Annotated in this window: 212 protein-coding genes, 4 tRNA genes and 1 other RNA gene (1 of these 217 cut by a window edge); 106 read left to right on the forward strand and 111 right to left on the reverse strand. The window is 62.6% G+C overall.

The features are described 5' to 3' along the window. Together GRI32_RS08300 and GRI32_RS08305 are read left to right on the forward strand one after the other, a co-directional pair. The coding region (locus GRI32_RS08300) for an OmpA family protein (RefSeq protein ID WP_160589090.1) at positions 1-466 on the forward strand (466 nt) is incomplete at its 5' end. A gap of 180 nt (positions 467-646) precedes the next feature. Beyond that, on the forward strand, positions 647-2074 hold the full coding sequence (locus tag GRI32_RS08305; RefSeq protein WP_160591154.1) for an aldehyde dehydrogenase family protein: 1428 nt from the start codon (positions 647-649) through the stop codon (positions 2072-2074). A gap of 117 nt (positions 2075-2191) precedes the next feature. Here the strand turns inward: GRI32_RS08305 and GRI32_RS08310 are convergent, their stop codons facing one another. Next, a complete protein-coding gene (locus GRI32_RS08310; RefSeq protein ID WP_202386005.1) occupies positions 2192-3607 on the reverse strand; it encodes a sigma-54-dependent transcriptional regulator in 1416 nt (471 codons plus the stop codon). Next, the gene (locus tag GRI32_RS08315) at positions 3604-4140 is read right to left on the reverse strand and encodes a heme NO-binding domain-containing protein (protein WP_160591156.1); all 537 of its coding nucleotides are present in this window, start codon (positions 4138-4140) and stop codon (positions 3604-3606) included. Before GRI32_RS08315 ends, GRI32_RS08310 begins: the two co-directional genes overlap by 4 nt. A 275-nt stretch (positions 4141-4415) precedes the next feature. On the opposite strand from GRI32_RS08315, the gene GRI32_RS08320 reads away from it, so the two are divergent. Genes GRI32_RS08320 through GRI32_RS08330 form a run of 3 tightly spaced genes read left to right on the forward strand, consistent with a single transcriptional unit; the run spans position 4416 to position 8238 of the window. Beyond that, positions 4416-5594, forward strand: coding sequence for a polysaccharide biosynthesis/export family protein (locus GRI32_RS08320; RefSeq protein ID WP_160591158.1), 1179 nt, complete (start codon positions 4416-4418; stop codon positions 5592-5594). A gap of 35 nt (positions 5595-5629) precedes the next feature. Continuing rightward, entirely contained in the window at positions 5630-7000 is a 1371-nt protein-coding gene (locus tag GRI32_RS08325; protein WP_237437472.1) for a GumC domain-containing protein, read from the forward strand. After that, positions 6955-8238 (forward strand): O-antigen ligase domain-containing protein, encoded by a 1284-nt coding sequence (locus GRI32_RS08330; RefSeq protein WP_160591162.1) that lies wholly within the window; start codon positions 6955-6957, stop codon positions 8236-8238. The genes GRI32_RS08325 and GRI32_RS08330 overlap by 46 nt, the downstream gene beginning before the upstream one ends. Positions 8239-8401: 163 nt before the next feature. Here GRI32_RS08330 and GRI32_RS08335 read toward each other — a convergent pair whose 3' ends face one another. The 4 genes from GRI32_RS08335 to GRI32_RS08350 are packed head-to-tail and all read right to left on the reverse strand — an operon-like array spanning position 8402 to position 12653. Continuing rightward, positions 8402-9457, reverse strand: coding sequence for a glycosyltransferase family 4 protein (locus tag GRI32_RS08335; RefSeq protein WP_160591164.1), 1056 nt, complete (start codon positions 9455-9457; stop codon positions 8402-8404). After that, a complete protein-coding gene (locus tag GRI32_RS08340) occupies positions 9454-10449 on the reverse strand; it encodes a glycosyltransferase (RefSeq protein ID WP_160591166.1) in 996 nt (331 codons plus the stop codon). The genes GRI32_RS08335 and GRI32_RS08340 overlap by 4 nt, the downstream gene beginning before the upstream one ends. 24 nt (positions 10450-10473) lie before the next feature. Beyond that, positions 10474-11418, reverse strand: a complete 945-nt coding sequence (locus GRI32_RS08345; RefSeq protein ID WP_160591168.1) for a glycosyltransferase family 2 protein — start codon at positions 11416-11418, stop codon at positions 10474-10476. Continuing rightward, entirely contained in the window at positions 11415-12653 is a 1239-nt protein-coding gene (locus tag GRI32_RS08350; RefSeq protein WP_237437473.1) for an oligosaccharide flippase family protein, read from the reverse strand. The genes GRI32_RS08345 and GRI32_RS08350 overlap by 4 nt, the downstream gene beginning before the upstream one ends. A 43-nt stretch (positions 12654-12696) precedes the next feature. Between GRI32_RS08350 and GRI32_RS08355 the strand changes: the two genes are divergently transcribed. Together GRI32_RS08355 and GRI32_RS08360 are read left to right on the forward strand one after the other, a co-directional pair. After that, positions 12697-12909: a hypothetical protein gene (locus GRI32_RS08355; protein WP_160591172.1), complete on the forward strand. Its 213-nt coding sequence runs from the start codon at positions 12697-12699 to the stop codon at positions 12907-12909. A gap of 81 nt (positions 12910-12990) precedes the next feature. Beyond that, positions 12991-14421 (forward strand): WecB/TagA/CpsF family glycosyltransferase, encoded by a 1431-nt coding sequence (locus GRI32_RS08360; protein ID WP_237437474.1) that lies wholly within the window; start codon positions 12991-12993, stop codon positions 14419-14421. A 15-nt stretch (positions 14422-14436) separates the two neighbouring features. Here GRI32_RS08360 and GRI32_RS08365 read toward each other — a convergent pair whose 3' ends face one another. Together GRI32_RS08365 and GRI32_RS08370 are read right to left on the reverse strand one after the other, a co-directional pair. Next, a complete protein-coding gene (locus tag GRI32_RS08365) occupies positions 14437-16557 on the reverse strand; it encodes an ATP-binding protein (protein ID WP_160591174.1) in 2121 nt (706 codons plus the stop codon). A 230-nt stretch (positions 16558-16787) separates the two neighbouring features. Next, entirely contained in the window at positions 16788-19400 is a 2613-nt protein-coding gene (locus GRI32_RS08370; protein WP_160591176.1) for a G8 domain-containing protein, read from the reverse strand. 240 nt (positions 19401-19640) lie between these two features. On the opposite strand from GRI32_RS08370, the gene GRI32_RS10870 reads away from it, so the two are divergent. Next, complete coding sequence (locus GRI32_RS10870; protein ID WP_272916790.1) at positions 19641-19763, forward strand: hypothetical protein; 123 nt, start codon at positions 19641-19643, stop codon at positions 19761-19763. On the opposite strand, the gene GRI32_RS08375 is transcribed toward GRI32_RS10870, so the two are convergent. Both GRI32_RS08375 and GRI32_RS08380 read right to left on the reverse strand, forming a co-directional pair. Beyond that, positions 19734-19809 (reverse strand) — tRNA-Thr (locus GRI32_RS08375). The two genes, GRI32_RS10870 and GRI32_RS08375, sit on opposite strands and share 30 nt — an antisense overlap. A gap of 53 nt (positions 19810-19862) precedes the next feature. Beyond that, positions 19863-19936 (reverse strand) — tRNA-Cys (locus GRI32_RS08380). Between the two features lie 189 nt (positions 19937-20125). Between GRI32_RS08380 and GRI32_RS08385 the strand changes: the two genes are divergently transcribed. Then, positions 20126-20812, forward strand: coding sequence for a lysozyme (locus tag GRI32_RS08385; protein WP_160591178.1), 687 nt, complete (start codon positions 20126-20128; stop codon positions 20810-20812). A 94-nt stretch (positions 20813-20906) separates the two neighbouring features. Next, entirely contained in the window at positions 20907-22385 is a 1479-nt protein-coding gene (locus GRI32_RS08390) for an FAD-dependent oxidoreductase (RefSeq protein ID WP_160591180.1), read from the forward strand. Between the two features lie 123 nt (positions 22386-22508). On the opposite strand, the gene GRI32_RS08395 is transcribed toward GRI32_RS08390, so the two are convergent. From GRI32_RS08395 to GRI32_RS08425, 7 genes are all read right to left on the reverse strand, one after another. Next, positions 22509-23387 (reverse strand): GGDEF domain-containing protein, encoded by an 879-nt coding sequence (locus GRI32_RS08395; RefSeq protein WP_160591182.1) that lies wholly within the window; start codon positions 23385-23387, stop codon positions 22509-22511. 329 nt (positions 23388-23716) lie between these two features. Then, positions 23717-23878, reverse strand: a complete 162-nt coding sequence (locus GRI32_RS08400; protein ID WP_160591184.1) for a hypothetical protein — start codon at positions 23876-23878, stop codon at positions 23717-23719. Between the two features lie 384 nt (positions 23879-24262). After that, positions 24263-25108 (reverse strand): alpha/beta fold hydrolase, encoded by an 846-nt coding sequence (locus GRI32_RS08405; RefSeq protein ID WP_160591186.1) that lies wholly within the window; start codon positions 25106-25108, stop codon positions 24263-24265. A gap of 6 nt (positions 25109-25114) precedes the next feature. Next, a complete protein-coding gene (locus GRI32_RS08410; RefSeq protein ID WP_160591188.1) occupies positions 25115-26773 on the reverse strand; it encodes a dihydroxy-acid dehydratase in 1659 nt (552 codons plus the stop codon). 25 nt (positions 26774-26798) lie between these two features. Continuing rightward, positions 26799-28205 carry an MFS transporter gene (locus GRI32_RS08415; protein ID WP_160591190.1) on the reverse strand — a complete coding sequence of 469 codons (1407 nt, stop codon included), beginning with the start codon at positions 28203-28205 and terminating at the stop codon, positions 26799-26801. Between the two features lie 104 nt (positions 28206-28309). Further along, positions 28310-28921, reverse strand: a complete 612-nt coding sequence (locus GRI32_RS08420; RefSeq protein WP_337190192.1) for a winged helix-turn-helix domain-containing protein — start codon at positions 28919-28921, stop codon at positions 28310-28312. Between the two features lie 253 nt (positions 28922-29174). Further along, positions 29175-30374: an LL-diaminopimelate aminotransferase gene (locus GRI32_RS08425; RefSeq protein ID WP_160591192.1), complete on the reverse strand. Its 1200-nt coding sequence runs from the start codon at positions 30372-30374 to the stop codon at positions 29175-29177. Between the two features lie 126 nt (positions 30375-30500). Here GRI32_RS08425 and GRI32_RS08430 point away from each other — a divergent pair, with 126 nt between their 5' ends. From GRI32_RS08430 to GRI32_RS08455, 6 genes are all read left to right on the forward strand, one after another. Next, positions 30501-32399 (forward strand): PHA/PHB synthase family protein, encoded by a 1899-nt coding sequence (locus tag GRI32_RS08430; protein WP_160591194.1) that lies wholly within the window; start codon positions 30501-30503, stop codon positions 32397-32399. Positions 32400-32539: 140 nt separating this feature from the next. Continuing rightward, positions 32540-33385, forward strand: a complete 846-nt coding sequence (locus GRI32_RS08435; RefSeq protein WP_160591196.1) for a phasin family protein — start codon at positions 32540-32542, stop codon at positions 33383-33385. Positions 33386-33617: 232 nt separating this feature from the next. Then, positions 33618-34031 carry an ATP-dependent Clp protease adapter ClpS gene (gene clpS, locus GRI32_RS08440; protein ID WP_419866768.1) on the forward strand — a complete coding sequence of 138 codons (414 nt, stop codon included), beginning with the start codon at positions 33618-33620 and terminating at the stop codon, positions 34029-34031. 122 nt (positions 34032-34153) lie between these two features. Next, positions 34154-35395: an LptF/LptG family permease gene (locus GRI32_RS08445; RefSeq protein WP_160591197.1), complete on the forward strand. Its 1242-nt coding sequence runs from the start codon at positions 34154-34156 to the stop codon at positions 35393-35395. Next, positions 35385-36485, forward strand: coding sequence for an LPS export ABC transporter permease LptG (gene lptG, locus GRI32_RS08450; protein ID WP_160591199.1), 1101 nt, complete (start codon positions 35385-35387; stop codon positions 36483-36485). The genes GRI32_RS08445 and lptG overlap by 11 nt, the downstream gene beginning before the upstream one ends. Before the next feature lie 111 nt (positions 36486-36596). Continuing rightward, the gene (locus GRI32_RS08455; RefSeq protein WP_160591201.1) at positions 36597-36881 is read left to right on the forward strand and encodes a hypothetical protein; all 285 of its coding nucleotides are present in this window, start codon (positions 36597-36599) and stop codon (positions 36879-36881) included. 97 nt (positions 36882-36978) lie between these two features. Here GRI32_RS08455 and GRI32_RS08460 read toward each other — a convergent pair whose 3' ends face one another. Then, complete coding sequence (locus GRI32_RS08460) at positions 36979-38070, reverse strand: fatty acid desaturase family protein (RefSeq protein ID WP_160591203.1); 1092 nt, start codon at positions 38068-38070, stop codon at positions 36979-36981. Between the two features lie 140 nt (positions 38071-38210). Here GRI32_RS08460 and GRI32_RS08465 point away from each other — a divergent pair, with 140 nt between their 5' ends. The 4 genes from GRI32_RS08465 to GRI32_RS08480 all read left to right on the forward strand — a co-directional run bounded on the left by GRI32_RS08465 (position 38211) and on the right by GRI32_RS08480 (position 41472). Then, positions 38211-39368, forward strand: coding sequence for an N-acetyltransferase (locus GRI32_RS08465; RefSeq protein WP_160591205.1), 1158 nt, complete (start codon positions 38211-38213; stop codon positions 39366-39368). Between the two features lie 129 nt (positions 39369-39497). Next, positions 39498-39929 (forward strand): response regulator, encoded by a 432-nt coding sequence (locus GRI32_RS08470; protein ID WP_160591207.1) that lies wholly within the window; start codon positions 39498-39500, stop codon positions 39927-39929. Between the two features lie 362 nt (positions 39930-40291). Then, positions 40292-41086, forward strand: a complete 795-nt coding sequence (locus tag GRI32_RS08475) for a response regulator (RefSeq protein WP_160591209.1) — start codon at positions 40292-40294, stop codon at positions 41084-41086. A 17-nt stretch (positions 41087-41103) separates the two neighbouring features. Then, positions 41104-41472 carry a winged helix-turn-helix domain-containing protein gene (locus tag GRI32_RS08480; RefSeq protein WP_160591211.1) on the forward strand — a complete coding sequence of 123 codons (369 nt, stop codon included), beginning with the start codon at positions 41104-41106 and terminating at the stop codon, positions 41470-41472. A gap of 14 nt (positions 41473-41486) precedes the next feature. Here the strand turns inward: GRI32_RS08480 and GRI32_RS08485 are convergent, their stop codons facing one another. From GRI32_RS08485 to GRI32_RS08545, 13 genes are all read right to left on the reverse strand, one after another. Further along, positions 41487-42851: an MATE family efflux transporter gene (locus tag GRI32_RS08485; RefSeq protein WP_160591213.1), complete on the reverse strand. Its 1365-nt coding sequence runs from the start codon at positions 42849-42851 to the stop codon at positions 41487-41489. Between the two features lie 22 nt (positions 42852-42873). After that, positions 42874-43875: an alcohol dehydrogenase catalytic domain-containing protein gene (locus tag GRI32_RS08490; protein ID WP_160591215.1), complete on the reverse strand. Its 1002-nt coding sequence runs from the start codon at positions 43873-43875 to the stop codon at positions 42874-42876. A gap of 12 nt (positions 43876-43887) precedes the next feature. Beyond that, on the reverse strand, positions 43888-44784 hold the full coding sequence (locus tag GRI32_RS08495; protein ID WP_160591217.1) for an MBL fold metallo-hydrolase: 897 nt from the start codon (positions 44782-44784) through the stop codon (positions 43888-43890). 5 nt (positions 44785-44789) lie between these two features. Beyond that, entirely contained in the window at positions 44790-45908 is a 1119-nt protein-coding gene (locus GRI32_RS08500) for an NAD(P)-dependent alcohol dehydrogenase (protein WP_160591219.1), read from the reverse strand. A gap of 24 nt (positions 45909-45932) precedes the next feature. Next, positions 45933-46784, reverse strand: a complete 852-nt coding sequence (locus GRI32_RS08505) for an SDR family oxidoreductase (protein ID WP_160591221.1) — start codon at positions 46782-46784, stop codon at positions 45933-45935. After that, positions 46781-47872, reverse strand: coding sequence for an aromatic ring-hydroxylating oxygenase subunit alpha (locus tag GRI32_RS08510; RefSeq protein ID WP_160591223.1), 1092 nt, complete (start codon positions 47870-47872; stop codon positions 46781-46783). The genes GRI32_RS08505 and GRI32_RS08510 overlap by 4 nt, the downstream gene beginning before the upstream one ends. A gap of 2 nt (positions 47873-47874) precedes the next feature. Next, positions 47875-48432 (reverse strand): 2,4'-dihydroxyacetophenone dioxygenase family protein, encoded by a 558-nt coding sequence (locus GRI32_RS08515; RefSeq protein ID WP_237437475.1) that lies wholly within the window; start codon positions 48430-48432, stop codon positions 47875-47877. Positions 48433-48444: 12 nt separating this feature from the next. Next, positions 48445-48987: a 2,4'-dihydroxyacetophenone dioxygenase family protein gene (locus tag GRI32_RS08520; protein ID WP_160591225.1), complete on the reverse strand. Its 543-nt coding sequence runs from the start codon at positions 48985-48987 to the stop codon at positions 48445-48447. Between the two features lie 11 nt (positions 48988-48998). Continuing rightward, the gene (locus GRI32_RS08525) at positions 48999-49532 is read right to left on the reverse strand and encodes a 2,4'-dihydroxyacetophenone dioxygenase family protein (protein WP_160591227.1); all 534 of its coding nucleotides are present in this window, start codon (positions 49530-49532) and stop codon (positions 48999-49001) included. A 144-nt stretch (positions 49533-49676) separates the two neighbouring features. Then, a complete protein-coding gene (locus GRI32_RS08530) occupies positions 49677-50606 on the reverse strand; it encodes a helix-turn-helix domain-containing protein (protein ID WP_160591229.1) in 930 nt (309 codons plus the stop codon). A gap of 44 nt (positions 50607-50650) precedes the next feature. Then, complete coding sequence (locus GRI32_RS08535; protein WP_160591231.1) at positions 50651-51943, reverse strand: MFS transporter; 1293 nt, start codon at positions 51941-51943, stop codon at positions 50651-50653. A gap of 68 nt (positions 51944-52011) precedes the next feature. After that, positions 52012-52557, reverse strand: coding sequence for a VOC family protein (locus tag GRI32_RS08540; protein WP_160591233.1), 546 nt, complete (start codon positions 52555-52557; stop codon positions 52012-52014). 116 nt (positions 52558-52673) lie between these two features. Continuing rightward, positions 52674-53219: a VOC family protein gene (locus tag GRI32_RS08545; protein ID WP_160591235.1), complete on the reverse strand. Its 546-nt coding sequence runs from the start codon at positions 53217-53219 to the stop codon at positions 52674-52676. Between the two features lie 76 nt (positions 53220-53295). Here GRI32_RS08545 and GRI32_RS08550 point away from each other — a divergent pair, with 76 nt between their 5' ends. The 3 genes from GRI32_RS08550 to GRI32_RS08560 are packed head-to-tail and all read left to right on the forward strand — an operon-like array spanning position 53296 to position 54854. Next, positions 53296-54069: a class II aldolase/adducin family protein gene (locus tag GRI32_RS08550; RefSeq protein WP_160591237.1), complete on the forward strand. Its 774-nt coding sequence runs from the start codon at positions 53296-53298 to the stop codon at positions 54067-54069. Positions 54070-54110: 41 nt separating this feature from the next. After that, positions 54111-54293, forward strand: coding sequence for a hypothetical protein (locus GRI32_RS08555; RefSeq protein ID WP_160591240.1), 183 nt, complete (start codon positions 54111-54113; stop codon positions 54291-54293). A 12-nt stretch (positions 54294-54305) separates the two neighbouring features. Next, entirely contained in the window at positions 54306-54854 is a 549-nt protein-coding gene (locus GRI32_RS08560; protein ID WP_160591241.1) for a (2Fe-2S)-binding protein, read from the forward strand. A gap of 150 nt (positions 54855-55004) precedes the next feature. Here GRI32_RS08560 and GRI32_RS08565 read toward each other — a convergent pair whose 3' ends face one another. Continuing rightward, positions 55005-57098 (reverse strand): TonB-dependent receptor, encoded by a 2094-nt coding sequence (locus GRI32_RS08565; RefSeq protein ID WP_160591243.1) that lies wholly within the window; start codon positions 57096-57098, stop codon positions 55005-55007. 143 nt (positions 57099-57241) lie between these two features. Here GRI32_RS08565 and arsC point away from each other — a divergent pair, with 143 nt between their 5' ends. Then, positions 57242-57586 carry an arsenate reductase (glutaredoxin) gene (arsC, locus tag GRI32_RS08570; protein WP_160591245.1) on the forward strand — a complete coding sequence of 115 codons (345 nt, stop codon included), beginning with the start codon at positions 57242-57244 and terminating at the stop codon, positions 57584-57586. 149 nt (positions 57587-57735) lie between these two features. Beyond that, positions 57736-58362: a class I SAM-dependent methyltransferase gene (locus GRI32_RS08575; RefSeq protein WP_160591247.1), complete on the forward strand. Its 627-nt coding sequence runs from the start codon at positions 57736-57738 to the stop codon at positions 58360-58362. Positions 58363-58428: 66 nt separating this feature from the next. Here GRI32_RS08575 and GRI32_RS08580 read toward each other — a convergent pair whose 3' ends face one another. Next, positions 58429-59250 (reverse strand): EscU/YscU/HrcU family type III secretion system export apparatus switch protein, encoded by an 822-nt coding sequence (locus GRI32_RS08580; RefSeq protein WP_160591249.1) that lies wholly within the window; start codon positions 59248-59250, stop codon positions 58429-58431. An 87-nt stretch (positions 59251-59337) separates the two neighbouring features. On the opposite strand from GRI32_RS08580, the gene lipB reads away from it, so the two are divergent. The 3 genes from lipB (at position 59338) to GRI32_RS08595 (ending at position 61765) form a co-directional block, all read left to right on the forward strand. After that, complete coding sequence (gene lipB / locus GRI32_RS08585; RefSeq protein ID WP_202386006.1) at positions 59338-60033, forward strand: lipoyl(octanoyl) transferase LipB; 696 nt, start codon at positions 59338-59340, stop codon at positions 60031-60033. 90 nt (positions 60034-60123) lie between these two features. Further along, positions 60124-60411 (forward strand): hypothetical protein, encoded by a 288-nt coding sequence (locus GRI32_RS08590; protein WP_160591251.1) that lies wholly within the window; start codon positions 60124-60126, stop codon positions 60409-60411. A 100-nt stretch (positions 60412-60511) separates the two neighbouring features. Further along, positions 60512-61765: an MFS transporter gene (locus tag GRI32_RS08595; protein WP_160591252.1), complete on the forward strand. Its 1254-nt coding sequence runs from the start codon at positions 60512-60514 to the stop codon at positions 61763-61765. An 82-nt stretch (positions 61766-61847) separates the two neighbouring features. On the opposite strand, the gene GRI32_RS08600 is transcribed toward GRI32_RS08595, so the two are convergent. The 4 genes from GRI32_RS08600 to GRI32_RS08615 all read right to left on the reverse strand — a co-directional run bounded on the left by GRI32_RS08600 (position 61848) and on the right by GRI32_RS08615 (position 66144). Continuing rightward, on the reverse strand, positions 61848-62732 hold the full coding sequence (locus GRI32_RS08600) for an HpcH/HpaI aldolase/citrate lyase family protein (RefSeq protein WP_160591254.1): 885 nt from the start codon (positions 62730-62732) through the stop codon (positions 61848-61850). Positions 62733-62791: 59 nt separating this feature from the next. Further along, positions 62792-64120 carry a DUF2254 domain-containing protein gene (locus GRI32_RS08605; RefSeq protein WP_160591256.1) on the reverse strand — a complete coding sequence of 443 codons (1329 nt, stop codon included), beginning with the start codon at positions 64118-64120 and terminating at the stop codon, positions 62792-62794. A gap of 57 nt (positions 64121-64177) precedes the next feature. Beyond that, positions 64178-65173 (reverse strand): quinolinate synthase NadA, encoded by a 996-nt coding sequence (nadA, locus tag GRI32_RS08610; RefSeq protein ID WP_160591258.1) that lies wholly within the window; start codon positions 65171-65173, stop codon positions 64178-64180. 65 nt (positions 65174-65238) lie between these two features. Then, entirely contained in the window at positions 65239-66144 is a 906-nt protein-coding gene (locus GRI32_RS08615; protein WP_160591754.1) for an MBL fold metallo-hydrolase, read from the reverse strand. 26 nt (positions 66145-66170) lie between these two features. Here GRI32_RS08615 and glpK point away from each other — a divergent pair, with 26 nt between their 5' ends. Then, entirely contained in the window at positions 66171-67655 is a 1485-nt protein-coding gene (gene glpK, locus GRI32_RS08620) for a glycerol kinase GlpK (protein ID WP_160591260.1), read from the forward strand. Here the strand turns inward: glpK and GRI32_RS08625 are convergent, their stop codons facing one another. Together GRI32_RS08625 and GRI32_RS08630 are read right to left on the reverse strand one after the other, a co-directional pair. Beyond that, positions 67656-68123: a DUF1465 family protein gene (locus tag GRI32_RS08625; protein WP_160591262.1), complete on the reverse strand. Its 468-nt coding sequence runs from the start codon at positions 68121-68123 to the stop codon at positions 67656-67658. 129 nt (positions 68124-68252) lie between these two features. Continuing rightward, on the reverse strand, positions 68253-68450 hold the full coding sequence (locus tag GRI32_RS08630) for a YdcH family protein (protein ID WP_160591264.1): 198 nt from the start codon (positions 68448-68450) through the stop codon (positions 68253-68255). A gap of 248 nt (positions 68451-68698) precedes the next feature. Between GRI32_RS08630 and GRI32_RS08635 the strand changes: the two genes are divergently transcribed. From GRI32_RS08635 to tilS, 5 genes are all read left to right on the forward strand, one after another. Next, entirely contained in the window at positions 68699-68854 is a 156-nt protein-coding gene (locus tag GRI32_RS08635) for a YdcH family protein (RefSeq protein ID WP_160591266.1), read from the forward strand. A gap of 146 nt (positions 68855-69000) precedes the next feature. Then, positions 69001-71220 (forward strand): phosphoenolpyruvate--protein phosphotransferase, encoded by a 2220-nt coding sequence (gene ptsP / locus GRI32_RS08640; protein WP_237437476.1) that lies wholly within the window; start codon positions 69001-69003, stop codon positions 71218-71220. 99 nt (positions 71221-71319) lie between these two features. Then, complete coding sequence (locus GRI32_RS08645; protein ID WP_160591270.1) at positions 71320-72159, forward strand: helix-turn-helix domain-containing protein; 840 nt, start codon at positions 71320-71322, stop codon at positions 72157-72159. A gap of 215 nt (positions 72160-72374) precedes the next feature. Continuing rightward, a complete protein-coding gene (locus GRI32_RS08650) occupies positions 72375-73271 on the forward strand; it encodes a tetratricopeptide repeat protein (RefSeq protein ID WP_237437477.1) in 897 nt (298 codons plus the stop codon). Further along, entirely contained in the window at positions 73234-74217 is a 984-nt protein-coding gene (tilS, locus tag GRI32_RS08655) for a tRNA lysidine(34) synthetase TilS (RefSeq protein WP_237437478.1), read from the forward strand. The genes GRI32_RS08650 and tilS overlap by 38 nt, the downstream gene beginning before the upstream one ends. Positions 74218-74250: 33 nt before the next feature. Here the strand turns inward: tilS and GRI32_RS08660 are convergent, their stop codons facing one another. From GRI32_RS08660 to rimO, 10 genes are all read right to left on the reverse strand, one after another. After that, a complete protein-coding gene (locus tag GRI32_RS08660; protein WP_160591283.1) occupies positions 74251-74970 on the reverse strand; it encodes a L,D-transpeptidase family protein in 720 nt (239 codons plus the stop codon). 101 nt (positions 74971-75071) lie between these two features. After that, positions 75072-77891, reverse strand: coding sequence for a phosphoenolpyruvate carboxylase (locus GRI32_RS08665; RefSeq protein WP_160591284.1), 2820 nt, complete (start codon positions 77889-77891; stop codon positions 75072-75074). Beyond that, the gene (gene eda, locus GRI32_RS08670) at positions 77888-78499 is read right to left on the reverse strand and encodes a bifunctional 4-hydroxy-2-oxoglutarate aldolase/2-dehydro-3-deoxy-phosphogluconate aldolase (RefSeq protein ID WP_160591285.1); all 612 of its coding nucleotides are present in this window, start codon (positions 78497-78499) and stop codon (positions 77888-77890) included. Before eda ends, GRI32_RS08665 begins: the two co-directional genes overlap by 4 nt. Then, the gene (gene glk / locus GRI32_RS08675; RefSeq protein WP_160591286.1) at positions 78496-79464 is read right to left on the reverse strand and encodes a glucokinase; all 969 of its coding nucleotides are present in this window, start codon (positions 79462-79464) and stop codon (positions 78496-78498) included. Before glk ends, eda begins: the two co-directional genes overlap by 4 nt. A gap of 23 nt (positions 79465-79487) precedes the next feature. Beyond that, positions 79488-81317, reverse strand: coding sequence for a phosphogluconate dehydratase (edd, locus tag GRI32_RS08680; RefSeq protein ID WP_160591287.1), 1830 nt, complete (start codon positions 81315-81317; stop codon positions 79488-79490). Beyond that, positions 81310-82740 carry a glucose-6-phosphate dehydrogenase gene (gene zwf / locus GRI32_RS08685; RefSeq protein ID WP_160591288.1) on the reverse strand — a complete coding sequence of 477 codons (1431 nt, stop codon included), beginning with the start codon at positions 82738-82740 and terminating at the stop codon, positions 81310-81312. Before zwf ends, edd begins: the two co-directional genes overlap by 8 nt. A 246-nt stretch (positions 82741-82986) precedes the next feature. Further along, on the reverse strand, positions 82987-83793 hold the full coding sequence (locus GRI32_RS08690; RefSeq protein ID WP_160591289.1) for a transglutaminase-like domain-containing protein: 807 nt from the start codon (positions 83791-83793) through the stop codon (positions 82987-82989). Positions 83794-83830: 37 nt separating this feature from the next. Beyond that, positions 83831-84247, reverse strand: coding sequence for a secondary thiamine-phosphate synthase enzyme YjbQ (locus tag GRI32_RS08695; RefSeq protein WP_160591291.1), 417 nt, complete (start codon positions 84245-84247; stop codon positions 83831-83833). 849 nt (positions 84248-85096) lie between these two features. Further along, the gene (locus GRI32_RS08700; protein WP_237437479.1) at positions 85097-86287 is read right to left on the reverse strand and encodes a PQQ-dependent sugar dehydrogenase; all 1191 of its coding nucleotides are present in this window, start codon (positions 86285-86287) and stop codon (positions 85097-85099) included. A gap of 580 nt (positions 86288-86867) precedes the next feature. After that, the gene (rimO, locus tag GRI32_RS08705; RefSeq protein WP_160591295.1) at positions 86868-88244 is read right to left on the reverse strand and encodes a 30S ribosomal protein S12 methylthiotransferase RimO; all 1377 of its coding nucleotides are present in this window, start codon (positions 88242-88244) and stop codon (positions 86868-86870) included. Positions 88245-88315: 71 nt separating this feature from the next. On the opposite strand from rimO, the gene GRI32_RS08710 reads away from it, so the two are divergent. Beyond that, the gene (locus tag GRI32_RS08710; protein ID WP_160591297.1) at positions 88316-88732 is read left to right on the forward strand and encodes a DUF1761 domain-containing protein; all 417 of its coding nucleotides are present in this window, start codon (positions 88316-88318) and stop codon (positions 88730-88732) included. Here the strand turns inward: GRI32_RS08710 and GRI32_RS08715 are convergent. The 4 genes from GRI32_RS08715 to GRI32_RS08730 form a co-directional block, all read right to left on the reverse strand. Further along, positions 88729-89802: a potassium channel family protein gene (locus tag GRI32_RS08715; RefSeq protein WP_160591299.1), complete on the reverse strand. Its 1074-nt coding sequence runs from the start codon at positions 89800-89802 to the stop codon at positions 88729-88731. The genes GRI32_RS08710 and GRI32_RS08715 overlap by 4 nt on opposite strands. Continuing rightward, positions 89802-90557: a 5'/3'-nucleotidase SurE gene (surE, locus tag GRI32_RS08720; protein ID WP_160591301.1), complete on the reverse strand. Its 756-nt coding sequence runs from the start codon at positions 90555-90557 to the stop codon at positions 89802-89804. The genes GRI32_RS08715 and surE overlap by 1 nt, the downstream gene beginning before the upstream one ends. Next, positions 90557-91855: a serine--tRNA ligase gene (serS, locus tag GRI32_RS08725; protein ID WP_160591303.1), complete on the reverse strand. Its 1299-nt coding sequence runs from the start codon at positions 91853-91855 to the stop codon at positions 90557-90559. Before serS ends, surE begins: the two co-directional genes overlap by 1 nt. 72 nt (positions 91856-91927) lie before the next feature. Beyond that, a complete protein-coding gene (locus tag GRI32_RS08730) occupies positions 91928-92116 on the reverse strand; it encodes a YgaP family membrane protein (RefSeq protein ID WP_160591305.1) in 189 nt (62 codons plus the stop codon). A 196-nt stretch (positions 92117-92312) separates the two neighbouring features. Here GRI32_RS08730 and GRI32_RS08735 point away from each other — a divergent pair, with 196 nt between their 5' ends. After that, entirely contained in the window at positions 92313-92579 is a 267-nt protein-coding gene (locus GRI32_RS08735; protein ID WP_160591307.1) for a hypothetical protein, read from the forward strand. Positions 92580-92658: 79 nt separating this feature from the next. On the opposite strand, the gene GRI32_RS08740 is transcribed toward GRI32_RS08735, so the two are convergent. From GRI32_RS08740 to GRI32_RS08750, 3 genes are all read right to left on the reverse strand, one after another. Next, a complete protein-coding gene (locus GRI32_RS08740; RefSeq protein WP_160591315.1) occupies positions 92659-93714 on the reverse strand; it encodes a phytase in 1056 nt (351 codons plus the stop codon). After that, complete coding sequence (locus GRI32_RS08745; protein ID WP_160591317.1) at positions 93714-96470, reverse strand: TonB-dependent receptor; 2757 nt, start codon at positions 96468-96470, stop codon at positions 93714-93716. Before GRI32_RS08745 ends, GRI32_RS08740 begins: the two co-directional genes overlap by 1 nt. 712 nt (positions 96471-97182) lie before the next feature. After that, positions 97183-98805: an ArnT family glycosyltransferase gene (locus GRI32_RS08750; protein ID WP_160591319.1), complete on the reverse strand. Its 1623-nt coding sequence runs from the start codon at positions 98803-98805 to the stop codon at positions 97183-97185. Positions 98806-99001: 196 nt separating this feature from the next. On the opposite strand from GRI32_RS08750, the gene GRI32_RS08755 reads away from it, so the two are divergent. From GRI32_RS08755 to GRI32_RS08765, 3 genes are all read left to right on the forward strand, one after another. Continuing rightward, positions 99002-99931 (forward strand): NAD-dependent epimerase/dehydratase family protein, encoded by a 930-nt coding sequence (locus GRI32_RS08755; protein ID WP_160591321.1) that lies wholly within the window; start codon positions 99002-99004, stop codon positions 99929-99931. A gap of 43 nt (positions 99932-99974) precedes the next feature. Further along, the gene (locus tag GRI32_RS08760) at positions 99975-101273 is read left to right on the forward strand and encodes an NAD(P)/FAD-dependent oxidoreductase (RefSeq protein WP_160591323.1); all 1299 of its coding nucleotides are present in this window, start codon (positions 99975-99977) and stop codon (positions 101271-101273) included. Between the two features lie 88 nt (positions 101274-101361). Beyond that, positions 101362-102816: a UbiA family prenyltransferase gene (locus GRI32_RS08765; protein WP_160591325.1), complete on the forward strand. Its 1455-nt coding sequence runs from the start codon at positions 101362-101364 to the stop codon at positions 102814-102816. A gap of 51 nt (positions 102817-102867) precedes the next feature. Here the strand turns inward: GRI32_RS08765 and GRI32_RS08770 are convergent. Together GRI32_RS08770 and sppA are read right to left on the reverse strand one after the other, a co-directional pair. Then, positions 102868-102942, reverse strand: a tRNA-Val gene (locus GRI32_RS08770). 134 nt (positions 102943-103076) lie between these two features. Beyond that, positions 103077-104993 carry a signal peptide peptidase SppA gene (sppA, locus tag GRI32_RS08775; protein WP_160591327.1) on the reverse strand — a complete coding sequence of 639 codons (1917 nt, stop codon included), beginning with the start codon at positions 104991-104993 and terminating at the stop codon, positions 103077-103079. A gap of 110 nt (positions 104994-105103) precedes the next feature. Here sppA and GRI32_RS08780 point away from each other — a divergent pair, with 110 nt between their 5' ends. The 3 genes from GRI32_RS08780 to GRI32_RS08790 are packed head-to-tail and all read left to right on the forward strand — an operon-like array spanning position 105104 to position 108115. Next, a complete protein-coding gene (locus GRI32_RS08780; protein ID WP_160591329.1) occupies positions 105104-106141 on the forward strand; it encodes an aspartate carbamoyltransferase catalytic subunit in 1038 nt (345 codons plus the stop codon). Then, positions 106138-107367 carry a dihydroorotase gene (locus tag GRI32_RS08785; RefSeq protein WP_160591758.1) on the forward strand — a complete coding sequence of 410 codons (1230 nt, stop codon included), beginning with the start codon at positions 106138-106140 and terminating at the stop codon, positions 107365-107367. Before GRI32_RS08780 ends, GRI32_RS08785 begins: the two co-directional genes overlap by 4 nt. Continuing rightward, positions 107357-108115, forward strand: a complete 759-nt coding sequence (locus GRI32_RS08790) for an SDR family NAD(P)-dependent oxidoreductase (RefSeq protein WP_160591331.1) — start codon at positions 107357-107359, stop codon at positions 108113-108115. The genes GRI32_RS08785 and GRI32_RS08790 overlap by 11 nt, the downstream gene beginning before the upstream one ends. A 70-nt stretch (positions 108116-108185) precedes the next feature. Here the strand turns inward: GRI32_RS08790 and GRI32_RS08795 are convergent, their stop codons facing one another. Then, positions 108186-109682 (reverse strand): CDC27 family protein, encoded by a 1497-nt coding sequence (locus GRI32_RS08795; RefSeq protein WP_160591333.1) that lies wholly within the window; start codon positions 109680-109682, stop codon positions 108186-108188. Positions 109683-109707: 25 nt separating this feature from the next. Beyond that, on the reverse strand, positions 109708-109842 hold the full coding sequence (locus GRI32_RS10875) for a hypothetical protein (protein WP_272916791.1): 135 nt from the start codon (positions 109840-109842) through the stop codon (positions 109708-109710). 6 nt (positions 109843-109848) lie between these two features. On the opposite strand from GRI32_RS10875, the gene GRI32_RS10790 reads away from it, so the two are divergent. After that, the gene (locus GRI32_RS10790) at positions 109849-110175 is read left to right on the forward strand and encodes a hypothetical protein (RefSeq protein WP_237437480.1); all 327 of its coding nucleotides are present in this window, start codon (positions 109849-109851) and stop codon (positions 110173-110175) included. 40 nt (positions 110176-110215) lie between these two features. On the opposite strand, the gene GRI32_RS08805 is transcribed toward GRI32_RS10790, so the two are convergent. Continuing rightward, positions 110216-110935, reverse strand: coding sequence for an AAA family ATPase (locus GRI32_RS08805; protein WP_160591337.1), 720 nt, complete (start codon positions 110933-110935; stop codon positions 110216-110218). A gap of 297 nt (positions 110936-111232) precedes the next feature. On the opposite strand from GRI32_RS08805, the gene GRI32_RS08810 reads away from it, so the two are divergent. The 4 genes from GRI32_RS08810 to bfr all read left to right on the forward strand — a co-directional run bounded on the left by GRI32_RS08810 (position 111233) and on the right by bfr (position 114628). After that, the gene (locus GRI32_RS08810) at positions 111233-112429 is read left to right on the forward strand and encodes an SPOR domain-containing protein (protein ID WP_337190193.1); all 1197 of its coding nucleotides are present in this window, start codon (positions 111233-111235) and stop codon (positions 112427-112429) included. Positions 112430-112457: 28 nt separating this feature from the next. Then, positions 112458-113741 (forward strand): DUF418 domain-containing protein, encoded by a 1284-nt coding sequence (locus GRI32_RS08815; protein WP_160591339.1) that lies wholly within the window; start codon positions 112458-112460, stop codon positions 113739-113741. A gap of 76 nt (positions 113742-113817) precedes the next feature. Beyond that, entirely contained in the window at positions 113818-114009 is a 192-nt protein-coding gene (locus tag GRI32_RS08820) for a (2Fe-2S)-binding protein (protein ID WP_160591341.1), read from the forward strand. A 127-nt stretch (positions 114010-114136) separates the two neighbouring features. Beyond that, entirely contained in the window at positions 114137-114628 is a 492-nt protein-coding gene (gene bfr, locus GRI32_RS08825) for a bacterioferritin (RefSeq protein ID WP_160591343.1), read from the forward strand. Between the two features lie 32 nt (positions 114629-114660). Here bfr and GRI32_RS08830 read toward each other — a convergent pair whose 3' ends face one another. The 3 genes from GRI32_RS08830 to GRI32_RS08840 all read right to left on the reverse strand — a co-directional run bounded on the left by GRI32_RS08830 (position 114661) and on the right by GRI32_RS08840 (position 116895). Then, positions 114661-114867 (reverse strand): hypothetical protein, encoded by a 207-nt coding sequence (locus GRI32_RS08830; protein ID WP_160591345.1) that lies wholly within the window; start codon positions 114865-114867, stop codon positions 114661-114663. 86 nt (positions 114868-114953) lie between these two features. After that, positions 114954-116408, reverse strand: a complete 1455-nt coding sequence (der, locus tag GRI32_RS08835) for a ribosome biogenesis GTPase Der (protein WP_237437481.1) — start codon at positions 116406-116408, stop codon at positions 114954-114956. A gap of 46 nt (positions 116409-116454) precedes the next feature. After that, on the reverse strand, positions 116455-116895 hold the full coding sequence (locus GRI32_RS08840; protein WP_160591762.1) for a VOC family protein: 441 nt from the start codon (positions 116893-116895) through the stop codon (positions 116455-116457). Positions 116896-117077: 182 nt separating this feature from the next. On the opposite strand from GRI32_RS08840, the gene GRI32_RS08845 reads away from it, so the two are divergent. After that, on the forward strand, positions 117078-117743 hold the full coding sequence (locus tag GRI32_RS08845) for an SIMPL domain-containing protein (protein ID WP_237437498.1): 666 nt from the start codon (positions 117078-117080) through the stop codon (positions 117741-117743). Between the two features lie 98 nt (positions 117744-117841). On the opposite strand, the gene GRI32_RS08850 is transcribed toward GRI32_RS08845, so the two are convergent. Continuing rightward, positions 117842-118576: a TorF family putative porin gene (locus GRI32_RS08850; protein ID WP_160591350.1), complete on the reverse strand. Its 735-nt coding sequence runs from the start codon at positions 118574-118576 to the stop codon at positions 117842-117844. Positions 118577-118832: 256 nt separating this feature from the next. Here GRI32_RS08850 and GRI32_RS08855 point away from each other — a divergent pair, with 256 nt between their 5' ends. After that, entirely contained in the window at positions 118833-119666 is an 834-nt protein-coding gene (locus GRI32_RS08855; protein WP_337190194.1) for a metallophosphoesterase family protein, read from the forward strand. Positions 119667-119705: 39 nt separating this feature from the next. Here GRI32_RS08855 and rnpB read toward each other — a convergent pair. From rnpB to GRI32_RS08880, 5 genes are all read right to left on the reverse strand, one after another. Beyond that, positions 119706-120133: RNase P RNA component class A (rnpB, locus tag GRI32_RS08860), an RNA gene on the reverse strand. A 6-nt stretch (positions 120134-120139) separates the two neighbouring features. Next, a complete protein-coding gene (locus GRI32_RS08865; RefSeq protein ID WP_160591352.1) occupies positions 120140-120847 on the reverse strand; it encodes an N-acetylmuramoyl-L-alanine amidase in 708 nt (235 codons plus the stop codon). Positions 120848-120857: 10 nt separating this feature from the next. Beyond that, on the reverse strand, positions 120858-121508 hold the full coding sequence (locus GRI32_RS08870) for a histidine phosphotransferase family protein (protein ID WP_160591354.1): 651 nt from the start codon (positions 121506-121508) through the stop codon (positions 120858-120860). A 185-nt stretch (positions 121509-121693) separates the two neighbouring features. Beyond that, complete coding sequence (locus GRI32_RS08875) at positions 121694-122149, reverse strand: M67 family metallopeptidase (RefSeq protein WP_160591356.1); 456 nt, start codon at positions 122147-122149, stop codon at positions 121694-121696. Next, entirely contained in the window at positions 122130-123758 is a 1629-nt protein-coding gene (locus GRI32_RS08880; protein ID WP_160591358.1) for a peptide ABC transporter substrate-binding protein, read from the reverse strand. The genes GRI32_RS08875 and GRI32_RS08880 overlap by 20 nt, the downstream gene beginning before the upstream one ends. Positions 123759-123897: 139 nt before the next feature. On the opposite strand from GRI32_RS08880, the gene GRI32_RS08885 reads away from it, so the two are divergent. The 4 genes from GRI32_RS08885 (at position 123898) to GRI32_RS08900 (ending at position 127589) form a co-directional block, all read left to right on the forward strand. Beyond that, positions 123898-124863: an RluA family pseudouridine synthase gene (locus GRI32_RS08885; protein ID WP_160591360.1), complete on the forward strand. Its 966-nt coding sequence runs from the start codon at positions 123898-123900 to the stop codon at positions 124861-124863. Between the two features lie 123 nt (positions 124864-124986). Next, positions 124987-125892, forward strand: coding sequence for an RNA polymerase sigma factor RpoH (gene rpoH / locus GRI32_RS08890; protein ID WP_337190195.1), 906 nt, complete (start codon positions 124987-124989; stop codon positions 125890-125892). A 43-nt stretch (positions 125893-125935) separates the two neighbouring features. Next, complete coding sequence (mtgA, locus tag GRI32_RS08895) at positions 125936-126607, forward strand: monofunctional biosynthetic peptidoglycan transglycosylase (protein ID WP_160591364.1); 672 nt, start codon at positions 125936-125938, stop codon at positions 126605-126607. 4 nt (positions 126608-126611) lie between these two features. Next, positions 126612-127589 carry a cation diffusion facilitator family transporter gene (locus GRI32_RS08900; protein WP_160591366.1) on the forward strand — a complete coding sequence of 326 codons (978 nt, stop codon included), beginning with the start codon at positions 126612-126614 and terminating at the stop codon, positions 127587-127589. A 189-nt stretch (positions 127590-127778) separates the two neighbouring features. Here the strand turns inward: GRI32_RS08900 and clpX are convergent, their stop codons facing one another. The 3 genes from clpX to GRI32_RS08915 form a co-directional block, all read right to left on the reverse strand. After that, complete coding sequence (gene clpX / locus GRI32_RS08905; RefSeq protein WP_160591368.1) at positions 127779-129044, reverse strand: ATP-dependent Clp protease ATP-binding subunit ClpX; 1266 nt, start codon at positions 129042-129044, stop codon at positions 127779-127781. Between the two features lie 229 nt (positions 129045-129273). Continuing rightward, entirely contained in the window at positions 129274-130398 is a 1125-nt protein-coding gene (locus tag GRI32_RS08910; RefSeq protein WP_160591370.1) for an acyltransferase family protein, read from the reverse strand. Between the two features lie 55 nt (positions 130399-130453). Then, the gene (locus GRI32_RS08915) at positions 130454-131137 is read right to left on the reverse strand and encodes an ATP-dependent Clp protease proteolytic subunit (protein ID WP_160591372.1); all 684 of its coding nucleotides are present in this window, start codon (positions 131135-131137) and stop codon (positions 130454-130456) included. A gap of 228 nt (positions 131138-131365) precedes the next feature. Here GRI32_RS08915 and GRI32_RS08920 point away from each other — a divergent pair, with 228 nt between their 5' ends. From GRI32_RS08920 to GRI32_RS08930, 3 genes are all read left to right on the forward strand, one after another. Next, positions 131366-133519 carry a TonB-dependent receptor plug domain-containing protein gene (locus GRI32_RS08920; protein ID WP_160591375.1) on the forward strand — a complete coding sequence of 718 codons (2154 nt, stop codon included), beginning with the start codon at positions 131366-131368 and terminating at the stop codon, positions 133517-133519. Between the two features lie 40 nt (positions 133520-133559). Next, positions 133560-135155, forward strand: coding sequence for an amidase (locus GRI32_RS08925; protein WP_160591377.1), 1596 nt, complete (start codon positions 133560-133562; stop codon positions 135153-135155). Positions 135156-135256: 101 nt separating this feature from the next. Continuing rightward, positions 135257-137389 (forward strand): TonB-dependent receptor plug domain-containing protein, encoded by a 2133-nt coding sequence (locus GRI32_RS08930; protein WP_160591379.1) that lies wholly within the window; start codon positions 135257-135259, stop codon positions 137387-137389. Positions 137390-137497: 108 nt separating this feature from the next. Here the strand turns inward: GRI32_RS08930 and tig are convergent, their stop codons facing one another. Together tig and GRI32_RS08940 are read right to left on the reverse strand one after the other, a co-directional pair. Further along, complete coding sequence (gene tig / locus GRI32_RS08935; RefSeq protein WP_160591392.1) at positions 137498-139066, reverse strand: trigger factor; 1569 nt, start codon at positions 139064-139066, stop codon at positions 137498-137500. A 50-nt stretch (positions 139067-139116) separates the two neighbouring features. Continuing rightward, positions 139117-139201 (reverse strand) — tRNA-Leu (locus GRI32_RS08940). Between the two features lie 165 nt (positions 139202-139366). On the opposite strand from GRI32_RS08940, the gene GRI32_RS08945 reads away from it, so the two are divergent. Continuing rightward, entirely contained in the window at positions 139367-139651 is a 285-nt protein-coding gene (locus GRI32_RS08945) for a DUF3297 family protein (protein WP_160591393.1), read from the forward strand. 64 nt (positions 139652-139715) lie between these two features. On the opposite strand, the gene nhaA is transcribed toward GRI32_RS08945, so the two are convergent. Further along, positions 139716-140930, reverse strand: coding sequence for a Na+/H+ antiporter NhaA (gene nhaA, locus GRI32_RS08950; protein ID WP_160591395.1), 1215 nt, complete (start codon positions 140928-140930; stop codon positions 139716-139718). Positions 140931-141049: 119 nt separating this feature from the next. Between nhaA and GRI32_RS08955 the strand changes: the two genes are divergently transcribed. From GRI32_RS08955 to GRI32_RS08975, 5 genes are all read left to right on the forward strand, one after another. Continuing rightward, complete coding sequence (locus GRI32_RS08955; protein ID WP_160591398.1) at positions 141050-142453, forward strand: glycosyl transferase family protein; 1404 nt, start codon at positions 141050-141052, stop codon at positions 142451-142453. Next, positions 142450-143703 (forward strand): hypothetical protein, encoded by a 1254-nt coding sequence (locus GRI32_RS08960; RefSeq protein WP_160591400.1) that lies wholly within the window; start codon positions 142450-142452, stop codon positions 143701-143703. Before GRI32_RS08955 ends, GRI32_RS08960 begins: the two co-directional genes overlap by 4 nt. Before the next feature lie 54 nt (positions 143704-143757). Next, positions 143758-144669: a sulfite exporter TauE/SafE family protein gene (locus GRI32_RS08965; RefSeq protein WP_160591402.1), complete on the forward strand. Its 912-nt coding sequence runs from the start codon at positions 143758-143760 to the stop codon at positions 144667-144669. Continuing rightward, a complete protein-coding gene (locus GRI32_RS08970) occupies positions 144666-145451 on the forward strand; it encodes a TIGR02186 family protein (RefSeq protein WP_160591404.1) in 786 nt (261 codons plus the stop codon). Before GRI32_RS08965 ends, GRI32_RS08970 begins: the two co-directional genes overlap by 4 nt. Positions 145452-145575: 124 nt before the next feature. Continuing rightward, positions 145576-147285 (forward strand): ATP-binding protein, encoded by a 1710-nt coding sequence (locus tag GRI32_RS08975; protein WP_237437483.1) that lies wholly within the window; start codon positions 145576-145578, stop codon positions 147283-147285. A gap of 189 nt (positions 147286-147474) precedes the next feature. Here the strand turns inward: GRI32_RS08975 and GRI32_RS08980 are convergent, their stop codons facing one another. From GRI32_RS08980 to GRI32_RS08990, 3 genes are read right to left on the reverse strand one after another with little or no spacing between them, the layout of a single operon-like run. Then, positions 147475-148941 (reverse strand): MATE family efflux transporter, encoded by a 1467-nt coding sequence (locus GRI32_RS08980; RefSeq protein ID WP_160591406.1) that lies wholly within the window; start codon positions 148939-148941, stop codon positions 147475-147477. After that, positions 148938-149672, reverse strand: a complete 735-nt coding sequence (locus GRI32_RS08985; protein ID WP_160591408.1) for a 7-carboxy-7-deazaguanine synthase QueE — start codon at positions 149670-149672, stop codon at positions 148938-148940. Before GRI32_RS08985 ends, GRI32_RS08980 begins: the two co-directional genes overlap by 4 nt. Next, positions 149672-152545: a valine--tRNA ligase gene (locus GRI32_RS08990; protein ID WP_160591420.1), complete on the reverse strand. Its 2874-nt coding sequence runs from the start codon at positions 152543-152545 to the stop codon at positions 149672-149674. Before GRI32_RS08990 ends, GRI32_RS08985 begins: the two co-directional genes overlap by 1 nt. Before the next feature lie 137 nt (positions 152546-152682). Here GRI32_RS08990 and GRI32_RS08995 point away from each other — a divergent pair, with 137 nt between their 5' ends. Genes GRI32_RS08995 through GRI32_RS09010 form a run of 4 tightly spaced genes read left to right on the forward strand, consistent with a single transcriptional unit; the run spans position 152683 to position 156196 of the window. Further along, a complete protein-coding gene (locus GRI32_RS08995; RefSeq protein ID WP_160591422.1) occupies positions 152683-153792 on the forward strand; it encodes an MlaE family ABC transporter permease in 1110 nt (369 codons plus the stop codon). Next, positions 153789-154631 carry an ABC transporter ATP-binding protein gene (locus GRI32_RS09000; protein WP_160591424.1) on the forward strand — a complete coding sequence of 281 codons (843 nt, stop codon included), beginning with the start codon at positions 153789-153791 and terminating at the stop codon, positions 154629-154631. The genes GRI32_RS08995 and GRI32_RS09000 overlap by 4 nt, the downstream gene beginning before the upstream one ends. A 9-nt stretch (positions 154632-154640) precedes the next feature. After that, complete coding sequence (locus GRI32_RS09005; protein WP_160591426.1) at positions 154641-155588, forward strand: MlaD family protein; 948 nt, start codon at positions 154641-154643, stop codon at positions 155586-155588. A 20-nt stretch (positions 155589-155608) separates the two neighbouring features. Beyond that, on the forward strand, positions 155609-156196 hold the full coding sequence (locus GRI32_RS09010) for an ABC-type transport auxiliary lipoprotein family protein (protein WP_160591428.1): 588 nt from the start codon (positions 155609-155611) through the stop codon (positions 156194-156196). A gap of 18 nt (positions 156197-156214) precedes the next feature. Here GRI32_RS09010 and GRI32_RS09015 read toward each other — a convergent pair whose 3' ends face one another. From GRI32_RS09015 to crcB, 5 genes are read right to left on the reverse strand one after another with little or no spacing between them, the layout of a single operon-like run. Further along, positions 156215-156913 (reverse strand): ATP12 family chaperone protein, encoded by a 699-nt coding sequence (locus GRI32_RS09015; RefSeq protein WP_160591430.1) that lies wholly within the window; start codon positions 156911-156913, stop codon positions 156215-156217. After that, positions 156913-157149, reverse strand: coding sequence for a hypothetical protein (locus tag GRI32_RS09020; protein WP_160591432.1), 237 nt, complete (start codon positions 157147-157149; stop codon positions 156913-156915). The genes GRI32_RS09015 and GRI32_RS09020 overlap by 1 nt, the downstream gene beginning before the upstream one ends. Further along, positions 157142-157798 (reverse strand): HAD-IA family hydrolase, encoded by a 657-nt coding sequence (locus GRI32_RS09025; RefSeq protein WP_202386008.1) that lies wholly within the window; start codon positions 157796-157798, stop codon positions 157142-157144. Before GRI32_RS09025 ends, GRI32_RS09020 begins: the two co-directional genes overlap by 8 nt. Next, positions 157795-159153, reverse strand: coding sequence for an RluA family pseudouridine synthase (locus GRI32_RS09030; RefSeq protein ID WP_160591434.1), 1359 nt, complete (start codon positions 159151-159153; stop codon positions 157795-157797). The genes GRI32_RS09025 and GRI32_RS09030 overlap by 4 nt, the downstream gene beginning before the upstream one ends. Further along, entirely contained in the window at positions 159150-159557 is a 408-nt protein-coding gene (crcB, locus tag GRI32_RS09035; protein WP_160591436.1) for a fluoride efflux transporter CrcB, read from the reverse strand. The genes GRI32_RS09030 and crcB overlap by 4 nt, the downstream gene beginning before the upstream one ends. Positions 159558-159762: 205 nt before the next feature. Between crcB and rpsU the strand changes: the two genes are divergently transcribed. From rpsU to GRI32_RS09075, 8 genes are all read left to right on the forward strand, one after another. Further along, complete coding sequence (gene rpsU / locus GRI32_RS09040) at positions 159763-159969, forward strand: 30S ribosomal protein S21 (RefSeq protein WP_160591438.1); 207 nt, start codon at positions 159763-159765, stop codon at positions 159967-159969. 106 nt (positions 159970-160075) lie between these two features. Then, positions 160076-160645, forward strand: coding sequence for an FKBP-type peptidyl-prolyl cis-trans isomerase (locus GRI32_RS09045; RefSeq protein WP_160591440.1), 570 nt, complete (start codon positions 160076-160078; stop codon positions 160643-160645). 3 nt (positions 160646-160648) lie between these two features. Then, the gene (locus tag GRI32_RS09050) at positions 160649-162418 is read left to right on the forward strand and encodes a DUF4153 domain-containing protein (protein ID WP_160591442.1); all 1770 of its coding nucleotides are present in this window, start codon (positions 160649-160651) and stop codon (positions 162416-162418) included. Positions 162419-162454: 36 nt separating this feature from the next. Next, complete coding sequence (gene gatC, locus GRI32_RS09055; protein WP_160591444.1) at positions 162455-162757, forward strand: Asp-tRNA(Asn)/Glu-tRNA(Gln) amidotransferase subunit GatC; 303 nt, start codon at positions 162455-162457, stop codon at positions 162755-162757. Continuing rightward, positions 162757-164241: an Asp-tRNA(Asn)/Glu-tRNA(Gln) amidotransferase subunit GatA gene (gene gatA, locus GRI32_RS09060; RefSeq protein WP_160591446.1), complete on the forward strand. Its 1485-nt coding sequence runs from the start codon at positions 162757-162759 to the stop codon at positions 164239-164241. Before gatC ends, gatA begins: the two co-directional genes overlap by 1 nt. A 136-nt stretch (positions 164242-164377) precedes the next feature. Then, positions 164378-165535 (forward strand): acyltransferase family protein, encoded by a 1158-nt coding sequence (locus GRI32_RS09065; RefSeq protein WP_160591448.1) that lies wholly within the window; start codon positions 164378-164380, stop codon positions 165533-165535. A gap of 91 nt (positions 165536-165626) precedes the next feature. Next, a complete protein-coding gene (gene gatB / locus GRI32_RS09070; protein WP_160591450.1) occupies positions 165627-167126 on the forward strand; it encodes an Asp-tRNA(Asn)/Glu-tRNA(Gln) amidotransferase subunit GatB in 1500 nt (499 codons plus the stop codon). A gap of 15 nt (positions 167127-167141) precedes the next feature. Then, entirely contained in the window at positions 167142-167624 is a 483-nt protein-coding gene (locus GRI32_RS09075; RefSeq protein WP_237437484.1) for a tRNA (cytidine(34)-2'-O)-methyltransferase, read from the forward strand. A gap of 41 nt (positions 167625-167665) precedes the next feature. Here GRI32_RS09075 and GRI32_RS09080 read toward each other — a convergent pair whose 3' ends face one another. Beyond that, positions 167666-170551 (reverse strand): M16 family metallopeptidase, encoded by a 2886-nt coding sequence (locus GRI32_RS09080; RefSeq protein WP_237437485.1) that lies wholly within the window; start codon positions 170549-170551, stop codon positions 167666-167668. A 226-nt stretch (positions 170552-170777) separates the two neighbouring features. On the opposite strand from GRI32_RS09080, the gene clpB reads away from it, so the two are divergent. After that, positions 170778-173357, forward strand: a complete 2580-nt coding sequence (clpB, locus tag GRI32_RS09085; protein WP_160591454.1) for an ATP-dependent chaperone ClpB — start codon at positions 170778-170780, stop codon at positions 173355-173357. A 59-nt stretch (positions 173358-173416) separates the two neighbouring features. On the opposite strand, the gene GRI32_RS09090 is transcribed toward clpB, so the two are convergent. Next, on the reverse strand, positions 173417-174208 hold the full coding sequence (locus tag GRI32_RS09090; protein WP_160591456.1) for a hypothetical protein: 792 nt from the start codon (positions 174206-174208) through the stop codon (positions 173417-173419). Positions 174209-174303: 95 nt separating this feature from the next. Continuing rightward, positions 174304-177459 (reverse strand): TonB-dependent receptor domain-containing protein, encoded by a 3156-nt coding sequence (locus GRI32_RS09095; RefSeq protein ID WP_160591458.1) that lies wholly within the window; start codon positions 177457-177459, stop codon positions 174304-174306. Between the two features lie 351 nt (positions 177460-177810). Between GRI32_RS09095 and GRI32_RS09100 the strand changes: the two genes are divergently transcribed. From GRI32_RS09100 to GRI32_RS09110, 3 genes are read left to right on the forward strand one after another with little or no spacing between them, the layout of a single operon-like run. Next, positions 177811-178596: an SDR family NAD(P)-dependent oxidoreductase gene (locus GRI32_RS09100; RefSeq protein WP_160591460.1), complete on the forward strand. Its 786-nt coding sequence runs from the start codon at positions 177811-177813 to the stop codon at positions 178594-178596. A gap of 26 nt (positions 178597-178622) precedes the next feature. Continuing rightward, entirely contained in the window at positions 178623-179513 is an 891-nt protein-coding gene (gene mtnP, locus GRI32_RS09105; RefSeq protein WP_237437486.1) for an S-methyl-5'-thioadenosine phosphorylase, read from the forward strand. 56 nt (positions 179514-179569) lie between these two features. Next, the gene (locus tag GRI32_RS09110; protein ID WP_160591462.1) at positions 179570-180049 is read left to right on the forward strand and encodes a MarR family winged helix-turn-helix transcriptional regulator; all 480 of its coding nucleotides are present in this window, start codon (positions 179570-179572) and stop codon (positions 180047-180049) included. A gap of 149 nt (positions 180050-180198) precedes the next feature. On the opposite strand, the gene GRI32_RS09115 is transcribed toward GRI32_RS09110, so the two are convergent. From GRI32_RS09115 to GRI32_RS09145, 7 genes are all read right to left on the reverse strand, one after another. Then, the gene (locus tag GRI32_RS09115) at positions 180199-181221 is read right to left on the reverse strand and encodes a type II secretion system F family protein (protein WP_160591464.1); all 1023 of its coding nucleotides are present in this window, start codon (positions 181219-181221) and stop codon (positions 180199-180201) included. Positions 181222-181241: 20 nt separating this feature from the next. Next, positions 181242-182213: a type II secretion system F family protein gene (locus tag GRI32_RS09120; RefSeq protein WP_160591466.1), complete on the reverse strand. Its 972-nt coding sequence runs from the start codon at positions 182211-182213 to the stop codon at positions 181242-181244. Positions 182214-182292: 79 nt separating this feature from the next. Beyond that, the gene (locus GRI32_RS09125) at positions 182293-183591 is read right to left on the reverse strand and encodes a pilus assembly protein CpaE (protein WP_160591468.1); all 1299 of its coding nucleotides are present in this window, start codon (positions 183589-183591) and stop codon (positions 182293-182295) included. 3 nt (positions 183592-183594) lie between these two features. After that, entirely contained in the window at positions 183595-184227 is a 633-nt protein-coding gene (locus tag GRI32_RS09130) for a CpaD family pilus assembly protein (RefSeq protein ID WP_160591470.1), read from the reverse strand. A 26-nt stretch (positions 184228-184253) separates the two neighbouring features. Beyond that, positions 184254-185831: a type II and III secretion system protein family protein gene (locus GRI32_RS09135; RefSeq protein WP_160591472.1), complete on the reverse strand. Its 1578-nt coding sequence runs from the start codon at positions 185829-185831 to the stop codon at positions 184254-184256. Positions 185832-185902: 71 nt separating this feature from the next. Beyond that, on the reverse strand, positions 185903-187006 hold the full coding sequence (gene cpaB / locus GRI32_RS09140) for a Flp pilus assembly protein CpaB (protein ID WP_160591474.1): 1104 nt from the start codon (positions 187004-187006) through the stop codon (positions 185903-185905). Between the two features lie 74 nt (positions 187007-187080). Then, the gene (locus GRI32_RS09145; protein WP_160591475.1) at positions 187081-187572 is read right to left on the reverse strand and encodes an A24 family peptidase; all 492 of its coding nucleotides are present in this window, start codon (positions 187570-187572) and stop codon (positions 187081-187083) included. 154 nt (positions 187573-187726) lie between these two features. Here GRI32_RS09145 and GRI32_RS09150 point away from each other — a divergent pair, with 154 nt between their 5' ends. The 3 genes from GRI32_RS09150 to GRI32_RS09160 are packed head-to-tail and all read left to right on the forward strand — an operon-like array spanning position 187727 to position 189961. Then, positions 187727-188635 carry an alpha/beta fold hydrolase gene (locus GRI32_RS09150; RefSeq protein ID WP_160591477.1) on the forward strand — a complete coding sequence of 303 codons (909 nt, stop codon included), beginning with the start codon at positions 187727-187729 and terminating at the stop codon, positions 188633-188635. Next, entirely contained in the window at positions 188632-189729 is a 1098-nt protein-coding gene (locus GRI32_RS09155) for an NAD(P)/FAD-dependent oxidoreductase (protein ID WP_160591479.1), read from the forward strand. The genes GRI32_RS09150 and GRI32_RS09155 overlap by 4 nt, the downstream gene beginning before the upstream one ends. A 55-nt stretch (positions 189730-189784) precedes the next feature. Further along, on the forward strand, positions 189785-189961 hold the full coding sequence (locus GRI32_RS09160) for a YegP family protein (protein ID WP_160591481.1): 177 nt from the start codon (positions 189785-189787) through the stop codon (positions 189959-189961). On the opposite strand, the gene rnhA is transcribed toward GRI32_RS09160, so the two are convergent. The 3 genes from rnhA to ispH are packed head-to-tail and all read right to left on the reverse strand — an operon-like array spanning position 189958 to position 192378. Next, a complete protein-coding gene (gene rnhA / locus GRI32_RS09165) occupies positions 189958-190407 on the reverse strand; it encodes a ribonuclease HI (RefSeq protein WP_160591483.1) in 450 nt (149 codons plus the stop codon). The genes GRI32_RS09160 and rnhA overlap by 4 nt on opposite strands. Then, positions 190404-191396: a homoserine kinase gene (locus tag GRI32_RS09170; RefSeq protein ID WP_160591485.1), complete on the reverse strand. Its 993-nt coding sequence runs from the start codon at positions 191394-191396 to the stop codon at positions 190404-190406. Before GRI32_RS09170 ends, rnhA begins: the two co-directional genes overlap by 4 nt. Before the next feature lie 7 nt (positions 191397-191403). After that, positions 191404-192378: a 4-hydroxy-3-methylbut-2-enyl diphosphate reductase gene (ispH, locus tag GRI32_RS09175; protein ID WP_160591487.1), complete on the reverse strand. Its 975-nt coding sequence runs from the start codon at positions 192376-192378 to the stop codon at positions 191404-191406. Positions 192379-192453: 75 nt separating this feature from the next. Between ispH and GRI32_RS09180 the strand changes: the two genes are divergently transcribed. From GRI32_RS09180 to tatC, 9 genes are all read left to right on the forward strand, one after another. Continuing rightward, positions 192454-193104, forward strand: a complete 651-nt coding sequence (locus GRI32_RS09180) for a hypothetical protein (RefSeq protein ID WP_160591489.1) — start codon at positions 192454-192456, stop codon at positions 193102-193104. 59 nt (positions 193105-193163) lie between these two features. Further along, positions 193164-194909: an arginine--tRNA ligase gene (gene argS, locus GRI32_RS09185; protein ID WP_160591491.1), complete on the forward strand. Its 1746-nt coding sequence runs from the start codon at positions 193164-193166 to the stop codon at positions 194907-194909. A gap of 1 nt (position 194910) precedes the next feature. After that, a complete protein-coding gene (locus GRI32_RS09190; protein WP_237437487.1) occupies positions 194911-195654 on the forward strand; it encodes an SPOR domain-containing protein in 744 nt (247 codons plus the stop codon). Positions 195655-195737: 83 nt separating this feature from the next. After that, a complete protein-coding gene (nagZ, locus tag GRI32_RS09195; RefSeq protein ID WP_160591493.1) occupies positions 195738-196757 on the forward strand; it encodes a beta-N-acetylhexosaminidase in 1020 nt (339 codons plus the stop codon). Continuing rightward, entirely contained in the window at positions 196754-197575 is an 822-nt protein-coding gene (locus tag GRI32_RS09200; RefSeq protein WP_160591495.1) for a segregation and condensation protein A, read from the forward strand. Before nagZ ends, GRI32_RS09200 begins: the two co-directional genes overlap by 4 nt. Further along, on the forward strand, positions 197572-198234 hold the full coding sequence (gene scpB / locus GRI32_RS09205) for an SMC-Scp complex subunit ScpB (protein ID WP_160591497.1): 663 nt from the start codon (positions 197572-197574) through the stop codon (positions 198232-198234). Before GRI32_RS09200 ends, scpB begins: the two co-directional genes overlap by 4 nt. A gap of 89 nt (positions 198235-198323) precedes the next feature. Further along, complete coding sequence (tatA, locus tag GRI32_RS09210) at positions 198324-198554, forward strand: twin-arginine translocase TatA/TatE family subunit (RefSeq protein ID WP_160591499.1); 231 nt, start codon at positions 198324-198326, stop codon at positions 198552-198554. A 25-nt stretch (positions 198555-198579) separates the two neighbouring features. Next, complete coding sequence (tatB, locus tag GRI32_RS09215; protein WP_160591501.1) at positions 198580-199020, forward strand: Sec-independent protein translocase protein TatB; 441 nt, start codon at positions 198580-198582, stop codon at positions 199018-199020. A gap of 3 nt (positions 199021-199023) precedes the next feature. Continuing rightward, the gene (tatC, locus tag GRI32_RS09220; protein WP_160591503.1) at positions 199024-199899 is read left to right on the forward strand and encodes a twin-arginine translocase subunit TatC; all 876 of its coding nucleotides are present in this window, start codon (positions 199024-199026) and stop codon (positions 199897-199899) included. A 94-nt stretch (positions 199900-199993) separates the two neighbouring features. Here the strand turns inward: tatC and GRI32_RS09225 are convergent, their stop codons facing one another. The 3 genes from GRI32_RS09225 to GRI32_RS09235 all read right to left on the reverse strand — a co-directional run bounded on the left by GRI32_RS09225 (position 199994) and on the right by GRI32_RS09235 (position 202922). Further along, entirely contained in the window at positions 199994-200215 is a 222-nt protein-coding gene (locus GRI32_RS09225; RefSeq protein ID WP_237437488.1) for a hypothetical protein, read from the reverse strand. Between the two features lie 131 nt (positions 200216-200346). Next, positions 200347-201996 carry an amidohydrolase gene (locus tag GRI32_RS09230; protein ID WP_160591507.1) on the reverse strand — a complete coding sequence of 550 codons (1650 nt, stop codon included), beginning with the start codon at positions 201994-201996 and terminating at the stop codon, positions 200347-200349. Next, positions 201993-202922: an NAD(P)-dependent oxidoreductase gene (locus GRI32_RS09235; RefSeq protein ID WP_160591509.1), complete on the reverse strand. Its 930-nt coding sequence runs from the start codon at positions 202920-202922 to the stop codon at positions 201993-201995. Before GRI32_RS09235 ends, GRI32_RS09230 begins: the two co-directional genes overlap by 4 nt. Positions 202923-203023: 101 nt before the next feature. Here GRI32_RS09235 and GRI32_RS09240 point away from each other — a divergent pair, with 101 nt between their 5' ends. From GRI32_RS09240 to GRI32_RS09255, 4 genes are all read left to right on the forward strand, one after another. Beyond that, on the forward strand, positions 203024-204295 hold the full coding sequence (locus tag GRI32_RS09240; protein WP_160591511.1) for a threonine ammonia-lyase: 1272 nt from the start codon (positions 203024-203026) through the stop codon (positions 204293-204295). A gap of 163 nt (positions 204296-204458) precedes the next feature. Next, positions 204459-205310, forward strand: coding sequence for an arginyltransferase (locus GRI32_RS09245; RefSeq protein ID WP_160591513.1), 852 nt, complete (start codon positions 204459-204461; stop codon positions 205308-205310). A 1303-nt stretch (positions 205311-206613) separates the two neighbouring features. After that, a complete protein-coding gene (locus tag GRI32_RS10930) occupies positions 206614-207468 on the forward strand; it encodes an autotransporter assembly complex protein TamA (protein ID WP_419866769.1) in 855 nt (284 codons plus the stop codon). Next, a complete protein-coding gene (locus GRI32_RS09255) occupies positions 207468-211661 on the forward strand; it encodes a translocation/assembly module TamB domain-containing protein (RefSeq protein WP_160591517.1) in 4194 nt (1397 codons plus the stop codon). The genes GRI32_RS10930 and GRI32_RS09255 overlap by 1 nt, the downstream gene beginning before the upstream one ends. An 18-nt stretch (positions 211662-211679) precedes the next feature. Here the strand turns inward: GRI32_RS09255 and GRI32_RS09260 are convergent, their stop codons facing one another. The 6 genes from GRI32_RS09260 to GRI32_RS09285 form a co-directional block, all read right to left on the reverse strand. After that, positions 211680-212297, reverse strand: coding sequence for a lysozyme (locus tag GRI32_RS09260; RefSeq protein ID WP_160591519.1), 618 nt, complete (start codon positions 212295-212297; stop codon positions 211680-211682). Between the two features lie 159 nt (positions 212298-212456). After that, positions 212457-213866 (reverse strand): type I glutamate--ammonia ligase, encoded by a 1410-nt coding sequence (gene glnA / locus GRI32_RS09265; protein ID WP_160591521.1) that lies wholly within the window; start codon positions 213864-213866, stop codon positions 212457-212459. Between the two features lie 116 nt (positions 213867-213982). Continuing rightward, positions 213983-214321 (reverse strand): P-II family nitrogen regulator, encoded by a 339-nt coding sequence (locus GRI32_RS09270; protein WP_160591523.1) that lies wholly within the window; start codon positions 214319-214321, stop codon positions 213983-213985. 254 nt (positions 214322-214575) lie between these two features. Further along, positions 214576-215502 (reverse strand): N-acetyl-gamma-glutamyl-phosphate reductase, encoded by a 927-nt coding sequence (gene argC / locus GRI32_RS09275; protein ID WP_160591525.1) that lies wholly within the window; start codon positions 215500-215502, stop codon positions 214576-214578. After that, positions 215502-215900: a hypothetical protein gene (locus tag GRI32_RS09280; protein ID WP_237437489.1), complete on the reverse strand. Its 399-nt coding sequence runs from the start codon at positions 215898-215900 to the stop codon at positions 215502-215504. The genes argC and GRI32_RS09280 overlap by 1 nt, the downstream gene beginning before the upstream one ends. Before the next feature lie 56 nt (positions 215901-215956). Next, the gene (locus GRI32_RS09285; protein ID WP_160591527.1) at positions 215957-217351 is read right to left on the reverse strand and encodes a leucyl aminopeptidase family protein; all 1395 of its coding nucleotides are present in this window, start codon (positions 217349-217351) and stop codon (positions 215957-215959) included. Between the two features lie 83 nt (positions 217352-217434). Here GRI32_RS09285 and GRI32_RS09290 point away from each other — a divergent pair, with 83 nt between their 5' ends. From GRI32_RS09290 to GRI32_RS09300, 3 genes are all read left to right on the forward strand, one after another. Continuing rightward, the gene (locus GRI32_RS09290) at positions 217435-218229 is read left to right on the forward strand and encodes a DUF4163 domain-containing protein (RefSeq protein ID WP_160591529.1); all 795 of its coding nucleotides are present in this window, start codon (positions 217435-217437) and stop codon (positions 218227-218229) included. A gap of 25 nt (positions 218230-218254) precedes the next feature. Beyond that, on the forward strand, positions 218255-219079 hold the full coding sequence (gene map, locus GRI32_RS09295; protein ID WP_160591531.1) for a type I methionyl aminopeptidase: 825 nt from the start codon (positions 218255-218257) through the stop codon (positions 219077-219079). Between the two features lie 122 nt (positions 219080-219201). Continuing rightward, entirely contained in the window at positions 219202-219573 is a 372-nt protein-coding gene (locus tag GRI32_RS09300; protein WP_160591533.1) for a hypothetical protein, read from the forward strand. A 17-nt stretch (positions 219574-219590) separates the two neighbouring features. Here GRI32_RS09300 and GRI32_RS09305 read toward each other — a convergent pair whose 3' ends face one another. Further along, the gene (locus GRI32_RS09305; protein ID WP_160591535.1) at positions 219591-220250 is read right to left on the reverse strand and encodes a heme exporter protein CcmB; all 660 of its coding nucleotides are present in this window, start codon (positions 220248-220250) and stop codon (positions 219591-219593) included. Next, a complete protein-coding gene (gene ccmA / locus GRI32_RS09310; protein WP_160591537.1) occupies positions 220247-220822 on the reverse strand; it encodes a heme ABC exporter ATP-binding protein CcmA in 576 nt (191 codons plus the stop codon). Before ccmA ends, GRI32_RS09305 begins: the two co-directional genes overlap by 4 nt. A 64-nt stretch (positions 220823-220886) precedes the next feature. On the opposite strand from ccmA, the gene GRI32_RS09315 reads away from it, so the two are divergent. After that, a complete protein-coding gene (locus GRI32_RS09315) occupies positions 220887-221174 on the forward strand; it encodes a 4a-hydroxytetrahydrobiopterin dehydratase (protein WP_160591539.1) in 288 nt (95 codons plus the stop codon). An 84-nt stretch (positions 221175-221258) separates the two neighbouring features. Here GRI32_RS09315 and GRI32_RS09320 read toward each other — a convergent pair whose 3' ends face one another. After that, positions 221259-222191, reverse strand: a complete 933-nt coding sequence (locus tag GRI32_RS09320) for a 1-phosphofructokinase family hexose kinase (protein ID WP_160591541.1) — start codon at positions 222189-222191, stop codon at positions 221259-221261. Between the two features lie 166 nt (positions 222192-222357). Between GRI32_RS09320 and GRI32_RS09325 the strand changes: the two genes are divergently transcribed. After that, complete coding sequence (locus tag GRI32_RS09325; protein ID WP_160591779.1) at positions 222358-223287, forward strand: fructose bisphosphate aldolase; 930 nt, start codon at positions 222358-222360, stop codon at positions 223285-223287. 49 nt (positions 223288-223336) lie between these two features. Here GRI32_RS09325 and GRI32_RS09330 read toward each other — a convergent pair whose 3' ends face one another. Both GRI32_RS09330 and GRI32_RS09335 read right to left on the reverse strand, forming a co-directional pair. Continuing rightward, positions 223337-225304, reverse strand: coding sequence for a S9 family peptidase (locus GRI32_RS09330; RefSeq protein WP_160591543.1), 1968 nt, complete (start codon positions 225302-225304; stop codon positions 223337-223339). Between the two features lie 81 nt (positions 225305-225385). Continuing rightward, positions 225386-226003 (reverse strand): DNA-3-methyladenine glycosylase family protein, encoded by a 618-nt coding sequence (locus GRI32_RS09335; RefSeq protein ID WP_160591545.1) that lies wholly within the window; start codon positions 226001-226003, stop codon positions 225386-225388. 73 nt (positions 226004-226076) lie between these two features. Here GRI32_RS09335 and GRI32_RS09340 point away from each other — a divergent pair, with 73 nt between their 5' ends. From GRI32_RS09340 to GRI32_RS09370, 7 genes are all read left to right on the forward strand, one after another. After that, entirely contained in the window at positions 226077-226394 is a 318-nt protein-coding gene (locus GRI32_RS09340; RefSeq protein WP_160591547.1) for a 2Fe-2S iron-sulfur cluster-binding protein, read from the forward strand. 74 nt (positions 226395-226468) lie between these two features. Further along, on the forward strand, positions 226469-227464 hold the full coding sequence (locus tag GRI32_RS09345; RefSeq protein WP_160591549.1) for a cysteine synthase A: 996 nt from the start codon (positions 226469-226471) through the stop codon (positions 227462-227464). 23 nt (positions 227465-227487) lie between these two features. Then, positions 227488-227862: a hypothetical protein gene (locus GRI32_RS09350; protein ID WP_160591551.1), complete on the forward strand. Its 375-nt coding sequence runs from the start codon at positions 227488-227490 to the stop codon at positions 227860-227862. Continuing rightward, on the forward strand, positions 227834-228682 hold the full coding sequence (locus GRI32_RS09355) for a Gldg family protein (RefSeq protein ID WP_160591553.1): 849 nt from the start codon (positions 227834-227836) through the stop codon (positions 228680-228682). Before GRI32_RS09350 ends, GRI32_RS09355 begins: the two co-directional genes overlap by 29 nt. 172 nt (positions 228683-228854) lie before the next feature. Further along, positions 228855-229394, forward strand: coding sequence for a division/cell wall cluster transcriptional repressor MraZ (locus tag GRI32_RS09360; RefSeq protein WP_237437490.1), 540 nt, complete (start codon positions 228855-228857; stop codon positions 229392-229394). After that, positions 229391-230377 (forward strand): 16S rRNA (cytosine(1402)-N(4))-methyltransferase RsmH, encoded by a 987-nt coding sequence (gene rsmH, locus GRI32_RS09365; protein ID WP_160591556.1) that lies wholly within the window; start codon positions 229391-229393, stop codon positions 230375-230377. Before GRI32_RS09360 ends, rsmH begins: the two co-directional genes overlap by 4 nt. Further along, positions 230374-230686 carry the 5' portion of a hypothetical protein gene (locus GRI32_RS09370; RefSeq protein WP_160591558.1) on the forward strand. Its footprint extends 248 nt past the window's final position, so 313 of the gene's 561 nt are visible here — the first part of the coding sequence; it begins with the start codon at positions 230374-230376; its stop codon lies beyond the right edge, outside the window. Before rsmH ends, GRI32_RS09370 begins: the two co-directional genes overlap by 4 nt.

Below are 230686 nucleotides of genomic sequence, written 5' to 3' on the forward strand. Positions count from 1 at the left end.
CTTCGGTGGTTCCGAGCCGGTGGCACCGCCGCCTCCGCCTCCTCCGCCGCCGCCGCCGCCGCCTCCTCCGCCCCCGCCGCCTCCGCCTCCGCCGCCTCCGCCGCCGGTCGTGCAGTGCAACCAGGGCCCGTACATCGTGTTCTTCGACTGGGATCAGTCGGATATCACGCCTGAGGCTGCTACCGTTCTCAACAGTGCTGTCACTGCCTATGGCAACTGCGGCACCGCTGCGATCATGCTGGCCGGTCACGCTGACCGCTCCGGCTCGGCAACCTACAACGTCGGCCTGTCCGAACGTCGTAACGCCAGCGTCCAGGCTTACCTGACGGGCCGCGGCATTCCGGCAGCGCGCATCTCCAGCGAAGCATTCGGCGAAAGCATGCCGCGTGTTGCTACCGCTGACGGTGTTCGCGAACTGCAGAACCGCCGCGTGGAAATCACTTACGGTCCGGGTTCGGGTCGCTAAGCGAAGACCGCAAGGTCACAAAAAAGGGGCCGGAGGGAAACCTCCGGCCCTTTTTTCATGTGCCGGTCCGGCCGAAACATCGACCGGTGGCCGCTGGCACTTGCGATTGGCGACCCATGCCATATTGACCGCAGGCCCGCGCTTCTGCACGTTCGCCGCAACAATCAAAAAGGGTTCAGGATGCAATTGATCAACGATACGCGCTTCTATCTGGACGGCGCATGGGTGGACCGTCCCGATGCTCCCAGGATTGCGGTTCTCAATCCTTATTCGGAGGAGGTGATCGGCCATATCGCCGCTGGCTCCGCCGCCGATGTCGATCTGGCGGTTGCCGCCGCGCGCCGCGCTTTTCCCGATTTCTCGCAGACCCCGGTTGCAGAAAGGCTGGCGCTGCTGAAGCGGATCAAGGCCTTGCTGGAGGAGCGGACGGAAGAATTCGCGCAGGCCATCACTGCGGAAATGGGCGCGGCGATCACCTTCTCACGCGGCGGACAGGTCGCGTTCGGCATCGCGCACGTCAATACGATGATCGATGTGCTGGAGAAGTTCGCTTTCCAGACGGAGCGCGACGGGATCACCATTGTGCGGGAACCGATCGGCGTGTGCGCGCTGATCACGCCGTGGAACTGGCCGCTGTACCAGATCACCGCCAAGGTTGCCCCGGCCATCGCGGCGGGCTGCACCGTGGTGCTCAAGCCCAGCGAGATGTCACCCTTCACCGCGCAGATGTTTGCCCAGGTGATGCATGATGCCGGAACGCCTCCGGGCGTGTTCAACCTGGTTGGCGGGACCGGCGAAGTGGTGGGCAATGCCATGTCATCGCACCCCGATGTCGACATGGTCACCTTCACCGGCTCCACCCGCGCGGGCGTGCTGGTGGCCCAGTCCGCAGCAAAGACCATCAAGCGCGTGGTGCAGGAACTGGGCGGCAAGTCGCCCAATGTGTTCCTGGAAGATGCCAATTTCGAAGAGGCGGTGCCCAAGGGCATTCTGGGGGCCATGCGCAACGTCGGCCAGTCCTGCGCTGCGCCTACCCGAATGGTGGTGCCCGCATCGCGCCTGGCCGAAGTGGAGGCGCTTGCGGCCAGCACTGCGAACGACATCATCGTCGGCAATCCGCTGGACGAGGCATGCGTTATCGGCCCGCTCGCCAATGCGCCGCAATTCGCCAAGGTGCAGGAACTGATCCAGGCCGGTATCGACGAGGGCGCAAAGCTGATCTGCGGCGGCACGGGACTTCCCGGCGGCCTCAACCACGGCTTTTTCGCCCGCCCCACGGTGTTTTCCGAAGTCACGCCGGACATGCGCATCGCGCAGGAGGAGATTTTCGGCCCGGTGGTGGTGATCATGCCCTATCTGGATGAGGCGGATGCGATCCGTATTGCCAATGATACGGTCTATGGCCTCAGCTCTCACGTCCAGTCTGCCGATCAGGAAAGCGCACGCCGGGTCGCCCGCCAGATCCGCGCAGGCCAGGTGCACATCAACTATCCGGCATGGTCCGGCTTTGCCCCGTTCGGGGGCTACAAACAGTCCGGCAATGGCCGCGAATACGGGGTCTTCGGGCTGGAGGAATACCTCGAGGTGAAGGCCATCCTTGGCTATTGATGCAGCGCGAAGGGGGCGGGCGCAGTGGCCCGGCCCAATGGCCGCTGAACATTATGCCCGCCGCGGCTGCGGGCCTTGTTCGTTCGCCTTGGCAGTCTGCAGAACCCGTGTTGCGGGTCAGGCGGACTGCCAACGGCTTTTCATCCGATAGATTGTTGATGCGCTGACGCCCAGTTCGCCCGCAGCCTTGGGGATGCTGCCGCCAGCCCTGTGGATTGCGGCCTCAACGGCCAGCCGCTCGATATCGGCGAGCGTGGTGGGACCGCTTTGGGCAAAGTCCGGGGAGGCGGTTGCAGCGGGGTCCGCCATGAATGCAGCCGGTGCAGGGTCAGCGGCTCTGGCTGGTGCGGGATGGGTGCGTTCGAGCGGCAGATCGTCCAGGCCGATAACCGGTCCGGCGCTCATCACCACTGCACGCCGGATAAGGTTTTGCAGTTCGCGGACATTGCCAGGCCACTGGCGCTGTTCCAGCGCAGCGCTCACTTGCGCGGAAAGCGGCTCGAAGTGCTTGGCTTCCTCCTCCCCGAAGCGTTCAAGGAAACTCTGCGCTATCAGGCTGACATCGCCGGGCCGGTCCCTGAGTGGCGGCAATTCAAGCGGGATCACCGCAAGGCGATAGAACAGGTCCTCGCGAAAGCGGCCTTCGGCAACTTCGCGCGATGGATCGCGATTGGTGGCACAGATAACCCGCACGTTGACCGGTTCGGGCCGGCTTGACCCAACCGGCTGCACCATGCCGGACTGCAGGAAGCGCAGCAGTTTCACCTGCAGCGAAAGATCCATCTCGCAGATTTCGTCGAGGAAAAGCGTACCGCCATCGGCTTCGCGCGCGGCCCCCTTCCGGTCTGCAATCGCTCCGGTGAAGGAGCCTTTCACATGGCCGAACAGTTCCGATTCAAGCAGGTTTTCCGGGATCGCTCCGCAATTGATCGCCACGAACCGCTTGCGCGCGCGCGGACCTGTCTGGTGGATCGCTTCGGCGGCCACTTCCTTGCCGGTGCCGCTTTCGCCGGTAATGAAAACCGTCGCCTTGGACGTCGCGACATTCTCGATGGCGCTATAGACTGCCTGCATGGGCGTGGATTTGCCGATGAAGCCTTGAAAGCTCTCACGGCCGACAATCCTGCTGATGACTTCGGCTTTTTCGTACAGCTTCTGGCGTTCCAGCGCATTGCGCGCGGTGGTCAGCAATCTTGGCGGGGCGATGGGCTTGACCAGGAAGTCATAGGCGCCCAGCCGCATGGCGCTGATTGCGCGGTTGATCGATCCATCGGCGGTGACCACCACCACTGCGCTTTCCTGCGCCAATTGGGGGCGCTGTTCGAGCCAGTCCAGCCCATCGTAATCGGGCAATTGCAGGTCGAGCAGGATAGCGTCGAACGGCTTTGGCATGCTGGCAATTGCACTGTCTGCTTCGGCGCCGTTCTCCACCACCACAACCGAATGGCCGGCCCCTTCTAGGATTCCGGCGTAGGTTTGTGCCAGCGAAGGGGAATCCTCTATCACCAGTATGTGCGTTGCCGGTCTGCTCATAGGGCTTTGACCAGCCGGAATTCGGCCCGATCGCCAAGTTTGCTGGATTCCCAGGTCAGTTCGCGTTCATCGCCGTAATGCTCGATGCTCTGCCTGATCAGGCCATAGGCGATATGCGCCAGCGGCCGGTGCGACTGATAGGATACCACCAGAACACCGTTTTCACGCCTGGTCGTCACGCTGGGCGGCTTGGCCCCGGGATAGAGGATGCGGACTTCCTCGTGAATGTGCGGACCGACATGATCGAGCAATTCGTCGACAGACGTATAAAGCTTCATGATATCCGGGAACAGGACGGTGAAGCGCTGGAAGAGATAGGAGCCATATTTCTGGCACAGTTCATCGACCGGCACGCCCGACTTTACGGATGCGATCGAGACCATTTTCAGCGCATTGGTCGCCGGATAGCTGCCGACTGAGGTGAAGGCTCCGCCATCGGGCAAGTCCGCTTCCACCAGCACCTCGTCGGCGAAAACCAGTCCGAATCCCTCTTCCATGAAGTTAACGAGTTCGGTGAAGATGATGCCCTTCATTTCTTGTCCCTTTTTGCGAAATGCAAATCTGCGTCCGGGCAACTAAGCATATTACGTGCCAAAATGCGAAGATCGGGCGGGTAGTACTGCAAATCCCCAATTGATCGCCCGCAGTCGTTGCATATTGCAGCAAATGCTTTGCAAAATGCAAACAGGCGCTTTGCAGAATGCGAATTTGCGGCGGTATCTGCGCCAAAATCGCTGCAATCCCGTCCAATCGCCAGTTGGCACGGTCCTTGAAACGTCTCCGGCAACTGTTTCCGGAGTCCCATCACATGCGTATCATCGTTCCAGCCATTGCCAGTGCCGCGCTTCTGGCCGGCTGTACCACCGGCCCGCAGCCAGCCAATATTGCTGGTGCACTGTGGATGCCGGAGCAGCAGGCATCGGTATTACAGAGCGGCTGTTCTCAGGCTGCTGGCATGCTGCCGGATCTCCCGCAGATGTCGCGGCCCGATGGCGCAGAGCCCCTGCTTGCTCCGGGTGATCGGCTGCAACTTCGGATCATCGGCGATGCAGACCGGATTTCCGGCACTTATGTGATCGGCGCCAATGGCGACATTGGCCTGAACGGCATCGGATCGATTGCTGCTGCGGGGCTCTCCCTGCCAGAGCTGGAACGCAATCTTGCCGATGAGCTGGTCGCGCGGGACATTGTCCAGCGTCTGCGCAATGCCGTTCGCCTCAGCCTGCTGGAAAGCGCCGGCGTTTCCGTTGCCGTAAGCGGCGCGGTCTTCATTCCCGGCAGTGTCAGGGCCGGTGAGCGGGCGCCTGACGATCGCGTGGGGCAGCGCGAGGGCGAGGCGTTTGGCGATGCCAATGTCGGCCGCACCTTGTCCACCGCGCTGCGCGCCGCGGGCGGCGTTCGGCCCGATGCGGATATCTCGCGCATTGGACTGGTCCGCAACGGCACGCTCTCGGTCCATGATCTGCGCAGCGGGCATGACGGCACCGCGTTTCAGGACGTCGCGCTGGCAAATGGCGACAGCATTATTGTGCCAACCAGCGGCTGTTTCGATGCGCGGCTCGTCCGCCCGTCGCTGGTGACGGCGCCGGGCATCCGCGTGCACATGTCCAACCTGACGCGCCCGGCCAACAACAATGCCGGCGCTGCGGTCGGCCAGCAGACCGCCAGCCTGCCATATGGGACGCGCTTTCTTCAGGGGCTGGTGGCAATGAACTGCGTGGGTGGTTCGCGGATGAATGCCGGGCGCCTCGCCGTGCTGATTTCGCGCAATCCGATGACCGGCCAGTCCGTGGTGGTGGAGCGTGCCGTGGAGGATCTGGTTCGCGCGGCAGACCGCGACCTGGACGATCCCTATCTGATGCCGGGTGATGCCCTGGCCTGTTATGACAGCCGCTGGATGAATTTGCGCGATGCCATCGGCATGGTCACCGATGTGGCGAGTGCGGTCACTCCTGCCCTGCTGCTCGAACAGGCGGTGACCAAGTGATGGCTTCCACGCCCCGGCCCCGGCGCCTTGTCCGATTGTGGTTTGTCATTCGTGACGGACTGCCCTCCATCCACCGCTATCGCCGCTATATCATGGCAATCGCGCCAGCCCTCCTGCTGGTCTGGGGCATAACTGCGGCCTATCTGGTTCTTGCGCCTGTTCGCTTCAGCAGTTCGATGACCCTGATCCTTCCGGGGTCCGGTGTTGGCGGATCGATGAATCTGGATTCGCTTGGTCAGGCAAGTTCGGTCACCGCATCGGCCTTTTCCAGCACCACACTCAGCCCGACCGAGAATTACAAGCGCCTGCTGATGGCTGACACGACCCGCCGCCGGGCCGCCGGCCTGTTGGGTGAAGATGGCGGGGCATTTCCCGAGCCATCCATCAAACTGCTGGATCAAACGAATCTGATCGAAGTGAAGGTGACAGGTGAGAGTCCCGAGCATGCCCGGGCGCGCGGCGAGGCTTTGCGCAATGCGTTCCTCGCCATCCTCGATGACCTGCGCGAGAACGAGGCGCAAACGCGTGAAAGCGCCGATCGTCAGCATATCTCCGAGCTTGAGGGCAAGGTTCAGGAGGCCCAGCTGGCCCTGCTGGACTTTCAGGGGCGCACTGGCCTGGTAAGTCTTGAGCAGTTCAATGGCCGCATCGGCGCGCTGGACGGTCTGCGCGGGCTTGAAAGAAACGCACGGGCCGATCGCGCTCGTCTTGCAGCAATTCGCGGGCGGCTTGGTCAGGTTCTGCAGATCACCCCGGACAATGTTCGCCGGGCCCTGCAACTCAAGGCCGATCCTGTCTTCCGCTCACTGCTGGATCGGTATGCCAGCATCAATACCGACGCGAGCGAAGCCAGCGCTACGCTGGGCAGCGCCCACGCCGTGCGTGAGGAACTGGAGGCCGAGCGCAATGCCTTGCGCGGACAGATTGTCGCACGCGGCAGCTCGGTTGCCGGATTGCGGGCCGATGCGTTGCTCGCTTTCGCCGATCTGTCCGTCAGCGAAGGGCGTGAACGGATGTTTGAATCGCTCATCTCCGCCGAGGGGATGAATGCCGGCGCCAATGCGATGCTGGCGGAGATACGCGGCCAGATCGACGAGCAGGCGGCGCAGTCCGGGCCGCTGGTCGCGCAGGCAAGCGAACTGGTTGAACTGCTGCGGGCACACCGGGTGGCCGAAGCGGTCTTTTCCTCCGCCCTGGCGCGGCTCGATACCAACAAGTCCGATCCCTTCGCCTCTTACCCGCTGGTCCAGACCTTCGAGGAACCGTCCCTGCCCACGTCCAGGGCAACCCCCTCGCTGCTGATCGCACTCGCCGCCGCTGTGGCTGCGTCCTTCTTCATTCTCATGGGATTTGCCCTCGCATGGCTACGCCAACCGATCCTGCGCAAGCTGCTGCCGAACGTCTGATAGCAGGCACTATCGGCGCGACCTGGGCGCTGTGGCTGGTTGGCGGTCTGTATATCGCCGGGCCGGTCCTCGGCTGGAGCCTGGCCGCGCTGGCCGCGTGGAAGCTCTATGCCGCGCCAGCCTTGCCGGCTGCACAAAGACCGGCTCCGCTGGGACCGATCATCTGGACATTCGTGCTGGCAATGGCGGCGATGGAGATCATCCTGCTTGTGGGCCACACAACCAATGACCTTGGCATTGGCCAGACAATCAAGTCTTCCGTCGGCTGGGCTAAGGGCTGGGCCCTGATCGGCCTGTTTCCGCTGGCAGGATCGGTTCTCAATCCACGGCCAGAGGTGATCTGCCGCGCGGTTTGCAGGCTGGGCAGGCAAACACTTTTAATCTTGCCGCTGTTCCTTGTGGCACCGTTTGTCGGACTTCCCGAGACACTGTGGGTCTCGCCGCTCAAGATCATTGGCGGTTCCGGACCGGAATATTTCGCGGCTACCCTCTACACGATTGAACCGGGCGCCGGGACCGCACGCTGGCAGTTTTTTGCTCCGTGGTCGCCGGCAGCCGGGATGATCGCGCTGGTCCATGCTGTTTGCGCTGCCGAGGAGAGGGATCTGCGCTGGAAGATCACCGGCCTTGCCGCCGCCTTGCTGATCGCCCTGCTTTCACAATCCCGCCTGGCTCTGGTGGCGTTGGTGGTCATCTGGCCACTGAGCTTCGGGATTTCCCGGCTGGGCAAGGCGTGGCTGTGGTGGGCAGCAGCGCCGGTTGTGCTGGGTCTTGGATTGCTGGCGCCGAGCCTGGTTGCACTGGCCGAACAGGCGGCCTCGGACTTTTCCAGTGCCCGTGCGGACAGCTCGCGCGTTCGCGAGATACTTGGCCGCATCGCTATCGAACGTTGGCAAACCGAAGCGCCGTGGTTCGGCCACGGGATAGTCGAACAAGGCCCGCATCTGGTTGAATTCATGCCGATCGGCAGCCACCACAGCTGGTATGGGCTGCTGTTCGTCAAAGGCACGATGGGCCTGCTGGCGCTGGCGATTCCGCTGATCATGGCGCTGGCTGCGATGGCGTGGCTGGCGGTTCGCGATCCTCTGGGCCGTATCGGACTATCCATGGTCCTGGTCATGTGTCTCTACAGCTTTGGAGAGAATCTGGAGATACTGGCTTATCTGTACTGGCCGGCGCTGGTGGTCATCGGCATTGCCGCACGCCGCGCCGTGGAGCTGCGCGCAAGCCAGAGGTGAACGGCGCTGCGGCCCCATTCCCGTTCCGCACATGCTTCAGGCGCCTCGCCTGTGGCCGCGGCTGGCTGCATCCTGACATGACAATGCCCCGGTCGCCCTTGGCAGGACGCCGGGGCATCTGCCTGGGGAGCGAAGGGGGAGCGCTCCAGCAGGCATTGTCCGGTCAGGCTGATATGGCGAGCGTGCCGGACAGGCTTTCTGACCGGGACTTCCTGCCCGCCAGTGCCTTGCCCGCCCGGTGAAACAGCGCCTGCCATGCCTTGATGCGGGAGAATTCGGCGCCGGCCATGGACATGCGGGCGGCGACCGACATTTCCTTCAGCTGGGCGGTGCTCAGCCCGGCAAGCGCGCTGGCCAGCATGGCCGGGTCGCTGCAATCAACTACAATGCCTGCGCGGCCCACCTGTTCGGGAAGGCCATCGGCCTGCGACACGATCACCGGACGCCCGGCCATGCGCGCCTCCGCAGCCACCTGGCCAAAGGCTTCGCAGCGAGAGGGAACGACCACGACATCGCAGCGGGCATAAAAGCTGGCCACATCTTCGATACGGCCAGCGAACGCGATATTGGCCATGTCGCCTGCTGCCTTGCGCAAGGCCTGCTCCTGATCGCCAAATCCGCCAATCACCAGTTCGAAACGTGATGCAGGCAAAGCCTTCATGGCCTCAATCAGCACGTCGAAGCCCTTCACATGGTCAAAGCGGCCGATGGCGCCCAGCCTGATCGGCTGGCCTTGAGAGAATTTCGGACCGGGCAGCTTGTCGAGGCCCTGGCTGCCGCTCCACGGATGGAGCACTTTCAGCTTCACGGGGTCGACCGCCTCGATTGCGCGGAGCCATCCGGCCTGACCGTTGGATACCGCAACAACCTCGTCATACATGCGGTAGGCCAGTTTCAGCATAAGCCGGAAACGGGCTTGTGACCTGACCGTCCGGGCCTCCCAGTTTCCGGTATAGGAATGCTCTATATGGATCAGCCGGGCATGCGGATTGCGCAGCCGCAGCGATGCCAGAAACGGCAGGCTGGACCAGCTGGGCGGGAAATGCGTGACGATGACATGGGCATTCAGGCGAGGTGCCATTCTGCCGCGCGGATTGACGGGCCGGACACGGCTATCGACCATGCGGGTCAGATCCGGATGATCGTAGATACGCAGACCCTTGACCACCCCGCCCATGGCGAAATCATCGTTCAGGTGAACGCAGCGCAGCCGGGTCATGCCGCAGCCGCCTTGCCCAGGCGGTTCCGCAGCAGACATGCCATCATCGTTCCGGGCAGCAGCGCGCTGGCCAGGGCGGCCCCCGCCGTTCCAAGCGACTTGACCGGTTCTTCCATGAAAATCGCCGGGTAACGGGCAATCGCCTGCGATGTCAGCGCGCGGGCAAAGGCATAATCGCCCAGCTGTATGGCGCGGCGCGCCAGATAGCGCAGCTGATATGCCGCGGCGGCGTTGCCATGGCGGGCGATCAGCGCTGGCGCATAGGTTCGGGCCTTGTCGATCGCCCGCTCCCAGGTTTCAAACTGGCGCACGATATTGGCCGAAAGTCCGCCACCGATAATGCGATAATCGGTCAGCAGCCCACCAATGCCCTCGAAGCGGCAATTATGCCCAGCGGACATTCGCAGCCACATTTCGATATCCTCGGATTGGCGGAAACTCTCGTCGAACCAGCAGGTGCGTGCGGGTTCATCGGGATGGGCAAAACCCACATCGTCCAGCGCACTGCGACGTATCACCGCGGCCGAGCCATTGCCCACCGGGTTGCGCTTGAGGATATGCGCTGCATCAACAGCTTCGAGCCTTGGCCGCATGGCAACCGCGAGCGGGCGGCCATCGGCGTCAATCAGGCGTGAACCGGCATAGCTGACGGCCACATCGGGATTGCTGCGCAGGTGAATCGCATGCAGCATGAGCTTTTCGGGCGCCCAGCGATCATCTGAATCGAGCAGTGCGATATAGGTGCCGGTTGCATGGGCAATCCCGGTGTTGCGCGCCCCTGCCAGGCCGCGGTTTTTCTGCCGGATGATGCGGATGCGCGGATCGTCGAAACTGCGCACGATATCCATGCTGCCATCCTGCCCGCCATCATCGACGACGATCAGTTCGAGGCAATCGTGGCTCTGGTCCAGAACCGAGCGGATCGCCTCTGCAACATAGAGCTCGACATTATAGACAGGCATGATGACGGAAATTTTTTCAGGGCTGGTCACGGCTATTTCTCCTTGGAGCAGGGGTCAGGCGAAGATGCGCTGGCGCAGCGTCATCGGGATTGCAGGAGCGGTGATGGCTGCAAGCAGAGTGGAGCCTCCGCGTTTCAGATCAGACAGGAAGGCGCGGGGAGACAGGGCTATTCCGCGCATCGCGTAGTAGCGCGCTTCAGCTGGTGGATTGCCGCTGCGCAGGGACCGGCGCGCCAGATACCGGCAATATATCGCCTCGGCAGAAGCTGAGTCCGCATCGCTTGCGTGCAGTTCCACCACCCTGCGCCAGCCGGCATACATGGCGCCAAGATTGACCGAGAGACCGCCGGGCGACAGGCGATAGCCAACAAGCAATTCGTCAATCCCGCGGGCACGCTCACCCAGTGCGACGGCGCGGGCAAGCCATTCCTGGTCTTCCGCATAATCCATGCCGACATCGAATGCGCCGATACGATCGAACGCTTCCCTTGTGGTGACGAGATTGGAGGCTGTGCAGACCGGATTCTCGGAGATGATCTGCTGCATGGTCAGGTCGCCGCGGGGCACGCTCGACATGGTGCGGCTGCGCGGCCGATCATGGGCAGTGGCTTCGAGAAAGGCGATCCTGGCGTAGCTGATGGCCAGCGTGCGATCGGCTTCATGTGCCGCACGGTGCCATGCCAGCTTGGCCGGATGCCACAGATCGTCGGCATCGCAGAAAGCCATCAACCTGCCGCTGGCCAGCTGGAGACCGTGATTGCGCGCGGCGGAAACGCCGGCATTCTGCTGTGCCACCAGCCTGATGCGCGGATCGCGGCCTGCCTGCCGCAACATCCGCAGCAGGCTGTCATCGGTTGAGCCGTCATCGATCAGAATCAGTTCGAAATCTTCGTCGTCCTGCTCACGGATAGAGGCGATGGTCGCCTCGATCGTATCCTGCGCGTTGTAGACAGGCACGATGACCGAGAAATGCGGACGAGTTTGTGCGTTGCGGTTCATATGACCACTCCCTTTGGTGTCTGGTTGTTGATGGCGGACAGGCCGAGTCCGCGAAAAAGGACGAATGCGGTGATCGGCAGCTGCACTGCCCAAAGCGCGAGGACATAGGCCCAGGCCGCTCCGTGAAGGCCGATGGTGCAGCCCAGAGCCAGCGCTCCCAGCGCGGCGATGCAGACCACGATGGAGATCATCGCATCGCGATCAGCCCCGCCGGTGGCGCGCAGCCATGCGGTGGACACCGATGCGGTTATCGCCGGTATCGCGGCCAGGCAGAGTATTGCGACCAGCGGGGCAATATCGGCCCATTGCTCGCCAAACAGGATCGGCACGTAGATATCGGCCAGCAGGACCTGGGCGATCACAACCGGTGTGAAAAGGCCCAGACCCAGCATAATCGAATGCTTCAGCCGGCGCATGCGATCCAGCGCCGATCTGGCGGCGCACAGATAGGGAAACAGCACGATCGACAAGGCGCTGACAAAACTGCTGGTGATGCCAAGTCCGGCGTTGAACGCGAAGAAATAGAATCCCAGAGCCTCCGTGCCGAGCATGGCGCCGACAATGATCTTGTCGAGCTGCTGGCGCGCCACATTGGTAAATTCAGTGACCAGAACCCCCGCACTCAAGCGGGTGAATTCGTGCAAGGGCGCCGCAGCCACTCCGACAATAGGAGACCAGCATTGGGCGCGCCGGACCAGAACAAGCCATACCGGAGCGGTCAGCAGCTTGGGCAGGACAAGCGCCCAGGCCGATGGCCAGACCAGCGCGAGTGCCAGGCACAGGAAATGGTCAGCTGTCGTTTGCGTGGCGGCGATCCGGGCGGTTGTTGCCAGCCGTCCGCTGCGCATCAACAGGAAGACCTGCACCAGGCCGGCCGGCATCAGCGCGTAAACGCCGGTAAGCATGGCCAGCATTGCTGCGATCTCTGCCTGCCCGAAGACACGCCACATGATTGCAGCGCAAGCCAGCTGAACCAGCGCGACGCCGCCGCACCACAGATAGAACAGCCGGTGTGCGGCGTTGCAGATCGATGCGAGCTCGGCATCGGTGGCGGCGATGATCCTTTGGCCAATGCCGCTGTTTGCGAGCACCCGAACAAATTCGAACAGGGCAAGCGCAAGGGCGGCAATGCCGATCTGGGCGGGCGCAATCTGACGGGCGATCACGATGATCGTGAACACCCGCAACACGCGCGTGCCAGCCTCTGCCAGGCCATAGGCAAGAAGGCCGTGCAAGACGGGTCTCAGCCCCTCTGGCAACAGTCTTTCAAGTCTGACGATGAGCGGCATTGGCGTGTTCCTGGCATGGTGTCGCCAAACACTGTTCAATATCCGTGCCAAACGCGGTTTCCCGCCATTGTTGCCCGATTTCGGCAGTCAGGATCGCGCCGATTTGCATAATGGCCAGCAGCACTTCGCAATTCGCAATTCAGAAATTGCATTTTGCGAAAATGGACTGTGCCAAGACGCCCGCCGGGCGGTTAGAAACTAACTAAAAGACGGAAATATAGCGGTTTTCTAAAACTGGCACGATCTCTGCGCCTGTCCTCCCAACTCAAGCGGAGGATATGCAATGTACCAGGATTTCAATTTCGACAGCGCTCTGATGCAGGATTACGAGCGTGGGCCGCGTTCATCGGGCCGTGTGGCTGCGGCGGCAAGTGCGGTCAGGCTGTTCAACCTCGACCTTGTCGACGCCGATCGAAACGAGACCGCGCAAAAGCTGGTGGATCTTGCCGCCAAGGGTCGCCGCGCGACGATCGGTTTCATCAATGCGCACTGCGTCAATGTGGCTGCCCGCGACAGCAGGTATCGCGCTGCCCTGAAGTCCTGCGATCACCTTCTGCCTGATGGATCGGGAATGCGCCTTGCCGCCAGACTTGCCGGGACGAGCTATCGCGACAATCTCAACGGCACGGATCTTTTCCCGCTCATCTGCGAGGAGGCCGCCCGCAAGGGAGTGTCGATCTACCTGCTCGGCGGCGGGGAAGGCATTGCCGAAGCGGCCGGACGGGCGATGCAGCGCCGCTATCCCGATCTCAACATTGCCGGAACGCAAAACGGCTATTTCGAACAGTATGAAACCGCGCGCGTCATCGCCGATATCAACGCCAGCGGAGCCGACATGGTCTTTGTCGGATTTGGCGTGCCGTTGCAGGAATGCTGGCTGGCCGATCACGGCGCCAGCATTGATGCCCCTGTGCAGCTCTCGGTCGGTGGATTGTTCGATTATTATTCGGGCCGAATTCCGCGGGCGCCCATGCCGATCCGCAAAGTCGGTTGCGAGTGGATCTGGCGTCTGGCGCAGGAACCGCGGCGCCTTGCCGGTCGCTATATCGCCGGGAATGGTATTTTCATCATGCATGCCCTGGCACATGCGTTTGCCATCCGCAGCGGGATCGATTGCGGTGCGGCTCTCAAGCGGGCCGGAGACCTGATCGCCGTTACGCTGGGTCTTGCGCTGCTCGCCCCGCTGTTCGCGGCCATTGCCCTGGCCATCAGGCTTGAGGATGGTGGCCCGGTGTTCTTCAGCCAGACCCGGATCGGCAAGCGCGGCAGGCCGTTCAAGGTGCTGAAATTCCGCAGTATGGTGGTCAATGCCGAGGCAATTCGCGCCCGCCTGCTGGCGCAGTCAGACAGGGATTCGATCTGTTTCAAGATGAAGAGAGATCCCCGGATCACGCGGGTCGGGTCCCTGCTGCGCCGCACGTCGCTGGATGAATTGCCACAGCTGTTCAATGTGTTGCTGGGGGATATGTCGCTGGTTGGTCCGCGTCCTGCCCTGCCGCATGAGGTGACAGCCTATTGGCAGCGCGCGCTGCGGCGGCTTGATACCCGCCCAGGTATCACCTGCATCTGGCAGGTATCGGGACGGGCAGAAATTCCCTTCAGCCAGCAGGTGGAGATGGATATCGATTATGTCGAAAGCCAGGGCATGATGCGCGACCTGGGGCTGCTGCTGCGCACGATCCCGGCGGTGGTTACCGCGCGCGGCGCCTACTGATCCATTGCCGGCGGTTCACTCGACGCTGAAACGGTGACGGATATCGGCAATCGTATCCGTCACCACCTGATCGAGCACCCCGGCATCGATTTGCGCACCTTCGGCCAGCAGCGAAGCCAGCCTCATCGCGCCGATATTGCCGCCAACGCCGCGCAGGCTGTGCGCCTCCCGCCGGGCCTTCCCGTGGTCGCCAGACCGGATCGCGGCAGACAGCTTCTTGCCCAGACTGGCCATATCGCGCAGCGACAGTGCCAGCACCGTGTTGCGCCGATCTTCGGGCAATGCATCGAACAATTGCCGCGTGGCCTCTTCATCAATCAACGGGATGGTGGCCGGGTCGGCGGCGGTGCCCGCGCTCTGGCGCAACACTTCCTCCATGCGCGCGGTCAGGGACGCCAGATCGACGGGTTTGGAGACCAGCGCGTTCATTCCCGCTTCCAGCAGCTCATCATGGTCCGATTGCATGACATGCGCGGTCACTCCAACCACGGGAACCTGACCTTTCGCGCCGGGCAATTGCCTGATCAGGCGTGTTGCTTCCTTGCCATCCAGCAGCGGCATGTTCACGTCCATCAGGATAATATCGAAATCACCATTCTGAACAGCGACAATCGCTTCCCGGCCATCTTCGGCAAACTCGAACGTGCACCCTGTGAGTTCCAGCATGGAGGCCAGTACTTGCCGATTGGTGGCGATGTCTTCTGCGATCAGCACATGTGCGGCCAGCTTGACGGGCGGACTGGCAACCGGCTGCCTGGGCACATGGCCGGTCCTGTCGAAAGAGAGGATGCGAACCAGCGGAATCTCGAACCAGAAACGACTTCCCTTGCCGACTTCGCTTACAACGCCGATCGTGCCTTCCATTGCCCTGACCAGCCGCTTGCAGATCGCCAGGCCCAGGCCTGCGCTATATCCGGACCCTGCGGTCATCGTCCGCAGCCGGGTGAAATCGGTGAACAGCCTTCGCTGCAGTTCCTCCCTGATTCCGGGGCCGTCATCCTCGACCTCGATCCGCAGGGTTGCGCCCTTGTTCTGTGCGATGACCTGGACCGTGCCGCCGGGTGTATATTTCAGTGCATTGGACACGAGATTGTCGATCAATTGCCGGAAACGGGTCGGATCGACGAGTACGGTTTTGGGTATGTCCGGATCGATGCGGCTGGTAAGCACGACATTCGGATTGGGATTGGCCACCTGCCAGAACTCCACGATATTGCCCAGGGCCATATGCAGGTCCACCGCTTCGGGTTGCAGCTCGATCTTGCCGGTTTCGGCGCGCACGAATTCGATAATGTCATTCAGCAGGATGTTGAGCTGGAGGCCGGAACTGCGCGCTAGGTTGAGCTTGTGGCGCTGCGCATCATCCAGATCGCTGTGAGACAAGGTTTCGAGCAGTCCCAGAATACCATTCATCGGTGTGCGGATGTCATGGCTCATCATGGCAAGGAACTGGGACTTCGACCGATTGGCTTCCTCGGCTTCGGCATGGGACAGGGCCAGCTCGTCTGAAAGCTTGCTCAGGGTCTTGACCCGCCGCCCGGCAATAAGGCTGAGTGCGCGTGCATGCCTTTCCGTGTGGCGCTGCAAGGTGATGTCCTGAACGGTACCAAAGACTGATTGAAAACGGCCCCGATCATCAGTTTCCCGGCGCAACGTCCACCTGATCCAGCGCACCTCCTGATCCACCGGCCTTATGATGCGGTGTTCGTAGATGTGATCAATGTCGGTTGGCATTTCAGTGTAGAATTTTATCTCGTCAGTAGCCACGCGCTTGCGGTCCAGCCGATGAATTCTGGTCTGCAGCAGTTCGGGATTCAGGTCGCAACCGGAAGGCAGGCCGAGGATCTGGCGCAATTCGGGAGAGTAGATGAACTTCCCCCCGCGAGGCCTGAATACGGTGGCAATCCGGGCGGTGCGCTGGGCTGCCAGCAATTCCCGGTTCCCCAGCTCCAGACGGCTTTGCAGCACTTCTTCCCGTTCGAGCAGTTCACGATTGATTCTGTCGAGTTCGCGCGCACGCCTTTCCAGCAGCGCTTCTGCGTCAAGCCGCGCTTTTTCGGAGCGTTGCAACCTGCGCTTGAGCAGGTTCACTTGCTCTTCGGGCGTCAGTTTGCCCAGTGCTTCTTCGATACTCACCACAGTCTACAGGCATTCGCTCATGGAAGTTGCTGTCGAGGTATGGTCTATCTTACCCAGGACAGATTGCGAAATTCTCACCGGTACAGTAGCGCATTGTTGATACCTCAGGCCGTCAGGGGATATTGCCCGGGCGCAGCGAGATGGTCCGGCCGGGCCCCCCGGGTAAGGCCGCTGGCCCAGTGCCAGCCGGATTGTCTGAAACCGCGGCAGCCGCCAATCCCGGCGCGTTATTCGCGCCGGGGTGCTCCTTCATTCTGCGCGGCTGAACTGACCTGAACCGACCTGCTGACGTCGAGGCTGGCGCCTGCATCGAAAGCGCCACCGGGACCGGGGCCGACCGTGCTCACGCCGGCACCAACCCTGCCGATGGAAACGCTCTGGCCGGCATTGTTGTCGACCACAAGCTTGACCCACAAGCTGTTGTCATCCCTGAACCAGGAGGTCTCACCGGCAGCGCGCAGCGCGGCCAGGCTGGCTTGCTCTGCACCCCCGGCAGTGGTGCTGAATCCGGGCAGTTCAAAGATTACCGAGGAGCCGTTGTCCATTTCCCGCAGGGACAGTGACAGGGCTTCCCTGCTGGTCTCCACCCTGACGTCGGCTCCGCTGCGGATCGTGGTCTGCCCGGTGTACTCCCACCGCCTGCCGTTACGGCTGAGCATGACCGGATCGGTGATGGGACCACCGCCAAATCCGAAATTGCCGCCCACGCCAAAGTGGCCGAAGTCACCGCGGCACACAGCAGCGCCCCAGTCCGGCCTGATGTCACAGGCTTCGTCATCGGACGCGATGCCGTTGTCGAGCACGATATAGGAATTGGGCACACCGCCGACAGAGCCATCCCGGTCATGGATCGCCGCGCCCCTCCAGGCATTGGCACGCCCCAGATCGGAGGCCCAGCTGCGCACATATGGCGGGAAACTGACCGGCTTGGAATTGACGAACTGTGCGCCCTCAATGGCGTTTTCGGTGCTCATCCCGAAGCTGGTATACATCAGGTAGGAGATCGCTCCCGCATCGCGCGTATCGTTGGGCATGAAGTTGACGAAAGTGGTGTTCACCACATCGTGCCGCATGTCGTAATACTCGTAACCGCGGATCGGGAAATCCGTGAGGTCGTTCGGCATGCTGCGACCATAGGCGATTTCCTGCGGCGTGCTGGGATTTCCGATATTGCCGGATTCACCCACGAACACCGAATCGACCACCTTTGACGTATAGGCGGCCTGACCAACTGCGGCAGCCGCGTGGGTAAAGCCGACAGCATTGTCGGCCACTCTCAGGTTGGTGAACAGATGCAGTTCACCGCGACCCCATACGCCGCCGTGCCGGTTCTTGTAGCTGGTGAAATTCTCGAAGTGCGACACCAGCTTCTCGCTATTCGTGTCGGCCGGATCGGCATGGGCGAAATGGTAGTTGCTGCCACCGACACTGAAGGTGTTGTCGGGATTGGGACCACGGTCGAACATGAACCCGTCGTAATTGGAGTGGGCGGTGTTGCCGCTGAACTCGCGCACCGCAGTGCGGCGCGGCCATGTGTTGGCACTGGTCTCCGTACCTTCAAACTGGCCCGTAGGATGAACCGGCAAGGCGAACCAGAAACCTATCTGGTCGGAACCTGCAGCCACGTTGTCACGATAGATATTGTCCGGATTGGTGATCCAGAACGTTGACGCCGTGTTGTCCGAGGCAATCAGGACATGGTCGGAGCTCTGACCAGCGGCACTCGATGCAAAAGTCGATGTATCGGCCGATCCTGCCGGTCCCAGGTTGGTCGGCTGACAGGGCAGGGTGGGGTGACACTTGGTCATGATCCCCAGATTGTGGACGAACTGGTTGCCCGTCTCCACCGCGTCTTCCAGGAAGAAGCAGTGACCCACGGTGTTGAAGGTGACGTTGTTTTCCACCCGCACATTATTGGTGCCATGCACCGTTACGCAGCGGCTGTAGGTATCGTGGATTGCGGAGTTCTGGATGTACTGCCCCTGGCCTTCGCCAACGAGGTGCCAGTGCATCGGGTAGCGGGCCAGATGCATGTTCTGCCCCATGCGGTTCAGCTCCACGCCGGAGACGCGCACGGTCGATGCGAGCATCGCCATGATGTGCCCGCCGAAGTAGTTGTTGTCCGCGTCTTCCGAAGCCTGGATCACGATATTGCGCGTCAGCAGGCCCACTTCGCCGCGCTCGTCCACGCCGAAGGTGATTTCACCGAAATGCATGTATTCCAGCGCGCGATCGAGCGTGATCACGTTCCCGTTGACGGCGGCGATGGTTCGCCTCTCTGCCTGACGCGGGTTGAAGTCGGTTGATGCCAGCACGATCTGATCGCCCTGTCGCCAGTCACTGGCATCCAGCACTTCGATTTCGGCGCTGCCGGCCTGCGCCGTTCTGGCAAGCTTGGTCCAGGTGTGCTCCCGGTTGCCATGCAGGTTCAGCGTGCCGCCCATGATCAGAATGCCGCGGTCCCCCATGGTGTTGATGTCTTCATCGGGGACATTGTCTGTCAGGGTAATGGTCGCATTATGCGTGAAGGGCCGCTCCTCGCTGCCGATCTGCAATTCGCCCCGGCGCAAATAGATCCACTCGGTCTCCAGCGCGATATCGTGATCGTCCGCAAAGCGCAGCTTGCCGTCGATGGTAAGGCTGCGCAGCGCAGGCGGGCTGACGTCCAGGACAACTTCCATGTCCCGGCCAATCATGACCTCTTCGCCTGCGCCCGGCACCTTGCCGTCCGGCCATGCGGCAGGATCGGACCACTGCACTGTCCGGACCACCGCAGGAGGCGCATCAGTGCCCGCGTCCATATGCTGGTGGGCTTCCTGAGCATCAGCCTGTGCACCCATGCCAAGCAAAACGGACACAGGAAGAAGCAAAGACACAAGGAGCAGGCGAGATTGCATGCGCATGACGATTATCCCCTCAACCGGGACTTTGAGCCCCGCTTTTTATAATTGGCCATGACTTTGCAACGGATGGCCGGATTTGCCAAGACGATATCAGGCCTGCGCCGAGACTGGTTGTAATTGATTGTAACAGTTTTCGCATCTTTGCAGTTGCCCGCACCTCTGGCCCACCCCTGTGAGATGGACCGATACAGCGATGACGCCTGGAAAGTGGCCACCAGCGACGGGCGGCAATCGATCGGGATCGATCTCTATCCGATATTTTCAGGTGAGTGGTGCCGCTTAGGTGACTCGAACACCTGACCCCATCATTACGAATGATGTGCTCTACCAACTGAGCTAAAGCGGCACTGCACTCGCGCCATTATCGCTGGCCTTGGGCAAGCGCAATGGGCGAAAATATGGAGGCCCGAGCCGGAATCGAACCGGCGTGCAAGGATTTGCAGTCCTCTGCGTAACCACTCCGCCATCGGGCCGGAACCCTCGCTATTCGCGGGGGAGGCGGCGGACTAGCGGGGAATTGCCATCATGGCAATGCTTCCTTTCCTGCCCCCTGCCGGGCTGGTTACAGGCCGGCCGGATGCGGTGACAATAATTTCGCCGCGGCCGCCTGAAAAAAGTGGTATTTTTTGCCTCGCTCCGGTCGCCGGAGCGGAGGGGGTGCCATGACGGATATACGCAAGCCAATATTCGATGCCGTGCGCGCAGCGGGCAAGTCCGGCCTGTTCAATGACAGCGCGAAGATCACTGCTCTTGATGCGCTGCTGGACGATTTCGGCATCCCGAAATCGGAACCTGCGGTCACCGATGTGACGCTCAAGATCCTGCTGGAAATCGCTAAGCACGAAGGAATCGTGCCCGAAGCCTATAAGGATAGCGTGGGCGTGTGGACCTGGGGGATTGGCGTCACCAACGCCAGCGGGCACCAGGTCTATCCGCGATACAAGGACAATCCGCAGACGCTTCCCTATACGCTGAAGGTCGCCGTGTGGCTGATGCGGCAGAAGTATCTGCCCCCTGTGCTGGCGGCGTTCGAGGACTGTAATCTGACCGAGAACGAGCTGGGTGCGGCGCTTTCCTTCCAGTACAACACCGGCGGAATTGCGCGGGCGACGTGGGTCAAGCAGGTGGTTGCCGGCCAGCTTGCAGAGGCGCGTGTGTCGATCCTCAACTGGAACAAGCCGCCGGAGATTCTCGGTCGCCGCAAAGCGGAGCGGGACCTGTTCTTCGATGGCAAATGGGCAGGCGACGGCAAGGCGCTGGTCTATGGCGTCGCCAAGCCGAGCTATCATCCCAAGGGTGCGGTCAACACCGATATCACCGCAGCGGCGCGCGAGGCGTTGAAACCTTAGCGGCTCCGGGCCTGTCACATTGGGTCCATCACACTTGTCGAGGCTGCGCGCAGGCTCTAGCCACGGGGCCACAGCGCAACAGGATATGGTGCAGATGGCCGACGACAAACCCAAATTGCAGCGGATCGCGGGGCATAGCGAGGAGCGCTTCCTCGGCTCCGACGTGTTCGAGAGTGACCGGCGCAACCTGCCGCCGCCCAATGGCTCCGGTACCATCCGTGAGGATGCGCGCGATATCGATATCTACCACCAGTGCGATGTGGCGGTGATCGGCGGCGGACCGGCTGGTTGCGCGGCGGCGTGGGCTGCGGCCAGGGCGGGCGCCGATGTCACCTTGGTGGAGCGCTACAACTGCCTGGGCGGGCTTTCCACCGGCGGTCTGGTGATGTGGATTGACCGCATGACAGACTGGCAGGGCAACCATGTGATCCAGGGCTTTGCCCGCGAATTCATCGAGCGCATGCCGCCCGAGGCCGTGGCCGGTCCTCCGCGAGCGGACTGGGGCAGCCGCGACCCGGTGAAGGCGGGCTATTGGGGCAATCGCACCACTGCCTTTCACGGCATCGTGCAATGGGCGCCCACGCTCGATCCCGAACGGATGAAGCTCAACGCGCAGGAAATGCTGCTGGAGGCGGGCGTGCGCATCGTCTTCCACGCATGGGCCGCGCGCCCGCTGGTGGAGGATGGTGCGGCAAAGGGCGTGATCTTCGAAAGCAAGGCCGGGCGCAACGCACTGCTGGCCAAGGTGGTGGTGGATACCACCGGCGATGGCGACATGTTCGCCCGCGCCGGGGCCGAATTCGACACCGATATCGAGGAAGGCGACGTCCACCATTCGATGAACACCGGCTGGGTGCTGGGCGGCGTGAACATGGATCGCTGGATCGACTGGAAGGTGCATGACCCGGACGGCCTGCGCGAATTCATGGCGCGCGGACGTGAGGAGCTGGGATATTTCCAGACTCCTTATGTCAGCTGGCGGCCCGATATCGCGCTGTTCCTGGGGCCGCGCCAGTCTGGCCTGTCGGCGCTCGACGTGGATGACATGACCGAGGTCGAGATTCGCAGCCACCGTCTGATGGAGGGCCATTGCCAGTTCTTCCGCAAACATGCGCCGGGCTTCGAAAGCGCCTATTCGCTGCAAAGCGCCAGCCAGCTGGGCGTGCGCCACACGCGGCGGCTGGCAGGGCTTGGCCGGATAGAGCGCAAGGACTGGGGCGAGGATATTCCCGCAACGGATGAAGTGGGCATTTCCCCCTCGATCAGCCCCAAGTTTCCGGTCGTGTCCGTGCCATACGGATCGCTCGTCCCGCGCGCGCTGGACGGGCTGCTGGTGGGCGGACGGCACATCAGCTGCGATGCCAATTCCCACGGCTTCATGCGCGAGATTCCGCAATGCTGGCTGACCGGCCACGCGGCAGGCGTGGGCGCCGCGCTGGCTGCCGATGGCGGCGTGCAGCCGCGCGATGTGAATGTGGACCAGATTCGCAAGGTCCTGCGGGCGCAAGGTGCGCATCTGACCGACGATGCAGCGGTGGCGGCGGTGCGGGCGGAGGCTGTTCCGGCGCAATAAATCACACCTGATGCAGCGGAGAACAAGGGGGCAAAGGTGCGGCCTGCCGGCAGGCGCGCGCTCTGCTGGCGCTGGCGGCAGGCTGGCGGCGCGCACGGCCAGCTTGGCCAGAGCCCTCACCATCTATGGCGAGTGAGGAGCCCGCCTGTCGTGCTTGGTGACCTGCCTTGTCGATATGGCACTTATCAGGGGCCGCACGCCGCCCCGCGCACTTCCAGTCCTGATCGGCGAGACGGCCACGCCCGCCATTCCAACCTGCATGCAGGAACCCTTCACCTTGGCTTCGTACATCAGGTGATCCGCTTCGCCCACCAACAGCTCCAGCGAAGCGCTTCCGGGTGGGACCAGCAAGGCACCCAGGCTACACAGAAAATTGCCCTCCGGCCCGGTTCGCCTGTCGTTCAATGTTGTATCCAGTCGTCTGGCGAGGCCGCGCGCTGCGTCCTCACTTTTCACCGGCATGAAGATGACGAATTCGTCCCCGCCCATCCGGGCAAAGACGTCTCCGCGCCGGATTGATTTTCTGACAAGAGAAGAGAAATCCTTCAGCCGCTTGTCTCCGGCGGCGTGGCCGTGCCGGTCATTTACGGCCTTCAGTCCATCAAGATCGGCATATATGAGAAGGCGCCATTGTCGGCTGCTGCACAAGGACTCGGCAAATTCAAAAAACGCCTGCCTGTTCAGTGCTCCGGTCAGCGGTTCGATCCGTGCCAGCCACCACTCTCTCAGGAAGGCACCGCGCACCGCCGCGATGACAATTATGAGCATTGAAAGAGCGACAAATCGCAGCCCAAGGTCCCACGAAAGAGCCGCTGAACCATAGGGGTAGAGTTCAAATCCATTGATCCAGAATGTCAGCAACATGCAGCAGACCGCAACTGCGTAGCCCCGCGTCAGGCCCAGCAGCCACGTGGCACCGCACATCACAAACAGATAGACCGGCCCAAACCAGACGTTTGCCCCGGTGATCACATCTGCCAGCAGGGCAAGATCGACCAGCAACAGAACTATGATCCAGGCAGTTGCCCGCCGCAGGCGTTGGGTTGTGTATGCCCAGCTCGATATGTGGCTGAAAGCATTCAGTGAAGGCGGCGCTTGCATGGCCCTCTTTTCGGCCAAAAAGGTAAATTTGCGCTTATCGAATTGCCCTGTTTCGTGAAGCTATCTGGGTTTCGTGAAGCTAGCTGGACGCATTCTCACCATGTCCGTGCAATTGGCCGGGATTTTTCAGACATCGCAAACAACTGGCGGAGCTATAGCTCAATCTGCTCGGTGCAGGAAAGAGCGCGCCGCCAATCGGTCTGGCGGCGCGCCTCACTTTCGATTCCGGATCAGCAAACCTGACCGGGATACCATTCGGTGACCATCGGCGTGCCCGAAATTGTGCCCTGTTGATAGAAGATTGTCAGGTTGTCATCGCAGACATACTGGACGCCATTCCCATAGGAATTGAACCAGGTCACGACGTACATTGCCTGTGCGGGGGCTGCCATCCCGAGGGCGGCCAGAGCAAGTCCCGCGGCTGCGAGCCGCTTACGGCGGAAGTTCAACATATCCATCTCCTCTGTACGCGACTCCAGTAGTCGCAAGCGAAGGATATGAATATAAGAAATGGAGTCAATAATAGTAGTTGGAGATACGCAATGTTACTTATTTAGAATATTATCACAAAATATATGAATAATATTCCGTTTTCCTTGTCAATTCACTATTCAAACGCGGAGCGGATGGCGGTTTTATATGGCTGATGGACGCTCGTCCCGGATCGGATTACCATACGATGGAAGCCGATATTGTGAATACCGCACGGCTGACCAGTCAGGCGAATGTAGTCTTTTTGATCAGTGTGCGCCTCACTGCCATGGGCCGCACCCTGCTCACGCACCAGCCAGAAATGCGCGCAGCACGCGCTCGCTGCCTTCGGGATCATCGCGGTAGCTGCCGTGGCCGCAGCCTTCGAACACTTCCAGCTGCGCGCGTCCGGCAAATGCTTCGGCCAGTTCCTGCGCACAGATCACCGGAGTGATCGGATCTTCGGTTCCGGCCAGGATCAGCGTGGGGCAGGTGATGGCGGCCAGCTGCGGGCGCAGGTCCATGTCCTGTAATTCGCCCTTGAAGAAGTGGATCGTCACCTCATCCTTGCGGATTGCGCGATTCATTGCCGCAGCGGGATCGGTCGCGGGGTTGCGGTTGTAGAGCGGCAGGCAGACACTGGTATAGCGCGCGAAGCTCTCCTTGCTGGGCTGCTCCCAGTTGGCCCGGGCCACTTCCACGGCCTCGGCGCCGCCCAGCTTCTCGAATATCGCCAGCGTATGGTCATAGCGCATGCGCGCAGCGGTAGAGGAGAGGATCAGTTTTGATGGTCCATGCGGGTGCCGCGCGGCATAATGCATCGCCACCATGCCGCCAAAGCTCTGCCCCAGCACCACCGGCTTTTCGATCCCCAGTGCGGCGCAGAAATCGGCAATGTCATCGGCCCAGCGGTCCAGATGCATGTCAGCAAAATCGCCGGTGGAACGGCCGTTGCCCCGGTGGTCCAGATAGATCACCTGATGCGTATCGGCGAAACGATCGAAATAGGGGCGCAAGGTCGAGTGATCGAACCCTGGCCCGCCATGCAGCACCAGCAGGGTGGGGCGCGGCTCCATGCCCTCCGGCCCCGGCATCAGCTGCGATCCGGCGGTGTCGAAGAAGATGCGCGCGCGGTCCAGCTGGATGAACATGGTGGTCTATTCCTTGGCTGGCAGCAACACGCCTCCGGTGCGCATCGGCTGCACGTCCTGGCGGAAGGTGCTGAGGTAGCCGGTGGCGGGAATGCGGAAGCCCGGGCCGGTGCGGGTGGCCATCTCCTCGGCTGTCAGGTCAATATCGATGCTGCGGTTCTGGACAGAGATGCGGATGATATCGCCATCCTGCACCAGCCCGATGGGACCGCCGATGGCTGCCTCGGGCGCCACTTCGGCCACGGTCAGGCCCTTCAGGCACAGGCCCGAAAGCTGGCCATCGGTGACGAAGGCGGTGGTCTTGGCAAGGCCTGCCGCGTCGAGCGCAAACAGCACCAGGCTGGCGCTGCCGCCCATCGCCGGGCCGCCTTTCAGCCCCTGATTGCGGGCGATCACCACGTCGCCCGGCTTGACCACGCCGTCCTCGATCCCCTGCAGGCACTCCATGGAACTTTCGAACACGCGGGCAGGGCCTTCAAATTCCTCTGGCCGGGAGCCATCGCGAATGCCCAGCCGGACCACCGCTGTATCGGCGAAATTGCCGCCGAGAATGGCGATGGCGGGGCCGGGGCCGATGGGATTGTCCAGCGGGCGGATCACGTCCGGTCCCTCAACCTCATAGCCTTCAAGATTTTCCGCCAGCGTCTTGCCGGTGCAGGTGAGCGCGGAACCTTCGATCATCGGCAGCAGGCGCTTCAATATGGCGCGCGCGCCGCCGGCATCCTCAAACTGTTCGATCCGCACTTCGCCCGTTGGCCGCACGGCGGAAAGCACCGGCACATCGGCCATCTCCTCCCACATGGCGAAGATATCGAGGCCGTTTTCCGCCTCGATGGCGGTCGCCTGCAAATGCTTGATGGCATTGATTGAGCCGCTGACGGCCAGCACGGTGGCGATCGCATTGCGGAATGCGCCTTCGGTCAGGATCGAGCGCGGCTTGAGGTCCTCACCCACCATTTCCACGATGCGGCGGGCGGCGGCGCGGGCGTTTTCCTGCATCTTGGGCGAATTGCCGCGCACGGGCGCATGGCCGGGCAGTGCCATGCCCAGCGCTTCGACCACCGAATGCATGGTGTTGGCCGTGGCCATGCCCGCGCAAACACCGGGCCCCATGATGGCATTTTCAGCCAGGTCGGCGATGGGGAACTTGGGCTTCTTGCCGAACCGCTCACCAATCTGGCCCGACCACACATCCTCCACGTCCACCGGCTCACCATCGATCTGGCCTGCCTGCTGGTAGCCGCCGATGACAAGGATGGTGGGAATGTTGAGGCGCGCTGCGGCCATCAGGTGGCCCGGCGGCGTCTTGTCGCAGCTGGTCAGGCAGATCATGCCATCCAGCAGCGCGGCTTCCACCTGCACCTCAATGTCATTGGCGATGATGTCACGCCCGGCCAGGATATAGGACCCGGCCTTGTTGGCGCCGGTGATGAAGTCCGACGGGGCGGCGGTGCGCACTTCGAATGGTATGCCGCCAGCCTTGCGGATTTCCTCCTTCACGATCCTGGCGATGCCATCGAGGTGGGCATAGCAGATCGCCAGCTCGCTGGAGGAATTGACCACCGCGATCTTGGGCTTGAGCATGTCCTCCTGCGACAGGCCGAGCGCCTTCCAGTTCGCCCGGCGAGACGGAGAGTTCGCGGCGAGGCTGCGTAGTTCTGGCATGGGTAAATCCTGCTTGGGTGGCCTTCTATTCGGCCGGTTGGGGCTGCGCATCTTCCAGCAGGCGATCTGCCGCCAGCTTGCGCGCGAAATAGGCCAGCGCCATCAGTCCGATCACCACACCCACCAGGCACAGTGCCGTGAACATATAGCCATCGAGCACGGCGGACTTGCTGGAAAGGAACCAGGCGGCACCCACATTGGGCGCGGCCACGGCGGCGAACTTGGCCATGAAGCTGGCCCAGCCACCCCCGGTGGCGCGCACGGCGCTGGGGTAATAGATGCTGGTGATGGAAATCACCGCCGCATGTCCGGCGCTGATCATGATCGATCCGGCCAGCACCACGGGAATGAACAGCGCGCCTTCCAGCAGCGCTCCCGATCCGATCAGCATGGCCAGCGGAATCCCCAGCAACGGCGCGGCGGCAATCCATGCAGGTCCGCGCTTTTCGGTGAACACCAGCAGCAGCACACCGGCAATGGCGCCGATCATCCCGCCGATGGAGCTGAGATCGGCGGCCATCGTGCGCTCTATCCCCAGCTCCTCCAGGAACAGCACGCCAAAGCTGGATTTGAGATAGATCGCAAAGCTGGAGCAGAAATAGGCGAACCAGATCAGCGGGGTGATATAGATCAGCCAGCCACGGAACAGCTCCGCCAGATTGGCCAGCGGGTCCTGCCGGGCATTGGCCTTGCGCTCATCCGACAGCACGAAATGGGTAAAGCGCTTGAGGTCGGCAGCAGGATCGAAGCGGTTGAGCAGCGGCACTATGCGGTCTGCCGGCTTGCCCTTGGCGGCCAGCCAGCGGGCGCTTTCAGGCATGGTGAACAGCAGGATCAGCGCCAGCACGCCGGTGGCGGCACCGCAGGCAAAGAACACGCCTTCCCAGCCATAGACCGGGGCGAGGAAATTGGTCACCTGACCTGCCGCCGCACCGCCAAAGCTGAAGCCCAGCATGATGATGGTGACAGCGCGCGCCTTCTTGCCCGCGGGCATGCTTTCGATATTGATCGACCATGCCGGAGCCAGCAGGCCGCCAATCGCCAGCCCGCCCAGCAGACGCAGCACGATCAGCATCCACGGCCCGTCGGCAAAGCCGGTGATGAAAGTCAGCACCGCGCTGAGCAACGTGCACCAGATGATGACCGGGCGCCGCCCGACGATATCGGCGATATAGGAGCCGACCAGCGATCCGATCATCTGCCCCAGGAACGCTGCCGAACTGACCAGGCCGGTCATAGTATCGGTCAGCGCCATTTCCTCGCGCAGATAGGGCAGGGTGAAGGAGATCAGCGAGAAGTCCAGCCCGTCGAAGAATGTGACGCAGCTGGAAATGACAAGCAGATAGATATGGAAGCGCGTCATCCCGCGATCTTCCAGGAATTTCGCGACGTCCAGCGTATTGGCCGGTGTAGTGGCCTGCGTACTGGCCATGATCGATCCTCTCCCCAGATCCCCTTTTATGGCGATGACGATAGAGGCAGGCGGGCAAGTCCGCTAGGTGGCAATTGGTCAAAAATTGTATTGGCTGAAAAAGTTCAGAATTGGGATGCCTTGACCTTTTCGCCTTCATGCCAATCCAGATCGCGCAGATAATTGTCCAGGGCATCGGCCTGCGTCGGCGTTTGCGCGAACATGAACGGCGTGTGGTTGACGATCCGGTAGCCACCTTCGGGCGCGGTCTGGATCAGCGTTTCGCAATCCGCTGCCGCCAGCTTGGCCCGCAGGCGCGATACATGCACTTCCACGCTGTTGGTTTCCGGCTCGTGGCTGATGCGCCACACGTCTTTCAGCAATTGCCCGCGCGTGACCCGTTCGCCGGGATTATCGGCCAGACGCCACAATACGCCGAATTCGCGCGGATGCAGGCTGAGCCAGCGCGCTCCGCGCCGTGCATCGCGGTGAAACAGGTCCAGCGTGATCGGCCCCAGCGTGCGCCAGCGCGGCAACAGGCCGAACATTTCCGCCACGCGCTGCGATCTGGCGGAAAGTTCGCGCATGCTGGCGCAATCGGGCAGGACTTCCGCGCACCCCATGGACAGCAGACTGGCGCGTTCGGCGGCATCGGCCACGCCCACCAGGATCAGCCGCCACGCCGGACGGTCAGCCTCGGCCAGGCCACAGCGCTGCGCCGGGGTAAGGCTCCGCACATCGCAGATCAGGACATGCTTGCAGTCGGCCCGACAGCCATCACGACCCCTGCACAATTGCCAGCCCCCCAGCCGCAGGTCCCACTTTTCGGGCGGTTCAGATGTATCGGCTACCCAGCCGAAGTATGCCACAACTCCACTCCTGCCCCATTTCAGCTGTGCATGGCACAGCCAAACGGACAAACATGCAATTCAGTATTATGCACGATTGCTCGGACTGCCCATGGGCCTACATGATTTGCTTTTCGGCACCTCAGGCGGCGGAAGAGTTTACCCCCATGCTTTGCAGGTAGCGTTTGATATTGCGCGCTGCCTGCCGCAGCCTCTGTTCGTTTTCGACCATGGCGATGCGCACGAACCCTTCGCCATCCTCGCCATAGCCCACGCCCGGCGCCACGGCGACTTCGGCGTGGATCAGCAACTGCTTGGAAAATTCCAGGCTGCCCATTTCCTTCAGTTGCGGCGGCAAGGGCGCCCAGGCGAACATGCTGGCGGGGGGCGGGGGAATTTCCCAGCCGGCGCGGCCAAACGCCTCGACCATCACGTCGCGTCGCTTGTGATACAGCAGGCGGTTCTTTTCGACGATGTCCTGCGGCCCGTTCAGCGCGGCGCAGGCGGCCGCCTGAATCGGGGTGAAGGCGCCGTAATCGATATAGGACTTCACCCGCGTGAGGGCGGAGATCAGCGTCGGATTGCCCACGGCAAATCCGATCCGCCAGCCAGCCATGGAATAGGTTTTGGACAGGCTGGTGAATTCCACCGCCACATCCTTTGCACCCTTGGCCTGCAGGATCGAGGGAGTGGGCTTGCCGTTGAAATACAGCTCCGAATAGGCGAGGTCGGACAGCAGCCACACCTTGTGGAACTTGGCCCAGTCCACCAGCTGCTCATAAAACGCCAGATCGACCACTTCGGCGGTGGGGTTGGAGGGGAAATTGACCACCAGCACCGTGGGGCGCGGGACGGTGAAGTTCATCGCCTTTTCCAGCTCCGCCCAATAGCGGTCGTCGGGCGTTGTGGGGACAGAGCGGATCGATGCCCCGGCAATGATGAAGCCGAAAGTGTGGATCGGATAGGACGGATTGGGCGCAAGAATGGTATCGCCCGGCGCGGTGATCGCCGTGGCCAGGCTGGCCAGACCTTCCTTGGACCCCAGCGTGACGACCACTTCCTTTTCAGGATCGACTTCCACCCCGAAGCGGGTCTGGTAGTAATTGGCCTGAGCCTTGCGCAGGCCGGGAATGCCCTTGGATTGCGAATAGCCGTGCGACGAGGGATCGCGCGCAACTTCGCACAATTTGTCGATCACATGGGCAGGCGGGGGCAGATCGGGATTGCCCATGCCAAGGTCGATGATATCGCGCCCTTCCGCTCGCGCGGCCGCTCGCATCGCGTTGACTTCGGCGATGACATATGGCGGCAGGCGCTTGATGCGGTAGAATTCGGTATCCATGATTTCCGTTTCATCAGGTTGATGGTGCTGCGCGAGTGTGGCCGAATCGACCGCGTCGCGCAACGCAGGTCGATACATCGGGCGGTATTGTCTCCCAAATCACATATTTCCTTCTATGATGATTAAATGAGCAAGAAAACGGGCGAAGCCGATAAAGCGGCAGACATATTCACCGAAATGCTGCGCATGCAGGGCGAGGCGGCACGGCAGGTCATGCAGACCTTCGCGCCCGAAGTGGCCCGCCACATGCCCGACCAGCACGATGTGGATGAGCTGGGCGCATCGATCATGGCCTTCCAGCAAAGCTGGTTCGACATGAACAGCAAGAGCGATGGCAAGGGCGGGGTGATGCCCGCGCCGTTCATGGCCGATCCGGCGCAGTGGATGGCGATGATGCAGGCCTGGTATGACCAGATGCCGTTCCTCGATCCCGAAGAGCAGGCCGAGCTGTGGGAAGAGGGCGTGCAATTGTGGGAGAAGATCCTCACCCATTACGGGCCGGAGGGCGAGCAGGAAGATGCCGCCGCCAGCGCCACCGATGATCCGCATTTCCCGCGCAAGGACCGGCGCTTTGCCGATCCGGCATGGCGCCAGCAGCCGGTGTTCGCGCTGATCCACCAGACCTATCTGCTGCTGGCAGAGCGCGTGGCAGAGGCGGTGGACGAGGTCGACGGGCTGGAGCCGGAGGAGCGCGAGCAGTTGCGCTTCGCCACCAGGAATATCCTCGACGCGATGAGCCCGTCCAATTTCCCGATGATGAATCCGGTGGTGCTGCAACGCACGATCGAAACCCATGGCGAGAATCTGGTGAAGGGCATGGAGCGGTTGACCGCCGATATCGAAAAGGGCCAGCTGACCCACACCGATACCAGCCAGTTCAAATTGGGCGAGAACATCGCCTGCACGCCGGGCAAGGTGATCTATGAAACGCGGCTTTTCCAGCTGATCCAGTACACGCCCACCACCGAGACGGTGCTGGAAACCCCGCTGGTAATCTTCCCGCCGTGGATCAACCGCTTCTACATCCTCGATCTCAACCCGAAGAAGAGCTTCGTCAAATGGGCGGTGGATCAGGGGCTGAGCGTGATCATGGTCAGCTGGCGATCCGCTGACGAGAGCATGGCCGATGTGACATGGGACGATTACATCCGCGCGCAGGTGGAAGCGATTGACGTCGTGCGCGAGCGGCTGAAAGTGCCAAGCGTGCACACCATCGGCTATTGCGTGGCGGGCACCACGCTGGCCGCGACGCTGGCGGTCCTTGCGCGGCGTGAGCAGGCGGACAGGGTGGCCAGCGCCACCTTCCTGACCGCGCAGGTCGATTTCGAACGCGCGGGTGAGCTGAAAATGTTCATCGACGATACCAAGCTGGAAATGATCCGGCAGGCGAGCCAGGGCGGGTTTCTGGACGGGCGCTATATGGCGGCCACGTTCAACATGCTGCGCGGGACGGACCTGATCTGGAACTATGTGGTCAACCACTATCTGCTGGGTGAGAACTACCCGGCTTTCGACCTGCTGTACTGGAACGGCGATGTCACCAACCTGCCGGCCAAATGGCACGAATCCTATCTGCGCGATCTCTACCGCGACAATCGGCTGGTGAAGCCGGACGAGATGTCCGCCGATGGCACGCCGATAGACCTGAGCCGGATCACCACGCCCGCCTATGTGCAGGCCGGGCGGGAGGATCACATCGCTCCGCCCGAAAGCGTGTTCCGCATGATCGGCCAGCTGTCAGGGCCAGTGCGCTTCGTGCTGGCGGGCAGCGGCCATATCGCCGGGGTGATCAATCCGCCGTCCGCCCACAAGTACCAGTACTGGACCGGTGCAGCGGACAGTTCGTCGCTCGAGGATTTCGAGGCCCGGGCGAAGGAACACCCCGGCAGCTGGTGGACGGACTGGATCGGCTGGATTGAATCGCTGGGATCGGACCGCGTCAAAGCCACCGGCAGGCGCAAGCCGGGCGGCAAGAACAATCCGGCACTGGAGGATGCTCCGGGCCGTTATGTGGCGATGCGCTGAGGGCACGAAACCGCCCGCAAGGGACGCGCATCCTCACTTATGGTGCACTGCAACATTTTTCCTTGACTTCGCACCTGCGATTGCTATTTGTGCATTGCAGCAATTAGCTGTCCGGACACCAATGCAACAAGCGAGGAAACATGGCCGACCCGAAAGAGTCCAAAGCCAGTGAAGCTGAAAATGCCAAAACCAATGCAGTGTCATCTGCTGCGGTGAAGGCAGACAAAGTGGCAACGCCCGCGCCTGCTGCTGTTGAACCGGCAGCTGTAAAGCCGGCGGTTGCTCCTGTCGCCGCGGTCCCCGCAGCGAAGAAGGCACCTGCCAAGGCCGCACCGGTCAAGAAGGTGGCTGTGACGAGGAAGGCAGCTCCGGCTGCCAAGACCAGGCCAGCGGCCAAGCCGGCCAAACCGGCAGCAAAAAAGAAATCTCCTCCGGCCGCAAGAAAGGTTCCGGTCAAGACCGCAGCCAAGCCCGCGACCACACCAGTTACCACCCCCCACAAGACACCCAGTGTCACCGAATTGAAGGAAAAGATAATGGCTACCAAGACCGCCGACGTAACCGAGATGATGAGCAAGTCGATGACTGAAGCCGTCTCTGAAATGCAGACCAAGGCTCAGGAAGCTTACGACAAGGGTACCGGCATGGTTTCGGAAATGACCGAAGTTGCCAAGGGCAATGTCGAAGCGATCGTCGAGAGCAGCAAGATCATGGCCGGCGCCATTCAGGATCTGGGCAAGACCTATGCTGATGAAGCGAAGTCTGCCTATGAAACCATCACCGCCGACATGAAGGAAATGGCTGCCGTGAAGAGCCCGACCGAGCTGTTCCAGCTTCAGGGCAAGATCCTGCGTCGCAATTTCGATGCCATGGTCGCCACTTCCTCGAAGAGCAGCGAAGCCGCCATGAAGCTGGCGAATGATGTCATGGCGCCGATTTCCGGCCGCGTGACCATCGCTGTCGAGAAGCTTTCCAAGGTCGCATAAGCGACACGATCTACCGCCGGTCTCTCCTCTCCCGCCGGCGTTCTGAATGGGCCGGGCAGTCAGACTGCCCGGCCCATTTGCATCTGTTGGCCCGGACTCCAGCCCCCGCCGGACAAGCCACTTGGTGATGAATTTCACCGGGCATCTTGCACCTGAACACTTCGATACGATATTTGGCTCTTCCATGATCCGCGATTTCGAACCCCTTGAACCGAACCACACTGATGCGTGCATGGGTGCGTGTCCGCTGACGCTTGCCGTTGGCCAGCGCGCCGGAAACAGGAGTCATGACGGGGGTGATGGCGGCGATGATGGCGGCGGAGCAGGGGACGGCGACAAGGGTCCCGGCGACGGCCAGCTTGGCGTTGCCACCCGGACCCGCACCAAATCCAAGAAGCCCAGCCAGTACAAGGTGCTGATGCTCAACGATGACTACACCCCGATGGAATTCGTGGTGATGGTGCTCAAGCGCTTCTTCCGCATGGATCTGGAACAGGCGACGCGGGTGATGCTGCATGTCCACCAGCGCGGCGTGGGCGTGTGTGGCATCTTCCCCTATGAAGTGGCCGAGACCAAGGTCAATCAGGTGATGGATTTCGCCCGCGAGAACCAGCACCCGTTGCAGTGCACGCTGGAAAAGGCCTGACCGTTTCGGCTCGTGCGCAGATTTGCGCGCATTTCTCCACCGGTATATCAGGGCATGACCGCGCCCACATTCTTCGCTAAGGCCTTGGGTAGCAATCCGCACTGAACCGCTGGGTCCATTCCTTGTCGCACTTCATCACCGCAATTGATCGCTACATTTTCCGGCTTGTGCTGGTGCCGATGATCGGCATCTTCGTGCTTGCCGCCAGCCTGCTGCTGCTGGAAAAAATGCTCCGCCTGTTTGAGTTCGTATCGACAGAAGGCGGGCCGGTGAACGTGGTCTTCCGGATGCTGGTCAACCTCATTCCCGAATATGCCGGTCTGGCGATTCCGCTGGGGCTGATGCTGGGTATCCTGTTCGCCTTTCGCAAGCTGGCCATTTCCAGCGAGCTGGACGTGATGCGCGCGGTGGGCATGTCCTACACCCGCCTGCTGCGCGTGCCCTACCTGATGACCTTTGCGCTGATGGCGCTCAATTTCGCCATCGTCGGCTATCTCCAGCCGCTGGCGCGCTATGCCTATGAGGAAATGGAGTTCGAGCTGCGATCGGGCGCGCTGGGCGCATCGATCAAGGTGGGCGAATTCAACACTATCGAGGATCGCATGGCGCTGCGCATCGAAGCCAGCCAGGATGAGGGGCGCGACCTGATGGGCATTTTCGCCCGCGTCGCCAATGACAAGGGGCAGGTGCTGTCCATCTCCGCGCGCGAGGGGCGCTTCCTCGCCAATCGGGAGGATCGCAACACCATCATCCTGCGGCTGATCGACGGCACCATCATCCATACCGTGCCCAGTGGCCGCTCACGCGTGCTCAGCTTCAGCCAGCATGACCTGCCGATAGACCTGCCCGCGCTGGAAAGATTCCGCGCGCGCGGCGATGCGGAGCGCGAATATGTCCTGCCCGAGCTGCTGGAGATCGGCTGGAGCCGTGAAGCCAGCGTGCAGGACCGGCAGGGCAGCCGCGCCAATTTCAACTATCGCATGGTGGAAGTGGTGATGATGATCATGTTGCCGCTGATGGCGGTGGCGCTGGCCATTCCGCCCAAGCGCTCCACCTCGTCTCTGGGCATCTTCCTCTCGATCGTGATCGTGGTCGCCTATCACAAGGTCAACCAGTATGGGGAAAGCGTGGCGGAGCTGGGCCGGATCGATCCGTTCCTGGCGCTGTGGGGGCCGTTTGCCCTGCTGTTCGCGCTGATCGGGTGGATGTATTATCAGGTCGCCTTTGTGCCCGGCGGACAGCCGATTGGCGGGCTGGAGAATATCTATGCCAAGCTGGCACGGCAGATAAAGGCCCTGCTGCGCCGCCGCCATCGCGGAGAACGGTCCGCAGAGCCAGAGGAAGAGACAATCATTGCTGCTTGATTTCTTCCCCTCGCGCCGCCTGACCATTTATCTGGCCAAGATGTTCGCCGTGCGCATCGTTGCCGTGCTGGCGATGCTGGTGCTGGTGCTGATGATGCTCGACCTGCTCAGCCGCACGGCCGATATCCTCGCCTTTGAGGGCAATGGGGAGAGCGAGCTGTTCACCTATGTCAGCCTGCGTGTTCCGCAGCTGATCCAGCGCTTCCTTCCCTATTCGGTGCTGCTGGCCACCATCCTCACGCTGGCAGGTCTCAACCAGAACAGCGAAGTGGTGGCGATGAAGGCGGCAGGCCTCTCCGCGCACCAGATCCTGGCTCCGCTGCTGCTGACGGCGGCGTTCGTGGCGCTCGCCAGTTTCAGCTTCAACGAACGCGTCGTCACCCGCGCCACCGCCACGCTGAAGGCGTGGGAGAACGTGGAATATGGCGTGGTCCCGGTCGATCCCGACACGAGGCTCAACGTCTATTTCAACGATGGCAATGATGTGCTGATGGCGCGCGAGCTGAGCGGGCTTGGCGATGATGCCGTGCTGACCGGTGTGACTTTCTATGAACGCGACGATGCAGGCATGATCACCCGCCAGATCACCGGCAGCCGCGCCACTTTTGCCAATCCCGGCTGGCTGCTGGACGATGCGCAGGTGTTCGATGTGGTCACCGCGCAGAGCACCGCCGCGACGGAGCCGCTGGTTGTCGCGCCCGGCACCACCATCAGTCAGGTGGAGCTGCGCAAGGTCGATCCCGATGCGGAAACGCTGGCGCAGCTGTCACGGTCTATCGATGCGCTGAAGGCCGCCGGACGCCGCACGGCGGAGCTGGAAGGCAAATGGTGGCACAAGATATCCGGCCCGCTGTCCGCCATGCTGATGCCCTTGCTGGGCGCAGTGGCGGGTTTTGGCCTGGCGCGTTCGGGCCATCTGTTCGCCCGCGCGGTGATCGGAATGGCGCTGGGCTTTGCCTATTTCGTGGTCGAGAATGCCGCGCTGGCGCTGGGCAGTTTCGGCGGATATCCGCCGCTGCTGGCCGCATGGGCGCCCTTCATACTCTTCTTCCTCCTGGGAGAGACGGTGCTGGTGCGGACCGAGGAATAGGATTGCCCGCCGACGGTCGTGCCTGATCTATCTTGCCTTGTTTTTGCCCTTTTTGGGAACAGCTGCATCGCCCAGGAGTCTCTCTGCCAGTAACCACCAAGGAGTATTGGTATGATCAAGCGTAGTCTGACAGCCCTTTCCGCCCTGGCCATTCTGGGCCTGGCGGCATGCGGCGACACGGTGGAAGAAGGCGATACCACCGTTGTCGAAGCCAATACCCCCGAGCCGGCCTATGTGCCTGCGCCATCTGCTGCGCCTGCCGATGCCGACAACAGCTCGGCTGGTGACAGTCTTTCGATTAGCGAAAAGGGTATCAGCGCCACCATGAATGATGGCGGCACCACCATTAGCGCAGATATTGACGGCAACCCCTCATTCTCCGTTGAACGCAACTGAAGCGACAGGTTTAGCCACCAGGCAGGAAGGCCCTCGCCCGATGGCGGGGGCCTTTTTCGTTCTGGCTGCTGGTTGCTTTGTGTCGTCTGCGCGGGCCTTAGCCGCGCCGCCCCATGGTGCTGCGGCCGATCCGCCAGACCAGCGGCCACATGCCCTTGTGCACCGCGCCCTGATAGGTCGATTCCACCCCCAGATGCGCGGCAATGCGGTGATGGGCTGTGTGCAGCGAGTGATAGGGCAGGCTTGGCAGCAGGTGATGCAGCGCGTGATAGCGCAGGCCTACAGGCGCCCACAGGCCGGCAATGAAGGTCGGAACGTTGACCGAATCCAGATATTGCGCGGTCACCGTCATCGCCTCCCCGTCATTCTCCCACAGATGGGCGACCAGCGTGCGCAGCTGGTTGAAGGTGGCGACCGCCGATGCGATGGCCATCGCCACCAGCAGCGGCTTCCACCCCAGCCAGAACGGTGTGGAGATCAGGAACAGCGCCCAGATGCTGGCGCCGATCTGCTGCCACGCGAACCAGCGGCGCTGCTCGTCATTTTCGGGTGGGCGGCGACGGAAATCGGGATTGATGGAGAGCGAGGATGCCCGCTCCCACGTGAATTTGCGCACGGCCGGGAAGATCAGCCCCAGCGGCGCCAGCACGCCCCAGCGGATCAGCAGGCCCACAGGGGCCAGTAGCGCCACCAGGATGAACAGCGGCAGCGACCACGGCTTCATCAGCGCCAGCGGCAGATATTCCGGGTCCTCCGGCGTGCCATAGCGCATGCGCGAATGGTGCAGCGTGTGCACCTGCTCATACATCAGGCTGGGGGTGAGCATGGGGATGCCCACCAGCATGTTCCACGCGGTGCGAAAGCCGGGCAAGGCGTTGCGATGCAGATGGGTGATTTCGTGAATGAACAGCAGCGCGCGGTACAGCGCCATGAAGGACAACAGGCCAAATGCCACCGCCACCCACGTGTCCGTGGCCAGGATCGCGCCCGCCAGCGCGCCATAGCCCACCAGCGCCGAAAGGATCATGTCCGGCCAGTAGATCGCGGGCCGCGCCACGTTGATATCGCGCGTCAGCTCCGCCGCGGCGCGCAGCATCGCCTTGTCGTCAGCGATCTGCGACTTGCGCACGCGCGTGCTGCCATCGGTTGCCATGGCACCTGCGGGGCCGAGAGATTGGGTCGCGGTCATATCCAGTCTTCGCCAGTTCTTATCTTGCCTTGTGCGGCTTGCCATTGCCAAAGATCAATCTTCGGCACGGCGCGGGGCCGCTTGACATCGCCGGCAAAGCATAAGCAGAGCGAAGGCAGAATGAACAAGGGCAATGGATCGTGTCTGGCAGTAAAATAGATATTGTACCGGTATCCGGCAAGGGTGGGCTGAAGGCCTTCATAGAACTGGCCTATCGCCTCAATGCCGATGATCCCAACTGGGTGCCGCCGCTGCGGGCCGACATGGTGGAACTGCTGACGCCGGGCAAGAACCCGTTTCACGAACATGCGCGGATGCAATTGTTCCTCGCCCGGCGCGATGGCCGCGATGTGGGCCGCATTTCCGCACATATAGACGAGCTGGCGCTGACCCAGCCGGAGAAGCAGGGCATGGGTCCGGGCACCGGTAACTGGGGCCTGCTGGAGGCCGAGGATGAGGCAGTCGCCCACGCGCTGATCGCCGCCGCGGAAGACTGGCTGCGCGCGGAGGGAATGACCCGCGTGCTGGCCCCGATCAGCCTGTCCGTGTGGGAGGAGCCGGGGCTGCTGACCCACGGCCATGACCATCCGCCAATGTTCATGATGGGCCATGACAATGCCGCCTATCAGGCATGGGTGGAAAGCGCCGGTTATGAAGTGGCGAAGAAGCTCTACACCTATGACCTGGAGGTTCACGAAGGTTTCCCGCCGATCGTCAACCGCATCGTGAAATCGGGTGAGCGCAATGAAAACATCACCGTGCGCACGGTCGACCTGAAGCATTTCGATCGCGACGCGGCCATCTTCATCGATATCCTGAACGAGGCATGGTCGAACAACTGGGGCTTCGTGCCCTTTACCGAGGCCGAGAAGGCCTATGCCGCCAAGAAGCTGAAGCCGATCATCATTGAAGGCGCAAACATGATTGCGGAGGTCGATGGGGAACCGGTCGCCTTCATGATGTCTCTGCCGGACATGAATGAGAAGCTGATTACCATGCGCGGCAGGCTGTTCCCGTTCAACTGGGCGCGACTGCTGTGGTGGCTGCGCAAACCCAGGGGCGCGAACTTCCGCGTGCCGTTGATGGGCGTGGTGCGCAAATACCAGAACAGCCGCCTGGCCAGCCAGCTGGCCTTCATGATGATCGAATATATCCGCCGCTATGCGGTTGCCGAACACGGCGTGAAACGCGCCGAAGTGGGCTGGGTGCTGGAAGATAATCAGGGGATGGTGGCCATTGCCGAAGCCATCCAGGCCAAGATGAACCGGGAGTACCGGATCTATGGCAAGCCGCTCTGACGGGCAGCAATTGTTGGCAGTATTGCAACAGTTGCGCCCATAAGAGTGCTTTTTGTGCAGCGCCGGGAACCACCAAGCCACTGACCACGTTAGCTGTCCGGATGGCGTGGGCCATCTGCTGGGGACACTATGGCAAAGAACAAGCCTGCAAAGCCGAAGAAGAATCCGATGCAGCGCGTTCTGCTGGTGGAGGATGATCCGGTACTGGCGCTTTCACTGGAAGCGGCGCTGATCGATGGCGGCGCGGGTGAGGTTATCATCTGTTCCAGCATGGCGGCCACCGTGGCCGAACTGGAGAAAGCGCGCCCCGATGCCATTATCCTCGACGTCCACCTGACCGATCGCGATGATGGCTGGGCGCTGGCCGAACTGGTCAGCCTGCTTGGCCCAAAACGCCCGCGCATCGCCTTTTCCACCGGATCGCCGGAAGATATTCCCGCCTCGGTCAAGGAGATGGGCGCGGTGTTCGAAAAGCCTTACGATCCCGCGCAGCTGGTTGAAGTCCTGATGAGCGGCAACAAGACCGGCCTTATCGCCCGCCTGCGCAGCGCGCTGCGCTGATCCGAGCTGCGCTGAGCCACAACCACTCTTCCACTCCACATTTTCCCGCAGTGGCAAATTAACCCGGCCCCAAAGTTAAAAGGCCTCCGCTCAATGGAGCGGAGGCCCTTCGGGATCATGTCACCAGCCGTTTGGACGGGAGGGGGGGTCTCGGCGGTGACATAGGATAAAATGCGCCAATCATTGCGCGGTTCCGGCGGCCGCAAAATAATTTTCGCGCCTTTTCAAAAGCGCTTTGCAATCAGGGGGTTGCCATTGCGGACCAGAGCATGTCTGGCTGCATATAACGCCAAATTTTCCGCCGCCGGAACCAGCTTTGATCCGGCGCGTTCAAGCCCCAAGCAATCATCGGGAAGGGTCCTATGTCCATTGGTGCTGAAGTTGCCGCTCATCTTCCGTTTCTCCGCCGCTATGCCCGCGCGCTTACCGGCTCGCAGACAACCGGCGATGCCTTTGTAAAGGCCACGCTGGAGGCCGCGCTGGCCGATCAGGACGTGGCAGACAGCCTGCGCGGCGGACGTGTGCCGCTGTACCGCGCATTCAACAAATTATGGTCCAGCGCCTATCTCGACGATGGAGAGGGCAATGGCGGGGCCAGCCTGCATGAAGTGGCAGCGCAGGATCAGCTCAAGAAGATCACCCCGCTCAACCGGCAGGCGCTGTTGCTGACCACGGTGGAGGATTTCACCCCGGCCGAAGCAGCCCAGATCATGGAGATCGACGAGGCCGACGTGGAATCGCTGGTGCGTGAGGCGGTGGAGGAAATCGACCGCGAGAGCACCACCAACGTGCTGATCATCGAGGATGAGCCGCTGATCTCCATGCAGCTGGAAGACCTCGTGCGATCGCTTGGCCATGACATTTGCGGCACCGCCGCCACGCGGACGCAGGCGCAGGAAGTGGTCGCCGGAGAAATGCCGGGCTTGGTGCTGGCCGATATCCAGCTGGCAGATGGCTCCTCCGGGCTTGATGCGGTGGACGATATCCTGGCCACGGGCAGCATGCCGGTGATCTTCATCACCGCCTATCCCGAGCGGCTGCTGACGGGTAACCGGCCAGAGCCGACCTATCTGATCACCAAGCCTTTCCAGGAAGACACGGTGCGTGCGGCGATCAGTCAGGCGTTGTTCTTCGGTTCCAGCCGTCCGCTCAGCTGATTGCCGGGGCGCCAGCGATGGACCGCCTCAAGCTGAAGATCCAGTTGCTGTGCGCGGACCAAATCGCCATCGGTCCGGGCAAGGCAGACCTGCTCGATGCGATCCGGGATACCGGCTCCATCTCCGCGGCCGCGCGCGCGCTGGGGATGAGCTATCGCCGGGCTTGGCAGCTGGTGGATGTGATGAACCGCTGTTTCGCTGAAAAGCTGGTGGAAACGCAGCCCGGTGGCGGCGGAAGTGCCGGTGCCCGGCTGACCGATGCCGGCACGCAGATGCTGGCGGCCTATCGTGCGTTGTCCGCGCAGGTGGAAGGCCATACCGGCGGCGAGGATTTCGACACTCTGGCGCAAGGCTTGCGCAAAGTGCCGCTGCCGCCTGCCGACTGAGAATTTCCTGCCGATCAGGCGGCCTGCGGCTCTGCCCGGTCCATGCGCCGGTGCGAGAATATCCACCAGGCAATCGCCATCGATACTGCGCCGCCCGCCAGATTGGCGAGCAATTCGCCGCCATAGACCGCGTCCGCGCCCCAGGCGCCTTGCAGTATCAGCGCGAACGGCACCATCACCAGCGCCACGCGGGCGAGTGACAGCATCAGCGCGGTGGAGGCCTGATCGATGGCATTGAACGCGCCATTGCCCATGATGAATAGGCCATAGGCCCAGTATCCCCACACGGCGATTTCCAGATAGCGCATGGCGGCATCCACCGTGGCTGCATCCTCGCTGAAGATGCCGGCAAACCAGCCGCGCCCGAAATACAGCAGGCCGCCCGCCAGCAATCCGTACAACAGGCAGAAACCGCCCGCCTGCAACATGGCCAAGCGCGCGCGGTCATATCGCTTCGCGCCCCAGTTCTGCCCCACGATCGCGCCGATGGAGCCGGACAGGCCGAGCAGCGGAACCACGGCAAACATCTGCAATCGTCCGCCCACGCCAAAGCCGCCGACCGCCGCCTCTCCCTCATGGGCCAGGAAAGTGGTCATCACGGCAAGGCCCACAGGGTTGATCGAATTGGTCAGCGCGGCGGGCACCGCCACGCGCAGCACATCGCGGATGCCGTGGACCCAGTCGGCATGCAGCAATGATGACAGGGCAAAGGGTATCTGGCCCTTTTGCAGCATCACAAAGCCGACGATCACCCCCAGCACCCAGCCGCCGATGGTGGCATAGGCGGCCCCGGCAATGCCGAAGCCCGCAAAGCCGAACGCGCCATCGATCAGGATCGGATCGAGCACCCAGTTGGCGATGGCAAAGCTGAGCGAGACCACGGTGCTGCGCCGCGCGGCACCCTGCGCGCGCAGCACTCCATTGATGCCCGACACTGTCAGCAGCAGCGGAAAGCCCAGCGCGAACGGCAGCATGTACAGGCCGATCAGCCGCAGCATCTCGCCCTCTGCCCGCATCAGGCCGAACAGTTGATCGTGAAACAGCGCCAGCAGCACGGCCACGGCAATTCCGGTCAGCAGGCCAAGGGCTATGCCCAGGCTGGCGCACTGGCTGGCGCGGTCATCCTTGCCTGCCCCCAGCGCGCGGCTGACAACAGAGCTGGTGCCCGCCATCACCCCCACGCCAAGGCAGGAAAGCGCCGTGCTGACCGGGAAGATAAAGCTCATCGCCGCCAGCTCCGTGGCGCCAAGGCGGCCGACGAAATAGGCATCGATAATGCCGATGGACATGATCGCCGCCACGCCCACGATCAGCGGCGCTGTCTGGTTGACCAGATGGCCGGCGATCGAGCCGGTGATCAGTTTGGCGTTCTTGGCCATGAATGGATGCGCAGCCCCGAGGTCAGGGCGCGATCATCACCTTGCACTGGGTGGTGCGATGCTTGAGGCTTTCGAACACATCGGGGGTGTTCGCCAGGGAGATCGTGTCGGTGATCAGCCGGCGGGGCTCGATTGCGCCCGCTTCCAGCGCGGCCAGCGATGCGACATATTCCTGTCGGGTGAAGAACGCGCTGGTCACCAGCCGCACCTGCTTTGACAGCATGGCGAAGGTGTTGAGCGTATCGGGCTTTGTGCACAGGCCCAGCAGCACGATGGTGCCATCGCCGCGCACCTGGCTGACTGCCTGATCGATCAGACCGGGAATGCCCACGCATTCGAACACGATGTCCGCCTTGCCGCCCAGCCCCTGTTCGGCGCTGCCGACCGGGTCCTGCGGATCGACCACGAACACGTCCGCGCCCATCTCCAGCGCGCGCATCTCCTGAAAATCGGCGATGTCCTGCACCGCCACCTTGCCTGCGCCAAAACGCTTGGCCCAGAAGGCGACCGCCAGCCCGATGGGGCCTGCGCCCAGCACCAGCACCTTGTCGCCGGTCTTCATGGCCGCAAGGTTCACGCCGTGCAGCGCCACCGCCATCGGCTCTATAATCGCGCCATCGGCCAGCGTCAGATCGGTGGGCAGGGGGATGCACTGGTTGGGGCGGGTCACGGCATATTCGGAATAGCCGCCGCCCTGCAGGCCGAACTCGGCGCACCACTGCACCGCGCCCTTGCGGCAATGCTCGCAGTGCCCGCAGCTCTTCAGCGGGATGACGGAGACCAGATCGCCGGGCCTGAACTGCGTGGTGCCCTTGCCCAGCGCCATCACTTCTCCGGCGAATTCATGGCCCAGCACATCGCCGTGCTTGCAGCCGTAGGCCGCATCCTCGGTCATGTGCAGGTCGCTGCCGCAAATGCCGCAGCGGCCCACTTTCACCACCAGCTCGCCCTCGCCGGGCGTGGGGTCGGGAATGTCCTCATAGGCGAGCTTCTTGTGCAGGCCCTGGAAGGTAACGGCTTTCATGCGGGCATATTCCTATTCGGTCCAGATCGGCTGCTCGCCCATTGCCACCTGGGTGGAATTGACGAGGATGAAATTGTCCAGCACGTCTATCGTGGTGGGAAATTCAGCGCGCACCAGTTGCTGCAGATCGGCGGCATCGGCGGCGCGGGCGACCAGCTGCGGCCACTGGTCCAGATAGCGTGCGGTGAACGCCAGGCCGCTGGCATCATCGGGCAGGCCGGGGCGGGCATGGCCGGCCACCACGATGGCAGGGTCCAGCGCGATCAGGCGGTCCACCGAAGCGCCCCATTCGGCCACGGCTGCGGGATCGTGTTCGCCCAGCCACAGATGCACTTCGTTGAACACCAGGTCGCCCGGCAGCAGCGCGCGGATTTCCGGCACCCACAGCGCGGTGGAGTGGACATGATCGCCTTGCATTGGCCCCAGCACGCGCAGTTCATGCCCTTCCAGCATGATGACATCGCTGGTCAGTGCATGCGGGGCGCTGGGGTAGGAGGGGCCATTTTCGGCCAGGCCGGGGCTCCAGCGGATGACCTTGAACGGCAGGGATCGCCAGATATCGGCCACCACCGTGGGATGGGCGACAATCTCCGCATCGGGAAAGGCCTGTTCCAGCACTTCCATCGCGAAGAAATGATCGGGGTGATCGTGCGTGACGAAAATATGCGTCAGCGTCTTGCCGCTATCCAGCACCATTGCCGCCACCCGGTGAGCATCGGCCAGCGTAAAGGGCGGATCGACCAGCACCGCATCATGCGCGCCCATGATCAGGGCGGAATTGACATGCAGCGATCCGGCGCTGGTGCGCAGCACTTCCACCCGCAGCGGGGGTTCATCCTGTGCGGCCAGCGGCGTTGCCAGCGACGTTGCCAGAGTGAGCGCGATCAGGGCGAGGAGTTTGCGGATCATCGCCTTCACTCTGCCGATATGCGCAGGACAGGCTTGACCACTTCGCCGCTCTCGCTGGCTTCGATCGCTTCATTGATCTTTTCGAACGGGAAATAGCGGATCAGCCGGTCGAACGGGAACTCGCCGCGCGCGTGATAGGCGATCAGCTCGCACAGGAAGGCTCCGACATCGCTGTCCCCGCCCAGAATGCCGATCACCCGCTTGCCGCCGCCCATCAGCGAGCTTTCGTTGAGCACCAGATCGTCCGTGGGGGCAGAGGCACCGACAAGGCCGAGAATGCCCTTGGGCGCGATCAGCGGGAACACGCCTTCGATGACCTTTTTCACACCCGTGGTGTCAAACGCATAGGCCAGCCCCTGCGGCACCAGCTGCGCGATCTGCCCCATGGCATCCCCGCGAGCGCTGATCGTGTGCGTGGCGCCCAGTTCCTTCGCCAGATCGAGGCGGCTGTCATGCATGTCGACCGCGATGATCGGGTTTGCGCCGGCAATCTTGGCCGCCATCACCGCGGCAAGCCCCACCGTGCCGACGCCGAAAATGGCAATCGGCATGCCCGCGCGCACGTCCATGCTGCGCAGCACAGCGCCCGCGCCGGTCATCAGCCCGCAACCGATCGGGGCGAGGCGTTCGAGCGGGATATCGCTCGCGCTGTCGGGAATTTTCACCACGTTGCGCTGATGCGCGATGGCGTGGCTGGCAAAGCTGGACTGGCCGAAGAAGTTGCCGCTCACCGTCTCCCCGCCTTGCGTGATGGTGGCGCTGCCATCGGCGCGCGCTCCGGCAAAATTATGCGGGAAGAAATTGTAGCAATAGGTCGGCGCGGAAACATCGCAGCTGGGGCAATGGCCGCAGCTGTTGAAGCTCATCAGCACACGGTCCCCTGCCGCCACGGAGGTGACATTGCTGCCCACCGCCTCGACAATACCGGCCCCTTCATGGCCCAGCACGGCTGGCAGCGGGGTGGGCAATTGCCGGTCGCGCACCGCCATATCGGTGTGGCAGATGCCGCTGGCGACCATCCGCACCAGGATTTCGTCCCCGCGCAAATCATCCAGCTGCACATGCTCAAGCGTGAAGTCCTTGCCCGGTCCCTGGCAAATGGCGGCGCGTGCCTGTGTGGTCATGGTCTCTCCCGGAGATGTGTCTTGTCAGTCGTTCAGCGGCTTGATCGGTCCCAATTGCATGCCGCCATCGATCATCACGTGGCTGCCGGTCATGTAACTGCCGGCATCGCTGGCCAGCAGCAGGGCGAGCGGCTTGATCTGGTAGGTTTCGGCCATGCGGCCAACCGGCACCAGCTCGTCCCACGCCTTCTTCGCCGCCGGGTTCTTCTTCACCCAGCCATCGCCGATGTTGGTGACGAACGGGCCGGGCGCGATGGCGTTCACACGGATGCCATAGGCGGCCAGTTCATAGGCCGAATGGCGCATGAAATGCTTCACCCCCGCCTTGGCAGCCATATAGGGCACGCCGACGATGGCCTCATTCACTTCGGCAGCGTTGGAGCTGGTGATGACGATGGAGCCGCCGCGGCGATAGCCGTTGGCTTCATTCGCCTTCATCACCCGCGCTGCTTCGCGCACGGTGTGGAAGCAGCCATTGAGGTTGATGCCGATGGACTTGTACCAGCGCTCGGGATCATAGACGTCGATCTGGCCTTCGGGGTTGCGGTTGCCCTCCGGTGTCCAGAAGCCATTGCCCACATCAAGCCCGGCATTGGCAAAGGCGACATCGCATCCGCCAAATGCTGCCACGTGATTGTCAAACGCCTGCGCCACCTGCGCCAGATCGGACACGTCGCAGACATCCCAGCGCGTCTGATAGCCCTGATCCGCCAGCCGCTTCGCCTCCCGCTCTGCGCCCGCCGCATCGACATCGGTCAGCGTAACCTTTGCGCCGGCCTCGGCCAGCACTTCGGCATAGGCCAGGCCAATGCCCGAAGCTGCGCCGGTGACGATGCCGGACCGTCCGGTCAGGTCGAACTGGTCGAGTGTTTTCACGCTGTTTCCTTCTCCTGCATGGCGGCTTTGCGCGCGGCCAGCAGCCGCTTGTTTACCGCTTCATATTTCAGCACCGCCTGGTCCATCGCCAGCGGCATGATACGTGTACCGGTTGCCTGCATGGTGCGCCACTGCGCCTCGATCATGCGCTTGTCCTCGTGGAATGCCCTGAGGCCAAGGTCGGCGAAAAAATCCTGCTTTTCGGCTTCTGCCGCCCATGGGCCGAAAGCGAAGAAATAGCAGGTGGTGTCGGCGGTCAGCGGGGTGACCGCCTGACAAGTGAACGTGGTGAACTGCGAAAGACCTTCGCAGCGGCCCTGACTGGCGCGGTCCATCGTGCCGTGGGGATAGGTTTCGGTGCGCAGGATGAACACGCCCGGCACGGTGAAGTCATAGCGGCTCCACACGTCGGCCTCATCCACATGACGGCCACCGGCCGGGTTGGGCGGCATCCCGGCCATGGCGCGTTCCACCGCCACGCCGTTGGGCAGGGTGATGTTGGAAATCTTCGCCGCCAACCAGCCATCAGCCGATTCCTCGCTGCCCCCGGCAAAGGTCGCCGCGTGGACATAGGCAATGTGCGAAAGGTCGAGCAAATTGTCGTGAATCAGCCTTGCGGGCGCTTCGTAATCCAGCCGTCCGGGCGTCATCGCCCAGTCGGGATGGCGGTAACCGATAAATTCGGGAATCTGCCCGGCGTCAGCCAGCGCCGGATCGCCCATCCACACCCAGATCGCGGCGTGGCGTTCCACCACCGGGTAGGCGCGGGCGCGCAAGGCGGGCGGGATCACATCCTGGCCGGGCACTTCCACCGCGCGTCCATCGCTGGCGAAGCGGATGCCGTGATACAGGCAGCGCAGGCCGCCGCCTTCGCACCGGCCAAGCGACAGCGGCGCGGCGCGGTGCGGGCAGCGGTCTTCCAGCGCGAACACCGTGCCTGCTTCGTCGCGGGCCAGCGCCAGCGGCTGGCCGAGCATGGTGATCGCGGTAATCTCGCCGGGCGGAACATCCTTGTCCCACCCGGCCATGTACCAGGCATCGCGCGGGTGCTGCCAACCCACCGCGTCTATGAAGGCTTCGGTCGTCATCCCTACAGATACAGCTGCTTGTTGATCTCGAGGCCGTTCTCTTTGCAGTAGGTTTCATAGTGGTTCATGAACCACCACACGTCGAGCGTTTCGACGAACTCACCGTTCTCGTCATAGAACTCGTTGGCGCCCTGCATCCAGAAGAAGGCCTTCATGCCGTCTTCCTCATCGGTCACCAGCGTGTGCGCATGGCCGGGGAATTCGGTGATGAATTCGCCGGGATGGCAGACCCAGTCATATTCCAGATAGCGGAAGGTGCCTTCCAGCCCGATGGCCCACACCATGCCGCGATGCTTGTGCGTGCCGATCACGCCCTTGGACTTGATCCACAGCACATTGGCATAGACGTTGTTGCGCACGTCGAAGGCCAGGTGGCGGATGGCGGCATTGTCGCCAAAGGGAACCCACGGGCTCTCCTCCTCCGACAGGCCGACATACGTGCCCGACACGCAATATTTGTCGAGCATGTTGCTGTGCGGTTCCGGCACGGAAACGATCTTGAATGCGCCGGATGGGGGTGCCTTAATACCGCCCAGCCTGGATTTTTCCTGTGTGGCCATGATGGTCTCTCCTTACAGGTACAGCTTGGGATTGAGGGGGATGCCGTTTTCCTTGCAGTAGGTCTCATAGTGGGTGATCATCCACCACACGTCGACCGTGTCTGCATAGACGCCTTCGGCATCGAAGAAATCGATCGGGCCGTTCATCCAGCCGAACAGCTTGCAGCCTTCGGGATGCTCGGTCACCAGCGTATGCGCCTCGCCCGGAACTTCCAGGATCAGCCCGCCCGGCGTGCCGACCCAGTCATATTCCAGATAGCGAACACTGCCCGTCAGCGTGACCATCGTCACCGTGCCGCGGTGAAGATGCGTGCCGATGGTGCCGGGGCCCTTCATCCACAGGATGTTGGAATAGGTGTTGGTGCGCACGTCGAACATCAGGTGCTTGATCGCCGCGCCATCGCCAAACGGAACCCACGGGCTGTCCACGTCGGTGCCCATGTCGATATAGCGCCCGCCCGGGCTCAGCCGGTCCACGGTTTCGCGGTAGGCCCATGGCACATCGACGATTTCCTTGGTGTCGGACGCGGGGGCTTTCATCTTGTTGGTAGCCATTGTTTTTCCTCTTAACGGATCAGAGTGTCGACATAATCGGCACCGATGCCGACCTTGTCATAATGTTCGCGGGCGGCCTTCATGTAGTCAAACACGTCATAATGGCCGACAGTGTTGCCCTCTTCATCCAGCCACATCAGCGGACCGGAGACGACGAAGAATACCTTCATCGGGTCGGGATGCTCATAGGAGACGAGCGTGTGGCTTTCTCCCGGAGTCTCGAAGATGAAATCGCCTGCCGTGGCGGTCCATTCATGCTCCAGATACGCCCATTTGCCGCTGATGGTGTAGGCCCAGATCGGCTTGGGGTGGTAATGCCGGTTCACGATGCAGGCCTTCTTGGCCATCAGCACATCGGCCCACATGTTCAGCGACGGGCTGATCCAAACGGGCTTGGAGAACACGTCTTCCACGATCGGAACCCACAGCCGCTCATCCCCTTCGGCGATCTTGGCCATATAGGCTTCGGGCTTCGCGCCGGGGCGCAGCGCGTGGGGAACAGGCTTGGTACCGGCCCATGGTTCTGTGGTGGGTGCTTCAGGCATGATGCAGCGTCCTCTCGATAATTGCGCAGCCTTGCTGGCCGCATCCTATCGCGGCAGAATAGGCCTCCCTTTGATCGAACGCTAGGACTGAAGCGAAAGCGGGCAGGGACTCAAGCGCAACGACTCAAGCGCAACTGGGGGCAATCAGTTGCGAATGCGAAACTCGCGCGGGGTCACGCCATTGCGCCGGCGGAAACAGCGGGTGAAATAGGCGCTGTCATTGAAGCCGTGATCGAAGGCGATCTGGGTGATTGTCGCCTCGGGATGGGTGACCAGCTTCTCCGCCGCGCGGACAAGGCGGCGTTCCTGGATATAGGCGCTGGGCGTGGTGCCCATCGCAGCAAAGATCATCTGCACCGCACGCACGGAGATCTGGCAGTCCAGCGCAATGGCCGAACCGCTGAATTGCGGGTCCTGCAGGCGCGCTTCCACCAGCGCGCGCACGCGTTGCAGCAGCGCCGGTTCGCTGCGCCGGTTGTGGTCGAACGCGGCCCCGCGCAACGCCATCGCCAGCAATTGCGAGAACACGCTGCTGACTTCGTCTTCCCACCCTTCATGGTGGGTTTCGCGGTAGCCCTGCTGCCACAGCGACAGCAGGAAATCGTGCAGGATGCGCAGCGATGGCGATGTGCCGGGCAGCTTGCTGACCAGCCATTGGTTCAGCCCGTCGATCTCGCCCGCCAGCAGGTGGCGGGGAAATTCCACCACCAGCGTTTCATGCCGTGACAGGTCAATGCGATAGCTGCGATCGGTGCGGCACAGCACCGCATCGCCGGGGTTGAGCCGCACGCGGCGGCCACCCTGTTCGTGATCGCTCACACCGCGGCATTGCAGGTGCATGATCAGGCGCGGCTCACCATCGAGGATCGGCGTGCGGGTGACGCGGCACGCATTGGTGCGCGGGCGCAGCAGGCGCAGCCGGCCCAGGTTCCACGATGACACCTCGCCATTGAAGTCCGAATAGGCAGCATCGACCTGGCTGCCAGCATAGTGCTGCTGCGCCAGGTCGTTCCAGTAACGCGCCCGCTGGTCCGGGGCGACGTCGAGGGTATTGAACTGCTCAATCGTGCTCAAGACGGCCTCCGAAACCGGAAGTTAGAGCCGCGCTCCTTGTGCGGTCAAGCGAACTCTGGCGTGATCCCCTTGCGGCGCAATGCGGCCGGCGCGGTTTCGCGAAGGCCCATGGATACAAATCCGCTGACCACGGCCAGCCCCATCAACAGGTACAGGAAGCTGTCAGCGCCAAAGCCATCGTTGATCCAGCCCGCCACAATCGGTCCGAACACGCCGCCCAGCACTTCGCAGCTGCCCATGGCCAGACCCAGCACGGTGGCATGGTGGATCGGCTTGAAGCTCTCGGAAGGAATGGTGGCCATAAAGATCGGGAAAATGCCGTTGACCATCCAGCCGATGAAGAAGATCGGCACCAGGACAAGCGCATAATTGGACAGGCCGAACAGGCCCGTGCCCGCAAAACCGGCCGGATCGAGCAGCAGCACGCCCAGCGGGCCGACTACGGACAGGAATGGCAGGAACACCATCACCGGCTTGCGCCCGATCTTGTCCGAAAGGCCGGACACGACGATCGAATAGATGGCTGCGGCAATGCCCAGCGAACCCATCAGCCAGCTCATCGATGTTTCATCCATGCCGCGTTGCTGCACCAGAAACAGCGGCATAAACGCCCAGGTGGTGACAAAATGCCCCACCATCAGCACGCCCACGACCACGCTGATCCACATGTTGCGAACCGCCAGGGCCTTGCCCGTTTCGGCCAGAAAATCTGTTACCGTCTGGCCCATCGTCTTCTTGGGAGCAGGTTCCTTGGCGGGCATCTGCGGCTCTTCCAGCATGAACCAGATGAGCGCGGCACTGATCAGGCCGGGAATGGCGGCCAGATAAAAGGCCTCCCGCCAGCTGAACATTTGCGCAAAGGCCACCAGCACCACCGGCGCGGCAAAGCTGCCCAGAAGGTTGGAACCAAGGTTCTGCGCCACGCCCTGCGCCAGTCCGCGCCGCTCCGGGTTCACCTCGCTGGCCACCATCGCATGGCTGATCGGCATCACGCCGCCTTCGGCCACGCCCATCAGCAGGCGCGCGGCGAACAGGAACAGGAAGCTGGTGGCAATGCCCGAAAGGAACGAACACAGCGAAAACGCCACCGTGGCAATCACCAGCAGGATCTTGCGCTTGCCCATCGAATCGGACAGCCGCCCGACGAAGAATGCGGCAATGGCCCAGGAAAAGCTCAGCCCTGCGGCCAGCAGGCCGACTTGCGTGCCGGTGAGGCCCAGTTCGGGCTGAACGAACGGCATCAAGGCATTGAGCGCCTGCCGGTCGAAGAACACGATACCGAAATTCAGGCTGAGCAGAAATACCAGCAGCGCCTGATATTTTGGCGAATTTTTCATCCAGTTGCCGGTGGGTGTCGTGCCCTCAGCGGCAATATCTGTTGCAGTTGCCATAATCTGTCAGTCTCTCACATGAAGGGCCGCGCCGGGTCGTTGCCATCCCAATTGCGGGAGGCCTCCCAGAAGCGGGTGAAGGTCTCATTCATGCCGGGGGTGACCGGCAGAAGTTCGATAAATCCGATGTCGGCACCAGTGCCGTTGTCGAGGTAGATCACCTCTCCGCCGGTCGGCACGGCGGCGCGGTAAGCCTCATGGTATCCGCGTGTCTGATAGTCGGCGCTGGCGGCTTCCACGTCATCGCAGGCAATGCCCATGTGGTGATAGCCATAGCCGCGCTTCTCGATCGTCTCTCGGTATACGGACGGGTTTTCATCCAGCGGCTGGATCAGTTCGATCATCATGTGACCGGCAAAGCCCATCGCCAATGTCACATCGGCAGTGCTTTCGCTGCCGCGATAGGTCTGGCCGGGGCTGAGCAGGTTGGGCAGCACGAAGAACGGGCCTGTGCCCATGTTGGCAACCCAGTGATGGATCGCCGCCTGCAGGTTCGGCACGATGAATGCCGTCTGCGCCACGCCCCCCATCGGCTGGCCAAAGCCAAGCTGCGTTACCATCGAATCCTCTCCCCCCAAATGCGGGCCGTGCGCCGACTTTGGCCGGTCGCGGCGCATTGGCTCGCGAATTGGCGGGGCAAAGTCAATCTCGAACCGGAATATTGCGCGCCAAGGCGTCAGCCGAAATCGCGGACAGGGTCGGTTCCGTCCCACCCTTGCGCCGCCTGCCAGTAGCGGGTGAACATCTCGTCCATCGCTTCTGTGTAAGGGATCAGCTCCAGATAGCCGCGATGCACAGGGTCTGGCGATTGCAGGAACACCACCGTGCCGCCGGTGGGCACGGGCGTGGAGCCGACCAGCTCATACCCCTCACCATAATAGGCGGGCAGCACCGCCTCCACATCATCATGCACCACGCCGTAATGGTGGAAGCCGTATCCCTCCGCCTCCACCGCTTCCTTGAACAGCGATGGCGCATCGTCATGCTGCTGGATCAGTTCGATCTGCATATTGCCGACAAAGCCCATCGCCAGGCTGCTTTCGGTAAGCGATTCCATCCCGCGATAGATGCGGCCCGGCGCCGTGCGGTGCGGCAGGGTGAAGAACGGGCCGATATTGAGCGTGCGGGTATAGTAGTGCAGCGCCGCCGCCAGGTCCTCCACCACGAAGGCGGTCTGTATCACCGTCTTGGTCGGACGGCCGAAACCCATCATAGTCTGCATCACGCCTCTCCCCATTGGCGAAAGACTATCCTATCCCTACAAGCACGAAAGAGGAAAGTTTGCGTGGGAGATGACGATGGCAACGCAGTTGAAGCCGGATGCGGCCAAGCCGCCGATTGATTGCAGCGATGAGGAATGGACGGCCCGGCAGGAGCTGGCCGCCTGTTACCGCATTTTCGATCACATGGGCTGGTGCGAGGGGATCTATAACCACATCACCCTGCGCGTTCCGGGTGAACGCGATGCTTTCCTGATCAATCCGTTCGGGCTGATGTGGGATGAGGTGACAGCCTCCAACCTGATCAAGATCGATGGCCAGGGCAACAAGTTGTCGCCCAGCCCCTATCCGGTCAATCTGGCGGGCTTCACCCAGCATGGCACCTTCCACAAGTCGCTCGACTGGGCGCATGCCATTGTTCACACGCACACGACCGATACGATGGCGGTGTGCTGTTCGAAGGAAGGGCTGACCCCGACCAATTTCTACAGCTGCTTCTTCGAAGGGCTGGTCGGCTATCACGATTTCGAAGGCATCACCGTGCGCGCCGAAGAAGGCGAGCGGCTGGTCCGCAATCTGGGCAACCGGCAGGTGCTGATGCTGCGCAATCACGGCCCGGTGGTGATGGGCAAGACCATCTATGAGATGTTCTTCCTGTATTACATGTTCCAGCGCGCGTGCGAGGTGCAGGTCAAGACCGGGGCGCTGGGCGATCCGGTCGTGGTGCCGCCCGAAGTGATCGAAGTGCACCAGCGCGACCGCGACCTGATGCTGGTGGATGATTTCGGCAAGCTTGATTTCGAAGCCTGGACACGGCGGATCGACAAGATCGATTCCAGCTGGCGCAACTGATGGCGCCGGAATCCCGGACCTGTCCCAAATGCGCTGGAAGAATGGCCAAGGGCACAACCCTGACCAAGGATTCCAACGGCGCCAGGGTTGTGGGCAACTGGGTCGAAGGCATTTTGGAACGCAGCATCTGGACGGGTTACAAGACAAAGGGCAAATCGCTGTTGCCCATCACCACCTATCGCTGCGGCAAATGCGGCCTGCTTGAAAATTACGCTGAGGGCTGACAGGCGCTTCCCATGACCCAGATGACCGTCAATGACCGTCCGGTCCGTTTCGATATGGACGCGCAAACGCCCCTTCTGTGGGCGCTGCGCGATGCCGCCAATCTCACCGGCACCAAATATGGCTGCGGCGTGGGCGATTGCGGCGCCTGCCTGGTGCTGATCGATGGGGAGGCGCTGCGGTCCTGCCTGGTCACGCTGGCAGAGGCGGAGGGGCGCTTCATCACCACCATCGAAGGGCTGGCGCGCGATCGCAGCCATCCGGTGCAACAGGCGCTGGTGGCCGAACAGGCGATCCAGTGCGGGTTCTGCACGCCGGGCATCGCCATTGCCGCCGCCGCACTGATCGCCCGCAATCCCGATCCCAGCGAGGCCGATATCAAACAGGCCGTGCCCAATCTGTGCCGCTGCGGTGTCTATCCGCGGCTGGTCAGGGCCATCCAGCGGGCAGGGCGCGTGGCCCGCCGCCGGGAAACCATCAGCGCCGCGCCTGCACCCGGCATCGATCCTGCCGATGCCGCGCAGGCGGTGCCGGCACTCAGGATGCTGGGTGAGGAAGAATAACTCGTTATTGCGAGGAGCGCAGCGACGAAGCAATCCAGTGCAGTGCAAGCCAAACCGCAGTGGCGGGATATGTTCGCTGCCCTCGGCCCTTGATCGCCGTGGATTGCCGCGGCCCTTACAGGTCCTCGCAATGACGAAGTGCCTGTTGCCCTAGAACTTCATCCGGGCGCCCAGCGTGGCTGTCAGCGGCTTGGCGGGCTGGATGTTGTTGTCGCCGTGGGCGGAGGGGTAATATTCCTCGTCGAACAGGTTCTCGATATTGACCTGCAGGCCAAGGCTGTCGGTCACGTCGAAATAGATCGCCGCATCCACCCGGGTATAGGCGGGCAGCACCACGTTGTTGGACATGGAGGCGAACTGGCGCGACTGGTGGATCACGCCTGCACCAAAGCCCAGCCGGTCCGTCACGTCATAGCGCGTCCAGGCGGTGATGTGGTGCTTGGCCACCTGTTGCAGCGTGGTTCCGGCAACGGCGGCGCTGGTCGTTTCGGTGATCTCGCCGTCCAGATAGGCATAGCCCAGGCTGACATTCAGATTGTCCACCAGTTCCCCCGCAAGGCCGAATTCAAAGCCTTCCACCTGGCTTTCCCCGGCAGCCACGGTCAGGCCGGATCCGGCCGGATCGGGAGCCTGCGTGTTGTCGCGCGTCAGGCGGAAGATGGCTGCGGTCAGGAACAATTCGGGATGGATCGACCATTTGATACCGGCTTCCCAGTTCTCGAAAGTCTCCGGCTTGAGCGCCACATCGACCGAATCGAGCACGGTGAACTGGTCGCCCGACTGCGGCAGGAAGCTCTCCGAGAAGCTGGCATAGAGCGAGATATTGTCCTGCGGCTTGACGATCACGCCCAGCCGCGGGCTGAAGCGGCTGTCCTTGCGGGCAGCGGCATAATTGGCGACCAGATCGGTCGAAGACAGGTCGAACTCGTCATAGCGAACGCCCGCCACCAGCTGGACAATGCCCAGGTCCATCTGTTCCTGAATGTAGAAGGAGACGGTGGACAGGTCGGATGTGGTGGCGCGCTGCGGCACCAGGGTGAAGGCGGGCGGCACGATCACATCGGCCAGCGGCACGGTGATCGACGTATCCGCGCCATTGTTGAACCGGGCCTGATTGCGCACCGAATCGGTATCGCCAGAGGTGAACTCCGCGCCCACCAGTATCGTGTGAGCAATGGAGCCGGTGTCGAAATTGCCGACCAGATTGGCCTGACCGATCAGATTGGTGCGGGTGGTGGCGCTTTCATATCCGGCCAGCCGCGTGGTGGTGGCGGTGGTGCCGCTGCTGGGGACCAGATTGGCATAGAACTTGTCATAATCGGCATATTGCAGGCTGGCATTCACGCTGATCGCGCGCGAGAAATCATGCTCCACCCGGGCGCGGGCGATGTGTACTTCAACTTCGCTGTTGTTGTAATCGGGATCGCCGAAGAAGGTCTTGTCATAGCCCGCCAGCGGCAGGCCGTTCAGGCTGGGGATGCCGCGATCGGTGACGCGCTCGTCATTGTCATAGGTGTAGCTGGCGATGAAGCGCGTGTCGGCGCCCGGCTCGATCGTCAGCGTGGGGGTAACGCCGATGAAGCGGCCATTGTAGAAATCGCGGTGGTTGGCGAAATCCTCATAGGTGGCATTCAGGCGCAGCGCCGCAGTGGATGACACGGGCGTGTTCACATCGCCCGAAACGCTGAACGCACCAAAGCTGTCGATGCTGGCCGCGCCGCTGCCAAAGGCCATGTCGGTTTCGGCCATCTTGCTGACGCGGTTGACCGCGCCGCCGCCCGCACCGCGCCCGAAGATCAGCGCATTGGCGCCCTTGAGCACCTCGATCCGGTCAACATTATACAGCGAGCGGTAATATTGCGCATCGTCGCGCAGGCCGTCGAGGTAGAAGTCGGCGGTGGTTTCCTGGCCGCGGATGAACACTTCATCGCGGTGGCCCTCGCCGCTTTCCAGGCTGACACCGGGGACATAGCGCAAGGCATTGCCCAGCTGGGTCACGCCCTGATCCTCAATCTGGTCGGAGGTGATCACGGTAACGGTCTGCGGCACGTCGATCAGCGGGGTGGGGGTCTTGGTGGCGGTCGATCCATCGTCGCCCACATAGCTGTCGACCTGTGCTGTCACCACGATGTGGGTCGGCAGGTAATCGCGCTGGGCGGCTTCGTTCGCCTGCGCCGGCACTGCCAGGAACAGGGACGATGCGGACAGCAACAGGGCGGAGCGAAGAGTGGTGGAATGTGTCAAGTGACCCTCGATTTTCTTGCGAATGATTTGCAAAAGCGCCTCTATTGAGAGTCATTTGCAATCGCAATAGAAAACTGGGCCTTGGCCAAATTTTTGTGCCGGGCTAGGCCTCGTGGCTACAATTCGAAGGGGAGTTCGAGCCGATGAAGGCCACCATCTGGCACAATCCGCGTTGCAGCAAATCACGCCAGGCGCTGCAAATCCTGCGCGATGCGGGCGATATCGACATCGAAGTGGTGGAATATCTCAAGCAACCGCCAGGCCGGGAAAAGCTGGCTCAGCTCTACCGCGATGCCGGCATGTCTCCGGCTGAGGGATTGCGGCTGGGCGGAACTGACGCCAGGGAACGCGGACTGCCCGGCGCCGATGCAGACACGGTTCTGGATGCGATGGCCGCCGATCCCGCGCTGATAGAACGTCCGCTGGTGGAAACCGAAAAGGGCGTGCGCCTGTGCCGTCCGCCGGAACGGCTGGAAGAAATCCTCTAGGCCGGCATCCCAACCCCTTGCGAAATTCGCCATGCGAGACCAATTTGCGACCTGAAAGTTGCAAAAGCCGGACAATTTTGCGACTGGATCGATAATCCTGAAAGGCGCGTCATGTCGTGTCGGCTGAGCTGGGGGCATGAAATTTTTCAATGAATGGCAATGAATTGGCCGAGCAGCGCGGAATTCCGCGTCTGCTGAACAGGTTGAAGCGCTCTTTTGGACCGGCTGGCGTGTTCTTTCGCGGCTTCATGGACAATCCGCGCATGGTCGGCGCGATCATGCCGTCTTCCCCCATGACGGTGAAGGCGATGCTGGATCCGGTGGACTGGCAGCGCTGCAAGCTGTTCGTCGAATATGGTCCGGGCGTGGGCACGTTCTGCCAGCCCGTGCTCGACCGCCTGCCGCGCGACGGGGAATTGCTGGTGATCGACACCAACCCGATGTTCATCGATTACCTGCGCCGCACGATCACCGACAGCCGCTTTCACGCCGTGCTGGGATCGGCAGAGGATGTGGAGGACATCGTCCGCTCCATCGGCCATGAACGGGCCGATTACGTGCTCTCCGGCCTGCCCTTTTCCACCCTGCCCGAAGGCGTGGGCCCGGCCATTGCAGCGGCCACTGCCCGCGTGATCCGCAAGGGCGGAGCGTTCCTGACATACCAGTACACCGGCTCTGCCCGCGATCTTACCGCGCGCTATTTCCCGCGGGTGGAATCGGGTTACGTGTGGGCCAATATCCCGCCCTGCGTGCTCGCCTGGGGCTGGCAGGACTGACAGCTGGCGAGGGCCAGACGGAGGGGCAGAGTGCCGCCCCGGCCAATCCCTCAGCCGCCCGGCTGATTACCCAAAAGTCTGGTTCAGCGCGCTGGTGGACGGACCGGACAATTGCCGGTGGATGGCTGCCAGAACCGCCACGAACAGAACCGTGACCGCGGCGCCGACCAGCGACGATATCACCGTCAGCACCGTGCTCAGCACCCCGCCGGATGTCAGCGCGCCCAACGCTCCCACGATCATGCCAATGACCAAGGCCAGGACGATATAGGCGACGATGATCAGCGCGAAGAAGGCAAAGATACGCACGCTGTTGCCCTTGGTCAGCTGCCAGCTGCGCTGCAGCACGCGGATGGGATTGGAAACCCGGTCGATCGCGATCACCGGCGCTGCCAGCGAGAATTTGACCGAAACATAAATCATCCCGACCACGCCGATCAGCGATGCCAGGCCTATCAGCACGCCAATACCGCTTGCCGCTGAGACGCCGATCAGCAGCGTCAGCGCCAGAGTGGCGCCGATCACGAACAGCAGATAGGTCCCCAGTGCGGGCAGAATGCCCTTGATCCCGGTCTGGATCGCCGCACCTACAGTGGGATGGCTGTCATCGCGCAGCAGCGCCAGCAGCGACAGATATCCCACCAGCTGGGCCATGAAGCTGATCAGCACCAGCCACCAGTAATCGGCATAGAATGCCTGCACCACACCGGTGAACCGGGCGATGGCGGCCTCATCAACGGATTCGAGCGGCGGAAAATCGGGTGTGGTCAGCGAGAGAATCACCCCAGGCAGGAAGAAGAACAGGCCCGCCACAATCGCCAGAACCTCACGATTTGCCCCGATCATGCTGGTCGCCTCGCTCCAGGCCTTGCTCATATCGAATTTCATGGCGCTATTCCTCTCCCCTTGTCGGCGCATGTGATAACCGCCAAAGCACCCTCCACGCAATCTCCCAAAGAAAATGGCCCAGAGACAATGGCCCAATTGCCCGATCCCGATACGCATCCGCCCGCTGGCCCGATCGAATGGCGCACCAGCCACACAGCGGTGCCCTATCGTGAGGCGCTGGCCGTGCAGCAGGCGCGCAATGAGGCGATCCATGCCGGCGGCGAGCGCGAACTGATCTGGCTGCTGGAGCATCCGCCGGTCTATACCGCCGGGACCAGCGCCGATGCCGCCGAAGTGCTCGATCCGCGCTTCGAGGTGGTGGAGACCGGGCGCGGCGGGCGCCATACCTATCACGGGCCGGGGCAGCGGGTGGGCTATGTGCTGCTGGATCTGGCCAAGCGCGGCAAGGACGTGCGCCGCTTCGTCCACGGGCTGGAGAACTGGGTTATCGCCACGCTGGGCGATTTCGGGGTGGAGGCGTGGGCAGTGCCCGACAGGATCGGCATCTGGACCACCGACATTGACGGGACCGAGGCGAAGATCGGGGCGATTGGCGTGCGCGTGCGGCGCTGGGTCACGATGCATGGCTTCGCCGTCAACCTGTCCCCCGACCTGACGCATTTTACCGGCATCGTGCCGTGCGGAATTGCCGAATATGGCGTCACCAGCATGGACAGGCTGGGCATCACGCTTGCACCGGGGGAGTGGGATGAGGCATTGCAGCGACGCAGCGGCGAATTCCTGGCCGCCATCAGCGATCATCAGCCATCCTGGCCTGATTGAACCGGAGTGAAACAATTGCGCGTGACCCGTATTGCCCAGCGTTCGGCCCAGCGTTCGGCCCGGTTTTTGACCCGGTGTTTGACCCGGTGTTTGACCCTGTGCGGCCCCGTCCTGCTGCTGGCTGCCTGCAGTGATGATCCCGATGCGGTTCAGGAAAGCGACGGACGTGAGGCTTCGGGCGAAGTGCTCGAAGGATCGATCAGCGATGAGATGATCCCGCTCGACCAGCTGCAATCGCAGGCACCGCATTTGCAGGAAGTACCCGCGAGCGGTGCCCCGACCGCTGCCGCAGATGAAGGCGATGCCGAACCATCGGCGGATGACACGGGTGAGGCGGCGGAGCCCGAAGCCGCGCCCGCACCGCCTGAACCGGAGTAAAGCTCAGCCGGGTTTTTCCGGACCGACGTTTTTCCCACGCGCGCTTCCCCGGGTGGTGCTATCACCCGCCATTATTGCAAAAGACAATAAGGGGGGAATCATGCAAACCGACAAGAAGACCGAAGGCTGGGATACCAGCTACGAGTGGAAGATCATCCTGATCCTGAGCCTGACCTTCGGGCTGGTGGGTCTGGATCGCTTCATCCTGCCAGTCCTGTTTCCGGCATTCATGGATGAACTGGGCCTCACTTATGAGGATCTGGGCAATCTGGTCGGCATCCTTGCCGTGTTCTGGGGCATATCCGCCTTTGCCATGGGCTTCCTGTCGGACCGGGTGGGGCGGCGCAAGGTCCTGATCCCTGCGGTCATCATCTTCTCGCTGATGTCCGCGCTCAGCGGCATGGCGGGCGGACTGGTGGGCCTGCTGATCATCCGCGCCATCATGGGCCTGGCCGAAGGGCCGGTGGCCTCCACCGGCGTGGCCGTGGCGGTGGAAGCATCGCATCCCAAGCGGCGCGGCATGAACAACGGCATCTTCCAGTGCATGATCTCGCTGTTCGGCAATGCCATCGGACCGATCATCGCCACCCAGCTGCTGCTGGTAACGGACTGGCGCACGGTGTTCATGCTGGTGGGTATTCCCGGCCTGATCATGGCTGCGGCCATGTTCTTCGTGATTCGCGAACCTGCCCATCATGTGGCCGCCGGCAAGGCGGCACCGGGTGAGCCAGCTGCGGCCCCGGTGGTGCGGCCCAGCATTCCCGATCTGTTCAAGCACCGCAACGTGCCATTGGCGATGTTCACGCTGATGTGCGCGATGGGCGGCGTGTTCGTGATGGGCGCAATGATGCCCAATTACCTGACAGACTATCTGCAGCTGTCGTTGCAGGACATGGGCATTGTGACTGCGGCCATCGGCTTTGGCGGCTGCATCGGCCAGTTTGCCATGCCGACCCTGTCCGATTTCATCGGCCGCAAGGTGACCATCCTGATCTCCTATATACTGGCGGCGGTGTTCACCTATCTGTTCACGCAGGCGGGAGCGGAAAGCCTTTCCACCCTGTTCTGGCTGCTGTTCTTCGCCGCGCTGTTCAACTTCTCCGCCCTGGCCATTCTGGCCGGGCCGGTTGCGGCAGAGGCAGCTCCGCTGGGGATGGTGGCATCGGTGGCCGGTCTGGTGATCGGTGCGGGTGAGATATTCGGCGGCGGCGTGGCGCCGGTCATTGCCGGGCAGATCGCCGGGTCCAGCGGCATCCAGCACGTGTTTACCTTTGCCATCGCCAGCCTGATCGTGGGCTTCTTCATCGCCCTGTTCCTGAAGGAAACGGCACCGCGCAAGACGGGACTGGAATAAGACGGGTCTGGAGTAATCACCGTATCGGCGGGCGTTGCCTTCTGGTGAAGGCGCGCCCGCCGCGCGGTGCCGGTGGCTGGCCCTAGCGCACGCTTTCCAGCAGGCGGCGTGCCTGTGCCAGATGCGGCTGGTCGATCATCCGCCCTTCCAGTTGCAGCGCCCCTGCGCCCGGACTGGCGGCAAAGGCATCGACAATCGCCTGCGCCTCGGCAATCTGCGCCTTGCCGGGCCAGAACGCCTCATTGATGATCGGCACCTGATCGGGATGGATGGCCAGCATGCCGCAAAATCCGTCGGCAAAGCTGTTTGCGGCAATCGTCTTCAGGCCGTCCAGATCCCTGAAATCGGCATGCAGCGTGTCTATCGCGGCCACCCCGCGCGCATGGGCGGCCAGCAGCACCATGGACCGGACCATGCGGAACAGGTCTGTCCACGCCCCGTCAGCATCGCGCTTGCGTGATGCGCCGATGGCGGCGGACAGGTCCTCTGCGCCCCAGGTCAGCCCGGCAAGCCGGGGCAATGTGTCACTTGCATAATCGGCGATGGACAGGCTGGCGCGGGCGGTCTCGCTCACCAGCGGCAGGATGCGGGTGGCATTGGGGGCAATGCCGCTGCGCTGCTCGATCTCGTAAAGCTCTGCCGCCAGCATCCGCAACTGCTCAGGCCCCATCGCCTTTGGCACCATGATTCCGTCAGGATGGCCGGGCAGGACAGCGGCCAGATCGTCGCGCCACAGGTTCCCGTCCAGCGGGTTGATCCGCACCCAGCGCTGAAACCCATCGCCCGATGTCACCTGCCGGCGGTGCGCGGACAGCCATTGCTGCGCCATGCCGCGCGCGGCCACCTTGGCATGCGGCGCAACCGCATCTTCCAGATCGACGATGACCACATCGGCGCCCGCAGAGGCGACCTTGGCCAGCTTCTTCTCGCTATCACCTGGCACGAACAGCCAGCTTCGCATCTTCATCCAAGCTCTCCTGACCCGTGATGGGCCGATTGTATCAGCCGTGCACATGGCAGCAAAGCCTAAGGGCTTGATGAAACGGCGCGGTTAAAGCTTGTAAATCTCTCTTCCACTTCGGCCAGGTCCGGGCCGCCCAGAGACAGCCGTGCCTGATCGCGCAACAACACGCCCTCGCGGTGCAGAATGGCAATCCTTTTCAGGTCCCTGATCGGGGCGGCTGCATTGCGCAGCGTGTCCAGCATGACCTTGGCGGCAATCGGGTTGGTGGCCACGGCGCTGCGGATCGCGCCAAACCCGCGCGCAACATAATGGGCAAAATCATCGGGCAGCGGGTGGACCCGGCATGATCCGTCATCATCCGGACAGATCAACTTGGTCAGCCTGCGGCAGCCCAGCTCGGACGTTGCCGCGCCCAGCCAGTGCAGCGCGGTGATGGCGGTGAAGGGATCGTTGATGCCGGGGGACAGCGCGCGCAGGCCGATCTCCACCAGCTCATCGATCAGGAATTGCGGGTCCTGTTCGGGCGTGCGCGATGCGCCCAGTGTGAAGTTGTCGAGCAGGGCCTGCCTGATTGCATCGGTGTCATCGCAGCCGCTCACCTGCAGCAGCGCCATCCCCGGATGCACGAAATCGCCGGTGCGCACCCGCAAGATGATATCGCAGTCCTCCTTCGCGCCGATGGCTGCCAACTCGGTAAACTCGATCAGCTGCACATAGCCGGGCCTGTGCGCCAGGATGGCCTTGCCCTGGGGCCGGTCCTGCCCGTCATCCTCGCCGCCCGGATCGGGATAGGTCTCCTCAATGCCCTCGATCAGCCGCTGGCCGATGCCTTTCAGCACATTGTTGATGCGAATGCCCGATGGCACGTGGTTGAGGAAATAGACCAGCACCGCGATCGAAAGGGCCATCAGCGCATAGGCGACCAGCAGCGAGAGTTGCGGCACAAAGCCGGGCAGGGCGGTGGAGGCGGCATCGGCGGCACTGGCCGCGCTCTCATCCTCGCCGCGGATGGTGCGCAGCACGGTGATGGAATAGACGAATGTGCCGATGAAGGTGGCGAGCGAAAGCTGGTTGCCCTTGTCCTCCATGAAATTGGTCAGCAGGCGCGGGCCATAAGTGCCGCTGGCATAGCTGACCGCGACGATGGTGATGGAAAACACGGTGGAGGCAACCGCGATCATCGATCCGGCGATCACCGTCAGCATGTTGGACGCGCCATCTGGCCGCGCAGGCGTGATCCAGCTCAGGTCATTGACCCACGCGGCAAAGCCATTCCGGTCAAGATAGATCAGCGCAAGGGCCAGCGCCGCACCGATGATCGAAAACAGCGCCGGATAGAACCAGTAATTGGCGTTAAGCCGCGCCCAGAACCATCGGATTTGTGCTGTCATGTGAAAGGTAACGCGCGGGCGGCGGGATGGTTGCGGTGAGCAGTGCAACCATCACGGTCAATCCCCGCTTGGATTACCCAGATCGCCCTTGCCCACGGTGCCCGCGGCCATTTCCAGCATCTTGTCCAGGCTCCTCTTGGCATCCAGCCGCAGCTGTTCCTCGATCTCGATGCGCGGCTCCAGATCGCGCAGGCACAGGTACAGCTTCTCCATCGTGTTGAGCGCCATGTAGGGGCAGATGTTGCAGTTGCAGTTGCCGTCCGCGCCCGGCGCACCAAGGAAGGTCTTTTCCGGGATCGCCTTTTCCATCTGGTGGATGATATGCGGCTCTGTCGCCACGATCAGCGTGTCGCCGGGGAAGGTCTTGGCGAAATTGAGGATGCCGCTGGTCGAACCGACATAATCGGCATGGTCGATGATGTTGGGCGGGCATTCGGGATGCGCGGCCACTGGCGCTCCGGGATTGGCCTGCATCAGCTTCATCAGTTCACGCTCGCTGAAAGCCTCATGCACGATGCACACGCCGGGCCACAGCAGCATGTCGCGGTCAAACTTGCGGTTGAGATAGCCGCCAAGGTGGCGATCCGGGCCGAAAATGATCTTCTGGTCCCTGGGGATCTGCGACAGGATGGTTTCCGCGCTGGAACTGGTGACGATCACGTCGCTCAGCGCCTTCACCTCGGTCGAGCAGTTGATGTAGGTCAGCGCGATATGATCGGGGTGACGTTCCCGAAAGGCCGCGAATTTCTCCGGCGGGCAGGAATCTTCCAGCGAACAGCCGGCTTCCATGTCGGGCAGCACCACGATCTTTTCCGGCGAAAGGATCTTGGCGGTCTCGGCCATGAATTTCACGCCGCAAAAGGCAATGACATCGGCGTCGGTCTCCGCCGCTTTCTTGCTCAGTTCCAGCGAGTCACCGACAAAATCGGCAAGGTCCTGCAGCTCCGGCCGCTGGTAATAATGCGCCAGGATCACCGCATTGCGCTCCTTGCGCAGGCGGTTGATCTCTTCAAGCAGGTCCGTGCCTGCGGGGATATTTGCGTGGGCGCTCATGTTACCTCTTCATTGCCAGAAACGGGCCGTATCTGAACGATATAGCGCGCTCACGGAAAATTGCATTATCTGCCAGCGATCGGGGACCAGCTTTCACCCGATCTGGCCACCTCGCCGCGCCGTTCCAGCTCAATCAGATGGGCATGGACGCTCTGCGATGCGGCGGGCCACAGCTTCTCGTCCACGCCCTTGTACATCACCGGAACCAGCGCTGCGATGGGGCGTGCCTCCTCCTCAAGCAGGCGGATGATCTGCCGTTCGCGCTGTTTGCGGTGGCCGAACATGCCGCGCACCAGCTGGCGCGGATTTTCCACCGCCGGGCCGTGTGCGGGGTAATAGATGCGGTCCTCGCGCTCATACAGTTTCATCAGGCTGGCCATGTAATCGGCCATGTCGCCGTCGGGCGGGACCACCACGCTGGTGGACCAGCCCATCACGTGATCGCCGGTGAACAGCGCGCCGCTCTCCTCGTCCGATCCCTCTACGTCCAGCGCATAGCACAGGTGGTTGGAGGTGTGGCCCGGCGTGGCAATGGCGGTCAGCGTCCAGCCGGTGGCGCAGATACGCTCGCCATCAGCAAGTACCAGATCGGGCGCATAGAGCTTGTCGAACGGAGCATCCACGCGCGGCGCGTCGCTCTCTATCGCCAGCGCCGCGCAGCCGATGATCGGCGCGCCGGTCGCCTCGGCCAGCGGGGCGGCGGCGGGCGAATGGTCGCGGTGGGTGTGGGTGCAGGCGATGGCCAGCACCTGCCCCTCGCCAATCGCGCCTAGCAGCGCCTGGATATGATCGCCATCGGCGGGACCGGGATCGATCACCACCAGCTCGTCATCCGTTCCCACCAGATAGGTCTGCGTGCCGGTGTAGGTGAAGGTCGAGCCATTGGCGGCCAGCACGCGCCGCACCAGCGGCTCCAGCTGCTCACATTTGCCGGTCGGCCAGGGTTGCGGGGGGAGTGTCATGGCGGGCATATGGGGCACGAGAGAGAGGATTGCCAATGACCGATCGCCTGATCCTGGTGCTGGATGAGGGAACCACCTCCACCCGCGCCATGCTGTTTGGTGCAGACGGCGCGCAGCACGGCGTGGCGCAGGCAGACCTGACGCAACATTATCCGCGTTCCGGCTGGGTTGAGCACGATGCGGGCGAGATCTGGGACAGGACTCTGGCCTGCGCGCGCGAGATGGTGGCCAAGGCGGGCGGGGCGGACCGGATCGCCGCCATCGGCATCACCAACCAGCGCGAAACCGTGGTGGCGTGGGACCGGCAGACGGGCGAGCCTTATGCGCGCGCCATCGTGTGGCAGGACCGCCGCACCGCCAGCATGTGCGAGGCGATGCGCGAGGCCGCGCTGGAGGATGCCATCCGCGCGCAGACCGGCCTGCTGCTCGATCCCTATTTCTCCGCCACCAAGATGCGCTGGCTGCTGGATAATGAGCCTGCCGTGGCCGCCGCCGCGCAGGCCGGAACGCTGGCCTTGGGCACGGTGGAAAGCTGGCTGACATACAAGCTGACGGGCGGCTCCAAGGGTGGCCGGCATATCTCCGATGCCTCCAACGCCAGCCGCACATTATTGCTGGCGCTGGACGGGGCGGGCTTTGATGAAGGCCTGTGCGATGCCTTCGGCGTGCCGCGCTCCGCCCTGCCAGACGTGGTGGACAACGCAGGCCAGCTGGGCGTGACCGCGCCCGGACTGCTGGGCGGTGCGATCCCCATTTGCGGGATGGCGGGCGATCAGCAGGCGGCCACCATCGGGCAGGGGTGTCTGTCCCCCGGCGATACCAAGGCGACCTATGGCACGGGCGCCTTCGTGCTCGCCAACAAGGGGCGCGACATTCCGCAATCGGCCAACCGCCTGCTCGGCACCGTGCTCTACCAGATCGGCGGGGAGCGGCATTATGCGCTGGAAGGATCGGTGTTCGTGGCCGGATCGCTGATCAAATATCTGCGTGACACGCTGGGGCTGATCAGTTCCGCAGCGGAGACGGAGGAGCTGGCGCGATCGGTAGAGGACAATGGCGGCGTGGTGGTGGTTCCCGCCCTGTCAGGCCTTGGTGCGCCCCACTGGCTGCCCGATGCAAGGGCCACGATCACCGGCCTCAGCTTTTCCGCCGGCAAGGCGCATATCGCCAGGGCCGCGCTGGAGGCGATGGCGCACCAGACGCGCGACCTGGCGCAGGCTTTCGCGGCCGATGGCGCGCCGTGGAGCAGGTTGAGGGTCGATGGCGGCATGTCCGCCAACAGCTGGATGGTGCAGGATATCGCCAATTTGCTGGACCTGCCCGTGGAGCGCCCGCATCTTGTGGAAACCACCGCGCTGGGTGCCGCGATGCTGGCCGCAGTGGGGGCAGGTATTCACCCCGCGCTGGATCAGGCCGCCGCTGCGATGATTGGCGAGTCCAGCCGCTTCGCCCCGCAGATGCACGGCCCGGACCGGCAAAAACGTCTTGGCGACTGGGCCGAAGCCATCGCCAGGATGTGATCAGAGCCGCTGGACGGCGTTGCCGAGGCGCTCGCGCAGGCGGTGGACGGCGGCGGGTTGCATGGCGAAATGGTCGCGCCAGGCGCGATCCAGCCGGGCAATCCGGTCATAGAAACGCTTGGTGCGATCCACCAGCTGGCGCAATTCGGGATCGAGCATGATCAGCTGCTGCGGGTCGCCATCTGACTGCGCAGGGGGCAGGCGGCCGTGGCGGCGCAGCTGGAATTCGCTCAGCTCGCCGGCAAAGAAAGCGCGGTGGTTCAGCAGCCAGGCAATCGCATGCATCATCCGCGTGGTGGTGCGCAGGGCCTCGCAGGAAAGCGCAATGCGCGCCAGATCCTCATCGCTGCTGACCTGGTCAAGTCGGCCCGACAGGTCGAACGCGGCGCGCGTCTCGTCTGCCAGGTCCAGTGCATCGCGGTAAAGCGTCTCCACGATCGTGGGGCTGATATCGGCGGGTGCGGCCATCACGCTTGGCTAGCTGGAAGCGCGCGGCCACGCCAGAGCCGCCGCCGCCAATTCACAGCTTGCGTGGCATCTGTCCCGCACAGAAACGGTTTGTGCGTTTGCCGGGCCAGGATTTCGGACTGTTGCCGGTCAGGCGATGATATCGGGCGTCAAATAATCCTCGACCATGGCGATCTGGTCTTTCAGCAGCAGTTTGCGCTTTTTCAGCCGCGCCACCTGCAACTGGTCAGGCCCGCCGGTGGACGTCAGCGCATCGATGGCCGCATCCAGATCGCGGTGCTCCACACGCAGCGCCGTCAGCCTTTTGCGCAGTTCCTCTTCGGTCAATGCGCCGATCCCCTGCCTGTCACCATGTTGATGCCTGTGTTGATAATTGTAGCCATGCTGATCCCACCGGCCACACGACCGGCCTTGCTTTCGCGGCAACTGGGCGTGTCGGCCCGTCTGCCATTTGCCGATCTAGGACTTCTGTGTTTTGATGACAATTGCGCGGCTCCCAGACAGCCTGCGAGTCGCGTAAAGGTACGACTTTCGGGCCTGCTGCCTGCATGGCCCCTAGCGACAGGAGAACGCCAATGGAATCCTCGCATGTCACTGCTCTCCAGCAAAAACATAATGGTCTCGATCAGCGCCTGAAGGCGGAACTGAACAGGCCGGCTCCTGACATGGTGAAGGTCCAGTCTCTCAAGAAACAGAAGCTCAGGCTGAAGGAAGAGATTTCGCACCACTGAGCTGGTGATGAGGCCGGTGTGGGCCGCAAGATTTGTTGCGGCCATGCACCGGTAACATTTTCAAAGCGGCAATAATGCTATAGGCGGAACTTATGCAAGGAGCCGCCGCTGCCGCCAGATCGATCCTCACCCAATTACATGAGGTTATGGCTGCGCGTACGCATGTGCAGGCCAAGCTCAACCGGATCGTCGATGTCATCGGCGAAGCGCTCGATAGCGAGGTGTGCTCGATCTATCTGCTGCGCGAAGGCATGCTGGAGCTTTATGCCACCCGCGGCCTTAACCAGAGCGCGGTCCACGTCACCCGGCTGGGCGTGGGCGAAGGCCTGACCGGCACGATTGCCGAGAATATCGAAACGCTCAACCTGGATGAGGCAGCGACCCATCCCGAATTCCAGTATCGCCCCGAAACGGGTGAGGAAAAATTCCACTCCTTTGCCGGCGTGCCGATCGTGCGGCGGGAACGCGCCGTGGGCGTGCTGACCGTGCAGCATGTCGACAAGCGCAAGTATGAAGAGGTGGAGATCGAGGCGCTGCAGACGGTGGCGATGGTGCTGGCCGAACTGATCCACAATGCCGGCCTGGTGGATGGCGAGATGCTGGGAGAGCGGCCCGAATCGCACAGCGGCCAGCTGGTCCTCGAAGGGCTGAGGCTGGTGAAGGGGCTGGCCTTCGGCAAGGCCGTGTTCCACCAGCCGCGCGTCAACATCGAACATACCGTGGCCGAGGATACCGAGGCCGAGCGCCAGCGCGTCTATCTCGCCTTCGACAAGATGCGCGAGCAGATCGACCACATGACAGGCCAGGCCGAATTTGGCGTTGGCGGCGAGCAGGAACAGGTGCTCGAGACTTACAAGATGTTCGCCTATGACGAAGGCTGGTCGCGCCGCATCAATGAGGCGATCGACAGCGGCCTGACGGCGGAGGCAGCGATCGAGCGCGTGCAGCAACGCACCCGCATGCGCATGCGGGAGATTTCCGATCCGCTGCTGGCCGAACGCATGCACGATCTGGAAGATCTGGCGAACCGGCTGATCCGCATTGTCTCGGGCCAGCTGGGAACGGCTGCGACCATGGGCCTGCACGGCGATTCGATCCTGATCGCCAAGAATCTCGGCCCGGCGGAATTGCTGGAATATGACCGGCGCCGGCTGAAAGGCGTGGTGCTGCAGGAAGGCTCGCTCACCGCGCATGTGGTGATCGTGGCGCGGGCCATGGGCATTCCGGTGATTGGCCGCGTGCGCAATGTCCGCGCGCTGATCCGCGAAGGCGATCTGGTGCTGGTGGATGGCGATGCAGCGCAGGTCACCGTGCGCCCCGGGCAAGGCGTGCTGAGCGCGTTCGAGGCCCGTTTCGCGCAAAAGCAGGAGCGCAAGGCCGCCTATGCCGCCATGCGCGATATCGAACCCTTCACCCGCGACGGTACGCGCATCGAAGTGATGATGAACGCCGGCCTGCGCGATGATGTGGCCATGCTCGCCGTTTCGGGCGCGGACGGGATCGGCCTGTACCGGACCGAGTTCCAGTTTCTGGTGTCCGCCGCCCTGCCGCAGCGCGATCGCCAGACGCGGCTCTACCGCGATGTGCTGGAAACTGCTGGCTCCAAGAAGGTGATCTTCCGCACGGTGGATATCGGCGGGGACAAGTCGCTGCCCTATCTCGCCAGCGAGACATCGCGCCAGGATGAAAACCCGGCGATGGGCTGGCGCGCACTGCGGCTGGCGCTGGAGCGTGAAGGCCTGATGAAAGTGCAGGCCCGCGCATTGCTGGAAGGCGCTGCCGGGTATGAGCTGAACGTGATGTTCCCGATGGTTTCCGAAGTGTGGGAATTCGATGCCGCCAAGGCGGTGTTCGAAGGCCAGCTGGAATTCCTCAAGAAGCACAAGCACAAATTGCCCAGCGTCATCCGCTATGGGGTGATGCTGGAAGTGCCGTCGCTGGCCGAATGCCTCGATCTGCTGCTGCCCAAGGTGTCGTTCATCTCAATCGGCACCAATGACCTGACGCAGTTCCTGTTCGCGGCCGACCGGGCCAATCCGATGCTGGCGGAGCGGTACGACTGGCTCAGCCCGTCTATCCTGCGCTTCCTGCGCCGGGTGGTGCTGGGCTGTACCGGCCACCCGGTGGACCTGGGCGTGTGCGGGGAAATGGGCGGACGGCGGCTGGAAGCGCTGGCGCTGATCGGTATCGGCATTCGCCGCCTGTCGATCACCCCGGCTGCGGTGGGGCCGATCAAGGAACTGATCCGCAAGGTCGATACCAGGGAAATCGGCGAGGCGATGGCCGGCTGGCTGGCCAATCCGCCGGAAAATATGCGTGCCGCTTTGCTCGAATGGGCTGAAGCGCACGAAATCGAGGTGGAATAGCAGCACCGGCCCGCCTGCATCCTTGACTTGTCATACTGGCGCTTCATTGATGGTGAATACTGGGTTTGCACAAGGACCGGCAGCTGTGCCGGAGCAACAATGACCGATCAGATCGAGATGCCTGAAGAATCGCTCACTCCGCGCGGCGTTGGCCCGCAGCTGCGCGTTGCGCGGGAGAAACTGGGGCTGACGATCGAACAGGTTGCCGCCAACACCCGCATCTCGCAGCGCTTCATCGCCGCGATCGAGGCGGGCGACTTCGGTGCCTTGCCGGGTCGCACCTATGCGGTGGGCTTTGCCCGCAACATGGCCAAGGTGGTGGGGCTGGATCAGGGTGACGTGGCCGCCATGGTGCGCGCCGAACTGGGTGCGTTCAGTCCCGATATGGAAGATCGCCGCGCCACTTTCGAGCCGGGCGATCCGGCCCGCGCCCCCTCGGGGCGGCTGGCGTGGTTCTCGCTGTTCGCAGTGGTGCTGCTGGTGGCGGGCCTGTATTTTGTCGCGCGGATATATTTCTCTCCCGCTGTCGAACTGCCCTCGCTGGTCCAGCAGCAGCAGGCGGAGGAGGCGGAGGCTGCCGCGCTTGCCGCAGCCGATCGCGATGCCAGCCAGCAGCCTGCCAATCCTGCGGGCGCGGTCGTCTTCACCGCCACCGAAGACGGTGTGTGGGTGCGGTTCTACGATCAGGACAACCAGCGGCTGATGGAAAAGGAAATGGCGCTGGGTGAAAGCTATACGGTTCCCGCCGATGCCAGAGGTCCGCAATTGTGGACTGGCCGGCCCGATGCCTTGTCGATCACCGTGGGTGGCCGCGCGATACCGCGGCTGGCCGATGGTCTGGTGACGATGCGCGATGTGGCGGTGGACGGCGCATCGCTGATGGCGCGCAGCCAGCCTGCCGCCAGCGCTGCGCAGGCGGACCCGGCAACAGCGCAATAAGTGATCGCCCCGACAGCTGATCTGCGCCGTGGATTGTGGCCCCCGGCGGGTGACGGCGGCTTGGTTAATGTTCTATACTGCCCGACACGATCATACACACATGATGACACGGGCACCGAACCTCTTGGGGAAAAGGCATGGTTTTGATGGCAGGCAGGTTTTCTAGGCTGAGGGCGACTTGCGCCGCGCTGGTGGCGGCGGGGTTTGTTGTGGGCATGGTTCCCGGCGCCGCACAGGCGCAGGTGGATGACCGCATAAACCGCATAGAGACGCAATTGCGCGCCTTGCAGCGGGTGGTCTTTCCCGGCGGCGATGAGCGCTTTTTCGAGCCGGAAATCACTGCCGCTCCCGGCCAGAGCCAGGTTCGCCAGCCGGGCACCACGTCCGGCACCGCGCTGACCGACATGCTGGTTCGGCTCGATGCGATTGAAGCGCAACTGACGCGGCTGACCGCTTCGACCGAGGTGAATGACAATGCGCTTTCCCTGCTGGAAGCGCGGATCGTGGCGATGGAGGAGCGCGCCGCGCTGGCGCAGCAGCCCACCGGTGTGATCAATATGCCGGCGGACAGGCCGGCGGATCAGCCAGCAGCGCTGGCCTCAGCCGACCAGCCCCAGCAACCGGCATCGGCAGCAGCGACTGCGGCGACAACCGCCGCGGCCGGTCCCACGCCGGAACGGCTGGCCGGGGTGCAGGCCATTACCAAGCCCGCCACCGATGATGCGGGCGACGATGAATACACCTATGGCTTCCGCCTGTGGGACGCCAAGTTCTATCCCGAAGCGCAGCAGCAGCTGGCGCTGTTCGTGGAACGCTATCCCGATCACTGGCGCACCACCTATGGCCGCAATTTGCTGGGCCGGGCGTTTCTGGATGCAGGCGATGCGCGCCGCGCGGCCACGCATTTCTTTGAGAATTACCAGTCCGACAAGCAGGCCGCCCGCGCGCCGGACAGCCTGCTGTATCTGGCTGAGAGCATGATCGCGCTGGGCGATACCAGCCGCGCCTGCATCGCCCTGGCGGAATTTGGCGATACCTATCCCGCGCTCGCCACGGGCCGGTTGCAGGCCCAGTATGATGCGAACAGGGGCCGTGTCGACTGCGCCAACTGACGGCGTGCCTCCGCAACTGGTTGAACGGTTCGCGGAGGCGGCAGACAGGCTGAATCCGGACGGTGACAGGATCGGTCTGGCCGTATCCGGTGGCCCTGATTCCATGGCCATGCTGCTGCTGGCCCATGCCGCCATCCCCGGTGCGTTTGAAGTCGCCACCGTCGATCACGGACTGCGGGCACAGGCAGCGGACGAATGCGCGCTGGTGGTTGCAGCCTGTGAAGCGCGCGGCATTGCCTGTGCCACGCTGAAGGTTCAGGTCAGCGGCGGCAATCTTCAGCAACAGGCGCGCGCGGCGCGCTATGCCGCGCTGGGGCAATGGGCGGCGCAGCGCGGCCTTGCCGCCATCGCCACCGCGCACCATGCCGACGATCAGGCTGAAACGTTGCTGATGCGGCTCAACCGGGGCAGCGGCGTGGCCGGGCTGGCAGGCGTGCGCGAATATGTGTGGATGGCGGGTCTTGATGTCCCTGTGATCCGGCCCTTGCTGCAATTCCGCCGGGCGGAACTGGCCACCGTGATCGAGGCGGCGGGCATTGAGGTAGCGCATGATCCCAGCAATGCGGCTGACCGGTTCGACCGCGTGCGCATCCGCAAGGCGCTGGCCGACGCGGACTGGATCGATCCGCTGGCGATGGCCCGCTCCGCCGCTTTTCTGGCGGAGGCTGATGAGGCGCTGGAGACCATCACCAACCGCGCCGTGCGCGATTATCTGACAAAGACGGGCGATGGCGCGGAACTGGTTCCGCCACCCGATCGCGCCATCGCGCTGCGGGTGATCGAACGGATCATCACGGGGATGGGCGGTTCACCGCGCGGCAGCGATGTGGCGCGCCTGCATGACCGGCTGGAGCGCGGGGAAGGCGGCAATATCGGCGGGGTGCTGGCCACTACGGAGGACGGCCTGTGGATATTCCGCCCCGAACCGCCGCGCAGGACCGGCTAGGCCTCAGTTCACGGCGCCTCAGTTGGAAGCGCCTCAGTTGGATGCGAGCGCCGTACCGATGGTGGCGGTCTGGCCGTTGGTGATGATCACCTGATCGCCAACCTTGGCAATCGCATACAGACGGCTGACGAATTCATCCGGCACGCCGATGCAGCCGTGGCTGGCATAGCCCAGCTGGACGGTGGAGCCGCCGTGGATGGCCACGCCATCCCACGTCAGCCGCAGCGTCCACGGCATGGGCGCATTGCCGTATTTCTCGGACACATTGTGGCGTTCCTTGGTCAGGATCGGGAATGTGCCCACCGGCGTGGGATGTTCGTCCGTCCCCAGCAGGGCCGCGGCGGCGCCGATCTCATAACCATTGCGGAACACGGAGATGACCCGCGCCTGCAAATCCACCGTCACCACCAGCGGTCCATCGGGCACACCGGCATCGTCCCAATGCCATTCGCCATAGCGGATCGGGCCGTTGATCGGCAGGATGCGCTTGATCACGAAGGGGTTGTCCGCATCATAGGCGGGCACTTCCTGCACCACCGGATCGGCCACATATTCGGGCAGGCTGTCGGTCCGCTCGTCCAGCGAAAGATCGATGGCGGATGGTTCGCTGGCCAGCACATTCTCGGCGGAAAGGCGGGCGGCGCTGTCACCATCGGCGCGCGCTTCCAGCGCATTGCCGGCAAATATCATGGTGCCGATCAGCATCAGCACCACCAGCGTCGATCCGCCAATCCATTTAGCCAGCGATGTCATGCGCGCCATAATGCCCACAATCCCGCAGAAATCCAGTGGCGGCGCCCGGCCAGTCCCGAAAAGAGACGCGCGGGCGCGGCCTTCCTAACGCTTACGAACGCTTAACCATGCGCGCCGAAATTATTGGCGATGGCGGTGGAGATGCGCAGGGTCAGCGCATAGGCGGTTTCTATCGGGTCGATGAACTGGCTGCGGATCGCCTCATACCCGTGGTCTTCGCCTTCGGGATAATCGGTCGGTTCATCCAGTCTGAAATCATCGATGCTGGGAAAGCTGGTGGGATAGGCACGGCGCAATTGCGCCAGCGCATCGTCTATCCGCAGTGTGAAGACCATTTCCAGCACATCGTCCCGGCTGACATCATTGGCGCGGCTGAACACCGGCACCGATACCGCGCGGATGAACATATATTGCAGCAGTGCCAGCCGCAGCGCCTGCAACACGCCGATGGAGCGGCGCAGGTCCTCGCGGTCATCCGCCGTGTCCTGGGCCGTGTCCTGGGCCGTGTCCTGGGCCGTGTCCTGGGCCGTGTGATCATCCGGCAGCAATTCCAGCAGGCGGTGCAGCTTCAGCGCATCCACGCGCAACCGGCTGGCGAGGCGGCGGAAAACGCCGACCCGGTCATCCTTGCCCAGATATTCGGACAATGCCTCGCACGGGGCGGAAAGGTGGCTTTCGGTCCCGCGATAGGGGCGGCTGGCCCAATAGGCGGAATTGAACAATTCGCCGTAAGCAGCCACGGTCTTGACGCTGGCCAGCGCGTTGGATGCGCGCACCAGCCGCACCAGCTGCCGGCCGCGCTCACTGTCACGCAGGAGGGCGGCCATATCCTCGTAATGGCCCTCCGCCGCGTGGCCCACGCCCGCGATCACGTTCACCGGATAGCCGATCTGCTGCAAGATGGCGTTGTGCGGAATGGCGCGGATCTGCCGCAGGCTCATCTCGCGGTCGGCGTTGATATCGCTCTGGCGGCGGCTCACCCGGCTGCCGGTGGGGTTGAGCAGGCCCAGCCCGAATGCGGTGACCGCGCGGGCATAGGTGCGGCTTTCCAGATGCTCATGCTGATGATCGCGAATGGCGCGGTAGAAATCGAGGCTGAGATCGGTGCGCTGGTAAAAGATATCGCGCGGCGCATCGGGATCGGTGAATGCCGGGCGGATATTGGCGATCCGCGTCAGCGTGGCCAGCGCGATCTGCGGAGTGGAAAACCACAGATAGCCATCGCCGCCCTGAAAGCTGACTTCCGGCTCCAGCATGATGCCGGCGCGGGCAAAGCGGCGCTTGGCCCATGGGCTCAGCGGCCATGTCAGCCGGTCTTCCAGCGATGATGGGTGGGCACCGCGGCCCATGCTTTCACCATGCGTGTTGAAGATCAGCGCGGCGGTGTCTTCCATGCCATTGGCGGCCATCGCCTGCGCCAGCCGCCCCTGCAGCCGCTCAATCGCCAGGCTGGCGGGGATTTGCCCCACGAACCGCCCGGCATCGGAGAATCCGGCCTGGATCGACACGCGCCCGCGCCGCTTGGCATAAGTGCGGTAGATATCCTCTGCCAGCAGCTCGTCCAGAAAGCGTCCGCCGTGTTCCAGCGCGCTTTCGGTTTCGAACAGCGGCGAGATATCGACCTTGCCTTCAATCCCGAACAATTTGGCGAAATAGAGCGCGGCAAGGATGGTTGCCGGGTCCTCGCATTCGGCGATCAGCATGCGGATCGGCGCATCGGCGTCCACATGGCCAAGGATCTGCGCCATCGCCAGGAACTGGCGGATCGCCGTGCTGCTTTCAATGGCCAGCGCCCCGAAGTTGGAGCGCAGCGGCTTCACATTCTCGATCGCGCGGCGGATATGGACAATCGCGCCCTTGCTCGACAGGTCGATCCCGCCGGTGGGGTCCAGCTTGCGGCGGATCGCATTGTTGAGCTGCTTGGCGTTCACGCGGAAGTGAATCCAGCCCATGCCCAGCCCGTCTGCGCACATCGATGCGGCCAGCGTCTTGAGTTGCAGCGCGCGGTCGGCATCCGCCTCGCGCGCCTCTGCTTCCAGCGCGGCGATGATCGGCTTGAGGCTAAGCATCTTGCGCGGATCGCTGGCGGTCAGGCGGTTGGCAGCGAGCGACAATGCCGCGGGATCGGTCAGGTCGGCGGTGAAATCGACGGCGCGGTCGCTGGCAAAATCGGCGGCGGGGCGCAGCTCGCCCAGCAGGCGGTGCGCGGGGTCGATAGCTTCCAGCGCGGTGCAATAGAGCGCCAGCCGCTCGGCCTTTTCGGACAGGCGGAAGCCAATTGAATTGGACCAGCTGATATCGGTGCGCCCATCCATGTCATAGCCGACCCAGCTGGCGAAGCGGAACGGCAGAGGGGCCAGATCATGCCATTTGTCCGGCCATGTCGCCTGCGCATGGGTCAGCAGCGTCTTGACGATGGTGTCGCGCGCGCCCTGCGCGTGAGCGATGGCGCGCATCGCCCGCATGTGTTCGAAAGCCAGCGTGATCTGCGGCCGTTCCTGCCCCACCACGGACGGGTCCACCGCCGTCTCACTGCCTGCGGCCTGCGCCACCGCGTCAGACTGACCGGGGGTCAGCAGGAAGGTGGGATGGGCGGTGAACACCGCATGCAATTGCGGGCTTTCCCAGTGATTGCGGAAGGCGGCAAAGTCAGCCTCGGTGCAGCTGTCCAATATGTGTTGCACATTGTCAGCCTCGGCCACCGGGGCGACCATCGTGTGCAGCCGGTGCGCGCGGTGGCCCAAAGCCTCGCACTCCAGATCGTCAATCATCGCCGCGCACTCGTCCAGCGTCAGCTCGCCGCTTTCCAGCAGGCGCGACAGGTCGAGCGAGAGCTGGAAGACGGGATTGAAAAGCGGGGTCTCTTCTGTGCGAAGATGGTTTTCCTGCAGGCGGCGGGTGAGCTGTGCGACCGTTTTCATCGTGGCAGGTCTGCCGCCTGACGGGCCAGAACCTCTATTTCTGCCGGACTGGCGCCCTTGGGCACCACCCAGCTTCCGCCCACGCACAGCACCGGATCGACCGCCAGCCAGTCTGGCGCGGTTGCTTCGGTAATGCCGCCGGTGGGGCAGAACTTGCACTGGTGGAAGGGCGCGGCGAGCGCCTTCAGTGCCGGAATGCCGCCAGCCGCCGTGGCCGGGAAGAATTTGAAATGGTGCAGCCCCATGTCCATCCCGCGCATGATATCGCCGGCATTGGCGATGCCGGGAAGGAACGGCACGCCCGCGCGGATCGCGGCCCTGCCCAATGGCTCCGTCAGGCCGGGAGAGACGATGAACTCGGCCCCGGCGGACAGCGCCGCCTCCAGCTCTTCCTTGTTGGTGACAGTGCCTGCACCCACAATCGCGCCGGGCACCAGGTTCATGCGGCGGATCACATCGAGCGCGGCGGGTGTGCGCAGGGTCACTTCCAGCACCTTGAGCCCGCCTGCCACCAGCGCCTGCGCAATCGGGCGGGCATCGGCGACATCGTCGATCACCAGCACCGGGATCACCGGCGCGGTGCGCATTATCTTTTCAATCGCGCTCATACGCCGTGCTCCGATGCAAAGGCAGCGGCGGCGCCATACAGGCCGGGCTGCGGGTGAGTGATCAACTTGACCGGGATTGATGCCATCAATCCTTCATAGCGGCCCTTGAAGCGGAAGCGTTCGCCAAAGCCTGATTTGGGCAATATGTCGCGCATCCGGTATCCCAGCCCGCCTGCCAGCACCACGCCGCAGGCACCGTGGGCAAGCGCATAATCGCCCGCCACGCTGCCCAGGTTGAGGCAGAAGCGGTCCATTGCCGCCACCGCCAGGCTGTCTTTGCCGGAAAAGGCCGCCTGCCAGATTTCGCGGTCTTCCAGCGGCTGGATGCTGCGCTTTTCCAGTGCCGCCAGCGCTTCGTAAATATGCACGATGCCGGGGCCGGAATTGATCCGCTCTGTCGAAACGCGGCGGTGGGCGCTGCGCAGCTTGGCCATAAGCGCATCATCCAGCGCATCGATCGCGGCGAAATCGATATGGCCGCCCTCGGTCGCCTGCACGTGATAGGTGCCGCCATTGCGGTAGAACTGCGCCACGCCAAGGCCGGTGCCGGGGCCGATCACGCTGATCGTGCCCTTGCCCGGCAGCGGGCCTTTGGGGCCGGTGACATGCAGCAGCTGATCTTCGGGAGCATGCGCCACGGCATGGGCCACGGCGGCAAAATCATTCATCACGCTGACCGCATCGATATCCAGCTGCTCGTCCAGAGCGCCGGTGTGCAGCACCCAGCTGTTGTTGGTCATGCGCACCGTCTCGCCCGTTACCGGCCCGGCAATGGCGATGGCCGCGCGGCGTGGCAGAACCTGGCCATACTGGCTTTCAAACGCCTCCCACGCGGTTTTCAGACTGGCGTAATCGGATGTCTTGAGGGTGATCGGCTCACCCATGGTGATGCTGCGGTCTGCTGCCACGCCGGCAATGGCAAAGCGCGCATGGGTGCCGCCAATATCCACGGTTACCAGTTCCATCGCGCTCTCCCCTCCAGCTGTCATTACAGGCCCGCCGCGGCGAGCATGGCGCTGCCGCCCTTTTCCGCCTCATCCGCGCCGACGCGGAACATGGCGAAGATCTCGCGTCCCGTGCCGCTGGCCGCTGGCGGCGCGGTGGCCGGCGTGCGGGCGGAAAGGTCTGCGGTGGTCGAAAGCGTGCCGGTGGTGGCGCACAGCCTCACCAGGTCACCATCCTGAAGCAGCGACAGCGGCCCGCTGTTGCCATCCTTGTCCGCCAGCGCTTCGGGGCTGCAATGGATCGCGGCGGGGACCTTGCCCGATGCGCCCGACATGCGGCCATCTGTCACCAGCGCCACCTTGTAGCCCTTGTCCTGCAACACGCCGAGCGGAGGTGTCAGCGCATGGAGTTCGGGCATGCCGTTGGCGCGCGGACCCTGAAAGCGCATCACCACCACCACGTCACGGTCCAGCTCGCCTGCGGTGAAGGCATCGGCCACCGCCTTCTGGTCACTGAAGACGCGGCATGGCGCTTCGATGGTCCAGCGGGATTTGTCCACCGCGCTGGTCTTGAAACAGGCACGGCCAAGGTTGCCTTCCACCAGCCGCATGCCGCCATCAGCCTGGAACGGATCGGCGGCGGGGCGCAGCATGTCGGCGTCTCCGCTGCCATCGATATCGCGCCATTCCAGCTGGCCATTGTCCAGCCACGGCTCACGCGCGTAATCGCCCAGGTCATAGCCGCCTACGGTCAATATGTCCTTGTGCGCCAGCCCTGCTGCCACCAGTTCGCGGATCACGAAGCCGATCCCGCCTGCGGCGTGGAAGTGGTTCACATCGCCGGAGCCATTGGGATAGACGCGGGCGAGCAGCGGCACGGCATGGCTCAGCTCGGCCATGTCGGACCAGTCGATGATGATCCCGGCAGCGCGCGCAACAGCGGGAATGTGGATCGCGTGATTGGTCGATCCGCCGGTTGCCAGCAGGCCCACGGCAGCGTTGACGATGGCCTTTTCATCCACGCAGGCGCTCAAGGGGCGGTAATCATTGCCATCGCAGGTTATGGCGGACAGCCGGTGCATGGCGGCGCGGTCCAGTTCCTGCCGCAGCTGCGTTCCGGGCTGCACGAAAGCGGCGCCGGGCATGTGCAGGCCCATCAGCTCCATCATCATCTGGTTGGAATTGGCGGTGCCATAGAAGGTGCATGTGCCGGGCGAGTGGTAGCTCTTGCTCTCGCTCTCCAGCAATTCGGCGCGGCCCACCTTGCCCTCGGCATAGAGCTGGCGCACGCGCTGCTTTTCCTTGTTGGCAAGGCCGCTGGCCATCGGACCTGACGGAATGAACATGGCCGGCAGCCAGCCAAAGCGCAAGCTGCCCATCAGCAGGCCGGGCACGATCTTGTCGCAAATACCCAGCAGCGCCACCGCATCATACATGTTGTGAGACAGGCCCACGCCCGCCGCCAGCGCGATCACATCGCGGCTGAACAGCGACAGTTCCATGCCGTCTGCACCCTGCGTCACGCCGTCACACATGGCGGGCGTGGCGCCGGCCACCTGCGCCGTGGCCCCTGCTTCGCGGGCATAGATCTTCAGCCGGGGCGGATAGGCGCCGTAAGGCTGATGCGCGCTGATGGTGTCATTATAGGCGCTGATGATGCCGATGTTCGGCCCGGCGCGGGTGGCGATGCTGGCCTTGTCTTCCTCGGCAGCGGCAAAGCCGTGCGCCAGGTTGGAACAGGGCAGGGAGGTGTTGCGATCCTTATGCCGCTCGCCCTCTTCCGCCATCAGCGCAAGATAGGCCGTGCGGCCCTTGCGCGATCGTTCGATGATGCGGTCGGTCACCCGCTCCACGGCGGGGTGCAGATTACTCATGCCAGCTTACCCCGTCGCGTTCTGCCAATGCGATGGCGGCGCTTGGCCCCCAGCTTCCGGCGTTATAGGTCTTGGGCGTGACGCCTTCCTTGGCCCATGTTGCGCGGATCGCATCGACCCAGCGCCACTGCGCCTCCACCTCGTCACGGCGCACGAACAGCGTCTGGTCACCGTTGATCAGGTCCAGCAGCAGCCGTTCATAGGCGATGCGCTTGTGCTTGCCGGTGAAGGCATCGGGCATGGCGATATCCAGCGGGACGGAGCGCAGGGTCATGCCTTCTTCCTCCAGCCCCGGCACCTTGGCCATCAGCGTCATGGAGATGTTCTCCTCCGGCTGAATGCCGATCAGCAGCTGGTTGGCCTTCATCCGCGCATCGGGGAAGATCGAATGCGGCACCTGGCGGAACTGCACCAGAATCTCCGTCACACGCTTGTGCAGGCGCTTGCCGGTGCGCAGGTAGAACGGCACGCCGCGCCAGCGCCAGTTGTCGACATGGGCCTTGAGGGCAACGAAGGTCTCGGTATTGCTGTCGCGGCCCAGTTCCTCGTCATAGCCGGGCACGATGGCACCGCTGCTGGCTCCGCCGCGATACTGGCCGGTGACGCTTTCCTCGGCGCTGACAGGGCGCAGCGCGCGCAGCACTTTCACCTTCTCGTCACGCACGGCATCGGCGTCGAAACTGCCCGGCGGCTCCATCGCCACCAGCGCCAGCAATTGCAGCATGTGGTTCTGCACCATGTCGCGCAGCGCGCCGGCATCGTCATAGAAATCGACCCGGCTTTCCAGCCCGACAGTCTCGGCCACGGTGATCTGCACGTGGTCGATATACTGGCTGCGCCAAAGCGGTTCGAACAGCAGATTGGCAAAGCGCAGCGCCAGCAGGTTCTGCACCGTCTCCTTGCCCAGATAGTGATCGATGCGGAAGATGCGGCGTTCGGGGAAGGCCGCAGCCACCGCATCATTGATGGCGCAGGACGATGCCAGGTCCGACCCCAGCGGCTTTTCCAGGCTGATGCGCGCGCCTTCGCCTGCCAGGCCGGCCTTTTGCAGGCCTTCGATGGTGGGCTTGAACAGGCTGGGCGCGGTCGACAGGAAGATCGCCAGATCCTCGCCCGCGTCAACCTTTGCGGCCAGTTCCTCATAACCTTCGGGGCTGGTCACATCCAGCTGCTGATAGCTCAGTCGACCCAGAAAATCGGCCATGTGGCCGCGCCGTTCGGCCGGCATGTATTTTTCCAGCGCATCGCGGGCGAAGTTGCGGAATTCCAGGTCGGTCATCGGAGAACGCGCAGTTCCCACGATGCGCAGATCCTCGGCAATCAGCTCGTCTGTGTGGAGGGCGCAAAGGCTGGGCAGCAACATCCGCTGCGACAAATCCCCCGTTGCCCCGAACAACAGGAGTGTGTGTGCCTTCGACGTCATTCGCATTCCTCGCAGTGGCGCTTGAAGGGCATATTACCCACCGATCATGTTGCGCTGCAATAGAGGCGTTGATTCAAGGCACAATTCAATTGCCCGCCCGACCCGGGCCCGCACCACACCAGCCTTGCATCAACCCCGTTGTGAACGTTCACTTTAGGCGACGAAGGACCCGCTTGGCAAGACCTGTCTGGCTATCGGGTCTGCAGTTCAGGGCGGGCTATGAGGTTTGGCGATCAGGTCTGCGGTTCAGGTGGCGGGCGTTTCGCTTACCTGCACTTCGCTCATGTTGAACTGGGCGGGGCCGAATATGGTCAGGAAGCTGACATCGGCGGCATCGCGGCCCACGCCGATCTTCACTGCCTTTGCCGGATCGGCCATGCCGGTGGCATCGACCATGTACCAAGCGCCGCCGCCGGGCACTGTGGGATCGGCCAGGAACACCTCGGCCACGGCGTGAAAATCGGGCGGATTCACGCCGGGGGCATAGCAGCTGACATAGCGCGCGGGGATGGTGGCCGCGCGGCACAGGGCGATCAGCACATGGGCAAAATCGCGGCAGATCCCGCGCCGTTCCACAAAGCTGTCTATCGCCGTGGTGCGCGCATCGCTGCTGCCCGGCTCATAGACCATTTCGCGTGAGATCCAGTCGCGGATGGCGGCCACTTTCTCACCGCCCGTAAGCTCACCGAAATTGTCATAGACGAAGCTGTGCAGCCGGTCGCCCTGGCAATAGCGCGAATCGAACAGGTATTTCACGCAGTCGCCGGGCAGGTCATGCGGCAGGATAGCGCCCAGTCCGGCGATGTCTGGCACCTGCCGGTTGACCTCCACACTGGCGGAATAGGCCACTTCGAAATAGCCTTCGGAGCGGATCCAGATACGCTCGCCGATATTGTCCTGCGCGGGCACGCGGGCAAAATGCATCGCCTCGCCCATCTGCGTATCGCAGCTGAGGATATCCTGTTCGGGGATCATCGCCGCCTCGAAATGCAGCAGGGCATCGCTCGGCTGGTTGAGGAAGAACGAGAAGCGAGAGTTTATGGTGATGGGCATATGCTGGGCGAACGCGCCTGCGCGCAGTTGGTTTCCCTCACTCGCCGATTAAATGCCCCACCACCTGCCGGCGGTGAGCAGAGCTGCGGTGTTCGGCCAGGAAAATCCCCTGCCACGTGCCCAGCACCATCCGCCCGTCCGCCACCGGAATTTGCAGGCTCTCACCCGTCAGCAGGGTGCGGATATGCGCGGGCATATCGTCCGGCCCCTCATCATCATGCTCATACCCCGCCCGCTCCGGCGCAACCATCTCCATCCACCGCAGGATATCCCGCTGAACGGCCGGTGCGGCATTCTCATTGATCAGCAGCGAGGCAGAGGTGTGGCGGCAGAACAGCGTCAGCAGCCCGGTGGCAATATCGGTGGACGCCAGCCAGTCCGCCACCTGATCGGTGAACTCATACAGCGACTTGCCGCGGGTGGGGATGGTGAAGCTGGTCTGGGACTGGTGCATGGGGTGGGTTTAGAGGGCGATGGGGGTGGTTGGTAGGGAAAAGCGGTGGAAGCCATGATCTGGGCTGCGTCGGCGCGAGTGCGTCCGCTAACGACCCATTTGCGGACGTTGAAAAAGTCGATATTCTGACGAAATGTCGACAACTCATGGAGCCTCTGGACAAGTATCGCGCTTCAAAAGTGCGGCTATCGGGTTTGGTGCCTCCGTAGCCGCTATAGCTCTATTGGCGGGTGCGCAGTTCCTATTTGCTCCCTACACAGTCGAGGTAAATGGATTTGACCCAGAGATTGACGCTTGGGTGGTTTCACAATGGCAAAGGTCTCTTGCAGTTTTTTACGCGATAGTAGTCGCAATCTTGGGTTCTTATTGGCTGCTGACCGCCATTGCCGGAAGGGACCACTTTCTAGGCAGCCAAAGCGCTAATGTTGCCCTGATACTCTCGTACCTTGCATTCGCTTTGGGAATGGCAGTTGCATCATTCGTCCAGGTACCGGAAGATTTCAGAGGGGCTTGTCCGTTACTGGGTGTTTCCGATTCATTTCCGCCACTTCCGGATGGTGTTTTCGGATTCGATCTGGAAACGCCCTGTCAGGAATTTATCCGCGGAGTAACGGCCGCAGTATCGCTCGGGTTGCCAATCATCTTACTTCTTGCCAGCGCGGCCCTGCGAATTGTGTACTCTCGCAGGCAACCGTGAGCCAAGGTCAGCTATCCACCCTAAAAGTGGACATTCAGCGCGTTGATCGCTGATCGACAGCTAACGACCCAACTCCCAGCTTTCCGGAACACCCGAATTCAGTTTTTGAAAGTGGGCGCCAATAATCCGTCCAATCTCCCATTGCTCAAGGTTCAATCGTCCGGGACGATCCGCAGGATGGCGCCGTCGCGTTCTTCGGTGGCGAGGTAGATGTAGCCGTCGGGCCCCTGGCGCACGTCGCGGACGCGCTGGCGAAGGTCGTAGAGCAAAGTCTCGCGGCGCAGTTCCTGCATGTTCTGGTTGATCAGGATGCGCTCCAGATGGCCGGTCCCGGGGATCTCACCGGTGCGCAAGGCGCCGACGAAGATATCGCCTTTCCACGCGGGCAGCGCATCGCCGGTATAGAAAAGCATTCCGGACGGCGCGATGGCGGGCATCCAATAGACAACGGGCGGCTCGAACAGGTCGTGGCGCGGCCGCTCGGCCTGCCAGGGACCCTGATAGGTGCGGCCCAGGCTGACATAGGGCCAGCCGTAATTGGCGCCTGGCTTGATGATGTTGATCTCGTCACCGCCATTGGGGCCGTTCTCGTTCTGCCAGATTGCGCCAGTGGTGGGATGGATGGCAAGGCCCAGCGAGCCACGATGGCCATAGGAATAGACGTCGTCACGCGCATTGGCATCGCCAATGAAGGGATTGTCGTCGGGTATCGAGCCGTCATCATTGATGCGCAGCACTTTGCCGCCTGCGGTGGACAGGTTCTGCGGCCCGGAGCCGCTGGTGGTGAAGATCAGCTTTCCATCATTGGCGAAGGCCATGCGGCTCACGCCCGACACGCCCGGATGTGCGACCCATATGTCCTCGAACCCCTCCAGTCGGTCTCCGGTCCAGCGGCCGCGGCCCAGCGCCATTACGCGCGAGCCATCCTCGGTCGGTTTGTTGTAGGCGAGATAAATGAAATGGTTGGCTGCGAAGTCCGGATGCAGGACGATATCGACATAGGCATGGGAGGTGCCGGCATCTCCGGACTCGCCGAAGAACACACCTTCCGGCCCACCCTCGATCAAGCTTGTCTCGGAAGCGCCCTGTTCGAGCATGTGCAACTCGCCCCGGCGGGTGACCACCAGCATGTCACCATCGGGCAGGAAAGCCATCGACATCGGGTATTCGAGGCGGGCGAGCACCTCCACGCGAATGTCCATCCCCTCTGCGGTCCGATAATGGAAAGGACCGTCGGGCAGCGGATTGTCCGCCAGGCCCGTCGGCGCCACGGGTATGCGGGTTTCGGTCATCGGCACGTCCTGCTGCGCATACGCACCGGTGGCGAAAAACGCAGCAGCCATCGCCGCGCTCACAATACCGCCAGGAATTCTGTTTCTCATGCCACCCCTCCCAAGGTTCTTGTGGAACGAGACATAGCACAGGCCGGGCGCGAGCCAAGTCATCCACGAGTGTGGGGCTTCAGTGCCAAACCATTGCGTCTGGACGCGTGAGGTCTGCTTTCCACCCAATAGGGGAAATTCGCGCTGTCCTACACACCCCGGACCAGCCTAGCGCCACGGCGGCTCTTTCCCACTGTCTGCACCCAATTCCCTCACGCGCGGCGTGTAGGAAATTTTCGCATAGTGGTGCGTAATATGATTTTTATTTCTGCTGTGTGATCCCGCCCGCAAAATCGAGCAAATCTTCTTGCAAAAACAGCGTGTTAGGCTGCGATGCACCAGGTATACATGGTGTAACTTGTGTAAACATGGGGCGGGGTTTCCGGGCTGACCTGCATATTCCCCGGCCTGCTCATAGCCATCCCGTCATGCTGAACTTGTTTCAGCATCCATGCTTCATCTTCGGGTGGAAGACCTGGTGAAGAAATGGACCCTGAAACAAGTTCAGGGTGACGTTTCGCTTCGGCGAACCGTTTGGCGCCTAGACGATCACCCCGAACAGGTCATGCTCGTCGGCATCCTCGATCAGTGCCTGCGCGAAGTCGCCGGCCTTCAGGTCAGCGGGCACGTTGCGCAGGAAGACATTGCCGTCGATCTCCGGCGCGTCGGCCTGGCTGCGGGCGGTGGCGCCGATGTCGCCGTCTTCGTCCGGTTCGCCCACTTCGTCGATGATGACGGGCAGGGTCCTGCCGATCTTGGCCTGCAGCTTGGCGGCGCTGATCCTTGCGGTCACTTCCATCAGCCGGGCATAGCGTTCTTCCTTGATCGCCTCTGGCACCGGGTTCGGCAGGTCGTTGGCGGCTGCGCCTTCGACGGGTTCGAAACGGAAGGCGCCCACCCGGTCCAGCTGGGCTTCTTCCAGCCAGTCCAGCAGGTACTGGAAGTCTTCCTCGGTCTCTCCCGGAAAGCCGACCACGAAGCTGGATCGCACGGTGATGTCCGGGCAGATTTCGCGCCAGCTCTTCAGCCGTTCCAGCACCTTGGCCTCATTCGCCGGGCGCTTCATGGCTTTCAGGACGGAGGGCGAGGCGTGCTGGAAGGGAATGTCCAGATAGGGCGTCAGTAGCCCCTCAGCCATCAGCGGGATCACTGCATCCACGTGCGGATAGGGGTAGACATAATGCAGGCGCACCCACGGCGTTTCACCGGCGGGTGTGCGCAATTTGCCCAGTTCGCGGGCCAGATCGGTCATGTGGGCGCGCACCGGGCTGCCCTTCCACTCGCGCTCCTCATGGCGGGTGTCGACGCCGTAGGCGGAGGTGTCCTGGCTGATGACCAGCAGCTCCTTCGTGCCGGCGGCGACAAGCTTCTCGGCCTCGCGCAGCACCGCATCCACCCGGCGGCTGGCCAGCTTTCCGCGCAGGCTCGGGATGATGCAGAAGGCGCAGGAGTGGTTGCAGCCCTCGGAAATCTTGAGGTAGCTGTAATGGCGCGGAGTGAGCTTGATGTCGGCCAGGTCGCCCATTTGCGGGATCAGGTCGATGAACGGGCCCTGCGATGGCGGCGCGGCTTCATGGACGGCTTTGACAACGTCCTCATACTGATGCGCGCCGGTGATGGCGAGCACCTGCGGGTGGCGGGCGCGGATCACGTCGGCCTCATCGCCCATGCAGCCGGTCACAATCACGCGGCCATTCTCGGCAATCGCCTCGCCAATCGCGTCAAGGCTCTCCTCCTTGGCGCTGTCGAGGAAGCCGCAGGTGTTGACCAGCACCACGTCCGCTCCGGCATAGTCGGGGCTCATCGCGTAGCCATCGGCGCGCAATTTGGTGAGTATGCGTTCGGAATCGACCAGCGCCTTGGGACAGCCCAGGCTGACGATGCCCACGCGCTTCTGATCGGGTATTTGATTGGCCATGGTGGCGCGCCCCTACACCCGCGCTGCGCTTTGCGCTAGAGTGCGCGGCGAGAGCGTGAGGAGTGGGTGCTATGGGTGATGTGAACTATCTGGCCGTGCTGCTGGGCGCGCTGGCCTTCTTCGCCGTGGGGGCCATCTGGTACGGCCCGCTGTTCAGCAAGGCATGGCAGGCCGCAGCGGGCATAACCGAGGCGGCCAAGGCCGAGGCAAGGGCCAGGGGCAACGGCTACACGGTCAAGATCATGCTGACGGCTCTGCTGCTGGAACTGATCGTATCATGGCTGCTGGGCCACATGATCGCCCGCACCAGCCCGCAGCCGCATGTCATCATGATGATGGCAGTCGGCCTTGGCGCTGCGGTGATGACACCGGCCATCGGCATCAACTACCTCTTCCAGAACCGGCCCCTGAAGCTGTTCCTGATCGATGCCGGTCACTTCATCTTCGGCACCGCAGCAATGGGCGCGGTGTTCGTGCTGCTGAGCTAGTCGCCCTTGGTGGAAATCGCGTCCTCGCCGGTCGGCAGGATCTCCACCACGATATCGCCTGCCTGCAACGCGCCCGCCTCGGCTTCCCAGAAGCCGCAGGCGCCGCCGTTGCGATAGATGCGCAGGCCCCGGCCACCGGTGGAAAGCTCGCTCAGCGGCTTGCCGATCTCCTCTGGCTTGACCGGACGTTCCACCAGCTGGACACGGCCAGAGACGGAGGCGAGGTCGGCCAGGTAATCGGCGATATGCGCGCCCTGCGCGCTGCCCGCCAGCAGCAGGCCGGTAAAGCGCACCGGGTTGATGACATTGTTGGCACCTGCCTGATGCGCCAGGATCTCATTATCGGATGCGCGCACCACCACGCTGATCGGCACGTTGGGCGCAAGGTGGCGCACGGTCAGCACGATCAGGATGGAGGCATCGTCGCGCCCTGCTGATACCAGCACCGTCTGCGCTTCATCGATGCGCACCGCCATCAGGCTTTCATCGCGCGTGGCATCCGCCTCGATCACGTTGCAGCCCAGTTCCTCGGCCTGTTCGAGCTGGTGTTCATCGCGGTCCATCACCACGATATTGCGCGGATCGGTGCCGCGCTCGATCAGTTCGCTGACCGCTTCGGAGCCGGACACGCCGAAGCCAAGCACCACGACATGATCGGACAGCTGGCTTTGAATGCGAGACATGCGAAATTTCTCCCAGCTTCTCTTGATGATGAAATTATACGCCGTACCCACGAAAATGAAGAGCACCGCAAAGCGCACCGGCGTGACGATCACCGCTTCCACCAGCCGCGCGCGGTCGCTGATCGGGGCAATGTCGCCAAAGCCGGTGGTGGTGATGGAGATCATGGTGAAATAGACCACGTCGAGGAAGCTCACCACGCCGTCATGCGTATCGCTCAGCCCGTCGCGGTCCAGCCAGTGGATCATCACCACGCTCATGATCAGGATCAGTGCAAGACCCAGGCGAATGCCCAGATCGCCCCACACAGGCACGCTCACGGCGCGGCGCAGGGGGGTGAAGCGGCGCGAGCGGGCGTCCCGGATAAGTGATCGCCGGCGTTCCACCATCAGCCTGCGAACCTTTCCGCCAGCGTGCCGATGGCGGAGTGATGGGTCAGGTCCAGCTGCAACGGCGTGACTGCGATATAGCCATCCGCAACGGCCTCCAGATCGGTGCCGTGGTCAAGCGTGTGCTCCATGTCTTCCAGCCCGAACCAGTAATAGTTGCGCCCGCGCGGATCGGTCCCTTCCACCAGCGATCCGCGCTGGTAATCATGGAAGCCCTGCCGCACCACGCGAATGCCTTTCACGGCCTCTGCGGGCAGATCGGGGAAGTTGACGTTCACCAGCGTGCGCCTGGCCATGGTCACTTCCACCAGCGGAGCGAGGACCTTTTCGGCCCAGGCTTCAGCCGCATCGAAACTGGAGGAAGGCGTGCGCATGGCCTGTGACAGGGCGATGGCAGGAATGCCCGCCAGCGCCGCTTCCATCGCGGCGGATATGGTGCCCGAATAGGTGATGTCATCGGCCAGGTTTTCGCCTGCATTGATGCCGGAGATCACCAGATCGGGCTTCTGGTCCGCAAACAGCTTGCGCAAGCCCAGGTTGACGGCATCTGTCGGCGTGCCGGTTACGGCGTAGCGCTGGTTGCCAAAGCTGCGCAGTCGCACCGGCATATGCAGGGTGAGCGAATGGCCCGCGCCCGATTGCTCTTCTGCCGGGGCGCACACCCACACATCATCGGAAAGCCGCCGGGCGATGGCTTCCAGCACCGCCATACCGGGGGCGTGAATGCCATCGTCATTGGTCAGCAAAATGCGCATCAGCTTGCGGGTAGCAGCTTTTCCAGCCCGCCCATATAGGGCGCAAGGACAGGGGGTACGGTGACCGATCCGTCTTCCTGCTGGTAGTTCTCCAGCACCGCCACCAGCGTGCGGCCCACGGCGAGGCCGGAGCCGTTGAGCGTGTGGACGAAATCGGTCTTCCTGGCGCCGGCTTCCGCCTGATCAACCTTGGGTCGGTAACGCGTGTTCATCCGCCGGGCCTGAAAATCTCCAGTGTTCGAGCAGGATGAGATCTCCCGGTAAGCGTTCTGCCCCGGCAGCCATACTTCCAGATCATAGGTCTTGCGCGCACCAAAGCCCATGTCGCCCGTGCACAGCAATACCTTGCGATAGGGCAGGTCCAGCGCCTGCAATATGCCTTCGGCGGCGGCAGTCATGCGTTCATGCTCGGCCTCGCTATCTTCGGGCCGGGTGACGCTGACCAGCTCGACCTTTTCAAACTGATGCTGGCGGATGAAGCCGCGCGTGTCCTTGCCCGCTGAACCGGCCTCGCTGCGGAAGCAGACGGTGAGCGCGGTCATGCGCATCGGCAGCGCATCTGTATCCACGATCTGGCCCTGTACAGACGCCGTCAGGCTGACTTCTGCGGTGGGGATCAGCCAGCGGCCATCGGTGGTGCGGAAGCTGTCGTCGGCGAACTTTGGCAGCTTGTCGGTGCCATACATTGCCGCGTCGTTGACCAGCACTGGCGGCGCGCATTCGGTATAACCGCTTTGCGTGGTGTGCCGGTCCAGCATGAACTGACCAAGCGCTCGGTGCAGCCGCGCCATCTGACCGCGCAGGAAAGTGAAGCGCGCGCCGGAAAGGGCCGCGCCGGTTTCAAAATCCATCCCCAGCGCGGGGCCGATATCGGCGTGTTCCTGCGGCTGGAAGGCGAACTCACGCGGAGTGCCCCAGCGGCTGACCTCGACATTGTCCGCCTCATCCGCGCCCATCGGCACGTCATCGGCGGGCAGGTTGGGGATGGCGGCCAGCAGCCCATCCAGCTCGGCGGCGACCTTGCGTTCGCGTTCCTCGATTGCGGGCATGGTCTGCTTCAGTTCGGCCACTTCGGCCTTCAGCGCCTCGGCAGTGTCCTTGTCACCCTTGCCCATTGCCGCACCAATGGCCTTGGAGGCTTCATTGCGGCGGCTTTGCGCTTCCTGCAGGCGCGTGGAGAGCGCGCGGCGCTCCTCATCCAGCGCCAGCAGCGCCTTGCTCAGCGGATCAAGCCCGCGCTTGCTCAGCGCGGCGTCGAAGCCTTCCGGATTCTCACGGATGGTGCGTAGGTCATGCATGGGCGCGGCCTATGCCTTCTTGGCACGGCAATTGTCCAGTGTTGGCGCGCAGCAGCAGGTCCGGTGCACACCCTATTTCGGGCAGGTGTTGACCCCGATCAGCGAATAGAGCGGGCAGGTCCGGAACAGACCGGTCAGCAGCGGCACAAGGCCGATCAGCCCCCACGGCGTTTGCGGCCCGACCATGGTCAGCGACAACAGAATCAGGCCAAGGACGATACGGATCACACGATCGGCAGAGCCGACATTGGTTGCAAACATGATTTTGCTCCTTCGATGCTGCCAGTGCAGGCGCGCCAGCAAAGCCGCATTGATTTAGAGCAACTATGTGCTTTTCGCACGCGCATCCGCGTTCCGGGTTTTGCGCACGCGCGTCCGCGCCTGCGTCCCCGGGACTGAGGTTCGGCTCGTTTACATTTTCGAATGAGGCATCGCGGACGATCCACTGGACGTCATATTGCCTGAGATCGTCAATGATCTCACGCTGGATGCCGGCGGTATTGGTCACGCCCGGATCGAACTGGGCCCATTTGGTGCCGGGGAGCCGGTCCGCCAGGAAATAGATCGACAGGCCATTGGCGAAAACCTTGTCATGCCGGTCCAGCCCCACAAGAATGCGTTCTCCGGCCGGAACATGCGCGTCGAGATATGCGACGGTCCGGGCATAATCGGCAGAGGTAAGGCCCACGAATGGCGCGGCTTGCCGCCGCGCTCAACCCGATGAGCTGCCATATGGCGACTTCGACCAGATGTCCGGTTTCAGGCGGTTGCCCTCGATATCCGCCGAATCAGAACCATAAAATTCACCTCAGGCCCATGCCAGACACTATTGCATCCCAACTGACGAGTTTGAAATTCTGGCCTGAGGGGGAGTTGTCGCCATCCTGGGCCACGAAAAGTCCGCCGGGGAAACCGGGCAAGTCGCCAATGGAGACCTCGATGCCATCGGTTTCACTGGTGCCATCCACGATGCCATCAGCGATACGGAAGCGCCCAACAAGCGCGCCGTCATTGATATGGAAGACGGCATAGGCATTGTCGCCCTGGCTCGACGCGATCAAATAGTCTGGCCCGTTTTCCTGTGCGGCGAAGGCAAGTCCCTCGACATCGGCAACGAGACCATCTTGTTCGCCCACACTGGCGAACAGCTCTGGTTCGGCATTCGCCAGACTGGTCTGAATGCGCCAAATGCCGACATTTTCCTCGCCGATGAATAAGTCGCCATTCCGCGGATTGGTGACGCATCCTTCGATCTGGGTGGCAATTTTCCAGCTGCGCAGAGGGGTGCCTTGCCAGGTTCCGCCCGCCTGCCGATCAATGCGCAGTTCGCGCACCGTGCCGTCCTTGATCGCCGCATAAATGACCTGGCTACCGCCTGCACCATCCTGCGAACGATGGCGCTGCAGGCAAAGGCCATAAGCTTCGCCCGGCCCGCTGGCGATCCTGCCTTGGGGGGTCAACGTGCCCTCGGCCGAAAGCTGAAACATCGCGACATGGGAATTTGCCGGATCGGTCCGGTCACTTGCGACAACCAGCGCGCCATCGGCGTTGCCGGCCAAGTCAACATTGTTCAGCTCGCCAGCCGCCACAAAATCACGGACGGCTCCATCAAGGCCGTAGACGTAGAGCCCCGCCTTCTTGTCTGTGCCAACGATCAGGCTGTTCGCCGGGTTGGCGGGGTTGCGCCAGATTGCCGGATCATCTGCCGCATCTGCATTGACCGTACCAACAGGCGTGGTTTCGCCGCTTGCTGTCACGCTGACAGCGGGCAGACTGACCATCCCGTCGCCGACCGCCGCGCACCCTCCCAAGAGGGTGAACGCGGCGGCCACGCAGCTCTTGCGCCACGCGGGAGCCATCAGAAGCTGACTCGCGCGCCGAACTTGAAGGTCGAGCCATAGGCTTCATACTGCAGGTTGCGCTGAGCCCCCATGAAGTTCTGATAGGCAAAGTACTTGGCGTTGTTGACGTTGATCCATTCGCCAAAAATGCGGATGTCGTCGGTCACTCTGACTCTGGCAGAAAGGTCGAGCTGGAAGTGATTGTCGACCAGCCTGTCCTGGTCTGCGGCGGCGCCAATTTCGTCCAGATATCTGCTGCGATAGGTGCCAGCAGCCCGGAACTCAAACGGACCGTTCTCATAGCCAAGCACGATGTTACCAGTGTGGCGCGAAGCCGCTGGCAAGGCAATTTCACGTCCGTCATCCAATGTGCCTGTGGCGTCTGTGAAAGTGTAGTTGGCCTGCACCAGCAGCCCATCGAAAGGTGCGGGAAGGAAAGACAGGGTCTGGCTGAAACTTGCCTCAATCCCGAATACTTCGGCGCTGTCCCCGTTGATCGGGATGGTCAGTTCATCATAATCGACACCCTGGAAGGTTCCGGAAGCCGAGATCACAGAATCGACGATGAAATTGTCGATTGTCTTGTAGAAAGCACCGATCGATACCGCGCCGTTTTCGCTGAAGTAATATTCTGCCGAAAGATCCGCATTCCACGCCCGGTAGGGCAGCAGGTTCGGATTGCCGAACTCAGCTTCCAGATCCTCATTGATGGTATAACGCGGCGCCAGATTGGACAGCTTGGGCCGCACCAGGCTCTTGTATCCGGCCAGACGGAAAACCAGTTCGCGTTCCGGCGAGAAGCGCACTGTCGCACTGGGCAGCCAGTCCGTGTAATTGCGGGTGATGAAAACCGGGATGACATCGGTCACATCATCGCCGTCATCCACCACCAGATTGCCGTTGAGTTCGTTGTACGTGCGTTCTGCGCGAACACCTGCGATCACCCGCAAAGTGCTGCTGTCAAAACGGCCCAGCAGATAGCCTGCCAGCACATCTTCCTGGACCGAATAATCGCTGGGGAAGCTGAGCAGATCGGTTTCATACTGGTCCACTTCAAAATTACCCAGATTGGCAAGGAAGAAGTCGGTCGCGCCGGTATGGCTGGCCACCGGTCCCATATCGGTAATCAGATAGGTTTGGGCGCCCAGTACATCGGCCAATGTGTAGTCGCCGTCATAATCGCCGAAGAAGCGGCCATTGAAATCATAGCTCTTGTCACGCCAGCGCGACTTGAAGCCGGTTTGCACGGTGAATTCACCACTCCCGGCCAGGAAGCTGCGGCCAAGGTCGCCCTGCAGCGCATATTCCTCGTCCACACTGGCCGACAGATCGGTCAGCTCGACGCGGTTGAAGCTGTATTCCGAAGGATCATTGAACAGCGCCGATCCGCTAGTGACGCTGTAAAGCGGCAGGCGCGGATCGCTGTAGTCAAAGTTTACATCCACGCCGTCACCGTCAAAACGGGAGCGGAAGCGGGTGGGGTCGACGGAGAAATTCTCCAGTTCGCTCGATTTGGCGTAGCTGGCAGAAAAACCTCCCTCCCAGATGCCATCATCATGATCGCCGCCGATCTGGAAGGATCGAATGCGCTGGCGCTCAAACCTGTCCTTGATGTCTCGGCGTACCTCGATACGGCCATCGGCGTCGGTGAAGAAAGCGCTTGTATCGGTGCCAGATGCCGGGTCTTCATTCAGGATGATGGTCGTCCGGCGGCGATATTCCTGATCGTCGAACTGGCTGAATTGTCCGCGCGCAAACAGCGTGGTGTAAGCGGATGCACGGACATCAAAGTTCAGCGAGGCACTGAGGCGCTCACGCGTCACATCATAATCGCGATATTGAACTTCCTCGGCAAACACGATGCCGCCGGCCTCGTTCCAGTCAGCTGCCTCGATATTGTCGGATTCGAATTCACGCCGGTAGTAGCTGATGCCGCCGGAAATGCCGAAATCCTCGCCGATGCGGGTGGCGAAATCGATACTGCCCTTGGGCGTCACGCTGTCGGCATATTCGTTGTAACTGCCTTCAAGTTTCGCCGTCAGCAGGTCATTCGTGCGATCGAAAGCGCTGGTCGTGTTGATTTCGATCGAGCCGCCGATGCTGTCACCATCCATATCCGGGGTAAGTGATTTCTTGATCTCGATCGATTCAATGATGTCGGAACTGATCACATCGAGCGCCACTGACCGCACATCGCTTTCAGGCGCAGGCAGGCGAACGCCGTTGATCGAACTGCTGTTCAATTCAGGATCGAGACCGCGGATAGAAACGAACCGGCCCTCACCCTGATCGTTTAGAACATTGACGCCGGGCAGACGCCGGATCGATTCTGCCACATTCTGATCCGGGAACTGACCAATCGCATCACGCGTAAGCACGGAGGAAACTCCGTCCGCTGCTCTTTGGCGCGATAGCGAACTGGCAAGATTGGCGGCCTGGCCGATAACCAGAATCTGATTGTCGGCACCGGCTCCCAAGATGAAGTTGGCCGTAACAGTGCCGGTTTCAGGGACCGAAACAGTCTGAGTTACCGTCGCAGCACCGATATAGCTGGCAGAAATCTGATACGAACCTGCAGGAATGTCGGCAATCACATAGGCGCCGTTGCGGTCCGTCGTAGCGGTTCGCCCAAGATCCTCCACGATGATATCGACAGCTTGCAATTGCGTGGTCTGTGACGAATCCGCAACCACTCCGCGGATCTCACCCGCATGGGCAATCGAGGTGGCAGATGTTGTGCAAACCAGAAATACAGTCAGCTTTAGAAGTTTCATGTGGGGGCCCCAATTTGAATACCTGAAGTTCAATGAGGCGGGCGCTTAGAATGGAGGTATTACGGGAAAATGACGCAGCGAGCGGCGTTGGCAAAGCAAACGCGAGATCGAGTTGAATCGAGATTTCTGGGTGGTCCTGCTTGCCGGATCGATGTTTGAAGCCCTGCCCAGTGGGAGCGGCTGCATGGGTTTTCAGAAAAGGATGCGGTTCCTGCAAGCTTCAATCATCCAGGCTCAATTACGGGAAGCCGAGATGGGCGTGTAGTTATGGCGCGCGCCAAAAATGGGTGAATGGCCGCTTTCGCCTGGTTCCAAGATACTGATGAACGACCGAGGTCGGGGTGGAAAGCGGACATCGCCGCCAGTATCCCCGGGAAGTGTGAGTCGCTTCAGTTCTACGACCTGTGACTGGCATTCTTCTGGCACTTGCCACGATCGCTTGTGGCAGCTCGTCCACCGATAGGCCAATCACAGTCGACGAATTTCCAACCCAGATAGATCAACTGAACGGCCAAACAGTCAGAGTTACCGGCTATATTGGCGAGTGTCAGGTGTACAATTGTAGTCTCTACCGCAACAAAGCGGAATCTGACGAAGTGGACCGCCCGATGTCAGATATGCGTGCTGCATTGGCGGACGGGGTTACAGATGTATCCGGGTCTCCATTCCCCAGCCAAAGCGCGAATGCGCGCAGGGCGTTAGCCCGGTAGCCTCAGGCCCCGTCCGGGGCAGGGGCGGGGACATCGTTGCGAAGCCACACTTCCACCTTGCCTGATGCAAATGCCTTCCGGAAATTGCGGGCAAGGTAGCTGTCGAGCAGGAGCACTCCGCTGCTGACGGAGCTGAGGTTCGGCTCGGTCACATTTTCGAATGAGGCATCGCGGACAATCCACTGGACGTCATATTTCCTGAGATCGTCAATGATCTCACGCTGGATGCCGGCGGTATTGGTCACGCCCGGATCGAACTGGGCCCATTTGGTGCCGGGGAGCCGGTCCGCCAGGAAATAGATCGACAGGCCATTGGCGAAAACCTTGTCATGCCGGTCCAGCCCCACAAGAATGCGTTCTCCGTCCGGAACATGCGCGTCGAGATATGCAACGGCCCGGGAATAATCGGCAGAGGTAAGGCCCACGAATGGCGGGCTTCCCTCCACGCAGGGAGGGTTTTCTTCACTCCCGGCGAACAGCAGCCCACCGGTGGCGGTGCGTTCGATGGCGCCCACGTCCGCGCGCAGCCGGTTGAACGAGCCCGCCACGGCAAAGACCGCCACGGCAGACAGCACTATTGCCGCGCTGCGCCAGTGGCCGCGCCGCGAGGCCCAGCGCTGTGCAAGAAATGCGGCAAGAGTGATCGCCGGGACGATAGCCAGCAGCATGTGGACCAGACTGACGCGAACCAGTCCCTTGTAGGTCAGGATCACCGTCAGCAGGGTGAACAGGATCAGGAAGTCCTGGCCAGCTTGCTGTCCTGCCCCCGAAGCCCGGCTTCTCCACAGTTCGGCCAGCGCAGCCAGTGTGACGAGCAGGGGAATATAGACACCGCCCACGGCGGGATCTGCCATTATTGCACCGGGTCCGGGGAAGGGCAGGCCGCGATTGGCCGCATAGGGAGCGGAGTGCTCGACAATGTCGGCCCAGAAGTCCGCTATCTGCGCAGTGGCGAGGAAATAGATGGCGAATGGCGCAAACGCCAGGGCCGCGCCGACAGCCAGCGTCAGGACTGGCCGGATTGCCGCTGCGATCCTTGCCGGGATTGTCTTTCCCGGGCCGATCGCCAGCAGATATATGCTGAAAGCCACCAGCGTGAAGAAGCCGGTGTCATAGCGGAACAGCGCCACGATCCCGGTCAACCCGCCGCAAGTGAGGATGAGGCCCGGCCGGGCGAGAATGTCCTCACGCAACACGATGATCGCGCTCGCCAGGATCAGCACAAGGCAAGGATAGACGGGATAGAGGTGGAAGGCCGCAACATAGATGAACATGGCGCACGCAAGGCTGCCACCCAGGGCCAAGCCAAACGGGACGCGGCGCACCAGAAGGTAGGTCACCAGGCCTGCGGGAACAGCCATCAGCACCAATCCGAACAGGCGCGCCGCCAGCAGCTTGGGACCAAACAGCCAGAATACAGCAGCGACCAGATAGGGGCTGCCCGGGCCATAGTTCGAATAGAAGTCGCGGTGGATCACATCCCCGGCCAGCACCCGCTGCGCGTTTACCAGAATGATGCTTTCGTCAAACGCATCGATTTCACGGTTCATCGTCAGGAAAAGGAAGATAAAGAACAGCACGCAGATCAGGGCGGAGACCGATCCGGGCCGTTTCGCAATGAACACGGCGAGAGCTTGTGTTATTCGCTGCAAGACCATTCCTACCCTCCAGCGCCAGCAACTCGCGGCCACGGTGGAAATACCACGCTGTGACGCTCGACGCGCGGCCCCACTTCACCTGTTGTGCGATATCATTTATGTTGCAATGCAGCAATGTCGCACTGTAGTGAGCCAGTGGCGCTGAACCCGGGGAACAGACTTCATGCCTGCAAAGATCGTCCTTACCGGTGCTGCAGGATTGCTGGGGCAGAATCTGCTCAAGAGACTGGACGTTCCCGGAAACGAAATAGTCGCAATCGACAAGCATGTCGCCAAAATGAAGGTGCTGCGCCGCTATCATCCCGGTGTCGAAGCGATTTGTGCGGATATTTCGCAGCCGGGGGAATGGGAAGAAGCGCTGGCCTGTGCGGACGTGCTGATCATTGGACAGGCGCAGATCGGCGGGCTTGATTATGCTGAATTCGACCGGAACAATATCGAGGCGACTGTTCGGTTGATCGATGCGGCCAAGCGCCACGATATCGAATACATCGTCCACATCTCGTCATCGGTCGTCAATTCGATGGCGGTGGATTTCTACACCGAGACCAAGAAGGCGCAGGAAGCGCTGGTCGCCGCCTGTGACATCCCGCAGATCGTCCTGCGCCCCACTTTGATGTTCGGCTGGTTTGATCGCAAGCACATGGGGTGGCTTTCGCGCTTCATGAAGAAATCGCCGGTCTTCCCCGTTCCGGGCGATGGGCGCTACCTTCGCCAGCCGCTTTATGTTGCTGATTTTGCGGCCATTATTGATGCTGCAATACAGAAGCGCATGACGGGCACCTACAATATCACCGGTCAGGAACGGATCGACTATATCGATCTGATGCGTGCGGTGAAGCGCGCCACAAAGGCCCGCAGCGCGATTGTCCGGGTGCCCTACTGGTCGTTCTGGCTGATGTTGAAAAGCTATGGCCTGCTGGGCAGGAACCCGCCTTTCACAATCAAGCAACTCAAGGCGCTTATCACTCCCGACATATTCGAAGTCATCGATTGGCCGGGTATTTTCGGAGTCCGAGCCACTCCCTTGCAGCAAGCTCTGGATGAAACATTCGGCGATCCGACCTACTCGCAGGTAGCGCTCGAATTCTAGGTCTCGATCACTGGTCAGGTCAGACACGAAAGGTGCCCTTGAAATGAGCGCAGTCGTTGTAATCGGAGCAGGTGCGATGGGCCTTGCCGCAGCTTACCATGCAGCAAAAGCGGGCCATGATGTCACGGTTCTGGAAGCCGGCCCCGAGCCGGGCGGAATGGCTGCCCATTTCGATTTCGACGGGACCTCGATCGAGCGTTTCTACCACTTCGTGTGCATGGCCGACCAGCCGACTTTCGATCTGCTGGAAGAACTGGATCTGGCTGACTCCATGCGCTGGACGGCAACCACGATGGGCATTTTCTCAGGCGGCAAACTGCACCCTTGGGGCGATCCCGTTTCCCTTCTCCGCTATCCCGGCGTCAGCCTGATCGCGCGGCTGCGCTATGGCCTGCTTGCCTTCGTTTCGACCAGGCGTGAGCGGTGGGACGCGCTGGAGACGCAGAGCGCGCGCGAATGGATCACCCGCTGGGCGGGCAAGGAAGCCTATGCCCGGTTGTGGAAGCCGTTGTTCGATCTCAAGTTCTTCGAATATGCCGATGATATTTCCGCGGCGTGGATATGGACCAGGGTCAAGCGCATCGGCCGCTCTCGCAAGTCGCTGTTTGAAGAGCGGCTGGGCTATATTCAGGGTGGCAGCCAGACGCTGGTCGACAGGCTGTGCCAGCGGATCGGGGAGATGGGCGGCAAGATCCACCTGTCCAGCGCGGCCACGCGGGTGGTTACCAGCGACGGGCGGGTGACCGGGGTTGAAACCGCAAACGGGTTCTTTCCGGCAGACGCCGTCATTTCCACCATGCCCACGCCCTATGTCGCCGCGACCGTTCCCGACCTGCCGCAGGACTGGAAGGATCGCTATGAGGCGATCAATAACATTGGCGTGTGCTGCCTGCTGTTCAAGCTGAAGAAGTCCGTCACGCCGCACTTCTGGGTCAACATCGCCGAAGACGGGATCGAAGTGCCCGGGATCATCGAATTTTCCAACCTGCGCCCGATGCCTGGCGGGGAGACGATCGTGTTCGTGCCCTATTACATGCCGGTCACCCACCAGAAATTCGCCTGGGCGGATGATCGTCTGGTGGACGAAGCGCTGAGCTATATCGTGCGGCTGAACCCGGCGATCTCGGATGATGACGTGCTGGCCAGCCATGTCGCGCGCCTGCGCTACGCCCAGCCCGTGTGCGAACCCGGTTTCGCAGCGAAGATTCCGCCGGTGCGCACGCCGATTGCGGGGCTGCAGATTGCCGACACATGCTTCTATTACCCTGAAGATCGGGGGATTTCGGAGAGCGTGCGACTGGCGAAGGAAATGGTCGAAGCAATCGGCGAAGGATCGGCATGAGCGAGCCAACACGCCTTGCGCCGGGCAGCCATTGCTACTCTATGATAACAGAGCACTATCTTTCATTTCAGCACGCTGGCGAGAACCCATGACGAATCCGGAACACCCGGCCGAGAAAAGCGACCCGAAGCAGGTGCCGCTCGTCGTTGATGTTGACGGCACGCTGCTCAGGTCCGACCTGCTCCATGAGGCGGCGCTGCAGTTCGTGGCGCAAAATCCACTCGAATGCTGGAAGCTCCTGTACTGGCTGCTGCTGGGCAAGGCGGTGCTGAAAAGCAGGCTGGCCGAACGGGGCGATTTTGGCATCGATTCGATCCCCTTGCGCGACGAAACAATGGCCGCGATCCGCACGGCACAGGCGCAGGGGCGCGAGACATATCTGGCCTCCGCATCCGATCATCGGTGGGTCGACAAGGTCGCGGAGCGTGTCGGCGGATTGACCGGCGTGCTCGCTTCAGACGGCGAGACCAATCTGGCAGGCACGGCCAAGGCCGCGGCGCTGACCGGGAAATTCGGCAGGTTGGGCTTCGATTACATCGGCGACGCGCGGGTCGATATCCCCGTATGGGAAGCGGCGCGGGGCAAGTTGGTGGTCGCACATCGACCCGGCTTTGCAAAAAAGATCATCAACCGGTTTCCCGATGCCGAGATCATCGTGCAGTCGGACCGCGACCTGCGTGCCTGGCTGGAAGCGATGCGCCCGCATCAATGGGCCAAGAACCTGCTGCTGTTCCTGCCGCTGCTTCTTGGTCACCGCTTCCTCGATGTCGGCGCGGTGATGGAAAGCTCCATTGGTTTCGTTGCATTCTGCCTGGCAGCTTCCAGCGCCTATATCATCAACGATCTGCTGGATTTGCCGGGGGACCGGGATCATCACCGCAAGTGCAACCGCCCGTTTGCCGATTGCCGCATACGATTGATCCACGGGCCGCCGATGGCACTTGCCATCCTGGCCGTTGCCATCGTCCTGGCGAGCTTGCTGAACACGCGCTTCCTGCTGATCCTGCTGATCTATGTTGCCGCCACGCTCAGCTATTCGCTGCTGCTCAAGCGTCGCCTGCTGGTCGATGTCATCACGCTGGGCGGACTGTACACCTTGCGGGTGCTGGCCGGGGTCATCGCCACCGGTTCGCACCAGTCGCCGTGGCTGCTGATGTTCAGCCTGTTCATTTTCCTGAGCCTGGCGATCGTGAAGCGCTGTTCCGAACTGGTGGCCCGGCGCGAGGCAGGCAAGTCCGCACCGCCCGGCCGCGGCTATCGCATTCAGGACCTGGAAGTGATGTTTCCGCTGGGCGCGGCGGCCGGGTTCTGCGCCATCCTGGTGATCACCGAATATCTGTCCAGCCCGGAAGTCGTCGCGCTATACAGCCATCCGCAGCGGCTGTGGCTGATCTGCCCCCTGCTGCTGTACTGGATCGGCCGGATACTGGTGCTGGCAAGCCGCAATGAATTGCACGATGATCCGATCATCTTCGCCGCCCGCGATCGCAACAGCTGGCTTACGGCCATCACTGCCAGCGGGATCGTGCTGGTCTCCATTTGAAGGCGGGCATTTTGTTGGCAGGCATCCGTTCCGGCCAGTGGCCGGAAGGAATGGTGGGCGCGGCAGGGATTGAACCTGCGACCCCACCCGTGTGAAGGGTGTGCTCTACCACTGAGCTACGCGCCCGCCGGAGCCGATCTCGAAACCGATGTCGATTCAGCTGTCAACGGCAGGGGCGGGCCTTTGCCATGAGCTTGCGGCAATGACAAGCGCCCACTTTGCACCGTGACCGCCGTGTCGCCCGCACATCTCCTGCCGTATCAGCGTGCGAACAGCCTTTGCCCGATGGCCTGCCACCAGACCGGGGTGGCAGATGCCGCCTGCGGACCGGGGGCACGCTCAAACGGCATGCATTCCAGGCACCGCACCTGCACGCCGCGCATGGACATCATGCGGTCAAAATCGGCGAAGATGCGCGCTGCCAGATCCTGTTCGCCCTGCGCGATCATGCCCGACACGCTCGATTGGGCCGGCGCCGCTTCACTATCGCCGCCCAGCAGGCCTGCCAGCATCGCTTCATAGGGATCGGGCGGACTGACCAGGAAGCGTGGACCCCACTTGCCTTCCTCCAGCCCCGCTTCACCAGCGGCCCATTCCAGCGCCGCATCCAGATCGCCGAACTGATCGATCAGGCCAAGCTGGCGGGCCGATCCACCGGTCCACACCCGGCCCTGGCCCAGCTCATCTGCGCGAGCCCGGGTCATATTGCGCGATTCGGCGACCAGACCAATGAAGCGGTCATAAATCGCCGAAGTCTCTGCCTGCAGCAGTGCTTCTGTCTCAGGGGTCAGGCCTGCCAGCAGGTCCGGCTGACCGGACAGGGGCGTGGTCTGCACGCCATCGGAGGACACGCCATATTTCGCCAGCAGATCCTCGAATGTGGGGACCACCATGAACACGCCGATCGATCCGGTCAGCGTCTCAGGCTCGGCAAATATCCGGTCACCCGCAGTGGCCACCCAATATCCGCCGCTGGCGGCATAATTGCCCATCGATATGGCAATCGGGATGTCCCTGTCCTTGTGCCGCAGAACGGCGCGGCGGATGGCTTCGGAGCCGGTTACGGTCCCTCCCGGAGAATCGATCCGCACCACCAGCGCGGCCAGATCGTCATCCAGCGCATCATCAAGCAGGGCGGTGATCCGCGCTGCGCCAGCCGAGCCGGGTCCGGCATCGCCATCGCTGATTTCACCTGCAATGGTGATCACGCCAATGGCCTTCTTGCCGCCGGTCAGGCTGCGGGTGCCGCTGGTTTCCGGGCCGACTTCGGCCAGCCACGGATCAAGCTCGGTCGCGGCGAAAGTGCCGGGCCGGTCATCCCATTCATCCTTGCCGACGATTTCGGCGACATGGGCGCCCCATTCCTCGCGCGTGCCGATCTGGTCTGCCAGGCCCGCGGCCACGGTCGCCTTGGCCAGATCACCGCCATTTTCCGCGATCAGCGCAATCAGGCCCGTGGTGGCCTTTTCGATATTGGCCTGCGGGCGCGCCTGCACGATGTGCGCGCGCCATTCATCCCACACTGCGCCAACATAGGTCTCGGCATTTTCGCGCGCCTCGGGAGACATGCCGTTTTCCAGATAGGGTTCGACCGCGCTCTTGTATGTGCCCACGCGGAAAACGTGGGCGTTGATGTCAAACCGCGCCAGCGCATCGGCATAATAGAGCGACTTGCCGCCAGGTCCGCGGATGGCAGCGCCGCCCATCGGATCAACCCACACCTCATCGGCATGGGCAGCCAGCACCAGCGCATCGTCCGAATAGGCGACGGCAAAGGCCAGGATCGGCTTTTCGGTGCGGCCGAAACGGGCCAGCGCATCGCCCACTTCCTGCATGGTGACATGCGGGCCACCGGTGAATGTGGTGAGATCGAGGGCGATCGCTTCTATCCGCTTGTCGCGCGCGGCCTCGTCAATGGCGCGCACCAGATCGCGCGCGGCATATTCACGCGTGGGCAGCGTGCCTGACAGCAGGGTGGAGATGGGATCGATAAGCGAAGGCTCCTCCGCGATGGAGCCATCCAGCTTGAGCAGCAGCGCCCCTTCGCGAACAAGGCCGGGATTGGGCCGGGAACTGAGCGCGGCGAACACCAGGCTGAAGAACAACAGCAGAAAAACCAGTGCCAGCGCATCCTTTACGCCAACCAGCAGCCGCCAAACCTTGCCTGCAAAACTCATGAACAATGCCTTGTGATTGTGCCTTGCGCGCAACCTAGTTTGCACAAAGCACTTGTGCCAGCCGAAAGCGCTTGAGCGCTGCACATAGTCCGACTAATGGCTTGGCTTTAATGACATCGCCGCAAAACACAGCATCGCAAGGCCGCTTTCCGGCTGGCGGGCGGGCCTTCCCGCATCGCGACCTCATTTCAATCGGTGCGCTGCAAACGCACGAGATTCTCTACCTGCTCGAGGAAGCCGAGCAGTGGGTGGATTTCAACCGCCAGCCCAGCAAGCACAGCAATGCGCTGGCGGGCCTGACGATCATCAATGCCTTCTTCGAAAACTCCACCCGCACGCTGCTCAGTTTCGAGATTGCGGGCAAGAGGCTGGGCGCAGATGTGGTCAATATGCATGCCGCACAGTCGAGCGTGAAGAAGGGGGAGACGCTGATCGATACGGCGGTGACGCTAAACGCCATGCGCGCCGATGCCATCGTCATCCGCCACGGCTCCAGCGGGGCGGTGGGGCTGATCGCGGGCAAGGTGGATTGTCCGGTGCTCAATGCCGGAGACGGGCAGCATGAACATCCCACGCAGGCGCTGCTGGATGCACTGGCGCTGCGGCGCAAATTGCGTGAACGGGGCCGAGAGGAATTCAACGGGCTGGTGGTGACCATCTGCGGCGATATCCTGCACAGCCGCGTGGCCCGCTCCAACATATTGAGCCTCCAGGCGCTGGGCGCGAAAGTGCGCGTATGCGCGCCGCCCGCGCTTATGCCGGTGGGGATAGAGGCGATGGGCGTGGAGGTGTTCCATTCGTTCGACGCCGCGCTGGCGGGCAGTGAAGTGGTGATGATGCTGCGTCTTCAGAGCGAGCGGATGGAGGGGCAGTTCATTCCCTCTCCGCGCGAATATCGCCATCTGTACGGGCTGACATTGGAACGGCTGGAACTGGCCGCACCTGACGCCATCATCATGCATCCCGGCCCGATGAACCGCGGGGTGGAGATCGACAGCGACGTGGCCGACCTTGCCGGGCGCTCCATCATCACCGCGCAGGTGGAAATGGGCGTGGCGATCCGCATGGCCTGCCTCGACGTGCTGACCCGCAAGGCCCGCAACATCCCCGGTTGGGGCCAAAATGATCTAGGCGGGCAATGGGTATGAAACAAATGCGCCCCATCTCCATCACCGGCGGCACACTGGTTACGCCTGAAGGACTGGTCGAAGGCAATCTTCGTCTGGCAGGCGGGCTGGTCCACAGCATTGGCGGCGAAATTGCCGATGGCGACGAAGTGCTTGATGCAGGCGGACTGCTGGTCGCGCCGGGACTCGTCGATCTGGGCGTGTTCGCGATCGACAAGCCGGCGTTTCATTTTGGCGGGATCACCCGCGCGGCGTTGATGCCCGATCAGTCCCCGCCGCTCGATCATCCTGCCCGCGTTCGCTTTGCTGCCCAGAGCGGCAAGCCCGACTTCTGGGTCCATCCGCTGGCAGCAGCCACGCCAGGCCTTGGCGGAATGCAGCTGGCCGAAATCGCGCTGATGCGCGAAGCGGGTGCACGGGCGATTGCCACGGGTCGCAGCTGGATTGCCGATAGCGGCCTGATGCTGCGCCTGCTGCAATATGCCGCCATGCTGGACATGGTGGTGGTCTCCCACGCGGAAGACGGCGGACTTGCCGGAAACGCTGCGGCAACTGCGGGCGAGATAGCCACAAGGCTGGGCCTGCCCAGCGCTCCGGCGCAGGCAGAGGCGCTGGCGGTGGCGCGCGATATCGCGCTGGCCGAAATCGCCGGGGCAAAGCTGCATATCAGGCAAGTCACCACCCGCGCCGCGCTGGATCTGGTGCGTGCGGCCAAGGCGCGCGGATTGCCGGTAACTGCGGGCGTTACGCCTGCGCATTTCATGCTGTCAGACCTCGCTCTGGCCCAGTTCCGCACCTTTGCGCGCCTTTCTCCTCCGCTCAGGCCCGAAGATGACCGGCAGGCGGTGATCGCGGCGATTGGCGATGGCACGATTGACGTGGTGTCATCGGGCCATGATCCGCGCGGCCCAGAAGACAAGAACCTGCCCTTCGCCGATGCAGCGCCGGGAATGGCCGGGGCGGAGACGCTGCTGGCCATGGTGCTGACGCTGGTGCGTGACGAGGTGATCTCGCTGGAGCGCGCCTTTGCCCTGATCGCCAGCAATCCCGCGCGCCTTCTGGGCGTCGACGCGGGCCAGCTGGTGGCCGGGTGCGAGGCGGACATCGCGCTGGTAGACCCGGAACGCCCGTGGATTATCGATAGCCGCAAGATGGAAGCGGCGGCAGGCAACACGCCGTTTGACCGCCAGCCCGCACAGGGCCGCGTCGCTGCCTTGTGGAAGGGCGGGGTCGAAATTGCCCTCTGATGCGCCGGTCGGAACCTGCCTCATCACCGGGGCCGCATCGGGCATAGGCGCGGCCTGCGCCCATGCTCTGGCGGCCAGAGGGGCGCAGCGACTGCTGCTGGTCGACAGCAATGACGATGCGTTGCAGGCGCTGGACCCTGGCGGCGATGTCACGCGATTTGCCGGTGACGTCTGCGATCCGGCATTGTGGGAGCAGATAGAGGCGCAGGCAGGCACAATTGATCGCGCCGTGCTGAATGCAGGGATCGCCGCTGGCGGGATGATTGCCGACACCGAATTTGACGACTGGCGGCGCACTCTGGGAGTCAATCTGGACGGGATGTTCCTCTCGCTGCGCAGCACATTGCGCAAGGCGGGCGACGGGGCCAGCATCGTGCTCACTGCATCGGTCAGCGGGGTAAAGGCGGAACCCGGCACAGCGGCCTATGGCGCTTCAAAGGCCGGGGTCATCCAGCTTGCCCGTGTCGCCGCCAGGGAAGCCGCAGCGCGCGGCATCCGCGTCAACGCCATCGCCCCGGGCGGGGTGGACACGCCAATCTGGGATCAGACGCTGTTCTTCCGCGATCTGGTCGCCAGCCACGATGGGGACAGGGACAAGGCGCTGGCGGCAATGGCCGCAATCGGCACGCCGCTGGCCCGCTTTGCCACCGCGTCAGAAATCGCGGCGCAGATCCTGTTCCTGCTGTCTGATGATGCGGCCACGATCACTGGCACCGTACTGGTCAGCGACGGGGGCTATTCGCTCTAGCAACCACCAAGAAAAGCCCCTCCGCTTCGATGGAAGGGGAGGGGCAGGTCTTTCTCGGGAGAGAATGGGTTTAGCGGCTGGCAAACCTTATGCCGGTATCCACTGCGCCGGGCAGCGGGCTGGCGGCGGCCCAGGTGATGCAGCCATCGCCATTGCTGGCTTCCACGCGCGAACACATGGTGCGGCTGGCGACACGGTCAAAACCGCCCGCCGAAACGCGGAAATAGCGTTTTCCGCGAATGATCGCTTCGGTCAGGACCATTTCGTGGCCTGCCAGTTCGGGATAGCGGCTGACATAAATGCCCCAGGCGCGGCGTGCGCCCTGTTCGCTGGCGAAGCTGCCGAGCTGGACAAGGTGCGAGCCATCTGCGGACAGCGAAACCGGCGTTGCGGCCAGTTCTTCACCGCCCTGTTCAACCGGGTCTGAGCCGATCACTGACTGCTGAGCCGCCGATGGAATGGCGCGCCGGGCAATCGGGCGCGAAGGCTGGCCGGCCTGGCCTGCCACGCGCGGTTCGGGAGTGGCACCGTAACGGACAGGCGTGGTCTGCACCACGGGTTCGCTGACAAAGCGCACCACGTCCTGCGCAACCTGCGCGAGCGATCCGCCTTCCGGCGCCCGCGTGGCGAAGGCCTGTTCCACGCTGGTGGGGCGCTCGGTAGTCGGTGCCTGATAGCGCGTCAGCGCGATGTCGGGTTCGCCCCCGGGAGGCAGTTCCCTGCCCGATGCGGGGATGGCGATGGTCTCCAGCGCGGCCAGTTCCTGCGTGTCGCTGGGCGCAACCTGGACAGCCGCCGGTTCCGCAGCGGCATAGGCGCTTGCTTCGGCGATGAGCTGTTCAACGCCGGGAGTGTTGGCCAGCGCAAGCTGCACCGGCTGGCCCTGATCGCGTACGTCCGCAGGCACGCCCAGCAGTCCGGCAATGCGGTGCTCATGGGCAAGCGGGCTGGCCATTTCGGCCCAATAGGCCATGCGGTCGCCCAGCTGATCAGCCGGAACATCCTGCGCCGCCATCAGCCGTGCTTCGCGCCAGCGACCTGCCATGGCATAGGCATAGGCGAGGTTCTGGCGCATTTTCACGGTGTTTTCACCGCCGCGAATGGCGTTGCTCAACAGATGGATGCCGCGCTGTGGCTGTCCGGCCAGAGCCAGCGCAAGGCCCAGATCCGATGTGCCGATCTCGCCTTCCCAATCGTTCAGCAGGGCAGCGGCTTCTTCGTATTTGGCCTGTGCCGTCAGCGCCAGCGAGAGGCTGAGCGCGGTGCGCGGTGAATTGTCGCCCAGCGACATCGCATCGTTGAAGCTGGTCTGGGCTGAGGCAAAGCGGCCGGCATCGAGATAGGCGGTGCCCAGCATGGTGCGATAGGCAGCGTTGCGCGGATCGGCCTGCACGGCTTCCTCCGCCAGCCGGATGGCGCGGTCGGAGCGGCCTTCAGCCATCGCCTCTTGCGCGGCTGCGGCCGATATGTCGGCACGCGGCGCGGGATTGGTAGCGCAGCCTGAAAGCAGCACTCCGGCCATGGCGGTGGTGACCGCAAGGCCGATCATCCGATTGCTTTTGTCCACCTGGTACATTCCGGTCTGGCCCCCCTTAGGCCTTTCTTCCATCGCGCGTGACTTGCGCGGCGAGTGCTTCAATTTCGGGCATTTCGGCCATCATCTGGTCGAGCGCCCGGGTAACAAGCTGCTGTGCGCTGGCACCCAGCACGGCGCTGGCCAGCTTCAATTTGAGATGGCGTTCCTGATCGAGCCGCAGCGTAAAGGCAGCTCGGCGGCCAGCGGCCTGCGCCTGCGCGGCATCGGAAGTACCGGGGTGATCAGCGGCACTGATATTGGCATCGGCAATGCGCGTAAGCAGCGCTTGCTGCTGGCGTTTCACTTCCGGCTCTGCCCGCAAGGCCTCATCATCCTGGAAGGCGGCCAGCTGGGCTTCGATGGATTCGCCATCCGCCCCGATTTCATTGTCCTGCGCCAGATCGTCTGCAACGTCTTCGCCGTTCGCGCCGCGAAGGGCGGGCTTTGCGCCGCCTTTACGGGCAAGCAGAAGCGGGCCGAGTGAGGCGAAAGATGTGGGTTCGCTCATGGCCTGTTCCGTCACCTTACTGGGCAACCCGGCGGCCAAAGCCACCTTGCGCACGGTACACGCCATTGGCCTGCGCTGCGCTGGTGCCAGGAGCGGCAAACACGGTACGGCGGAAATTCTTCTCCAGCCGATCGGCGATGTAATGCCACAGCGCGACAACTTCCTGCGCGCTGCGTCCTTCCGGCTCCACTTCCATTACCGTGCGCCCGTCAATCATGGAGGCGGCAAAATCGGTGCGGTGGTGCAGGGTGATCGGGGCCACGGTGCCATGCTGGGAAAGCGCCACGGCAGCCTCCGAGGTAATCTTGGCCTTGGGCGTTGCGCCATTGACCACGAACAGCAGCGGCTTGCCGGCGCGTTCGCACAGATCAACGGTTGCGCCCACGGCGCGCAGGTCATGCGGGCTGGGGCGGGTGGGGATGACCAGCAGTTCGGCCACCGAAATGACCGACTGGATCGCCATGGTGATGGCAGGCGGGGTATCGATTACGGCCAGCTTGAATCCCTGCTGGCGCAATATCGCCAGATCATTGGCCAGGCGCGCAACGGTGGTTTGCGCAAAAGCCGGAAATTCGGCTTCGCGTTCATTCCACCAATCGGCCAGCGAACCTTGCGGATCGATGTCTATCAGCACCACCGGACCGGCACCGGCACGCTGTGCCTGCACGGCCAGATGACCGGACAGTGTAGTCTTGCCAGAGCCACCTTTTTGTGACGCCAATGCCAAAACGCGCACGGGCAATTCCCCTCAGATATTGGACCGGAAGAGAGGATTTCGCGGTCCTTCCTGGCAAGGAGTTCGCAGATCACCGTTTATTTTGGGTTAATTCGCAGCAGGACTTTATCATATACTGTGGCGGCGACGGTTTGAGCGGGCGGCACGATCTGCCGGATAATCGTGCTGCGAAGGGGGATGGCAGCACCCAGCCTCTCCCGAAATGCGCCCAAAAATCCGCGCGCCATAAATCTTTTGCTAAAGCCTCATTTACTATGAGGAGGCTTGTGTTTGCGTCAGACTCTAGGGGATGATCCCGTGAAACGCCCGGAAAAGTACCAGATTCTCAGACTAGCCGCGCTGTGTTCGGCGCTGGTCGCCGTGCCTGCAATGGCAGATGTAAGAGACGGCGTGGAAGCGTGGAGCCGCGGCGATTATGGGGCTGCGGTGAGCGAATGGGAAGGTCCTGCTGCTGCAGGCGATCCCGATGCCATGTTCAATCTGGGCCAGGCTTACCGAGTCGGGCGCGGCGTTCCGCTCGATCTGCAACGCGCCGAGCAATTGTTCTACCGTGCATCGCAGGCGGGCCATATCGAGGCGGGCGATATCTATGGCCTTATGCTGTTCCAGAACGGACGCCAGCAGGAAGCCCTGCCCTATGTTGCCGAAGCCGCCCGGCGCGGTGATCCGCGTTCGCAATATCTGATGGGCATTGCCCACTTCAACGGCGATTTTGCAGAGCGAGACTGGGTTCGCGCCTATGCATTGATGACGCTGGCCAATGGTTCGGGCCTGCCGCAGGCGATCCCGGCGCTGGCGCAGATGGATGAGTTCATCCCGCTGGAACAGCGCCAGCAAGGTGCCGGAATGGCCGAGCAATTGCGCGCCGAGGCGGACACTGCCCGCGCAGTGGAACTGGCTGCGGCAGATCTGGGTGTGCAGATACCTTCCGCCAGTCCCTCCGCCAGTCCCTCCGCCAGCCCGTCCGCCCGTCCGGCGCCACAGCCCAGCGCCCGGGTGCCGCGCCCGATTGCCACCACCGCCGTTTCGCCTTCGGTTGCCGCCGCGCGCTCCGCGCTGGAAGAGGCGAGCCGCGCCACCGGGACTGAAAGCCCGGCGCAGGCCGGTGCTGCCTATGGCGCGTCTGCTGCCCCATCACCTCGTCCCCGCCGCGTGGCCGGAACCACCGTCGCCTCCGCGTCTGCTGCGGCTCCGGTCCAGGCTCCGGCACCTGCTCCGGTACAGGCTCCAGCTCCGGCACCGGCACCCCAGCAGGCGCGAGCCGCTGGTCCGTGGCGGGTGCAGCTGGGCGCGTTTTCGGTCGCCAGCAATGCCGAGCGGCTGTGGAGCCAGCTGAGGTCCCGGCGCGAGCTGGCAGGGTATCAGCGCCTGCTTGTGCCTGCCGGCCGTGTCACCAAGTTGCAGGCCGGGGGCTATTCCTCGCGCGCCGAAGCAGAGGCTGCCTGCCGCTCACTGCAGAATTCAGGGCATGACTGTCTTGTGACGCGCGAGTGAAGCGCTAAGACCTGCGGACGGGAGTCCAATGGTCGCACAGCAGCAAGATAGTCCGGTTGAACAGGTGACGGTGGCGCCGGTGCAGGCTGGTGCGCGCATTGCCTCGCTCGACCTCATTCGCGGGATAGCGGTGCTGGGCATTCTGCTCGCCAATATTACCGGCTTTGCCCATGTCGATATCGCCTATTACTGGCCGCCCGCGCTGCCCGGCGGCGGCGATACGGCGGACAGGCTGATCTGGCTGGCGCAATATGTGCTGGTGGACGGCAAGTTCCGTGGTCTGTTTTCAATCCTGTTCGGCGCCGGGATGGTGCTGTTTATCGAACGTATCCCCGATTATCAGACCGCCGCGTTGTTGCAGATGCGGCGGCTGTTCTGGCTCATCCTGTTCGGGCTGGCGCATTTCTACCTGCTGTTCAAAGGCGATATATTGTTCAGCTATGGCTGCGCGGGGATGTTTGCGCTTTATGCCGTGCCGCTCAAGGCACGCACGCAGCTGACCATCGGCATCATCTGGGCCATGCTCGGCGCGTTGTGGCAGGGCATTGCCTATCTGCCTGCGGTGCTGACCGTACTGGGTGGCGCCGATGCCAATCCCACCGCCATCAGCCTGTATCAGCAATTCTGGCAGGGCCAGCTGGCCGATGCGGCGCGCAGCGGTCAGCTGATGGCGGGCGATTCCTATCTGGCGATCCTGCGCTATCGCCTGACGCAGGAGAGCGGCGACCTGTGGAGCTATTTCTCCTTTGGCTTTGTTGAAACCATCCCGCTGATGATGATCGGCATGGGCCTGTTCCGCAGCGGGGTTTTCCATTCCGGGGAAGGCAAGCCGCACTGGCGCGGACCGGCGCTGGCGGCACTGGTGCTGGGGCTGGCGCTGAACCTGGCGGCGGGCCTGTTCGTCTATTCCCGCGATTTCACACCCTTCATCACGCAGATGGCCTTCTTCGGCTTTTCCGGCTTTGCCAATGTGCCATTGCTGGTGGGGGGAACCTGCCTGCTGGCACAATGGGCGGCGCGGACGCGTGATGGGGCGGGCGATAGCTGGCTGGTGCTCAGATTGTCGGATGCTGGGCGCATGGCGTTCAGCAATTACATCGGCACATCGCTGGTGATGGTGCTGATATTCCAGGGCTGGGCCGGCGATCGGTTCGGCACCATGCACCGGGCGGAACTGCTGGTGGTGGTGACGCTGGGCTGGGCCATGATGATTGCCTTTTCGCGGGTCTGGCTGGCACGTTTCCGGCGCGGCCCGCTGGAATGGCTGTGGCGCTGCCTGACCTATTGGCGGATCTTCCCCAACCGCATTTGATAACGGTTCGCATCTGGCTTGCTATTGCAACAAAGTCGCATTAACACTGATCTCCACCACGGAGATTCGCCCGCCCATGTATATCTGCATCTGCAATGCCATTCGCGAATGTGACCTGCGAACAATGGCGCGCCGCACCGGCGGCGATGCGGAAGGCGTCTATGCGGCCTTGGGCAAGCGGCCCAATTGCGGCCAGTGCCTGGAAGAGGCCGAGGAGCTGATCTTCGAGGAACGCGAGAGCGCCCGCCCGGACACGGTGGCCGCCTGACCTCTCCTGAAACGCATTCGCAACAGCGCGGTTTTCCATCGTTTTTTCCCTCACGCGCAGGTGCTTTTGCTTGCCATCGGACCAATGCTCGCGCCTAATGTCAGGCAGGTAATCAAGGGAGGCCCCGATGAAGGGTGATGCAAAAGTCATCGAATATCTCAACCAGGCACTCACCAATGAGCTGACTGCGATCAACCAGTACTGGCTGCATTACCGCGTGCTGGACAATTGGGGCGTCAGCAAGCTGGCGGAATATGAGCGGCACGAATCGATCGACGAGATGAAACATGCCGACATGCTGGCCGATCGCGTGCTGTTCCTTGATGGCCTTCCCAATTTCCAGGCGCTGCACAAGCTCAAGGTTGGCGAGACGGTGGAGGAAATCCTGCGCGCCGATCTGGCGCTGGAAAACGAAGCGATCCCCCTGCTGAAGGATGCCATCGCCCATTGCGAGACAGTGCGCGACTATACCAGCCGCGAACTGTTCGAGCGGATTCTCGAAAGCGAGGAAGAGCACGTCGACTTCCTTGAAAAGCAGTTCGACCTGATAGAGCGGATGGGCCTGCCCAATTACATCCAGCTCAATTCCAAAGCCGCCGGTGAGGGCGCTTCCGAATAGGGCTGCATTTCAGGTTCGGTGCCTGGCGCGCGTCAGCTCACCCGCCAGAAGGCCGATCGCGTGCCGGGCTGACGCTGAATTTCGGCAATCCTGCGCTCGCCATCCCACAATTGGGCAGAGCCGCCCGTCATGTTGATTTCGGCAACGATCAGCGCGGTGGGGATATCGGGCACCTGCATGGCAAGCTTGTCCTCGCCGCCACGCCCAGTGGATGAAAATTCGATCCTGTATCGGTTCATCACAGCCGCTCCTTCGTTGCCGCATCCGGCAGGTCCCACGCGAAGGAGATAGCGCCGGTGCAGCTTAACGGAGGCTTTCAGCTCGGTCAGACAAACGGATTCTTGGGGCTTTTCAAGGTAAGTCGCACCGGAACTGCGCCGAAACCCAGTTCGCGCCTGATGCCGTTGAGCAGATAGCGTTCATAGCTGGTGGGCAGGGAATCCAGCCTGGTGCCGAAAATGACGAAGCGCGGCGGGCGCGTGCCGACCTGGGTAATATAGCGCAGCTTGATGCGCTTGCCGCCGGGCGCAGGCGGGGGATTGGCGCCCAGTGCATTGTCGAACCAGCGGTTGAGCGCTGCGGTGGGAACGCGGCTGCTCCACGCATCGCGCAGCTCGAAAGCGGCGGCCAGCATGGTGTCCAGCCCCTTGCCGGTGATGGCTGACACGGCGAGCAAGGGCACGCCTTTCAGCTGGGCCAGGCCTTCATCCAGAGCAGCGCGAATGCCGTTGAACAGGGCGCTGGGGTCTTCGGCCACGTCCCACTTGTTGATCGCGATCATCAGCGCGCGCCCTTCTTCCAGGGCGATATTGGCGATCTTGAGGTCCTGCACTTCCAGCCCGCGCGTGGCATCCAGCAGCAACACCACCACCTCGGCAAAATCGACCGCGTGCTTGGCATCGGCCACAGCCATGCGTTCCAGCTTGTCCTGCACCTTGGCGCGCTTGCGCATGCCGGCGGTGTCGATCAGCTTGATCTCGCGCGTCTCACCGGTCTTGGGATTGTGCCAATCCCACGGCACGGCGATGGAATCGCGGGTGATCCCGGCTTCGGGGCCGGTCAGCAGGCGGTCCTCACCCAGCAGGCGATTGATCAGCGTGGACTTGCCTGCGTTGGGACGGCCGACAATTGCCAGGCTGAGCGGAGCGGTCGGATCGTGCTCCTCCAGCTCCACTTCCTCGCCCGCGGCCAGCGCGGCTTCGATGGCGGCGGTCTTGGCATCGGCAGCAATCGCGGCTTCGGCCTCGGCCTCAATCTCGAGCCATTCGGCCTTGTCCGATATCAGCGGATTGAGCGCGTTATACAGCTGAGCCATGCCTTCGCCGTGCTCTGCCGACACCGGAATCGGTTCGCCAAAGCCCAGCGAGTAGGCCTCCAGTATGCCGCTTTGTCCGGCATTGCCTTCGGCCTTGTTGGCGATCAGCACCACCGGCACGTTTTGCTCCCGCAGCCAGCGGCCAATCTCCTCGTCCAGCGGGGTCAGCCCGGCGCGCGAATCGAAAACGAACAGCGCGGCATCGGCTCCCTTGAGCGAGACTTCGGTCTGCATGCGCATGCGGCCGGGCAGGGTTTCAGGATCGTCATCCTCCCAGCCAGCAGTATCGACTGCCTCGAATTCAAGGCCCAGCAGCCCCGCTTCGCCAAAACGGCGATCACGAGTGACGCCGGGCTGATCGTCGACCAGCGCCAGCTTCTTGCCGATCAACCTGTTGAACAAGGTCGATTTACCGACATTGGGGCGGCCGATAATGACCACCTGGGGGAGTTTGCGATGTACCATGAGGCCTGTCAGGTGGCGTTGACTGCTTGTTTTGGCAAGCAGCAAGTCACCAGCTGCCGATATTCTCCATGCTGGCCCAAGGCTCGCGCGGCTCCAGCGAGCCATCTTTTTGCAGCAATTCGATGGATACGCCGTCCGGTGTGCGGATGAAGGCCATGTGCCCGTCACGCGGGGGGCGGTTGATGGTCACGCCTGCATCGCTGAGCGCCTGGCAGGTCTGGTAGATGTCCTCCACCTGATAGGCCAGGTGGCCGAAATTGCGCCCGCCGCCATAGACTTCGCCGGCGCTGCCATCTTCGGGCGGCCAGTTATAGGTCAGCTCCACCTCGGCCACGTCTTCCTGTCCCGGCGCGGCCAGGAACACCAGCGTGAAGCGGCCTTTTTCGCTTTCCTTGCGGCGCACTTCCTCGATCCCGAGGAGCTTGAAGAAGTCCAGCGTGGCATCAAGGTCGGCCACGCGGATCATGCTGTGAAGAAATTTCACCATGGGATATTCAACTCCGTTCATCGCTATTCAAACACGGTTCATCGACAGCGCTGCAATCTTGCATGGTCTGCAACGCGCCAGAGAGGACCCTGAAGATGACACAAGATAGCGAAGAGCCTGCCAACTCCGCCACTCCTTTCTGGCGAAATCCGCCAGCCAGGCTTGTGCTTGCCTCCTGCGCGATGCTGACGCTGGGATTGATCGCTGGCGGATATCTTCTGGGCGATGGGCTGACCAGAGCCAAGATGGCGGACCGGTCCGTCACCGTGCGCGGTCTGGCGGAGCGCGAAGTGGTGGCCGATCTGGCCACCTGGACCATCTCCTATTCGGCAACCGCGAATGACATGACCAGCGCCCAGGCCAGCGTGGACCGCGACACCGCCAGCATAACCGCCTTCTTTGCCGAACTGGGCTTTCCTGAAGACGCGCTGCAACCCATTGGGGTGAATGTCTCCAGCTTCACTCAGGACGGCGTGCCCAATTTCACCGTGCGCCAGCGCATGACCCTGCGCAGCAACGATATCGAACGCGCCCAGCGCGCGGTGCGGCGCCAGTTCGATCTGGTCCGGCGCGGCGTGATGCTGGAGGAGGGGTCGGGCATGGCCTACACCTACACCAGGCTCAATGACATCAAGCCCGAGATGGTGGCCGAGGCGACCCGTGATGCGCGCGCTTCCGCAGAGCAGTTTGCCGAGGATTCCGGTTCCGACGTGGGCGGAATTCGCCAGGCCACGCAGGGCTATTTCTCTATCGATGCGCGCGATGGCGATGGCGGTGGCTGGGGCGTGGCCGATACGCCCTACAAGAAGGTGCGCGTGGTCACGACGGTGGACTTCTACCTCAGCTAGATCCCGCCTGCTGCTGGCAAGCGAACCTGCTGCGGACAAAAGAAAGGGCCCGCACCGTCGCCGGTGCGGGCCCAATTCTTGTACCGTGTCAGCCGAGCTTAGAAGCTGGCGGACAGGGTGAACACAACTGCGTCATCGGTGAAGTCATAAGCCGGGGCAACAATGTCGCCCTCAGCGCCGACATAGGCAACGCCAACCGAAACCACTTCACCCAGTGCAACGTCCGCGCCGATCGACCAGTCGAAAGCCTTGGAGTTGTTGGTGAAGGTCAGGAAACCATCGGTGTAGCCGAGGTGACCGGAGAGCGACACCGGGGTGTTGGGAATGCCAACGCCAACATCGGAATAGACGTAGAAGTTGTCAGTACCGCCCAGCGAATCCTGATCGGGTGCGTAAGCAACGCCCAGGGTCACTTCAGCCGGACCGGCAGTCACACCAACAGAGCTGTAGAATTCGACATAGTCGTAATCACAGCAGCCGGCGTTCGGATAGAGATAGGCAATCACGCCGACATCGAAAGAAACGGCATCGCTGACGCTGCCGCTCCAGCCGCCGTAGACGTCCAGTTCGGTGTGGCCATAGCCGACGGTGGTTTCGTCGATCGAGGAACCCCAGGTGCCGACATAGAAGCCAGCGGGCAGGGCTGCATCGATACCACCCTGGATAGCGATATCGCCACCCGAGAGGTCAACACCGCGGAAGCGATATTCGCTGACGACAGCAGCATTTGCGGAAAGTTCTACACCGATATCCTGTGCAGCTGCAGGAGCAGCGACAGCAATGGAACCGGCAAGGACGGTAGCAGCCATCAGGCTGCGAACGGACGTAAGCATGGGCAATTTCCTCAATTGCTTGGTTGAAACTCGTGCCTCGTCCCACCTGCGCGATCGCGATCCGGCCTCTGTTTTGTCGGGCTGGTATCCGCGGTCACGCAATTTAACTGCACTTCGATGTTGCAGTGCACAAGGTTTATTGCGTCATTTTCCCCAATCGCCGCAAATGTGTTGATTTTCCGCATCACATTCAGCGCCGAGACAGGTAAATTCGCAACTTCTGCTATCGCGGGGACCCGACTTGCGCCTTGCTGCATTGTCTTTACAGGACGCCGACCAGATCATGTTGCAGTTCATCAAATCCCTTCTGTCCGGCAAAGAGGATGCCGACCTGCCGGCCTTGCCGATGGGGCAGCGCGTCTATGCCATTGGCGATATCCACGGACGGCTCGACCTGTTCGAGGCGCTGATCGCGGCGGTTGAGGAAGACGATGCGCTTGCGCCAACCGCCGATACCACTGTCATCCTTCTCGGCGATCTGGTTGATCGCGGCCCGGACAGTGCAGGCGTGGTCCGCCGCGCGCGCGCCTGGCAGGCACAGCGCAACGTCCGCATCCTGTGCGGAAACCATGAGGAGATGTTCCTCAGGAGTTTCGACAATGCCGATATGATGCGCCATTTCATGCGCCACGGCGGGCGCGAGACCGTGCAAAGCTATGGCGTGGATCGCAAGGCGCTGGGCGCGGGCAGCGTGGAAGAGGCGCAGGCGATGATGGTGCAGGCCGTGCCCTCGCAGGAACTCGCCTATATCGCCAGTTTCGAGGATATGATCCAGCTGGGCGATTATGTGTTTGTCCATGCCGGGATCGATCCCGAAGTGCCCCTGGCGGAACAGCGGCCGCAGGATCTGCGCTGGATTCGTGAACCCTTCCTGTCCCACTCGGAGCCTTATGGGACGGTGGTGGTGCATGGCCATACGATCAGCGACCAGCCCGAGGACAAGGGCAACCGCATCGGCATCGATACCGGCGCCTATGCCAGCGGCAGGCTGACCGCGCTGGTGCTGGAAGGATCGCGCCGCCGCTATCTGGAAGCGGCCATGTCCGAAGATGGAACCATCAAGGCCGGACCGCGCGCCGTACCGGCCTGATCGCCGGTCGAAAAGCGGAGCAGTCAGCCGGAAAAATAAAGTGCCAGGGGGCCTGTAAGCCGGGTTCTGTCCTGCAACCGGTATCTTGCGACCAGCGCTGCAGGGGCAGCCATTCATCTAGGCTGCGGATCGCTCCGCAGCTCAAGCGACCAACCCGGATCTCTCGGAGCGAAACGCTCCTGCCTTCGTGCCTTGCGGCCTTCTCGCGCGAGACCCCTATTTGGTCTTGCTCCGGGTGGGGTTTGCCATGCGGAACCTGTTACCAGGCCCCCGGTGCGCTTTTACCGCACCCTTTCACCCTTGCCTGTGCGCTGTAGGCGCCATCGGCGGTATACTCTCTGTGGCACTTTCCCTCGGCTTCGGGAGCAAGCCCCCTCGCCGGGCGGGCGTTACCCGCCACCCTTGTTTCGTGGAGCCCGGACTTTCCTCGGCGGAGTTTCCCCCAACGCGGCTGCCCGGCCCCCTGGCACCGCCTATCTAGCCATTCCCCGGTCCCGATCCAAGAGCAGCTGAAACAATATTGCGCGGCATTCGCCATCAATCAGCCCGTCGATCTGCTCTGGTCGCCAGCGGCGCTGAAAGGCTTCCACCGCCTTGCTGCCATCGGTGATGTCATAGCCATAACGTTCCAGCGCCAGGTAAAAGGCGCTGTCATTGTCAAACGGATCGCCCAGGTCCAGCTTGCGAGGGCGCGGCAGGCACAGCTTGCATTCGGCCAGCCGGTGCCACGGAAACAGCTCGCCGGGATCGATCTTGCGGGCAGGCGCGATGTCCGAATGGGCCACCACATTGGCGCGCGGAATGTCATGCGCCTGCATGATCCGGTGCAGCAGCGGCAGCAGTGCATCGATCTGCGCATCGGCAAACGGGCGATAACCCAGCGCGTGGCCGGGATGGTCCAGCTCTATGCCGATACTGGCGGAATTGACGTCACGATTGCCGCGCCAGAACGATTGTCCCGCGTGCCAGGCGCGCTTGTCCTCGGCCACCAGGCGGATCACTTCGCCCTGTTCGCTGATCAGGTAATGCGCGCTGACTTCGGCAGCCGGGTCGCACATGCGCTCTATCGCGCTCTCGATCGGCTTCATTTCGGTATAATGCAGCACGACCATGTCGATCGGCGCCCGGCGCTCATTCCAGTTGGGAGAGGCGATCTCTTTGTGGACGAGCGGGTCGGTCACGGCGTGATCGTTACCCGATCAGCTCTGGCGCGGGCAGCATGGCACCCATCACCAGCGCTTCGTCCGATTTGGCATATTGCACCTTGCCGCCCTTCTCCTCCACGAGCAGGCGGATCATGTGGGCAGGGGCCGTGCGGCCGGAAAGCTCATCGTCAGCAAGCTTGCCTTCCAGCGCATCGCCGATGGCGGTGTCAAAGGCAATGCGGTTGCCGGCGGCGCGGATGGCAATCTCGGTCATGCCCTTGGTGGTTTCCGCCCCAACGGACAGCACCCCGCCGCGCACCAGCGCATCAAGGCCCATCGCCGCAAGGTTCAGCATCACCTTGACCGCAGGCTTGGACAATTTGGGTTCGCTCACAGCCCATTCCAGCTCCACCCGGTCATTGGCGGCAACCAGAGATGCCAGCAGCTGGCGGGGTTCTTCGCTGGGGACCATTTCGCCAAATCCGCCGGCCGCGCCAAACGCCAGGCGGAAGAACTTTAGCTTGTCGGCACTGATCCGTGCGCTCTGTTCCAGCAGTTCGAGGCAGCGCTGGCGCATGTCCGGGTCCTTCTCGTCAGCGAGAAGTTCCAGGCCATTGTTGAGCGCGCCGACCGGGCTGAGCAGATCGTGGCACAGGCGCGAACACAGCAGGGCGGCAAGGTCGAGTGAAGAAGTCATTCAGGATCCTGGACTGTAGTATGAATGCGCAAGGTGACACAAGTGACAGTGTGTAACCCTGCTGACGATCTCAAAAACCCATTAGAAACAGGATTTTGACTGGTTGCGGGCAAGGTGACACTTTTCCCGAAGCAGCGCGGAAAGACAAAATTCCTGCCTCTCCCGCCAATGCTTCGCTGCACGCCTTAGCCTTGCACGCGTTGGTATGAAAGCTCCGCGAAGCCCGATTCACCGTCGCGCCAGAACATTACATCGCCATTGTGGCCGATAATCGCCCAGATGCGTCCGTCGCCGCCCGCCATCGCCGCATCGGTGGCAGAGGGGCGGGGAGGGCCGCCAGGGTGAGAATGGTAATATCCCAGCACCTGCGGCCCGCCCGCCCGCGCGGCGCGGTGCGCATCCACCAGCGCCTGCGGGTCGATTTCGAAACGGCTGTGCGGCGATGGATCGATATTGGCGGCAGGACGCGCGGTGCGCACATGATTGCCCGCGCCCAGCAAGATGCCGCAGCATTCATGCGGCGCAGCGCGGGCGGCTTCGGCCAGCATCAGCGCCAGCGCCTCTTGCGTCACCTGTACGCAGGAAACTGGGCTGGGCGCTGGGCCTGCCACAGCCTTCGCGTCAGTTTTCGAAATAGACATGCTTGAGCGGATGGCGGGAATAGATGTTGGGCACCCACCCCCTGACCTGCGGATCGAGCAGATAGTTCTGCCGGCCCCAATAGATGGGGATGATCGGCAGGTCCTCTATCATCACCTGTTCGGCCTGCTGCAACAGCGCGTTGCGCCGGGGAATGTCGGTCTCCCCCTCTGCCTGATCCATCAGCTGGTTGAACCGGGGATTTTTCCACTTGCCCATATTGCGCGATCCATCGGTGGTGAAGGCTTCCAGCGGAGAATAGATATCGGGATCGGTCATCACCAGACTGGCGCGGGCGAGGGCAAAATCGCTGCCCAGCAGGGCATCCAGATAGACGCGCCATTCCTGATTATAAATGCCCACATCGATGCCCAGATTGGTGCGCCACATCTCCTGCAGGGCTTCGGCAATCTTGCGGTGCGCCTCGCTGGTGTTGATGAGGATTTCAAAGCGCGGAAAGCCCTCTCCGCCGGGATAGCCTGCTTCGGCCAGCAAGCGGCGCGCTTCCTCCACATGAACGGCGATGGGCGGCGCTGCCTGATAATCGGGATAGCCGGGGGGCATGTATCCGCCCGCCGGCAATTGCCCGCCCTGAACCACGCGGTCCACCAGCATCTGCCGGTCTATCGCCAGCGACAGCGCCCGGCGGACCAGCACGTTGTCCAGCGGGGGCCGCTCGACATTCACATAATAGAAATAGGGGGCCAGCATCGGATCGCTGACCAGTTCCGGCGCCTGCCGGTCACGATAGCCGGGAATCTTGTCCGGCGGGATCGTGCCGGTCACATGCAGCCGCCCGTCCTGGAACAGGTTTTCCTCGGTCCCGACATTGTCGACCGGGAAGAAACGCGCGCCATTGAGCCGGACATTGGCGGCATCCCAGTAATCGGGGTTCTTCTCCAGCTCGATCATCTGGTTGACGGTCCACGCCTTCATCATGAACGGACCATTGGTGACGAAGTTCTCCAGCGTTGCCCACGGGTTCTGGCGGTCGGTCATCGTGCCGTGCGCCTCCACCGCGCGCTGCGACAGTGGTGACATGATGGGCGCAGAGGTCAGGAACGGGAATGTGGGGACGGGGCGGATCAGGTCCACCACCAGCGTGCGATCATCGGGCGCGCGGACGCCAACCTGCGAAAAATCGCTGATCTGGCCAAGATTGAACGGCTCTGCATTGCGGATGAAATAGAAGGCGCTGCTGTCCTGCGCGCCCAGTTCGGGGCTGAGGACCCGCTGCCAGGCATAGAGGAAATCCCCCGCCACCACCGGATCGCCATTGGTCCATGTGGCGTTGTCACGCAGGTGGAAGGTCCAGCTGGTGAAGCTGCCGTCATGCTCCCAGCTTTCCGCCACGCCGGGGGCGGGGGTTGCCGGATCGTCCGGATTGGCCACGGTCAGGCCTTCGAACATCTCGTTCAGTATGTGCGCTTCGGGATTGCCCGTTGCCAGATGCGGGTCCAGCGTCTGCGGCTCCCCGCCGTTGCCGATCAGGATAATGCCCTCTGCCGCCGCGCGGTCCGTTTCGCGTTCGCCCGATCCGCAGGCCGCCAGCGCCAGCGCGGCGGCGAAAATCGTGGCAAGATTCGCGAATGTCCTGAATGCAGCAATCATGTGACCATTTCCCCTCAGTCGCGCTATACAGTCCCCGGATGACATACGCTCGCACCGATGCGCACGGGGCGCAAGGCGAGAGAGGGCAGCTGTGGCCGCGATACTTGTCAGACGGGGCACGCTCGGCCACATCGCCCGCATGGAGCGCGAAAAAACCATCACGGGCACGATCACCACCGCCGGCCGGCTGGACAAGGCGCTGGCCGAAGTGACCGATCTGTCGCGCGAACGGGTCAAGGCGCTGATATCAGAGGGAAAGGTGGAAGTGGGCGGCAAGGCTGCTTCCAGCGCTTCCGCCAAGGTTCAAGCGGGCTTGAGCTTTTCTGTCCACATTCCGCCCCTGGATAGTCCACAGGCTCTTCCACAGGATATCCCCATCACCGTGGTGTATGAGGATGAGCACCTGATCGTGGTGGACAAGCCTGCTGGCATGGTGGTCCACCCGGCGGCGGGCAATCCGGACGGCACTCTGGTCAACGCGCTGCTGCATCATTGCGCGGTGAAGGGCGGCGGTCAGCTGGCCGGAATTGGCGGCGTGGCACGGCCCGGCATCGTCCACCGGATCGACAAGGATACATCGGGCCTGCTGGTGGTGGCCAAAAGCGACGCCGCGCATGAGGGGCTGGCGCGGCAATTCGCCGATCACTCGCTCGAACGCGCCTATCTGGCGGTGTGCAGCGGCCATCCCGTGCCGCCAGCGGGCACGATTGATGCGCGAATCGGGCGCAGCGACGCCAACCGCAAGAAAATGGCGGTCCTGTCCTCCGATTCCTCGCGCGGGAAACACGCGGTTACGCATTACAAGACCCTGAAACGGCTGGATGGCTGCGCGCTGATCGAATGCCGGCTGGAAACAGGCAGGACCCACCAGGTCAGGGTTCACCTTGCGTCAATCGGTCATGCGCTATTGGGAGACCCTGTCTATGGCCGAGCAAATGCGCAGATTCGCCCTGTTCTCAAACGCCTGGAGTTCAACCGCCAGGCCCTGCACGCGGCGATTCTGGGGTTTAATCACCCCGTTAACGGTAACTTCTTGCGATTCAGCAGCGAATTGCCGGCAGATATGCGGGAACTGATCGACGAAACCAGTCATTCCAATCGATGAAATGCGTCCTATCTGACAGCGTGTTCGGCTATAAGGGACGAACCAATAATGTGGCCGCCGAAGGTCAGGTGCCCAGCAGGGGCCTGCAAATTGCGGTCGACGATAGAAAGGTATGGGAAAAAAGTGAGCAATAATCGACCTTCAGTGCCAGCCCTTGGCGGAGAGCAGAGCCTCAATCGCTACCTGGCCGAAATCAAGAAATTCCCGGTGCTGACGGCAGAGCAGGAATACATGCTCGCCATGCGCTACAAGGAACATGAGGATCCCGATGCCGCCGCGCAGCTGGTGACCAGTCACCTGCGCCTGGTGGCCAAGATCGCCATGGGCTATCGCGGCTATGGCCTGCCGGTGTCCGACCTCATTTCCGAAGGCAATGTCGGCCTGATGCAGGGCGTCAAGAAGTTCGAGCCGGAGCGCGGTTTCCGCCTGGCGACCTATGCCATGTGGTGGATCAAGGCGAGCATGCAGGAATTCATCCTGCGCTCCTGGTCGCTCGTGAAAATGGGCACCACCGCCGCGCAGAAGAAGCTGTTCTTCAACCTTCGCCGGATGAAGAAGCAGCTGGAAGCCTATGAAGACAGCGACCTGCACCCTGATGATGTGACCAAGATCGCCACCGATCTGGGCGTGTCGGAGCAGGAAGTCATCAACATGAACCGGCGCATGATGATGGGCGGCGATGGTTCGCTCAACGTCCCCATGCGCAATGGCGAAGATGGCTCCGGCGAATGGCAGGACTGGCTGACGGACGAGCGTCCGCTGCAGGACGTGGTGGTGGCCGAGGCCGAAGAGGCAGACCTGCGCCGCGAAATGCTGGTGGAGGCGATGGGCGCGCTCAACGACCGCGAAAAGCACATCCTGACCGAACGCCGCCTGACGGATAATCCGCAGACGCTGGAAGAACTGTCGCAGGTTTACGATGTCAGCCGCGAACGCATCCGCCAGATCGAGGTGCGCGCGTTTGAGAAGCTGCAAAAAGCGATGCAGCGCATTGCCGGTGAAAGGCTGATGCCAGCCGCGGCTGCGTGATCTTGCATTTATTGACCGGGCCGCTTTCGCTAGAAGGCGGCCCATGGTCATAACAACTCTGCGAATCCTCGCCAAATCCATCATCGTCTTCATCGCCGCCAGCCTGGTGCTGGTGGTGCTGTTTCGCTTTGTGCCGGTGACCTATACCGCCACCATGCTGATGGATGAGAACTCCGTCACCCGCGACTGGGAGCCGCTTTCGCGCATTGACCGCAACATGGTGAGCGCGGTGATCGCGGCGGAGGACAGCAAGTTCTGCACCCACGAGGGCTTCGACGTCGAAGCGATCGAGGATGCGCTGGAGGAACGCGCCGCCGGCACGCGCGAACGCGGCGCATCCTCCATCAGCCAGCAGACCGCCAAGAACGTGTTCCTGTGGCAGGGCGGCAGCTGGTTCCGCAAAGGGCTGGAGACCTGGTTCACCTTCCTGATCGAGAAGATCTGGACCAAACGCCGGATCATGGAAGTCTATCTCAATGTCGCGGAAACCGGCATCGGCACTTACGGCGTGGAGGCAGGATCGCAGCGCTATTTCGACCATTCCGCCGCGCGCCTTTCCCGCGATGAAGCCAGCCGCATCGCCGCGGCCCTGCCCAGCCCGAAAAAGCGCGAAGTGGTGAACCCCACCGGCTTCACCCGCCGATATGGCAACACGATAGAGGCGCGCATCGGTGTGGTGAGGCGTGACGGCCTCGACGCTTGCGTCTACGACTAGGCACATGGGCGCAGGCCACTCTCACAGCCATGACGATCATGACCACCATGAGGGTCATGCACACGGTCATGCACATGGGCATTCACACGGCCACGGCCATGCGCACAGCCACGCGCCTGCCGACTATGGCACCGCCTTTGCCGTAGGGGCGGGCCTCAACACCGGCTTCGTGCTGGTGGAGGCGCTGTTCGGCTATCTGTCCGGATCGATGGCGCTGATCGCCGATGCGGGCCACAATCTGTCAGACGTGCTGGCTCTGCTGATCGCCTGGGCGGCCAGCGTCGCGGCCAGAAAGCCTGCCACTGCGCGTTTTACCTACGGCCTCAAAAGCTCGACCATTCTCGCCGCGCTGGCCAATGCCACGCTGCTGGTGATCACCATTGGCGCCATTCTGTTCGAGACCATGCACCGCCTGATCGTGCCGGCGGACGTGGAGGGCTGGACCATGGTCTGGGTGGCGGGCATCGGCATCGTCATCAACACCGCCACCGCGCTGATGTTCATGCGCGGGCGCAAGCATGACATCAATATTCGCGGGGCCTTCCTGCATATGGCCGCCGATGCGCTGGTCAGCGTGGGCGTGGTGGTTGCCGGCGTGGCCATCGTGATGACAGGCGCGGTGCTGATCGATCCGATCGTCAGCCTGGTGATCGTGGCGGTGATCGCATGGGGCACCTGGGGCCTGCTGAAGGACAGTGTGAAGATGGGCCTGCTGGCCGTTCCCGATGGCATCAGCGAGAGCGATGTGCGCGCCTATCTGTCCGGCCTTGCAGGGGTGGAGACGGTGCATGACCTGCACATCTGGCCGATGAGCACGACCGAGACCGCGCTGACGGCGCATGTGTGCATGCCCGGCGGCCATCCCGGCGATGGCTTCCTGCACGAGGTGGCGCATGAACTGGAACACCGCTTCCACATCGGCCATGCAACCGTGCAGGTGGAGACGGGCCGGGCAGAGGAATGCGCGGTGGGCTGCGACTGATCGCTACGCGCCGGGCGGTTGCCGCATCCAGGCAGGAACTGGACCCGGAGACAATGTAAACATGGTCCTTCAGATCGTGCATTGCGCCAAAAGCAAACGGGCCGCCCGAAGGCAGCCCGCAAGCCAGACAGCCCTGATGGGCCGCGTCCAGTATCTGAGGGGGCCGAACGTCAGTTCGGCTCAAACGACCTAGGCCGCTTCTTCCTTCTTCTTCTCATTGCCGACCACGCGCACGGGTTCCTTGCGGCCCGCGATCACGTCTGCATCGACGACGACTTCGGTCACGCCTTCCATGCTGGGCAGGTCGAACATGGTATCGAGCAGAATGCTTTCGACGATGGAGCGAAGGCCACGAGCACCGGTCTTGCGCTTCAGCGCCTTCTCGGCAATCGCGCGCAGGGCCTCTTCGGTGAAGGTCAGCTCCACGTCTTCCAGCTCGAACAGCTTCATATATTGCTTGGCCAGCGCGTTCTTCGGCTCGCTCAGGATCGTCACCAGAGCATCGACATCAAGATCGTGCAGGGTGGCGATCACCGGCAGGCGGCCGACGAATTCCGGGATCAGGCCGAATTTCAGCAGATCTTCGGGTTCGCACTTTTGCAGCATTTCGCCGATCTTGGCCTTGGTGGGATCTTCCACATGGGCGCCAAAACCGATCGAACGCTTTTGCAGGCGGTCACCGATGATCTTTTCCAGGCCGGCAAAGGCACCGCCACAGATGAACAGGATGTTGGTGGTGTCCACCTGCAGGAATTCCTGCTGCGGATGCTTGCGCCCGCCCTGCGGGGGAACGCTGGCGGTGGTGCCTTCCATCAGCTTGAGCAAAGCCTGCTGCACGCCTTCGCCCGATACGTCGCGCGTGATGGAGGGGTTTTCCGCCTTGCGGGTGATCTTGTCGATCTCGTCAATATAGACGATGCCGTGCTGCGCCTTCTCGACATTGTAGTCGGACGACTGGAGCAGCTTGAGGATGATGTTTTCCACGTCCTCACCCACGTAGCCAGCCTCGGTCAGCGTGGTGGCATCGGCCATGGTGAAGGGCACGTCGAACGTGCGCGCCAGCGTCTGGGCCAGCAGCGTCTTGCCCGAACCCGTGGGGCCGATCAGCAGGATGTTGGACTTGGCCAGTTCCACATCGCCCGATTTCCCGGCGTGCTTCAGGCGCTTGTAGTGATTGTGCACGGCGACGGAGAGCACGCGCTTGGCGCGTTCCTGGCCGATCACATAATCGTTCAGCTTGTCACAAATCTCGTGCGGAGTGGCGATCTCGCCATCCTTCTTGCCCGCGATTCCACCCTTGGCTTCCTCACGGATAATGTCGTTGCACAGCTCCACGCATTCATCGCAGATGAACACGGTTGGGCCGGCGATAAGCTTGCGCACCTCGTGCTGGGACTTACCGCAGAAGCTGCAGTACAGGGTGCTCTTGCTATCGGATCCGCTCAATTTGGTCATAACCTCGCCTTATGCGCTGCCCCGCATGTTGTGATGACAGACGCAGGAATCAGCCACGCCAATGTATAGCTGGCCGAAACAATATCAATCGCATGTACCCTATATCCCCCGCCTTGATCCCGCCTGAAGGGACAGGGTTGCCAAAATGCTACAGTCCATGCGGCTGGTTGAAATGATAAAATAGGATGTGTGCCGCTTTCTTCCAGTCCCGGACGCAAATCCTGCGCAATTAAGCTGGGGCGGCGGTGGGCCTGCGCAGGCGGCGGCGGGCGCTGTCTATCAGCGGAAGTTCAACCAGCAGCCAGCACAAATATCCGAAAATCAGGGAGATAGCGGTGCCTGCGGCCATGAACAGCGCATAGGCCGGCAGTCCGTATTGCGAAAATGCGCCATGCCAGGCCGCGCCGAACGCCACCACGATCGGATAATGAATCAGGTAGAGAGAGTATGACATGTCCCCCATGCGGTGCCACAGCGCGCTGGGGGCCGCCTGGATGTGGACAAAGCCATACACCATCAGCGCCGATGGAATGCCAAAGCGCAACGCGCGCCAGGAATTGGGCATATCAGGCAGGAACAGCAGCAGGAACAGCCCGGCAAAGGCGATCACGTAATAGGGCAGGTGGGAGCGTGCTCCTCCCGGGAGGATCGGTCCCTTGAACACCAGACCCACGATCACGCCGAACACGAATTCCAGCAGGATTGGCCGGGCATAGAAGGCCAGCGCCACGGGCAGAGCCACCGCCTTGCCCAGCGCCACCAGCGCCAGCATGGAGGTGATCAGGATCGCCATCACCCGGCGCGGAACCCGTCCGCCCAGCAGGATGGCCAGCGCGAACATGGCGTAGAAGAACATTTCGAACAGCAGCGTCCAGCCCAGCGGCACCACCGGATAGATCGCGCCGATCAGCGGGTTCACCGCCGGCAGGAAAAGGTAGGATGCGATTATGTGCCAGATGTTGGTGCCGGTCCAGCCGATGGCGCCGGGTGCCAGCAGCAGCACCAGCACCACCGCGCTGGTGATCACCCAGTACAGCGGGGCAACGCGGGCGATGCGGCGGGCCATGAATGTGCCCGCGCTCAGCCGGCTGCCCTTGTCGGTCGACCAGACCATCACGAAGCCGCTGATCACGAAGAATACGTCCACGCCCGAACGCATCACTTCCAGCGCCGGAATGCCGCCAACAGGCGCCCATTGCTGCGAGAGGTGGTACAACAGCACCAGCACCGCAGCAAAGCCGCGCAGGTACTGGATAGTGGCGATTTCGCCGGGCGCGCCGGCCAGCGGGGGGAACAGGCGGGAGGCCAGACCGGTGGCGCCGCTGTTGCCAGCGGGCTTTGCCAGACCGGTCATGCCCCTGCCCTCGTTATCATGTCAGCAAGAATGCTGGCAGCCCCCCACCACATGCTTATTCAGGCGCGCCGCCGGTGCCCTCTGGCTCATCGGGATTTTCACCCTTGGGACGATGCGCGAAGACCTTGTCGACAATGCCGAATTTCAGCGCTTCTTCCGCTTCCAGGAAGGTGTCACGGTCCATCGCATTCTCGATATCGGTCAGGCTCTGGCCGGTATATTTGACGTAAAGATCGTTCATCCGGCTGCGGATGCGCAGAATCTCGCGCGCCTGAATCTCGATATCGGAGGCCATGCCGCGTGCGCCGCCGCTGGGCTGGTGCACCATGATGCGGGCATTGGGCAGTGCCACGCGCATGCCTGGTTCACCCGCTGCCAGCAGGAAGCTGCCCATCGATGCCGCCTGGCCAACGCACACGGTGCGTACCTTGGGCTTGATGTATTGCATGGTGTCATGGATCGCCATGCCGGCCGTCACCACGCCGCCGGGCGAGTTGATGTACATGGAAATATCCTGGCTGTTCTCGCTCTCCAGGAACAGCAGCTGGGCAACGATGACGCTGGCCATGTTGTCCTCCACCTGTCCGGTGACGAACACGATCCGTTCACGCAGAAGGCGGCTGAAAATGTCGAAGCTGCGCTCACCCCGGCTGGTCGATTCCACCACCACCGGGATCAGCTGGCCGGTAATGGGATCGGTGGTGAAGCGGTCGTTGTTATCGCCGAACGGGTCGAACATGGATGTCCTCTCAGATTGAATTGCGAAACCTATGTCGCGCGTGCTCACCTGATGTTCAAGGGGCTTGCGCGCTTCTCCCCCATCCGCCTGACAATATCCGCTGTTCGGGACACGGGAACAGCGGTTCATCGTGCACGGTAAGCGCCCCGTCGAATCCAGTCTGTGACACGGCGGATTGCGGCTACCACCCGGTATGATCACAGATGTGGTCGTGGGGAGGGGATCAGTTTGCGGGATATTGCAGCCTTGCTGGCGGGGGCCAGTCTGGCCATGGGCGGGACGCCACTGGCGGTCAGCGCGCAGGAGGCTGAGGAAGCCCCTGCTGGCGGAGAGAACGGCGAAGACGCCAGCGCCGACGCCAGCGCCGACGCCAGTGCCGACTCCAGCGCCGACGCGGTCCAGCAGGTGCTGGCGCTTGGCGGCATGGTTTACGTGCCACAGGACTTCGCCCGTTTTGCCCCGCGCAATGCGCTCGACATGTTGCAGCAAGTGCCCGGCTTTTCCATTCGCGGTGACGATGGCCAGCGCGGGCTGGGCCAGGCCAGCGCCAACGTGCTGGTCAATGGTGCGCGGATTTCCAGCAAGTCTGACGGGATTTTTGACCAGTTGCGGCAGATTTCCATCGACCGGGTGGAACGGATCGAGATTGTCGATGCCGCCAGCCTGGCCATTCCCGGCCTGTCTGGCCAGGTGGCCAACGTGGTGACCAGTCCCGGTGCGATCAGCGGCCAGTTCGAATATCGCGCCACCGCCCGGCCCCGCTATGCCGAGCCGAGTTATTTCGGCGGATCGGTGTCGGTCAGCGGATCGGGGGAAAATCACGAATGGACCGTGGCCTATAACCACGGCGTGGGCCGCGGCGGAGGGGGCGGAGGCCTCGCCACGATCAGCGATGCTGCGGGCAATATCATCGAAAACCGCGATGCGGCGATCCGCTTTGTCGGCGATTTCCCGCAACTTTCCGCGCGCGGCAAATGGACCAGCGCGGGCGGCACCATCGTCAACGCCAACGCCAGCTACAGCCGCAACTTCAACCATTTCTCCGACGATGAATACCGCGATCTGGTGATCGGCGTGGACCGCTTTCGCAATTTCGACAACCGCAACCGCGGCTGGGGTTATGAGCTGGGCGGCGATGTGGATTTCGCGCTGGGTGCGGGCCGGATGAAGGTGATCGTGCTGGAAAGCTATGACCGCGGCAGGGTGCGCCAGGATTCGGTATTCATCTTTGACGATGGCTCCCCCGATACCGGCAACCGCTATACCGCGCGGACCGAGACGGGTGAGCGGATTGGCCGCGCCGAATACAGCTGGGCGATGCTGGGCGGGGACTGGCAATGGGACGGTGAGGCCGCTTTCAACCGGCTGGACCGCAGCGCCAGCCTGTTCAATCTCGATCCGTCGGGCGACTTTGTCGAGATCGCCTTTCCCACCGGATCGGGCGGAGTGACGGAGGACCGTTATGAAACCATCCTGACGCATAACCGGACATTGACCGGCGGCCTGTCGCTGCAGGTTGGTGTGGGCGGAGAATATTCCACGCTGGCGCAAAGCGGGCCGGGCGGGCTGGTGCGGCGCTTCTGGCGGCCCAAGGGTTCGGCCACGCTGGCCTGGGTGGTTGAGGACGGGCTGGACGTCTCGTTCAAAATGGCCCGCGAAGTGCGCCAGCTGTCATTCGGCGATTTCCTTTCCAGCGTCTCGCTCAACCAGAACAACCAGAATGCTGGCAATGTGCAGCTTGTACCGCCGCAGGTGTGGGAAGCGGATCTGGAGATCGACAAGGATCTGGGGCCGTGGGGTTCCACCACGCTGAAGATCTATGGCCGCTGGTTTGAGGATCTGGTGGAAATCATCCCGCTGCCCGGCGGGCTGGAGGCAAGCGGCAATATCCCCTCCGCCCGGCGCTATAGCATTGACTGGCGATCCACGTTCGAGCTGGCGCAGATGGGCTGGAACGGGGCCAAGCTGGATAGTGTGGTGGTCTATACCGACAGTAGCCTGTCCGATCCGCTGACCGGCATTGCGCGCCCGTTCAGCGGCCAGACCAATGTCCAGCTGGAGCTTAACCTGCGGCATGATATCCCCGGCAGCGACTGGGCCTGGGGTGCAGGGGTAAGTTACAATCACACCCTGCCTTTCTACCGTCTTGGCGAAGTGGGCCGCGACGATGAAGGCCCCGCCTACACCTATGCCTTTATCGAACATAAGGACGTGCTGGGCATGACTGCCAATTTCCAGGTGTTCAACCTGACAGGAGGAAGTGCACGATTCCAGCGCACGGTCTATGCGGGCTACCGTGACCGCACGCCGGTGCTGTTCCACGAATATCGCAACCTGTCGGTGCAGCCGATCTTCCGCTTTCAGCTGACGGGTGATTTTTAGCGGTATTGCGTCAGATCACTTCGTGGCGCAGGAAAGTGCCATGAAACATGCTCCCCCGCCCGCCGCTCTGCCCGCTGCTCTGCCCGCCGCGCTGCCCGTCGCGCTGGCCACCGCATTGCTCGCCGCCAGCGCCCTCATCGCCGTTCCGTTGCAAGCACAGCAGCGCGAGACAATCGTCATTGCCGATCAACGCATACCCACCAGCGAGATGCGCGCAGATCAGGCCGCGCTCGATGCCAGCACCCAGCTGGAGCGGATTGCGCGCCGTGACGATGCCGGGGTGATGCTGGCTGCGGTCATCGTGGTCAATCCCGATGCTGGCGAAGCGGCGCGCGCGGCTTCCGCTGGCGATGGCTTGCTTCAGGGCCGCACCGTGCTGGTGAAGGACAATATCGAAACGCGTGAATTCCCCACCACCGCCGGGTCGCTGGCCCTGGCAAACAACAACACTGGCCGCGATGCTCCATTGATCGCCAATCTGCGCCGCGCGGGCGGGGTGGTGCTGGGCAAGACCAACCTGTCCGAATGGGCCAATATTCGCAGCACCACCTCCTCCAGCGGGTGGAGCGCGGTGGGCGGGCAGACGCGCAATCCGCATGCGACTGACCGCAACACCTGCGGATCATCCGCGGGCAGCGGCGCGGCGGTGGCGGCGGGCTTTTCCTGGGCGGCCATCGGCACGGAGACCGACGGATCGATCACCTGCCCGGCCAGCGTAAACGGCATTGTCGGCTTCAAGCCCACCGTGGGCATGGTCAGCCGCACCCATGTGGTGCCGATCAGCCACTCGCAGGACACCGCAGGACCAATGGCCAGCAATGTCCGCGATGCAGCGCTGCTGCTGGCCGCGATTGCCGGCAGTGATCCGCTCGATCCCGCAACGCAGGATGCGGATGAGCATGTCACCGATTTCACTCAGGGCCTGCAAACCGCATCCCTCCAGGGCGTGCGGCTGGGCGTGATGCGCAACCAGATTGGCGGCAATGCGGCGGTTGCGGCGGTGTTCGAACAGGCATTGCGCGATCTGGAAGCGGCGGGCGCAGTGCTGGTGGACGTGGATTTCACGCCCGATGAAAGCATGGGGATGAATGAATATGGCGTGCTGCTGTATGAGCTGCGCGAGGATCTGAACGCCTATCTGCAAGGCTCGCCTGCCGATATTCCGGTGCGCTCGCTGGCCGATGTGATCGCCTTCAACACCGCCCATGCCGATCAGGAATTGCGCTGGTTCGGGCAGGACATCTTCGAACTTTCGGAACAGACCACGGACCGCGCGGCCTATGAGGCGGCGCGTGCAACCAGCTTCAATCTGGCTGGCCCTGAAGGGATAGACCGGCTGCTGGCGCAGCATGATGTCGCCTTCCTGATCGCCCCCACCGAAGGCCCTGCATGGCCGATCGACCTGGTGCTTGGAGACCATTTCGCGCCCGGAATTGGCGCGGGCAGCCTGGCCGCAATCGCCGGATATCCGCACCTGACCGTGCCGATGGGCGCTGTGGAGCGGCTCCCGGTGGGCCTGTCCTTCATCGGCGCAAAATGGCGCGATGCCGCGGTTTTGCAGGCGGGTGCGGCCTATGAAAGGGCGCGCAGCGTTACCCTGCCGCAGCCTTCTTTTCAGCCCTGGCAGCCAAACTGAGCGACACAGTTTGATACATTTGCTATGTTGTTCGTCCAGTTGATTGCGTCTAGCGAAACTGGACATAATCAACGGATGGATCTGCGCGCTTGCAATTGTTGTTGAGGGATGCCGGGCGCTTCGCCCTTGCTGCTGCGCTTTTGTGCGCGGCCAATCCCGCGTGGGCGCAGGAAGAAGACACGGCCATTCCCGGTGAACTGCTCGCCGGGCCGAGCGAGCAGCCCGTTGCCGCAGAGCAGAACTTCCCGCTTTCCAACGCGCCGCGTGTCTATGTCCCGGAAGACTTCGCGCGTTTCGCCCCGCGCACAGCGCTCAACCTGATCGAACAGATACCCGGCTTCAATGTCGAAGGGGGCGGCGGCGGCTTCAATGGCGGCGGACGCGGCTTTGGCGAGGCATCGGGCAATCTGCTGATCAACGGGGACCGGATTTCCAGCAAATCCACCAGCACGCGCGATGAACTGTCGCGCATCCCGGTCAGCAATGTGGTGCGGATCGAGATTGTCGATGGCGCGTCGCTGGAAATTCCCGGCCTGTCTGGCCAGGTGGCCAATGTCATCGTGCGCACGGGCAGCATGTCGGGCCAGTTTTCCTGGCGCCCGCAGATTTCCACCGGACCCGCGCCTGTTGGCTGGAGCGAGGGCAATATCTCGGTGCGCGGCTCCGCAAGCGGGGTGAATTATTCGCTCGCCTTCAACAGCGGCGGCTTCATCCGTGGGTCGGAAGGCCCCTCCATTTTCACCGACAGTGCAGGCGTGGTGGATGAGCGGTTCAACACGCAATCGGCGGACTTCAAGCGCCCCTCGCTGACCGGCAGCTTTGCCTTCGAGATTGCGCCCGAGGTCAAGGTCAACCTGAACCTCTCGGGCGGGCTTACCATTTTCCGGTCTGATGAGGAGGAGCGCCGCACCGCGCTCAATCCGCTGCCGACATTCTTTGAGCGGTTCCGCTCCACCAATGATCAGCATTCCTACGAGATCGGCGGCGATATCGAGTTCCCGCTCGGCCCCGGCAAGCTCAAGCTGATCGCTCTGGAGAGCTACGAGCACGGCAATTTCAAGACAAGTTCGCTGCTCGACCTGGGCACTGCGCCCACCAGCGGCAGCAGGTACGAGCGGTTGAGCGACACGGGCGAACGGATCGCGCGGGCCGAATACAGCTGGGGAATGCTGAACGGCGACTGGCAGATTTCGGGCGAAGCGGCGTTCAACCGGCTCGACAATGTCGCCAGCCTGTTCGGCTATAACGCCATCACCGACGAGTTCTTCCAGATTCCCTTCCCCGCGGGGACCGGCGGCGTGCGCGAGGAGCGGTTCGAATCGATCCTCAGCTACTCCACCTCGCTGACCGAGGGGCTGTCGCTGCAACTGGCGGCGGGCGGCGAATATTCAAAGATCTCACAGACCGGCGTCAATGCCCTGTCGCGCACGTTCCAGCGGCCCAAGGGCACGGTTTCGCTGTCCTGGGCGGCGGCAGACGGGCTGGACATCAGTCTGAAAGTTGCGCGCCGCGTGGGACAGCTCAATTTTGGTGACTTCCTCGCCAGCGTCAATCTGACCGATGAAAACCAGAGCACCGGCAACAACCAGCTGCGCCCGCAGCAGAGCTGGGAAACCGAGCTGGAAGTGTCCAGGAACTTCGGGCGCTGGGGTTCGGCCACGCTGACGCTGTTCGATCACCGGATAGAGGACTTCCTGACCATCATCCCCACCATTGGCGGCGGGGAATCGAGCGGCAATATCGACAGTGCACACCGCCGGGGCCTGCGTCTGAACGGTACGCTTCAGATGGAGGCACTGGGCTGGCGCGGTGCCCAGCTGGACGTGCGCATCAGCGCCGAGGATTCCAACCTGCTGGATCCGGTCACCTTCCTGCCCCGCCGTTTCGACCGCAATTCCCCGTTCGAGATTCGCCTCGATTTTCGTCATGACGTGCCCGATACCGATTGGGCCTGGGGCGTGGAATTCCGCGATACCAGCAGCGCGCTCGGCTATCGCCTGAGGGAAGTCACGCTGGATTATAATGTCGCCACTTTCGGGGCGATCTTTGTCGAGAACAAGGATGTGCTGGGCCTGACCATCAGGGGCCGCGTGGGCAATATTTTCAATGGCCGCAACGTGCTGCAACGCACGATCTACAGCGGCCCGCGCAACACCGCACCGGTGCTGTTCAGCGAAGACCGGCGGCTGGCCATCGGCCAGGTATTCAATCTCAGCGTTTCAGGAAGTTTCTGAGCGGCCAGTCCTCCCCACAAGACTCGCATGCCGCAATAGAAAAGGCGGCCCCGCCATCTGGCAGGGCCGCCCTCTTTTTGTCTGGGCCGAAGCCGACTGCAGCTGGGTCTAGGCCTTCTTTGCCGGAGCTTTCTTGGCCGGAGCCTTCTTCGCAGGTGCCTTCTTGGCAGCGGGCTTCTTCTCCGCGGCAGGCTTTGCTGCTTCCTTGGCCGGAGCCTTCTTGGCAGGGGCCTTCTTTGCGGCGGGCTTGGCTTCTGCCTTCTCCGCAGCCGGCTTTGCCTCTGCCTTCTTGGCGGGAGCCTTCTTGGCCGGTGCCTTCTTCTTGGCAGCAGGCTTGGCGGCGGTGGATTCCTCCGCCTCGATCGCGGCTTCCAGTTCCTCGCGAGTCACTTCGCGCTCGGTCACTTCGGCCTTGTCGAACAGGAAATCGACCACCTTGTCTTCATACAGCGGCGCGCGAAGCTGGGCCTGGGCCATCGGTTCGCTGCGAACATATTCGACAAAGCGCTCACGGTCGGCAGGGCTATACTGCTGCGCGGCCTGCTGGATCAGCATGGACATTTCCTGGTTGGTAACTTCCACGCCATTGGCCTGGCCAATTTCAGACAGCAACAGGCCCAGGCGCACACGGCGCACGGCAATGCGGTGGTAATCGTCCTTCTCGGCTTCGATTTCCTTCTGCGCCGTAGCGGGATCTTCTTCCTTGGCGGCTTCTGCCTGCAGCTGGTTCCAGATCTGTTCGAATTCAGCCTCAACCATGGTTGGCGGCACTTCGAAATCATAATCGGCAGCCAGCGTATCGAGCAGCTGGCGCTTCATCTGCGTGCGGGTGAGCCCGGCAGTTTCCTGCTCCAGCTGGCCCTTGAGAATTTCCTTGAGCTTGTCGAGACCGTCGAGGCCCAGGCTCTTGGCGAATTCCTCGTCAATCCTGGTTTCATCTTCGACCTTCACAGCCTGCACCGTCACGGCGAATTGGGCATCCTTGCCCTTCAGGTTTTCGGCCGGATAATCATCGGGGAAGGTTACCGTGATGGTCTTCTTGTCACCGGTCTTCACGCCCGTGAGCTGGTCTTCGAAACCGGGGATGAACTGGCCGGAGCCCAGCACCAGCGGGGTGTTCTCGGCCTTGCCGCCTTCGAATTCCACGCCGTCGATGCTGCCGACGAAATCGATCACGATCTGATCGCCGTCAGCGGCCTTCTTCGTCTTGGCGGCGTCCTTGTAGCTCTTCTGACCCTCGGCCAGACGCGCCAGCGCCGCATCCAGGTCCGCATCGCTGACCGGAACGTTGAGCTTTTCCAGCTTCAGGCCATCGATGGAGGGCACCTCGATATCGGGCAGCACTTCCACTTCGATGGTCAGTTCGGCATCCTTGCCCTGTTCATAGCCTGCGGTCATGTCGACCTTGGGCTGCAGCGCGGGACGCAGCTTCTTGTCACGGATCAGGCCTTCGACCGATTCGCGCAAAGTGGCGTTCAGTGCATCGGAATGCAGCGCCTCGCCATGCATCTTGCGGACCAGATTTGCAGGCACCTTGCCGGGGCGGAAGCCGGGCATTTTCACCTGCGGTGCAACCTTCTTCACCTCGGCATCGATGCGGGCATCGATATCCTTGGCCGGAATGGTCAGAGTGTAGGCGCGCTTGAGGCCTTCGTTGGTGGTTTCGACAATTTGCATTTACCCGTGCCTTTTCAATAATCTTGCCTTGCCCAGATCGCTGAAGGAACTGGTGCGGGCGAAGGGACTCGAACCCCCACATCTTTCGATACTGGTACCTAAAACCAGCGCGTCTACCAATTCCGCCACGCCCGCGGCCCGACGAATTCGCTCAGGCATGCGCCTGACAAACAGGCATGCGCCCTTATATTTGCTAAGCACAAAGGGCAAGCGGCACGAGCGTGCAAAATGGCTTAATCTGCATATCATGCGATGAAGTGTGATTGATTTTCCCGCCATTGCGTGGCTAAGCGCGCAACCATGAGCGACAAAACCGAACAAGACACACCGCCCGATCACCTGGCAATCCACCCCTCCAGCGAATTCTTCGATGCTGACAAGCTGCAACGCGGCGTGGGCATCAGGTTCAAGGACCGGGTGCGCACCGATATTGAGGAATATTGCATTTCCGAAGGCTGGGTGCGCGTGCAGGCGGGCAAGACGATGGACCGCAAGGGCCGTCCGCTGACGATCAAGCTGAATGGCCCGGTGGAAGCCTGGTATGAAGACCTGGGCGACGAACCGCCGGTCAACAAGAAGGGCTAAGGCCCGCCGCGCAGGCCGTTCCTCACACAACTGACCTTACACCACCGGCCTCACACGACTGGCCTCACACGACTGGATCGTAGGGATCGTCTTTCTCGTCCGGATGGGTGGTGGTCATGCGCAGCACGATATAGCCCAGTATGGCCGAGATCAGCGAGCCGGTGAGAATGCCGATCTTCGCCTCGTCTATCAGCAGGCGATATTGCGGGAAGGCCAGTTCGCCGATGAACAGCGACATGGTGAAGCCGATCCCGCACAAGATGCACACGCCCCACACTTCGGGCCAGCTGCAACCGTCCGGCTTCTTGGCGATGTTGAGCTTGTCGGCCAGATAGACGCAGGTGAAGATGCCCACCTGCTTGCCCACCACCAGACCCGATGCCACCGCCAGCGGCAGCGGTGCGAGCAGTTCTGGCAGACCCATGCCCGCCAGCGCCACGCCGGCATTGGCAAAGCCGAACAGCGGCACCACCAGATAGGCGTTCCAGCCCACCAGCCCGTGTTCGATATTTTCCAGCAGGCTGTTGCCGTCGCGCCGGTGCATGGGGATGGTCAGCGCGGCCAATACGCCAGCGATGGTGGCATGGACGCCTGAATTGAGGACGCAGTACCACAGCACGATGGCGGCAAAGATATAGGGCCAGATCCGGTCCACCTTGATGCGGTTCATGGCGATCATCGCGCCCAGCACCAGGATCGATCCGATCAGCCAGATCAGCTTGATATTGGCGGTAAAGAACACCGCGATGATCATCACCGCGCCGATATCGTCCACGATCGCCACGGTCAGCAGGAACAGCCGCAGGGGCGCAGGAACGCGCGTGCCCAGCAGGCCGACCACGCCCATGGCAAAGGCGATGTCGGTTGCCGCCGGGATTGCCCAGCCGCGCACCAGATTGGGCTCGCCGCCGGCAATGAGGGTATAGACCAGCGCCGGAGCCGCCATGCCGGCAATCGCCGCCAGCACCGGCAGCGTGCGCTGCTTGGGATCGGACAGATTGCCGACGATCAGTTCGCGCTTCACTTCCAGCCCGACAACGAAGAAGAAGATCGCCATCAGCCCGTCATTGATCCACAGGTGCAGCGTGTTCAGCTTGAAGGTGGCGCTGGGAAACAACTCTCCGTGGAACAGGTGGTGGTAGCTGTCCGCCACCGCGGAATTGGCCACGAACATGGCCGCCGCGGCAACCGCGATCAGCAGGACGCCTTCGAAGGCATCGCTGATGAACAAGGCCTTGAAGGGCCGGACGACTGCTCTGATGATCGGTGTGTTTGCCATGTGTATTCGTCTTTTCGCAATTGCGGTAAGGATGCAACCCTCGCCTGACGGATCATTGAGTTTTTTGTCTGTGATCGATAGGCCTATGAAAAAATACGTAAGACCTTACTGGTGAGTGAATGAATCTGGGGCATTGGACCATCTTGGAATGGCTGGCGGTTGTAGAGCAGGAGTTACTGCTTTTTGCCGGCATGTTCTTTCTGATCGGGGCGTTGGACGAGCTGGCAGTTGACGGACTGTGGGCCTGGCTGCGGCTGACTGGCCGCAACCGCAGCCTCAATCTGGTGCGCGAGGATGTGCGCACGCGCCGGTTGAACGGTCATGCAGCCGTCTTCATTCCCGCCTGGAAGGAAGAGAGCGTGATCGAACACACGATCACCCATGCTCTCAGGGCCTGGTCGCACACCGAATATGTGATTTATGTCGGCTGTTATCGCAACGATATGGCCACACTGGAAGCCGCCATGCGCGGTGCCGGCAACGATCGCCGCGTGCGCATTGTGGTGCATGATTGCGATGGCCCCTCGACCAAGGCCGATTGCCTCAATCGCCTGTATGCCGCGATGGAGATGGACGAACAGCGCAGCGGCCAGGATGTGCGCATGGTCCTGCTGCACGATGCAGAAGACATGGTCGATCCCGCGGAAATGGGCCTGATGGACAAGGCGATTGAGCGCTTTGAATTCGTCCAGATCCCGGTCCTGCCTCTGCCGCAGAAGGAATCGCGCTGGATCGGCAGCCATTATTGCGAGGAATTTGCCGAGGCGCATGGCAAGACCATGGTGGTGCGCGATGCCATGGGGGCCTGCCTGCCGGCCGCAGGCGTGGGCTGTGCGCTTGATCGCGGCATGCTGCGGGACATGGCTCACCTGCAGGACGCCAATGCACCCTTTTCCGTCGAATCGCTGACCGAGGATTATGAGCTGGGCATGCGCATAGAGGCGGCGGGCGGTCGTTCCCGCTTCCTGCGCGTGCGCGGCGATGATGGCGAGCTGGTGGCGACGCGGGCCTTTTTCCCTTCCCGGATCGATTCCTGCGTGCGCCAGAAATCGCGCTGGGTCCATGGCATTGCGCTGCAGGGGTGGGACCGTCTGGGCTGGGAAGGCGGCCTGACCGAACGCTGGATGCGGCTGCGTGACCGGCGCGGGCCGATGGCCGCTGTGGTGCTGGCCTGCGGATATGCCTTCTTCATTCTGGCGGGTCTGTTCTTTGTCCTGGGCGAACTGGGTGTCGAGCGTCCGTGGCAGACCGATCCGCTGCTCAGCATGCTGATTGTCGCCAATCTTGCGAGCTTTGTCTGGCGGGCGCTGGTGCGCTTTGCCTTTACCGCCCGCGAATATGGCCCGGTTGAGGGGCTGCGCGCCATCCTGCGCATTCCGGTGACCAATGTGATCGCGATCATGGCCGGGCGCAGGGCAATCGTGGCCTATGCCCGCACGCTGCGCGGTGGCGAGGTGTTGTGGGAAAAGACCCATCACGAACTGCATCCCGCCGCGACATTGCGTGAAGTCCCGACAACATGAACCGGGGCCGGAACAGCAGACCCGCCTGGCGCGGACAGCCACTGGCAATGCTGGGCCTGGTGATGCTGGGCTGGATCGGGATGCGCGCGGCCACGTGGGAAGCGCCATTCCCCGCCCATGTCATGATCGCGCAGCTGATCAACACCACCGCAGCGGACGCGCCAAGCGCGCAGGATACGCCTCCCGCCGGCTTCCCGCGGCTGCAATCGCCATTGCGCGCGGGTGAGGGTGGAGAGGCTTTGGACTGGGCGCCGCCCGCCGTGCCCGATGCACCTGCGGCCAGTGGCTGGAACGATCCCGATCGCGCCGCGCAGCCATGGGACGGCGAACAGCTTTCCGATACATCGCAGGTCTTGCTCCGGAACACGCCTCAGAATGCGGCCCATAAGGCGCCTCAACGGATTGTGGCGGGGCATACGATGCTGTTGGCAGCGGCCTTCTCGCAACTGGAAGTGCCCGAGCATCTGCGCGTGTTCTTCGATCCGGTGCAAGACCGTGTGCCCGGTCGATCCGGCGATACCGGTCTGGCCTCGGTTGCAGCTGCTGCACCGCAGGCCGCGCCCTTCGCGGTGCCCTATGCGGGCGCGCAGCAAGACGGGGAGGGCCGCTGGTCCGCCGATGGCTGGTTGATGTGGCGGCAGGACAGCGCATCGCCGCTGCTTTCGGGCCGTCCGTCCTATGGCCGCAGCCAGGCAGGCGCGGTGGTGCGATATTCCCTGGCACCGGCCAGCCGCAACCGGCCGCAAGTATACGTGCGCGGATCGGGCGCGCTGGAAGGTGCGCGTGAGCATGAAGCGGCGGCAGGCGTCTCTGCCCGCCCGATTGCCGCTGTCCCGATTCGCCTCGCGGCTGAAATGCGGCTGGCGCGGCGTGCTGGCGGAACAGATGTGCGGCCCGCTGCCTATGCGGTGACCGAATTGCCGCCGGTAGAGCTGCCCGCCGGGCTGACCGGGGAGCTGTATCTGCAGGGCGGCTATGTCGGCGGCGATTTCGCCACCGCCTTTGTCGATGGGCAGGCGCGCGTCGATCGTGCGCTGGCGGGTTCCCAGGACGTGCAATTGCGCGCAGGCGGCGCGGTCTGGGGCGGCGCGCAGGATGATGCCCGCAGGCTGGATATCGGCCCAAGCGCCTCTGTAACCTTCCGCCTGGGCGATACGCGCGGGCGTGTGGCGGCTGATTATCGCTTCCGCGTGGCGGGCGATGCGCAGCCGGCTAGTGGCCCTGCGCTCACACTATCCGCCGGATTTTAGGCACAACTCACCATTCACCTTCTATCAAATCCGCCTATGGTTTAGGCGCTTGATATGGATGTGTACCTTCCCATTGCCAATCTTGCCGTCAACGGACTGGTTATTGTCCTGCTTGGCGCTGGAACGGGCATTCTTTCGGGAATTTTCGGCGTGGGCGGGGGCTTTCTCACCACTCCGCTGCTGATCTTCTATGGCATCCCGCCAACGGTCGCCGCCGCATCCGCCGCGACTCAGGTGACCGGCGCCAGCGTTTCGGGCGTTTTTGCGCAGAGCAGGCGCGGCGGCGTGGATTACCAGATGGGCGCGGTGACGGTGGCCGGCGGTCTGATCGGCGCGCTGATCGGCGCGGGCCTGTTCAACCTGCTCAAGGCGCTGGGCCAGATCGATGTGGTCATCTCCATCCTCTATGTCCTGCTGCTGGGCACGATTGGCGGGATGATGGGGCGTGAGAGCATTCAGGCGCTGTATCGCAAGCCGCAGGAAAAGCGCCGCGCGGCCAAACGGCGCCACCACCCGCTGATCGCCAGCCTGCCGATGCGCTGGCGCTTCTATCGCTCGGGCCTGTATATTTCTCCGCTCGCCCCGCTGATCCTTGGAATCCTGGTGGGCATATTGACCATGCTGATGGGCGTGGGCGGCGGCTTCATCATGGTCCCGGCCATGCTTTACATTCTGGGCATGAGCGCCAATGTCGTGGTCGGCACCAGCCTGTTCAACATCTTGTTCGTGACCATGATGGTCACCATGACCCACGCGCTGACGACCAAGGCGGTTGATCTGGTGCTGGCCGGATTGCTGCTGATCGGATCGGTCACCGGCGCGCAGATCGGCACTCGCATCGCTTCCTCCGTAAAGCCGGAATGGCTGCGGCTGATGCTGGCGGCCATCGTCCTGCTGGTGGCGCTGCGCATGCTGATCGGCCTCGGCTGGGTGCCGGACGAAGTTTATACGGTGGAGCCATTATGATCCGCCGCCTGCTGCTGATCCCGCTGCTGGCGGTGGCCGCGATCACCGCGCTGCCCCAGGCGGCGCTGGCACAGGCCCGCGATCCGATCCTGGTGTCCGAGATATCGCAGCATGAAGTGCTGGTGCGGCAGGGCTTTACCGGCACCGAACTGCTGCTGTTCGGCGCTATTCTGGACCCCGATGGCAGCCGGGCGCGGGCCGATTATGACATTGTGGTGATCCTGCGCGGCCCGAACGAGGCGATCCGCCTGCGTGAAAAGCAGCAGTTTGCCGGCATCTGGATCAATGCGGAAAATACCGATTTCCGCTCCGTCCCGTCCTTCTTCGCCCTCGCCAGTTCCAGTCCGGTGGACCAGATTGTCGATCAGCGCACGGCGGCGATTTATGAATTCGGGCTGGATTACCTGCAATTGTCGCCGACCGGCACGATCGATCCTGAAGAGCATGCGCGCTTCACCGCCGGGCTGGTGGACCTGCGCAGCCGGATGGAGCTGTTCCAGCAGGATGAAGGCGGCGTGACGATCAGCGAGGATGTGCTGTATCAGGCGCGGATTCACCTGCCCTCCAATGTGGTGGTGGGGCGCTATGTGGCGGAAACCTTCGCCGTGCGCGGTGGCCGGGTGATCGCCTCGGCAACATCCGAAGTGCAGGTGCGCAAGGGCGGTTTTGACCGGGTGGTGGCCGAACAGGCGCAGGTCAATTCGTTCTTCTATGGCCTGCTGGCAGTGGCGCTTTCGGTGTTCATGGGCTGGGTGGCCGGCAGGCTTTTCGCACTGGTCTGAAGGTAAAAGACTGGTCCGACGGCGAAAGATTGAGGCAAATCCCGCTGCCTGTTGCAGTTGACGCGATATTAACTCCGAATGCCTAATCGCTTGGGTTGGCTTTGCAGCTAGGAAAGCGATCAGAATGAACGACATGCCAAGGGATAGTCTCTCCGCCACCAGCGCGTCTCCCGCACCTGGTGCCTTGGTCGATGACGCGGCGCAGGATGCCGTGAACACCAGCCTGGACAATGCCACCACGCCGCTGGGCGTGGTGCTGGAAATTGCCGGCGCTGGATCACAGATCGCTTTGGACCTCCAGCGCCTGATCCAGTGTGCCGAAGATGCCGATCCCTCGATCGCGCTGGCCGGACAGGTGGGCAGCCAGATCAAGATCAAGACCAAGGATGGCTGGCTGCTCGCCAGTGTCCGCAACCAGCGCCAGGATCGGCGCGGGGATGGTAACTCCATCATCGCCAATATCGATTTTATGGGTGAGGGGATGGAAGAGCGCCTGACCGGCAAGATCCATTCCTTCCGCCGCGGTGTGACCCGCTATCCCATTCCCGGCGCGCTGATCTATCCCGCCACCACGGCCGACCTGCGGCAGATCTACGCTTCGGACGGACGCAGTTCGATCCAGATCGGCACCGTCTATCCCACCACCGATATCCGCGCGGGCATTTATGTCGATGCCATGCTGGGCAAGCACTTCGCGCTGCTGGGCTCCACCGGTACCGGTAAATCCACCAGCGCCGCGCTGATCCTGCACCGCATCTGCCAGGCTGCGCCGCAGGGCCATATCGTGATGATCGATCCGCACGGAGAATATTCGGCGGCCTTCCGCAACACCGGCACCATCTTCGACGTATCGAACTTGCAGATGCCGTACTGGCTGCTCAATTTCGAGGAGCACTGCGAAGTGCTGCTCAAGTCGGGCGGAGACGACCTTCAGGAAGACAAGGACATTCTGGCCAAGTGCCTGCTGGCCGCGCGGTCGAAAAACCGCCTGGCGCAGGGCATGGGCAAGATCACCGTCGATTCGCCGATTCCCTACATGCTGTCCGACCTCACCAACATGCTGCAGGACGAGATGGGCAAGCTGGACAAGGCCACCACCACCGCCCCCTATATGCGCATCAAGACGAAGATCGAGGAGCTGAAGGCCGATCCGCGCTATCAGTTCATGTTCTCTGGCATGCTGGTGGGTGACACGATGGCCAGCTTCATCTCGCAGATCTTCCGCATGCCCAGCGCGGGCAAGCCGATCTCCATCATCGACGTTTCCGGCGTGCCTTCGGACATCACCTCCACCGTGGTGGCGGTGCTGTCGCGCATGGTGTTCGACTTCGCCATCTGGGGCCGCAATGAAAAGACCCGCCCGATCCTGCTCGTGTGCGAGGAGGCGCATCGCTACGTTCCCAATGAACGCAATGCCGATGGCTCCAGCGTGGGCCGCATCCTTTCCCGCATCGCCAAGGAGGGCCGCAAATACGGCATCTCGCTGGGGCTGATCACGCAGCGCCCGTCCGACCTTGCAGAGGGCGTGCTGTCGCAGTGCGGCACGATCATCTCCATGCGTCTCAACAATGACCGCGACCAGGCATTCGTGAAGGCCGCCATGCCCGAAGGCGCGCGCGGTTTCCTCGATTCCATTCCCGCCCTGCGCAACCGCGAGTGCATCATCTGCGGCGAGGGTGTTTCCATCCCGATCCGCGTGAGCTTCGACAATCTGGAAGAGAGCAAGCGCCCGGCTTCCGAAGATCCCAGCTTCGTTGAACTGTGGAACGACGAAGGCGGCGAGGAAGAACAGGTCGAACGCGTGGTCCAGCGCTGGAGAACTCAAGGCAACTGACGTTGCCTTGATTTTCTGATTTAGCCTCAGGCGCCGGAAGGGTATTTGGTTTTGCGCACGCCCATCCGGGCGCGCGTCCTCGGTGCTGATCCTTCCGCTACGCTGCAGGGCACCTGCGGGCGGGCGGTCGCCCTTGCGGTCGGCTGGACGCCGACCGAGCCATTCCAGGCCACCGATGAAGCGCCTGATTTACATATCGGGTTTGAAACGTCCTGCCGGATAGCCGTCCGTATGCGCCTGTTCCTCGGCCTCGCGGGCGGTTTCGGCAATTGCGCGATCGCGCCAGGGGGTGTGGAAATAGAAATACCACGCCATCGCCAGCGCGCTGAAGGCAGAGACGGGGAAGGACCACCAGATCGCGTCTGAGCCGAGCCATTGATAGGTCAGGAAATAGAAGCCCAACCGCACGGGATAGAGCGATATGGCGATGATCAGCAGCGGCACCATCACCGCGCCGCCGGCGCGCATGGTGGCGGAATAGACCATCGTCACGCCAAAGAAGATGAAGTTCCACCCGGCCAGCAGCTGAATGTGCCGGGCCAGCGGAACGGCCGGGCTGTCTCCGCCCAGGAACAGCGCCAGCACCGGGCGATCAAAGGCCAGCAGGGCAAGCGTGATCAGCCCGGTCATGGCGAAATTGATCAGCACGCCCGCACGGGTCACATGGTCCAGCGCATGCCATTTCCTGGCGCCGATATATTGCGCGGCCATTGCGCTGACAGCGCCGCCCACGGCCATCGCGGGCATCTGGATATAGGTGAACAACTGCATCGCCGCGCCATAGGCGGCGGTCATCAGCAGACCCTCGCGGTTGACCAGCCCCACCACGATGATGCCCGATGCCGACATCACCAGCATCTGCGCGCCCATCGGCAGACCCTTGCTGATGATATATTTCAGCTCCTCACGCGCCGGGCGCAGATAGCGCAGCTCCGCCTGGCGCAGCCGCAGCGGCAGGTCCTTGGCATAGACATAGAAGACCATGCCGATGAAGGAGAGCGTGCTGGCGATGATGGTGGCAATTGCCGATCCGGCAATGCCCAGCGCGGGCAGGGGGCCGACACCGGCGATCAGCAGCGGGTTGAACACCGCATCCAGCAGCACTGTCACCAGCATGAAGATCAAGGGCGTGCGCGCATCGCCCGTTCCGCGCAGGCCCATGGTCAGGATGATGGAGACCATCATGAAGGGCATGGAGACGAAGATCAGCCGCAGGTAGATCAGCGCCAGCGGATAGGCTGCGCCCGGCGTGCCCAGCGCGGTCAGCAGGTAAGGCGCGGCGAAATAGCCGAACACCGCGATTGCCGTCATCAGCAGGCCGCAAAAGCCCACCACCGTGCCGAAGGTGCGCCGCGCCCCGTCAATATCGCGCGCGCCATAGCGCTGGCCGATCTTGACCGTGCCGGCCATGCCGAAGCCGAATGCGGCGCTGGACACCAGGAACATCAATATGTTGGCATTGGCGGTGGCCGCCAGCGCCTCCTCCCCGATCAGCCGCCCGACCCAGATCGAATTGATCGTGCCGTTCAGCGACTGGAGGATATTGCTCATCAGCGCAGGCACGCTGAACAGCATCAGCGTGCGCAGGATCGGCCCTTCGGTCAGATTGCCGCGCATGGGCGGTTTGCCCGGTTCCTTCGCCGTGGAAGCGTTCATGTGCCTCTTGAGTCCCCGAACAGGTGGATATGCAGGCGGTCGCTTAGCCTGAAACCGTGGGTCAGGCATAGAGGCACCAGCCACTGCATCCGCGACGAAATTGTCGCGCTGTCTATACCTTCGGGCATCAGGAAGATGCGCGCGGCGGGAATGGCATGGGCGCGCTGGATGGTGAGCACTTCCTCCACGTCTTCCGGCCGGGCGATCACGAACTTGAAAAAGGCGCGTTCATCGGTGGTCCAGCGGTCCAGCATGGCCGGGATCAGCGCCAGATCGGCGGGATTGCCCGAATGGGCAAGCTTGGGGCTGACGTTGTACTGGTCCACCCTTATATCGAGCCGGGCCACGGGATCGACCGTGCCATTGGTCTCTATCTCCACCCGTATATCTGGCAAAAGTTCGAGCATTTCAGCCAGTTTTGCCGATTGCAGCAAAGGCTCCCCGCCGGTGATGACGAGGCGCTTCTGGCCCAGTTTTTCGATCCGCGCGGCCACCTCCGCAGCTTCGAGCGTGATCTGGTTGGCCTTGCGCGCGAAAGTCTCGCCGCTGCGGTGCGGGCGGTTGTCGCCTTCGAAGTGCCAGGTGTAGGCGGTGTCGCACCACACGCAGGCAAGGTTGCAGCGGCTCAGCCGCAGGAACGCCACCGGCATGCCCGCACTTGCCCCCTCGCCCTGGACGGAGGCGAAGATTTCCGGCTCCCCTTCCTCCACGGTGGCGAGGGTGAGCGCCATTATCCCAGCCGTTCCAGCGCTGCCTTCAGCCGGGCAATCTCGGCCTCATGATGCGCATGGTCGGCCTTGGCCTTCTCCACCGCTTCGGGCTTGGCCTTCTGGGCAAAGCTGGGATTGCCCAGGCGGCCCATCAGCGATTTGGCTTCCTTCTCGGATGCCGCCATCGCCTTTGTCAGGCGGGCCTTCTCCGCCTCGATATCGACGATGCCTTCCAGCGGGATGATGAACACGTCATCGCCCGCCGTGACCTGCATGGCCGCGCCTTGCGGTGCCTCGCCAAAGGTGACGGGCGTGAGGCGGGCCAGCCGCTCGATCGCTGCCGCGCTGCGCTCGACAACGCTTTTCGCCAGCGGGGAAGGGGCGGGGCAGAAGGCGGGCAGTTTCTCACCGGGCGAAATGCCCAGTTCGTTGCGCGCACCGCGGGTGGCGGTGGTGAGGGCGATGGTCCAGTCAATCGCGGCCACGGCATGCGCATCCACGCTGGCGCGCGGGTCGGGCCATTTGGCCAGGATCAGCTCATATTCGCGTTCACCCCCCTGATAGTCCGCCTGGGCGTGCCACAATTCCTCGGTGATGAAGGGCATGAAGGGGTGCAGCATGACAAGGATCTGATCCAGCACCCACCCGGCCACGGCGCGGGTTTCAATGGCGGCGGGACTGTCCTGATCGCCGGCGAATACCGGCTTGATCAGTTCCAGATACCAGTCGCAGAACTTGTCCCACGTGAAGTGATAGACGATGTTGGCCGCCGCATCGAAGCGCAGATCGGCCATCGCCTTGTCCAGCGCGTCCACCGCCTGCGCAACTTCACCGATGATCCACTGGTTGGCGGCCAGCTTGGCAGCAGGCGCGGCGATGGTGTCGCTCGCGCCAATGCCGTTGGACTGGCAAAAGCGGGTGGCGTTCCAAAGCTTGGTGGCGAAGTTGCGATATCCCTCGACCCGCTTCTCATCCATCTTGATGTCGCGGCCCTGGCTTTCCATCGCCGCCATGAAGAAGCGCAGCGCATCGGCGCCGTATTTGTCCACCAGCACCAGCGGATCGACCACATTGCCCTTGGACTTGGACATTTTCTGTCCGTCCGGCGCGCGCACGAGGCCGTGCAGATACAGGCGCGGCCACGGGTTCTGGCCAGTCATCTTCTGGCCCATCATCATCATCCGCGCATCCCAGAAGAACAGGATATCGAAGCCCGAAACCAGCAGGTCGTTGGGGTAGTGCTTCTTCAGCAGTTCGGTCTCATCGGGCCAGCCGAGCGTGGCGAAGGGCCACAGGGCGGAGGAGAACCAAGTGTCGAGGACGTCTTGATCTCTCCAAATGGGGATCATTCGCTCTTTTTCGTTGGTTGCCTGAATTGCCTGCTCACGCGTGTCAAACGCTTCAACTGTCCAGCCATCTTCGACAAGTTCGATGTATTCTTTTTTCGCCAGCGCAATCGCCTCATCTTCTTCCATGCAGACGAAAGTCGGGCTTTCGTTGGGCAAGACGCGACCACTTGTGGTCCCAAAAATGAGACCTTCTCCGTAGCGTGTCATGCTATACCACGCCGGAATCCGATGCCCCCACCACAACTGGCGGCTCACGCACCACGGCTGGATGTTTTCCATCCAGTTGAAGAAGGTCTTCTCCCAGCTCTTGGGGACGATCTCGACATCGCCGTTCTTCACAGCTTCAATCGGCGCCTTGGCCAGCTCGGCGGCATTCACATACCACTGGTCGGTCAGCCACGGCTCGATCACCACGCCGCCGCGATCGCCGAAAGGCGTGGCGATGGTGCGCGGCTCTGCGTCGAGCAGGACTTCATCGCCGTCCTTGTCCCTGGTCACATGCGGGATCAGGCAGCCCAGCTCCTTCAGCTGCGCCACGACCTGCGCGCGCGCTGCAAAGCGTTCCACGCCAATATAGCTGTCGGGGATCAGTCCGTCTGAAACCTGGCAGACATTGGCTTCGGCATCGAACATGTTGAGCATGTCGCTTGGCGCAATTCCGGCACGCTTGCCGACCTCGAAATCGTTGAAGTCATGGCCCGGGGTGATCTTCACCGCGCCGCTGCCCAGTTCCGGATCGGCGTGTTCGTCAGCCACGATGGGAATGCGCCGTCCGGTGATCGGCAGCACCACGTGCTTGCCCACCACGCTGGCATAGCGCTCGTCAGTCGGGTGAACCGCCACGGCCATATCGGCCAGCATGGTTTCGGGCCTTGTGGTGGCGACTTCGATGTAATCGCTGCCATCTGCCAGAGTAACGCCGTCAGCCAGCGGATATTTGAAGTGCCAGAAACTGCCCTTCACATCCTGCGTCTCGACTTCGAGATCGGAGATTGCAGTCTTCAGCTTGGGGTCCCAGTTCACCAGACGCTTGTCGCGGTAGATCAGGCCCTCGTTATACAGGTCCACGAACACCTTCACCACGGCGCGGGTGAAATGCTTATCCATGGTGAACTGCTCGCGGCTCCAGTCCATCGAACAGCCCAGGCGGCGCAGCTGGCGGGTGATTTCTCCCCCGCTCTCATGCTTCCACTCCCACACTTTCTCGACAAAGCCTTCGCGCGTGTAATTGGTGCGCTTGTCCTGCTTCGCCTCCATCTGGCGTTCGACCACCATCTGCGTGGCGATGCCCGCATGATCGGTGCCCACCACCCACAGCGCATCCTTGCCGCGCATGCGCTCGTACCGGATCACGATATCCTGCAGCGTATTGTCCAGCGCATGGCCGATGTGCAGGCTGCCGGTGACGTTTGGCGGCGGATTGACGATGGTGAAAGGCTCTGCGTCCGGGCGTTCAGGCCGGAACAGGCCGTTATTTTCCCAATGGGAATACCAGCGCGCTTCAATCGCGGCGGGGTCGAAAGTGGTGTCCAGTTCGCGGGTCATATCGCCCGCGCCTTTGCCAGCGCTGGTGCGCAAGGGCAATGGCGGATTGGCCACAACACTGGCGGGGCACTCGTGGGGGTATTGACGCGCAACTGGTCTTGCCGCCGCGCGGATTTGCCCGCATAGCCTTGCAAATCATGCGCGAATGGGCGGATTTCAGCACCGAGGAGGCCGAGGGGCGCACGACCGTGAAGGTCGAAGGGCCGCTGCTCGTCTCCACCATTGGCCATCTCGATCCCGGTTTGCGCGCGCTGGATCAGCCGGTGCACTTCATCGATATTTCCAACGCCTCGCCAATCGATACGGTGGGTGCGTGGGTGATCTACCGCTTCGCCACGGACCAGAATGCCGACATTACCGGCGCCAGCGAACAGGCGGAAATCCTGATCGATGCGGTGGAGCGCAGCGCCAGCAGCGCCGATATTGAACCGCCGCGCCTGCCAATTGTCCCGCGCGTACTGGAAACCACCGGCGGCAAGGTTTTCGAATTTGCCGGCGGCATGCTCAACAATCTGAGCTTCATGGGAGCGATCCTGGTGGCGATGGCGGCAACCATTCGCCATCCGGGCCGTCTTCGCGTGCGCGCACTGGTGCGGCAGATGGAGCTGGTGGGGGTTACTTCGCTGCCGATCATCGGCCTGATGAGCTTCCTGATCGGTATCGTCATTGCCCAGCAGGGCGCGGTGCAGTTGCAGCAGTTTGGCGCAGAAACGCTGACCGTGAACCTGGTGGGCCGCATCACCTTGCGCGAACTGGGCGTGCTGATGACGGCAATCATGGTGGCGGGCCGCTCAGGCTCTGCCTTTGCCGCACAGATCGGCACGATGAAGCTGACCGAAGAGATCGACGCCATGCGCACCATCGGCGTTTCTCCGGTGGAAGCGCTGGTGCTGCCGCGCATATTTGCATCGATTTTGATGATGCCGCTTCTGGGGTTCTATTCGGCTTGCATCGGGATCATCGGCGGCGCGGTGATCGGCGATGTCATGCTGGGCATTCCGTTCCTCACCTTCCTTGCCCGCATTCAGGAAGTGGTGCCGTTGCACGATCTGTATGTCGGCCTGGCCAAGGCACCGGTGTTCGGCCTGATCATCGCGATTTCGGGCTGTTATCAGGGTATGCAGGTCAAGGGTAATGCCGAGGAAGTTGGCCTGCGTACCACCAAGGCCGTGGTGGAGGCGATCTTCATGGTCATCGTGCTGGACGCATTTTTCGCAGTGTTCTTTACCGAGATCGGTTGGGGATGAGCGCTTCGGACCTCCATTTTGACGGCGAGTTTCCGATCGTCATCGAAGGCCTCACCAATGCCTTTGGCGATTTCGTCGTCCACGACGAGATCGACCTGAAGGTCCGCCGCGGCGAAATTCTCGGCGTTGTGGGCGGTTCGGGCACGGGCAAATCGGTGCTGATGCGCAGCATCATCGGCCTGCAGATACCCCGGTGCGGTTCGATCGAGGTGTTCGGGCAGGACATTGTCGCGGCTGAGCCTGACGAGGTGATCGGCGTGCGCAATCGCTGGGGGGTCCTGTTTCAGGGCGGCGCGCTGTTCTCCACGCTGACGGTGGGAGAAAACGTGCAGGTCCCGCTCAAGCAGTTCTATCCGGAGCTGGAGCCGGTGCTGCTGGATGAGATTGCCCGCTACAAGACGGTGATGACCGGCCTGCCTGCCGAAGCGGCGAGCAAATATCCGTCCGAGCTTTCAGGCGGGATGAAGAAGCGCGCCGGCCTCGCCCGTGCGCTGGCGCTGGATCCGGAACTGCTGTTCCTGGATGAGCCGACGGCGGGTCTTGATCCCATCGGTGCCGCCAATTTTGATGAGCTGACGCGCGAGCTGACCGATACGCTGGGCCTGACGGTGTTCCTGATCACCCATGATCTCGATACATTATACGCCATTTGCGACCGGGTGGCCGTGCTGGCAGACAAGAAGGTGATCGGCGTGGGGACGATCCCGGAACTGCTGCAAAGCGACCATCCGTGGATTCAGGAATACTTCAATGGGCCGCGTGCGCGCGCCGCTGTTGCATCGCGTGATCGCGGCAATCGCGCCAAGGGCATGGACAAGCACAGCGATAGGGAGGCATAGCCGCAAGCGATGGAAACACGCGCAAACCATGTCTGGGTCGGAGTTGTCACTCTGGCGCTCATTGCAGCGCTGGCGCTGTTCTTCGTGTGGCTGGCCCGGCTGGGCAATGCTGACCGCAAGGAATATGACATCTTCTTCAACCAGTCGGTGGGCGGTCTTGCCGATGGATCGTCTGTGTCCTTTGCCGGTGTGCCGGTGGGCCAGGTGTCTGACATCGTGCTGTGGGAGAAGGATCCGGAATATGTCCGCGTGCGTATCCGCGTGGAAAATGATGTGCCGATCCTGGTTGGCACCACCGCTTCCATCTCCTTCAGCTTTACCGGCGTTTCCACGCTGAACCTTGATGGTGCGCGCGCCGGTGCGCCCGAGATTACCTGCGAGACCACCGCCTGCCCCGAAGGCGTGCCGGTGATCCCGCCTGCTGGCGGCGCAATCGACGAAATTCTCTCCAGCGCGCCGCTGCTGCTGGAACGGCTGGCCACGCTGACCGATCGGCTGACCCGCGTGCTGGACGATGACAACCAGACCGCGATCAGCGGCATTTTGGCCAACACCAACACGATCAGCCGCGAACTGGCCGATGCCTCTCCTGAAATTCAGCGCACCATGCAGGAATTGCAGGCCACGCTGGCGCAATCGACCCTGACTCTGGCAGCGTTCCAGGACACGCTGGAAAGTGCGGATTCGCTGCTGGAGAATGATGGTGCGACGCTGGCGGCTGAAATGCGCACCACGCTGCAATCGGCGCGCGCGGCTGCCGATACGCTGGAAGTGACCTTGCGCAATGTGGAGCCGTTGACCCGGCAATTGTCGCAGGAAACACTGCCGACCGCGCAGGCAACGCTGAATGATCTGCGCCGCACCAGTGCGACATTGCGCGGCCTGACAGAAACTATCGAGGCCGAAGGCGCCACTTCGATCCTGGGCGCGCGGCCCCTGCCCGAATATCAGCCGTGAGCGCGAGAGGAGCTATGGTAATGCATAACAAGACCATCTTCGGTGCGCTGGGTGCCCTCCTGCTGGCAGGCTGTGTCAGCATTGGCGGCAGCACGGAACCTCCCGAACAGCTGTTGACGCTGACGGCCAGCAGCACTGCTGCGGCCGGATCGACGGCCAGCGGCGACATCTCCACCGCGCTGGCGGTGAGCGAACCTGCCGTGCCGCAGCGCCTCAACGTGGTGCGCGTGCCGGTGCAGGTGGACTCGTCTTCGCTCGCCTATCTGCAGGATGCGGTGTGGGTGGAAAAGCCCGCGCGCCTGTTCCAGCGCGTTCTGTCCGAAACCATCCGGGCGCGCGGTGGCCGGCTTGTGGTTGGCGGGGGAGATCTTGAATTTGCCGCTCCCACGCAGCTAAGCGGGCAATTGCTGGCGATGGATTACATTCCGGCGCGGTCTGCCGTGATCGTGCAATATGAAGCGGTGCTGCGCCTGCCCGATGGCACAGTGCGCACGCAGCGTTTCGAAAGCGAGATCACCGGCGTTGCGCCGACTGCGCTCTCTGTTGCTCCGGCACTGAACAGCGCGGCCAATGATGTGGCGGCGCAGGTGGCGGACTGGGTAGGCTGAAGCCTGCTGTCAGGCTGATCAGGCGCTGTGTGCGGCGCGGGTGAATTCCAGCGCCATGGCGAAGGCCTTTGCCCGCATGTCCCGAACCTTGCGGGCATCCACGTCCCAGCCCCACAGCTGCGCCTGCCAGTCTTCCTCCACATTGGAAGCATCGAACAGCGCCTGCGCATCGGCGCCATCCTCCAGCGCGGCAAGCCCCACGATCAGCGATGCCGCCAGCGCGGTGAGCGTTTGCAGACCGGCCAGCTGGAAAGCGTCCAGCTGTGCCAGCGCGCCTGACAGGCGCCGGGTCGTCTCCTCAGATTGCGGTTCATGGCTGATCCCGCTGACGCGCGGGAAGCTGACGCCGTGGCGCGCCTCGCAGGCGGCAACCAGCGGGTCCCACACGTCTTCCTGACGGGCGAACAGCGCATCTTCCGGATCGGCGCGGTAGCATAGCGTGTCTGTCTGGCTGAAACTGACCAGATTGGCGATGGCCGCATCCGGATCGGCGCGGATGATGTCGATCGCATAATCGGCCATGTCGCGAAACACGAAGCTGCCGGGATCGATCTCCTCCCCCTGCGCGCGCCATTCACCGGCCAGCAGCTCTGCCAATGCCTTGGCGGGCACCACTTGCGGCGCGCCCAGCTGGGTCTTGATCGGGCGCGTGTCGAGAGCGACATGCCAACCCCCGTCTCCACTGTGGATCGATACTTCGGAATAGAAACGCTTCATCACCGCTCGCCGGGACCACCCTTTTCGCTGCTCCACATGCGGGCGAGGATCTGCGGGGTGACGAAAGTCTCCACCAGCCCCAGGCCGATCAGCAGATAGGCGGTCCACTCGGGCAGGCCGAACATGCCCTGCATGACGAGGATGCCAATCAGCACCATGGCCACGCCGGCCATGCGCATGGCGTTGATCATGAAGAAGCGCTGCTTCGCCTTCTGCTCCTGCGTTTCCCTATCCATCCAGCAATTCCTCCAGCTCGCGCGCCGATGCGGCGATGGCTGTTGCCCCCGCGCTGCGCAGTTCGTCCGCCTCATGATAGCCCCAGGCCACGCCGATTGCACCGGTCCCGGCGGCCACGGCGCATTCCATGTCAAACACCGTATCGCCGATCATCACCGTGTTTTCGGGCCGTGCCAGCGCCTCCTCCATCGCGGTGTGGAGCATGGAGGGGTGCGGCTTGGACGGGTGGCGGTCTGCGGTTTGCAGCGTGGTGAAAAAGTCCAGCAGGCCGTTGGTGGCCAGCGTGCTTTTCAGCCCCCGGTCGGATTTGCCGGTGGCAACGCCCAGCATCCAGCCCCTGCCATGCAGTGAGCGGACCAGCTCCGCCATGCCGGGGAACAGCGGTTCATGCAGCGATCCGTCCAGACGGGCGGCGCGAAAGGCCTGCTTGTAGGCTTCCAGCACCACATTCTGCTGGTCCTGCGCAGCACCGGGCGCAAGGCTGCGGATCGCCTGCGGCAGGCTGAGGCCGACGATGCGGCGCACCTGGCCCAGATCGGGCGCGGGCAGGCCGGCCTGCGAAAATGCAATTTCCATCGAACGGCACACTGCCGCCTGACCATCACTCAACGTCCCGTCGCAATCAAACACGGCGAGGCGGATGGTCATGCGTCGCCTCTTTTGGGCCTGCCTGTGGTCCTGGCGGGACGAGCGCTGGGCCTGCTGGTTTTCTGGCCGGTTTTCTGGCCGGTTCTTGGGCCCGATTTGGCTCCTGCCTTGCCGCCTGTCTTTCCGCCCGCTTTGCCACCCGCCTTACCGGCCGCCGCCTTGCCGGGTTTGCCGACAGGCTTGGCCGGTCCGCGACCGCGCGGCGCTTCGGGGCTGCGGCTCTTGCGTTCGCCGCGCCGGGCCTTGCGATATTGCTTGGCGTGCTGGCGGGCGACCTGCTTCTTTTCCGCCGGGGTCTGCTCAGGGCGGCCCTGTTCCGGCTCGGCCGAGCTCATGTTCGGATCGAAGCCGAGCTGTTCCATGCTGGTGGCGAAATGTTCGGGCAGGTTTGCCGTCTCATCGATGACCTCGCCGCCGGGAGCCTCAATGATCAGGCGCCGTGCATGCAGGTGCATCTTGCGGCTGATGGAGCCTGTCAGGAAAGCCGCCGGGCCGCCGTATTTGGCATCGCCGACGATCGGATGGCCGATGGCGGCCATATGCACGCGCAACTGGTGGGTGCGGCCGGTCAGCGGCTGCAATTCCACCCATGCAGCGCTGTTTCCGGCGCGATCCACCACCCGGTACAATGTCTTGGCTGCCTGTCCGCCGTGGGTGTCGACGTGCATCTTCTCCCCGCCGGAGCCGGGCTGCTTGGCCAGTGGCGCATCGATCGTGCCTTCATGCACTTCGGGCACGCCCACCACCAGAGCCCAATAGATCTTCTTGGCGCTGCGACCGGCAAATCGCTTGGAGAAAAAGGCCGCGCTGCCCGGAGAGCGAGCCACCAGTAATATACCCGATGTATCCTTGTCCAGCCGGTGGACCAGACGCGGGCGCGGTTCGTCCTCCTCGGCATAGGCGTCCAGCAGGCCGTCCACGTGCTTGGTGGTCTTGGTTCCGCCCTGCGTGGCAAGGCCGGGGGGTTTGTTGAGCACCAGCGCGCTCTTGCTGCGGCGGATCAGCATGGCCTCTGCCTGCCGTTCTTCCTCCGCGGTCAGTTCCTGCCGCTGCCTGACATTGCCCTTGATCTCTTCTCCGCCGGGCGGAACGCGTACGTTCTGGCCGGTGGCGAGCCGGTCTTCCGGCTTCACCCGCTTGCCGTCCACGCGCAGCTGGCCGGTGCGCGCCCAGCGCGAAACCGTGCCAAAGCCGATTTGCGGCAGATGGCGCTTGAACCAGCGATCCAGCCGGACACCGTCATCATCGGCATCGACAATGAACTGGCGAACCTTGTTGTCCTGACCCGTGTTGTCCCGACCGTTGTTGCCCTGACCGTCCTGATCCCGGTCGTTCGGGTTATATCCCTGCGTCATGCCTGCAACCGCATGACGATCAGGCCGACATAGAGGGCCGAAAGGCCGCCCAGCAGCGAAATGGCGGCATAGAGGAAGGCGTGGCTGGTCTGGCCACGCTCTATCAGCAGCATCATTTCAAGGCTGAAGGCGGAAAAAGTGGTGAAGCCGCCCAGCAGGCCAACGCCCACTGCCAGGCGGATATGATCGCCCCCCTGGCCGTGGCGGGCCAGCCATCCGGCCAGCAGGCCCATGGCCAGGCTGCCAGCGATATTGACGATCAGCGTTGCCCATGGAAAGGTCATCACGGCCTGCACACCCATGACATGGGTAATCAGCCGTCCGGCCTGATAACGCAGCAATGCCCCGATGCCGCCGCCAAAGGCGACCAGCAGCGAGGCCTGAAATTGTGGAGTAGCACTCATGGCGGCATCCCTTAGACGCATGGCGTGAAGAGCGAAAGCCATTAGCCGCGCTTGCCTTGTGCACCGATTTGGCATAATGCGCGCCGCAGAGAGCCGGTCCGTAAGGGATTCGGCCGATTTTTCATTTGTTTTATAGCAGGTGCATCCCGCGCCGATCGCTCGCGGGCTCTGACTGTTTTGAGATTAGAAAAGGTGGCTTAGGTTTATGCAGATCATCGTCCGCGACAACAACGTCGAACAGGCCCTGCGCGCGCTCAAGAAGAAGCTGCAGCGTGAGGGGGTGTATCGCGAGATGAAGCTGCGTCGCCATTACGAAAAGCCCAGTGAAAAGCGTGCCCGCGAAAAGGCTGCTGCCGTGCGCCGCGCCCGCAAGCTGGACCGCAAGCGGGTTGAGCGCGACGGCGGACGCTAAGGCGTCGCCGGGCTTGAACCTTTCGCAAAGCTAAGACAAACGGGGCGCGGGGATATTTTCTCCGCGCCCTTTCTTTACCAGATCCCTTTTCAGATCAGGACGACACATGGCCGAAGTAACCCGCGTACCGTTGCAGCCCATTGCCAAGGGCTCGATGATGAAATTCTGGCTCGGCATGCTGGTGGGCATCGTGCTTGCCGGCAGCGTCGCCTGGTTTACCTCGCGTCCGGCCAGCGTTTCTGTTGACACGATCACTGCGGGCGAGGGTGAAAGCCCCACCGAAACGGACGTGGTGTTCGTCCATTACACCGGCAAGCTGGAAGACGGCACCGTGTTCGACCAGTCGCAGGACGCCAACTGGCCGGTTCCGGGCATATTGCCTGACGGCACGCCCCTGCCGCTGGACCGGATGATCCCCGGCTTCAAGGAAGCGCTGATGCAGATGCAGCGCGGCGGGTCCTACAAGGTCGAGATTCCTTCCGAGCTTGGTTATGGCGCAACGCCGCAGCCCGGTTCGCCCATTCCGCCCAATGCGGACCTGACTTTCGACATCGAGCTGGTCGATTTCATGTCGCCCGATGAAGCTGAGCAGCGCTATCAGTCCATGCTGCAGGCGCTGGAACAGCAGCAGCCCGCCGAAGGCGCGGCGCAGGCCGATGTGCCGCCAGCCGGATAATCGATGACCGAAGGGGAGGCTCCGGCAGCCCGGGCGGCACAGGTCAGCGCACAGGCCAACGCGCAGGCGCCCCTGTCCGACTGGCTGCCGCTCCCCTGGATACTGGCGGGCCTGCTGGCACTGGCGGGCCTGCTGATCTATTTCCTGACGGACGGCCATGAAACCCGGCCGCTGAATGCGGCCATCACGGCCTTCATCTTCTTCGGATCGATCTGCGCGGCCTTTTCCATTGGCCAGGACCGCGTGCGAGAGCCGGCCATTTTCGCAGTGCTGGCGGGTCTGGTCATGGCCGGTCTTACCTATAACGCCGTGGTCATGCAGGATCACATGGCGGGTGCCGAATTCGGCTTTGCCGCCGGTGTCTTCGCATCGATAATCGCTCTGCCGCTGTTTCAGGCCGGGTTCCACCGCACGCGGTTCGCCACCGAATATCGCATCACCCATTTCCACGTCTGGACCGATGCCGTCAGTTCGGCAGGTGCGCTGGCCTTTACCGGGCTCAGCTGGATCATGCTGGTCCTGCTCAACGGCCTGCTGGACCTGGTCGGTATCGACCTGATCAGCACGCTGATGGACAAGGACTGGTTCGCCCTGATGTGGAGCGGCGGCGCATTTGGCGCGGCGCTGGGCGTGCTGCGCAACAACCTCAAGATCATCGGCTCGCTGCAATCGGTGGTGCTGATGGTGCTGTCCCTGCTGGCGGTTCCTCTGGCGCTGGCGCTGGTGGTGTTTCTTGTCGCGCTGCTGGCATCGGGCGGCCAGGCGCTGTGGGATGCTACCGATGCGGCCACGCCGGTATTGCTGGCCTGCGCGCTGGGCAGTTACGTGCTGGCCAATGTCATCATCCGTGATGAGGATGAGGCCCGCAGCCCCAACCGCATCATGCGAATCACCTCTCTGGTGCTGGCCGCGGGCATTCTGCCGCTGGCAGTGTTCGCGGCGATTTCCATGGGTATCCGCATCGATCAGTACGGGCTTGCTCCCGAACGGATATGGGCGCTGGTGACGATCATCATCGCGGTCGCCTATGGCCTCGCCTATTGGGTCGGTCTGGTGCGCGGGCGCAAGGCGCGCTGGACCGCATTCCTGCGCCGCGCCAACCTCCACCTTGCGGCCGCGACTTGCGTTGCGGCACTGATCCTGGCCCTGCCGATCCTCGATTTCGGCGGGATTTCCGCGCGCAATCAGGTGGCGCGGCTGGAGGCGGGCAGGGTCACGCCGCAGGAATTCGACTATGCCGCGCTGCGCTGGGACTTTGGTGATGCGGGGCGCGAAGTGCTGGCTGATCTGGCGGCGGGCGAGGGCGAGGTGGCGCAGCTGGCCCTTGCCGCGCAGGCGCAGACGGAGCGGCCCTATTCTCCCATGCGCCGGGCTTCTGCAGAAGGGTTTACCGGCAAATTGCGCGTCCAGTCGGACGATCCCACATTGCGGCCTATCGTGCTGGCTTTCCTGCAGTTCGAACCCTGGCAGTGCGGTGAGATCTGCGTCGCTGTCGATCTGGGCATGGACGATCAGGGGCGCCGCGATGTGGCGTTCGTTCAGGCCCATGGCTATCAGCGTGTCCTGATCGATGAGGAAGGCAATGGCCGTCCGTTCAACGAGCAATCGCCCGATGAACGACAGCCACTGACGCTGGATTCGGTAATCGAGGTCAGGGACGAGGTGAGCCGCCATATCTATCTCGACGGCAGGCGTATCGGCCCTCCGCTGGTCGACGCGGCAGTGACGGAGCCTGCGGAAGTTCCCTTGATCGCAGTTCCGCCTGCCGAATAGCTTGAAGCTCCGCCCCCGCGCCGCTAGTGCGCTGACATGTCTGTAACCCGTGAACAAGTGGCGAAAATCGCCGCACTGGCGCGCATCAATGTGGACGAGAAGGATCTCGACCACATGGTGCCCGAATTCAACAATATCCTCGCCTGGGTGGAGCAGCTGGGAGAGGTCGATACCTCTGCGGTTGAGCCGATGACTGCGGTCATCCCCATGCCGCAGCGGCTGCGCGATGACGTGGTCGATGCCGATCCGCTGACAGGCGGCGGCAAGCGCGATGCCATCCTGGCCAATGCCCCCGCTGCCGAACACGGATTTTTCGGCGTGCCCAAGGTGATCGAATAATGACCAGTCTCACCAATCTTGGCGTCAAGGCCATTGCCGATGGCGTGGCCGGCGGAGAGTTTACTGCGGTTGAAGTGGCAGAGGCGTTCAATGCCAATGTCGCTGCGGCGGCGGCGCTCAATGCCTTTATCGTCACCACCCCCGAACACGCGATTGCAGCAGCTGAAAGGGTCGATGCAGACCGCGCTGCGGGCAAGGCGCTGGGCCTGATGGCCGGCGTGCCGATCGGCATGAAGGACCTGTTCGCCACCAAGGGCGTACAGACCACGGCAGCCAGCCACATCCTCGAAGGCTTCGTGCCCCAGTATGAAAGCACCGTCTCCCAGAAATTGTGGGATGCGGGCGCGGGCATGCTGGGCAAGCTGAACCTTGACCAGTTCGCCATGGGCTCCAGCAACGAGACGAGCTATTTCGGCGATGTTGCCAACCCCTGGCGGCGCAACGACGGTGGCAATGCCAAGCTGGCACCGGGCGGCAGTTCGGGCGGGTCCTCCGCAGCAGTCGCGGCGCGTCTCGCCCCGGCGGCAACCGGCACCGATACGGGCGGTTCCATCCGCCAGCCTGCGGCCTTCACCGGCATTTCGGGCATCAAGCCGACCTATGGCCGCTGCTCGCGCTGGGGCATTGTCGCCTTTGCCAGCAGCCTCGATCAGGCAGGCCCGATGGCCCGCAGCGTCGAAGATTGCGCGATCATGCTGGAGGCGATGGCGGGTTTCGATCCCAAGGATTCGACCAGCCTCGACATGCCGGTGCCGAACTGGTCCACCGCGCTCAACGGTGACCTGCGTGGCAAGAAGGTCGGCATTCCGCGCGAATACCGGATGGACGGCACCGATGCCGATATCCTCAAGAGCTGGGAAGATGGGATTGCCTGGCTCAAGGATGCAGGTGCAGAGGTTGTCGATATCAGCCTGCCGCACACCAAATATGCGCTGCCCGCCTATTACATCGTCGCGCCGGCAGAAGCCTCGTCCAACCTCGCGCGCTATGACGGCGTGCGTTATGGCCTGCGCGATCTGCCAGAGGGTGCAGGCCTGCAGGATATGTATGCCGCCACCAGAGCCGCCGGTTTCGGTGACGAGGTAAAGCGCCGCATATTGATCGGCACCTACGTGCTCAGCGCCGGGTTCTATGACGCCTATTACACGCAGGCGATGAAGGTCCGCACGTTGATCCAGCGCGATTTCGATGCAGCCTTTGCGCAGGTTGACGTGATCTTGGCGCCGACCACGCCCACCGCAGCTTTCGGGCTGGGTGAGAATGTGGACGATCCGCTGGCGATGTATCTCAATGACGTGTTCGCCGTGCCCGCATCGCTGGCAGGTCTGCCGGCGATGAGTGTTCCTGCCGGCCTCAACTCGCAGGGCCTGCCGCTTGGCCTGCAGCTGATCGGCAACCGATTTGACGAACAGGGCGTGCTGAACGCCGGATTGGCGATTGAGAGCCGGGCCGGATTCACAGCGCAGCCCGAGAAGTGGTGGTAGATTGGCAGCCAGCCTGAAACGCTGAACTGACCCTTATTCCTGGGCTGGCTGCACCAATGCTGCGCTGCAATAAAACATCTTGCGTTGATGCTCGATTGTTGCGACTCAACGCACGGCGGCGTCACAGGAGATGGCCATGGCTCTGCAGAGGTTGACGTCCAAAGCGCCGAAGAACGAAACGCGTTTCCAGGCGCTCGATGCGCTGCGTGGTCTCGCCGCCGTAGCCGTGGTCTTCTTCCACATAGACGATTTTGGCCTGATTGCCGGGCTTCCCTTCTTTCGCGAGGCACGGCTGTTTGTCGATTTCTTCTTCGTGCTTTCCGGCTTCGTGATCGCCTGTGCCTATGGTGAGAGGATCGCTGGGGGATATTCACGCGGGGCGTTTCTGTGTCTCCGCTTCTTCAGGATCTATCCGCTGCATCTGGTGATGGTGCTGATTTATCTGTTCATGGAGCTGGCCTTGATCCGGCCTGTCCTGGGTGAATCGCACGATCTTTTCTACCTCGTGCGCGCGCTGTTCATGCTCGATGGGTTCTGGCCCAGTGCGGACAATTACTTCAGCACCGTCAGCTGGTCCCTGTCGGTTGAATTTGTTGCCTATCTCATTGCCGCCCTGCTGTTCGGTTCAGGGCGAAAAGGCATCGCCGTGGCTGTTTTCCTGGTCGCCACGGCCAGCATCTGTCTGGCCTTTTCAATCAATGTGATCGGGTTCGGCCAGCTGCTTCAAAGAGGGATCGTTGGCTTTGGCACCGGTACGCTGGTCTTCGCCATATGGCAGCGTTATCGGTTGGTGGTTTCCGACATGGTTGCAACCATTGTTGAAGCGCTGGTGCTGCTTTCGGTCTTCCTGCTGCTCTCATATCCGCCCGCAGGGGACTTCAGGTTCCTGGCCTGTGTTCCCTTGTTCGCGATGATGGTGTTCATCTTTGCGCATGAGCAAGGTCTGTTCTCGCGGCTGCTGCTGACGGCACCCATGCTGGCTGTCGGTGCATGGTCCTATTCCATCTACATGGTCCACCTGTTCATCATTTCCAGCATCAATCGCGCTGCGGAACAGATCTTCCTGCGGTTGGGATGGACTGATCTCCTGCGGGAAGAAGGGCTTACCTATGGCCTTCGCGCGATGGACCTGGGGCCGCTGATGAATACGGCATTGAGTTTGGCCGTGTGCCTGATTGCGATTCTGGTTGGTTCGCAAACGTTCAAATATATCGAGGAACCCTGGCGCCTCTATGGCAAGAAGCTTGTGAAAGAGCGCATGGCACGTTCCGGTGGAGCGGCACAGGCAGGCTAGGTTCAATTGGACGCCGCAGATCGCCCCACATCAATAAATTTGCTGCCAAGCCCTCTTCCGGTGCGCGCTCTGCGGCCTTATGGAGCATGACATGAGCAATTATCGTATCCAGGGTGCCACCGGCGAATGGGAGATCGTGGTCGGTCTCGAAGTTCATGCGCAGGTCACCAGCCATGCCAAGCTGTTCTCCAGCGCGTCCACCGCTTTCGGGGCGGAGCCCAATTCGCAGGTCAGTCTGATAGATGCGGCGATGCCGGGCATGTTGCCTGTGCCCAACCGCGAGTGCATCCGCCAGGCGGTGCGCACGGGCATGGCGATAGAGGCGCAGATCAACAAATGGTCGCGTTTTGACCGCAAGAACTACTTCTATGCCGATCTGCCGCAGGGCTATCAGATCAGCCAGCTGTACCACCCCATCGTGGGGAAGGGCGCGCTGACGATCGAGGCCGATGAAAAGGCCGGCATTCCGGTGGACAAGGTTATCGGGGTCGAGCGCATTCACGTGGAGCAGGATGCGGGCAAGCTGATGCATGACCAGCACCCCACCATGTCCTATGTCGATCTCAACCGCACGGGCGTGGCGCTGATGGAAATCGTCAGCGATCCGGACATGACCTCGCCTGCCGAGGCGGGTGCCTATATCCGCAAATTGCGCGCCATCCTGCGCTATGTCGGCAGCTGCGACGGCAATATGGAGGAAGGCTCCATGCGCGCGGACGTGAACGTTTCTGTGCGCAAGGTTGGCGATCCCAATCTGGGCACGCGCACGGAAACCAAGAACGTCAACTCGGTGCGCTTCGTGATGCAGGCGATCGAGCATGAGGCGCAGCGCCAGGTCGATGTGCTGGAAGATGGCGGGAAGATCGTGCAGGAAACGCGCCTGTTCGATCCGGGCACGGGCACCACGCGGTCCATGCGCAGCAAGGAAGATGCGCACGACTATCGCTATTTCCCCGATCCGGACCTGCTGCCGCTGGAACTGGACGATGCGTTCCTGGAAGAATGCCGCGCCTCTCTGCCCGAACTGCCCGATGCCAAGCGCGCGCGCTACACCGGTGAGCTGGGCCTGACGGACTATAATGCGCGTGAACTGACGGCGGAGGTGGAAACCTTCGCCCGCTTCGAAACGCTGCTGGCCGCCACCGCGCAGGCCATCGGCAAGAGCGAGGCCAAGGTCGCCACGCAGGTCGCCAACTGGTCGCTCTCCGTCGCGCCGGGCGTGATGAAGGCGCTGGGCGATGAAGCCGATCCCGCCCATGCCACCGCGCAGGCGCAGGCGGCCATCCTGACCATGCAGGATGCAGGCGAGATCAGCGGCGGCCAGGCCAAGGAAATCTACGAAATCGTACTCAAGACCGGCCGCGCGCCGGACGAGATTGCCGATACCGAAGGCCTCAAGCAGCAGAGCGACACCGGCGCCATTGAGGCGGTGATCGATGACGTGCTCGCCGCCAACCCCGACAAGGTCGAGGAATATCGCGGCGGCAAGGACAAGCTGTTCGGCTTCTTCGTGGGCCAGACGATGAAGGCCATGCAGGGCAAGGGCAATCCGGCGGTGGTCAACCAGATCCTGAAGGCGAAGCTGGGGTAGCGTTCGCGCCGCGCCATGACCGCAACCATGCCCGGCACCATGTCCATCGTCCTCGTGACGCCGGAAATCCCCGGTAATACCGGAGCGATGGGGCGCACGTGCGTGGCGCTGGATATGGAACTGATCCTGATCCATCCGCTGGGTTTTGAGCTGACGGAGAGCCGGGTGAAGCGTGCCGGGCTGGATTACTGGAAGCATGTGCGGCTGGTGGAATTCGCCAGCTGGGAGGACTTCATCGCAGCGCGCTGCCCGCGCGAAGACCAGCTGTTCCTGTTCGAGGAATATGGCGCGCAGTCGTTCTACGATCCCGACTATCCCGAAGATGCCTATCTGGTGTTCGGGCGGGAAACCACCGGCCTGCCGCCGGAGATTACCCGGCCCTGGCAGCACCGGATATTCAACCTGCCGATGCGGTCAGAGCATATACGCTCGCTCAATATGGCGAATACGGCGACAGCGGTCGCCTATCAGGCGCTGCGGCAGCAGTACAAGGGCTGAGCCCTGACGCGGGGCGAGGGCAGAGGACCAGGGCGGGGGCCTTACAGTTCCTCCGCATCCAGATAGGTCACATCCATGCCCAGCGTGGCGATCTGCTCGTCAATCTGCGCGCGATCACCCACCACCACGATGGTGAGCGCGCGCGGGTGCAGATATTGCGTGGCAGCGGCGTTGATCGCATTGGCATCGATGGCCCGGTAGATTGACGGCAGGCTCTCCTGATAATCGTCCGGCCGATCCAGCAGATCATTGCCGAGCAGCGCAGCCAGCACCTGGCCATTGGTCTCAAAGCGATTGGGCAGGCCGCGGATATTGCCATCGGTCACGCGCTGCAATTCCAGTTCATCCACCGGACGCTGCGCCGGAAATGCCTCCAGCTGCTCCAGGATCACGCGGATCGAATCTGCCGTGCGATCAGATTGCACAGCGGTGGATACAGTGAAGCTGGTGCTCGCCAGACGCGGGGCGATGGAGGATCGCACGCCATAGGTCCAGCCGCGTGTCTCACGCAGATCGTCATTGAGGCGCGAAAGGAAGCCGTTGCCGATTACCTCATTGGCCAGTTCCAGCGCTTCTGTCCCTCTGTCTGTGCCCTTGAGGGGCAGCAGGCGGCCCAGCAGCAGCACCGATTGCGGAGAATTGGGGCGGTCAATCACTACCAGCCGCGCTTGCGCAGGCGGTGTCGGCTGGTTGATGGCCTTGGCCGGGGGCGGGGCGGCAGGGGCCGTCCAGCTGCCAAAGGCCTGATTGAGAAGCGGCAGCAGTTCGGCCATGTCGATATCGCCCACCACGGTGAACTTTGCCAGATCCGGGCGGAACCATTCGGCATGTTCGGCGCGCAGCATCTGCGGTGTCAGCTGTTCGATCACGTCATAGTCGCCAATGGTGGCGGCCATCGCATAGGGATGGTCCGGTCCGTACAGCAGCGGGCCGAGCGCGCGTGTAGCCAGCGATCCGGGCGATGTGCGCTCATCCTCGATCTCTGCCAGACGCTGGCCCTGCACGCGGGCAAAGGCATCGTCGGCAAAGCTGGGGTTGAGCGTGACATCGGCCATCAGCTCCAGCGATTGCGGCAAATTGCTGGTCAGCGAGCTGAGGTAGACGCGGCTGGCATCGACACCGGTCGACGCGGAAATGCTGGCGCCCAGTTCCTCCTGCTCGATCACGATGTCCAGCGGCCCGCGCGTTGCGGTGCCTTCGGTCAGCATGTCCATCATCAGTTCGTGCTTGCCTGCCTCAGCGCGGGCATCGACGGACGATCCTGCATCCAGCGAAAGCGCGATAGTGACCAGCGGCACGGTGGAGCGCTGCACCAGTTCCACCTCTATGCCGTTGGCGAGCCGTGCGCGCCGGGCATCGGGGAATTCCAGGTCCGACACATCCGCCACATCGGGTATGGCGCGCGGAGGGCCGGTGCGCTGCGCGGTGACGCCGCCGCCTGCATCGGGTGCGCGGGATGGCACGGTCGCTTCATCACCCCAGCCGCCCATCAGCGCGCCGTCCAGTGTGCGCTCTCCGGGCACCACCACCAGCGTATAGGCGGGGCGGGTCATCCAGCGCTGCATGGCATCGCGCACTTCGGCAGGGGTCAGCGCGGCGATACGCTGCAAGTCCTTGCGGTAGAATTCAGGATCGCCGGTGTAGAGCAGGCTTTCCGCAAGCTTCGCACCCTTGCCGTCCATCCCGCCCACGCGTTCCAGCCCGCCAAGCTGGCCGGAGATCAGCTGCGTGGCCGCGCGCGAGATTTCCTCGGTGGTGGGCCCTTCTGTGATCAGGCGCTCAATCTCTGCATTGAACAGCGCTTCGGCTGCTTCGCGGTCAGCGCCCGGTGCAAGGTCGAAGTCGGCCGAGATGAAGCTGATCTGCTCATGTGCCTGCGTTCCGGCGGAAACCCGCGTCGCCAGCTCCTCGCCATAGACCATCGCATTGTCGAGGCGCGAGGAATACAGGCCGCCGAGGATATAGGTCCCAACCTGCAAGGGTACGGAATCGGGATGGGTCATGCCGGGGCCAGTCCAGTTGCGCGATACCCGCACCTGGCTGACCTGATCGGCCATTTCCTCATAGATCGGTTCGGCCAGCGTCACCGGCTCAGCCGCCACGGGCGGCACATCGGGGCCGCGCGGAATATCGCCAAACCAGCGTTCCACGGCAGCGCGGGCGGTGGCGACATCGATATCGCCCGCCAGCGCCAGCACCACGTTATTGGGTCCGTAATTGTTGGTGAACCAGCTGCGCACATCCTCCAGCGATGCTGCGGACAGATCCGCCATCGATCCGATGGTCGCGTGGCGATAGGGGTGGCCCACGGGCAAGAGCCGGTCATTCACGCTATATTCGGCCAGAGCGTAAGGTTGATTGTCACCCTGGCGCTTTTCATTCTGCACCACGCCGCGCTGGCGATCGAGGTCTTCCTGCGTCACCGCGCCGAGCAGATAGCCCATGCGGTCGGATTCCATCATCAGCGCCCGGTCGAGCGCGCCAGTCGGCAAGGTTTCGACATAGTTGGTGCGATCATACCAGGTGGAGCCATTGGTGGGGGTGGAGCCGGCACCCTCCATCGGGATGTCGAAATTCTCCACATTCTCACTGCCGTTGAACATGATGTGTTCGAACAGATGGGCAAAGCCGGTGCGGCCGCGCGGTTCATTCTTGGAACCGACGCGGTAATATGTGGTCACGCCCACAATGGGGGATTTGCGATCGGTATGGACGATCACCGTCAGACCGTTGGCCAGCGTGAACGTCTCATAAGGAATGTCGATCTGGGCAACGAGGCCGGACAGATCGCCTGCTGCCAGATTGCTCGCTCCCTGTTCGCTGGCCGTCGCCGGGGCGGAGATGACCGGAGGAGCCGCAACTGGCGCAGTACATGCGGCCAGAAGGGCGAAGGGCAGGAAGGCGGAGAGAATGCGAGCTGGTTTCATCTGCATCTACTAGCACAGCAAATATGCTTTTGAAGTGCTGATTGATCCGGATCAGTGCCCATCGGTGCGGGTTGGCCCACTAATCACCCCAGCAGGGGTTGCATTGCGTCATCGCCTACCGATTTAATGCAATAACACACCTGAATTTGTATCCGGATTTGCCAAGGGGGCTTGTGTTGCAAATTGGCAACACTATCTTGAAGCAAATTAGAATTGAGGGCCTGTTATGAACCTGGAAAAATTTACCGACCGCGCCAAGGGTTTCCTGCAAAGCGCGCAGACCGTTGCCATTCGCAACAGCCACCAGCGGATCAGCACGGAACATCTGCTGAAAGCGCTGCTGGAGGATAATGAAGGCATGGCCGCCGGGCTGATCCAGCGTGCCGGTGGCAATGCCGCGCTGGCCGTGACTGAGATCGACAAGGCGCTGGCCAAGATTCCGGCCGTTTCGGGCGGCGGAGCCCAGCAGACCCCCGGCCTCGACAATGATGCCGTGCGCGTTCTCGATCAGGCAGAGCAAGTGGCCGAGAAGGCGGGTGACAGCTATGTCACCGTGGAACGCCTGTTGCTGGCACTGGTGCTGGCCAAGACCACCGTGGCAGGCAAGGCGCTGGCCGCGGCCAATGTCACCGCAGAGGCGCTGAACAGCGCCATCAATGAACTGCGCAAGGGCAAGACCGCCGATACCGCCAGCGCCGAAAACGCCTATGACGCGATGAAGAAATACGCCCGCGACCTGACCGAGGCTGCGCGCGAGGGCAAACTGGACCCGGTGATTGGCCGCGATGAGGAAATCCGCCGCACGGTGCAGATTCTCGCTCGCCGCACCAAGAACAATCCCGTCCTGATCGGCGAGCCCGGCACCGGCAAGACCGCCATTGCCGAAGGGCTGGCGCTGCGCATTGCCAATGGCGATGTGCCGGACAGCCTGAAGGATCGCTCGCTGATGTCGCTCGATCTTGGATCGATGATCGCCGGCGCGAAATATCGCGGCGAGTTCGAGGAGCGGCTGAAGGCCGTTCTGGACGAGGTGAAGGGCGCAGACGGCCAGATCATCCTGTTTATTGACGAGATGCACACGCTGATCGGCGCTGGTGCCTCCGAAGGATCGATGGATGCGGGCAATCTGCTCAAGCCGGCGCTCGCCCGCGGGGAGCTGCATTGCATCGGCGCGACCACGCTCGACGAATATCAGAAATATGTCGAAAAGGACGCCGCCCTCCAGCGCCGCTTCCAGCCGGTGTTCGTGGATGAGCCGAGCGTGGAGGACACCATTTCCATCCTGCGCGGCATCAAGGAAAAGTACGAGCTGCACCACGGCGTGCGCATTACCGATGCGGCGATCGTGGCGGCAGCACAGCTGTCCGAACGCTATATCTCCAACCGCTTTCTGCCCGACAAGGCGATCGACCTGATGGACGAGGCCGCCAGCCGCATCCGCATGGAAGTGGAAAGCAAGCCGGAGGAAATCGAAGGCCTGGACCGCCGCATCATCCAGCTCAAGATCGAGGAATCGGCGCTGGGCAAGGAAAGCGATGCGGCATCCAAGGATCGCCTTGCGACCCTGCGCGAGGAACTCGCCAATCTTGAGCAGCAATCGAGCGAGCTGACCACCCGCTGGCAGAACGAGCGTGACAAGATCCATGCCGAGGGCAAGCTCAAGGAAGAGCTGGACCAGGCGCGGATCGAACTCGAACAGGCCCAGCGCACGGGCGACCTGGCCAAGGCGGGTGAGCTTTCATACGGCCGCATCCCGGAACTCGAAAAGGCGCTGGTCGCTGCGTCCCAGACCACCGAGAATGCGCTGCTGCGCGAAGAGGTGACCGAAGACGATATCGCCGCCGTGGTCAGCAAGTGGACCGGCATTCCGGTCGACAAGATGATGCAGGGCGAGCGCGACAAGCTGCTGAAGATGGAAGAGGTCATCGGCAAGCGGGTGATCGGGCAGGATCAGGCCGTGGTGGCCGTGTCCAAGGCGGTGCGCCGCGCGCGCGCAGGCCTGCAGGACCCCAACCGTCCGCTCGGCTCCTTCCTGTTCCTGGGCCCGACGGGCGTGGGCAAGACCGAGCTGACCAAGGCGCTGGCCGAATTCCTGTTCGACGATGACAGCGCGATGGTCCGCATCGACATGTCGGAATTCATGGAAAAGCATGCGGTGGCCCGGCTGATCGGCGCGCCCCCGGGCTATGTCGGCTATGAAGAAGGCGGTGTGCTGACCGAAGCCGTGCGGCGCAGGCCCTATCAGGTGGTGCTGTTCGACGAGGTGGAGAAGGCCCACAGCGACGTGTTCAACGTGCTGTTGCAGGTGCTGGACGATGGCCGGCTGACGGACGGGCAAGGCAGGGTGGTCGATTTCTCGAACACGCTGATCATCCTGACGTCAAACCTTGGCAGCCAGTATCTCTCCAGCCTGACCGACGACCAGAAGGTGGAAGATGTCGAACCGCAGGTTATGGAAGTGGTGCGCGCGCATTTCCGCCCCGAATTCCTCAACCGGCTGGATGAGATCATCCTGTTCCATCGCCTGGGCATGGAGCACATGGCCCCGATCGTGACGATCCAGGTCGGCCGGGTGCAAAAGCTTCTGAAGGATCGCAAGATCACCATCAACCTGTCCGATGCAGCGCTGCGCTGGCTTGGCCGGGTGGGCTATGATCCGGTCTATGGCGCGCGGCCATTGAAGCGGGCGGTGCAGAAATACCTGCAGGACCCGCTGGCCGACATGCTGCTGGCGGGCAAGATACCCGATGGCTCAACGGTAACGATCGATGAAGGTGACGGCGCACTGAAGATGAGCGTCGCCTGACACAGGACAGACGCGTGAGACAGGAGAGGGCCGGGAAGCGATTTCCGGCCCTTTTCACGTCATTCGTAACCCAGGAACTTGCGCAGGCCGGGCGCTGCATATTCGATAAGCCGCTTGTGCTCATCACCCAGAACCTTGGGCACAAGGTCGGCGCGGCCGGTCAGCTTCTCGCTGGCGGTGGAGCTTTGCTTGCGGTCGGAACCGATGCGCACACGCTCCCGCCAGTCATCGGGCACCTTGGGCAGGCCGGCGGCCGCGAACAGGTCCATGAAGAAAGTCTCTGACTCGTCGCTGTCGAGGTTCTTGATCGCCTTGATCAGATCCTCGTAGCGTACGAGCTTGGAATCGCCGCAATTCATCCAGGCGACGCCCATGTAGGTGAACATCTCCTGCATCGACAGCGATGACTTGTGGATGCCGAAAATCATCAGATTGATCAGTGAATCGACCGGCAGGTTCTCGTTCTTCACGATCACCTTCTCATCGCCGAATTCATCCGACAGGAAGAAGCGAGCGCGGGCCAGCACCCAGCTATGCGGATCGCGCACCAGGATCAGCTTGCGCGGGACCGATGCTTCCAGCGCGCTGATATCGGAGAACAGCAGGTGCCCCCAGCTCAGCAGGTTGCGGTTGGGATTGAACGCCTCGACATGCTTCTTGAGATTGGCGAACTGCACGAACTGGTCGGCATAGTGATCCTCCAGCGGCACGAACATGCGGAAGATGTTGCGCAGCAGGTGCGAGCCTGACTTGGGAATGGAGTTGAGAAACAGCGAGCGTTCAAGCGGTATCTGCTCGAACTTCTTGTTTTCCTCATTCAGCGTGTCTTGCTTCAGGCGGATCGTGACCATGGTTTTTCCCGAATTCTGGATTTGTTTATCGCGGATAAACGAAGGGCGGCGGGTTTGTCACCCGCCGCCCCACATTTCCTGAGCTTCGCTGCTGATCAGTAGCGAATGTTGAGGTTCACGAAGGCGCGACGACCAAGCAGGTCATACTGCGACTGGAAGGCACCCAGGCCGAACTGCGTAATACCATCACCGCCAACGTTGGAGGTGCGCGGCGGACGGACGTCGGTGAGGTTCGAGATACCAGCGGTAATCTCGAAGTTGTCACCGATTTCACGCGTCACCGACACGCTGTGGTAGAACTTGGCCGACTGCGTCAGGTCCAGACATACCGGGTTCGGGTAGGTCGTGAACTGGTAGCAGAGGTTGCCGCCCGCATCGACGCCGTTGTTGTCGACGTAGTCCTGAATGTCATCGGTGGCACCGATCACGTCCAGGCCATAGAACAGCGACCACGGACCGGTGTCCAGCTGGACGCGGAAGTCGCCAACGAACCGGGGCTCGCCAGATTCGCCATTGCTGTCCTCAAACGATCCGGGGAACAGTTCCACAACGTCCGTGGTCTGCCAGGTCATCTGGCCCTGAATGGTCAGGGTCACGTCACCAGCGAAATCATGGACGAGACGCGCGGTCACGTCGACGCCGTGGTTTTCCTGACGAGCAACGTTGAGGAAGTCATCGGTGATGAAGGCAACGTTGGCAGGCAGACCCGAGTTACGACGCGGGTCACCCAAGGGAAGATCCTGGTTACGTGCGAACAGGTCACACAGAGGCTCTTCCGGGAAGAAGTCCGAACCGTAACAGGCTGCCAGCACGTTGAAGCCACCCAGCTGGGCGATTTCATCGTTCACTTCGATTTCGAAGTAATCGACAGCCAGGCTGACCTGCGTGTTGGGCAGGAAGTCCAGCGTGGGCTCAAAGATCGCACTGACGGTCCATGCGGTCGATGTCTCGGGGTCGAGACGGCCAACCTGGCCACCGGTGAAGATCGTTGCACTGATGCCCTGGCCCAGGTGGTTCGGGCCAACACCGTCAGCCGCACAGTTATCTGCGAACTGCTGGGTGATTGCGCCTTCATCAAGGTTACGCTGCCACTGGATACACGGGTCAACAACACGCTGGCCAAGCGACGAGGTCTGGTCGGCCAGGAACTGTTCGAACAGTGCCGGAGCACGGAACGACGTACCGTAGGTGCCGCGAACACGGAACCAGTCAGTCAGTTCCCAGTCAGCACCCAGCTTGTAGGTGAAGTTGCCGTTGTCGCTATCCGACTGGCCATCAACCGTACGGCGCGCGCTCACGTTGGTGAGACGACCGGCAGCGGTGAGGGTGAAGGATTCGATGAACGGAATGTCCGACAGAAGCGGCAGCGAGATTTCGCCGAAAGCTTCCTTGGTCTGCACCCGGCCAGCCGTACGGCCAGCAGTGGTCACGCTCCATGCGTTGGCGTTCTGCGTGATGTAGCCGGGGTTATCGTCGATCGTGTCTTCACGATACTGGACACCCAGAGCCAGACCAAGCGGGCCGCCCGGCAGTTCGAAAACTTCGCCGCTGACGATGGCTTCAACATACTTCTGTTCGTAAACAGTGTTGCCGGTTTCCGTGCCGAACAGGAAGTTCACTTCTTCCGGAGTGAACTCACCAGCCAGGAAATACGGATCGAACAGACGCACATCTACGCAGGGACGCTCGTAAGGAGTGCCCGCACCGACCGTGGTGCCTTCGCACAGGTCGGACAGGTAGTAGTTATAGTCCAGGATGGAGTCGTTGAAGGTCTGGACCTGCGAATAATCACCGTCCGAACGCGACCACTGACCATAGATGTCATAGCCCCAGTTGTCCGAGATATCGCCACGAACGCCGAGCACGCCGCGCATGTAGTCCACTTCCTGCCAGCTATCGAACTGGTCGGTGTAGGCGGTGGGGCTGAACACGGCATAGCCGGACCAACCCTGTGCACTGGGACGCGGATCGCCCGCGAAGCCGCCTTCATACAGGTAGCCATCGTAGTAATAGGAGTAATCGAAGGTTTCGCCGTAGCCGAAGCCCCAGATCTGACGCGATGCGTTCACGTAGTTCTTGCGCTTGTTGTACAGGAACTCGCCATACAGCTCCATGTTGGAGGTCAGCTCATAGGCACCGTCAACATACACCGTGTAACGGTCCGTCTGCGGGATGACCGTGTCGAAATCCATCAGCGGGTGGTAGTTGTTGGTAACCGCAGCGCCTGCAACCGAGTTGCTGACGTTGTACCAGCCCGGAGGCGTGCCGATCTGGCCGGCGAACTGCACCGGACCATTGGGAGTGACGGTGGCACCCAGGTTGTCACCCGGATAGTCGTACTGCAGCAGAACCGAGCTGAAACCGCCCGGGCTGTTGGGAATGTTGGTGGTGCCGTCGGCGGAACCAAGGTCGGCGCCGTCATAGGTCCACACGTGGCCCCAGGTGATGTCGCTCTCGCCATTACAGGCAAACTGGCCGGTACGCGGATCGATCAGGTCGGCGCGCGATGTGAGCGTGGTGTCGGTGAACACATAGGCTTCCGGGCAGCCGAGATAATCGCGGTCGCCGCGAGTCAGCTCGTTACGGCGATAGTAGTTGACCGACGCCAGGATGTGGCCGCGATCAAAAGTGGTGCCCCAGGTTGCTGAAGCAGACCAGGATTCGCCACCGGATTCGAAAGGAACCGAGCCGAAGAAATCAAACTCGACACCGTCAGTGTCGGTCTTGGTGATCAGGTTGACCACGCCGGCAACGGCGTCAGAACCGTAGATCGACGAAGCGCCGTCCTTCAGGATGTCCACGCGCTGGACGATGGACTGCGGCAGGACGTTGAGGTCGAATGCCGAAACGGCACCGCGGGTACCGGCTGGCCCGGCACGGCGACCGTTCAGCAGCACCAGCGTACGCTCGGCACCAAGGCCACGCAGCGAGATCGTCTGGGCGCCCGAACCGCCATTGGTGACGAAGTTCGAGGAGATCGCCGAGGTGATCTGCGAAGAACCGGCAGCAATCGGTGAGCCCTGGATCATTTCGCCGGTATCCATCAGGCCCTTGCGGACTGCGATTTCCGGGTCAACGACCGTCAGCGGTGCAGGAGAGCTGAACTCGTCACGACGAATGCGCGAACCGGTGACGAAAATCATGTCACCCTGGCTGGCGGTGGATGCGGCAGGTGCCTCATCATCTTCGGCGTCGGTGATCAGAACATCCTCGGCGTCTTGCGCGAGAACAGGGTTCGCGGCGAGAGCCACGGAAAGCGCGATGGGCGCACTAGCGCCCCTCAATGCGGATCGAAATGTCACAGGTCAGTCCCCACTATGCGGCCGAATATTGGCCTGGAAATTGGATGTACCCCCTGATCGCTTAGTGTCCCCGGGCGACCAGAAGGGGATAGCACGGTGCTGCTAGCTGACGTGCTTGAAGGTAGAACTGGTTTCAATTCCAATCATACTTCTTCTCGAGATTGTTGCAGTCCTGTTGCAGTTTCACCACATATTCGTTTCAGAGCTGTTAACTGCCATTGCTTGACCCTGTGAGTGGCCCCGCTAGGACCTCCTGAACCGGGCCGCACAGGCGGCTTTTGCAGCAGGAGAAGGTGCCAGATGAAGGTCGATTCCTCGATCGCAGCCATTGTTACAGGCGGGGCTTCCGGCCTAGGCGAAGCCAGCGCCAGGGCGCTGGCGGCCAAGGGGGCCAAGGTCGCACTGTTCGACCTGAACGAGGAACGCGGCGAACGCGTTGCCGCAGAAATCGGCGGGATCTTCTGCAAGGTCGATGTTTCCGACGAGGCTTCCGTCGATGCCGGATTCGCCCGCGCGCGCGCTGCGCACGGGCAGGAACGCGTGCTGGTCAATTGCGCCGGCATTGGCACGATCGGCAAGATCACCCGGCGTGACCGGGATACCGGCGCGGTCAGCCATATGAAGGTGGACCTGTTCATCAAGACGCTGATGGTCAACACCGTGGGCAGCTTCATGTGCATGGCCAAGGCCGCCACAGGCATGATGGAAAATGCCGAACCGCTGACCGATGGGGAGCGCGGCGTGCTGGTCTCCACCGCTTCCGTAGCGGCGACGGACGGGCAGATCGGCCAGGTCGCCTATGCCGCTTCCAAGGCGGCGATTCACGGCATGACCCTGCCGATCGCGCGCGACCTTATGAGCGAGGGCATCCGCGTGAACACCATCATGCCGGGTATCTTCAAGACCCCGCTGATGGATAATCTGCCCGAAAACGTGCAGGAATCGCTCGCCGCCGCCGTGCCTTTCCCCAAGCGGCTCGGCCATCCCGAGGAATATGCCGACCTGGTGATGACCATGGTCGAAAACGGCTATTTCAACGCCGAGACCGTCAGGCTGGACGGCGGCATCCGCATGGGTCCGCGCTGAGCCAGGGCGGAAAGGGAGGGGCGCTTATGGCTCAGCAGATGGGACAGTGGCATATCGGCGTTATCGGCGGATCGGGACTGTATGAGCCCGGTGCGCTGGAAGATGCGCAGGAAATTGCCGTCAATTCAGCTTTTGGCGAACCTTCCGGTCCGGTCACCACCGGCCGCATCGGCAATGTGCGTTTCACCTTCATCGCCCGCCACGGCAAAGGCCACCGCCTGTCCCCCAGCCATGTGAACTTCCGTGCCAATATCGATGTGCTGAAACGCTGCGGTGTCACCGATATTCTGGCCATTTCCGCCATAGGGTCGCTGCAGGAAACGATGGCGCCGGGCACGTTCGTGGCGGTTGACCAGCTGATCGATCGCACTGTCGGGCGCGACAGGAGCTTTTTCGGCAACGGTATTGTGGCGCATGTGCCACTGGCCGATCCGGTATGCCCGCGCCTTTCAGGCCTGGCTGCCAGTGCGGCCGAGCAGGCCGGGGCCACCGTCCACCGTTGCGGAACCTATGTCGCCATAGAGGGTCCGCAATTCTCCACCCGCGCGGAAAGCCATCTCTATCGCCAGTGGGGTGCCGATGTGATCGGCATGACCGCCATGCCCGAAGCGCGTCTCGCCCGCGAGGCGGAGCTGCCTTACGCGCTGCTGGGAATGGTCACGGATTATGATTGCTGGCGTGATGAGAAGGCGGACGTCGACGTGACAGACATCCTTGCGGTCATGCGCGCCAATGCCGATCTGGCACGATCCTGCCTGACAAGGCTGGCGCAGTCGCTGCCGGACGAACGGGAGGCCAGCCCCATCGATACCATCCTCGACATCGCTATCATCACACCGCCCGATCACTGGGACAAACAGGCGCTTGCACGCCTTGATGCGGTGGCTGGCCGGATTGTAACAAATGTGCCGGTTTAGGTCGCCAGACGTGATTTCCTTGCAAAAAGCAGACCATTGGAACAAGGTAGTTGCCTATGCAACCGACAACACCACTCGCTAAATTCCTCCCTTATCAGCTTTCGATCACGTCGAATGCTGTCAGTGGACGGATCGCCCAGGAATACCGTTCCCGCTTCGGTCTCAGCGTGCCTGAATGGCGCGTGATGGCCGTTTTGGGCGATTCCGGATCGCTCACCCAGCGTGAGCTGACGCGCCGCACATTGATGGACAAGGTGGCGGTGAACCGCGCCTGCAAGGTGCTGGAGGAGCGCGGCCTTGCCGTGCGCACGCCCAACGCGCAGGACGGCCGGTCGCACCATCTGGACCTGACGCCGGCGGGCGTGGCCATGCACGGCCAGATCATGCCTCTGGCAGTGGAAATGGAACGCGCGCTGTTTGACGGTTTCACTGCGGAGGAGATGGATCAGTTCCGCTCCCTGCTGGAAAAGGTCCGCGGCCAGGTCCGCGACTTTGACGACGATGCCATAGAGAGCGACAATTACGGCGTGAGCTGAACTGTCCGGGCAGATATCCGGCTCCAGCGCAAAACCCGCTCCAACAGAAAAGGCCCCGCACGGTAGTACCGGCGGGGCCTTTTCGTTTGTCGGTCCCTGTCGGGCGCCTTGTCGGGGACCCTGTCCGGGGCCCTTGGCGGCTGAGCGGATCAGGCGCCGCCGCTGCCGGGAGGGCCATCGCCGGCAAAGGCGTCTGCGATGGAACAGGCTGCCGGGCCAAGGATCACGATGAACAGCACGGGCAGGATGAACATGATCAGCGGTATGGTCATGATCGCGGGCAGGCGCGCGGCCTTTTCCTCGGCCCGCATCATCCGCTCGTTACGGAATTCGGCAGACAGCACGCGCAGGGCAGAGGCCAGCGGCGTACCATAGCGTTCAGTCTGAACCATTGTCGTCACCACACCGCGCACCGCATCCAGATCGACACGGTAAGCCAGGTTTTCGAACGCCTGCCGACGCTCTGTGAGGAACGACAGCTCGATCGCGGTCAGGGCAAACTCGTCACCCAGTTCGGGATAGGCACGGCCCAGTTCCTTGGCCACGCGGTTGAAGGCGGCATCCACCGTCAGGCCCGCTTCGGCGCAGATGACCAGCAGATCCAGCGCATCTGGCAGGCCCTTCTGGATCTCCTTGATGCGTTTGCCGGAGACATTGCTGAGATAGATTTCGGGAGCCTTGTAGCCAAGGATCACCAGCGTGGCGAAACCCATGAACCGCTTGGTGCTGCTCCAGTCGGGAAACACGTCGGTCCAGTAGAAGATCGTCACGCCGATCAGGCCAAGCACGATGGGCAGGACCATGCGTGAGAAGAGGACGACAACCGCCATCTCCTTGTTGCGGAAACCGGCCTGTGCCAGCTTCTGCTGGATCTGCTTGACCTGGCTTTCCTGGAGGACCTTCATGCCCTCCATGGTTTCCTTCAGCTTGTCCGTGGTTTCAGACTTGCGGACCAGGCTCTGGCGCTTCTTGGTCCCTTGCGTGATCATGCCCGTCTTGAGCTCTGTACGCCGGGCGTTGAGCGATTTGACACGCTTGGCCATCGGGTCTTTCACCGTGAGGGCGGCATAGATGACAAGGACCACGGCGGCGGCGGCAATGCCGGCCAGGATCGTGCCGACGAGGATAACGTCGACGCCCAGGAGCGTGGGTCCGGAAGCGGGAGCAATCATGTTCAATCAGCCTTTCTTGCTCAAACTTCGAAGCTGACCATCTTGGCCATGATGAAGCCGCCGATAGCCATCCATACCATTCCGCCAAGACCGGTCACGATCAGGCGGTCATCGGAAAAGAAGCCGGCCAGATATTCAGGATTGATCCAGTAGATCATCCCGAACACGATGAAGGGCAGGGAGCCCACGATATAGGCAGAAGCCTTTGATTCAGAGCTCATGGCCTTGATCTTCAGCTTCATCTGACTGCGCTTGCGCAGAACTTCTGCCAGGTTGGACAGCGTTTCAGCCAGATTGCCGCCCGTCTCGCGCTGAATGGCCAGGGTAATGACGAAGAACTGGAACTCGGCAGTGCCGAGCTTGTTGGCGGTTTCCTGCAGCGCATCTTCCATCGTGCGGCCGATCTTCATGCGTTCCACCACGCTGCGGAATTCCGATCCGACCGGGCCGGGAACCTCGCTCGCGACCACGCTCAGCGTTTCTGCCACCGGCAGGCCCGACCTGAGGCCGCGCACCAGCAATTCGATGGCATCGGGAAACTTGCTGTTGAAGCCGTTGGTCCGGCGCTTGATCATGAATTTGACCACCATGTGGGGCAGGCCGGCGCCAACCATGACGCCAACACCCATTGCCAGCAGTGCGGCACCGGTCTGCAGATACAGCAGCGCGGTAACCACCAGACCCAGACCCAGCGAACCATAGAGATATTGTGCCACCGTCCAGCGCATGCCGGTGCGATCGATCCGCAGCGACAGGGCTTCCCCGCGTGAGGAGGAACCAGCGGCCTTGTGCATCTTCGGCTTGCGCGCCGCGATGGCCTTTTTCAGCTGCGATTCGACCTTGTCCTTGGTGCTTTCGGAATGGCGATAGCGAACGGCTTCCAGCCTGCGCTGACTTGCCTTGGCGGCGTTTGGACCTGCCAGCATGGTATAGCCCAGGACCATCAGTCCCATAAGGCCAACCCCCACCAGCAGAAGCTGTAAGATGCTCATGTCTCGCCTTCGCTAAGTTGACTGTTGCACATGGCGGGTCTGGCGGCCCCGAAAGGCCGCCTCGCCCGGACTCGGTTCATTATGCCGATTGGGCCGCGCCAGCGGTTTCCGGCTCTTTCTTCTTGGACAGCATTGCCTTGAGATCGAACTTGCCCAGCAACGAGGTGCCGCTCTTGCTCGATTGTTCCAGGCTCGCCCCCTCGTCACTGCCCGCGCCGATGATGGCATTGGCCACATCGTGCATGACAGCGGCGGATTTTGCCGAGCGGTTGGCTTCGGCAAAGGTCTGGCCCAGCTTGGCGGCGTTGATTGCGGCCTTCTGTTCGAACGGGATCGTGAAGTTGATCTTGCGTTCGATCGAAGCCTCGAAATCGGCCTTGCTGATCTCGCTCGCGCCCTGATGCACCTTGTTGCACACGATCATCGGCTGCGCCGTGGGCGCATTGGACTTGAGCCACGACAGGATGCGAATGGTGTCACGCGCGGAGGCGAGCGTCATCTCGGTAACCAGCGTCACCACGTTCACATCGGTCAGCAGGTGGGGGAAGTTGATCAGCATGTTGCGCGGCATGTCGATCACCGTCATGTCGAACGCAGAGCGGAATTCCTCCTCCAGCTGGATGAAGGCCGATCCATCGGTCATCAGCGGCGAATTGATTGGTGCTTCGGCGGACATGATCGCCAGGCGATCATTGGCGCGGATCATGGCGCGTTCGATGAACAGCCCGTCGATGCGGCTGGGATTTTCGATCGCGTCGGTCAGGCCGCGGCCCGGCTCCAGATCGAGCGTCAGCGCGCCTGTGCCAAAATGGACATCGAGGTCGAGCAGCGCGGTCGAGCGTTCATGCTCGGTCGAAAACAGCCAGGCGATGGACGTCGCGATTGTCGATGCGCCCACACCGCCGCGCGTGCCGACCACGGCAGTGGCGATGTGCTTCTTTTCGCCGTCGTGTTCGGTATTGCGCGGGGCAGAGAACACCGCCTGCGCCTGGGTCAGCGCATCACGCAGCTGCGAGGCCGAAAGCGGCTTGAGCAGGTAATCGTGAATGCCGCTGGACAGCAGATCGCGGTACAGGCGCACGTCATTGACCTGGCCGATGGCAATCACCACCGTGCCTGGCTCGCACACTTCGGCCAGCGCGTTGATATCGTTGAGCGGATCGCCGCTTTCCGACAGATCGACCATCAGGATGGCCGGGCTGGCGGAGATCGACAGAGATTGCACCGCATTGCGCAGGCCGCCCTTGTTGCACTTCTCCGGCTGCCAGCCCATCTCGATGATGACCGGACGCAGGACATCCAGCGCGCTTTCATCACAGATAAAGGCGGCAAAGGGATCGCGGTTGCCCGAAGGGCCGGATTTGAAAGGAGCATTCATCGCTTAATTCCCCGTGCTGGAAACTGTGGGCAGTTCACCGCCCGTAGGCGTGCTGTCGCGGTATGCTGCGATGGCCTTGGTCGAACTCATCACAACCGTGTCGCCGGTGCCCGCTGCCCCGTTGAGCAGGTGCTCGGGATCGGCGATCATCGCGGCCAGGTTGCTGTTCACCGAACAGCCGAAATTGGGCGAGGTATTGTTGCCCAGATTGCCGTTGGCATTGCCCGACCAGTTGGGGCAATTGGGCACAGAAGCGGTCGATCGCGTTACAACCACGCGCACATTGCCGGGATCGACATAGCCGACCGTGACAGGTGCACCTTCGCTGACGAGAATGCCCTGGCGGCTGGCGATTGCGGCCACATCCTCGCGAACGGCATCGCTGGCGAGCGGATCGTCGATCGAGACGCGATCGCCATAGCCAAGCTCCATAGCTTCAAACCAGTCTGCCAGACGGGACTGTTCGGGCACGGTCAGGCCGCTGCTGCTGGCCATCAGGTCGAGCGTGAAGTTGGAGCGCTGGACGACCGGCTGGTTGACGCTGTTGAGCGACGAATTGGCCGGCGAAGGGGTGGTACATGCGCCCAGGCCCATGCCGAGCGAGAGAGCGATGGCCACAGCGGCACTGCGTTTCATGTGAATGGTCATTGCGATCACCTCTCTCAATTCAGGCTGAAGCCGGGGGCTGCTGCCTCGGCGCTTTGTTCACTGGAACCGGACGGAGCCGCGCCATCAGCCAGCGGCTGACCGGACTGGTCGGTCACGCTCAGGCCCGGACCCGCCGGTGCGCTTTCGATTGCGCTGGGCATCGGGCGGGTTTCCCCGCTCACACCATTGTGCTCGCGATTGAGCAGGAACTGCTCGGCCGCCGTCGGGGCATGGAAGCCATCTGTCGGCAGCACGATTTCGCGGTCGCTCACAGGTTCGACCAGATACGGCGTCACCACGATCACCAGCTCGGTTTCGCCGCGGCGGAACTCGGTGGAGCGGAACAGATTGCCCAGGATCGGAATCTCGCCTGCGCCGGGGGCGCGGTCGATCGTGTTCTGGGCATTGTTGCTGAGCAGTCCGGCGATCATGAAGCTCTGGCCGGAGCCGAGTTCGATCGTCGTTTCCGCGCGGCGAATGGTCAGCGCGGGGATCTGGAAGCCGTTCAGCGTCACTGCGCCCTGGCTGGAAAGCTCGGACACTTCCGGGCGGACACGCAGCGAGATGCGGCCGTTGGAAAGCACGGTGGGCGAATAGGCCAGGCTGACGCCATATTTCTTGTATTCGACCGTGGTCGTGCCCAGGCCCTGGCTCAGCGGGATCGGGAATTCACCGCCGGCGAGGAATTCCGCCGACTCGCCCGAGAGCGCTGTCAGGTTGGGCTGTGAAAGCGTGGTCACCAGGCCTTCGCGTTCGGCAAGGTCGAGCGCGGCGCCGATATCCATTCCCAGCAGTCGGCCAAAGGCGCCAAGCGTGGTACCAGGGGTAATCTGGTCAACGATATTATAGCCTTCACCATCAAGCGCGGCACCAACCGCGACCGGGCCCATTGGCACGCGCAGGCCGGTTACCGGATCGATATAGGAAGGCACGAACTGCGAAACCGCGCCGCGACCCTGGCCAACGCCGAACTGGAAGCCGCCAGTGCCATCGACCGTGGTCAGATTGGCACCGATTGCGCGCACCAGCGAACGGCTGACTTCAGCGAAGCGGACGCGCAGGTTGACCTGCAGCGGTGTCGCCATGCGCAGGCGCGAAATGACATTGGCACCCTCGCCCACGAATGCGGACACCAGGCGCTCGGCCTCGGCAGCATCTTCAGGAGCAGCCACAGTGCCGGTCAGCAGCACGGTGTTGGAACCCATCGTCGCGACCGAGATCTGCGCTTCGGGCATGGCCAGAGCCAGCATCTGATCGATTGAATCGATGTTGGAGCCGACCCGGACATTGGCAGACCAGATGATGTCTCCGTTGGCATTGCTGGCGTAGATGGTGGTCTCTCCGCCGGCCAGGCCAAACACGAACAGCTGGCGCTGCGACTTGACCTGGACATCGGCCACCGTTTCGTTGGCGACAAAGATATCGGCCATATTGCCCGGTACGGTCACCAGCTCGCCGCGGCCGATCGACAGGACGATATCCTGCGCCGGGCTGACAACGGCCTGGGCGTGTGCCGTGCCCACGGGCGCGGCGGCCAGAGGTGCGATCGCACATGCGGCGGTCAGCACGGTCTTGAAAAGGCGGCTCTGCATTGATTTGCCCCTAGAATTGCATCCGGTTGAATGAGCGGATTGGCGAGGTGTGTTGATGGTTGTCATGGTGATCACCGCAGGCTCGACGGGCCGAGTCTGGCCGTATCGCCGCCTGCACCCATGGCCTGGGCCTGGCGATCGAGGATCGCACCGGCGCCGCGGTCCACGGATTCAACGGTGGTGGCCTTGCCGCGGGTCACATTGACCGTCGGCCCGCTGGGACGTGCCACTCCGTTGAAGCCGGCAGCCGCAGGAGGAGCGTTGACTGTCATGGTGGGTTGCGCGGTATTGCTGCTGGTCGACGGCATGGTGCGGCGCTGGAAGCGCGACACATCGCCGCCGGTCACATAGGTGGTGGCTCCATCACGCGGGCGGGAAACCGCCTGGCGAAGGAACAGGTCCTCTTCCTCTTGCGAGGCATTGGCCGGCACTTCGATATCACCCGAAGCAATCGCGCGGTCGAGTTCGGACTGGTTGTCCGCGATCGAGCGCAGCGACAGGCTGAGTGTGCCGATGGTCTGCGCCACGGCAACCTTCTCACCGATGCGCGGGGTCACTTCCAGAGTGACCGTGCGGAAGGCGCGGACCACGGTGCGGCCGTCTTCGGTGGTGGTGGTTTCGGTGGACTGATCGGTCGCCAGAACGCGCAGGTTCTGCAAGATAGTTTCCGACGTCTGCAGCCCCTGGCTGTCTTCACCCTGGATGGTCTGGGTCAGCACCAGGTCAACGCGGTCACCCGGGAAGACGAAGCCGCCAACACCCGTGCGGGCGGAAACAGGTACGGTCACGGCACGCATGCCCGGCCCAAGCGCCGCAGCAAGGAAGCCGCGATCGCCAGGAGCGACCAGCGAACCCTGTGTCACCGGCTCGCCAGCGGTAATGGCATGGCGCACAACGGTGCCCATCAGCAGTTCCATATTGGCTTCACCGTCGATGAAGTAGGCATCCTGAACCAGTTCCTGCGGCCACAGCTGGAAGCCGATGGCATCCGCAGTGATGATCGTGCCGACCGGCAGGCCGCGCTTGGCGACCAGGACCTTGGGTCCCTGCGGTTCAACGGGGGCGGCTTCCACCTCTGGTGCGGCGGCGCCGGCAAACATGCTCCGGGCAGCAAGAGCGGTACCGATCGCTATGATCAGCGCTCCCAGCAGCAAAATGAGCTTCTTCTTGTCCATGGTGCTTCAAGCCCCCTTCGTGAACCTTGCGGATTGGATTTCACCGCATAGGTCGTAATTGGTTAAAATGAGGTTCACCCCGCCACGCCGCCCAGCGTGGAAACGGGAAGATAGAATGCGATGATGATCCACAGCCCGGCAGAGGCGATGGCCACGCCATAGGGAATTGCGATCTTGTCACGCTCGCGGCGCATGATGTGCCATCCGGCGACCACGATCGTCAGCACGCCGCCGATCAGCGCCATCATGATGAGGAATTTCAGGAAGTGGACCGGTGCGATCCACAGCGCCATCGCGGTCAGCAATTTCACATCTCCGCCGCCCATGGCGCGCAGGGCAAACACCACAGAGAGTACCAGGAAGGTCGCCACCGCGATGCCGAGCTGGATGGCGATGTCTGGCCACAGCGACATGCCGCTGGCCCACCAGTAAACCGGCGCGCCAAGAGCAATGGCTGCGTTGAGCCAATTGGCGATCTTGCGCTGCGTGATATCGGTGAAGGCTGCTACCAGCAGCCCGATTGCCAATGCGGCAAGCAAACCGTACTTGATCGGATCGTCTAGCATCGAAAGTCCCTCAGGTTCCCCTTGGATTTCGTGTGCTAGCGGCGATCACTTACCAAATAGTAACCACGGGCAGGAGGCTGGTATTAGTCAAAGCGGAAAGTTCCCGGCGGCAGAGTTTGACCGCAGGGCCATTCCGCCCGGTGCCAGCGAGGCCATGTGGCGCGCGCCTGACGGGCATGAAATCCGCTGGATCGATTTTCCCCCGCCCGATGATCACGTGCCGGTGCGCGGATCGATACTGTTCATGCCCGGACGCGGCGATTTTTATGAGAAGTATCTGGAAACGTTTGAAAACCTGCGCCTCTTGGGCTGGCGGGTAAGCGCTGCCGACTGGCGCGGACAGGCCGGTTCGGGCCGTCTGGGCGCCGATGCGGTGACCGGCCATATCGATGATTTCGGCATCTGGACGGCTGATTTGGCCGCATTCTGGAGCGACTGGGCAAAGGGGCGCGAGGGGGCGCTGGTGCTGGCCGGCCATTCGATGGGCGGCCATCTGGTGCTGCGCACTCTGGCTGAAAAAACTTTGCAGCCGCACTGCGATGGGCTGGTCATGATCGCGCCAATGCTGGGTGTGCAGCCCCAGTTTCTGCCCGTCTGGCTGCAACGCGGCGTGGCCCGAGTGCAGATGTGGCTGGGCGATTCGCGCCGTCCGGCGTGGAAATGGAGCGAGAAGCCCGGCGAAGTCCCGCGTTTTCGCCAGCGGCTGCTGACCCATGACGATGCGCGCTATGCGGATGAACTGTGGTGGCGAGATCACCGGCCCCAGCTGGTGATGGGTCCGGGCAGCTGGAGCTGGGTGGCCAGCGCGCTGCGATCGATCAGCCTGCTCAACAGGCCCGGCATGCTGGAGGCGGTTGCAACGCCGGTGCTGATCCTTGCGGTAAAGGGTGACAAGCTGGTCAGCCCGCGCGCCATTCGCCGTGCAGCGCGCCGCCTTCCCCATGCCCGGCTGGTGGAATTCGGTCCGGAAGCGGCACATGAAATCCTGCGCGAGGCAGACCCGGTGCGCAACCGGGCGCTTGCACAATTGGACGATTTCCTGAACAGGCTCGCCCCGGTTTGAACGAACACTTCGATATTGCCGTGATCGGCGCCGGAATGGCAGGGGCGAGCCTGGCGGCGGAGCTGGCGCCCCATGCCCGTGTGCTGCTGGCAGAGGCGGAGGAGTTTCCCGGCTATCACGCCACCGGACGCTCCGCTGCCTTCTGGGAGGAGTGCTATGGCGGCCCCTCCATCGTTCCGCTCACACTGGCATCCGGCACATGGCTGCGCGAAGGCGGCTTCCTGCACCAGCGCGGGGCCTTGTATATTGCGCGCGATCAGGACGAGGCGGCTTTGCAGGACTTTGCCAGCAGCTTTGCCGGAACGGGCGTATCGATAGAAACGGTCCGGCGGGACGAGATCGAGCGGCAGGTTCCCGGCATCCTGCCCGGCTGGACGCAGGCGATCAGTGAGCCGCATTGTGCCGATATCGATGTGGGCGCGCTGCATCAGCATTATCTGGGGCAGGCCAGATCAGGCGGCGTGGCGGTGCGCAACCGGCACCGGCTGGTCTCTGCCCAGAGGAATGGCGATGGCTGGCTGCTGCAGTTTCACGGCGGGATCACTGTGCATGCAGACATTCTGGTCAATGCCGCGGGTGCCTGGGCGGATCCGCTGGCGCAGATGGCCGGGGCGCAGGCGTTGGGCATAACGCCTTATCGCCGCACGGTGGCACAATTGCGCGTGGCCCCTGCGCCCGCTGCGGACATGCCGCTGGTGCTGGACATCAACGGAACCTTCTATTTCAAGCCGGAGAACGGCCGCCTGTGGCTCAGCCCGCATGACGAAACGCCCAGCCAGCCGTGCGATGCCGCGCCGGAGGAGATGGATATTGCTGTGGCGATCGACCGGTTCGAGCACGTGGTGGGCTGGAAAATCGAAGCGCTGGAGCGCAAATGGGCGGGCCTGCGCAGTTTCGCGCCCGACCGGCGGCCCGTCTATGGCCACGATCCGCGCTGCGATGGCCTGTTCTGGTTTGCCGGGCAGGGCGGGTTCGGCATCCAGACTGCGCCTGCCGCCGCGCGCCTTGCCGCGCAGCTGCTGCTGGACCTGCCGCGCGATGACATGACCAAGGGCATTCAAGCGGCAGATTACAGCCCTGCGCGCTTTGGCTAGCCAATTGTCACACAATCGTTAGGCTTGTCGCGAATCGTTCAAGAGGAGAGAAGCTTTGGCTCACAAGTTTGAGATTTATAAGGACAAGGCAGGCGAGTTCCGCGTGCGCTTCAAGTATAATTCGGAGGTCATGTTCTCGACCGAAGGCTACTCAAGCAAGTCGAGTGCCGAGAACGCCATCGCTTCGATCAAGAAGAACGGCCCGGACGCACCCACCGAAGACAACAGCTAAGCTGAAGGTCTGTTGACCGCTTCGTCCGCAGCATCGCTGGCGAGGCGGTCGACCCTTTCGTTTTCTACGTGGCCGTTGTGGCCCTTGACCCATTGCCAGGTCACCTTGTGCGGACGCACAGCCTCAATCAGATCATGCCACAGATCGGCATTGCGCACCGGCTTCTTGCTGGCATTGATCCAGCCGTTCTTCTGCCATCCCTTGATCCACTTGGTCATCCCGTCGATGACATATTTGCTGTCCGAATGGATGGTGACTTCGCACGGTTCGATCAGCGCGTGAAGGCCGCGGATGACGGCGGTCATCTCCATCCGGTTGTTGGTGGTATCGTCCTCCCCGCCGGACATTTCCTTTTCGTGGCTGCCCATGCGCAGCAGCACGCCCCAGCCGCCGGGGCCGGGATTGCCCTTGCAGGCGCCATCGGTGAAGATATCGACTTTTTTCATACGCCTGCAAAAGCCTTCGCGCCCTGCTCTGCATAGAATTGCAGGCGGCGGGCGAAGTCCATCGGGTCCTTTCTCGTCACCAGCGCATCGGCCGGAGTGTTGAGCCAATCATAGGCGCGCGTGGCGATAAAGCGCATTGCCGCACCGCGTGCCAGAATGGGCAATGCGGCGCGCTCGGCCTCGCTCAGGGGACGCACGCTTTCATAACCCGCCATCAGCGCGGTGGAGATTTCCGGCCGGAACGTGCGACCGTGATCGGCAAAGCACCACGCGGCGTGGGTCACGGCCAGATCATAGGCGAAGAAATCGGTGCAGGCGAAATAGAAGTCTATCAGCCCGCTCACCCGGTCGCCCAGCATCAGCACGTTATCGGGGAACAGATCGGCATGGCACACGCCCTGCGGCAATCCGGCGGGCCAGTTCGCGGTCAGATAGGCCAGTGCATCCTTGACGATGGCGGGCAGGGCGGGATCGATCTGCGCCAGGCCTTCGGGGCCGCACTGGTCGGTCAGTTCCTGCCACGATGCCAGGCCCATTTCATTGCGGCGGCTGTCATAATCCGCTGCGGCAAGGTGAATCTCCGCCAGCGCCTTGCCCACGGACCGGGCCTGTTCGGGCTGGGGCCGGTCAATGGAAACGCCGGGCAGGAATTCTATCAGCGCCACGGCCTTGTCACCAATCTTGCGCCACGATGCGCCGTCCCGGTCATGAATCGTGCGCGGCACCGGGCAACCCTTGTCCGCCAGCAGGTCCAGCAGTCCCAGGAAGAACGGCAGGTCGCGCATTTCGATGCGGAATTCATACATGGTCAGAATGTAGCGCGCGCCCCCACCATTCTTGCGGGCGGCGTCGCTGCCGGTCGTCTCGATCAGCCAGTTGGAATTGGACACGCCCTCGGCAATGCCCTTGGCACTGACCAGTTCGCCAACATCGTAATGCGCGATCAGGCTGGACAGGTCATCTGCCGACAGATGCGTATAAACGGCCACGCCGCACCTATTCCATCAATTGCCGGGGCAGCTTGAAAACCATCTTCTCCTCGGCGGAGATGATCGTGCGTTCTTCCACCGCGCGCCACTGCGACAGGCGGTCGACAACTTCGCGCACCAGCAGTTCCGGGGCAGAGGCCCCGGCGGAAATGCCGATGGTTGCCACGCCTTCAAGCCAGCTTTCATCAATCTCGGTCGCGCGTTCAATCAGCCGGGCAGGCGTGCCGCAGCGCTCGGCCACTTCCACCAGCCGCAGCGAATTGGAGGAGTTGGGCGCGCCGATAACCAGCACCAGATCTGCCTCGGGCGCCACGTCCTTGACCGCCGCCTGGCGGTTTGATGTGGCATAGCAGATGTCTTCCGCCTTGGGCGCCACGATCTGCGGATAGCGAATCTTGAGCGCGGCGATGATATCGGCCGTATCATCCACAGACAGTGTGGTCTGTGTGAGGAAGGACAGTTCCTGCCCCTCGGGGAATTCGAGCCGGTCGACATCGTCCACGGTTTCCACCAGCGTCATCTCACCCTCGGCCACCTGGCCGAATGTTCCGATCACTTCGGGATGGCCCTTGTGGCCGATGAACAGGATGTGCCGTCCAGCTTCTATCTGACGTTCGGCCTGGCGGTGCACCTTGGACACCAGCGGGCAGGTGGCATCGACATAGATCATCTGCCGCCGCTCCGCCTCTGCCGGAACCGATTTGGGCACGCCGTGGGCGCTGAAAACCACCGGCACGCCTTCGGGCACCTCGTCCAGTTCCTCCACGAAAATTGCGCCCTTTGCGCGCAACGCATCCACCACATAGCGGTTGTGGACAATCTCGTGGCGGACATAGACGGGCGCGCCATATCGATCGAGCGCACGCTCGACGATTTCGATGGCGCGGTCGACACCGGCGCAGAAGCCGCGCGGAGCAGCAATCAGCACCTTGAGGGGCAGCTTTTGCGCGCTGCCATGCGTTTCGGGAAAGGGGGCGTTCATATCCTGCGCCCTAGCGGTTGTCGCCCCGCAGTGAAAGGGGTAGGGGCTGCATCAGATGAAGGACAAGGACCAGGGATGAAAAGACGTAATGCATTGATCGCTGCTGGTCTTGCCGCAGCGGCACTGGCTGGATGCAAGACCACAGGCGATATCGTCGTCCAGCAAGGCGTGGGCATCACCGCCCTGCGCTCGGTCTGTCCCGCCGTGGGCATTCCCGAATTTACCGGCGACATCACGCTCTTCTCGCCTGCCGGATCGGTTACTGCCGATGCCATGGACGTGACCGCAACGATCACCAATGTGCGCAGCAATTGCGATGATTCGGGTGATGAGGTCTTTTCCAGCGCCACATTCGAAGTGCAGGCCATGCGCCGCAACACATCGGGTGCGCGGTCGGTGGAACTCCCCTATTTCAGCAGCGTGGTTCGCGGTGGCAGCTCGGTTGTCGCCAAGCGCGTTGGCACGGTCACGCTGAACTTTGCCGATGGCCAGGCCCGCGCCAGTGCGATGGGCACCGCAGGCGCAGTGGTCAACCGGGCAGAGGCAACGCTTCCGCCAGACATCCGCCAGCGCATCACGCGTCCGCGCCGTGCGGGCGATAATGATGCCGCGGTCGATCCTTTGACGGAGCCGGATATCCGCGCCGCACTGGCCCGTGCCAACTTCGAACTGCTGGTGGGTTTCCAGCTGAGCGAGGACCAGCTGGCCTATAACGTCACGCGTTAGACGCCTGCCGCTGCTACTGCTGCTTCCCCGCTGGCCTCAAACAGGCTAACGGCGCGCCCATGTCAGACATACAAACACTCTATGCCGCCTATGCGGCCCGGATCGATGCAGTGCTGTCCGCGCTGGAGAGCGAAGGCGTCCTGCCGCAGGGCACACCGCGCGGCAATGTCAGCGTGGAGCCTCCGCGCGATGCGTCGCACGGGGACCTGTCCACCAATGCCGCGATGGTGCTGGCCAAGCAGGCGGGCACCAATCCGCGCGCACTGGCGGATAAGATCGTGGCAAAGTTTGCCGCCGATCCGCTGGTCGACAGCGCCGAGATTGCCGGCCCCGGCTTCATCAACCTGCGTCTTGCGCCGGCCAACTGGCTGTCCGAAGTGGCTGCGATTGCCGCAATGGGCGATCACTATGGCCGCTCCGAGTTTGGCAAGGGCCGCCGGGTGAACGTGGAATATGTATCCGCCAATCCCACCGGTCCCATGCACATGGGCCACTGCCGCGGCGCGGTGGTGGGCGATGCGCTGGCGACCCTGCTGCAATTCGCCGGATATGACGTGACCCGCGAATATTACGTCAACGATGCGGGCGGTCAGGTGGACGTTCTCGCCCGCTCTGCCTTCTTGCGGTACAAGGAAGCGCTGGGCCACGATATCGGCGAAATCCCCGAGGGGCTTTACCCCGGCGACTATCTAAAGCCGGTCGGCGAAGCGCTGGCGAGCGAGCTGGGTGACCGGTTCGTGGATGAGCCGGAGGAGGAATGGCTGCCCATCTTCCGCGCGCAGGCGGTTACCGAAATGATGAACATGATCCGCTCCGACCTGGCGCTGCTGGGCATCAGGCATGATGTATTCTCATCCGAGGCGGCGTTGCAGATTGCCGGCAAGCCGGCCGAGGCCGAGGCTTGGCTGCGCTCACACGATCTGGTCTATGACGGCGTGCTGGAACAGCCCAAGGGCAAGGTGATCGAGGATTGGGAGCCGATCGAGCTGCCGTTGTTCCGCTCCACCAAGTTCGGCGACGACCAGGATCGCCCGATCCGCAAGTCTGACGGCAAGTGGACCTATTTCGGCGCTGACCTGGCCTATCACATGCAAAAGGCCGAGCATGCCGATGAGCTGATCGATATCTGGGGCGCGGACCATGCCGGTACGGTCAAGCGGATCAAGGCTGCGGTGGCGGCGCTGTCAGAAGGGCAGGGCAAACCCATCCCCTTCGACGTGAAGCTGGTGCAGATGGTCCAGCTGCTGCGCGGCGGTGAGCCGGTGAAGATGTCCAAGCGGTCAGGCAATTTCGTCACCATCGCCGAGATGGTGGAGGAAGTGGGCAAGGACGTGGTGCGTTTCACCATGCTGACCCGCAAGCCCGAAGCGCAGATGGATTTCGATTTCGCCAAGGTGGTGGAAGCGAGCAAGGACAATCCGGTGTTCTATGTCCAGTATGCCCATGCGCGGATCAGCTCTATCCTGCGCAAGGCGGCGGAGCAGGGCATTGCCCCGTCCGATGCCGACCTGGCCTTGCTGGGCGAAGACGAGATGACGCTGATCAAGCAGGCCGCCCAGTTCCCGCGTGAAGTGGAAGCGGCCGCCAAGGCCCGCGAACCGCACCGCATCGCCTTCTATCTGTATGAAATGGCGGCAGCCTTTCACGCCTACTGGAATCTGGGGAATGACGATGCGCAAAAGCGGATCATCGTGGCACAAAATCCCCAGCTGTCTGCTGCAAGGCTTTTCCTCTGCGTCCAAATCGGGCAGGTCTTGCGCAATGGGCTTTCCCTGTTGGGGGTAGAGGCCGTCGAGGAGCTGTAGGATGATGTGGCCGGGCGACGATCAGGATGAAGGCGAAGCCACCGATTCTGGTGCCAACGATCAGGGTAATGACGATGTTCTCCAGGCCGAGGAACAGCTGGTGCTGGCCGATGATGGAGAGCGCCTGCCCTGGCTCGAATCCGATGAAGAGTATGAGGAAGAAGGCTTCAACACCCGCCTGATCCTGTTTGCCCTGCTGGGATTGCTGGCCGTCGCGGCGATCGTGTTCACGGCATGGTTTTTCCTGCGTGACCAGTCAGACAACGAGATGTCTGCCGATGGCAGCACGATCTCTGCGCCCGATGAACCCTATAAGGAACGTCCCGAAGATCCCGGCGGCTCTGAAGTCGCAGGCACGGGCGATGTCAGCTATGGCGTGGGTGAAGGACAGGTGACTGAGGGCCGACTGGCCGATACTGCTCCTGCGCCTTCGATAGACATCGATCAGGCCGGCAATAATGCGTCCGCAGACGATGCGTCGGATTCCGAACCTGCTGCCGCTACCACCACCGGTGTTGGCGTACAGGTCGGGGCATTCTCCAGCCGCGCCGCAGCGCAAAATGGCTGGGCGCAGCTGCGCACTCGCTTCTCTGTCCTGCAAGGCGTGGATTACCGGATTGTGGAAGGCGCTGCCGATAGCGGGACGATTTACCGCCTGCAGGCCGTCGCCAGCAATGCCGCAGCCGCAGACACGCTGTGCCGCGCGATCCGCAGCTCCGGGGGCGATTGCCAGGTCAAGCGCTAGGGCGTTTTTCCACCGATTCATTTCCACATGCACGGGCTTGTATTAACTTGCCCGCAGCGGCGCTTTCGTGCGAATCTGCCTGCATGGTACCAGCCATTTTCGGCCTTTCCGGTCTTGTCCTGACCGATGACGAACGCAGTTTTTTCCGCGATTGCGATCCGGCGGGCTACATCTTGTTTGGCCGCAATGTGCAGGACCGGGACCAGCTCCGCGCGCTGACGGACGATCTGCGCGCCATCCACGGGCGTGATCGCCAGCTGATTTCGATAGATCAGGAAGGTGGCCGCGTGGCGCGCATGAAAGCGCCGGTGTGGGATGCCTATCCGCCGGGCTGGAGCTTTGCCAGCCTGTGGGACCTGGCTCCCGCCAGCGCGATAGAGGCCGCGCGCGCCAATGCGCAGTTGCTGGGTCAGGATCTGGCCGAAGTGGGCATTACCGTGGACTACGCTCCGCTGCTGGATGTGCGGGTGGAAGGCGCGCATGATGTGATCGGCGATCGCGCGCTGGGAAGTGAGCCCAGGCAGGTGGCCGCGCTGGGCCGCGCCGTGCTGGACGGGCTGGCGCGCGCCGGGGTGACCGGCTGCATCAAGCACATGCCCGGCCACGGGCGCGCCTGCGCCGATAGCCACAAGGAATTGCCGGTGGTCAGCGCCAGCGAAGCGGAGCTGGAACGCGACATTGCCCCCTTCCGCACCTTGCACGATGCACCGATCGGCATGTCCGCCCATGTGCTGTATCAGGCATGGGATGCGGACAATCCGGCTACATTGTCCAGCCGCATCATTGCCGATGTCATTCGCCGCGATATCGGCTTTTCCGGCCTGTTGCTGACCGATGATATCGACATGCAGGCGCTCGACGGGACCATTCCCGAACGGTCCGCAAAGGCGATAGCGGCGGGCTGCGATATCGTGCTCAATTGCTGGGCGAAAATGGACGACATGGTCGGCATTTGCGAGGCCGTGCCTGTGTTGGGAGAGGCGGCGGCAAAGCGGCTGGACGCAGCGCTGGCATATCCCGCAGCATCGCTTCAGTCCGCCCCGCGTGCTGAACTGATGGCGCGGCGTGACAGCCTGCTGGACCTGACGAGGGCTGCGGCATGACGGCGGACGGCCTGTTGTTCGATGCTGCGGAAGCTGGCGCAGGCACCGAATGGGAAGGGCCTGCTGCCCCCACTGATTCCGATGTCGCGCTCTATCTGGAGCTGGACGGCTGGGAAGGCCCGCTGGACCTGCTGCTGGATCTGGCGCGGCGGCAGAAGGTCGATCTCAAGAGTATCTCGATCCTGTCTCTGGTCGATCAGTATATCGTCTATATTGAGCGGGCAGAGGCGCTGAAGCTGGAGATTGCGGCCGATTATCTGGTGATGGCGGCCTGGCTGGCATACCTCAAATCATCGCTGCTTTTGCCGCGTGACGAGCAGGAAGATCCCTCTCCCGAAGAGCTGGCGCTGAAGCTGCAATTGCGGTTGCAGCGTCTTGGCGCAATGCGTGAGGCGGCGGGCCGGCTGATGGGCCGTGACCGGCTGGGCCGCGATGTGTTTGCGCGTGGCGCGCCCGAAGGGCTCAAGGTCCTGCGCAAGAATGCCTGGCAGTGTGACTGGTATCAGCTGGTGCACGCCTATGGGCAGGTCAAGCTGCGCACGGAAACGGTGGTCCACATGGTGCGCGAACGCCCGGTGATGACGCTCGATTCGGCGCTCGACCGTGTTTCGGCAATGCTGGGTGTGACGCTGGACTGGATGGAGATTCGCGCCTTTCTGCCCAAGCGGACGGACAAGGGCGGCGATGATCCGCGCCTGCAAAAATCGGCGCTGGCTTCCAGCTTCGTTGCCGCGCTGGAACTGGCGCGCATGGGCAAGGCGGAAATTCGCCAGGAAGAGATTTTCGGCCCGCTCCACCTGCGCAGGGTCAGCGCGTGAACCAGCCGGTGGACGATCTGGTGCGGGCGGTGGAGGCGACCCTGTTCGCCGCCGAAGAACCGATGAGCGCGGAGCAGATTTCCGCCCATCTCGAAGGCGCGGATGTGCGCGATGCCTTGCGTGAGCTGGAGGCGCATTATGCCCCGCGCGGGATCAAGCTGGTGGAACGCGGCAAGCGCTGGCAGTTCCAGACTGCGCCCGATCTGGCCCATTTGCTGCGGCGCGAGAAGGAGCAGCTCCGCCGCCTGAGCCGGGCGGCCACCGAAGTGCTGGCGATCATCGCCTATCACGAGCCGGTCAGCCGCGCGGAGATTGAGGCGATTCGCGGGGTGCAGACCAGCGCGGGCACGCTGGACGTGCTGATGGAGGCAGGCTGGGTGCGCGCGGCGGGCAGGCGGGAGGTTCCCGGCCGCCCGGTGATCTATGCCACTACGCCTGATTTCCTCTCGCATTTCGGCCTTTCCAGCCGCCGCGACCTGCCCGGAATTGACGAGCTGAAGGCTGCCGGCCTGCTCGATCCGGTCGATGATGCGTTTGAGGACCTGATGGAACAGAAGACGGCAGACACGGGGCCTGACACATCTGAACAGGATGACACTGCCGTAGAGGACGGGCCAGACGAGGTTGGGCCAGACGAGGTTGGGCCGGATGAGAATTAGGTGGTCATTTTTGATCGCGGTGCAGAGATGCTGGCAAAGCCTGGTGAAAGCGCCTAGATTACGCTCTATCGATTTTTCGGAGAGTACCAGTGGGTAGTATCGGACCAGTCCAGCTTATCATCATAGCCGTGGTGATCCTCGTCCTGTTCGGCCGTGGCCGGATTTCGGAGATGATGGGCGATTTCGGCAAGGGCGTGAAAAGCTTCCGCCAGGGCATGAGCGATGAATCGGCAGCGCGGCCAGAGCCGGCCAAGCTGGCGAACGAGGCCAAGCCAGCCGAGACGCCTGAAAGCGCTCCGGCGGACAAGACCACCAATTAAACTCCAGTTTTAGGCGCCGTCAGGCATGTTCGATATCGGCGCAGAAGAGCTATTGGTAATCGTGGTCGTGGCGATCCTTGTCATCGGCCCCAAGGACATGCCCACCGCCTTGCGCGCTGCGGGCCGCTGGATCGGCAAGATGCGGCGCATGTCGGGCCACTTCCGCTCCGGTCTGGATGCCATGATCCGCGAGGCGGAAATGGAAGACATGGAGAAGAAGTGGAAGGCGCAGAACGAAAAGATCATGCGCCAGTATCCCGAAGGCGGACCTACCGAGATGGAGCCAACCGGAGCCTTTCCGCCCGCCAAGGGCGATGCAGCGCCAGTGCCGCCAGCCCTTTCCGGTCCTGAAACTGCCCCGAAAGCTGATGCGCCAGCCGATGCCGCTTCCCCGCAAGCCAGCTCTGCCGAGGCCCGGGTGGCACCGCCATCGCCAGTTGCCGATGATGCGAAGAAGGCGGACTGAGTCATGGCTTTCAAGCTCAAGGATCTGGATGATTCACAAGCGCCATTGATCGATCACCTGATCGAACTGCGCAAAAGGCTGGTCCGCGCGGTGTTCGCGCTGGTGGTGGCCTTTGCCGTGTGCCTGTATTTTGCAGACGATATCTTCGGCTTCCTGGTGCGCCCGCTGACGATGGCCTTCCCCGAAGGCGAAGGCCAGCTGATCTATACCAAGCTGTACGAAGCGTTCTTCGTCGAGATCAAGGTGGCGCTGTTTGCCGCCTTCTTCATCAGCTTCCCGATCATCGCCAACCAGCTGTGGGCGTTCGTTGCGCCGGGCCTTTATGCGCGCGAGAAAAAGGCTTTCCTGCCGTTCATTCTGGCCACGCCGATCCTGTTCACCATGGGGGCCAGCCTGGCTTATTTCGTGGTGATGCCCACCGCCTTCGAATGGTTCCTCGGTTTTGAAGGGACGGCAGGCGGACTGGAACAGACTGCGCTACCCAGCATGGGCGAGTATCTCGACCTGGTGATGCGCTTCATCCTGGCCTTTGGCATAAGTTTCCTGCTGCCGGTGCTGCTGATGCTGCTCAACCGCGCCGGGATCGTCAGCCGTGATCAGCTGAGCAAGGGCAGGCGCTATGTTGTGGTGGCGGTATTCGCGCTGGCGGCGATCATCACCCCGCCCGATGCGATATCGCAATTGTTGCTGGCGATACCCCTGTTGCTGCTGTTCGAAGGCTCGCTGCTGCTGATGCTGCTGAGCGAGCGCAAGCAGAAGAAGGAGCAGGAGCGCGAAAAGGCAGAGGCTTCAGGTACACAAGCTGCCAGCACAGAGCTGACCGGCACAGAAACGCCCGCCGACGATCTCACCAGCGAAACCAAAACCAGCGAGAGCTGATTTTTGCGTCCGGGTTTTTCCGGTCAGCCAGTTTTCAGGACACATAAAAACGGGGCCCGCAGGCCCCGCTTTGAATTCCGTGATCCACAGCGCCTTACGGGCTGGTGGGGAGGTTCTCACTGCCGTCTGCGGCAATGATGATGCCGGCAATCACGGCCGCAGCAGCAAGAATTACCAGGATGATGCCGGAGCCGCCCTCAACTTCTTCGCTATCCTGCACAGGAGCAGGCGCGCGGAGTGCATTCACGCTCTGAGCCAGAACCGGGGTGGCCAGCAGGCTGGTGGCTGCCAGGGCAACGACGATCTTCTTGGTCATCATGATTTGGTGGACCTTTCCAATTGCTAAATTCAATTCGTGACTAACAGATACTCATTGTATTGGCTAGATAATTCTAAATGGCTTGCCAAACATTTAAGGTCAACCCGTGCTTGCCCCTATTGGCACACTTAATCCTCGGATGAATACACTCTTTCCCCGGCGATCCATGTCTCCAAAACGGTGATCGCGCGAATCTGGTCCGGACCGGAGAGCAGCGGATCGCCATCCAGCACCAGAAAGTCCGCACGTTCGCCCACCGCCAGCGACCCGAATCGTCCATCGGCAAAACCGGCATAGGCCGCGCCCGCAGTGTAGGCGGCGAGGGCTTTTTCGCGGCTGATCGTCTCCTCTGGCATCCACCCACCGAATGGCTGTCCGCTGGCATCGGTGCGGCTGATGGCGACCGCCAGACCTTCAAACGGATCGGGCACTTCCACCGGTGCATCGGACCCGAATGCCAGCGGTGCGCCGGTGGCGGCAATCGATCGCCAGGCATAGGCGCCGTGCAGCCGGTCCGGCCCCAGCCGCGCCTCGGCCATCAGCCGGTCGGAAGTCTGGTGCACGGGCTGCATGCTGGCGATGATGCCGTGCTGGCCGAACAGCGGGATATCCGCCGAATCGACAATCTGCGCATGTTCGATGCGCCAGCGCCTGTCTCCGGTGAAATCCGCCGAGAGTTCATCGATGGCATAGAGCGCTTCCAGATTGGCGGCATCGCCAATGGCGTGGATGGCGACCTGAAAATCGTTCATCGCCGCGCGGCTCATCATGTTGCGCAGCTGGGTGCCGTCGATCACGTTGAGCCCGCGATTGCCGGGATCGTCCTGATAATCCTGCTTCAGCAGGGCGCCGCGCGATCCCAGTGCGCCATCCAGCCACAGCTTGACCCCGTTCAGCCGCAGCCGATCCTGATACAGCCACAGCGTTGGCCCGGTGCCGCCGATCAGCAGCATTTCGGGAATGCTGGCGGCGTAGGACATGATGCGCAGTTGCAGCCGCCCGGCATCGCCCGCGCGGCGGAAGGTCATCCAGTCCTCGATGGTGGTGCCCATATCGGCGGCGGCGGTGACACCGCGAGAGAACAGTTCCTGCTGCGCCGCATGCAGGGCAAGGTCCAGGTCCTGAGCGCGCGGGGGTGGAACCTGATCCAGCACCAGCCCCATGGCGTTATCCACCAGCACGCCTGCAGGATCGCGCGAACCGGGCTTGCGGATGATCCGCCCGCCTGCGGGATCGGCGCTGCGGGAGGTGATGCCCGCGGCAGCCAGGGCCGCACTGTTGGCCCACACGGCGTGGCCGTCTGCCCGTTCCAGCGCGATCGGCCGGTCGGATACGCTGTCCAGTTCCTCTGCGGTTGGGAAACGGCCAAGGCCCCATGTCACCTCGTTCCAGCCGCGCCCGACAATCCATGGGCGGTTAGGGAAGCGCTGCACATATTCGGCGACCAGCGCCAATGCCTCGTCCACAGAGCTTGTGGCGGACAGGTCCAGCGTCAGGCTGGCAAGGCCAAGGTCCATCACATGGGCATGGGCGTCGATCATGCCGGGCAGGACGATGCGGCCTTCCAGGTCGATATAATAGTCGATCTCGCCTTCAGGCGTATCGCCAAAGTCGAGCAGTTGCACGATCCGTCCATCGTCATCCACCACCATGCCGGTGAAGCGGTCAATAGTGCCGTCGCGCCCGATGGAGGCACCGTCGGCATGGTCGAAATGGGTGGTGGCGAATGCAGGGAGGGGCAGAAGCAGGGCCGCGCAGGCCAGCAGGCGGGCGATCATGCGGATGGTCCTGTAGGCAAACGGCCTTCGGGCAGATGGCGGATCAGTGCGGAGGTATCCTGCCGGTTACCGCCAGCGGCCTGCACCTGCGCATAGAACTGGTCCACCAGCGCGGTGACCGGCAGCGACAGGCCGCTGTCCTTCGCCTGCGCCAGGGCGATGGCCAGATCCTTGCGCATCCAGTCTATCGCAAAGCCGAAATCGAATTCACCCTTGGCCATGGTGTCCCAGCGATTGTCCATCTGCCAGCTTTGCGCGGCGCCGCCCGAAATGGCCTCCCGCACCCTGTCCATGTCCAGCCCGCTGGCCTGCGCCAGCCGCACGCCTTCAGACAGGCCCGCCAGCACGCCAGCGATGCACACCTGGTTCACGGCTTTTGCACCCTGTCCCGCGCCGGCATCGCCAATATGCACGATGCGCGCGGCATAGGCCTGCATCACCGGTTCCGCCCTGGCCATTGCGGCATCGGACCCGCCGCACATGATCGCAAGCTTGCCGTTTTCCGCTCCTGCCTGCCCGCCGGATACGGGGGCATCCACGGCCAGAACTCCGCGCGCTTGCGCTTCTTCGGCGATGGTCATGGCAATCGCCGGGCTGACGGTGGTGTGATCGATATAGAGCGCACCCGCGCGCATGGCGGCCAGCGCACCGGCCAGCGCACCGGCATCGCCCAGCATCACCTGCGCCAGATCCCGGTCATTGCCGAGGCACGACAGGACCACGTCCGCGCTGGCGGCTGCCTGCGCGGCAGAAGAGGCCACAGCCACGTCCAGCCCCAGCGCGCGATATGTCTCCAGCCAGCTCTGCGCGCGAGAGGCAGTGCGGTTCCAGACGGTGACCTTGTGACCGGCGCGGGCGAGGTGGCCCGCCATTGGGGCACCCATCACACCAAGGCCAAGGAAGGCGATTTCATGTGTCTTGCTCATGCGGGCCTGACTGCATTGTTGATGCGCGCAAAGCAATCTTTGCACGTGCAATGCGCTGCTTGGGGTTTCATTTGCGGCAAAAATTGGGATAGGCCCGCCAGATGAACACGCTCAACAACTCTGGCCAGACTCAGGAAGCCATATTGGACGCCAAACTGGACATTGCCGAGATCCACGCCGCAGCGGCGCGGATTGGCGATGCCATCGTGCACACGCCGACCATGTACAGCAAGACGCTGTCGCGGATTACCGGCGCCGATATCTGGCTGAAGTTTGAAAACCAGCAGTTTACCGCGGCCTATAAGGAGCGCGGGGCTCTCAACGCCTTGCTGCTGCTGACCGATGAACAGCGCAAGCGCGGCGTGATCGCGGCATCGGCGGGCAATCACTCGCAGGGCCTGTCCTATCACGGCACCCGCCTGGGCGTGCCTGTCACCATCGTGATGCCGCGCACCACGCCTACGGTAAAGGTGATGCAGACGGAAAGCGTGGGCGGCAAGGTCATGCTGGAGGGTGAGACTTTCGATGAGGCCTATGCCTACGCCCGCAGCATGGAAAAGCAGCTGGGCCTGACCTTCGTACATCCCTTTGATGAACCCAATGTGGCGGCGGGTCAGGGCACGGTTGCACTGGAAATGCTCGCCGATGCGCCAGAGATAGAGACGTTGGTCGTGCCTATCGGCGGCGGCGGGCTGATTTCGGGCATGGGCACCGTTGCCAAGAGCATGGCTGCGCAGCTGGGCCATCCGATAGAGGTGATCGGTGTGCAGGCGCGCCTGTATCCGTCCGCCTATGCGCGCTTCAAGCATGTCGATCTGCCGTCCGGCGGGGACACGCTGGCCGAGGGCATTGCCGTGCATGAGCCGGGCAAGTTCACCTCGCAGATCATCGACAAGGTGGTGGATGATATCGTGCTGGTGGAAGAACCGCACCTGGAAGAGGCGGTTGCCCTGCTGTTGCAGATCGAAAAGACCGTGGTTGAAGGCGCGGGTGCAGCCGGCCTTGCCGCAGTGCTGGCGCACAAGGAGCGCTTTACCGGCAAGAAGGTTGGTCTGGTGCTGTGCGGCGGCAATATCGATACGCGCCTGCTGGCCAATGTGCTGCTGCGCGACCTGGCCCGCTCTGGCCGTCTGGCGCGGTTGCAGATCACCCTGCAGGATCGCCCCGGCGCCCTGTTCAAGGTGATGCGCGAATTCAACGAGCACAATGTGAACATCCTGGAGATCTACCACCAGCGCATCTTCACCAATCTTCCTGCCAAGGGGCTGGTGACAGACATCGAATGCGAGGCGCGCGACCGCGAGCAACTCGAAGCGCTGATCTCCGGCCTCAGGGCAAAGGGCTATTCGGTTAGCCAGGTCGAACTGAACTGACCCGTTTCGGGGCGACTGACCGGGCATCCGGGAAAGATTGTGTAAATTAACCCTGCCTTCTGCCGAAATTATGGTTAAGATTGTTCCGCACAACGAATCCGCCGGTCATACCGGTGGGCATGGATCGCAGGATTAACCCAAGGCAAGAGGACCGCCCCCTGAAGTGACGGCTCCCGTAAGATTTCCCCGGTTCTTCGTGACCAGCCCTGCGCCATGCCCCTATTTGCCGGGCAAGACGGAGCGCAAGGTCTTTACCGAGCTGAAGGGACCACATTCGGAGCAGTTGAATGATGCGCTGAGCCGGATCGGTTTTCGCCGCAGCCAGACGGTGGCCTATCGCCCGTCCTGCGTGGATTGCCGTGCCTGCATATCGGTGCGCGTGGTTGCCCATGACTTCCGTCCGTCCGCCACCCAGCGCAAGAACCTGCGCCGCAATGATGACCTGATGTCCTCGGAATGCCGCCCCTGGGCCACGGCGGAACAGTTCGAATTGCTGCAGAAATACCTCGCCAGCCGCCATCCGGGCGGCGGCATGGCCGCCATGGACGAGGTGGATTATGCCGATATGGTGGAACACACTTCGGTTTCCAGCTTTGTCATAGAATACAGGGAAGCTGGTGAGGACGGCAGGCCGGGTCGGCTGGTTGCTGCATGCCTTACCGATCGTCAGGCAGATGGCCTGTCGATGATCTACAGTTTCTATGATCCTGATTGTGAGGCACGAAGCGGGCTTGGTAATTTCGTCATTCTTGACCACATCCGCCGCTCTGCGGAGGCTGGCCTTCCCTATGTCTATCTCGGATATTGGGTCGATGGCTCGCCACGCATGCAATATAAGGTCCGCTATCGCCCGCTTGAAAAGCTCGGTCCCGATGGCTGGAGCCGGTTTGGCGATGAGGAGCAGGCCGGACTTATTTCTGCCGTCACTGCCCCCAGCCGGCAGGATGCCCAGCCAGTGGACGGCGGCTGCAAGGATGGGACGCCTGGCGGGCACCATCAATACAAGCTGGCCTGATCCTTCTCAGAGCAATGGCATGAACCGCAGTGCGCTGGCGCTGGTGAGCGGTCTTGCGCTGGCCATGCAATCCGTCGCCGTTCCGCTGGCGGCGCAGGACACATCCGCGCCGCCCAGCCTTGAAGACCTGATCCCCGATGCGGCGGTGGCCGATCCCGAAGCATGGGCGCAGCAGGGCGACAATCCGGCCATTCCCGTGCCCGAGGAAGTGCCGAGCCTGCTCGATGCGGATTCGCCGATGGAGGATATGCCCGCGCTCACGATTGAGCGGCCTCAGGACATGGACCTGCCCGAACTGGTCCCGCTGGAGAGCGTCGAGCAAATCGATTTCGCCACCTTCGAGGATGTGATCGGCCAGCCCGTTGCGGGCAGTGAGGAGCGCCTGTCACGCGAACTGGTGCTGGTGTTCCCGTCCGACACCTCGCTGTTCCCTGAACGCGACGAATTCCTCGACCGGTTCAAGTCGCTGTCCGCGGTGCAGGAACTCGATTCGGGTGAGAACATCGGGCGGCTGGCCGCGCAGGCCCGATCGGACGAGCAGTTGCTGCTGCGCATGCTGCGCACCTATGGCTATTTCGATGGCCAGGTGATCCGCAGCGTGGATGTGCAGAATATGGGCGATCCCGAAGCCGATCACCGGCCCGTCGCGCGTTTCGATGTGCGGCCCGGCAGGCGGTTTGCCGTCGGTGCGGTCGATCTGGGCGATCTTGCCACCACCGGGGCCGATTATGACGCCCTGCGCGCGGCCTATGAAGTGTTCTCCGGTGATCCTCTCTCGCTCGATGCGATAGATACCGAGCGCTATGATCTGGACACGGCGCTGGGCGAAAGCGGCTATCCCTTTGCGGCCATCGATGCGCCGGAATTGCTGGTGGATCATGATCGGCGCGAGGGCGATGTCACGATGCCTGTGCGTCCCGGCGGAAAATATGTGATCGGGCAGGTGACCAGCAATCTGCCGCAATTCCTCTCGGGCAGGCATTTGCAGGATATTGCCCGCTTTGATACCGGCGACATTTACCAGCGCAGTGACGAACTGGACCTGCGCCGCGCGATTCTGGCCACTGGTCTGGCCGGATCGGTAGTCATAACTCCGGTGGAGACGCTTGCGCCCACCCCGGACCAGCCGGGCACGGTGGATATGGCAGTCGACCTGGTGCCAGCGCCCCTGCGCTCGGTCGCCGGATCGGTGGGCTATGGCACGGAAGAGGGGCTGCGCGTCGCGGCAAGCTGGGAACACCGCAACCTGTTCCCACCCGAAGGCATGCTGCGCGTGCGCGGCATTGCCGGTACGCAGGAACAGCTGGCGGGTGTCACTTTCCGCAAGAACAATTTCCCCGGGCGCGACCGGATTCTGACCGTGGACGCCTTTGCCAGCACGCTGGACTATGATGCCTATGATGCGCGCACCATCTCGCTGATCGGCACGTATGAACGGGTCAGCACCTTGTTGTTCCAGAAGCCTTTCAGCTGGTCTGGGGCGGTGGAACTGGTCGCCACGCAGGAGCGGGAAGTTGATGCGGCGGGCAATTTCGGTGCGCGGGAGACCTATCTGATTGCTGCACTGCCGGCTTCGGCACAGATCGATACCAGCGATGACCTGCTCAATCCCACCAGCGGCTATCGGCTGGGCGCGCGCCTGTCGCCGGAAATGTCCGATCACAATGGCGCGCAGAGTTTCTATCTGCGCAGCCAGGCCGATGCCTCGGCATACCGGCAGATGTCCGAAAATGTCGTGCTGGCAGGGCGCGTTCGGCTGGCCAGTATTCCGGGCGCATCGGTGGACGATATCGCGCCTTCGCGGCGCATCTATGCCGGTGGCGGCGGATCGGTGCGCGGTTACGGCTATCGCCAGATCGGGCCGCTCAACGGGCTGGGCGATCCCACGGGCGGACGCTCGCTGGTGGAATTTTCGCTTGAGGCACGCATCCGCACCGGCCTGATGGACGGCGCCGTGGGCGTGGTGCCCTTCATCGATGCGGGCAGCGTGGGGCAGGACCCGATCCCCGGCTTCGATGCCATCAAGTTCGGTGCCGGTGTCGGTCTTCGTTACCATTCCAGCTTCGGTCCGATCCGCATCGATATTGCCGCTCCGCTCAACCCCGGTCCCAATGATGCGCCGGTGGCCGTTTACGTGGCGCTGGGTCAGGCGTTTTGATGGCGGAGGCAACCGCAACCCGGGATGAGGCAGAAGTCCGCAAGCCATTGTGGCGGGCGATGCTGCGCTGGGCGGGCCGTGGCCTGCTGGCCCTGCTGGTGCTGTTGCTGGGGTTGATAGTCTTCTTGCACACGCCGCCCGGGCGCCAGCTGATCATCGACCAGATCGCCAAATTCGCGCCTGCCTCCGGCCTGTCGGTCGAAGTGGGATCGATAGAAGGATCGGTGCTGTGGAGCGCCACCTTCAACGATGTGCAGCTGCGCGATGCCAATGACGTGCTGTTCCTTGAAGTGCCCGAGGTCGACCTCAACTGGCGGCCCTATCGCTGGTTCACCAGTGGGCTGGATATCCGCCATCTGGTGATCAGCGATGGCACGCTTTACGCCGCGCCGGAGCTGATTCCGGGCGATCCCGATGCGCCCCTGCTGCCCGATTTCGATATCCGCGTGGATCATTTCGTGATCGACAACCTGACCGTGGCCGAGGGGCTGCTGGGCGAAGAGCGAGTGATCGGCTTCAACGCCGCGATTGACCTGCGCGATGGCCGCGTATTCGCCGATGCGGGCGGAGAGTTCGGCGGCGGCGATCAGTTCACCTTGCGGGTCGAATCAGAGCCCGACAACAACATCTTTGACCTTGATCTCAACTGGCAGGCCCCGGCAGGCGGTTTCCTTGCCACCATGGTCGGTGCCGAGGATGACCTCAGCATAGACCTGCACGGCGATGGCAGCTGGTCATCATGGGAAGGCCTGTTGCTGGCCCGGCAGGCTGGCGCAGATCTGGTCAATTTCGATATCTACAATGAGGCCGGGCAATATCGGCTCGTCGGCAATGTCCACCCCGGTGCCTATGTTGAAGGGCAGCTGGCCCGCGCCTTGGGCGAGGACGTGGCCTTCACCGCATCGGGCACGTTGCAGGACAGCACGCTGCAAGGCGGGTTTGCCGTGCGCGGCAAGGCGCTGGACCTGGATGGCAATGGCGCCATCGACCTGGCCGAAAACCGCTTCATCAATCTGGCGCTGGAAGCGGTCCTGCTCGATCCGGCATTCTTCGGCGAGGGTGTCGCGCTGGAGGATGCATCGCTGCGCGCCCGGCTTGACGGGCCGTTCCGCGAACTGGCCATCCCTCATGAACTTTCCGTCGGTAGGATTGCAGCGGGCGATATCGTATTCAGCGATGTGGTCCAGCGCGGCATAGTGAGCTTTGACGGGCCGCGTATTGCCATTCCGCTGGATATGCAGGTTGGCCGCGTGGTCAGCGGCAATGCCATGGTCGATCCACGCCTGTTCAGCGGCAAGCTGGACGGAACGCTGGTCTATCAGGACAACCGGCTCACCTCGAACGACCTCGATATCGTGTTCCGCGGCCTGACCGCGCAGCTGGGCCTTGCGGGTGATCTTGCCAGCGGGCGCTTCCAGCTGACCGGCCCGGTCAATGCGCGCGGGCTGGAATTTGACGGCATCGGCAGCGTCGATGCGGTGGCGCGGATCATCTTTGCCATTGGCGGCGATGCGCCGTGGAGCCTGGCCGCGCAATTGCAGGGCGGGCTGGGCCGGGTGGACAACCCCACCATCGCCAATATCGCCGGTGACAATATCCGCTTCAACGGCGGCGTTTCACTGGGTGAGGGGCGGCCCATTTCGTTCAACGCCATGAAGGTGAGCGGCAGCAAGCTGGAACTGGCAGTCGATGGCAGTGTGGCGGGGGATACCACCACGCTGGCAGGCGGCGGCACCCATGCCGATTACGGTCCCTTCACGATTGATGCGGTGCTGGCAGGCGATGGTCCGCGCGCGCAACTGGTGCTGGCCAGTCCGCTGCCCGCAGCCGGGCTGAAGGACGTGCATGTTGCGCTGGCTCCATCTGACGATGGCTTTGCGGTGGAAACTTCGGGCGCGTCCCTGCTCGGCCCGTTTGATGGCACCATCGGCATCGCGCTGGCGGACAATGGCGATGTGTCGATTGCGATCACCCGCCTCGATATCGCGGAGAGCCGGGTGACCGGCAATCTGGCGCTGGTTGAAGACGGCGTGGCGGGCACATTGAACATGTCGCGCGGCGGGGTGAATGGCGTTGTCCGGCTCGCTCCCCAGGCAGGCGGGCAGGGCTTCGACATCGATCTGGAGGCGCGCAACGCCCGCTTCGGCGGGGAGACACCGCTCACGCTGGCGCGCATGTCGCTGGTAGCCCGCGGGCTTTACGGCGACAATGGCCTGGCGGTTGACGGCACGATGAGCGCCACCGGCGTTGGCTATGGAAATCTGTTTATCGGACGAATGGGCGCGACTGCCGATTTTGCCGACGGGACGGGCAATTTCGATGCCGCAATTACCGGTGCCCGCGGCACGCGCTTCGATTTGCAGCTGACCGGTGCCATGTCGCCTGATCGCATCACGCTGGCCGCTACCGGATCGCATGCCGGGCGTGCCATCGCCATGCCGCGCCGCGCGGTGCTGGACCGCACAGCCGATGGCGGATGGCAATTGCAGCGCACCCAGCTGGGCTATGGCGATGGCTTTGCTATCCTGAGCGGGCGCTTTGGCGGCGATCAGCCCGTGCAGGGCCGCTTGAGCCTGTCTGACCTGCCGCTGTCGCTGGTGGATGTGCTGGCTGGCGATATTGGCCTTGGCGGCACGGTATCGGGCGTGATTGATATCGGCTCCAGCGAAGGAGGATTGCCCACGGGGCAGGCGCGGCTGATGGTGGAAGGGCTGACCCGCTCGGGCCTGCTGCTCACCTCGCGCCCGATGAACCTGGCCACGGTCATCAGCCTTTCGCCCGGCATCCTGCAGGCGCGCGCCGTGCTGGATGATGATGGCGGCACGCATGGCACGCTTGCCGCGCGCATTTCCGGCCTGTCACCCACCGGCTCGCTGATACCGCGCCTCTATGCCGGAGACCTGTTTGCGCAGCTGCGGTATGACGGGCCGTCTGCTGCGCTGTGGAGGCTGGCGGCGATAGACCTGCTGGACGTGACCGGAGAGATCCAGCTGGCCGCCAATGTGCGCGGCACTCTGGGCAATCCGCAGGTCCGCGGATCGCTGAACGGCGATAATCTGCGTGTGCAGAGCCTGCTGACGGGGACGGATATCACCCAGGTTGCAGCCAGTGGCAGGTTCGATGGCTCGCGCCTGCAATTGACCAGCTTTGTCGGCAATGCGCCGGGTGGCGGGCGCGTCAGCGGCAGCGGCTTTGTGGACCTGGCGGGCATGAACCGCGATCGCGGGCCGCAGATCGATATCCGCATCGCCGCGCGCAATGCCCGTATCCTGGACCTGCCGGGCACCAGTGCAACCGTGACCGGCCCCCTGCGCATCGTTTCCAGCGGAGTGGGCGGGACCATTGCCGGCAGGCTGACGGTGAATGAAGCCGAATGGCAGTTGGGCACCACCGAAGCCGCGGTGGAACTGCCCGACATCGCTATCAGGGAAATCAACCAGCCCGCCGATCTGGCGCCGGTAACGCGGCAGGGGCGACCGTGGCGCTATCTGATCGATGCCACCGCCAATCGCGGGATCAAGGTCGATGGCATGGGGCTGGAGAGTGAATGGCGCGGAGACCTGTTGCTGCGCGGGACGACATCCGATCCGCGCATCGGCGGTGAGGCGCGCATCGTGCCGCGGCAGGGCTTCTATTCCTTTGCCGGCGTGCGTTTCGAGATCACTCGTGGGCGTATCGATTTTGATGAAACCGTGCCGCCCGATCCGCGTCTGGACCTGCTGGCGGAAACCGATGTCAACGGCATTGATGTCTCGGTGACGGTGCAGGGCAGCGCCAGCCGACCGGAAATCTCCTTCAATTCCGTTCCCGCCCTGCCTGAAGAAGAATTGCTTGCGCGCCTGCTGTTCGGCGGGTCGATCACCGATCTTTCGGCAACCGACGCGGTGCAGCTGGGGGCGGCGCTTGCCAGCCTGCGCGGCGGTGGCGGGATCGATCCGATCAACCAGCTGCGCACCGCCATCGGGCTGGACCGCCTGCGCATCGTCCCGTCCGATCCCGCGCTCGATCGCGGCACATCGGTGGCGCTGGGCAAGAACATCACCCGCCGCGCCTATGTGGAGATTATCACCGACGGGCAGGGCTATAACGCGACCGAGCTGGAATTCCGCATCACCAGCTGGCTGTCGCTTCTGGGTTCGATCAGCACGGTCGGTCGCGGCGGTGTTTCGGCGGAATTCAGCCGCGATTACTAGCGCGGCCCCAATGCCCGTTCAGCCGCGCCGGTAGAGCGCGCTCTCGGCTTCGCGCCGCCGCACCAGACCTTTCATCACCCGGCCGCCGGCATAGCACCAGCGGTCGAACTCGCGCGCGGCCCCGGCATGGTCGCCTGCCACGTGCTTGCGCGTCAGCGTGGCCTTGCCAATCGCGCCGGTGTTGTAGTGAAAGCTGACCAGCGCATCGAATTGCAGTTGCGTGGTGGGCGCATCGCCGATGGCAAAGGCAACTTCGGCGCCGTAACGCGCCAGGTCCGCGTCCAGCCGCGCATCGCATTCTGCCCGCGTCCACACGGTGCCGGGGCCAATGCCGGGACCGGTTGCGCCCCAGCCGATGGTCCACGGATCGCCGCCTGTACCGGGATCGGGATAGGCCTCTATCAGGCCGTCAGCGCGCCTTCTTGCGCAGCCTTCGAACTGCCTGATCAGCTCGGTTCCTGCCGGGCCGATGCGGCGCGGGGCCAAGTCCTCGCACGGGGCCTCATCGGCCAGCGCAGGATCAGCTGTCTGATCGTGCGCGCGGCCATCCGTGCGGCCTGTCTGGCGCACCTCCTGATGGCGCAGCTCGCGCCCGAGCATCCGCCGCAGAGTATCGAAAACGGGTTTGCGCAGCATGTCTGTCACCTCGCCGGTTGGATTCGCGGGGCAGGGGCTAGGCCGGACCGGGCGCTGTAGGAAAGCGCAAAAAAGAGGCGCCCGGTTTCCCGGACGCCTCCCCTGTTAATCGTGTGATCGCCGCGTGCATCACACGCAACGATGGCACATAAGCTTGTCTTACGAGCTGTAGTACATGTCGTATTCGACCGGGCTTGGCGTCTGCTCGAAGCGATAGACGTCTTCCCACTTCAGCTCCATGTAAGCGTCGATCTGGTCCTTGGTGAACACGCCGCCCTGCAACAGGAATTCGTGATCGGCTTCCAGTGCATTCAGTGCTTCGCGCAGGGAACCGCAAACCGTGGGAACCTCTGCCAGCTCTTCCGGCGGAAGATCGTACAGGTTCTTGTCCATGGCTTCGCCCGGATGGATCTTGTTCTGGATACCATCGATGCCGGCCATCAGCAGAGCTGCGCAAGACAGGTACGGGTTGGCGAGCGGATCGGGGAAGCGGAACTCAACGCGCTTGGCCTTTTCACCCGCGCCGTAAGGAATACGGCACGAAGCAGAGCGGTTGCGGGCCGAATAGGCCAGCAGCACAGGTGCTTCAAAGCCCGGGACCAGACGCTTGTAGCTGTTGGTCGTCGGGTTGGTGAAAGCATTACAGGCCTTGGCGTGCTTGATCACGCCGCCGATGTAATACAGGCAGTTGTCGGACAGGCCGGCATAGCCGTTGCCGGCGAAGGTGTTCTTCTTGCCATCCCAGATCGACATATGCGTGTGCATGCCCGAACCGTTGTCCTGACGGATCGGCTTGGGCATGAAGGTGGCCGTCTTGCCATAGGCATTGGCGACGTTCTGCACGACATACTTGTAGATCTGGATGCGGTCGGCGGTGGTGGTCAGCGTGCCGAAAGTGATGCCCAGCTCGTGCTGTGCGGCGGCCACTTCGTGGTGATGCTTGTCCATGGGCAGGCCCATTTCCATCATCGTGGCGACCATTTCGGCGCGGATGTCGGTGCACGGATCGACCGGAGCCACGGGGAAATAGCCACCCTTGGCGCGCGGACGGTGACCCAGGTTGCCGCCTTCATATTCCTTGCCGGTGTTGGTCGGCAGTTCGATATCGTCGATCACGAAGCCCGAACCGGCATAGCCGTCTTCAAAGCGAACATCGTCGAACATGAAGAATTCAGGTTCCGGACCGACATAGACGGTATCGCCAAGGCCGGTGGTCTTGAGGAAGTCTTCGGCACGCTTGGCGGTGGAACGCGGATCACGCGCATACAGCTCACCGGTGGAAGGCTCCACAATGTCGCAGAAGATGATCATCATCGGCGTGGCACTGAAGGGATCGATATAGACCGCTTCCAGGTCAGGCTTCAGGATCATGTCGGATTCGTTGATGACCTTCCAGCCTTCGATCGACGAACCATCGAACATCAGGCCTTCTTCCAGCGCGTCTTCGTCAATGGCGGAGGCGCACATGGTCAGGTGCTGCCACTTGCCCTTGGGATCGGTGAAGCGGACATCGACCCACTCGATCTCCTCGTCCTTGATCCGTTTTACGATATCGGATGCACTCGACATGTTTTTTCCTTCCTTGATCGTATGATCTTATTGTGTCGGTTGGCGTTGTGGCCGGAGAGTTCCGGCACGAAATTCAATGGGCATGCAGCAGCCTGCCCAATCCCCCTCTGTCCGCCTCAGATGGCAGACTCGTCCTGCTCACCGGTGCGGATGCGCAGGACAGAGGTGATATCGGAAACGAATATCTTGCCATCACCGATCCTGCCGGTCTTGGCTGCGCCGGCCACGGCTTCCACCACGGCATCGGCCATGCTGTCGGGCACGACCACTTCCAGCTTCACCTTGGGCAGGAAATCGACGACATATTCTGCGCCGCGATAGAGTTCCGTATGGCCCTTCTGGCGGCCAAAGCCCTTGGCTTCGGTTACGGTGATCCCGGATACGCCCACTTCGTGCAGCGCCTCCTTCACCTCGTCCAGCTTGAAGGGCTTGATGATGGCTTCGATCTTTTTCACGTCATACCTGTTCTACATTACCCGGCGGCCTGACCGGATATTCAATGCCCGGGGGCGAATCCTGAAATAGCGTTTCAAGAATCATGCCAAGGACGATGTGAAGGGGTAGACAATCATGTGCAGATGCGAAAGGGCGGATTCGCAAGATTAAGATCATTCCTGCAATGCGGCCTGAAACAATAATGCTTCATGCCTATCCAAAAGTTGCACAATATTCAGGCAATGACGTGCTTAAATTTTGAGCACGGATATCGTCAGAGGCGCAATCCTGCGGTCTCCGGACAGCCGGACATCAGGTTGAGCGATTGCACGGCAGCGCCGCTTGCTCCCTTGCCCAGATTATCCAGCACCGCGATCAGACGCGCCTGATTGCCCGCCGCATCGCTGAACACGTACAGCGTCATCGCATCGCTGGGTTGATCCGACGCGCGCAGCAGCAATTCTTCCGGTGTGTCCTGCGAAACCCGCACCACCTGGCTATCGGCATAATAGGCGGTCAGCTTCTCGCGCATCTCGTCAGGCCGGGCAGCGGCGCGCATCGCTTCCAGTGGCAATGGCACTTCCACCACCATGCCGCGATGGGCCGGGATGACCGCCGGCGAAAAGACCGGCGGATGGGCCAGGCCCACTCTCTGCTGCATTTCGGGAATATGCTTGTGACCAAGCGCCAGGCCATATCCGCGCCAGGCGATGTCACGATCATCCTCGAAACGGCCAATCAGGGCCTTGCCACCGCCCGAATATCCCGAGACGGCATTGACCGAATAAGCCCATTCGCGGGGCAGCATCCGGTCCCTGATCAGCGGTGTCATCAGGGCGATGAAACCGGTTGAATAACAGCCCGGATTGCTGATCCTGTCGGCACCTGCGACCACTGGCCGACCGACCACTTCGGGAAAACCGTAGATCCATCCGCTGGCGGTGCGATGGGCGCTGGAGGCATCGATGACGCGCACCTTGCTGGCGGGATCGATCAGCGCCACAGCTTCGCGCGCGGCATCATCGGGCAGGCACAGGATCGCAAAATCGCTCTCGTTCAGCGCTTCCCGGCGGGCATCGGCATCCTTGCGCCGCTGCTCATCAAGCACGACCATTTCAAATTCGCCGCGCGCGGCCAGCCGGTCGCCGATTTCCAGCCCGGTGGTGCCTGCTGCGCCGTCAATGAATACCGTGAGCGCCATCAGCCAATCGGCTCCAGCCGTTCAATCCGGACATAGCCCACCGGCCCTTCCAGCGAGAGGCAGCCCCAGGCCCAGCCGCCGGTAATATCCAGCAGTTCAAAGGAATCGCCTTCCATCAGCGTGCACAGCTCCTCCGAATCGTCCTTGGGACGGATATGCAGAGGAGCGCCGCCGGGCAAAATTGCGCGCGGTTGCGGCACGGCGTAATGCGGCACGAAATAACGTCCGGCCAGACCGATATGCGCCAGGTCACCGCGCAGCGGCACGCGGCGCAGGTCAGGCTCCGCCACCGGGCCGGACAGGATATAGGGACCCTGCGCATCCTTGTGCGTGGGTGTGGCTTCAATCGAAGCATCGCCGGCCTGTTTCAGCTGCGGGGAGTTACCATCGGGATTCATCCGCAGGCGATTAGACGCGCATTGCCGGATCGGCAAGTTTACCGCTTGTCGCCTTGTCAGCCATATCTGGCCTTCAGCGCGTGGAAGGCCGCCCGCAGGCCCAGTGCCGCACCGCCCTTGGGCCGCCCCGGCTTGGCCGCCGGGCGCCAGGCGAAGGTATCAAAATGCGCCCATTCAATGCCTTCACCCACGAACTTGTCGAGGAAGCTGGCCGCCACGCTGGCCCCGGCATAGCCGTTGGAATGGGTGTTGTTGGTATCGGCAATGTCGGATTGTAGCCATTCCGCATAAGCAGAATGGATCGGCAGGCGCCAGGGTGCATCATCATGTGCACGGCCTGCCGCGATCAGCTCGTCCGCCGTCTGGTCCTGCCGGGTGAACAGGGCGGGGAGGTCTGGTCCCACGGCAACGCGCGCCGCGCCCGTGAGCGTGGCAAAATCGATGATCAGCGCCGGATCGCTCTCGCTGGCATAGGTCAGCGCATCGCCCAGGATCAGCCGTCCCTCGGCGTCGGTATTGCCAATTTCGACCGTCAGGCCCTTGCGGCTGGTGAGCACGTCGCCGGGCCTGAAGGCATTGCCGGCAATGGCGTTCTCCACCGTCGGCACCAGGCATTGCAGGCGCAGTTTCAGGCCCGCCTGCATGATCAGCCCAGCCAGCGCCAGCGCGTGGGCAGCGCCGCCCATGTCCTTCTTCATCAGCAGCATTCCGGCAGCAGACTTGATGTCGAGACCGCCCGTATCGAAGCTGACGCCCTTGCCGATTATGGCCACGCGCGGATGTGCATCGTCACCCCAGTTCAGCTCCACCAGACGCGGCGCATGCTCACGCGCTGCGGCGCGGCCCACGGCGTGGACCATGGGGAAACCCGTTGCCAGGGCATCGCCGCGCACCACGTCAATCCTTGCGCCATGCGCCTTGGCCAGTTTCTCTGCCTCGGCCTCGATCGCGGCTGGACCCATGTCCTCTGCCGGTGTGTTGACCATGTCCTGCACCAGGGCGGCGGCCTGCGCTTCGGCAGTGACCGCGTCGATCCGGCCGACTTCACTGGTCAGCAGGATGCGCGGCCCTTCGGCATTTTCGTCCTTCTTGTAGCGGTCGAACACATATTGCGCGGTCTGCCAGCCGAACAGGGCAGGGCCAGGTTCGCCATCGGCGCGGCGATATGTCCCGGCGGGCAGGCGTTCGGCCAGCTTGGCCAGGCACCAGCTGGACAGGTCTTCGGTATTGGCGACGCCGCTCACGACGAACCAGCCCGGTCCATCCTTGGTCCCGCCGGGCACGATGGCCATTTCATATCCGCCGCCGGTAAATCTCTGCGCAGTCAGCGCCGCGCGCTGCGGTCCGCTGAGTTTGCGGGCGAAGGCTTCGAAGCCGTCTTTGGTGACAAGATGGATGGCGATGGCGTCCTGCCCGCGATCCGGCTGGATTAGATCGGTTTTTATGCTCATAATCGTCTATCTGCCCGCACGGTGCGGATTTGAAAAGGCAATCGAGATTTATGCTAAGAGTTTGTCTGGGTCTGGCCGCTGGAATGCTGCTGGTTTCCTGCGGGCAGGAAGGCGAAAACGGCTCCCAACCGGGGGATCCGGCTGCGACCGCGACCGCCAGTCCGGGCGCCACTGCCACTGCCGTTGCCAGCGAATCACCGGTCAACGGTGCCCGCACGGTGGCCGAGGAAACCGACGATTTCCGCCTCGAATATTCCTATCCCGCAGAGGCCGGCAATATTCAGGAACTGGCCGCGCTGCTGGACCGGCGGCTGGATCGCTTGCGCAATGCAATGGTTGGCGATTCTGCCGAAGCGCGAGCGGATGCGCGCGATAACGGCTTTCCGTTCAACAAATATTCCACCGAAGTGGAATGGCAGGTGGTGGCCGATACGCCCCGTTATCTGAGCCTGTCCGCCAAGATCTCCTCCTATACGGGCGGCGCGCATGGCAATTATGGCTTCGATGCGCTGGTGTGGGACAAGGAACGCGCTGCGGCGCTGGAGCCGGAGACCTTCTTCACCACACCCGAAGCGCTGGAGGCGGCGCTGGGCAGCAAGCTGTGCGAAAAGCTCAACCGGGAACGGGCCGAGCGACGGGGTCAACCGATTGCCGAAGGCAGCAGCGACATTTTCGATGTCTGCGTGCCGCTGAGCGATACCACCGTGCTGTTCGGTTCGGCATCGGGACGCGCATTTGACCGGGTCGGCGTGCAGATTGGCCCCTATGTCGCGGGTCCCTATGCCGAGGGATCGTATGAATTCACCTTCGACGTGGACGACAAGCTGCTGACCGCGCTGCGCGATGAATATCGCAGCGCCTTCACCACTCGCAATTAGGCAACAAAATCGCTACATGCGGCACATGGTCGAATATCAGCACGTAACTTCCGACATGTCCGTCTATCGTGACGGCACGATTAAACTGCACGGCGAGGATGGCTTTGCGGGGATGCGCAAGGCTGGCCGCCTGGCTGCCGAAATCCTTGATGCGCTGGCCGAAAAAGTCGTCCCCGGTGTCTCCACAGAGGATCTCGACGCCTTCGTGCGGGAGATGACGCTGGATGGCGGCGCGGTGCCGGCAACGCTTGGCTATCGCGGTTATACCCACAGCTGCTGCATCTCCATCAACCATGTGGTGTGCCACGGCATACCGTCCAACAAGGTGCTGAAGGACGGTGACATCGTGAATATCGATGTCACGCCGCTGCTGGATGGATGGCACGGCGATACCAGCCGCATGTATCTGGTGGGCGATGTTCCGCTGAAGGCGCGGCGGCTGGTCGATGTGACCTATGAGTGCCTGATGATCGGGATCGACAAGGCCAAGCCCGGTGCGCGTCTGGGCGATGTCGGTGCGGCGATCCAGCAGCATGCCGAAAGCTTCCGCTATGGCGTGGTGCGCGAATTTTGCGGCCACGGCCTTGGCCGCCTGTTCCACGATGCACCCGAAGTGGTCCATGCCGGCCGCGCCGGTACCGGGCCGGAGCTGAAGCCGGGCATGTTCATGACCATCGAACCGATGATCAACCTTGGCCGCCCGCATGTGAAACTGCTCAACGATGGCTGGACCGCGGTGACGCGTGACAAGAGCCTGTCCGCGCAGTTCGAACATTCGATCGCTATTACCGAAGACGGGAATGAGATTTTCACGCTCAGCCCGACCGGCAAGGACAAGCCGCCTTATTGATCCTGCATATTGATCAGGGGCAATGTTGAGCATTGGCTGATGGCATATCGCATTTCAGGATCGCCGGGGCTGCAAGCCTGACTGCCCGCGATCCACTCGATCTTTTGTCCAGGAGAGCCTGCATGTCTGTTCGTCATCTCGCCGCAGCCATTGCTGTCACTCTTGGCCTTGCGGCCTGCCAGGGCGCACCTTCTGCCAGCATCACCAGTGCTCCTGCGCCCGAACAGGGCCGTGTGCTGGCCTTTGCGCAAGGTGCGTGCGGGGGCTGCCATGCGGTGGAAAACAACGCGCTGTCTCCCAATCCCGAAGCGCCCGAATGGCCGCTGATCGTCAACCGTCCGGGGCTGACCAATGCCACGCTCACCAGCTGGCTGCGCGATGCGCACAACTACCCGGAGGAGATGGATTTCGACCTCGACGTGCCGCAGGTGGAGGAACTGGTCGCCTATATGCTGACCCTGCAAAGCCCGGATTACGAACCGGCCATTCAGTAGCGATCAGGGGGGCAGCGTCACCCCTCGCGCGCGGCCCTGATTGCAGCGCCGCCGGCAAAGGGTGCAATCGCCACCAGCAGCAGGCTGATCGCACCGGTCAGCGCCAGTCCGCCAGACCCGCCGGTGGACAAGGCGCCCGCACCAAAGATCAGCAGCGGCACGGCAAAGGGGATCACCAGCAGGCCGGAAAGCGCCGCACTTCCGCGCAAGCCCACGGTGACGGAGGCGATGATGATGCCGATGGCGGCAAGTCCCGGCGTTCCGGCCAGCAGGCCGATTTCCACCAGGCGCAAGGTCTGCGCATCGATGCCCACCAGCGCGCTGGCGGGCACGGCGGCCAGCATCAGGAACGGCCCAAAGCTGAGCCAGTGGGCGAGCAGCCGCACGGCCACCACCATTTCCTCTGCAATGCCGCGCAAGGCCCATTGATCGAAGAAACCCTGCTCCACATCGGGGGCCAGCAGCCGGTCGAGCGGCAGGATCGCGGCGAGCAGCGCGGCAACCCAGATCACCCCGCCGCCGGTCTGTGCCAGCAACACCGGATTGGGTCCGATGGCAAAGGGGTAAAGCATCGCCACGGCCAGGAAGAACAACAGCGGCAGCAACGTGCCGCCGCCGCGCGTGCCGGGCGTGAAGCGCGCCAGATCGCGCAGCAGGAGCGAGCCAAAACCCTTCACGGCGTGAACTGCGCCAGAGAAAGCGTGGCAAGGCCGGGCAGATCAAACGGCTGGTGGCTGGCAATCAGCGCCAGCCCGCCAGCCTTGAGGTGGTCTGCCACCAGCCCCTCTGCCATCGCCACCGCTTCTCGGTCGAGACCGTTCAGGGGTTCGTCCAGCAGCCAGATCGGTGCCTGCTGGCCGATCAGCCGCGCCATGGCCGCGCGCTTGCGTTGACCGGTGGACAGATAGCGCACCGGCACATCCAGCAGATCATCAAGCCCCAACCGTTCCAGCGCGGCGCACTGGCCATCCAGCCTGCTCCAGAAATCGAGTGCCCGGCCCAGCGGCTGGTGTTCATCCAGCACGGGTTTTTCATCCAGCAGGCCGGTGCCGCCTGTGCGCTCAACATGGCCATCCAGCGGACGCATCAGCCCGGCCAATATGCGGATCAGGCTGGATTTGCCCATCCCGTTGGGCCCGGCAATTTGCAGCGCCTGTCCGCCTTCCAGATCAAGCGAGAGGCCGGCAAACAGCAAACGCTCGCCGCGGCGGCAGGCCAGTTGGGTGGCTGTCAGTCGGCAGGCTTCCATGGGATGGTGCGTTAGTGCAGAGTGGCCCCAGCTACAAGCACGCGACAAGCAAGGGAGTGATGCGATGGCAATTGCGCAGCTGACACCAGCCGAACGGGACGCGGCGCTGGCCGCTCTGCCGCAGTGGTCCCTGCGCACAGACGGTTTGGCCATCACGCGCGATTTCAGGTTCCGCAATTTCAGCGAGGCATGGGGTTTCATGAGCCGCGTGGCGTTGCTGGCGGAGGCGCAGGATCACCATCCCGAATGGTCCAACGTCTATAACCGCGTGTCGATCACGCTAACCACGCATGATGCGGGCGGATTGTCAGGCAGGGATGTGAAGCTGGCGGAGGCGGTGGACACGCTGTGATGCAGGCTGTGCATCCGATCACCCATGCCCGCTTTCGCACAAGGATCGGGCACTGAGCCACGCGGTCCGGCCTCACCCGATATCTTATGTGGCCGCAGCCGACTGTTCGTAAAGCCGCTGGATATCCGCCACGCGGCACAGGTCCGTACCGGGCGTCAGCACCGCCGCGGCACCGGCGGCGATCCCGAAGCGCAAGGCCTGTTCCGGCTCACGGCCCATCGCCAGGGCATGGACCATGGCCGCCAGAAAGCTGTCGCCCGCACCCACGGAACTGCGCGCCACCACCGCAATGCCGGGAACTTTCACGACACCTGAACGGGATGCCAGCAAGGCCCCCTGATCGCCCATCGTCACGGCGAGATATTCGGCCCCGCCGCGCTCGACAACGGCCATTGCGGCATCGCCAACCGCCTTTTCATCGGGCAGGTCTGCGCCAACCAGCGTCCGAAACTCGCCAATGCTCGGCTTGGCCAGAAAGACCCCGCCTGCATCCATCCCGGCCCTCAGCGCCGCGCCCGATGTATCGAGCACGAAGCGCATGCCGCGCTGCCGGGCGATGGCACAGACCCGGGCATAGAAATCATCCGGCACGCCGCGCGGCAGCGATCCGCTGGCGATCAGAAAGCCGGTCTTTGCCTGTGCCAGCTGATCCAGACATTCCTGCCACTCCTGCGGCGAGACCTGCGGACCGGCAGGCACGAACTGGTATTCATGCCCGCTTTCGCGTTCGAGAACCGCCGTGCTGACCCGGGTCTGCCCGGCAATGGGTATCCGCGTGCGCACCAGTTGGTGCAGGTCCAGCAGTCCATCCAGCGCAATCCCGGTTGCCCCGCCGGAAAGATAATAGCAGCGCGCATTGCCGCCCAGCCGCACGAACACCCGCGCCACGTTGATGCCGCCACCGCCGGGATCGCAGCTTTGCTCCCCCGCGCGCATCTTGTGCGAATGCTGGAGGCGCTCGACAGAGCAGGCCACGTCGATCGTGGGGTTCATGGTAAGCGTGGCAATGTCCAACATGGGCAATCGTTCTCCAGCACCCGAAATGCGGGGGCGGGCGGAGAGGTCATATACGGAACCCTCCTTATGATGCGCGCGGCCCTGAGGTGACAAAACAGCTTGCGCGGCGCTGCCGGTTCACCTTGCCGTGCACTTCGCGCTGCAAACCATGCTGATGGAGATTGCCATGAATGGCCGGGAAATGGCCGCAAGGATACGCTCTGGTACAGGGTTCATCGCGGCACTCGACCAGTCGGGCGGATCGACCCCGCGCACCCTGCGCGACTATGGCATCGCCGACGGCAGATGGCAGGGCGAAGATGAGATGTTCGCCCTGATTCACGCCATGCGCACGCGCATAATCACCTCGCCCGCCTTTACCGGTGACAAGATTATCGGCGCGATCCTGTTCGAAAAGACCATGGACGGCGAGGTGGATGGAAAGCCGGTGCCGCAGGTGCTGATCGAGCGTAATATCGTGCCGTTCCTGAAGGTCGACAGGGGTCTGGAGGACGAGGACGAGGCCGAGGGCGGGGGCGTGCAACTGATGAAGCCGATAGAAGATCTGGATGCGCTTCTGCTGCGCGCCAGGGACAAGGGGATATTCGGCACCAAGATGCGATCGGTGATCAGGTCTGCCAACTGCGCCGGGATTGAGCAGATCGTGGCCCAGCAGTTCGCGGTGGGCCAGCGCATTCTTGCCGCGGGCTTCATGCCGATCCTTGAACCGGAATACGATATCAGGGCGCTCGACCGGGCCGTGGGCGAGGCGATGTTGCGCGATACGCTGTTGCGGCATCTCGATGGCTTGCCCGAAGGCATGGACGTCATGCTCAAGCTGTCGATTCCGGTGGAGGCCAACCTCTACCGCCCGATCGTGGCCCATCCGCGCGTGGTCCGCGTGGCTGCGCTATCGGGCGGCTATGCCCGATCAAAGGCGTGCCGCGAACTGGCCCGGAACGAAGGCGTGATCGCCAGCTTCAGCCGCGCCCTGCTTGAAGGTCTGCACGAACGGATGAGCGATGACGAATTCGACCGGGCGCTGGCCGCGGCGATCGACGCGATCTTTCGCGCTTCAATGCAAAAAATCGCGACCTCGCCCGGTCAGCCAGAGTAGGTCTGGCTAGCAGGCCCGGCTGGTATCCGGCTGCTGCCAAACCTGCGCCTCAGCCCAGGCCCTGCACGAACTCCGCGCCGGTGGGAATCTGGGCGTTGGATTTGGCCAGCGTATCGCCCACAGGCTCCGCCCTGCCGCCAAGGCAGCCTGCCAGGAATCCCTCGACAATGGCGTTGAAGGCGATGTTGTTTTCCGGGCGGTGGAAGCCGTGGCCTTCATCGGGGAACAGCACATAGGTGACGGGGATGCCGTGCTTTTCCATGGCGGTCACGATCTGGTCGCTCTCCGATTGCTTGACGCGCGGATCATTGGCGCCCTGGCCGATCAGCAGCGGTTTGACGATCTTGTCCGCCAGATAGAGCGGGCTGCAGTCCTTCAGCAGCTGCTTGCCTTCCTCGGTTTCCGGGTTGCCCATGCGCTCATGGAACTGCTTCACCATCGGTTCCCAGTAAGGGGGGATGGTTTCCAGCAGCGTCTCGAGGTTGGACGGGCCGACGATATCGACCCCGCAGGCGAACACGTCTGGCGTGTAGGTCAGCCCCACCAGCGTGGCATAGCCGCCGTATGATCCGCCCATGATGGCAACCTTGTCCTGCTCGGCAATGCCCTGCTCAACAGCCCAGTTGACGGCATCGATCAGGTCATCATGCATGGCCTTGGACCATTGCAGATTGGCGGCATTGACGAAGTCCTTACCAAAACCGGTGGAGCCGCGATAATTGACGCTGAGCACGCCGTAGCCGCGATTGGCGAGCCATTGGTGCGTGCGGTTGAAGCCGTATCCGTCGCGCGCCCACGGCCCGCCGTGGACCAGCAGCACCAGTGGCACGGGGGCGTCCGGAATGCCGTCGCCATCAACGTCCACCGCTGGCGGCAGAGTGAGGTAGCAGGGCAGGGTCAGGCCGTCGCGCGCCGGGATTTCGCGCGGGTGCATGGCCTGCAAGGGCTGACCTTCCAGAGAAGGCTTGGTGACATAGAATGTGGTCAGCGTATCGGCGTCACGGTCATACAGGTAGGACGTGATCGGACCGGTCAGCGGATCGTTCCACACCAGCCATTTGCGATCGTCATCGGTGCGCGACTGGACGCCGAAATCACCCTTCAGCCGCTCCCGCAGCCAATCGAGCGAGGCTTCTATGCCCTTGTCGAAGCAAGTCCATTCGGTGCGCAGGTAAGTGGCCGAATAGGCCTGCACAACGCCGGTTTTGGTATCGCGCAGGGTGCCGCCAAGATCGGCCTTGTCATGCTCTGCCAGCAAGGTGCGCTCGCCCGTGGCGGTGTCCTCGGCAAACAGGGCGGCGGTGTTGCGGCCGCGGCTGTCGATCCAGTAGAGCACGCTGCCATCGGTGGTGTAGCCCGCCGTGGTGGTGGTCAGCGCATCGTCCATGGCGATCACCTCGCGCGGGGTTTCGGCAACCACGCCGTCTGTAATCTCATGCATGTCCGTGCCGCCGCTGGCATTCTGCCGCACGGCCCAGCGCAGGGTCAGGCTGTCATCCGCCTCGAACCCGGCCCAGCCTTCGGTGTTTTCATGTACCAGCGTCATCTCGCCAGTGGTCACGTTCAGCAGGTGGACATCGTGGAAACGCGGATCGCGGTTGTTCAGGCCAATCAGGATCTTGTCCTTGATCGTATCGGACGCGCCGACAACCTGGATGCGGGTATTTTCGAACGGGGTCAGGCAGCTGTCTTCGCCGCTGGCCACGTCGACCTTGTACAGCAGGTAATTCTCATCCCCCTCCTTGTCGCGGACATAGAGCAGGGCGGTGCTGTCCGGTGACCAGAAATATTGCGGGATCGGGCGATCCTTGGCGCTGGTCATGCGGCGGGCATTGTCGGGATCGGATGTGGGGGCCAGCCACACGTTCATCACGTCTTCCCACGGCGCCATCCAGCTGAGCCATTGGCCATCAGGACTGATCTTGCCGCCAGAGCGGACCGGATTGCCGAACAGGTCGTCCCGGCTGATCAGCGCGATGTCTTTCACGCGGGCGGCGGCGGTGGTGGCACTGGACATATGTTCTCCCGGTTTTCGGTCCCGCCACCAGTTAGGGAGCGTGCCGCCCTATTGAAAGGGCCGGTTGAGCCGGACGGGCGCTCAAAGCGCCGGATTATCGTAACAATGCCAGGTGAAAATGGCGACGGCGCCGCGGTGCGGCCGCCAGTCTTCGGCCAGGGCGCGGGTGGCCTTTTCGTCCGGGCGCTGCTCCAGCCCCAAGATCTTGCCGATGCCGGCCATCACCGCCAGGTCTCCCGCAGGCCAGATATCGGGCCGCCCTTCGGCAAACAGCAGATAGATTTCCGCCGACCAGCGCCCGATCCCCTTGATCCGCGTCAGCTCGGCAATTGCCGCCTCGTCATCACCGGGCAGATTGTGCAGGTCCAGCGCTTCGCCTGCCACCAGTTCGCACAGTGAACGGGCATAGCCCTGCTTCTGGCGCGACAGGCCGCATGCACGCAGCGTATCGAAATCGCGTGCCAGCAATTGGGCCGGGTCGATCTCCTCGCCCAGTTCCGCCTCCAGCTTGCGCCACACGCTGCTGGCCGCTGCCACGGACACCTGCTGGCCCACGATGGTGCGTAGCAGGGTCTTGTAACCGCGCGGCCTGATGCGCGGCTCGGGATATCCGGCCAGCGCCAGAGCGCGGGCGATGGCGGGCTGGGTTGCCGCCACATAATCCAGACTGTCTTTGATTTGCGCGGCGCTCAGTCCCATATCCGCTCCACTTGCCATATTTGCCGCGATTGCCTAGCAGCCGCGCGACACCGGAATAGGGAATTTTATCGCAATGCCAAAGCTGATCGTCGTCAATCGCGCAGGTGAAGAATCAACCGTGGAAGCCGCTTCGGGCCTGACCGTGATGGAAGCCATTCGTGACAATGGCTTTGATGAATTGCTGGCGCTGTGCGGCGGCTGCTGTTCGTGCGCGACCTGCCACGTGCATGTCGATCCCGCCTTCAAGGACAAGCTGCCCGCGCTCAGCACCGATGAGGACGACCTGCTCGATTCCAGCGATGACCGCGATGAATTCTCTCGCCTGTCATGCCAGATTCCCTTCACCGATGATCTGGACGGGCTGAAGGTCCGCATCGCCAAGGAAGACTGATCGGCAAGATCGGATAACAAGGCCCCAAGCGCAGCTGTATTGCGTCACGGGCTTTGACCTCCTAGCTCATAGTCATGACCAGCCCTGCGCCCTGCACTGACAGCCTCGACCTGATTGGCAACACTCCGCTTGTCCTGCTCAAGGGACCAAGTGAGGCTGCCGGGTGCGAGATCTGGGGCAAGTGTGAATTTGCCAATCCCGGTGCCAGCGTGAAGGATCGCGCGGCGCTGTGGATCATCCGCGATGCCCAGGCGCGCGGGGAACTGCTGCCCGGCGGCACGGTGGTGGAAGGCACAGCGGGCAACACCGGTATCGGCATTGCGCTGGTGGCCAATGCGCTTGGCTATAAGACCGTGATCGTGATGCCGGACAACCAGTCCAAGGAAAAGATGGATACGCTGCGGGCGCTGGGCGCCGAGCTGGTGCTGGTTCCGCCAACCAAGTTTTCCGACCCCAATCACTTCGTCCACACCTCGCGCCGCATTGCCGAGGAGACCGATGGCGCGATCTGGGCCAACCAGTTCGACAATGTCGCCAACCGCCGCGCGCATATCGAAAGCACCGCTCCGGAAATCTGGGAGCAGCTGGAAGGCCGGATTGACGGCTTCACCTGCGCCGTGGGCACTGGCGGCACTCTGGCGGGCGTGGGCATGGGGCTGAAGGCCTTTGACGAGAACGTGCAGATCGCGCTGACCGATCCATTCGGCGCCGCGCTGTATAATTACTACGCCAATGGCGAGCTGAAGGCCGAAGGGTCCTCTGTTGCCGAAGGTATCGGGCAGGGCCGCATCACCGCCAATCTGGAAGGCGCACCGATCGATACGCAGTTCCGCATTTCGGACGAGGAAGGCCTTGAATGGGTCGCCCGCCTGCTGCGCGATGAAGGCCTGTGCCTGGGCCTGTCGTCGGGCATCAATGTGGCGGGCGCGGTTGCGCTGGGCAAGCAGCTGGGGCCGCGTAGCCGCGTCGCCACGATCCTGTGCGACACCGGCTTCCGCTATCTGTCCAGCCTGTACAATGCCGAATGGCTGCGATCCAGGGACCTGCCGGTTTTCGACTGGCTGCGTTAATCTTGAAGCGTTAGAGTGGCATCATGGCACTCGATCCAAGAGATATCATCAAGAGCGAAAGTCTTGTGGCTGAATTGCCGCTGGCCCCGCTGGCGGGCACGCGCAAGGAGCGCATGCAGCGCTTGCAGGTCGGCCTGTTCGGCCTTGGCGCGATGGTGCTGCTGGTCGGGCTGGCCAATATCATCATGTCCAGCGCGCAGCAGAACCAGGCCACCGCCGTTCCTGACGCACTGCCCACGGCGGTGACACAGGATGTGCCGCCTCCTCCGCGCGATCCGCTGGCCGATGCCGGCGTGGTGCCGGAACTTCCGGCGGATCAGGGTGCGGCAGGCGGGCAGGCAGCTGGCGCATCGCCAACGGGAACAGGCGATGTTCCGCCGTCTCCACAACAGAATTAGGCTGATCCTCGCAGGTCTGGTGCTGGCAGTTGCAGCGCCTGTTCTGGCTCAGGAGCAGGATGTAGACCGGCCATCGCTGGCGCTGATGGGCACCATCCCGATCTATTGGGGAGAGGCAGACGGGCTGGGCGAATTGCTCGACAGCAGCGGGCAGGTCCATTGGGCGCGCGCGCAGATCGAGGATACCTACCGGATCGAGCCGCTGGACTACCTCAGCGCGGAGGCCCTTGCACCGTTTCGCTACCTGTTGCTGGCCCAGCCGCGCGCGCTTTCTCCGGAAGAGAATGTTGCGCTGGATGACTGGGTGCGGGCAGGCGGCAGCGTGCTGCTGTTTGCCGATCCGATGATGACCGGAGAATCGCGCTTTGCCCTGGGGGACCGGCGCCGGCCGCAGGACGTGGCGCTGCTGTCCCCCATTCTGCAACGCTGGGGGCTGGAGCTGGAATTTGACGAAAGCCAGCAGGCTGGAATGACATGGGCGGATTTCTCCGGCCAGCCGATCCCGGTCAACCTGCCCGGCCGCCTGCGCCACCTGCCTGAAGTGGATTGCCACGGCCATGACTGGAGCGGGCTCGCCGCGCTGTGCCGGGTCGGCGCCGGGCATGCGCTGATCGTGGCGGATGCGGCGATTCTGGATTTTGCCGGGCCGCACATGCACGCCCGCGCGGGCCTGAGAATCATTCTGGAGCGCATTTTTGCCCAGAATGGGGAAAATACGGGCCAGCTGGCGGAGTCGGTGGCCAAAATAGCGGAAATTGATGGAATTTCAGGGGATTCAACCCCGTCTTCAATATTGCCTTTGGCTCGTGGGTCTCCATAAAATGACATAAATACAGGGTTTTGTGGCAGTTTCCCCACATTTCCCGTATTTTCCCCTTCCCACCCGCCTTTCTCCGCGTTACATAAACTCTCCATCGGACAAGCCGTTTGCGTTGCATCCCGTTTTTCGGGGTGGACGGGCTGTGCACCTGCACGGCGCGAACGCTGGCGGCTTGCCCATTGAATTGGATCCCGAATGTGTGGGGCTGGGGGAAGTGACGCAGGCAGTTGCAGGATTTAGCGGTCAGGGCTTTTCGCTTCGCGGCGAGAAGGATCGCTTCGTGCTGCCGCCGGAAATGCGCAATCCCATCGCCGAAGCCAGCGACGAGCGCGTACTGTGCGTGGGCAAGCATGACAGCTGGCCGTGCCTGGTGGGCTTTGGCTCTGACCGTATCGCCCGCTTCGATGAAATTCTCGCCCAGCAGCAGGAAGAGGCCCGGCAGAACGGTGACAAGTTCGACCGCGCCATCCGCTCTGGCAGGTTGTGGAGCTTCAAGCGTCACAGCTTCGATGCCAGCGGCCGCTTCGTGCTCAATCCCTCATCGGTCAAGCTCGGCAAGATCGAGGACAAGCTCTATTTCCACGGTGTCGGCGATGTGATCACCATCTGGAACCCCGACATATTGATGGGGCTGGGCGACGATTTCGACTTCTTCAAGATCTATTGCGAGCAGGAAATGGCCGAGGCTGCGGCCAAGGGGAGGGGCAAGTGACCGCCGCCAATCCTTCCGGCCAGTCCTCCTCCGGCGCCCCCCATGTGCCCGTCCTGCTGGACGAAGTTCTGGCCGCGCTTGCCATCGCGCCGGGCGATGTGGTGATCGATGCCACATTCGGTGCAGGCGGCTATACGCGCGCCTTTCTGGATGCCGGTGCCACGGTGCATGCCTTCGACCGCGATCCCGATGCCATTGAGGCGGGTCACGGCTGGGCCGAGACGAAGGAGCAGCCACCGCGCCTGGTCCTCCATCCGCGCCGCTTTTCCGAGATGGTGGAGGCGATGGCCGAAGTCGGCATTGCGCAGGTTGACGGCATTGCCATGGATATCGGCGTTTCCTCCATGCAGCTCGATCAGCCGGAGCGTGGCTTCGCCTTTTCCAGCAACGGCCCGCTCGACATGCGGATGGACCGCGAACGCCCCAACGCTGCCGATTTCGTCAATGAGGCGGATGAGGGCGAGATTGCGGACGTGCTCTATCAATATGGCGAGGAACGTCAGTCCCGCCGCGTGGCCCGCGCGATTGTTGCGGCGCGCCCGCTGACCACCACCGGGGAACTGGCGCAGGTGATCCGCAAGGCGCTGGGATACCGGGCCGGCGCGCCGAAGGACCCTGCAACGCGCAGTTTCCAGGCCATCCGCATCCACGTGAACGGCGAACTTGATGAGCTGGCACAGGGCCTTGCCGCGGCAGAGCAGCTGCTGGGTGAAGGCGGGCGGCTGGCTGTCGTCAGCTTCCACAGCCTGGAAGATCGCATGGTCAAGCGCTTCCTGCGCGATGCCGCCAATGCCGCAGCGGGCAAGTCCCGTCACTTGCCCGAACTGGGCGCATCTGCCCCGGCGCGCTTTACCGATCTGACCAAGGCCATTCGCCCGTCTCAGGCGGAGATTGATCGCAATCCGCGCGCGCGCTCGGCCACTTTGCGCGCTGCCCGTCGCACCGCCGCCCCATCACAATCAGCAAGGGAACAGGCCGCATGACACCGCAAGCCCGCTTCCGCCGCATTGGCTGGTTCGCAGCCCTTGGCATTTGCACCGCACTGTATGGCGTATTGCATTTTCAGGTCTGGTCGCTTTCCAGCGAAGTGACCAAGGCAGAGCGCCAGATCGTCTCTCTGGAAGAGCAGAACATGCTGCTCGAAACCGAATTTCTCACCCGCTCGCGGCAGATCCAGCTGGCCGCGTGGAACCGGGTGGATTTTGGCTATAGCGCGCCCAAGGCCGACCAGTTTATCGATAATGAGCGTGAGCTGTCGCGCTTTGCCAGCCCGCGCGCTGCCGGTGCACCGG

The organism is Alteraurantiacibacter aestuarii (assembly GCF_009827405.1).
In the GTDB taxonomy this organism is placed as follows: domain Bacteria; phylum Pseudomonadota; class Alphaproteobacteria; order Sphingomonadales; family Sphingomonadaceae; genus Alteraurantiacibacter; species Alteraurantiacibacter aestuarii.

What these genes read in the sequence shown, in the direction of transcription:
- GRI32_RS08305 (WP_160591154.1), top strand. Translation starts at nt 647, where the DNA reads ATGCAATTGATCAACGATACGCGCTTCTATCTGGACGGCGCATGGGTG.
- GRI32_RS08310 (WP_202386005.1), bottom strand. Translation starts at nt 3,607, where the DNA reads ATGAGCAGACCGGCAACGCACATACTGGTGATAGAGGATTCCCCTTCG.
- GRI32_RS08315 (WP_160591156.1), bottom strand. Translation starts at nt 4,140, where the DNA reads ATGAAGGGCATCATCTTCACCGAACTCGTTAACTTCATGGAAGAGGGA.
- GRI32_RS08320 (WP_160591158.1), top strand. Translation starts at nt 4,416, where the DNA reads ATGCGTATCATCGTTCCAGCCATTGCCAGTGCCGCGCTTCTGGCCGGC.
- GRI32_RS08330 (WP_160591162.1), top strand. Translation starts at nt 6,955, where the DNA reads ATGGCTACGCCAACCGATCCTGCGCAAGCTGCTGCCGAACGTCTGATA.
- GRI32_RS08335 (WP_160591164.1), bottom strand. Translation starts at nt 9,457, where the DNA reads ATGACCCGGCTGCGCTGCGTTCACCTGAACGATGATTTCGCCATGGGC.
- GRI32_RS08345 (WP_160591168.1), bottom strand. Translation starts at nt 11,418, where the DNA reads ATGAACCGCAACGCACAAACTCGTCCGCATTTCTCGGTCATCGTGCCT.
- GRI32_RS08355 (WP_160591172.1), top strand. Translation starts at nt 12,697, where the DNA reads ATGAGCGGCATTGGCGTGTTCCTGGCATGGTGTCGCCAAACACTGTTC.
- GRI32_RS08360 (WP_237437474.1), top strand. Translation starts at nt 12,991, where the DNA reads ATGTACCAGGATTTCAATTTCGACAGCGCTCTGATGCAGGATTACGAG.
- GRI32_RS08370 (WP_160591176.1), bottom strand. Translation starts at nt 19,400, where the DNA reads ATGGGTGCACAGGCTGATGCTCAGGAAGCCCACCAGCATATGGACGCG.
- GRI32_RS10870 (WP_272916790.1), top strand. Translation starts at nt 19,641, where the DNA reads ATGGACCGATACAGCGATGACGCCTGGAAAGTGGCCACCAGCGACGGG.
- GRI32_RS08385 (WP_160591178.1), top strand. Translation starts at nt 20,126, where the DNA reads ATGACGGATATACGCAAGCCAATATTCGATGCCGTGCGCGCAGCGGGC.
- GRI32_RS08390 (WP_160591180.1), top strand. Translation starts at nt 20,907, where the DNA reads ATGGCCGACGACAAACCCAAATTGCAGCGGATCGCGGGGCATAGCGAG.
- GRI32_RS08400 (WP_160591184.1), bottom strand. Translation starts at nt 23,878, where the DNA reads ATGGCAGCCCCCGCACAGGCAATGTACGTCGTGACCTGGTTCAATTCC.
- GRI32_RS08405 (WP_160591186.1), bottom strand. Translation starts at nt 25,108, where the DNA reads ATGTTCATCCAGCTGGACCGCGCGCGCATCTTCTTCGACACCGCCGGA.
- GRI32_RS08410 (WP_160591188.1), bottom strand. Translation starts at nt 26,773, where the DNA reads ATGCCAGAACTACGCAGCCTCGCCGCGAACTCTCCGTCTCGCCGGGCG.
- GRI32_RS08415 (WP_160591190.1), bottom strand. Translation starts at nt 28,205, where the DNA reads ATGGCCAGTACGCAGGCCACTACACCGGCCAATACGCTGGACGTCGCG.
- GRI32_RS08425 (WP_160591192.1), bottom strand. Translation starts at nt 30,374, where the DNA reads ATGGATACCGAATTCTACCGCATCAAGCGCCTGCCGCCATATGTCATC.
- GRI32_RS08430 (WP_160591194.1), top strand. Translation starts at nt 30,501, where the DNA reads ATGAGCAAGAAAACGGGCGAAGCCGATAAAGCGGCAGACATATTCACC.
- GRI32_RS08435 (WP_160591196.1), top strand. Translation starts at nt 32,540, where the DNA reads ATGGCCGACCCGAAAGAGTCCAAAGCCAGTGAAGCTGAAAATGCCAAA.
- clpS (WP_419866768.1), top strand. Translation starts at nt 33,618, where the DNA reads ATGGGTGCGTGTCCGCTGACGCTTGCCGTTGGCCAGCGCGCCGGAAAC.
- GRI32_RS08455 (WP_160591201.1), top strand. Translation starts at nt 36,597, where the DNA reads ATGATCAAGCGTAGTCTGACAGCCCTTTCCGCCCTGGCCATTCTGGGC.
- GRI32_RS08460 (WP_160591203.1), bottom strand. Translation starts at nt 38,070, where the DNA reads ATGACCGCGACCCAATCTCTCGGCCCCGCAGGTGCCATGGCAACCGAT.
- GRI32_RS08470 (WP_160591207.1), top strand. Translation starts at nt 39,498, where the DNA reads ATGGCAAAGAACAAGCCTGCAAAGCCGAAGAAGAATCCGATGCAGCGC.
- GRI32_RS08475 (WP_160591209.1), top strand. Translation starts at nt 40,292, where the DNA reads ATGTCCATTGGTGCTGAAGTTGCCGCTCATCTTCCGTTTCTCCGCCGC.
- GRI32_RS08480 (WP_160591211.1), top strand. Translation starts at nt 41,104, where the DNA reads ATGGACCGCCTCAAGCTGAAGATCCAGTTGCTGTGCGCGGACCAAATC.
- GRI32_RS08485 (WP_160591213.1), bottom strand. Translation starts at nt 42,851, where the DNA reads ATGGCCAAGAACGCCAAACTGATCACCGGCTCGATCGCCGGCCATCTG.
- GRI32_RS08490 (WP_160591215.1), bottom strand. Translation starts at nt 43,875, where the DNA reads ATGAAAGCCGTTACCTTCCAGGGCCTGCACAAGAAGCTCGCCTATGAG.
- GRI32_RS08495 (WP_160591217.1), bottom strand. Translation starts at nt 44,784, where the DNA reads ATGATCCGCAAACTCCTCGCCCTGATCGCGCTCACTCTGGCAACGTCG.
- GRI32_RS08500 (WP_160591219.1), bottom strand. Translation starts at nt 45,908, where the DNA reads ATGACCACACAGGCACGCGCCGCCATTTGCCAGGGACCGGGCAAGGAC.
- GRI32_RS08510 (WP_160591223.1), bottom strand. Translation starts at nt 47,872, where the DNA reads ATGACGACCGAAGCCTTCATAGACGCGGTGGGTTGGCAGCACCCGCGC.
- GRI32_RS08515 (WP_237437475.1), bottom strand. Translation starts at nt 48,432, where the DNA reads ATGGCCACACAGGAAAAATCCAGGCTGGGCGGTATTAAGGCACCCCCA.
- GRI32_RS08520 (WP_160591225.1), bottom strand. Translation starts at nt 48,987, where the DNA reads ATGGCTACCAACAAGATGAAAGCCCCCGCGTCCGACACCAAGGAAATC.
- GRI32_RS08525 (WP_160591227.1), bottom strand. Translation starts at nt 49,532, where the DNA reads ATGCCTGAAGCACCCACCACAGAACCATGGGCCGGTACCAAGCCTGTT.
- GRI32_RS08535 (WP_160591231.1), bottom strand. Translation starts at nt 51,943, where the DNA reads ATGAAAAATTCGCCAAAATATCAGGCGCTGCTGGTATTTCTGCTCAGC.
- GRI32_RS08540 (WP_160591233.1), bottom strand. Translation starts at nt 52,557, where the DNA reads ATGGTAACGCAGCTTGGCTTTGGCCAGCCGATGGGGGGCGTGGCGCAG.
- GRI32_RS08545 (WP_160591235.1), bottom strand. Translation starts at nt 53,219, where the DNA reads ATGCAGACTATGATGGGTTTCGGCCGTCCGACCAAGACGGTGATACAG.
- GRI32_RS08550 (WP_160591237.1), top strand. Translation starts at nt 53,296, where the DNA reads ATGGCAACGCAGTTGAAGCCGGATGCGGCCAAGCCGCCGATTGATTGC.
- GRI32_RS08555 (WP_160591240.1), top strand. Translation starts at nt 54,111, where the DNA reads ATGGCCAAGGGCACAACCCTGACCAAGGATTCCAACGGCGCCAGGGTT.
- GRI32_RS08560 (WP_160591241.1), top strand. Translation starts at nt 54,306, where the DNA reads ATGACCCAGATGACCGTCAATGACCGTCCGGTCCGTTTCGATATGGAC.
- arsC (WP_160591245.1), top strand. Translation starts at nt 57,242, where the DNA reads ATGAAGGCCACCATCTGGCACAATCCGCGTTGCAGCAAATCACGCCAG.
- GRI32_RS08575 (WP_160591247.1), top strand. Translation starts at nt 57,736, where the DNA reads ATGAATGGCAATGAATTGGCCGAGCAGCGCGGAATTCCGCGTCTGCTG.
- GRI32_RS08580 (WP_160591249.1), bottom strand. Translation starts at nt 59,250, where the DNA reads ATGAAATTCGATATGAGCAAGGCCTGGAGCGAGGCGACCAGCATGATC.
- lipB (WP_202386006.1), top strand. Translation starts at nt 59,338, where the DNA reads ATGGCCCAATTGCCCGATCCCGATACGCATCCGCCCGCTGGCCCGATC.
- GRI32_RS08595 (WP_160591252.1), top strand. Translation starts at nt 60,512, where the DNA reads ATGCAAACCGACAAGAAGACCGAAGGCTGGGATACCAGCTACGAGTGG.
- GRI32_RS08600 (WP_160591254.1), bottom strand. Translation starts at nt 62,732, where the DNA reads ATGAAGATGCGAAGCTGGCTGTTCGTGCCAGGTGATAGCGAGAAGAAG.
- GRI32_RS08605 (WP_160591256.1), bottom strand. Translation starts at nt 64,120, where the DNA reads ATGACAGCACAAATCCGATGGTTCTGGGCGCGGCTTAACGCCAATTAC.
- nadA (WP_160591258.1), bottom strand. Translation starts at nt 65,173, where the DNA reads ATGAGCGCCCACGCAAATATCCCCGCAGGCACGGACCTGCTTGAAGAG.
- GRI32_RS08615 (WP_160591754.1), bottom strand. Translation starts at nt 66,144, where the DNA reads ATGCCCGCCATGACACTCCCCCCGCAACCCTGGCCGACCGGCAAATGT.
- glpK (WP_160591260.1), top strand. Translation starts at nt 66,171, where the DNA reads ATGACCGATCGCCTGATCCTGGTGCTGGATGAGGGAACCACCTCCACC.
- GRI32_RS08625 (WP_160591262.1), bottom strand. Translation starts at nt 68,123, where the DNA reads ATGGCCGCACCCGCCGATATCAGCCCCACGATCGTGGAGACGCTTTAC.
- GRI32_RS08635 (WP_160591266.1), top strand. Translation starts at nt 68,699, where the DNA reads ATGGAATCCTCGCATGTCACTGCTCTCCAGCAAAAACATAATGGTCTC.
- ptsP (WP_237437476.1), top strand. Translation starts at nt 69,001, where the DNA reads ATGGCTGCGCGTACGCATGTGCAGGCCAAGCTCAACCGGATCGTCGAT.
- GRI32_RS08645 (WP_160591270.1), top strand. Translation starts at nt 71,320, where the DNA reads ATGACCGATCAGATCGAGATGCCTGAAGAATCGCTCACTCCGCGCGGC.
- GRI32_RS08650 (WP_237437477.1), top strand. Translation starts at nt 72,375, where the DNA reads ATGGTTCCCGGCGCCGCACAGGCGCAGGTGGATGACCGCATAAACCGC.
- tilS (WP_237437478.1), top strand. Translation starts at nt 73,234, where the DNA reads ATGATGCGAACAGGGGCCGTGTCGACTGCGCCAACTGACGGCGTGCCT.
- GRI32_RS08660 (WP_160591283.1), bottom strand. Translation starts at nt 74,970, where the DNA reads ATGACATCGCTGGCTAAATGGATTGGCGGATCGACGCTGGTGGTGCTG.
- GRI32_RS08665 (WP_160591284.1), bottom strand. Translation starts at nt 77,891, where the DNA reads ATGAAAACGGTCGCACAGCTCACCCGCCGCCTGCAGGAAAACCATCTT.
- eda (WP_160591285.1), bottom strand. Translation starts at nt 78,499, where the DNA reads ATGAGCGCGATTGAAAAGATAATGCGCACCGCGCCGGTGATCCCGGTG.
- glk (WP_160591286.1), bottom strand. Translation starts at nt 79,464, where the DNA reads ATGGAACTGGTAACCGTGGATATTGGCGGCACCCATGCGCGCTTTGCC.
- edd (WP_160591287.1), bottom strand. Translation starts at nt 81,317, where the DNA reads ATGAGTAATCTGCACCCCGCCGTGGAGCGGGTGACCGACCGCATCATC.
- zwf (WP_160591288.1), bottom strand. Translation starts at nt 82,740, where the DNA reads ATGACGTCGAAGGCACACACACTCCTGTTGTTCGGGGCAACGGGGGAT.
- GRI32_RS08690 (WP_160591289.1), bottom strand. Translation starts at nt 83,793, where the DNA reads ATGCCCATCACCATAAACTCTCGCTTCTCGTTCTTCCTCAACCAGCCG.
- GRI32_RS08695 (WP_160591291.1), bottom strand. Translation starts at nt 84,247, where the DNA reads ATGCACCAGTCCCAGACCAGCTTCACCATCCCCACCCGCGGCAAGTCG.
- GRI32_RS08700 (WP_237437479.1), bottom strand. Translation starts at nt 86,287, where the DNA reads ATGGCTGCTGCGTTTTTCGCCACCGGTGCGTATGCGCAGCAGGACGTG.
- rimO (WP_160591295.1), bottom strand. Translation starts at nt 88,244, where the DNA reads ATGGCCAATCAAATACCCGATCAGAAGCGCGTGGGCATCGTCAGCCTG.
- GRI32_RS08710 (WP_160591297.1), top strand. Translation starts at nt 88,316, where the DNA reads ATGGGTGATGTGAACTATCTGGCCGTGCTGCTGGGCGCGCTGGCCTTC.
- GRI32_RS08715 (WP_160591299.1), bottom strand. Translation starts at nt 89,802, where the DNA reads ATGGTGGAACGCCGGCGATCACTTATCCGGGACGCCCGCTCGCGCCGC.
- surE (WP_160591301.1), bottom strand. Translation starts at nt 90,557, where the DNA reads ATGCGCATTTTGCTGACCAATGACGATGGCATTCACGCCCCCGGTATG.
- serS (WP_160591303.1), bottom strand. Translation starts at nt 91,855, where the DNA reads ATGCATGACCTACGCACCATCCGTGAGAATCCGGAAGGCTTCGACGCC.
- GRI32_RS08730 (WP_160591305.1), bottom strand. Translation starts at nt 92,116, where the DNA reads ATGTTTGCAACCAATGTCGGCTCTGCCGATCGTGTGATCCGTATCGTC.
- GRI32_RS08740 (WP_160591315.1), bottom strand. Translation starts at nt 93,714, where the DNA reads ATGGCTCCCGCGTGGCGCAAGAGCTGCGTGGCCGCCGCGTTCACCCTC.
- GRI32_RS08745 (WP_160591317.1), bottom strand. Translation starts at nt 96,470, where the DNA reads ATGAAACTTCTAAAGCTGACTGTATTTCTGGTTTGCACAACATCTGCC.
- GRI32_RS08755 (WP_160591321.1), top strand. Translation starts at nt 99,002, where the DNA reads ATGCCTGCAAAGATCGTCCTTACCGGTGCTGCAGGATTGCTGGGGCAG.
- GRI32_RS08760 (WP_160591323.1), top strand. Translation starts at nt 99,975, where the DNA reads ATGAGCGCAGTCGTTGTAATCGGAGCAGGTGCGATGGGCCTTGCCGCA.
- GRI32_RS08765 (WP_160591325.1), top strand. Translation starts at nt 101,362, where the DNA reads ATGACGAATCCGGAACACCCGGCCGAGAAAAGCGACCCGAAGCAGGTG.
- sppA (WP_160591327.1), bottom strand. Translation starts at nt 104,993, where the DNA reads ATGAGTTTTGCAGGCAAGGTTTGGCGGCTGCTGGTTGGCGTAAAGGAT.
- GRI32_RS08780 (WP_160591329.1), top strand. Translation starts at nt 105,104, where the DNA reads ATGACATCGCCGCAAAACACAGCATCGCAAGGCCGCTTTCCGGCTGGC.
- GRI32_RS08785 (WP_160591758.1), top strand. Translation starts at nt 106,138, where the DNA reads ATGAAACAAATGCGCCCCATCTCCATCACCGGCGGCACACTGGTTACG.
- GRI32_RS10790 (WP_237437480.1), top strand. Translation starts at nt 109,849, where the DNA reads ATGGCGTTCCTGATCGAGCCGCAGCGTAAAGGCAGCTCGGCGGCCAGC.
- GRI32_RS08815 (WP_160591339.1), top strand. Translation starts at nt 112,458, where the DNA reads ATGGTCGCACAGCAGCAAGATAGTCCGGTTGAACAGGTGACGGTGGCG.
- GRI32_RS08820 (WP_160591341.1), top strand. Translation starts at nt 113,818, where the DNA reads ATGTATATCTGCATCTGCAATGCCATTCGCGAATGTGACCTGCGAACA.
- bfr (WP_160591343.1), top strand. Translation starts at nt 114,137, where the DNA reads ATGAAGGGTGATGCAAAAGTCATCGAATATCTCAACCAGGCACTCACC.
- GRI32_RS08830 (WP_160591345.1), bottom strand. Translation starts at nt 114,867, where the DNA reads ATGAACCGATACAGGATCGAATTTTCATCCACTGGGCGTGGCGGCGAG.
- der (WP_237437481.1), bottom strand. Translation starts at nt 116,408, where the DNA reads ATGGTACATCGCAAACTCCCCCAGGTGGTCATTATCGGCCGCCCCAAT.
- GRI32_RS08840 (WP_160591762.1), bottom strand. Translation starts at nt 116,895, where the DNA reads ATGGTGAAATTTCTTCACAGCATGATCCGCGTGGCCGACCTTGATGCC.
- GRI32_RS08845 (WP_237437498.1), top strand. Translation starts at nt 117,078, where the DNA reads ATGCTGACGCTGGGATTGATCGCTGGCGGATATCTTCTGGGCGATGGG.
- GRI32_RS08850 (WP_160591350.1), bottom strand. Translation starts at nt 118,576, where the DNA reads ATGCTTACGTCCGTTCGCAGCCTGATGGCTGCTACCGTCCTTGCCGGT.
- GRI32_RS08870 (WP_160591354.1), bottom strand. Translation starts at nt 121,508, where the DNA reads ATGACTTCTTCACTCGACCTTGCCGCCCTGCTGTGTTCGCGCCTGTGC.
- GRI32_RS08875 (WP_160591356.1), bottom strand. Translation starts at nt 122,149, where the DNA reads ATGTCTATTTCGAAAACTGACGCGAAGGCTGTGGCAGGCCCAGCGCCC.
- GRI32_RS08880 (WP_160591358.1), bottom strand. Translation starts at nt 123,758, where the DNA reads ATGATTGCTGCATTCAGGACATTCGCGAATCTTGCCACGATTTTCGCC.
- GRI32_RS08885 (WP_160591360.1), top strand. Translation starts at nt 123,898, where the DNA reads ATGGAGCGCGAAAAAACCATCACGGGCACGATCACCACCGCCGGCCGG.
- mtgA (WP_160591364.1), top strand. Translation starts at nt 125,936, where the DNA reads ATGGTCATAACAACTCTGCGAATCCTCGCCAAATCCATCATCGTCTTC.
- GRI32_RS08900 (WP_160591366.1), top strand. Translation starts at nt 126,612, where the DNA reads ATGGGCGCAGGCCACTCTCACAGCCATGACGATCATGACCACCATGAG.
- clpX (WP_160591368.1), bottom strand. Translation starts at nt 129,044, where the DNA reads ATGACCAAATTGAGCGGATCCGATAGCAAGAGCACCCTGTACTGCAGC.
- GRI32_RS08910 (WP_160591370.1), bottom strand. Translation starts at nt 130,398, where the DNA reads ATGACCGGTCTGGCAAAGCCCGCTGGCAACAGCGGCGCCACCGGTCTG.
- GRI32_RS08915 (WP_160591372.1), bottom strand. Translation starts at nt 131,137, where the DNA reads ATGTTCGACCCGTTCGGCGATAACAACGACCGCTTCACCACCGATCCC.
- GRI32_RS08925 (WP_160591377.1), top strand. Translation starts at nt 133,560, where the DNA reads ATGAAACATGCTCCCCCGCCCGCCGCTCTGCCCGCTGCTCTGCCCGCC.
- tig (WP_160591392.1), bottom strand. Translation starts at nt 139,066, where the DNA reads ATGCAAATTGTCGAAACCACCAACGAAGGCCTCAAGCGCGCCTACACT.
- GRI32_RS08945 (WP_160591393.1), top strand. Translation starts at nt 139,367, where the DNA reads ATGAGCGACAAAACCGAACAAGACACACCGCCCGATCACCTGGCAATC.
- nhaA (WP_160591395.1), bottom strand. Translation starts at nt 140,930, where the DNA reads ATGGCAAACACACCGATCATCAGAGCAGTCGTCCGGCCCTTCAAGGCC.
- GRI32_RS08955 (WP_160591398.1), top strand. Translation starts at nt 141,050, where the DNA reads ATGAATCTGGGGCATTGGACCATCTTGGAATGGCTGGCGGTTGTAGAG.
- GRI32_RS08960 (WP_160591400.1), top strand. Translation starts at nt 142,450, where the DNA reads ATGAACCGGGGCCGGAACAGCAGACCCGCCTGGCGCGGACAGCCACTG.
- GRI32_RS08965 (WP_160591402.1), top strand. Translation starts at nt 143,758, where the DNA reads ATGGATGTGTACCTTCCCATTGCCAATCTTGCCGTCAACGGACTGGTT.
- GRI32_RS08970 (WP_160591404.1), top strand. Translation starts at nt 144,666, where the DNA reads ATGATCCGCCGCCTGCTGCTGATCCCGCTGCTGGCGGTGGCCGCGATC.
- GRI32_RS08975 (WP_237437483.1), top strand. Translation starts at nt 145,576, where the DNA reads ATGAACGACATGCCAAGGGATAGTCTCTCCGCCACCAGCGCGTCTCCC.
- GRI32_RS08980 (WP_160591406.1), bottom strand. Translation starts at nt 148,941, where the DNA reads ATGAACGCTTCCACGGCGAAGGAACCGGGCAAACCGCCCATGCGCGGC.
- GRI32_RS08985 (WP_160591408.1), bottom strand. Translation starts at nt 149,672, where the DNA reads ATGGCGCTCACCCTCGCCACCGTGGAGGAAGGGGAGCCGGAAATCTTC.
- GRI32_RS08990 (WP_160591420.1), bottom strand. Translation starts at nt 152,545, where the DNA reads ATGACCCGCGAACTGGACACCACTTTCGACCCCGCCGCGATTGAAGCG.
- GRI32_RS08995 (WP_160591422.1), top strand. Translation starts at nt 152,683, where the DNA reads ATGCGCGAATGGGCGGATTTCAGCACCGAGGAGGCCGAGGGGCGCACG.
- GRI32_RS09000 (WP_160591424.1), top strand. Translation starts at nt 153,789, where the DNA reads ATGAGCGCTTCGGACCTCCATTTTGACGGCGAGTTTCCGATCGTCATC.
- GRI32_RS09005 (WP_160591426.1), top strand. Translation starts at nt 154,641, where the DNA reads ATGGAAACACGCGCAAACCATGTCTGGGTCGGAGTTGTCACTCTGGCG.
- GRI32_RS09010 (WP_160591428.1), top strand. Translation starts at nt 155,609, where the DNA reads ATGCATAACAAGACCATCTTCGGTGCGCTGGGTGCCCTCCTGCTGGCA.
- GRI32_RS09015 (WP_160591430.1), bottom strand. Translation starts at nt 156,913, where the DNA reads ATGAAGCGTTTCTATTCCGAAGTATCGATCCACAGTGGAGACGGGGGT.
- GRI32_RS09020 (WP_160591432.1), bottom strand. Translation starts at nt 157,149, where the DNA reads ATGGATAGGGAAACGCAGGAGCAGAAGGCGAAGCAGCGCTTCTTCATG.
- GRI32_RS09025 (WP_202386008.1), bottom strand. Translation starts at nt 157,798, where the DNA reads ATGACCATCCGCCTCGCCGTGTTTGATTGCGACGGGACGTTGAGTGAT.
- GRI32_RS09030 (WP_160591434.1), bottom strand. Translation starts at nt 159,153, where the DNA reads ATGACGCAGGGATATAACCCGAACGACCGGGATCAGGACGGTCAGGGC.
- crcB (WP_160591436.1), bottom strand. Translation starts at nt 159,557, where the DNA reads ATGAGTGCTACTCCACAATTTCAGGCCTCGCTGCTGGTCGCCTTTGGC.
- rpsU (WP_160591438.1), top strand. Translation starts at nt 159,763, where the DNA reads ATGCAGATCATCGTCCGCGACAACAACGTCGAACAGGCCCTGCGCGCG.
- GRI32_RS09045 (WP_160591440.1), top strand. Translation starts at nt 160,076, where the DNA reads ATGGCCGAAGTAACCCGCGTACCGTTGCAGCCCATTGCCAAGGGCTCG.
- GRI32_RS09050 (WP_160591442.1), top strand. Translation starts at nt 160,649, where the DNA reads ATGACCGAAGGGGAGGCTCCGGCAGCCCGGGCGGCACAGGTCAGCGCA.
- gatC (WP_160591444.1), top strand. Translation starts at nt 162,455, where the DNA reads ATGTCTGTAACCCGTGAACAAGTGGCGAAAATCGCCGCACTGGCGCGC.
- gatA (WP_160591446.1), top strand. Translation starts at nt 162,757, where the DNA reads ATGACCAGTCTCACCAATCTTGGCGTCAAGGCCATTGCCGATGGCGTG.
- GRI32_RS09065 (WP_160591448.1), top strand. Translation starts at nt 164,378, where the DNA reads ATGGCTCTGCAGAGGTTGACGTCCAAAGCGCCGAAGAACGAAACGCGT.
- gatB (WP_160591450.1), top strand. Translation starts at nt 165,627, where the DNA reads ATGAGCAATTATCGTATCCAGGGTGCCACCGGCGAATGGGAGATCGTG.
- GRI32_RS09075 (WP_237437484.1), top strand. Translation starts at nt 167,142, where the DNA reads ATGACCGCAACCATGCCCGGCACCATGTCCATCGTCCTCGTGACGCCG.
- GRI32_RS09080 (WP_237437485.1), bottom strand. Translation starts at nt 170,551, where the DNA reads ATGAAACCAGCTCGCATTCTCTCCGCCTTCCTGCCCTTCGCCCTTCTG.
- clpB (WP_160591454.1), top strand. Translation starts at nt 170,778, where the DNA reads ATGAACCTGGAAAAATTTACCGACCGCGCCAAGGGTTTCCTGCAAAGC.
- GRI32_RS09090 (WP_160591456.1), bottom strand. Translation starts at nt 174,208, where the DNA reads ATGGTCACGATCCGCCTGAAGCAAGACACGCTGAATGAGGAAAACAAG.
- GRI32_RS09100 (WP_160591460.1), top strand. Translation starts at nt 177,811, where the DNA reads ATGAAGGTCGATTCCTCGATCGCAGCCATTGTTACAGGCGGGGCTTCC.
- mtnP (WP_237437486.1), top strand. Translation starts at nt 178,623, where the DNA reads ATGGCTCAGCAGATGGGACAGTGGCATATCGGCGTTATCGGCGGATCG.
- GRI32_RS09110 (WP_160591462.1), top strand. Translation starts at nt 179,570, where the DNA reads ATGCAACCGACAACACCACTCGCTAAATTCCTCCCTTATCAGCTTTCG.
- GRI32_RS09115 (WP_160591464.1), bottom strand. Translation starts at nt 181,221, where the DNA reads ATGATTGCTCCCGCTTCCGGACCCACGCTCCTGGGCGTCGACGTTATC.
- GRI32_RS09120 (WP_160591466.1), bottom strand. Translation starts at nt 182,213, where the DNA reads ATGAGCATCTTACAGCTTCTGCTGGTGGGGGTTGGCCTTATGGGACTG.
- GRI32_RS09125 (WP_160591468.1), bottom strand. Translation starts at nt 183,591, where the DNA reads ATGAATGCTCCTTTCAAATCCGGCCCTTCGGGCAACCGCGATCCCTTT.
- GRI32_RS09130 (WP_160591470.1), bottom strand. Translation starts at nt 184,227, where the DNA reads ATGAAACGCAGTGCCGCTGTGGCCATCGCTCTCTCGCTCGGCATGGGC.
- GRI32_RS09135 (WP_160591472.1), bottom strand. Translation starts at nt 185,831, where the DNA reads ATGCAGAGCCGCCTTTTCAAGACCGTGCTGACCGCCGCATGTGCGATC.
- cpaB (WP_160591474.1), bottom strand. Translation starts at nt 187,006, where the DNA reads ATGGACAAGAAGAAGCTCATTTTGCTGCTGGGAGCGCTGATCATAGCG.
- GRI32_RS09145 (WP_160591475.1), bottom strand. Translation starts at nt 187,572, where the DNA reads ATGCTAGACGATCCGATCAAGTACGGTTTGCTTGCCGCATTGGCAATC.
- GRI32_RS09150 (WP_160591477.1), top strand. Translation starts at nt 187,727, where the DNA reads ATGTGGCGCGCGCCTGACGGGCATGAAATCCGCTGGATCGATTTTCCC.
- rnhA (WP_160591483.1), bottom strand. Translation starts at nt 190,407, where the DNA reads ATGAAAAAAGTCGATATCTTCACCGATGGCGCCTGCAAGGGCAATCCC.
- ispH (WP_160591487.1), bottom strand. Translation starts at nt 192,378, where the DNA reads ATGAACGCCCCCTTTCCCGAAACGCATGGCAGCGCGCAAAAGCTGCCC.
- GRI32_RS09180 (WP_160591489.1), top strand. Translation starts at nt 192,454, where the DNA reads ATGAAAAGACGTAATGCATTGATCGCTGCTGGTCTTGCCGCAGCGGCA.
- argS (WP_160591491.1), top strand. Translation starts at nt 193,164, where the DNA reads ATGTCAGACATACAAACACTCTATGCCGCCTATGCGGCCCGGATCGAT.
- GRI32_RS09190 (WP_237437487.1), top strand. Translation starts at nt 194,911, where the DNA reads ATGATGTGGCCGGGCGACGATCAGGATGAAGGCGAAGCCACCGATTCT.
- nagZ (WP_160591493.1), top strand. Translation starts at nt 195,738, where the DNA reads ATGGTACCAGCCATTTTCGGCCTTTCCGGTCTTGTCCTGACCGATGAC.
- GRI32_RS09200 (WP_160591495.1), top strand. Translation starts at nt 196,754, where the DNA reads ATGACGGCGGACGGCCTGTTGTTCGATGCTGCGGAAGCTGGCGCAGGC.
- tatB (WP_160591501.1), top strand. Translation starts at nt 198,580, where the DNA reads ATGTTCGATATCGGCGCAGAAGAGCTATTGGTAATCGTGGTCGTGGCG.
- tatC (WP_160591503.1), top strand. Translation starts at nt 199,024, where the DNA reads ATGGCTTTCAAGCTCAAGGATCTGGATGATTCACAAGCGCCATTGATC.
- GRI32_RS09225 (WP_237437488.1), bottom strand. Translation starts at nt 200,215, where the DNA reads ATGACCAAGAAGATCGTCGTTGCCCTGGCAGCCACCAGCCTGCTGGCC.
- GRI32_RS09230 (WP_160591507.1), bottom strand. Translation starts at nt 201,996, where the DNA reads ATGATCGCCCGCCTGCTGGCCTGCGCGGCCCTGCTTCTGCCCCTCCCT.
- GRI32_RS09235 (WP_160591509.1), bottom strand. Translation starts at nt 202,922, where the DNA reads ATGAGCAAGACACATGAAATCGCCTTCCTTGGCCTTGGTGTGATGGGT.
- GRI32_RS09240 (WP_160591511.1), top strand. Translation starts at nt 203,024, where the DNA reads ATGAACACGCTCAACAACTCTGGCCAGACTCAGGAAGCCATATTGGAC.
- GRI32_RS09255 (WP_160591517.1), top strand. Translation starts at nt 207,468, where the DNA reads ATGGCGGAGGCAACCGCAACCCGGGATGAGGCAGAAGTCCGCAAGCCA.
- GRI32_RS09260 (WP_160591519.1), bottom strand. Translation starts at nt 212,297, where the DNA reads ATGCTGCGCAAACCCGTTTTCGATACTCTGCGGCGGATGCTCGGGCGC.
- glnA (WP_160591521.1), bottom strand. Translation starts at nt 213,866, where the DNA reads ATGTCGAGTGCATCCGATATCGTAAAACGGATCAAGGACGAGGAGATC.
- argC (WP_160591525.1), bottom strand. Translation starts at nt 215,502, where the DNA reads ATGGCGCTCACGGTATTCATTGACGGCGCAGCAGGCACCACCGGGCTG.
- GRI32_RS09280 (WP_237437489.1), bottom strand. Translation starts at nt 215,900, where the DNA reads ATGAATCCCGATGGTAACTCCCCGCAGCTGAAACAGGCCGGCGATGCT.
- GRI32_RS09285 (WP_160591527.1), bottom strand. Translation starts at nt 217,351, where the DNA reads ATGAGCATAAAAACCGATCTAATCCAGCCGGATCGCGGGCAGGACGCC.
- GRI32_RS09290 (WP_160591529.1), top strand. Translation starts at nt 217,435, where the DNA reads ATGCTGCTGGTTTCCTGCGGGCAGGAAGGCGAAAACGGCTCCCAACCG.
- map (WP_160591531.1), top strand. Translation starts at nt 218,255, where the DNA reads ATGGTCGAATATCAGCACGTAACTTCCGACATGTCCGTCTATCGTGAC.
- GRI32_RS09300 (WP_160591533.1), top strand. Translation starts at nt 219,202, where the DNA reads ATGTCTGTTCGTCATCTCGCCGCAGCCATTGCTGTCACTCTTGGCCTT.
- ccmA (WP_160591537.1), bottom strand. Translation starts at nt 220,822, where the DNA reads ATGGAAGCCTGCCGACTGACAGCCACCCAACTGGCCTGCCGCCGCGGC.
- GRI32_RS09315 (WP_160591539.1), top strand. Translation starts at nt 220,887, where the DNA reads ATGGCAATTGCGCAGCTGACACCAGCCGAACGGGACGCGGCGCTGGCC.
- GRI32_RS09320 (WP_160591541.1), bottom strand. Translation starts at nt 222,191, where the DNA reads ATGTTGGACATTGCCACGCTTACCATGAACCCCACGATCGACGTGGCC.
- GRI32_RS09325 (WP_160591779.1), top strand. Translation starts at nt 222,358, where the DNA reads ATGAATGGCCGGGAAATGGCCGCAAGGATACGCTCTGGTACAGGGTTC.
- GRI32_RS09330 (WP_160591543.1), bottom strand. Translation starts at nt 225,304, where the DNA reads ATGTCCAGTGCCACCACCGCCGCCGCCCGCGTGAAAGACATCGCGCTG.
- GRI32_RS09335 (WP_160591545.1), bottom strand. Translation starts at nt 226,003, where the DNA reads ATGGGACTGAGCGCCGCGCAAATCAAAGACAGTCTGGATTATGTGGCG.
- GRI32_RS09340 (WP_160591547.1), top strand. Translation starts at nt 226,077, where the DNA reads ATGCCAAAGCTGATCGTCGTCAATCGCGCAGGTGAAGAATCAACCGTG.
- GRI32_RS09345 (WP_160591549.1), top strand. Translation starts at nt 226,469, where the DNA reads ATGACCAGCCCTGCGCCCTGCACTGACAGCCTCGACCTGATTGGCAAC.
- GRI32_RS09350 (WP_160591551.1), top strand. Translation starts at nt 227,488, where the DNA reads ATGGCACTCGATCCAAGAGATATCATCAAGAGCGAAAGTCTTGTGGCT.
- GRI32_RS09355 (WP_160591553.1), top strand. Translation starts at nt 227,834, where the DNA reads ATGTTCCGCCGTCTCCACAACAGAATTAGGCTGATCCTCGCAGGTCTG.